Raw genomic sequence first — 227,053 nt, 5'->3', positions numbered from 1 at the left:
ACCAGACCAGTGCCAGCAGCCTGCCGAGCAACGACGACGACGAGTGGGACTTCACCACCCGCACATCGGCCGGCGAAAGCCTGCAAAGCCACCTGCTGTGGCAACTGAACCTGGCCCCGATGTCCGACACCGACCGCCTGATCGCCGTCACCCTGATCGACAGCATCAACGGCCAGGGCTATCTGGAAGACACCCTTGAGGAAATCTGCGCCGGTTTCGACCCGGAGCTGGATATCGAGCTGGACGAGGTCGAAGCGGTGCTGCACCGCATCCAGCAGTTCGAGCCAGCCGGCGTTGCCGCCCGCACCCTGGGCGAATGCCTGTTGCTGCAACTGCGCCAACTGCCCGCCAGCACCCCGTGGATGGCCGAAGCCAAGCGCCTGGTCACCGACTTCATCGACCTGCTCGGCAGCCGTGACTACAGCCAGCTGATGCGTCGCATGAAAATCAAGGAAGACGAGCTGCGCCAGGTCATCGAACTGGTACAAAGCCTCAACCCGCGCCCCGGCTCGCAGATCGAGTCCAGCGAGCCCGAGTACGTGGTGCCCGACGTCATCGTGCGCAAGGACAGCGACCGCTGGCTGGTGGAGCTGAACCAGGAGGCCATTCCGCGCCTGCGCGTCAACCCGCAGTACGCCGGTTTTGTGCGCCGGGCCGACACCAGCGCCGACAACACCTTCATGCGCAACCAGCTGCAGGAAGCACGCTGGTTCATCAAGAGCCTGCAAAGCCGCAACGAAACCCTGATGAAGGTGGCCACGCAGATCGTCGAGCACCAGCGCGGCTTCCTCGACCACGGCGACGAAGCGATGAAGCCGCTGGTACTGCATGACATCGCCGAAGCGGTGGGCATGCACGAGTCGACCATTTCGCGGGTAACCACGCAGAAATACATGCACACCCCGCGTGGCATCTACGAACTGAAATACTTTTTCTCAAGCCACGTCAGCACCTCCGAAGGCGGAGAATGCTCGTCTACGGCGATCCGCGCGATCATCAAGAAACTGGTTGCGGCGGAAAATCAGAAAAAGCCATTGAGTGACAGCAAGATCGCTGGTTTACTGGAGGCACAAGGCATCCAGGTAGCCCGTCGCACCGTCGCCAAGTACCGCGAGTCACTCGGCATCGCACCGTCGAGCGAGCGCAAGCGACTGATGTAGCCCCTGAGATGTGCCACAGCGTTTGTGGGGCAGGTGCAAGACCTGCCTCTTTATGCACGGGCAACAAAGGAGAAGCTGTATGCAAGTCAATATCAGTGGACAGCATGTAGAAGTCACCCAGCCACTGCGCGATTATGTGCTTGAAAAGCTCGCTCGCGTGGAAAGTCACTTCGACAAGATCACCAACGTGCAGGTCATCATGAAAGTCGAGAAGCTGCAGCAGAAGGTCGAGGCGACCTTGCAGATTCCCGGCGGCGAAGTGGTTGCCAACGCCGAACACGAAGACATGTATGCAGCGATCGACGCCTTGGCCGACAAGCTCGACCGCCAACTGAAAAAACACAAGGAAAAACAGCAAAGCCTGCTGCAAGGTGCAGCTGCCCGCTGATCCCCCTCATCCATGATCCGACTTGAAACCATCCTGACCCCCGGCCGTTCCCTCGTGAACGTGCCGGGCGGCAGCAAGAAGCGCGCCCTGGAAAAGGTCGCCACCGTCATCGCTGAACAAGTGCCCGAACTGGAGATGCAAGACGTCTTCGAAAAACTGGTCGCCCGGGAAAAACTCGGTTCGACCGGTTTCGGCAACGGCATCGCCATCCCGCACTGCCGGCTGGAAGGATGTTCCGCTCCGGTCAGCGCCCTGCTGCACCTGGAAGCCCCTATCGACTACGACGCCATCGATGGCGCGCCGGTGGACCTGCTGTTCGTCCTGCTGGTGCCTGAAGCCGCCACCGATGCCCATCTGGAATTGCTGCGCCAGATTGCCAGCATGCTCGATCGCAAGGAGGTCCGTGATCGCCTGCGTGCGGCCACCAGCAGCGAGGCCCTGTTCCAGGTTGTCCTGGACGTACAGAACGAGCACTGAACATGCGCCTGATCATCGTCAGCGGCCGGTCCGGCTCCGGCAAGAGCACCGCCCTCGATGTCCTGGAAGACAACGGTTTCTACTGCATTGACAACCTGCCCGCCGGGCTGCTGCCACAGCTGGCGGAAAATGCGCTGATCAATACCGAGTTGCTGCAACCCAAGGTCGCCGTGTCGATCGACGCGCGCAACCTGCCCAGCCACCTGACGCGTTTCCCCGAGTTGCTCGAAGAAGCCCGCGCCCGGCATATCCAGTGCGACGTGCTGTACCTGGATGCCGACGAAGACGTACTGCTCAAGCGCTTCTCGGAAACCCGCCGACGCCACCCGCTGACCAACGCCGACCGCTCGCTTGCGGAAGCGATTCGGGTGGAAAGCGAATTGCTTGGGCCGATTGCAGACCTGGCCGACCTGAAGATCGATACCACCAGCCTGAACCTTTACCAGCTGCGTGATTCGATCAAGCTGCGCCTGCTCAACCAGCCCGAGCCTGGCACCGCGTTCCTGGTCGAGTCGTTCGGTTTCAAGCGCGGAATGCCGGTAGATGCCGACCTGGTGTTCGATGTGCGCTGCCTGCCCAACCCCTACTGGAAACCCGAGCTGCGTGAGCATTCCGGCCTCGACCAACCGGTAATCGACTACCTGGCCGCACAGCCGGATGTCGAAGAGATGTTCAACGACATTTCCAGCTACCTGCTCAAGTGGCTGCCCCGCTTCGCCGCCAGCAACCGTGCCTACGTCACCATTGCCATTGGCTGCACGGGCGGCCACCACCGCTCGGTGTACATTACCGAACGCCTTGGCCAGCTGCTGCAGCAATCCCTGAAAAACGTCCAGGTCCGCCACCGCGACCTCTAGCCCAAGGATCCGCCCCACGATGCCCGCCCGTGAAATCACCATCATCAACAAGCTGGGTCTGCATGCCCGGGCGGCAGCCAAGTTCGTCGGCGTTGCCGGCCGCTTCCCCTGCCAGGTCAGGGTTGGCCGTGCGCCGGACAAGCTGGTGGATGGCAAGAGCATCATGGCGGTGATGATGCTGGCGGCCGGCAAAGGCACCCAGGTGCACCTGCATACCGAAGGCGAGCAGGACGTTGATGCCATGGATGCGCTGGTCGAGCTGATCAACAACTTCTTCGACGAAGGCGAATGAAACTCGCTGGCTCATTCGCAAGCGGTACGCGTACCCTGTGGGAGCGGCTTTAGCCGCGAAGAATCCAACGCGGTGCATGGCACCGGCTGCGCCGGTGTTCGCGGCTAAAGCCGCTCCCACAGAGTCCCCGCCAATTCAATGAGTTATGTGCCGCTCCCACAGCGAAGCCGGTGAACACCCCATCATCCGGCGCAAACCGATGCACAGCCCCAAGCTGGCCAGGCCAGGTCCAACCAGGCGAAGCCGCGCGCCAATAGTAATGCAGTGCCTGCCAGCAACAGCAAAGTCCCAAGCGCCAGGCGAAACAGGCGAAACAGGCGCACACGGCTGACATACATCATCTGGGAGCGCATACCGGGGAGACTCACTTCAGGGTTTCGAGGTAGCGGCGCTCCACTTCCGCCCAGTCAATGACGTTGTAGAAAGCACCGATGTATTCCGGACGACGGTTCTGGTACTTCAGGTAGTAGGCATGCTCCCACACGTCCAGGCCGAGGATTGGCGTGTTGCCGTGCATCAGCGGGCTGTCCTGGTTGCCGCTGCTTTCCACTACCAGGGTTTTCTGCGGGGTCACGCTGAGCCAGGCCCAGCCACTGCCGAAGCGGGTCAGCGCAGCCTTGGTGAAGGCCTCCTTGAAGGCATCGAAGCCGCCCAGTTGGGCGTCGATGGCCTGCGCCAGAGCGCCCTGCGGCTCTCCCCCGCCCTGCGGTGACATCACGGTCCAGAACAGGCTGTGGTTGGCGTGGCCGCCGCCATGGTTGGTCACCGCACCACGCAGGTTTTCCGGCAGTTGCCCGACCGCGCCGAGCAGTTTTTCCACCGGCCACCCAGCCCACTCGGTGCCTTCGATGGCGGCGTTGAGGCCATTGACGTAGGTCTGGTGGTGCTTGGTGTGGTGGATTTCCATGGTCTGCGCGTCGATGTGCGGTTCCAGCGCAGCGTAGGCGTAAGGCAGTGCAGGCAAGGTATGGGGCATATCAGTGCATTCCGTAGGCATGGGTTGGGCGATGACCAATGCGGCCACCGCTGGCGCTTGGGCCGTGACTCAGTGTCAGATACCACCGGCGGTGAGCTTCTCCGGGTCCAGCAGCGCTTCTAGCTGGTCACGCGACAGGTCGGTGTGCTCCAGCGCCACGTCGATGATCGGACGGCCCTGCTTGTAGGCGGTCTTGGCGATTTCAGCGGCCTTGAGGTAGCCGATGATCGGGTTCAGCGCCGTGACCAGAATCGGGTTGCGTGCCAGGGCTTCCTTGAGCTTGCTTTCGTTGACCTTGAAGCTGGCGATGGCCTTGTCGGCCAGCAGGCGGCTGACGTTGGCCATCAGCTCGATGCTCTCCAGCAGGTTGCGGGTGATCACCGGCAGCATTACGTTCAGCTCGAAGTTGCCGGACTGGCCGGCGATGGCGATGGTGGCGTCATTGCCGATCACCTGGGCGGCGACCATGGCGGTGGCCTCCGGAATCACCGGGTTGACCTTGCCCGGCATGATCGAAGAGCCCGGCTGCAGGCCTTGCAGCTCGATTTCGCCCAGCCCGGCCAGCGGGCCAGAGTTCATCCAGCGCAGGTCGTTGGCGATCTTCATCAGCGCCACGGCGGCAGTCTTGAGCTGGCCGGACAGGGCCACCGCGGTGTCCTGCGAGCCGATCAGGGCGAACAGGTTCTGCCCGGGGGTGAACTCGACCTGGGTCAGGCCGCTGAGCTGGCTGGCGAAACCGGCAGCGAACTGTGGGTGGGCGTTGATGCCGGTGCCCACGGCGGTGCCACCCTGGGCCAGCGCCTGCAGGCTCGGCAGGGTCGCTTCGATGTGTGCCTTGGCGCCATTGATCTGCGCCGCCCAGCCATCCAGCACCTGGCTCATGCGCACTGGCATGGCGTCCATCAGGTGGGTGCGGCCGGTCTTCACGTGCTGATGCACCTGTGCCGACTTGGCCTCGATCACCTGTACCAGGTGCGCCAGGGCTGGCAGCAGTTGCTCGTGCAGGGCCAGGGCGGCGCTGACGTGAATGGTGGTCGGGATGATGTCGTTGCTGCTCTGGCCGCAGTTGACGTGGTCGTTGGCGTTGACGGCCTCACCCAGCACGCGGCTGGCCAGAGTCGCGATCACCTCGTTGGCGTTCATGTTCGAGCTGGTGCCGGAGCCGGTCTGGAACACATCCACCGGGAAATGCTGGATGAAGTCACCCGCCAGCAGTTGCTCGACTGCCGTTACGATGGCCTGGCCCTGCGCGGTCGACAGCTGTTCCAGTTCGACGTTGGCCTTGGCCGCGGCAGCCTTGGCCAGCAGCAGCGCACGAATGAACTGGGCCGGCATGCGCTGGCCGCTGATCGGGAAGTTGTCGACCGCGCGCTGGGTCTGGGCACCGTACAGGGCCTGGGCCGGCACCTGCAGTTCGCCCATGCTGTCACGCTCGATACGGGTATCACTCATCATCAAATCCTTGCATCAGTTCATCGGGAGAAATCGACGGCAGCAGGCGGCAATTGGCCAACTGCAGGGCGTAGGGCTGCCAGCGCTGGTTCTGGGCCTCGCGGTCGAGGTTGCGCAGGTCCAGCAGCGGGCGCCAGGCCTGGTCCAGGCACAGGCAGCGCCAATGCCAGGGCAGCATGCGGTCGCAGGCGGTATCCAGCAGCAGGCGGAAGGAGGTCAGCGCCACCGTCCATGGCGAGGTCTCGGTGCAGCACACCAGGTAACGGCCTTCAGCCAGGTAATGCTCGATAAGGCGCGGCTCGTCGGGCTCGAGCGCACAGCGGATGCGTCGGCTGAGCCAGCGCCAGTTTTCCAGGTAGGGCAGTTCGCGGAGGACGGGTTTCATGAACATCATCGCCGGGTTACTGGATAATGATATTCATTATTAAGTGATAAACAGAATCACTTCAAGAGAAAGGTGATGAAACAAAAAACCCGGCGTGGGGCCGGGTCTTCGGTTTCATTGAGAATTCTCTATAGCCTGCACCGGCCTCTTCGCGGGTAAACCCGCTCCCACAGGTACTGCATCAGACTTGAGCCTTGTGCGATTCTTGTGGGAGCGGGTTTACCCGCGAAGAGGCCGGTACAGGCTGTGGATCAGCTACCCGCCACAGTCATCCGCTCGATCAGCACCGAGCCGGTGTGAATGTTGCTGCGGGTCTCAAGATCGCTGCCAATCGCGACAATCTGCTGGAACATGTCTTTCATGTTCCCGGCAATGGTCACTTCCTGCACCGCGTGCTGAATCTCGCCATTCTCGACCCAGAACCCTGCCGCGCCACGGGAATAATCCCCCGTCACCATGTTCAGGCCATGCCCCATCAACTCGGTCACCAGCAGCCCGCGGCCCATGCGCCGGATCAGCGCCGCCTGGTCTTCGACACCATGGCTGACGAACAGGTTGTGCACGCCGCCGGCGTTGGCCGTGCTTGGCAAACCCAGCTTGCGCCCGGAATAGGTACCCAGCAGGTACGACACCAGCTCACCCTTGTCGACGAACGGCTTGGCATAGGTAGCCAGGCCATCGCCGTCGAATGCGGCACTGCCCAGTGCCCGCGGAATGTGCGGGCGCTCGTCGAGGGTCAGCCAGGTGGGGAACAGGCGCTGGCCAATGGTCCCCTCCAGGAACGACGACTTGCGGTACAGGTTGCCGCCGGAGATGGCCGACAGGAAGCTGCCGAACAGGCCACCGGCCAGCTCGGCCGAGAACAGCACCGGCACCTCGCAGGTCTGCACCGGCCGCGCACCCAGGCGGCTGGCGGCACGCTGGGCAGCGCGCACGCCGATGCTACGCGGGTCTGCCAGCAGGTTGCCCTGGCGGTTCACGTCGTACCAGTAATCACGCTGCATCTGGCCGTCGCCTTCGGCGATCATCACGCAGCTCAGGCTGTGCCGGGTCGAGGCATAGCCACCGATGAAACCATGGCTGTTGCCATACACGCGGCAGCCCTGGTGGGTATTGAGGGTGGTGCCGTCGGCATTGAGGATACGCGGGTCGGCGTCGAACGCCGCCGCCTCGCAGGCCAGGGCCATCTCGATGGCCTTCTCCGGCTCGAGGTTCCAGTCGTGGTACAGGTCCAGGTCCGGGATCTCGCGGGCCATCAACGCTGCGTCGGCCAGGCCGGAACATTCGTCTTCGGAGGTATGCTTGGCAATCGCCAAGGCCGCGGCGACGGTTTCGCGAATCGCTTCCGGGCCACTGGCCGAGGTGCTGGCCGAGCCTTTGCGCTGGCCCACATAGAGGGTGATGCCAAAGCCCTGGTCGCGGTTGAACTCGACCGTTTCGACCTCTCGCTGGCGTACCGTGGTGGACAGGCCCTGCTCCAGCGACACCGCCACCTCGCAGGCACTGGCCCCCTGGCGGCGCGCTTCGGCGATGATCGCCTCGACCTGCTCCTGCAATGCTGGCAGGTCCTTCGGACCTACGCTCTGGACTGCACTCATGGTTCTCTCCACTCAAATTCAGCGTTCGGCGAGGGTCATTCTACGACCGGGCCGGACAAGCGGCCCCCGACTGGTTATCATGGCGGCGATTTCTAGCGGACTGCCACCATGGTTGATTCAAACGACGACGCCTTCGACGGCGAAAAAAGCAAAACCCAGATCAAGCGCGAGCTGCATGCGCTGGTCGAACTCGGCGAGCGCCTTACCACGCTCAAGGCCGATACCCTGGCTCGCCTGCCGTTGACCGACGAGCTGCGCAAGGCCCTGGCCGAAGCCAGCAAGCACACCGCTCACGGTGCCCGCAAACGCCACATGTCGTTTGTCGGCAAGCTGATGCGCGTGCAGGACCTGGATGCCATCCACGCCTTGCTCGAACAGATGGACAGCTCGACCCGCCAGTACAACGAGCGCTTCCACGGCCTGGAGCGCTGGCGTGACCGGTTGATCGACGGTAACGACGAAGACCTCGAGCGCTTCGTCAGCGAATACCCCGACACCGATCGCCAGCAACTGCGCTCGCTGGTGCGCCATGCCCAGCACGAGAAGGCGCGGAACAAACCGCCTGCCGCCGCGCGCAAGGTGTTCAAGTACATCCGCGACCTCGACGAGCTGCAGCGCGGCTTGCGCTGATCACCCTGGGGCCGCTTTGCGGCCCATTCGCAGCACAAGGCTGCTCCTACAGAAATACGCGATCCCTGTAGGAGCAGCCTTGTGCTGCGAATGGACCGCAAAGCGGTCCCTGAAGCCATCACGCGCCGGTACCGCCCACGGTAATCGCATCCAGCTTCAAGGTCGGCTGCCCGACCCCCACCGGCACCGACTGCCCGTCCTTGCCGCAAGTCCCTACCCCGCTGTCCAGCGCCAGGTCGTTACCGACCATCGACACCCGGCTCATCGCCTCCGGGCCATTGCCGATCAGGGTCGCCCCCTTCACCGGCGCGGTAATCTTGCCGTCTTCGATCAGGTAGGCCTCACTGGTCGAGAACACGAACTTGCCGCTGGTGATGTCCACCTGGCCACCGCCGAGGTTGGCGCAGTAGATGCCCTTCTTCACCGAAGCGATGATTTCCTGCGGATCGCTTTCGCCGGCACGCATGTAGGTGTTGGTCATGCGCGGCATCGGCAGGTGCGCGTAGGATTCGCGGCGGCCGTTGCCGGTCACCGCCATGCCCATCAGGCGCGCGTTCAGCTTGTCCTGCATGTAGCCCTTGAGCACACCGTTCTCGATCAGCGTGGTGCACTCGGTCGGGGTGCCTTCGTCATCCACGCTCAGCGAGCCACGGCGGCCTTCGAGGGTGCCGTCGTCGACGATGGTGCACAGGCTCGATGCCACTTTCTCGCCAATACGGCCGCTGAACGCCGAACTGCCCTTGCGGTTGAAGTCACCTTCCAGGCCATGGCCGACAGCCTCGTGCAGCAGCACGCCCGACCAGCCCGAACCCAGCACCACCGGCAGGGTACCAGCCGGTGCCGGGATCGCCTCCAAGTTCACCAGGGCCTGGCGCAGTGCTTCGCGGGCATAGCCCATGACCCGCTCTTCGGTGAAGAAGCGGTAGTCGGTACGCCCGCCACCGCCCTGCCCGCCACGCTCGCGGCGGCCATTCTGCTCGACGATGACGCTGACGTTGAAGCGCACCAGCGGGCGCACGTCGGCGGCCAGGCTGCCATCGGCCGCAGCGATCAGGATGCGTTCCCAGACCCCGGCCATGCTTACACTGACCTGCTGGATACGCGGGTCCAGGGCACGGGTGGCGGCGTCGACACGCTTGAGCAGGTCGACCTTTTCAGCACGGCTGAGCACATCCAGCGGGTTGTCCGCCGGATAAAGGGCAGTCACGTCCTGGCTGCGGAAGGCCTGCACCTTGCCGTTCTGCCCGGCACGGGAGATCGAACGGGCGGCACGGGCGGCCGAGGTCAGCGCTTCGAGGTTGATTGCGTTGCTGTAGGCAAAGCCGGTCTTTTCACCGGACTGGGCACGCACGCCCACGCCCTGGTCGAGGTTGAAACTGCCCTCTTTGACGATGCCGTCTTCCAGCGCCCAGGTTTCCGAGATCTGGCCCTGGAAATACAGGTCGGCGGCATCGATGCCGGGGCCGGCCAACTCACCCAGCACGCTCTGCAGGCTGTCCAGGGTCAAGCCGCCTGGGGCCAGGAGCTGCTCGCTGACGGTGGATAACATCTGGCTCATAGTCACTCCGAGGTGTGCGCAGGCCGCAACGCGCCCTGCGAGAAAAAGCGCCGGTGCGATACCACCGGCATGCGCGCCCGGATGGACGCTTGTTCGTCAATGTCGCGCTCGGCGAGCAGTACCGCTTCACCTTGCGCCTGTTCCGCGACGATGCGCCCCCAGGGGTCGACGATCGCCGCATGGCCATGGGTTTCCCGTGGCCCCGGGTGAGTGCCGCCCTGTGCCGCAGCCAGCAGGTAGCACTGGGTCTCGATGGCCCGGGCGCGCACCAGCACTTCCCAGTGCGCCGCGCCCGTTACCGCAGTGAAGGCGGCCGGCGCAGTGATCAGTTCCGCACCAGCGGCGCGCAGTGCGCTGTACAGTTCGGGGAAGCGCAGGTCGTAGCACACGCTCAGCCCCAGCCGCCCCACCGGCGTATCAGCCACCACTACCTGGGCGCCGTGGGCATAGTCGTCAGACTCGCGGTAACGGCCACGGTTGTCGGCAACGTCCACATCGAACAGGTGCAGCTTGTCATAGCGTGCCGCCACCTCACCGTGTTCGTCGATCAACAGCGAGCAGGCATGCGCCTTTGCTTCGGGCTGGCCGACCGGTGGCAATGGCAAGGTACCGGCGACAATCCATAACTTGAGGTCGCGGGCGGTACGTTTCAACCATGGCAGGATCGGCCCTTCGCCCAACGCTTCGGCGCGGCCGATGGCAGCGGCGTCCTTGCGGCCCATGGCGGCGAAGTTTTCCGGCAGCACGGCCAGCCGTGCACCGCCAAAGGCGGCCTGCTCCAGCAGGGCACCGGCGCGCTGCAGGTTGGCCAGCACATCTTCCTGGCTGACCATCTGGATTACAGCTGCCTTCATGGGCACTCCTAGCGGGATTTCTCGAAAGGTTTCACAAATGTGATTCTAGGCTCTTTCACCGGACCTTCGACACGGTAGTGCACGCTGGCGAAGCGCGACACGCGGTCGCCGATCAGCCGGTCGACCAGGAACAGCGCCCCGCCCACGGCCGGCGCGCCGACAATCAAGGCCGCCAGCGGCAGGTTGTTGGTCACTGGCAGGCTCACCTGCAGGTTGGCATCGACCCGGTCGCGTACCAGGTCCAGGGTACCGTCCAGCTCGAAGTTGCTCGACGGGCCAGTCACGGCGATTGGCTCGCGGGTCACATAGACACCGTTACTGGCCACCAGCAAGCCTTTGACCCGGTCGTAGGCCAGGCCCTTGTCGAACAGGTCGGAGAAGTCCAGGCGCAAGCGCCGCCCGATGGAGTTGAAGTTCAACAGGCCGAACACCCGCAGCGCCTGGGCACTGCCTTCGACCTCGACGAACTGGCCGGTGCGCAGTGCTGCGTCCATGCTGCCGGAGAAGCGCTTGAGGCTCACCGAGGCCGGCGAACCCGGCCAGCGGCCATCCACATCCAGGCGGAAGTCGCGGCTGGTCACAGTCGGGGCAAAGCCCCAGGCCTTGAGCACATCCGCCAGGTTCTTGCCGTCCAGGCGCCCTTTGTACCAGCTGCTGGTGCTGCCCGGTTCGCCTTCCCAGCCGCCGCCACCATCGATACGCAGGCCTTTGAAGTCGAGGTCGATGTCGCTGGCGGTCACGCCACGCGCGGTCGGCCGCAGCTTGAGCGACGCACTGCCGTACAGGTCGTCACCGCGATAGAGCTTGTCGATGCTCAGGTCCAGCGCCGGCACCTTGCGCGGGTCGAACGAGGCCAGCGGGTCGGGGCCCTCCTCTGCCTGTGCCTCGGCCTGCTTTTCAGCAGCGCTGGCGGCGGGCAGGCGCAAGGTCTGCATGCGCACGACCATGGGCGCGCCCTTGGCATCCGGCACCCGGGCGTTGCCGATGACTTCCTTGCTGTCGAGGCGCAAATCCCAGGCGGGGCCACCACGGGCCAGGCGCACCACGGCCTGGTTCAGGTCCAGGCCAAAGGCTTTCAGCTGGCCGATGCTCAGGTCGACGCCTTGCAGGTTCTGCCGCGCGCTTCCGCCCGGGTCGTTACCGGCCAGGCGCGCCGCCTGTTCCTGCCAAGGCCCCAGGTCCAGCGCCTCCAAGTGCCCGCGTACTCGCAGGCCTTGGCCGGCAGGTACCTGGGCGTCACCGGCGCCCAGCAGCAACTCGCCACGGCCCTGCCCCAGCTTCTCGGCCGGCGCGGCGTAGGCAAAGCGGGCAAGGTCGGTGTAGGCGACATCGAAGCGCCGCTCCGGCCCCTGCAGGGTCATGCTGAAACGGGTGTCACGGGTATCGGACGCTGCCTTGCCAAAGGGTGCTGGCAGGTCGATGGCCAGGCCCTTGAGGCTGGAATTGACGCTCAGGCGGTTGTCCCGGCTACCCAGGCTGACCTGCAACTGGTACGGCAGGTCGCCGGAAGCCGGCAAGGCGTGGTTGAACTGCAGCCAGTCGGTCAATGCCTTGAGTGACACCTGCCCGCTGGCGTTGACGCGTGTCTGCATCTGCCCGGGCTGGCCTTCGGCGGTGATTTGCGCCGTTACCGGCTTGCCGAAAGCCTGCAGGCTGATGCCCTTGCCGCTCAGGCCCTTGTCCAAATCGAAACTGAAGTCACCCTTCAGGCGGCTCAACTCCAGGCTCGGCGGCGCCACCTTCAGCCGCGCATCGTCGGTGGCAAAGTCCACCTGCACTTTCGGCCGCTGCCCGCGGGCCAGCGGAATGTCGAGCTTGACCTTGCCCTTGAGCGGCCCCTCGCCCTCCCAGCCAGCGAAGATCTCGCCAGTGCCGATTGGCGCTTCCTTGAGGATCTTCAGGCCATCGCCCAGGCTGCCGTCGAAGTCGCCATCGAGGTACAGGTGGCTTTGCTGGCCCTGGTCGACATGCGGGATATCGACGCTCACATCACTGACCTTGGTGTCGAGCAGTACGCCACGCTGGGCCTTGATGCGCACACCGCTGTCCTCGATGAACACATCGCCATCCACGTGCTGCACCTGCGGCCAGCCCGGCTGGAAGTCCAGGGCCGCATCACGCACCTTGAAGAACAGGCTGATGCTGCGGGCTTCCGGCGCGACGCCATGGTTCAGCGAGCCCTGGTACTGGAAGTAGCCTTCGTCCACCGTGCCTTTGACGATCGCACTGCGCAGCCATTCGTCGAGGGCTGGGCTGAGCACCTCGGGCAGGTACTTGGCGGTGTAGCGGCCATCGCCTTCGGTCAGGCCGACACGCAGGTCCATGTAGTCCTCGCGGCCCTCTTCGAACAACAGGCGAATGAGGAAGTCACCGGCGATCTTGCCCTCCTCGCCGAGCACCTTGAGGTAAGGCGCGACCAGGGTGAAACCTTCCTTGTCCAAGGCCCAGGTCAGGCGCGCATTGGCCTTCTGGTAGTGCCAGGGTTTGGCGAAGATCGGGTACAGATGCAGCATGAACGCATCGGTATCAAGGCGCAGTTCGCCATGGCCAAGGTCACCGCTGATGCTGCCGCTGACGTTACCGGCTGCAGGAGCATTGTGATAGGCATCGAAACCGACCTTCTCCAGGTTGGCTTCGAACTGCAGGCGCTGGTCACCCTCGGCCTTGGGCCGGGCCTCCAGGCGCACATTGCGCAGCGCGCCGGTCACCTTCAGGCCATCGACCACGGCCATGACGTTGTCCGGCAGCGGCGCCAGGGCATCGATCAGCGGGGTCAACGGCGTGAGGTCGAGGCGGTCGGCCTGCACTTGCCAGCTTTCCGCGGCAGCGTCCTCGCCTGGACGCTGCTGCAATTGCAGGTGCGACTCCCAACGGGTCTTGCCGACATCCATGGCCAGGGAGTCGACCACCACATCGAAGCCTTGCTCCCGGCGCTGGAACCAGGCGCCCAGGGCCAGGTTGTTCAGCTTGGCCGCCTTGCGCCCGGCATAGGCGCCCTGCAGCTCCGGTGCATTGAGGCGTACGACGGCCTGCTGCAACTGCCCCTTGCGCCAGTCGACCCAGAACTCGCCGCCCGCCCGCAGGGCGTCGGCATGCCACTGGCCCAGCAGGCGTGGTGGCAGCCAACGCGCCCAGTCACTCTGTGGCAGGCTCAGGTAGGCTTCGACCTGGCCGTCGCGCCAGGCGTTGGCCGAGGCACGACTGCGCAGGTTCAGCGACAGGGGCTGGCCATCGGGCAGGGTCGCGCGCAAGTCCAGGGCATGGCGCGAAGCCCCGGCCTGCAGGCCGACACTCACATAAGTCAGGGTCAACGGGTCGCGCTGCCAAGGGTGCAGGGTGACCTGGCTGTCGAACACATCGATGCGGCCCAACTGGCGCAGGCGCTGCAACAACTCGGCGGGGTCGAGCGGCGCATCGTCCTTCTTCGGCAGGCCTTCGAGGCTCCAGGCGCCCTGCTCGTTCTCGCGCAGGATCAGTTGCAGGCCGCCCAACTGAATGCGTGCCAGGCGTACCTCGCGGGCGGTGAGGCTGGCCCAGACATCGGGTACCACCTTGACGTCGTCCAGGCGCAGGGCCGTGGCCCCCTCGCCCAGTTGCAGGTCGCGCACCCGCAGCACCGGTGCCAGGCCGCTCCAGCGGCCTTCCAGGGCACCGACGTGCACGGGCAGGCCCAAAGCCTGTTCGGCCTTGCTTTCCACATCGGCGCGGTACTCGGCCACCAACGGCACCAGTTCGCGGCCGAGGCTGACATACAGCGCCACCAGTACCGCCAGCAGGGCGCAAACGCCCAGCCCCCAGCGGGTCAAGGCGACAAGAACGCGGGTCAGACGTCCCATGGCCATGGCCCTCCAGGTCGTTTATCCATGATGGCCCGTCGTCCCGGTTTTGCCAGCCCGGGCCACCCGCGGCGCGTTTCAGAAGGCCTCAGAGCAGCACCACATCGTATTGTTCCTGCGAATACATCGACTCCACCTGGAAACGAATGGTTCGGCCGATGAAGGCCTCCAGTTCCGCGACGTTACCGGACTCTTCATCCAGCAACCGGTCGACCACCTTCTGGTTGGCCAACACGCGGTAGCCTTCGGCCTGGTAGGCACGGGCCTCGCGCAGGATCTCGCGGAAGATTTCGTAACAGATGGTCTCGGGGGTTTTCAGCTTGCCACGGCCCTGACAGGCCAGGCAGGGCTCGCACAGCACCTGTTCCAGGCTTTCCCGTGTGCGCTTGCGGGTCATCTGCACCAGGCCCAGCTCGGTGATGCCGATGATATTGGTCTTGGCGTGATCGCGCTCCAGCTGCTTTTCCAGGGTGCGCAGCACCTGGCGCTGGTGCTCCTCATCTTCCATGTCGATGAAGTCGATGATGATGATGCCGCCGATATTGCGCAGGCGCAGTTGCCGGGCGATGGCTGTGGCGGCCTCGAGGTTGGTCTTGAAGATGGTCTCTTCAAGGTTGCGATGGCCGACGAAGGCGCCGGTGTTCACATCGATGGTGGTCATCGCTTCAGCGGGGTCGACCACCAGGTAGCCACCGGACTTCAGCGGTACCTTGCGCTCCAGTGCACGCTGGATCTCGTCCTCGACGCCGTACAGGTCGAAGATCGGCCGTTCGCCCGGGTAGTGCTCGAGGCGGTCGGCGATTTCCGGCATCAGCTCGCCAACGAACTGCGTGGTCTTCTGGAAGGTTTCCCGCGAGTCGATGCGGATCTTCTCGATCTTCGGGTTGACCAGGTCGCGCAAGGTACGCAGGGCCAGGCCCAGGTCCTCGTAGATGACCGTGGGCGCGCCGCAGGTCTTGATCTGGGTGCCGATCTGCTCCCACAGGCGGCGCAGGTAGCGAATGTCCTGCAGGATCTCTTCAGCGCGTGCGCCTTCGGCGGCGGTACGCAGGATGAAGCCACCGGCGTCCTTGATGTTCTCGCTTTCCATGCAGTCGCTGACCACCTGCTTGAGGCGCTCGCGCTCGGCTTCGTCTTCGATCTTCAGGGAAATGCCGACATGGCTGCTGCGCGGCATGTACACCAGGTAGCGCGACGGGATCGACAGCTGGGTGGTCAGGCGCGCGCCCTTGGTGCCGATCGGGTCCTTGGTCACCTGCACCACCAGGGCCTGGCCCTCGTGCACCAGGGCGGTGATGTTCTCTACCGCCGAGCCTTCGCGCTGGGATATTTCCGAGGCATGGATGAATGCCGCGCGCTCCAGGCCGATGTCGACGAAGGCCGCCTGCATGCCCGGCAGCACACGCACCACCTTGCCTTTGTAGATATTGCCGACGATGCCCCGGCGCTGGGTGCGCTCGACATGCACTTCCTGCAGCACCCCGTTTTCCACCACCGCCACGCGCGACTCCATCGGGGTGATGTTGATCAGGATCTCTTCACTCATGGCAGGCTCTCGTCAAAGGTCTTGGATAATGATGGATGGCGTATGCAGTGCTGGCTACCGCGGGTTTGTTACCTCTGGCGTATGCGCGGGCGATTGCCAGCAGGCAATGCCGAATTGGCCGAGCAGTTCGGCCGTTTCACTGAGGGGCAAGCCGACCACCGCCGAGTAGCTGCCGGAAAGGCCGGTGACGAACACCGCGCCCAAGCCCTGGATGGCATAGCCGCCGGCCTTGTCCGCGGGCTCGCCGCTGGCCCAGTAGCGTTGCGCTTCCTCGGCGCTGATCGCACGGAAGCGCACCTTGCTGGTGACGCACAGGCTGTGCACGCGCTGGCCATCGCTCAGGGCGACCGCGGTCAATACCTGGTGCTCGCGGCCCGAAAGGTCGGCCAGCATGGCCAGGGCATCTTCGCGGTTTTCCGGTTTGCCGAGAATACGACCATCGAGCACCACGGCAGTGTCTGCGCCCAGCACCACAGCCGGGCCTTCGAGGCAGGCCAGGCCGGCGGCAGCCTTGGCCCGGGCCAGGCGCTCGACGTAGGCCGGGGCGCTTTCATCAGGCAATGGGGTTTCATCGATGGGGGCACTGACGACGCTGAACGGTACACCGATCTGGGTCAGCAGTTCACGACGACGGGGCGAGCCGGAGGCCAGGTATAGCGGGTTCATGCAGACATCTCCCTGTCAGTCGCGGCGGCGCCGTCAGTTGATATGCAAGCGTCGGCGCAGGTCGCGCAGGGCGAAGCTGATCCACGGCCAGAGCAAGGCACTGATCACCGCCGACCAGACCAACGCCAGGGTGGGCAGGCGGTTGCCGGTCAGCGCGCTGAGCCACAGCTGGATCAGCTGGGCAATGCCGAAGATCACCAGGATCACCAGGCTCTGCTGCCACATGGGGAACATGCGCAGGCGCTGCTGCAACGACAGCACCAGGAAGGTGATGAGGGTAAGGATCAGCGCGTTCTGCCCCAGCAGGGTGCCGTACAGCACGTCCTCGGCCAGGCCCAGCACGAACGCGGTGGTCATGCCGACCTTGTTCGGTACGGCGAGGGTCCAGAACGACACCAGCAAGGCCAGCCACATGGGCCGGAACACTTCCATGAACTGCGGCATGGGCGAGACGCTGAGCAGCAGGCCGATGGCGAAAGTCAGCCAGATGACCCAGCCGTTGTTGCGGCGTGATGCAGCCATCATTGCCTCCGGGTGTGAGCGGGTGCGGCAGGCGCGGCAGGCGCGGCAGCCGGTGTGGCAGGGGCGGCTGCCGGAGCTGCAGGCTGCGCAGCCGGGGCTGCCGGGGTCGCTGGTGTGGCCGCTGGTGTGGCCGGCGTGGCAGGGGCGCTGCCAGCTGGTGCGCCCTGCTCGCCCGTCGTGGCTGGCTGGCCTGCGGTCGAGGTGCCCTTGCGGTCAGCCTCTTCCTGGGCAATGGCGGCATCGGTGGCGCGCTGTTCCGGGCTGCGCCGGTCGCTGAACACCAGCAGCATGTAGCGGCTACGGTTGAGCGCGGCGGTGGGGATGGCACGAACGATGGCGAACGGCTGGCCGGAATCGTGGATCACTTCGTTGACCGTGGCCACCGGGTAGCCGGCCGGGAACCGTTGCCCCATGCCGGAACTGACCAGCAGGTCGCCTTCCTTGATGTCGGCGGTATCGGCCACATGGCGCAGCTCCAGGCGCTCCGGGTTGCCGGTGCCGCTGGCGATGGCGCGCAGGCCGTTGCGGTTGACCTGCACCGGGATGCTATGGGTGGTATCGGTCAGCAACAGTACCCGCGAGGTGTAGGGCATCAGCTCGACCACCTGGCCCATCAGGCCACGGGCATCGAGCACCGGCTGGCCAAGGAACACGCCATCACGCTCGCCCTTGTTGATCAGGATGCGGTGGGTGAACGGGTTGGGGTCGACACCGATCAGCTCGGCCACTTCGACCTTTTCGTTGACCAGCGCCGAGGAGTTGAGCAACTCGCGCAGGCGCACGTTCTGCTCGGTCAGGGCCGCCAGCTTCTGCAGGCGCCCCTGCAGCAGCAGGGCTTCGGTCTTGAGCTTCTCGTTTTCGGCGATCAGTTCGGTGCGGCTGCCGAACTGGCCGGCCACACCTTGCCACGCACGCTGCGGCAGGTCGGTGATCCAGTACGACTCCATGAGTACCAGGCCCATCTGGCTGCGCACTGGTTTGAGCACGTCGAAGCGCGCGTCGACAACCATCAACGCGACCGACATCACCACCAGGACGAGCAGGCGAACGCCCAGCGAAGGGCCCTTGGAGAAAAGCGGTTTAATGGGCCGTTCCTCGTGGACGACTCAGGAGGTCATTGGACATGGGACAACGCACCAGCCTGGTTGCGGGTTGACGGATACGGCGCCCCGAACGGGCGCCAGCCCAGCACATACAGGTAGCACTGTGCGTACTACCTGTAAACCGGGGCTCGTGAACAGCGAGCGGAATCACTCGCTGGAGAGCAGGTCCATCGCGTGCTTGTCCATCATCTCCAGGGCGCGACCACCGCCACGGGCGACACAGGTCAGCGGGTCTTCGGCGACGATCACCGGCAGGCCGGTTTCCTGGGCCAGCAGCTTGTCCAGGTCACGCAGCAGGGCGCCACCACCGGTCAGCACCAGGCCACGCTCGGCGATGTCCGAGGCCAGTTCGGGCGGCGATTGCTCCAGGGCACTCTTGACCGCCTGGACGATAGTTGCCAGGGACTCCTGCAGCGCTTCGAGCACTTCGTTGGAGTTCAGGGTGAAGGCACGCGGTACGCCCTCGGCCAGGTTGCGGCCGCGCACATCGACTTCGCGTACTTCGCCGCCCGGGTAGGCGGTACCGATTTCCTGCTTGATGCGCTCGGCGGTGGACTCGCCGATCAGGCTGCCGTAGTTGCGGCGCACGTAGGTGACGATGGCTTCATCGAAGCGGTCGCCGCCAACGCGGACGGATTCGGCATAGACCACGCCGTTCAGGGAGATGAGCGCGATTTCAGTGGTACCACCACCGATATCGACGACCATCGAACCGCGGGCTTCTTCGACCGGCAGGCCGGCACCGATGGCGGCGGCCATCGGCTCTTCGATCAGGAACACTTCACGGGCACCGGCACCCAGCGCCGATTCGCGAATGGCGCGGCGCTCTACCTGGGTCGACTTGCACGGCACGCAGATCAGCACGCGCGGGCTCGGCTGCAGGAAGCTGTTCTCGTGAACCTTGTTGATAAAATATTGCAACATTTTTTCGCAGACGCTGAAGTCGGCGATGACGCCGTCCTTCATCGGACGAATGGCAGCAATGTTGCCAGGCGTACGGCCCAGCATGCGCTTGGCTTCGGTACCGACGGCGACGACGCTTTTCTGGTTGCCATGGGTACGGATGGCAACAACCGAGGGCTCATTCAGGACGATACCGCGCTCACGCACGTAAATAAGGGTGTTGGCAGTACCCAGGTCGATGGACAGATCGCTGGAAAACATGCCACGCAGTTTCTTGAACATGGGAAAGTGACCCTGGGGAAAGCGTGGGTAAAAAAGTGCGGCAAACTCTAACAATGGCAGGGATTTTGGGCAAGGAGCCAATATGTTAAATTGGCTGTTTTTCCGAGCACGCCAGCAGAATTTCGCGGCCGTTAGACCGCCAGAAAGCTGACATGTTCCTCACTGCGGACCCAAATTCCGGTCTTTGTTTCCCCTGGAGATCCCCATGGCGCTTGAACGCTGCGACGTGGAAAAGATCGCCCATCTGGCCCGTCTGGGCCTGAATGATGGCGAACTGCCACGCATTACTGACGCACTGAACAGCATTCTCGGGCTGGTCGACCAGATGCAAGCGGTCGACACTACCGGCATCGAGCCACTGGCCCACCCCCTGGAGGCCAGCCAGCGCCTGCGTCCCGACCAGGTCACCGAAAGCAACCAGCGCGACGCCTACCAGGCCATCGCGCCGTCGACCGAAAGCGGTCTGTACCTGGTTCCCAAAGTCATCGAGTAAGGGATAGAGCCTGCCATGCATCAATTGACCCTGGCCGAGATCGCCCGCGGACTCGCCGACAAGTCGTTTTCCTCCGAAGAGCTGACCGGCGCCCTGCTGGCGCGCATCAAGCAGCTCGACCCGCAGATCAACAGCTTCATCAGCGTCACCGAAGACCTGGCCCTGGGCCAGGCGCGTGCCGCCGACGCCCGTCGCGCCGCCGGCGAAACCGGCGCGCTGCTGGGTGCCCCGATCGCCCACAAGGACCTGTTCTGCACCAACGGCGTACGCACCAGCTGCGGCTCGAAGATGCTCGACAACTTCAAGGCGCCATATGACGCCACCGTGGTTGCCAAGCTGGCCGAAGCCGGCATGGTCACCCTGGGCAAGACCAACATGGACGAATTCGCCATGGGTTCGGCCAACGAATCCAGCCACTACGGCGCGGTGAAGAACCCATGGAACCTCGAGCACGTCCCGGGCGGCTCGTCGGGCGGTTCGGCCGCGGCAGTGGCTGCGCGCCTGCTGCCAGCCACCACCGGCACCGACACCGGCGGCTCGATCCGCCAACCGGCGGCACTGACCAACCTCACCGGCCTCAAGCCGACCTACGGCCGCGTGTCGCGCTGGGGCATGATTGCCTACGCCTCCAGCCTCGACCAGGGTGGCCCGCTGGCCCGTACCGCCGAAGACTGCGCCCTGCTGCTGCAAGGCATGGCCGGTTTCGACGCCAAGGACTCCACCAGCATCGAAGAGCCGGTGCCGGACTACAGCGCCAACCTGAATGCTTCGCTGCAGGGCCTGCGCATCGGCCTGCCGAAGGAGTACTTCGGTGCCGGCCTCGACCCACGCATCGCCGACCTGGTCCAGGCCAGCGTCAAGGAGCTGGAAAAGCTCGGCGCGGTGGTCAAGGAAATCAGCCTGCCGAACATGCAGCACGCCATCCCGGCCTACTACGTGATCGCCCCCGCTGAAGCCTCGTCCAACCTGTCGCGCTTCGACGGCGTGCGCTTCGGCTACCGCTGCGAAAACCCGAAAGACCTCACCGACCTGTACAAGCGTTCGCGTGGCGAAGGTTTCGGTGTCGAAGTGCAGCGCCGCATCATGGTCGGCACCTACGCCCTGTCGGCCGGCTACTACGACGCCTACTACGTGAAGGCGCAGCAGATCCGCCGCCTGATCAAGAACGACTTCATGGCCGCCTTCAACGACGTCGACCTGATCCTCGGCCCGACCACGCCAAACCCGGCCTGGAAGCTCGGCGCCAAGAGCAGCGACCCGGTCGCCGCCTATCTGGAAGACGTCTACACCATCACCGCCAACCTGGCGGGCCTGCCGGGCCTGTCGATGCCGGCCGGCTTCGTCGATGGCCTGCCGGTCGGCGTGCAGCTGCTGGCGCCATACTTCCAGGAAGGCCGCCTGCTCAACGTCGCGCACCGCTACCAGCAAGTGACCGACTGGCACACCCGCGCCCCCAACGGCTTCTGAGGAATTCACACATGCAATGGGAAGTTGTGATCGGGCTGGAAATCCACACTCAGCTCGCCACCCAGTCGAAGATCTTCTCCGGCAGCGCCACCACCTTCGGTTCCGAGCCGAACACCCAGGCCAGCCTGGTTGACCTGGGCATGCCTGGCGTACTGCCGGTGCTGAACCAGGAAGCCGTGCGCATGGCGTGCATGTTCGGCCTGGCCATCGATGCCGAGATCGGCAAGCGCAACGTGTTCGCGCGCAAGAACTACTTCTACCCGGACCTGCCCAAGGGCTACCAGATCAGCCAGATGGACCTGCCGATCGTCGGCAAGGGCCACCTGGACATCGCCCTGGAAGACGGCACCATCAAGCGCATCGGGGTAACCCGTGCGCACCTGGAAGAAGACGCCGGCAAGAGCCTGCACGAAGACTTCAGCGGCTCCACCGGCATCGACCTGAACCGTGCCGGCACCCCGCTGCTGGAAATCGTCTCCGAGCCTGACATGCGCAGCGCCAAGGAAGCCGTGGCCTACGTCAAGGCGATCCACGCGCTGGTGCGTTACCTGGGCATCTGCGACGGCAACATGGCCGAAGGCTCGCTGCGTTGCGACTGCAACGTGTCGATCCGGCCGAAAGGCCAGGCCGAGTTCGGCACCCGCTGCGAGATCAAGAACGTCAACTCGTTCCGCTTCATCGAGCGCGCGATCAACAGCGAGATCCAGCGCCAGATCGACCTGATCGAGGACGGCGGCAAGGTGGTACAGGAAACCCGCCTGTACGACCCGAACAAGGACGAGACCCGCTCCATGCGCAGCAAGGAGGAAGCCAACGACTACCGTTACTTCCCCGACCCGGACCTGCTGCCGGTGGTGATCGAGGACAGCTTCCTCGAAACCGTCCGCGCCAGCTTGCCGGAACTGCCGACGCAGAAGGTCGAGCGCTTCCAGAACCAGTACGGCCTGTCGGCCTACGACGCCAACGTGCTGGCTTCCAGTCGCGAACAGGCAGACTACTTCGAGGAAGTGGTGAAGATCGGTGGCGATGCCAAGCTGGCAGCCAACTGGGTCATGGTCGAGCTGGGCAGCCTGCTGAACAAGCTGGGCATCGAGATCGACCAGGCGCCGGTCAGCGCCGCACAGCTGGGCGGCATGCTGCTGCGTATCCGCGACAACACCATCAGCGGCAAGATCGCCAAGACTGTGTTCGAGGCCATGGCCGCTGGTGAAGGCGATGCCGACAGCATCATCGAAAGCAAAGGCCTGAAGCAGGTCACCGATACCGGTGCGATCGACAAGATGCTCGACGAAGTGCTGGCGGCCAACGCCGAGCAGGTCGAACAGTACCGCGCAGCCGACGAGGCCAAGCGTGGCAAGATGTTCGGCTTCTTCGTCGGCCAGGCGATGAAAGCCTCCAAAGGCAAGGCCAACCCGGGGCAAGTGAACCAATTGCTCAAGGCCAAGCTCGAAGGGTGATTGTTTTACCCCTGTAGTCCTGCGAGGGCTTTGCCCTCGTTCGCGGCTAAAGCCGCTCCCACAGGTACAGCGCCGCTCGCCAGTGCAGCGCCGTACCTGTGGGAGCGGCTTTAGCCGCGAATGGCCGCACCGGAGCATTCGAATTGCTAAAGCGATCCCTGAGCACCCTCGCCCTCTTCTCCTTGCTGGCCGGCTGCGCCAGCCAGGACATCGACGTCGACCCCGACGGTTACGACAAGACCGGCACCGCTTCCTATTACGGCGCGCGCCACCACGGCAAACGCACCGCCAGCGGCGAACCATTCAACCAGCATGGCCTCACCGCCGCCCACCGCAGCCTGCCCTTCGGCACCCGGGTACGGGTTACCAACCTGGCCAACCAGCGCAGCGTCGTGGTGCGCATCAACGACCGTGGCCCACATACCCGCGGCCGCCTGATCGATCTTTCACGTGCCGCCGCAGAAAAAATCGGCATGATCCGTAGCGGAACCGCGCGCGTGCGAGTACAAGGGCTTAGCGACTGACGCGACAGGAGTCCGACCATTTTCGACCTGGCTACCCTTCCCACCTTCAGCCTCTTGCAACTGGGCATCGCCTTGCTGTTGCTGGTCAGCGGTGCCGAACTGCTGGTACGCGCAGCCCTGCGCCTGGCCCAGCGCCTGCACGTACGCCCGCTGATCATCGGCCTGAGCCTGGTGGCCTTCGGCAGCACTGCCCCGCAAATGACCGTGAGCCTGCAGGCCGCCTACCAGGGCGCGCCGGACGTGGCGGTGGGCAGCGTGATCGGCAGCAACATCTTCAACGTACTGGTCATTCTCGGCCTGGCCGCACTGATCATCCCGCTGCGCGTGTCGCGGCAACTGGTGCGCCTGGACATCCCACTGATGATCATCGCCAGCGGCCTGGTCTACGGGTTATCCGCCAACGGCCACCTCGGCCGGGTCGAAGGGGTGTTGTTGCTGACCGGGCTGGTCGGCTACCTGGCTATGCTTTGGCACCAGTCGCGCCACTACGCCCGCACCTACCCCGCTCCGGCCACCGCCACCAGCAGCACCGGGCGCTTCTGGTCGGGCACGCTGCTGCAGGTGCTGGCCGGCCTGGGCCTGCTGAGCCTGGCGGGTCACTTGTTGCTGGAAGCTGCCGTAGAGGTGGCCACCGACCTGGGGCTGTCCGAGCGCATCATCGGCCTGACCGTCGTTGCCATCTGTACCTCCCTGCCGGAACTGGCCGCTGCGCTGATCGCCGCCCTGCGCGGTGAACGGGAAATCGCCGTGGGCACGGTGATAGGCAGCAACCTGTTCAACCTGCTGGCGGTGCTGGGCCTGACCGCACTGGTCACCCCCGAGCCGCTGTCGATCTCGCCCAACGCCTTGGCCTTCGACCTGCCAGTAATGCTGGGTGTTGCTGCGCTGAGCCTGCCGGTGTTCTATTCCGGTTACCGTATCACCCGCGCCGAAGGCCTGGTGTTCCTCTGCATGTACCTGGCCTATGGGCTGCACGTGGCGGCGTTCACCATGGGCATGCCACTGGCCGGCCGCCTGGAGCGGTTGATGCTGTTCTACGTACTGCCGGTGCTCGCCATGGTGTTGCTGTACACCACCGCACGAGCCTGGCGTCGCCAACACTAAGGAAAACAACATGGCTGATAGCAAGAAAACCGGCGAACAGATTCGGCGCCAGGTGATGGGCGATGCGTTCGTCGACCGCGCCTTGGGCAATGCCACCGACTTTACCCAACCGCTGCAGGACTTCGTCAACGAACATGCCTGGGGCAGCGTGTGGGCCCGCGACGGGCTGCCGTTGAAAACCCGCAGCCTGATTACCCTGGCCACACTGACCGCACTCAAGTGCCCGCAAGAGCTCAAGGGGCATGTGCGCGGGGCGCTGAACAATGGCTGTACGGTGGAGGAAATTCGCGAAGCGCTGCTGCATTGCGCGGTGTATGCGGGGGTGCCGGCGGCGATTGATGCGTTCCGTGCGGCACAGGAAGTGATCGACAGTTATCAAGGCTGATCCAGCCTTTCTCAGGCCCGGCCTCTTCGCGGGTAAACCCGCTCCCACAGGTACTGCACAGGTCTCAGAGCCTGTAGGGTCCCTGTGGGAGCGGGTTTACCCGCGAAGAGGCCGGTACTGTGTTACCTATCTGGCCTGGCGAGCCTTCTTCATCTTGAAGGCCACCCACAGCACCAGGATCCACCCCGGAATCAGCATCACCGAGATGCGAATCGGCGGGGTCAGGTACATCACCACCAGGATCAGCACGATGAATGCCAGGCACAGGTAGTTGGTGACCGGGTGCCCCCAGCTTTTGTAGAACGGGGTAATCCCGGCCGCCAGCTTGGCCTTGCGGAACTTCAGGTGGGTGATGCTGATGCTCGCCCAGTTGATCACCAGCGCCGACACCGCCAGGGCCATCAGCAAACCAAAGGCTTCACCCGGCATCAGGTAGTTGATCAGCACGCACAGCCCGGTGGCGAAAGCCGACACACCCAGCGCGGTCAGCGGCACGCCGCTACGGCTTACCTTCAGCAACTGACGCGGTGCGTCGCCCTGGCTGGCCAGGCCAAACAGCATGCGGCTGTTGGCGTACACGCAGCTGTTGTACACCGACAGCGCGGCCGTCAGCACCACGATATTGAGGATGGTCGCCACCAGGTCACTGTCCAGTTCGTGGAAGATCATCACGAACGGGCTGCCACCCTGCACCACCTTCTGCCACGGGTAAAGCGACAGCAGCACCGCCAGGGCACCGATATAGAAGATGAGGATGCGGTACACCACTTGGTTGGTGGCCTTGGGGATGCTCTGACGCGGGTTGTCGGCCTCGGCGGCGGTAATGCCCACCAGCTCCAGGCCACCGAACGAGAACATGATCACTGCCAGTGCCATCACCAGGCCGGTGACGCCGTTGGGGAAGAAGCCGCCGTACTGCCAGAGGTTGGCCACGCTGGCGTCCGGGCCGCCATGGCCGCTGGTCAGCAGCCAGGCGCCGAAGCCGATCATGCTGACGATGGCCACCACCTTGACCAGGGCGAACCAGAACTCCATCTCGCCGTAGACCTTCACCTGGGTCAGGTTGATCAGGTTGATCACCACGAAGAAGATCGCCGCCGTGGCCCAGGTGGGGAAGCCGGGCCACCAGTACTGCACGTAGATACCCACCGCTGTCAGCTCGGCCATGCCGACCAGTACGTACACCACCCAGTAGTTCCAGCCCGAGACGAAGCCGGCGAACTCGCTCCAGTACTGGTGGGCGAAGTGGCTGAAGCTGCCGGCCACCGGCTCTTCCACCACCATTTCGCCGAGCTGGCGCATGATCAGGAAGGCCATCAGGCCGGCAATGGCGTAGCCCAGCAGGACGGAAGGGCCGGCCAGCTGGATGGTCTGGGCGATGCCCAGGAACAACCCGGTACCAATGGCCCCGCCCAGCGCGATCAGCTGGATATGGCGATTCTTCAGCCCGCGCTGTAACCGCTCGGGCGTGCTCTGGTCTTGCATGAAGTGTCCTTTAGCTCAGTGAGGCTGTGTTTTTTGTGTTGTTTGCAGTCAAGGATCTAGATCCATCCGCCCCACTGCAAGATGAAAATACCAATGTTGGTGGTGATCGCCGCCATTAGCGTGGTAATCACGATGATCGACGCCGCCAGCTCATGGTTGCCGTTGGCCGCCCGCGCCATGACGTAGCTGGCCGCTGCGGTCGGGCTGCCGATGTACAGGAACAGGATGCCCAGCTCGGCCCCGCGGAAGCCGCATAGCCAGGCACCGAGGGTGCCGAGCAGCGGTAGCCAGACCATCTTCACCAGGCTGGCGTCGATGGCCAGCCTGCCACTGTCGCGCAGTGCCGCCAGCGACAGCGTGCCTCCGATGCAGATCAGCGCCAGCGGCAGGGTCATCTGCGCCAGGTAGTCGCCCGAGGTCAGCAGCCAGTTGGGCAGCGGCACCTGGCCGTACGCCATGGGCGTGGCCACCAGCACACTGATGATCAGCGGGTTGCTGAGGATGCTCTTGCAGATGCTCCACGGGTCGGACTTCAGGTCCGGGCTGTACACCGCCAGCACCACTGCCGACAGCGAGTTGTACATGAGGATGACCAGGCCGGCGAGCACCGCACCCAGGGAGATGCCGTAGTCGCCATAGAGACTGGCGGCCAGGGCCAGGCCGATCACACCGTTGTTGCCGCGGAATGCGCCTTGGGTATAGATGCCCCGGTCGGCCAGCGGGCTGCGCCAGATGGCCAGGCCCCAGGCAATGGCGAAGCCGGCCAGGGTGGCGACGATGAAATAGAGAAGGACGCCGGGTTTGACCGCCGTGGCCAGGTCGGCGTGATAGATACCGAGGAACAGCAGCGCCGGCATGCACACGTTGAACACCAGCTGCGAGGCGACGCGGTTGAAATTGTCGTCGATCAGGCGAATACGTTTGAGCAGCACGCCCATGAACAGCATGGCGAAGACCGGGGCCGTGATGTTCAGTGTCTGGATAAGAAGGGCGAGCATGCGCAAGCGATCCTGGAGGGGTTGCCGTTAGGGGGCTAATGATACGCCAACGGCCGGGAGTTGCGGGGATCGCGGGGTGATAAAGAGAAGTTTCTGTCAGTTACGGCCCTTTCGCGGGTAAACCCGCTCCCACAGGTACTGCACAGGTCTTGAAGCTTGTGAAATACCTGTGTGGGAGCGGGTTTACCCGCGAAGAGGCCGGTACTGCCAGTACTGAATCAGCGCCGAACCGGGCGCTTCTGCAGTTTGCGCTGCAAGGTCCGCCGGTGCATGCCCAGCGCCCGCGCGGTGGCCGAGATATTGCCTTCGTGCTCGTTCAGCACCCGCTGGATGTGTTCCCACTGCAGGCGGTCGACCGACATCGGGTTTTCCGGCACCAGGGTGTCCAGGTCGGTGTGCTCCGACAGCAGCGCCGCCAGCACATCATCGGCATCGGCCGGCTTGCACAGGTAGTTGCAGGCACCGCGCTTGACCGCTTCCACCGCGGTGGCAATGCTCGAGTATCCGGTCAGGATCACCACGCGCATTTCCGGGTCCAGCTCCAGCAGCTTGGGCAGCAGCACCAGCCCGGAGTCACCGTCCATCTTCAGGTCCAGCGTGGCGTAGTCCGGCAGGTCCTGCTGGGCCAGGATCAACCCTTCCTCGGCAGAGCTGGCGGTGCTCACGCGGAAACCGCGGCGGCTCATGGCACGGGCCATGACCCGGGTGAAGGTGGCATCGTCATCCACCAGCAGCAGGTGCGGCAGCTCTTCGCCTTCGACCTGGTTTTCTTCGCTCATCATTCATCTCCTCGCTTGCCATAGGGCAGGCGCAGTTCGGTCAGGGTGCCACCCTGTTCATGACTATAGAGTTTCACCGAACCGCCCGCACGGGTCACGCTGGCCTTGCTCAAGAACAGGCCCAGGCCGAAGCCTTTGCCTTTGGTGGTAATGAAGGGTTTGCCGATGGCTTCGGCGATGGCCGGCGGCACGCCGGGGCCATGGTCACGGATGCTGATGACGATGTCATGGGCGTCCCAGTCCAGGCGCACTTCAAGGTCATCGGGGCAGGCATCGGCGGCATTGTTCAACAGGTTCAACAGCGCCTGGGTCAGGTCCGGCGGCGGGGTCAGGCGCGGCACCTGGCCGTCACGCAGGCGCTGGAAGCGGTAGCTGGCTTCCGGGCGCATCAGGTGCCAACGGTTGAGCGCTTCGTCCAGCCAGGCCGTCACGTCCTGCTCCACAACAGCCAGGCGGCGGTTGGCTTCGGCGGCGCGTACCAGCTGTTGCAGGGTTTCCTTACACAGTTTCACCTGGTCCTGAAGGATCTGCAGGTCTTCCTGCAGCAGCGGGTCGGCGTGGTCCTGGCGCATCTCATTCAGCAGCACGCTCATGGTCGCCAACGGCGTGCCCAGCTCATGGGCGGCACCGGCGGCCTGGGTAGCCACGGCCAGCAGCTGCTCGTCGCGCAGGCTTTCTTCACGCCGCTCGGAACGCAGCTGCTCCTGGCGGCGCAGCTCTTCGGCCATACGCGCGGCAAAGAAGGTGATCACTGCGGCGGCCAGGGCAATGCTCAACCACATGCCGTACACCTGCATCTTGTCCCGCGCCATTGGCAGGCCTTCGAGCGGGTAGAACTGCACCAGCAGCAGGCTGTATGCGGTCAGGGCAATGCCCGAGAGAATCAGCGAATACAACCACGGCAAAGTCACCGCGGCGATCGCCAGCGGCACCAGGTAATACGACACGAACGGGTTGGTCGAGCCGCCGGAGTAATACAGCAAGGCACTGTGGATTAGTAGGTCGCAGGCCAGTTGCAGGGCGTACTCCAGCTCGGTGACCGGCAACGACAGGCGCAGGCGCAGGGCCGTGAAGGCGCACAGCAGCGAAGACAAGGCCAAGGTGCCGGCCAGCGACAGCCAGGGCAAGGGCAGCAGTTCGGTCCAGTAGGCGACGCCCACGGAGCCGGCCTGGGCAGCCAGGACCAGGACCCGAATGACGGTCAGGCGCCAGAGGTTCTGGCGAGTAGCGGACAGCGGTTGTACGGCGGCGAGCATGAGCTCTCCTGATGAGTGCTCCAGAAAAATCGGCTGGAGTATACCGAAGCCAGGCGCCTCGCTGCAGCGATGCGGCAAAGCGCCACACTTTGTCACAGGTTGATGATGGCACTTTTGAACCCACTACACTGTTGCCGGTCTGATGGGCCATGCGTGGAATGGATGACCACAACCCACGCCTTATATTGCCAAGGAGTACCACATGCAAATCCCACGTCGCGGCACCGCCCTGATCCTGTCCTGCGGCCTGCTCGCCAGTCTGCCGGCGCTGGCTGCCGATGAGCCGCGCTACAACCAGGTCTCGCTGCGTGCCGAAGTCAGCAAGGAAGTGGCGCGCGACCTGATGGTCGTTACCCTGTACAGCGAAGCGCAGAACACCGACCCGGGCAAGCTCGCCAAGCAGATCACCGAAACCATGAACAAGGCCGTACAGCAGTCGCGCCAGGTCAAGGACGTGAAGATCAGCCAGGGCAGCCGCAACAGCTACCCGGTATATGACAGCAAGGGCCAGAAAATCACCGGCTGGCGCGAGCGCGCCGAGCTGCGCCTGGAAAGCGCCAACTTCCCGGCCCTGTCGCAGCTGACCGCCGACCTGCTGCAAGAGCTGAAGATGGGTGGCATGGACTTCTCCATCGCCCCGGCCACGCGCAAGGCCAGCGAGGATGCACTGCTCAAGGATGCGGTGGATGCCTTCAAGGCGCGCGCCCAGCTGGCGACCGAGGCGCTGGGTGGCAAGGGCTACAAAGTGGTCAGCCTGAACCTCAACAGCAGCGGTTACCCACGCCCGTACCTGCGCAGTGCACCGATGGCGATGAAGGCCATGGGGGCTGATGAGTCGGCACCGGCGCCGGACATCGAGGCCGGGACTAGTGAAGTGAGCATGAATGCCGATGGCCTGATCGAAGTGCAGATGCCTTGAAGGATCCTCGAAACACCTGTGGGAGCGGGCTTGCCCGCCCTCATGGAACTGCACATAACACATTGAATTAGCAGGGACCCTGTGGGAGCGGCTTTAGCCGCGAACACCGGCGCAGCCGGTGCCATGCACCGCGTTGGATTCTTCGCGGCTAAAGCCGCTCCCACAGGGTACGCGAATCGCTTGCGAGTCCAGTTGTCTGTCAAATCAGGATTTTCGGAAATTTCCTACGCACCAAATAGGTGCTTCCTACACTAACCCCGCCTCGAAACATCCCGCAAAAAGCCATCATTTTGCCTGCGCAAACGTTTAACTTCCCTGAAAGTTATATCAATGCGACATCCATGTACGACCGTACCACTTTTCTGGCGTCAACTATCCCTCTGCATATTGCATTGGGAACAGCCCCTGCATAAGTATCCGCAGGTCGGCTCACGAGGCCACCTCAATCGAAAAATGACAACAATGAGGCCACCATGCTCAAACACGCAGTCATTCCGTTCCTGCTAGGCGCAGGCTTGCTCTCCGGCGCACCGTCGGCCCTCGCCGCGTCCAACCTGGTGTTCTGCTCCGAAGGCAGCCCGGCCGGCTTCGACCCAGGCCAATACACCACTGGGACTGACTTCGACGCCTCGGCCGAGACCGTGTTCAACCGCCTGACCCAGTTCGAACGTGGCGGCACTGCAGTCATCCCGGGTCTGGCGACCAAGTGGGAAGTCTCCGACGACGGAAAGACCTACACCTTCCACCTGCGCGAAGGGGTCAAGTTCCACACCACCGACTACTTCAAGCCCACCCGCAACTTCAACGCCGACGACGTGCTGTTCACCTTCAACCGCATGCTCGATAAGAACCACCCGTTCCGCAAGGCCTACCCCACCGAGTTCCCATACTTCACCGACATGGGCATGGACAAGAACATCGCCAAGCTGGAGAAGCTCGACGAGCACACGGTCAAGTTCACCCTCAACGAAGTCGACGCCGCGTTCATCCAGAACCTGGCTATGAGTTTCGCCTCGATCCAGTCCGCCGAATACGCCGACCAGCTGCTCAAGGACGGCAAGGCCGCCGACATCAACCAGAAGCCGATCGGCACCGGCCCGTTCGTGTTCAGCAAGTACCAGAAAGACGCGCAGATCCGTTTCAAGGGCAACAAGGACTACTGGCAACCCGATGACGTGAAGATCGACAACCTGATCTTCGCCATCACCACCGACGCCTCGGTGCGCATGCAGAAGCTGAAGAAGAACGAATGCCAGGTCACCCTGTTCCCGCGGCCGGCCGACATCCAGCCGCTGAAGCAGGACCCCAAGCTGCAGATGCCGCAACAAGCCGGCTTCAACCTCGGCTACATCGCCTACAACGTGATGGACAAGGTCAAGGGCAGCAACGAGGCCAACCCGTTGGCCCAGCTGAAAGTCCGCGAGGCGCTGGACATGGCCGTGGACAAGAAAAAGATCATCGAGTCGGTCTACCAGGGCGCCGGCCAACTGGCGGTCAACGCCATGCCGCCGACCCAGTGGTCCTATGACGACAGCATCAAGGACGCCTCGTTCGACCCTGAGAAAGCCAAGCAGCTGCTCAAGGAAGCCGGCATCAAGGAAGGCACCGAAATCACCCTGTGGGCGATGCCCGTGCAACGCCCGTACAACCCCAATGCCAAGCTGATGGCCGAGATGCTGCAATCCGACTGGGCCAAGGTCGGCGTCAAGGCAAAGATCGTCAGCTATGAATGGGGCGAGTACATCAAGCGCTCCAAAGGCGGCGAACAAGGCGCCATGCTGATCGGCTGGAGCGGTGACAACGGCGACCCGGACAACTGGCTGGGCACCCTGTACGGCTGCGACGCCATGAGCGGCAACAACTTCTCCAAGTGGTGCTACAAGCCCTACGACGACCTGATCAAGCAGGCCAAGGCCACCTCCGACCAGGCCAAGCGCACCGAGCTGTACCAGCAGGCACAGCACATCCTCAAGGAGCAGGTACCGATCACCCCGATCGCCCACTCCACCGTGTACCAGCCCATGAGCGCCAAGGTGAAGGACTACAAGATCAGCCCGTTCGGCCTGAACTCCTTCTACGGCGTCAGCGTGGACAAATAGGCTAGCCAAGGCACCCGCCGAGCGGCGGGTGCCCCGCCATCCTCGTACCCTTTCATGTCGTCCCGCCGCCATCCGCAGCGGGGTCGGCGACCTGTTGCCGCCATTCGTACCCCGAGGCGGTGCAAACAGACGTAAAAGGACTTGCCATGCGCCATACCACCCGCCTTTCCGCCCTGCTGGCCTTGGGCCTGATCAGCCAATCGCCGGCCCTGCTGGCCAACAACCTGGTGTTCTGCTCCGAAGGCAGCCCGGCCGGCTTCGACACCGCCCAGTACACCAGCGCCACCGACAACGATGCCGCCGAACCGATCTACAACCGCCTGGTCGAGTTCGAACGCGGCGGCACTGCCGTGCACCCTGCCCTGGCGACCCGCTGGGAGGTGTCCGAAGATGGCCTGCGCTACACCTTCCACCTGCGCGAAGGGGTGAAATTCCACAGCAACAAGGCCTTTGCACCGAGCCGCGACTTCAACGCCGACGACGTGCTGTTCACCTTCAACCGCATGCTCGACAAGAACCACCCGTTCCGCCAGGCCTACCCGACCGAGTTCCCCTATTTCATCAGCATGGGCCTGGACAAGAACATCGCCCGTGTCGAAAAGACCGATCCACTGACCGTGGTGTTCACTCTGAACAGCGTCGATGCCGCGTTCATCCAGAACCTGGCCATGAGCTTCGCTTCCATCCTGTCTGCCGAATACGCCGAGCAGCTGATGGCCAGCGGGCGCCCCAGCGACATCAACCAGCAACCGATCGGCACCGGCCCGTTCGTGTTCCAGCGTTATCAGAAGGATTCGCAGATCCGCTACAAGGGCAACAAGGCCTATTGGTCACCGCAGGACGTGAAGATCGACAACCTGGTGTTCTCGATCAACATCGACCCTTCGGTGCGCATCCAGAAGCTGCGCCGCAACGAATGCCAGGTCACCCTGCACCCGCGCCCCGCCGACCTGCCGGCGCTCAAGGCCGACAGCAAACTGCAGGTGCTGCAGCAACCTGGCTTCAACCTCGGCTACATCGCCTACAACACCCAGCACCCACCATTCGACCGCCTGGAAGTGCGCCAGGCGATGGACATGGCAGTGAACAAGCAGGCGATCATCCAGGCCGTGTACCAGGATTCCGGCCAGTTGGCAGTCAACGCCATGCCGCCGACCCAGTGGTCCTATGACGACAGCCTCAAGGACGCGCCCTTCGACCCGGAAAAGGCCAAGCAGCTACTGCAGCAGGCCGGGGTCAAGCCGGGCACCGAGATCACCCTGTGGGCCATGCCGGTGCAGCGCCCGTACAACCCCAACGCCAAGCTGATGGCGGAAATGCTCCAGGCCGACTGGAGCAAGCTCGGCTTCAAGGTGCGCATTGTCAGCTACGAATGGGGCGAGTACCTCAAGCGCATGAAAAGCGGCGAGCACGATATCGCCCTGATCGGTTGGACCGGGGACAACGGTGACCCGGACAACTGGCTGGGCACCCTCTACAACTGCGATGCCATCGGCAGCAACAACTACTCGCTGTGGTGCGATCCGCAGTACGACAGCCTGGTCAAGCAGGCCAAGCAGGTCACCGACCGCACGCAGCGCACCGCCCTGTACCAGCAGGCCCAGCAGCGGCTCAAGCAACAGGTGCCGATTACCCCGGTGGCGCACTCCACGGTCAACCAACCGCTCAGCGTCAAGGTTTCCGAGTTCAAGGTCAGCCCGTTCGGGCGCAACGACTTTTCCGGTGTGAGTGTTGATTGAGCATTAGCCGGTACCGGCCTCTTCGCGGGTAAACCCGCTCCCACAGGGTTCTCCTCAGGTTCACGAAACCTGTGGGAGCGGGCGCGCCCGCGAAGAGGCCGGCACAGCCAACACAACGCCCCGATTCTGCCCGGTGACCCCGGGCAACCCTGGCAACACCGCAGCAAGAAGCCCGGCCCACAAGGCCAGGCAATAACTAGAAGAACAGAAAGGGAGCTTTAACCTTGAGACTATTCACCTTGACCGCACTGGCGTTATCCATCAGTGCCTTATCCACCGTGACCCAGGCCGACCCGCAAAGCCAGGAATACGTGCCCATCACCCTCAAAGGCAGCAGCGAGCAGGAGCAGGCCAGTGGCTTCGTCGACGGCCAGAGCCTGTCCGGCAGCACCCGCAACTGGTACGCCCGCGAGCGCGCCGCACGCGCCCCGCTGTGGAAGTACTACAAGAGCGACGGCACCCGCCACGACACCCACAGCCGCGAGAACTGGGTGCAGGGCACCATCCTCAACTACAGCTCCGGCTTCACCCAGGGCACCGTCGGCTTCGCCGTCGAAGCCGCCGGCTACAATGCCATCGCCCTGCTGCAGAACCGCGAGGACGTCGCCGGCCCCAACAACCGCACCCTGACCCACAGCGACGGCGACCCGGTCGGCCAGTGGAGCAAGATGGGCCTGGCCAACGTCAAGGCGCGGGTGTCCAACACCACGCTCACCGTCGGCCGCCAATCGGTGGACACGCCGATGATTGCCTACATCGGCAACCGCGCCCTGCCCTCGAGCTTCCAGGGCGCGTTCCTGCACAGCGCCGAATTCGACAACCTGAGCTTCGACCTGGGCACCTTCGACCGCGTCTCGCCACGTACCGAACAGAGCCTCAGCAAGTTCCGCACCGAGTACAGTGCCACTGGCGTGGAAACCGACCGCGCCAGCACCGCCGGCATCAACTACCAGCCGTTCAAGAGCCTGAGCACCAGCCTGTACGCCACCAAAGTCGACGACTTCTGGAACCAGTACTACTTCGGCGCCAACCACGTGCTCGGCGACAGCGCAGTGCTCAGCCTGAGCACCGGCCTGAACTACTACAAGACCGTCGACGCCGGCAGCAAGAAGATGGGCGATATCGACAACGACACCTACAGCCTGTCGTTCGGCCTGACCCACCAGGCCCACACCCTCAGCGCCTCCTGGCAGCAGGTCAACGGCAACGAATACTTCGACTACCTGCACGAAACCAACGGCATCTACCTGGCCAACTCGCTGCTGTCGGACTTCAACGGCCCCAACGAGAAATCGCTGCAGATTTCCTACGTGCTGAACATGGCGCCGTACGGCGTGCCGGGCCTGAAGTTCAACCTGTACAACGCCCGCGGCTGGGGCATCGATGGTACCCATTACCGCGGTACCGCCTACGACGTGAACGGCCTGGATGGCGAAACCCACTACGAGTGGGGCTTCGGCACCAGCTACGCGGTACAGAGCGGGCCGCTGAAAGACACCAGCATCCGTGCCACCTACACCGCGCACCGCGCCAGCAAGGCCCAGGGCGATGGCAGCCTGGATGAGTTCCGGGTGGTTACCACCATTCCATTCAACATTCTCTGACCGCCGGCGCCACGGCCTGCTTTGCTGCGGGCCGTGGCGGCTACGCTGGAATCAATGCAAGCAGGGAGTCCACCCATGCAGAGAGCTTTCATGAAATCGCTACCGCTACGCCTCGCCCTGGCAGCGCTGGTACTGGGCAGCGCCACGCAGCTGGCGGCCAAGCCGCTGGTAGTGTGCACCGAGGCCAGCCCGGAAGGGTTCGACGTTGTCCAGTACACTACGGGGGTCACCTTCGATGCCACCTCCGAAGCGCTGTTCAACCGCCTGGTCGACTTCAAGCCTGGCACCACCGATGTCCAGCCGGCCCTGGCCGAACGCTGGGACATCGCACCGGACGGCCTGACCTACACCTTCCACCTGCGCCAAGGGGTGAAGTTCCACAAGACCGACTACTTCACGCCCACTCGCGAATTCAATGCCGATGACGTGCTGTGGAGCCTGCGCCGTCAGCTCGACCCGGCGCACCCGTGGCACGACAAGACCAGCGTCGGCTACCCGTACTTCGAAAGCATGTCCTTCAAAAGCCTGCTCAAGTCGGTGGACAAGACCGATGACCACACCGTGGTGATCACCCTCACCCGCCCGGAAGCACCGTTCCTGCGGGACATGGCCATGGGCTTCACCTCGATCTACTCCGCCGAATACGGCGACCAGTTGCTCAAGGCCGGCAAGACCGCCGAGCTGAACAGCAAGCCGATCGGCACCGGCCCGTTCATCTTCCAGCGTTACAACAAGGACGCCCAAGTCCGCTTCAAACCCAACCCGGACTACTTCCGCGGCAAGCCCCCGGCAGACGCCCTGATATTCGCCATCGCCACCGACAGCAACGTGCGCCTGCAAAAGCTGCGCGCCAACGAATGCCAGGTGGCGCTATACCCCAAACCAGAGGACGTGCCGACGATCAAGGCCGACCCCAAGCTCAAGGTCGTCGAGACCGAAGCGCTGGTTACCGGCTATATCGCCATGAACACCCAGCACAAGTACCTCGGCGATGTGCGCGTGCGCAAAGCCATCAACATGGCCTTCGACCGCCAGACACACGTCGACCAGCTGTTTGGCAAGAACAACGCGCTGGTGGGCGTGAACCCGTACCCGCCGACCATGCTCGGTTACAACACCACCAACCAGAACCCGCCACGGGACCTGGCCAAGGCCCGCGCCCTGCTCAAGGAAGCTGGCGTACCGGAAGGTACCGTGATCACCCTGTTCACCCGCAACGGCGGCGGCATGACCAACCCCAACCCCCGCCTGTCCGCCGAGATGCTGCAGGCCGACCTGAAACAGGTCGGCCTGAAGCTGGATATCCGCGTGATGGAATGGGCCGAAATGCTGCGTCGTGCCAAGAACGGCGAAGCCGACCTGGTCTCCACCGGCTGGGCAGGCGACAACGGTGACCCGGACAACTTCCTCACCCCGCTGCTGAGCTGCGAGGCCGCCAAGAACGGCGAGAACTACGCCCGCTGGTGCAATCCGCAGTTCCAGGAACTCATCACGCGTGCACGGCAGATGACGGATGACAATGAGCGCCGATGGGTCTATGCCGAGGCTTTAAGGGTGTACGATGACGACCAACCCTGGATCAGCATGGCCCACCCCAAGGTGTTCGCCGCCATGCGTGACAACGTGGAGGGCTACGTAATCAGCCCTCTGGCCAACAACAACTTCGCCACCACCAAGGTGAAGTAGAACAACAACGACCGCCGGCAACCCACACGGGGACCGGCGGCACCCCGTAGCGTGCTGCTAGCCGCACGGCCTGATGAGGTAACCCCGACAATGTTGAGCTTTATTGCCCGGCGCCTTGGCCTGCTGATACCGACCTTTTTCGGTATCACCTTGCTGACCTTCGCGCTCATACGCCTGATCCCCGGCGACCCGGTGGAAGTGATGATGGGCGAGCGCAGGGTCGACCCCGAAATGCATGCCCAGGCCATGGAGCGCCTGGGCCTGAACAAGCCGCTGCCGGTCCAGTACCTGGACTACGTCGGCAAGCTGGCCCAGGGTGACCTCGGTGAATCGCTGCGCACCCGCGAGAGCGTGTGGAGCGAGTTCCTCACCCTGTTCCCGGCCACCCTCGAACTGGCCTTCGCCGCCCTGTTGTTCGCAGGCATCGTCGGCCTGCTGGCCGGGGTGATCGCCGCGCTCAAGCGCGGATCGCTGTTCGACCACGGGGTGATGGGTATTTCCCTGGCCGGTTACTCGATGCCGATCTTCTGGTGGGGCCTGATCCTGATCATGTTCTTCTCGGTAAGCCTGGGCTGGACCCCGGTGTCCGGGCGCATCGACCTGCTCTACGACATCGAGCCGAAGACCGGCTTCATGCTCATCGACACCCTGCTCAGCGACGAGGAAGGTGCATTCAAGGACGCGGTGATGCACCTGATCCTGCCGGCCATCGTGCTCGGCACCATCCCGCTGGCGGTGATTGCCCGCATGACCCGCTCGTCGATGCTCGAAGTGCTGCGCGAGGACTACATCCGCACCGCCCGCGCCAAAGGCCTGTCGCCGGCCCGCGTGGTGTTCGTGCACGGCCTGCGCAACGCGCTGATCCCGGTACTGACCGTATTCGGCCTGCAGGTTGGCACGTTGCTGGCCGGTGCAGTGCTGACCGAAACCATCTTTTCCTGGCCGGGCATCGGCAAGTGGCTGATCGAAGCCATCGGTGCCCGTGACTACCCCGTGGTCCAGAACGGCATCCTGTTGATCGCCTGCCTGGTGATCCTGGTCAACTTCGTCGTGGATATCCTCTACGGCCTGGCCAACCCACGCATCCGTCATCAGCGCTGAGGCCTTCGCCATGACTAGCCCGATTCCGAAATCCGTCACACCGGTCAGCCCGGTGGACCAGAGCCTGCTCTACCCCTCGCCATACAAAGAATTCTGGCAAGCCTTCGCCCGCAACAAAGGTGCGGTGATGGGCCTGGCCTTCATGTGCCTGGTGGTGTTCTGCGCGCTGTTCGCGCCGTGGGTCGCCCCGCACGACCCGAGCGAGCAGTACCGCGAATTCCTGCTGACCCCACCGGTGTGGCTCGAAGGTGGCAGCTGGCAGTTCATCCTCGGCACCGACGAGCTGGGCCGCGACCTGCTTTCGAGGCTGATCCAGGGCGCGCGGCTTTCGCTGCTGATAGGCCTGTCGTCGGTGGTGATGTCGCTGATCCCTGGCATCCTGCTGGGCCTGCTGGCCGGTTTCTTCCCGCAACTGCTCGGCCCGTCGATCATGCGCCTGATGGACGTGATGCTCGCCCTGCCCTCGCTGCTGCTGGCGGTGGCCATCGTCGCCATCCTCGGCCCAGGCCTGATCAACACCGTGATCGCCATCGCCATCGTGTCGTTGCCATCCTACGTGCGCCTGACCCGCGCCGCCGTGATGGGCGAGCTGAACCGCGACTACGTCACCGCCGCACGCCTGGCCGGTGCCGGGCTGCCACGGCTGATGTTCGTCACCGTGCTGCCCAACTGCATGGCACCGCTGATCGTGCAGGCCACCCTCAGCTTCTCCTCGGCCATCCTCGACGCCGCCGCCCTGGGCTTCCTTGGCCTTGGCGTACAGCCGCCGACCCCGGAGTGGGGCACCATGCTGGCTTCGGCCCGTGACTACATCGAGCGCGCCTGGTGGGTGGTGAGCCTGCCCGGCCTGACCATTCTGCTCAGTGTGCTGGCAATCAACCTGATGGGCGACGGCCTGCGCGATGCGCTGGACCCGAAACTCAAGAACGCCGCCTGAGGAGAACGCCATGTCACTGTTGCAGATCAACAACCTGAACGTGCGCTTCGGCGACGCCAATGCGGTACCGGTGGTCGATGGACTGGACCTGACGGTGGAGGCCGGCGAGATCCTGGCCATCGTCGGCGAATCCGGCTCGGGCAAGTCCGTGACCATGATGGCCCTGATGGGCCTGATCGACGCCCCCGGGCGCATCACCGCCGACTCGCTCACCTTCGACGGCACCGACATGCTCAAGCTAAGCGGTCGCCAGCGACGCAAGGTGGTGGGCAAGGACATCGCCATGGTCTTCCAGGACCCGATGACCGCGCTCAACCCCAGCTACACCGTGGGCTACCAGATCGAGGAAGTGCTGCGCCAGCACCTGGGCCTGAAGGGCAAGGCCGCGCGCCAGCGTGCCCTGGAGCTGCTGAAAAAGGTCGAGATCCCGGCTGCGGAAAGCCGCCTGGACGCCTACCCGCACCAGCTGTCCGGCGGCATGAGCCAGCGCGTGGCGATTGCCATGGCGATTGCCGGCGAGCCCAAGCTGCTGATTGCCGACGAACCCACCACTGCGCTGGACGTGACCATCCAGGCGCAGATCATGGAGCTGCTGGTCAACCTGCAGAAGGAGCGCAACATGGCGCTCATCCTGATCACCCACGACCTCGCCGTGGTCGCCGAAACGGCCAGGCGGGTGTGCGTGATGTACGCCGGCCAGGCCGTGGAAGTGGGCCAGGTGCCGGAGCTGTTCGACGTGCCCGCCCACCCCTACAGCGAAGCGTTGCTGGCGGCGATCCCCGAGCACAGCATCGGTGCCGAACGCCTGGCCACCCTGCCCGGCATCGTCCCCGGCCGCTACGACCGCCCCGTGGGTTGCCTGCTGTCACCGCGCTGCCCGTACGTGCAGGACAACTGCCGGCGCCAGCGCCCGCCCCTCGATCCCCAGGCCCATGGCCTGGTGCGTTGCTTCTACCCGCTGAACCAGGAGGTGGCGTGATGGCCGTCGTTCTATCCGCCCGGGAGCTGACCCGGCATTACGAAGTCTCCCGCGGGCTGTTCAAGGGCCACGCCCTGGTCCGCGCGCTGAATGGCGTGTCGTTCGAACTGGAGGCCGGCAAGACCCTGGCCGTGGTCGGCGAGTCCGGCTGTGGCAAGTCGACCCTGGCCCGCGCACTGACCCTGATCGAAGAGCCGTCCTCCGGCTCGCTGCAAATTGCCGGCACCGAAGTGAAAGGCGCCAGCAAGAGCGAGCGCAAGCAACTGCGCCGCGACGTACAGATGGTGTTCCAGAGCCCCTACGCCTCGCTCAACCCACGGCAGAAGATTGGTGACCAGCTGGCCGAGCCGTTGCTGATCAACACCTCGCTGAGCAAGGCCGAGCGGCGAGAAAAGGTGCAGAAGATGATGGAACAGGTCGGCCTGCGCCCCGAGCATTACCAGCGCTACCCGCACATGTTCTCCGGCGGCCAGCGCCAGCGTATCGCCCTGGCCCGGGCAATGATGCTGCAGCCCAAGGTGCTGGTGGCGGACGAACCGACCTCGGCGCTGGACGTGTCGATCCAGGCCCAGGTGCTGAACCTGTTCATGGATTTGCAGAAGGAGTTCAACACCGCCTACGTGTTCATCTCGCACAACCTGGCGGTGGTGCGGCATGTGGCCGATCAGGTGCTGGTGATGTACCTCGGCCGGCCGGCGGAGATGGGGCCGAAAGAAGATATCTACGAAAGGCCGTTGCACCCGTATACCCAGGCGCTGTTGTCGGCGACGCCGGCGATTCACCCGGACCCTTTGAAGCCAAAGATCCGCATTGCCGGGGAGTTGCCCAACCCGCTGAACCCGCCGGATGGGTGTGCGTTTCACAAGCGCTGCCCGTATGCGACCGAGCGGTGTGCCAAGGAGGTGCCGGCGCTTAGGCAGGTGAGTACCCGGCAGGTGGCTTGTCACTATGCCGAGCAGTTTCTTTAGCCTTTAGATAGCCGGGGCTGCGTTGCAGCCCATCGCGACACAAGGCCGCTCCTACAAGGGACCGCAATCTCCTGTAGGAGCGGCCTTGTGTCGCGATGGGCCGCAAAGCGGCCCCAAAAATCTCAATGCATGAAGAACCAGATCAGGATAATCACCGGAATCGGCACCCCAATCATCCAGAGCAGTATCGAGCGCATGGCCTTTCTCCTTGTTCGATGTGGAACAGACCGGTGCACTCGCCATGCCATCCCTGTCAAAAAATCACTCTCAACCGAATCAACGGCTTACTGCCCAAGCCGCTTGGCAAAACCGTGCAATATGCCGGATCCGCACCCTTGCGGCTGGGTGTTCTGCAATGCACTATCAGGCTCATGACCGCCACCACCCTCCCCGATGGCCCCGAGCAGACCCCGCTCACCGCCGACACCGTGCTGCGCTACCACCTGTGCTGGAAGCACCGTGATCTGGACGGCGTCATGGCGCTCTACCACCCCGACATCCAGTACCACGACTTCTTCCAGAACCGCGTGCTCGGCTACCAGGAACTGCGTGACTACGTGCGCGCCTGCCTGCCCCATGAAGCCGGCGAAGATATCGTGCACAGCGACCGCATCCGCGTCGACGGCTGTACCGCGTTCATCCAGTACCAGGTCACGGTCCAGGGCGGCGACGGCCTGGTGGCGTTCCAGTCCAGCGAGGCGATTACCGTCAAGGACGGCCTGATCTGGCAGGTCAACGAATACGCCACGCTGGTCCGCCGGAGCAGCAGTGGCCATGCCAGCAGCGGCCCGCGCCCGGCCACCAGCCGCCTGGGCCTGTCACCCCGGCAGCTGTCGACCATGGCCCAGGACCTGGAACACTACTTCCAGCGCCAGCGCCCCTACCTGGACCCGGAGCTGGACCTGCAGCAGGTGGCCGACGCCAGCGGCTACAGCCGCAACCAGATCTCCTATCTGTTCAACCAGGTGCTCGGGCAAAGCTTCTACCGCTACGTCAACCAGGCGCGCCTGCAACACCTGATGGCCAGCCTTGACGATGACAGCGTCGAAGCGGCGATCGACGACCTGGCGTTCAGCGCCGGCTTCAACTCGCTCTCGGCGTTTTACAAGTGCTTCCGCGAGCACACCGGCCTCACCCCCAAGGCCTATCTGAAGCAAATTTCCCTGCGTGCACGCACGTAAGACAGGCACTGGCAGACACCACTAGCATCGCCCACAGACCTTGACGGATGTGGAGCAAAACCCGATGCAACCCCTGCGCACGCTCAGCCTTTGGATGGACCAGCTCGACGAGCCGCTGTGCGCGCGCCCGGCCCTGCGCCAGGACCTCGAGGTCGATGTGTGCATCATCGGCGCCGGCTACACCGGGCTGTGGACCGCCTACTACCTCAAGCGCCAGGCGCCGCAACTGAACATCGCGGTGATCGAGGCCAACATCGCCGGCTTCGGCGCCTCGGGGCGCAACGGCGGCTGGTTGATGGGCAACCTGCTCGGCGAAGACCGCCTGCTCGCCACCCTGTCGCCGCAGCAGCGCCGCACCAGCATCGACCTGCTGCATGGCATTCCCGATGAAGTGCACAGTGTGCTGCAACGCGAGGGCATCGACTGCGACTACCGCAAAGGCGGCGTGCTATATTGCGCCGCGCGTTACCCGGAACAGGAGCGCAGCCTGCGCGCCTACCTCGACGACCTTTATCGCCAAGGCATGACCGAGGACGACTACCGCTGGCTACGCCCCGAACAGCTTGACGCTCAGTTGCGGGTCAGCAATGCCTATGGCGCCATCTACAGCCCGCACACCGCAACCATCCAACCCGCCAAGCTGGCGCGTGGCCTGGCCCGAGCGGTAGAGGCGCTGGGCGTACCCATCTACGAAAACACCCCAGCCATCGACTGGCAGCCGGGTGAGGTGCGTACCCCGTTGGCGCGCATCCGTTGCCAATGGATGGTACCCGCCGTGGAGGGCTACGCCGCCAGCCTGCCGCCACTGGGCAAACATCAGCTGCCGGTACAGAGCCTGTTGGTGGCCACCGAACCACTGCCGGAGGCCACCTGGCAACAGATCGGCCTGAACCAGGGCCAGGCGTTCAGCGAAAGCAGCCGCCAGGTCACCTACGGCCAGCGCACCGCCGACAACCGCCTGGTATTCGGCGCCCGTGGCGGCTACCGCTTCGGTGGCCGCCTGCGCGAAAACTTCAACCTCGACGAACAGGAAATCGAGCTGCGCCGCTACCTGTTCAGCGAGTTGTTCCCGCAGTTGAAGCACGTGCGTATCACCCACTCCTGGGGCGGCAACCTGGGCATGGCTCGGCGCTTCCGCCCGCACATGCTCTGCGACCGTCAACGCGGCATCGCCCTGGCGGGCGGCTACGGCGGCGAAGGCGTCGGCGCCACCAACCTGGGCGGGCGCACCCTGGCGGCGCTGATCCTCAACCAGCACAACGAACTGACCGCGCAACCCTGGGTGCTCGACAGCCGCCCGCTTTCAAGCCTGGCCACTTGGCCACCCGAGCCCTGCCGCTGGCTGGGCTACAACGCGATCATCCAGAGCTTCGTCCACGAGGATCGGACCCTCGCCAACCCCGCCAGCGCGCCTTGGAGGCGGCGCCTGGCCAGCAATCTTGCGGACTTCATGGAAGGCTTCATGCACTGACTTTCCTTTCCCCGACACAGGATTTGCCGGTTCCGCTGATCGCCTGCCTTCGATAACAACACACAAAGCAAGGTAACCCCGACATGCGCACGCTCCTTCTCGCCCCCCTGATGCTGGCCGCCAGCGTGGCCGGTGCCGCCGAAACGGTGAAGATCTACAACTGGTCCAGCTACGTTGCCCCCGACACACTGAAGAACTTCCAGCAAGCCAGCGGTATCGTGCCCACCTACGACGTTTACGACAGCAACGAAACCCTCGACGGCAAGCTGATGACCGGCAACTCCGGCTACGACGTGGTGTTCCCGTCCAACCACTTCATGGCCCGGCAAATCCAGGGCAAGGCCCTGAAGCAGCTGGACAAGTCGCAGCTGCCCAACTGGCACAATCTCAACCCGGTGTTGCTCAAGGCACTGGAGGTCAATGACCCGGGTAACCAATACGGCTTCCCGTATCTGTGGGGCAGCACCGGCATCGGCTACAACGTCGACAAGGTCAAGGCGGTGCTCGGCGACAGCGCGCCAATAAACTCGTGGGACCTGATCTTCAAGCCTGAGTACATGAGCAAGCTGAAAAGCTGCGGCGTCGCCGTGCTGGACAACGGCCCTGAGCTGTTACCGATCGCCCTGCACTACCTGGGCCTGCCGCACCACAGCCAGAACCCGGCGGACTACGACAAGGCCAAGGCGCTGCTGATGCAGGTGCGGCCATACATCAGCTACTTCCACTCATCGAAGTACACCGGCGACCTGGCCAACGGCGATATCTGCGTGGTGGTCGGTTTCTCGGGGGATGTGCTGCAGGCGAAGAATCGTGCCGAGGAGGCGAAGAACGGGGTGAACGTGGGGTATTCGATACCCAGGGAAGGCGCACCGATGTGGTTCGACATGGTTGCCATGCCGGCCGATGCACCGGATGAGAAGGCCGGGTATGCCTACATGAACTACCTGCTGCAGCCGGAGGTGATGGCCAACATCAGCAACCATGTGCAGTACGCCAACGGCAACCTTGAGGCGGACGGGCTGGTGGATCCGGCGATGAAGGGTAATACGATGGTTTACCCGAGCGAGGAAGTGATGGGCAAGCTGTATGCGCTGGAGGCAATGCCGGCGAAGATCGACCGTATTCGGACGAGGATCTGGACCAGTATCAAGGCAGGAAACTGAGTGCGGCCGTAACGCGGTCACTGTGGGAGCGGGTTTACCCGCGAATGCGATGTTGAATTCACCGACGCATTCGCGGGTAAACCCGCTCCCACAGGGGTCAGATGCAAGCTTTCCGAATCAATGGTGCTCGCGGGTAGCGCGGAACTTGATGTCCGGCCAGCGCTCTTCCATCAGCGACAGGTTGACCCGGGTCGGCGCCAGGTAGGTCAGGTGCCCGCCACCGTCGATGGCCAGGTTCTCCATGGCCTTGTTCTGGAATTCCTCGAGCTTCTTCTTGTCGTCACAGCCGATCCAGCGGGCCGACCACACGGTGATCGGCTCGTAGGCGCACTCGACCTTGTACTCTTCCTTCAGGCGGCTGGCGACCACGTCGAACTGCAGCACACCGACTGCACCGAGGATGATGTCGTTGCTGCGCTCTGGGAAGAACACCTGGGTAGCACCTTCTTCGGCCAGCTGTTGCAGGCCCTGGCGCAGCTGCTTGGATTTCAGTGGGTCCTTCAGGCGCACGCGGCGGAACAGCTCCGGTGCGAAGTGCGGGATACCGGTGAAGCCCAGCGCCTCGCCTTCGGTGAAGGTGTCGCCGATCTGGATGGTGCCGTGGTTGTGCAGGCCGATGATGTCGCCGGCATAGGCCTCTTCCAGCTGCTCACGCTCGGAGGAGAAGAAGGTCAGCGCATCGCCGATACGCAGGTCCTTGTTGATCCGCACGTGGCGCATCTTCATGCCCTTCTCGTACTTGCCCGAGCAGATACGCATGAAGGCGATGCGGTCGCGGTGTTTCGGGTCCATGTTCGCCTGGATCTTGAACACGAAACCGGTGAACTTCTCTTCCACAGGCTCCACGGTGCGCTCGTGGGCAACACGGCCCAGCGGGCGCGGCGCCCAGTCGACGACGGCGTCAAGCACATGGTCGACACCGAAGTTGCCCAGCGCGGTACCGAAGAACACCGGGGTCAGCTGGCCGTTGATGAACTCTTCCTGGTTGAACTCGTGGCAGGCGCCCTGCACCAGCTCCAGCTGTTCGACGAACGAATCGTACTGGTCGCCCAGGTGGGCACGGGCTTCGTCCGAGTCCAGCTTCTGGATGATCTTGGCTTCGGTGCGCTCGTGGCCGTGGCCCGGGGTGTACACCACGATGTAGTCACCGGTCAGGTGGTACACGCCCTTGAAGTCGCGGTAGCAACCGATCGGCCAGGTGATCGGCGCGGCCTTGATCTTCAGCACGGCTTCGATCTCGTCGAGCAGCTCGATCGGGTCGCGGATGTCGCGGTCAAGTTTGTTGATGAAGCTGACGATCGGCGTGTCGCGCAGGCGGCACACATCCATCAGGGCGATGGTACGTGGCTCTACACCTTTACCGCCGTCGAGCACCATCAGCGCCGAGTCCACCGCGGTCAGGGTGCGGTAGGTGTCTTCCGAGAAGTCTTCGTGGCCGGGGGTGTCGAGCAGGTTGATCATGTGCTCGCGGTACGGGAACTGCATCACCGAGGTGGTGATGGAGATGCCGCGCTGCTTCTCCATTTCCATCCAGTCGGAGGTGGCGTGGCGGTCGGACTTACGCGACTTCACGGTACCGGCGACGGCAATGGCCTTGCCCATCAGCAGCAGCTTCTCGGTGATGGTGGTCTTACCGGCGTCGGGGTGGGAAATGATTGCGAAAGTGCGGCGCTTCGCGACTTCGGCGGCCTGGTTGGTCATGGGAAATCGCCTGACTGGGGGATTTAAAAGGGGCGATATCATACCTGAAGTTGGGCCGGGACCAAAATTTGCTGAACCGGCGGTGCCTGTTCCGGCCTCTTCGCGGGTAAACCCGCTCCCACAGGTATCACACCGCCTTTGAAACCTGTGCAGGCCTTGTGGGAGCGGGTTTACCCGCGAAAGGGCCCGCCCAGAGGCCACAAATTCGTCAGGCAATCGCTTTATCACGACAAATGGCCAAAGAGCAGTTATTTCAACGTCTACACAGCACTAACCCGCTGCTTTTTCTCGTCAATTTTCCAACCAACCAGTGATTAACGCTGGCCAAATGCCGCCCCAGATGGGAACCTTTACGCCCACGGAGACGTCCACTCCCCTGTAACCCGCTTCGGTTGGGGAGCTGGTTTCATCAGCATTTTCGGGCCCGACGGGGTTCGGCTCATGGCCTGATCGCAGCCTTCGGCGTGCATCACGCTGCTACTCGCGAACACACCACCCGCCGCCAGGACTGGTCGGCAACCAAGAAGTGTGCTCGCCGACTACACAAGGAGTCCGCCTGTGGCTGAACGCTACGGAAAAGGGCTGTTGGGATGGGCCGCCGTGCTCGTCATCCTGGCCCTGCTGGTCCACTGGATCGGCATCGACACGATCGCGCGGTATCGCGACGATCTTGGGTTCTACCTGCAAGCGCACCTGGTACTGGTGCTGGCTTCGATGGCGGCGGCGCTGGCCGTGGGCATCCCCGCCGGCATTGCGTTAAGTCGACCGCACCGGGTCGACAAAGCCGAGCGCTTCATGCAGTTGTTCAACGTTGGTAACACCATCCCTCCCCTGGCCGTTCTGGCCATCGCCCTGAGTATCCTGGGCATCGGCGCCGGGCCCGCGATCTTCGCGCTGTTCCTCGCCTCCCTCCTGCCCATCGTGCGCAACACCTATGAGGGCCTGAAAAACGTCCCCGCCTCGCTCAAGGAAGCCGCCACCGGCATCGGCATGACCCCGCGCCAGCAACTGTGGCAAGTGGAGCTGCCCAACGCCGTGCCGATCATCGTTGGCGGTGTGCGCGTGGCCCTGGCGCTGAACGTCGGCACCGCACCGCTGGCGTTCCTGATTGGCGCCAACAGCCTGGGCAGCCTGATCTTCCCCGGCATCGCCCTGAACAACCAGCCACAGCTGCTGCTGGGGGCTGCCTGCACCGCACTGCTGGCGCTGGCGCTGGACGCGGCGGTGAGTTTCTCCAGCAAGCGCTGGCTGGAACGTGGCCTGGCCCAATAAAGATAGGGAACGTATGAACAAGAGAATCGCCTTGCTGCTGGGCGCGGCCCTGCTGTTCGCAGGATTTGCCCAGGCGGCGGACAAACCACTGATCCGCATCGGCGCGCGGGTGTTCACCGAACAGACCGTACTCGCCGAAATCACCGCGCAATACCTGCGCGCCAACGGCTATGACGTGCGCGTCACCACCGGCCTTGGCAGCAATATCGCGCGCCAGGCCCAGGAAACCGGCCAGCTCGACCTGATGTGGGAATACACCGGCGTGTCGCTGGTGTCGTACAACCATATCGACGAGCGCATGCCCAGTGCCGAGGCAACCCTCGCCAGGGTGAAGGCGCTGGATGCGAAGAAGGGCCTGATCTGGCTGACCCCATCGAAGTTCAGCAACACCTACGCGCTGGGCCTGCCCAAGCAGGTGGCCGAGGCCTATCCGCAGGTCAACACCATCAGCGACCTCAACCAGGTACTGCGTGACGAAAGCCACCGCAACCACCTGGTGGCGCTGGACACCGAGTTCGCCAACCGCCCCGATGGCCTGGTCGGCCTGCGCGAGATGTACGGCCTGCCACTGGACCGCCGCAATATCCGCCAGATGGACGGCGGCCTGGTGTACACCGCGATGCGCAACAACCAGGTGTTCGCCGGGCTGGTGTACACCACCGACGGCCGCCTGAACGCCTTCGACCTGAAGTTGCTGGAGGACGACAAGCACTACTTCCCCGACTACACCGCCGCGCCGGTGGTGCGCAAAGCCGTGCTCGACGCCAACCCGCAGCTGGCCGGCCTGCTCAAGCCACTGGCCGAACAACTGGATGACGCAACCATGCGCCAGCTCAACGCCAAGGTCGATGTCGAGCACCAGAACCCGACTGCCGTGGCCGCCACCTTCCTGCGTGAGCACCCACTGAACAGCGAGGGCCAGCCATGAACCTGATCGATACCTTCAACCACCTGGACTGGGCCCAGGTGCTGCAACTGACCTGGCAGCACATCATGCTGGTCGGCGTCGCCGTGGGCCTGGCGATCGTCGTCGGCGTACCGCTGGGCATCCTCATGACCCGCTTCCCGGCCGTCGCCGGCCCATTGCAGGCCAGCGCCACGGTGTTGCTGACCATCCCCTCGATCGCCCTGTTCGGCCTGCTGCTGCCGTTCTACTCCAAGTTCGGCCAGGGCCTCGGGCCGCTGCCGGCGATCACTGCGGTGTTTCTCTACTCACTGCTGCCGATCATGCGCAACACCTACCTGGCCCTGACCAACGTCGAGCCTGGCATCCGTGAAGCCGCGCGCGGCATCGGCATGACCTTCGGCCAGCGCCTGCGCATGGTCGAACTGCCCATCGCCGTGCCGGTGATCCTCGCCGGCGTGCGCACCGCCGTGGTGATGAACATCGGCGTGATGACCATCGCCGCCACCATCGGCGCCGGCGGCCTTGGCGTGCTCATCCTCACCTCCATCAGCCGCAGCGACATGTCGATGCTGCTGGTCGGCGCCGTGCTGGTCAGCCTGCTGGCGATCATCGCCGACCTGCTCCTGCAAACCCTGCAACGTGCCCTGACTCCAGAAGGACTGCGCTCATGATCGAACTGAAGAACCTCAGCAAAACCTTCAACGTCAACGGCAAGGACGTCAAAGCCGTCGACTCGGTAAGCCTCACCGTCAACGAAGGGGAAATCTGCGTGTTCCTCGGCCCCTCGGGCTGCGGCAAGAGCACTACCCTGAAAATGATCAACCGCCTGATCACGCCCACTTCCGGTCAGGTGTTCATCAATGGCGAAGACACCACCGGGCTGGACGAGGTCACCCTGCGCCGGCACATCGGCTATGTGATCCAGCAGATCGGCCTGTTCCCCAACATGACCATCGAGGAGAACATCACCGTGGTGCCGCGCCTGCTCGGCTGGGACAAACAGAAGTGCCATGAACGCGCCCGCGAGCTGATGCACATGATCAAGCTGGAGCCCAAGCAGTACCTGCAGCGCTACCCGCGCGAGCTGTCCGGCGGCCAGCAGCAGCGTATCGGCGTGATCCGCGCCTTGGCGGCGGAAGCGCCAGTGCTGCTGATGGACGAGCCGTTCGGCGCGGTCGACCCGATCAACCGCGAGATGATCCAGAACGAGTTCTTCGAGATGCAGCGGGCATTGAACAAGACCGTGATCATGGTCAGCCATGACATCGACGAAGCGATCAAGCTGGGCGACAAGATCGCCATCTTCCGCGCCGGCAAGCTGTTGCAGCTGGATCACCCGGACACCTTGCTGGCGCACCCGGCAGATGAGTTCGTCAGCAACTTCGTCGGCCAGGACAGCACCCTCAAGCGCCTGCTGCTGGTGCGTGCGGAGGATGCGGCAGACAACGCGCCATCGGTAAGCCCGCAGACGCCGGTGAGTGATGCGCTGGAGCTGCTGGACGAGCACGACCGCCGCTACGTGGTGGTGACCGATGCGCAGAACAAGGCGCTGGGCTACGTGCGCCGGCGTGATATGCATCGCCAGCAAGGGACTTGTGGCGACTTCCTGCGGCCGTTCAATGCCACGGCGTCGCATGACGAGCATTTGCGCATCCTGTTGTCGCGGATGTACGAGTTCAACCGGGCGTGGCTGCCGGTGCTGGATGCCGAGCAGGTGTTCCTGGGCGAGGTGACGCAGGAGTCGATTGCGGCGTACCTGAGTTCGGGGCGCTCGCGGGGGGCGAAGACCAGCATCGTTTCGCCGGCTGAGGCGGTGGTTTCGTAATCGCCGGGGGCGCGCTGCGCCCCTTTCGCGACACAAGGCCGCTCCTACAGCAGATCGCGTTCTTCTGTAGGAGCGGCCTTGTGTCGCGATGGGCCGCAAAGCGGCCCCGGCAATCTCGGCTCAAAACCCAGGTAATGGATTGCCTGTGCCGGCCTCTTCGCGGGTAAACCCGCTCCCACAGGGTCGATGCAAGGCTAAAGACCTGCGCGGTACCTGTGGGAGCGGGTTCACCCGCGAAGCAGGCGACGCGATGTCAGAACCCTACACTGGCCTGCACATAGAAGGTCCGCGGCTCACCCACATAGATGCCGGCATTGTTGTCGCTGGAGCGGGTGAAGTACTGCTTGTCGAACAGGTTCTTCACCCCCGCCGCCAGCTTCAGGTTGGACATCTGGGGCCCGAACTCATACCCGCCACGGGCATGCCAGGTCACGTAACCCGGAATATCACCGTACTGCCCATCCGCACTCGGCTCGGTGATGTAGTCGCCGTTGAAGCTGCCATCGGCATTGATCCCGGTACCCGGCGCGCGCTGCTTGGATTGGGCGTAGGCATCCAGGTTCCAGGTCCAGTGGTTGACCGCGTAACGCACCCCGGCAGTGGCCACCTGGCGTGAATAGAACGGCAGGTCACGGCCCTCGAAGCCAGGGATGTCCCCTTCATAAGTAGCGCGGGTATAGGTATAGCCACCGCTCACCGACAGCCCTTCCAGGCGCGGGTCCAACCCGTCCAGGTCATAGCGCACCGAGGCCTCGATCCCCTGGTGCTTGGTCGCGCCGAGGTTGGTCCAGCCCACGTCGTTGCTGATGTACTGCAGTTCGTCATCGAAGTCGATATAGAACGCCGTCAGCTCACCGGCAAAGCCGCCATTGTCATAGCGGGTACCGATTTCGTAGGTCTTGGCCTTTTCCGGCTCCAGGCCATTGGCCGTGCTGTTGCCAGTACCACCCTGGCCCAGCTGGAAGTACTGCAGGCTGCCGAACGAGGTCTCGTAGTTGGCGAACACCTTCCACGCATCGGAGATGTGGTACATCACGCTCAGCGCCGGCAGTGGCTCGTTGCTGGTGATGCTGCGTTTCTTCTCCGGCACCGGCTGGCCGTTGGCACCGAGCACCGGGCGGTCGCGCCAGTCGGTGTTGATGTGCTCGAAGCGGATACCTGGGGTGATGGTCCAGTTACCCACGTCGATCTTGTCGTCGATGTAGTAGGCGCTGGCCTCGGTACCACCGCTGCGGTCCTGGAACACATGGCCGTCGGAGGTCGGGGTCGGCGTCGGCACGTTGTCGATCAGCGCCAGGCGGGTCGACTGCTCACGCATCGCTTCCTTCAGGTAGCGGTAACCCACGCTGACTTCCTGGGTGGTCGGGCCGGCGAAGAAGATCCGCGACAGCCGTGGTTCGATGGCAAAGGTATGGTAGTTGCGCGGGTACGACGACAGGGTCTTCATGTCGCGCGAGGCAATGGCGCTGCCGCGGAAGCTGTCGGTGTAGTAGGTCAGCACTTCGAACTGGGTGGCGTCGTCGAGTTGGCGCTGCCACTTGAACGACACGTCCTTGCGCCGGCCGGCAAAGTAGTCGTAGTCGCGCAGCGACTGGTACGGGTTGCTGTCGTATTGCGCCTGGGTCAGGCCGCCAGGCATGTCGGCTCGGCCGTCGTAGTAGTGGAAGTTGAGCCAGAACTCGTCAACGTCGGTCGGCGCCCAGTGGGTCTTGAGGATGACATCGTCGATGTCGTTGCCATTGTTGCTTGCACGGTAGCCGTTGCCATTCACCCCGGTGTACAGCAGCGCCACGCCCATGCCGTTGTCCGCCGTGCCGCCGACGAAGGCCGACTCGGTGTGTTTCCAGCCGCCATGCTGGGAGGTTTCCAGGGTGGTGGACAGCTCGGCCGAGGCCTTCTCCGGGATCGCCCGGGTAACGAAGTTGATCACCCCGCCGACGTTCTGCGGGCCATAACGCACGGAACCGGCGCCACGCACCACGTCGATGCTGTCGAGGTTGCCCGAGGAAATCGGCGCCATCGACAGCTGCGGCTGGCCATAGGGCGCGAAGGCGGCCGGGATGCCGTCGATCAGCACCGTGGAGCGTGGCGACAGGCGCGAAGTCAGGCCGCGAACACCCACGTTCAGCGACAGGTCACTGCCGCCAGTGCCGTTGGAGTCCTGCACCTGCACGCCCGGGATGCCGCGCAGCACGTCGCGCACGTTCATTGCGCCCTTCTCCACCATCGCCTCGCGGCGTACCACGGTGCGCGCGCCGGGGTGGTTCTGCACCACGCTCTGTTGGGCATCGCCCAGCCAGTCACCCACCACCTTGATGTCGGTGGGCGCCAGCTCCAGGCTGCCGGTGGTGAGGGTGCCATCGGCCTGGGCCGGCTTGACCACCACGGTGCCCTGGGACATCTCGTAGGTCAGGCCGCTGCCTTGCAGCAGCTGCTGAAGCGCCTGCTCGGGCGCCAGCTGGCCGTACACCGCCGGGGCCTGCTTGCCGGCCACCAGCTCGGGGCTGAAGAACAGCTGCAGGTTGGTCTGCTGGCCCAGCTGGTTCAGCGCCGAAGCCAAGGGTTGGGCCTGGATCTGGATGGTGCTGCCGGCCTCTGCGGCCTGGCTGTTGACGGCCACGGCACTGACCGCCAGGGCCAGCGCCAGGGCGCGGAAGCGTGGGAAGGGCTTGTTGTTGTTCACGTCGTCGAAACTTCCTGGAATACGGAATAAACGCCAACCGCATGCAAATGGAAATGCTTGGCAGTTGCAGCTGGCGGGGAAGACGAACGAGCGGAAAAAAACCTGAATCTATTTCGCGATTATTTCGCGCGAGCCATCTTCATGGGCCTTGATGGCCACCGGCAGGATGCTCGGCAAGGCACGCAGCAGCGCGTCGGTGTCGTCGGTGCTGAAGGTGCTGGACAGCCGCAGCTGGGCGACTTTACCGGGGGCGACCCGCAGCGGCTGGCTGCGGTAACGCGAGGCCTCGGCCACCACCTCGGCCAGGGTGGCGTTGTCGAACACCAGTCTGCCTTGGCGCCAGGCAGTCAGGGCGCCGGTATTCACCGCATAGGGCGCCGCCACCTGGCCTTGTGCATCTATATGCGAGCCCTGGCCCGCCGTGAGCTGCGCCAGCGAGGCGCCCTTGCCCTGCACACGCACCGAGCCCTGCTCCACCGCCACGCGGGTGCTGGCCGGGTCCAGGCGGACGTCGAAACGGGTACCGGTGACGGTCACGCTGCCCTGGGCGGTGTCGACCACGAACGGCCTGCCACTGTCGTGGGCGACGGTGAACATCACCTCACCCGCCATCAGCCGGACATGCCGCTGGCCGGCGCTGAAAGCGACCTGCACTTGCGTGCTGCCGTTGAGTTCAAGGTGCGAACCATCCGGCAGTTCGACCTGGCGGCGTTCGTTGAAGGCGGTCTGCAAGCTGCCCTGGTGATTCAGTTGCTGGTAGTGCCAGCCGCCCCAGCCCAGGCCCAACGCCAGTGCGGCCACGCTGGCGGCCAAGGCCTGGCGCACGAAGCGCCGACGTGGCAACTGGCGTACCGGTGCCGGCTGGCACAGCGCTTCCAGGCGCTGGCGCGGGATGAAGTCGGTGGCCTGCCACAGGCGGGCGAGCTGCTGGTACTCATCACGGTGCCGTGCATCGCCTTCCAGCCAGGCGTGCAGCTGCGCCTGCAGCCCGGCATCGCGAGGCGCATCCTGCACCCGGGCGAACCACGCGGCCGCCTGCTCGCGGACGGTATCGGTACCGTGCTGTTTCATCGAAAAGGTCTCCTGACTCATCATGCCGACACATCCAGGTGCTCACGCAGATGCCGGAGCGTGCGGATCATATACTTTTCGACCATGTTCTTGCTCAACCCCATGCGCTCGGCGATCTCGGCCTGGGTCAGGCCTTCGAGCTTCTGCCAGATGAACACCTGCCGGCAATTGAGCGGCAGTTCGGCCAGCGCACGCTCGACACTGTCGGCCAGCTCCAGCGCATGCACGAAGGCCTCGGGGTCGCCACTGGCGGCCACGCCTTCGTCGAAGGCTTCCAGCTCCAGGGCCTGGCGGCGGTCCTCGCGCCGGAAACCATCCACGGCAATATTGCGTGCGGTCTGGTGCAGGTAGGCGCGTGGCTGCTCGACCTGCTCGCGCGGGTTTTCCAGTACCCGGACAAAGGCATCGTGGGTGAGGTCCTCGGCCTGCTGTCGACTGCGCAACTTGCGCGTCCAGGTGCCGATCAGCTCATGGTAGTGGTCGAGGAAGCCTTTGGGTCCGGACACGGTCGGGGGTCATCAGGGAGGCAGACAAGGGTGCGAATAGTAATGTTTCTCATCAAACACGGCAATTCCGCCAGTCGGTAACAAAAAATTTATCGTCTTTTTCATGCACGGCGGTGCCAGGGAAATGTGGCCATAAATATGAACACCTGAGGCCCTTTCGCGGGCACGCCCGCTCCCACAGGAACCGCGAGATGCCTGTGGGAGCGGGCGTGCCCGCGAAGGAGCCAACGCGCTCCATTCCACTATTTTTTACGCTTGAAACACTCCGGGGAACATCAGCCGGTCACATGGGTCGGTTATTCAAATGGCAGGTCGTCGATCCGCGTCGATCACGCCCGGATTGCCTGTTGATTCTGCATTCTTCACGCCCTAAAGTGCGCGCCGAACGTCCATGCTGGAAACGATCCATCCGGCTCAAGTACTGAGTAGGCGAACCAAAGTGGGGATACGGAGGACGTTCAGTTTGCAGCCACTTAAATTTTCAGTTTGCCCATGGAGTCCCTGAGCATGTCGATCCAGGTCGAAGACTATTTCGCGCGTGACACCTTCCAGAAAATGAAGGCGTTCGCCGACAAGCAGGAAACCCCGTTCGTACTCATCGACACCCAGATGATCAGCCAGGCCTATGACGACCTGCGTGCTGGTTTCGAATTCGCCAAGGTGTACTACGCGGTCAAGGCCAACCCGGCCGTGGAAATCATCGACCTGCTCAAAGAGAAAGGTTCGAGCTTCGACATCGCCTCGATCTACGAGCTGGACAAGGTACTGGGCCGCGGCGTAAGCGCTGACCGTATCAGCTACGGCAACACCATCAAGAAGTCCAAGGACATCCGCTACTTCTACGAGAAGGGCGTGCGCCTGTATGCCACCGACTCGGAAGCCGACCTGCGCAACATCGCCAAGGCCGCACCGGGTTCGAAAGTGTACGTACGTATCCTCACCGAAGGCTCGACCACTGCCGACTGGCCGCTGTCGCGTAAATTCGGTTGCCAGACCGACATGGCCATGGACCTGCTGATCCTCGCCCGCGACCTGGGCCTGGTGCCTTACGGCATTTCCTTCCATGTTGGCTCGCAGCAGCGCGACATCAGCGTGTGGGATGCTGCCATCGCCAAGGTCAAGGTGATCTTCGAGCGCCTGAAGGAAGAAGACGGCATCGAGCTGAAGCTGATCAACATGGGTGGCGGCTTCCCGGCCAACTACATCACCCGGACCAACAGCCTGGAAACCTACGCCGAAGAGATCATCCGCTTCCTGAAGGAAGACTTCGGTGACGACCTGCCGGAAATCATCCTCGAGCCGGGCCGTTCGCTGATTGCCAACGCCGGTATCCTGGTCAGCGAAGTGGTACTGGTTGCACGCAAGTCGCGCACCGCCGTCGAGCGCTGGATCTACACCGATGTGGGCAAGTTCTCCGGCCTGATCGAAACCATGGACGAGTCCATCAAGTTCCCGATCTGGACCGAGAAGAAAGGCGAGGCCGAAGAAGTGGTCATCGCCGGCCCGACCTGCGACAGCGCCGACATCATGTACGAGCACTACAAGTACGGCCTGCCGCTGAACCTGGCCATCGGCGACCGCCTGTACTGGCTGTCGACCGGTGCCTACACCACCAGCTACAGCGCAGTGGAATTCAACGGCTTCCCGCCGCTGAAGGCTTACTACCTGTAACGCAAGACGGGGCCGCAAGGCCCCGTTTTCATTTGTGCTTTCCGCCTTCAGGCCTGTGCAACTCCCTGTAGGAGCAGCCTTGTGCTGCGAAGAGGCCATAAATGCCAAAGGCCATCTTTTGTCATGCCGGCCTCTTCGCAGCACAAGGCTGCTCCTACAGGTAGTGCGGGCCTTGAGGGAACCTCAAGCTTCGCGCCGTTCGATCTCCTCGGCATACCGCGCCGCAAAGGCCATCAACACCGGCCCCGCCCCCTGCAAGGTCATCAGCGCACTGCGCAGGAAATTCATGTTCCCCTCGACCCGCGCCCGCTCCAGCCAGGGCCCGGCTTCCGCCACCTGCCCACGCTCGACCAGCACCAGTCCCAGGCTGAACATGCCACGAAAGTCCCCCGCCTCGGCCGAACGCCTATACCAGCGCACCGCCCGTGCCGGGTTGGGCGCCGTGGCGATGCCTTGCTCCAGATAACGCCCGTACAGGTTCATCGACTTGGCATGCCCCATGTGCGCGGCCTTCTCGTAGCACATCAGCGCCTGCGCCTGGTTGGCCGGTACGCCGCGCCCGGTGGCCAGCAGGTTGCCCAGGTTGTACAGCCCCCAGTCCAGCCCGGCATCGGCCGCACGCGCATAGTGGATGGCCGCCTGTGCCTGGCTTGGCTCACCGCCCCAGCCATGCTCCAGGCAACGCCCCAGCATGTTGTGCGCCATGGCACTGCCGCCCTGCGCGGCGATGCCGAACCAGCGCCTGGCCACGGCGGCATCCGCCTGAATGCCGCGCCCGTCGAGCAGGATCTGCCCCAGCAGCAACTGTGCCTCCACCGCGCCCTGCCCGGCCGCCGCCAGGATCGCCTGGGCGGCCTTGCCAGGGCTTTCTTCCAGCATGGCCTGCAAACCCGCCACATCCACTACTTCCTCACGCCGCAACTGATAGGACACGGTTCAGACCTCGGCCCAGCGGCGCAGCAGGTTGTGGTAGGTGCCGGTCAGCTGTAGCAGTGATGGATGCTCCGGCACATCGGCAGTCAGTTGCTGGATGGCATTGTCCATCTCGAACAGCAATGCCCGCTGGCTGTCCTCGCGCACCAGGCTCTGGGTCCAGAAGAACGCGGCGTAACGCTGGCCACGGGTAACCGGGTTGACCTTGTGCAGGCTGGTGCCGGGGTACAGCACCAGGTCACCGGCGGCCAGCTTGACCTGCTGCACGCCATAGGTGTCCTGGATCACCAGCTCGCCGCCGTCGTAGCTGTCCGGATCGCTGAGGAACAGCGTGGAAGAAAGATCGGTACGCACCCGCTCCGGGCTGCCCTTGGGCTGGCGCAGGGCGTTGTCGATGTGGAAGCCGAAATTGCCGCCTTCGCGGTAGCAGTTGATCAGCGGCGGGAACACCTTGTGCGGCAAGGCTGCAGACATGAAGCGCGGGGTCTGCCACAGGCGGTCGATCAGCGCACTGCCGATCTCCTTGGCCAGCGGGTGACCTTCCGGCAACTGCAGGTTGTGCTTGGCCTTGGCCGACTGGTAGCCGGCCGTGATCTTGCCGTCGGCCCAGTCGGCCTGCTCCAGCGCCTCGCGGATACAGGCCAGTTCATCGGCGTGAAACAGGCCGGGGATGTGAAGCAGCATGGCGGCAGCACCGTTGGAAAATGTAAAGGTGCCAATGATATTGATTCCCTTTTGCGCTTCACAAGCCCCATTCGCCGCTTAAGACGTTTCAGCTTGATGAAACCGTAAAGGCAAATTGTAAAGATTGTAAATTCTTCACGAATGGTAACGACTCTCAATTGTGAGTCACAATTGCTTACATTAAGATCCGCGGCCTTAACACCTTGGGGAAGGTCCTTAGCAATGCGCCAGTACGTACCATCTGCAGTGAGTTCACCACGCCTGATCGTGTCTGCCATCGGTGTCGCCCTCAGCGCTTCGTCGGCCTATGCCGCTGACCCGGCCGCCAGCAGCGCTATCACCCTCGACGCCACCAGCGTCAACGGCAAGGCTGAACAGGCCAGCACCGATTACAAGGTCGACAAGGCCTCTTCGCAGAAGTACACCGCACCGCTGGTAGATACCCCGCGCTCGATCACCGTGATCCCGCAGCAAGTGATCAAGGACACCAGCGCCCTGACCCTGCAGGATGCACTGCGCACCGTGCCGGGCATCACCATGGGTGCCGGCGAAGGTGGCAACCCCTCCGGCGATCGCCCATTCATTCGCGGCTTCGACAGCCAAAGCTCGATGTACCTGGACGGCGTGCGCGATACCGGTTCGCAAACCCGCGAAATCTTCGCCATCGAGTCGGTGGAAGTGGCCAAGGGCCCGAACTCCTCGATCGCTGGCCGTGGCGCTGCCGGTGGCACCATCAACATGGTCAGCAAGCGTGCGCACCTGGGCAACTCGCTCGACGGCGCCTGGACCTGGGGCAGCGATCAGACCCAGCGCTACACCCTGGATGGCAACTATCAGTTCAGCGACAGCGTCGCTGGCCGCCTGAACCTGATGACCCACAAAAGCAACGTCGCCGGCCGCGATGAGGTCAACTACGACCGCTGGGGCGTGGCACCTTCGCTGGTGTTCGGTCTGGGCACCGATACCCGCGTGAGCCTTGACTACTACCACGTGGAAAGCGACGACCTGCCGGATTCGGGTATTCCCTACAGCCTGCGCTCCGGCAGCTCGGCGGCTCGCACCTCGGCCAACCCGGACAAGCCGACCCATGGCGGTGGCAGCAGCAGCAACTACTACGGCCTGGTCGGTCGCGATTTCTCCAAGAGCCGTGCAGATATCTCGACCATCAGCATCGAACACGACCTGAGCGACTCGCTGACCATCAAGAACACCCTGCGCCATGGCAATACGCTGCAGGATTACATCTACAGCCAGCCAGACGACAGCAAAGGCAACATCCTCAACGGTGAAGTCTGGCGTCGCCCGAACAACCGTGTCGCCAACACCCGCACCACCACCAACCAGACCGACCTGTATGGGGATTTCTACGTTGGCGGCATGAAGAACAGCTTCTCCACCGGAATCGAACTCAGCCGGGAAACCTCGGTAAAATCGGGCTATGACGTCACCGGTTTCGGCGCCGGCAACTGCTCGAGTGCAACAGGCCAGATCTCGGGTGTCTGCACTTCGTTCCCGAACCCCAACCCGCATGAAGAGTGGGACGGTACCATCAGCCGCACCGAAGCCGGTGCCGATACGGCTGGCAACACCCGCGCCATCTACTTCACCGACACGCTGGAGCTCGACCCGGCCTGGTTGCTGACCATGGGCCTGCGTTACGACCACTTCGACACCAAGGTCAAGACCAAAGCGGCCAACGGTTCCACCAGCTTCAAGACCGAAGACACCAGTGAGTTCGTCACTGGCCAGCTGGGCCTGACCTGGAAGCCTGCCGAGAACGGCAGCATCTATGTGTCCTATGCCACCTCCGCCACCCCTCCTGGCGCCTCGCTCGGCGAAGGTTCCGACGGCAACGCGCTGGTCACGGCCACCACCACCAGCGAGCTGAAACCGGAAAAAACCACCAACTACGAAATCGGTACCAAGTGGGATCTGCTCGACGAACGCCTGGCGTTGACCGCAGCCATTTTCCGCACCGAGAAGGAAGACGCTCGTGTATTGGTGGATAACAACACCTACCAGAACATCGGCAAGACCCGTGTCGATGGCCTGGAGCTCAGCGCCAGCGGCAAGCTGACCGACGCCTGGCAAGTATTCGCCGGCTACACCTACCTGGATGCCAAGCTCGTCGACGGCGGCGCGCAGCGGGTCGGCACGGTGTTCATCGACGGTTACAACGATGGCAACCAGCTGCCTAACACACCGAACAACAGCCTGACCCTGTGGACCACCTACAACGTCACACCGAAGCTGACCATTGGTGGTGGTGCCTTCTACGTCGATGAAGTGTTCGGCAACACCACCAACAGCGTGATGGTCGACTCGTACTGGCGCTATGACGCCATGGCCAGCTACAAGCTGACCAAGCACGTCGACCTGCAGTTGAACGTGCAGAACCTCACCAACGAGGTCTACTACGACAAGGCCTACAGTGGGCACTATGCCAACCAGGCCGCCGGGCGGACTGCGCTGTTGACCACCAGCTTCCACTTCTGATGCCGGGATGGGGTTGATCTGTTGAATGGGCTGCGCCTGTGCCGGTCCTTTCGCGGGTGAACCCGCTCCCACAGAGATATCACTGGACCTGAGGTCAGTGCAGTACCTGTGGGAGCGGGTTCACCCGCGAAGAGGCCGGTACAGACAACACAAGCCTGACTGACGAGCCCACCCTGCCCCGTTCATTCCCGTGAGCGGGGCTTTTGCGTATCAAGGCATAATGCACGCCGCGCAGTGTGCGGCAGAAACACAAGGTGATCATGTGGTGAAGAAGACGCTGTTCCAATTGCACTGGTTCTTTGGCATCACCGCTGGCCTGGTGCTGGCCTTGATGGGTATCACCGGGGCCTTGTACTCGTTTCAGGAAGAACTGCTGCGCGCGCTGAATGCCGATGTCCTGAAGGTCCAGGTGCGCCCGGACGGCGTGCTGCCCCCGGCCGAACTGGTCCAGCGGGTCGAGGCCCAGCAGCACGACAAGGTGGCGATGCTGTGGGTCGATGTACGCGAAGGCAACGCCGCACGCGTCTTCTTCACCCCACCACCAGGCGAGCGCCGTGGCCAGTTGCGCTATGCCGACCCGTACACCGGCGAACTCAAGGGAGAGGTGGCCGGGCAAGGCTTCTTCAACCTCATGCTCAACCTGCACCGCTTCCTGGCCATGGGCGACAGCGGCCGGCAGATCACCGGTGCCTGCACCCTGATGCTGGTGTTCTTCTGCCTCTCCGGCCTGTACCTGCGCTGGCCGCGCAATGCGCTGGACTGGCGCACCTGGCTGACCTTCGACTGGGCCAAGAAAGGCCGCGCCTTCAACTGGGACCTGCACGCGGTGGCCGGCACCTGGTGCCTGCTGTTCTACCTGCTGTTCGCCCTGACCGGGCTGTTCTGGTCCTACGAGTGGTACCGCGAGGGCCTGAACAAGCTGCTGGCCGACGCGCCGGCCGCCGGCCAGCAGCAAAAGCGCGGCGAAGGCCGGGGCCGCCACGGGCCGCAGAAGATCGACAAGAACGCCCCGCCGCTAGTGGTCGACTACGACGCGATCTGGGCCAACCTCAAGGACGCTGCCGGCCCGGGCCTGGCCATGTACAACCTGCGCCTGCCACCGGTAGGCGGCCAGCCGGCCAACCTGTTCTACCTGCTGGACAACGCCGACCACCCACGTGCCTTCAACACCCTGGTACTGGACCCAGCCAGCGGCCAGGTGAAAAGGCATGACCGCTACACCGACAAGTCCTTCAAGGCCCAGTTGCTGCAGAGCGTCTACGCCCTGCACGTGGGCGAATACTTCGGCCTGCCGGGGCGCATCATCGTCACCATCGCCAGCCTGACCATGCCGCTGTTCTTCGTCACCGGCTGGCTGCTGTACCTCGACCGCCGTCGCAAGAAGCGCCAGGTACGTGCAGCCCGTGGCAACGTCACCAGCAACACTGCCAGCGGCGACAGCTGGCTGATCGGCTTTGCCAGCCAGAGCGGGCTTGCCGAACAACTGGCCTGGCAGAGCGCCGGGCAGCTTCAGGCCGCCGGCCTGCCAGTTCAGGTACGCGCCCTGGCAGAACTGGGTGAAAGCGACCTGCGCCAGGCCCGCCGTGCGCTGTTCGTGGTCAGCACCTTCGGCGACGGCGAAGCCCCCGACAGCGCCCGCGCCTTCGAGCGCAAGGTGCTCGGCCAGCCTTGGGCGCTGAACAACCTCAGCTATGCCCTGCTCGCCCTCGGTGACCGCCAGTATCCGCACTTCTGCGGCTTCGCCCGCCGCCTGCAGGCATGGCTGGGTGAACGCGGTGCCAGCAGTGCGTTCAGCCCGGTGGAAGTGGACAACGCCGACCAGGCCGCGCTGCAGCAGTGGCAGCAGGAACTGGCGCAACTGACCGGCGCCCAGCCAGTGGCCGCCTGGCAGCCGCCGAGCTTCGGCAACTGGTCGCTGGTGCGCCGCGAACTGCTCAACCCGGGCAGCCAGGGCCAGCCGGTGTACCTGCTGGGCCTGCGACCGGAACAGCCCGCCAGCTGGGATGCTGGCGACCTGGTGGAGATCCTGCCGCTCAATGGCCAGCCGAGGATCGACGCCTTCCTCGATGGCATGGCGCTGGACGCCGAGGCCAAGGTGCAAGTGAATGGCCTGGGCGAAACCCTCGCCCAGGCCCTGGCCGGCCGCCAGTTGCCGACCCGTCGCGATCACCTGGTCGGTTTGCAGCCGCAGGCGCTGGTCGACGCACTGGTGCCGATCGGCAGCCGCGAGTACTCGATTGCCTCGATCGCCAGCGATGGCGTGCTGGAGCTGATCGTGCGCCAGGAGCGCCATGCCGATGGCAACCTGGGCCTGGGTTCCGGCTGGCTGACCGAATACCTGCCGCTTGACGGTACGCTGAGCCTGCGTTTGCGGCGCAACAGCAGCTTCCACCTGCCGGAAACGGCGGCACCGCTGGTGTTGATTGGCAACGGCACCGGCCTGGCCGGCCTGCGCAGCCTGCTCCGCGCGCGGGTGAATGCTGGCGAGCAGCGCAATTGGCTGCTGTTCGGCGAGCGTAACCGGGCGCATGACCTACTGTGCGGTAACGAGCTGCAAGGCTGGCTGGACAAAGGCGACCTGGCACGCCTGGACCTCGCATTTTCGCGGGATCAGGCCGACAAGGTGTATGTACAGGATGTGTTGCTGCAGCAGGCTGAAGAGTTCAAGCGCTGGGTCGCGGATGGCGCCTGTGTGTATGTATGTGGCAGCCTGCAAGGCATGGCTGCCGGGGTGGATGCGGCGCTCAACGGCATCCTCGGGGAAGCGGTAGTGCAGCAACTGATCGAGGATGGGCGGTATCGGCGGGATGTGTACTAGCTAGCTGCACCGGCCCTTGTGGGAGCGGCCTTGTGTCGCGAAAGGGCCGCGCAGCGGCCCCGGGATATCGGCAGCGATGCATGAATTGCTGGGGCTGCTACGCAGCCCTTTCGCGACACAAGGCCGCTCCCACAATAAAGGCCAATTCAGACCATACAGGCCAATTCAAGCCATACAGTTCCGGCTTAGTGCAGCTCGAAGGTGTCAGCATCCAGGTTGGCCGGGAACTTGGTCCGGTAGGCCGCCAGCTCCGCCGCGCTCAACACCGCGGTGAACACCCCGTCGGCCTCCCCGGCACTGAGCAGGCTCTCGCCCTGGAAGTCCAGCACTTGGCTGTCACCAGAGTAGGCAAAGCCCTTGCCGTCGGTGCCCACCCGGTTCACCGCCGCCACATAGCACAGGTTCTCGATACCCCGCGCCGGCAACAGGCGGTTCCAGTGCTGGCGGCGCGCAGCCGGCCAGTTGGCGGTATATAGCAACAGGTCTGTGTCCTGGGCATCGCGGCTCCACACCGGGAAGCGCAGGTCGTAGCAGATCAGCGGGCGAATCCGCCAGCCCTTGAGCTCGAACTGCACTTGGCGCTCACCCGGGGTGTAATGCTTGTGCTCACCAGCCATGCGGAACAGGTGGCGCTTGTCGTAGTGCAGGATCTCGCCATCCGGCCGAGCCCACAGCAGGCGGTTGCGGTGGCTGCCATCGGCGGCCTGGATGATCACGCTGCCGGTAATTACCGTGTTGTACTTCTTCGCCTGGGCCTTCAGCCATTTGTAGGTCGGGCCGTTTTCCGGCTCGCACAGGCTTTCCGATTGCATGGAAAAACCGGTAGTGAACATTTCCGGCAGGATCACCAGGTCCACTTCGCCCACCTGCTCCAGCAGCACCTCGAAGTGCGCATAGTTGGCCTCGCGGTCGTGCCAGGCCAGGGTGGTCTGCACCAGGGCGACTTTCAGGTTCGGCAGTGTACTCAGATCGCGCATAGTTTTTCCGCTGCCTGACGCAGCGTCTCCTCTCGTTTGGCAAAGCACAGGCGAACCAGGCGTTGCTCGGGGATGGGTTGCTGGTAGAACACCGACACCGGGATGGTCGCCACGCCGTGCTCACGGGTCAGCCACAGCGACATGTCGACATCGTTCAGGTCCGGGCGGATCTGCGAATAGTCCACCAGCTGGAAATAGGTACCCGCCGTACGGGTGAAACGGAACCGCGAACCCTCCAGCAAGCCGCAGAACAAGTCTCGCTTGGCCTGGTAGAAGGCCGGCAGTTCATCGATATGCTCGGGGTGCTCGGCCATGAAATCGGCCAGGGCGCACTGCAGCGGGGTCACACCGCAGAAGTTGACGTACTGGTGTACCTTGCGCAGCTCGGCACTCAGCGCCGGCGGGGCGATCACATAGCCGGTCTTCCAGCCTGTGACGTGATAAGTCTTGCCGAACGAGCTGACCACGAAGGCGCGTTGATACAGTTGCTCGTGGGCCAACACGCTGGCATGGCGCACGCCGTCGTAGACCAGGTGTTCATACACTTCATCGCTGACCAGGTAGATATCGCGATCAGCGATAAGCCGGGCCAATTGGTCGAGGTCTTCTCGGGTAATCAGCGCACCGCTGGGGTTGTGCGGTGAATTGAGGATCACCATGCGCGTGCGCGGGCTGAGGGCATCGCTGAACTTCTGCCAGTCGATGCGGAAATCGCCGTCGCTCAGCTGTACATGCACGCAGCGCCCACCGGCCAGTTCCACGGACGGCTCGTAGCTGTCGTAGCAAGGATCGAAGACGATTACCTCGTCACCGGCATGCACCACTGCCTGGATGGCGCAGAAGATCGCCTCGGTGGCGCCAGGGGTGATGGTCACTTCCTGGTCGGCATCCACCTGCGCGCCATACAGCCGCGCGACCTTGGCCGCCACCTGCTGGCGCAGGGCCGGCAAGCCGGTCATCGGCGAATACTGGTTATGCCCGGCGGCCACATGCCGGCCGACTGCATCGAGCAGCGCCTGCGGGCCATTGAAGTCGGGAAAGCCTTGCGACAGGTTGAGCGCGCCGGTCTGCACGGCGAGCTGGGACATGGTGGTGAAGATGGTCGTGCCGACATTCGGCAGTTTGCTGCGGATCATGGAGCCCTCTTTCCTGGGGTGTATCCGGCACGGGGTGGAGTCCGAGCATAGCGGATCGAGCGGTCAGGAAAAAGGTTGAAACAATAGGGGGATTTGCGCTGGATCAAAGGGCCTCTTCGCGGGTAAACCCGCTCCCACAGGTACTGCACAGATTTCGAAAACTGTGGGTCCTGTAGGAGCGGGTTTACCCGCGAAGAAGTCGACGCGGAATCAGCGCTTGTCGCGGCGCTTCTTCTCGGCCTTCTTGTGGTGCGACATCAGGCGGCGCTTCTTGTTGACCTGGCGGTCGGTGAGGGTGTTCTTCTTGCCCTCGTACGGGTTCTCACCGCCCTTGTACTCGATGCGGATCGGCGTACCGACCAGCTTCAGCACACGCCGGTAGGTGTTCTCCAGGTAACGCGAGTACGACTTCGGAATCTTGTCGGTCTGGTTGCCGTGGATCACGATCAGCGGCGGGTTGGCACCACCAAGGTGGGCATAGCGCAGCTTGATGCGGCGGCCGTTGACCAGCGGCGGCTGGTGCTCGCTCACGGCATCTTCGAGGATCTGCGTCAGGCGGCTGGTCGGCCAGCGGGTTACCGCCGACTTGAACGCGGCCTGCACCGACTTGTACAGGTGGCCCACGCCAGTGCCGTGCAGGGCGGAGATGAAGTGGATGTCGGCGAAATCGACGAAGAACAGCCGGCGCTCCAGTTCGGTCTTCACGTAGTCACGCTCGCCCGGCTCCATGCCGTCCCACTTGTTCAGGGCGATGACGATGGCACGGCCGGCTTCCAGGGCAAAGCCCAGCAGGTTCAGGTCGTGGTCAACCACGCCTTCGCGGGCGTCCATGACGAAGATCACCACGTTGGCGTCCTTGATCGCCTGCAGCGTCTTCACCACCGAGAACTTTTCGACTTCCTCGTGGATCTTGCCGCGCTTGCGCACGCCGGCGGTGTCGATGAAGGTGTACTTCTCGTCATCGCGCTCGAACGGGATGTAGATACTGTCGCGGGTGGTGCCCGGCTGGTCGTACACCACCACGCGCTCTTCGCCGAGCATGCGGTTGACCAGGGTCGACTTGCCGACGTTGGGGCGGCCGATGATGGCGATCTTGATGCCATCCTTCTCGCTCGGGCCCGGGATGCGCACCGCTTCCTCGCCTTCGGCGACTTCGGCGTCCAGCGCTTCCTCGACCTGGTCGCGTGGCAGGTGGCCGAGCACGGCCTCCATCAGCGCGTTGATGCCGCGGCCCTGGGAGCCGGCCACCGGGATGGCGTTGCCCATGCCCAGCGGCGAGAACTCGGCGCGTGCCACATCGGCATCGATGTTGTCGATCTTGTTGGCAACCAGGATCGCTTCCTTGTTCCGCTTGCGCAGGTGCTCGGCGATCATCTGGTCGGCAGCGGTCATGCCGGCACGGGCATCGACCAGGAACAGCACATAGTCGGCTTCTTCGATGGCCATGAGCGACTGCTCGGCCATTTTCTCGTCCATGCCCACTTCGTCACCGGTGATACCGCCGGTGTCGATCAGGATGAAGGAGCGACCCTGCCAGCTGGCATCACCATACTGGCGGTCACGGGTCAGGCCCGACAGGTCACCGACGATGGCATCGCGGGTCTTGGTCAGGCGGTTGAACATGGTGGATTTGCCGACGTTCGGGCGGCCCACCAGGGCGATTACGGGAACCATTCGGCTCTCCACTCTTGAATTCTTGAAAATGCAAAGGCCGCTGCAAGGCAGCGGCCGGAGTTCGGGCGGCGTGTCCTACGCCGCGGCTTGAAGCCCGCCAAGGCTTCAAGCATAGCTTCAGCGGATGGTCAGTGCCTCGAGCTTGCCGCTGTTGCCGAAGACGTAGATGGTGTCGCCGACCACAAGTGGGCGGGCACGCAGGCCATCACTGTCGATACGCTCACGGCCGACGAAGCGGCCATCGACCTGGCTCAGCAGGTGCAGGTAACCCTCGAAGTCGCCCACCGCCACGTAGCTGGAGAACACTTCAGGCGCGGTCAGCTGGCGGCGAGCCATGGTGTCGTTGGTCCACAGGGCGCTGGACGAGCGCTCGTCGACGCTTTCGACAGTACCGGAAGCTTCGCTGACATAGACGTTACCGTAGCCCTGGGCGACACCCACGTAGCTGGAGGCATCACGCTGCCACAGCACGCGGCCGCTTTCCAGGTCCAGGCCCGCGACGCGGCCCTGGTAGGTGCTGACGTACAGGGTACCACCCGACAGCAGCAGGCCGCCGTCGATATCGACCACGCGGTCCAGCTCGGAACGGCCCTGCGGAATCGCCACACGGCTTTCCCACACCGGCACGCCGTTGTTGATGTCCACCGCCACCACCTTGCCGGTGGACAGGCCGGCAACGGCCAGGCGGTTGGTGGCGATCGGCGCGCCGGTGCCACGCAGGGTCAGCACGGCCGGGGTGTTTTCGTAGATCCAGCGACGGTCGCCAGTGGCGGCATCCAGGCCGATCAGGCGATCGTCCTGGGTCTGCACCACCACCACCTCACCGTTGTTGGCAGGTGGGGCCAGTACTTCGCTGGTCACGCGGGAGCGCCAGCGCTCCTCACCGGTGCTGGAGTCCAGGGCGATGACTTCACCCTTGAGGGTACCGATCATGACCAGGCCGTAGCCCACGCCGACAGCGCCGGAAACCGGCAGCTCGAGGTCCTTCTTCCACACCACGTCGCCGGTGATGCGGTCGAGGGCGAAGACTTCGCCGTTGACGTCGGAGGCGTAGATACGGTCGTTCTCGATGGCAGGTACGAGGGTATTGTAGGTCTCGCCCTGGCCGTCACCGATCGAACGGCTCCACTGCTTTTTCAGCACCACTTCCTCGGTGAACTTGGTCAGCTCGGCCGGAGGCAGTTCCTTCTTGCTGTTGCTGCTGCAACCCGCGGCCAGTACGGCCAGGGTCAGCACTGCTGCATGTTTCCAACCGATCACTTACGCGTCCCCTTTGGCCAAGTCATCCAGCTTCAATTGCAGGCCACCGACCGCCGCCTCATCGGACAACGCAGCCTTGGCTTTCTCGTAAGCGCTGTGCGCGTCGTCGGCGCGACCCAGTTGCACCAGCAGGTCGCCTTTCAACTCTTCGCGGCTGGCCAGGAAGGCTTTGTCGGCGTCGCCGTCGAGCAGCTTGAGGGCATCCTCGGCCTTGTTCTGGGCGGCCAGCACACGAGCCAGGCGCTGACGCGAAATCTCGCCCAGAGTGGCATCGGCCGGCTTGTCCAGCACGCTCTTCAACTCGGCAGCAGCGTCGTCGAGCTTGCCGCTCTCGACCGCGACCTTGGCCACGAACAGGCTGCCGTACTGGGCGTAGGCGGTACCACCGAACTCGCTCTTGAGCTTGCCGGCCAGTTCCGCGACCTTGGTCGCGTCAGGCTGGCCAGTCGGCGTCAGGCTGGTCTCCAGCAAGGCCTGGTACAGCTGCGAGGCACCTTGCGACTGATTGTTCTGGTACTTGTGCCAGGTATTCCAGCCCAACACCACCACGCCAGCCAACAGGGCACCGGTCAGCAGCGGCTTGCCGTTGCGGTTCCACCAGTCCTTGACCCCTGCCAGTTCATCATCGGTACTCGACACCCCAATACTCCTTTTCGCCTATTCGCTTGTTGAACCGCGTTACGCCTGCGCGATCGCGGTTTCCAGGTGCTCAGCCAGAGCATCCCAGGCAATGTTCTGTTGTTCGCCCTGACCACGCAGGGGCTTGAAGCCGATCTCTTGCTTGGCCAGTTCGTCGTCGCCGAGGATCAGGGCGAACAGCGCGCCGCTCTTGTCGGCTTTCTTGAACTGGCTCTTGAAGCTGCCACCGCCGGCGTTGACTGCCAGGCGCAGGCCCGGCAGGCGGTCGCGCAGGCCTTCGGACAGGCGCAGGCCGGCCAGTTCCGCCTGTTCGCCAAAGGCGCACAGATAGACGTCGATCTGGCGGCTGATGGACTCGGGCACCTTGCCCAGGGTTTCCAGCAGCAGGATCAGGCGCTCGATGCCCATGGCGAAACCGACGCCCGGGGTCGGCTTGCCGCCCATCTGTTCGACCAGGCCGTCGTAACGGCCGCCGGCGCAGACGGTGCCTTGGGCGCCGAGCTTGTCGGTTACCCACTCGAACACGGTCTTGCTGTAGTAGTCCAGGCCACGCACCAGCTTGGTGTTGATCACGAACGGAATGCCGGCAGCGTCCAGGCGGGCCTTGAGGCCCTCGAAGTGCACGCGCGACTCTTCGTCCAGGTAGTCTTCCAGCTTCGGCGCGCCGACCAGCACCGCCTGGGTGTTCTGGTCCTTGCTGTCGAGGATGCGCAGCGGGTTGCTCTTCAGGCGGCGCTGGCTGTCTTCGTCCAGTTGCTCCAGGCGCGCCGAGAGGAACTCGACCAGCGCATCGCGGTAGCGTGCACGGGCTTCGCTGGTGCCCAGGCTGTTGAGTTCCAGCTTGACCGCGTCCTGGATACCCAGCAGGCCCCACAGGCGCCAGGTCAGCATGATCAGCTCGGCGTCGATGTCCGGGCCGTCCAGGTTGAACACTTCCACGCCAATCTGGTGGAACTGGCGGTAGCGGCCCTTCTGCGGGCGCTCGTGGCGGAACATCTGGCCGATGTACCACAGTTTCTGCACCTGGCCGTTGCCGGTGATGCCATGCTCGAGCACGGCACGCACGCAGGCGGCAGTGCCTTCGGGGCGCAGGGTCAGCGAATCGCCGTTGCGGTCCTCGAAGGTGTACATCTCTTTTTCTACGATGTCGGTCACTTCACCGATGGAGCGCTTGAACAGCTCGGTGAACTCGACGATCGGCGTGCGGATCTGGCTGTACCCGTAGGTGTCCAGCAGGCCGGCCACGGTGCCTTCGAAGTAGCGCCACAGCGGCGACTGTTCTGGCAGGATGTCGTTCATGCCACGGATGGCTTGCAGCGATTTGCTCACGAAAAGTCCTTACGAAATCTGTGTGTCAGCCACGGACGATCAGCGCCGCGTCGGCTTCGGCCTTTTCGGCCGCTTTCTGGCGGATGAGTTTTTCCAGCTCATCGACCAGGTTGTCGTTGGTCAGCTTCTGCGCCGGCTTGCCGTCGATGTAGATCAGGTTCGGCGTGCCGCCGGTCAGCCCCACATGGGCCTCCTTGGCTTCGCCCGGGCCGTTGACCACGCAACCGATCACCGCCACGTCCAGCGGCACCAGCAGGTCTTCCAGGCGCCCTTCCAGCTCGTTCATGGTCTTGACCACATCGAAGTTCTGCCGCGAGCAGCTCGGGCAGGCGATGAAGTTGATGCCACGCGAGCGCAGGTGCAGCGACTTGAGAATGTCGTAGCCGACTTTCACTTCTTCGACCGGGTCGGCCGCCAGCGAGATACGGATGGTATCGCCAATGCCTTCGGCCAGCAGCATACCGAGGCCGACAGCGGATTTCACCGTCCCCGAACGCAGGCCACCGGCTTCGGTGATGCCCAGGTGCAGCGGCTGCACGATCTGCTTGGCCAGCAGGCGGTAGGCTTCGACGGCCATGAACACATCGGAGGCCTTGACGCTGACCTTGAAGTCCTGGAAGTCCAGGCGGTCGAGGTGCTCGACGTGGCGCAGGGCCGACTCGACCAGCGCTGCCGGGGTCGGTTCGCCGTACTTCTTCTGCAGGTCCTTTTCCAGGGAGCCGGCATTGACGCCGATGCGGATCGGGATGCCCCGGTCGCGGGCGGCATCGACCACCGCGCGCACACGGTCTTCACGGCCGATGTTGCCCGGGTTGATACGCAGGCAGTCCACGCCCAGTTCGGCCACGCGCAGGGCGATCTTGTAGTCGAAGTGGATGTCGGCAACCAGCGGCACGCTGACCTGCTGCTTGATGCGGCCGAACGCCTCGGCGGCGTCCATGTCCGGCACCGAGACGCGCACGATGTCCACGCCGGCATCGACCAGGCGCTGGATTTGCGCCACGGTGGCGGCCACATCGTTGGTGTCGGTGTTGGTCATGCTCTGCACCGCGATGGGGGCATCACCACCCACCGGTACATTGCCGACCCAGATTTTGCGGGATTCGCGACGTTTGATCGGAGATTCGCCGTGCATGATTACTGTCCCAACTTCAGGCGAGCGGTCTCGCCACTGGTGAACGGGGCAACATCGACGGCCTGGCCGTTGTAGCTGACCTGGGCGCCACGGGCAAAGCCCAGGCGTACCGAGAACGGCGGCTTGCCGGTCAGCTCGAGGTTGTCCCCCTTGCGCTTGATGGCGCTGAACAGCACCTTGCCGTTGCCGTCGGTGACCTGGGTCCAGCAATCGGCGACGAACTGGATGGCGACCTTGGCGCTGCCAGCCGGCACTGCGGCGGGGGCGACAGGCTCGGCAGCGGCCACGGCCGCTACCGGCGTAGCAGGTGCAACAGCCGCCGGGGCCGGAGCCGGGGCAACCGGTGCTACCGGCGCAGGCGCGGCAGCAGGGGCGCTGGCGACCGGTGGCACAGGCGCCTGCTGGGCCGGTGCCGGCACTGCGGCAGCGGTAGCAGCAGGTGCCGGGCTTGCCGGTGCCGGTTCGGCGGCGGCAGGCTGCTCGGCAACGCCCTGCTCCAGCGGCAGCGGCGCGCTCTCAGGCTGCTGGCCAGCGGAAACAGCCTGGTCTTCAGGCTCATCGAGCGGGTGAATCTGGGTGGTACCGTCGGCGCTTTCGACTTCGACGTGCTCCAGGGCGATCTTGGCCAGGTCCTTGCCACGCAGGCTGCCCTGGTCCTGCCACCAGACGAAGCCGCCACCGACCACGGCCACCAGCAGCAGCAGGCTGACGCCGCGCAGGATATTGTGCGACAGGCGCACCGGCTCTTCGATACGGCCCAGCGAGTGCACGTCGCTGCCTTTGGCGTGGGTGCCGGTGTAACGGTCGAAGGCCTCCACCAGGGCAGCCTGGTCCAGGTCCATCAGCTTGGCATAGGCGCGGATATAACCACGGGCGAAGGTATGCCCCGGCAGCTTGTCGAAGGCGCCGGTTTCCACGTGGTTCAACGAACTGACAGTGAGGTTGAGCTTGCGGGCCACCTCGGCTTGTGACCAGTCCCGGTTCTCACGGGCCTGACGCAAAAGCTCACCGGGGTTCTGGCCAGGCGCTACTGCTACTTCGGGATGCGCGGCTTTCATCGTTGCTCCGACAGGTATTGCTGATATTCCGGCGTACCGGGATAAAGTCGTTGTAATTGCTGGCCCAGCTCGGCCAGTGTGCCCTGCTCGTCGAATACCCTGGCAAGGCGGCTGCCCAGCAGCAGGCTACGGGCATCGTGGTCGCTCAACTGGCTGAAACGATCGTAGTAGTCCCGGGCCGGCACATAATGCCTGTTTTCGTAGGACAACTCAGCCATTTCCAGCAACGCTTTCGGTTGCCGCTGGTTGAGTTGCAAAGCTTTCAGCAGATACGCATGCGCCTGGTCGCGGCGCTCGAGCTTCAGAGCGGTCAGGCCCAGGTTCTCGTAAACGCGTGAGCGCTCAGGATACAGGGTATCGGCGCTGGCCAGGCGAAACATCTGCTCGGCCTCGGCAAATTGCCCCTGAGCATAAAGGAAACTGCCGTAATTGTTGCGAATTCGCGTATCGCCCGTGCGTGCGTGCAGCGCCTTGCGAAAGTGCGTTTCGGCCAGCGCCGGCTCGCCTTCGGCCTGGAAGACCAGCGCCAGGGCGGCGTGCGCGTCGGCATCACCGCCATCCAGGGCCAGGGCCTTGCCCAGCGGCGCCTTGGCCTGCTCGGTCAAACCCTGTTGCAAATAACCTAGCCCAAGCTGCACATAGGCCCGCCCCGCCTCTGCCCTGCCCTGGCGGCTGGCCAGGGGGTCGCTCGCGCCGCCCGACACGCAGCCGGCCAGCAGCGAAAGCGCAAGGATCGACAGCGCGGCGCGCAGGCTCATGGGCAAGGTCCCGGTCAGTGGCTGGCGGGGCTGTCTTGCAGCTCGGCGTCCGCGGACAGCTGGCGCACAGCGATGTAGCGCTCGCTGCGGCGGGTGCGGTCGTTGACCTGACCGACCAGCTGACCACAGGCAGCGTCGATGTCATCACCACGGGTGGTGCGGGTGGTGACGTTGAAGCCACCGTGGTGCAACAGGTCCTGGAAGCGGCGGATGGCGTTGTTGCTCGGCCGCTCGTAGCCGGAGTGCGGGAACGGGTTGAACGGGATCAGGTTGATCTTGCATGGCACGTCGCGCAGCAGCTCGATCATTTGCGCAGCATGCTCCGGCTGGTCGTTTACATCCTTGAGCAGGGTGTACTCGATGGTCAGCACGCGCTTGCCACCCAGGGTGGACATGTAGCCCATGCACGATTCCAGCAGCATCTTCAGCGGGTACTTCTTGTTGATCGGTACCAGCTTGTTGCGCAGTTCGTCGTTCGGTGCGTGCAGCGACAGGGCCAGCGACACGTCGATGTGCTTGGCCAGCTCGTCGATCATCGGCACCACGCCCGAGGTGGACAGGGTGACGCGACGCTTGGAAATGCCATAGCCCAGATCTTCCATCATGATCTTCATGGCGGCGATGACATTGTCGAAATTCAGCAGGGGTTCGCCCATGCCCATCATGACCACGTTGGTAATGGCGCGGTCGATCTTGGCCGGAACGGTCCCGAAGGATTTGTTGGCAAGCCACACTTGGCCGATCACTTCGGCGGCGGTGAGGTTGCTGTTGAAGCCTTGCTTGCCGGTGGAGCAGAAGCTGCAGTCCAGGGCACAGCCGGCTTGCGACGACACGCACAGGGTGCCGCGATCGTCGGTGGGGATGTAGACGGTTTCGACGCAGCTGCCGGAGGCAACGCGGACCACCCACTTGCGGGTACCGTCGGCGGAAATGTCTTCACTGACCACTTCCGGGCCCCGAATCTCGGCAACGGCCTCGAGCTTTTCGCGCAAGGCCTTGCCGACATTGGTCATGGCGGCGAAATCGTCGACGCCAAAGTGGTGAATCCATTTCATGACCTGACCGGCACGAAAACGCTTCTCTCCGATCGACTCGAAGAATTTTTCCATTTCCTGCAGGGTCAGGCCCAACAGGTTGATCTTGCCAGTCATGTCACTCATGGAATCACCCAAGACCTGCTTCGCTTAGCGAATGCGGTCGCACAGCTCGGTAGCGGAGAAGAAGTAAGCGATTTCGCGGGCAGCCGAAGCTTCCGAGTCGGAACCGTGAACAGCGTTTTCGTCGATGGAAACGGCGAAGTCAGCACGGATGGTGCCAGCGGCAGCTTCTTTCGGGTTGGTGGCGCCCATCAGTTCGCGGTTGGCCAGAACGGCGTTCTCGCCTTCCAGAACCTGAACGATGACCGGGCCGGAGGTCATGAAGGCAACCAGGTCACCGAAGAAGCCGCGCTCTTTGTGCTCGGCGTAGAAGCCTTCGGCTTCGGCTTTGGACAGTTGCTTCATTTTCGAAGCGACGACGCGCAGGCCGGCTTTCTCGAAACGAGTGGTGATCTCGCCGATGACGTTCTTGGCAACGGCGTCAGGCTTGATGATGGAGAAAGTACGTTGAACAGCCATGGAAAACTCCAGAAAAATGAGTGTTGCGAAAAATTAAACCCGCGAATTATACGCGGGTTCCAGGGGATTGCCTAACCTGCAGGACGCGTTCAGTCGGCTTCTTCGATCCAGGCCGCCTGGATGGCCTCGAGCACTTTCTCACCGCCGCGTGACGGATCGTCGCTGAATTCTGGCAAGGCCAGCACCCAGCGGTGCAGATCGACGAAATTCACATAACGAGGATCGACTTCCGGCTTGCTTTCTGCAAGCTGGATGGCGATCTCAAGTACATCAATCCATTTCAGGCTCATGGGGCAAACCTCAGTGCGGCGCTTCGGCGGCGTGGTTGAGCGAATACTTGGGGATCTCGATGACCAGGTCCTGGTCAGCGACGACCACCTGGCAGCCGAGGCGCGATTGAGCCTCCAGGCCCCAGGCCTTGTCCAGCATGTCCTCTTCCAGCTCGTCGGCTTCTTCGAGCGAGTCGAAGCCCTTGCGCACGATGCAGTGGCAAGTGGTGCAGGCCTTGACGCCGCCGCAGGCGCTTTCCATCTCGATGTGATGGTCGTGGGCCAGCTCCAGGATGTTGGTCCCGGGCTCGACTTCCACGGTCAGCCCTTCGGGGCAGAACTTCTCGTGCGGCAGGAATGTCACCAGCGGCATCGGTTACTCCTCGATCTCATTCAGGTTGCGCCCGGCCAGTGCGGCTTTGACCGTCGAATCAAGGCGACGGGCGGCAAATGCGTCGGTCACCTGCGACAGACGCTTGGTCTGTTGCTCGATGGCTGCGCCATCGGTGCCGGCCAGCAAATCACGTAGTTCTTGCATCTGGAATTCGATGGCGTCGCGCTCGTCACTGCTGAGCAGGCGCTCACCGTCGGCGTCCAGGGCGCCCTGTACCGCTTCGAGCAGGCGCTCGCCGTCCACCTGGTGCTCGCGCAGCTGGCGGGCCTGCTTGTCGGAACCTGCGTGTTCGAAGGAATCCTTGAGCATGCGGGCGATTTCGCCGTCGGTCAGGCCGTAGGACGGCTTGACCTGGATGCTGGCTTCCACGCCCGAGCCCAGTTCGCGGGCAGCGACGCTGAGCAGGCCGTCGGCGTCGACCTGGAAGGTGACGCGGATTTTTGCCGCACCGGCGACCATGGCCGGGATGCCACGCAGCTCGAAGCGCGCCAGCGAGCGGCAGTCGCTGATCAGCTCGCGCTCGCCCTGCAGCACGTGGATCATCATGGCCGACTGGCCATCTTTATAGGTGGTGAACTCCTGGGCACGCGCCACCGGGATGGTGGTGTTGCGCGGGATCACCTTCTCCATCAGCCCGCCCATGGTCTCGAGGCCAAGCGACAGCGGGATGACATCCAACAGCAGCAGTTCGCCACCTTCGCGGCGGTTGCCGGCCAAGGTATCGGCCTGGATGGCGGCACCGATGGCCACCACCTGGTCGGGGTCGATCGAGGTCAGCGGGGTGCGGCCGAACAGTGCTCCGACGGCTTCACGTACACGCGGTACGCGGGTCGAACCACCGACCATGACCACGGCGCTGACTTCTTCCAGCTCGATACCGCTGTCACGCACGGCGCGGCGGCAGGCCTTGAGGCTGCGGGCAACCATGGGCTCGATCATGGCTTCGAAGCCGGCGCGGCTCAGCTCGCCCTGCCAGGTGCCATGGCTGACGCTGACCACGTCGGCGTCGGTCAGGGCTTCCTTGGCGGCGCAGGCGGTCTGCAACAGCGCGCGCTGGGTGGCCGGATCCAGGTCGGACGACAGCCCGGCCTGCTCGATGATCCAGCCAGCGATGGCGTGGTCGAAGTCGTCACCACCCAGGGCGGTATCGCCACCGGTGGCCAGCACTTCGAATACGCCGGCGGTCAGGCGCAAAATGGAAATGTCGAAGGTACCGCCGCCCAGGTCATAGATGGCCACCACGCCTTCGGCGTTCTGGTCCAGGCCATAGGCCACGGCAGCGGCGGTCGGCTCGTTGAGCAGGCGCAGCACGTTCAGGCCGGCCAGGCGCGCAGCGTCCTTGGTGGCCTGGCGCTGGGCATCGTCGAAATAGGCCGGCACGGTGATCACCGCCCCCACCAGCTCACCACCAAGGGTGGCTTCGGCACGCTCGCGCAGCACCTTGAGGATATCGGCGGACACTTCCACCGGGCTTTTCGGCCCCTGCACGGTGTCGATGAACGGCATGTGCGACTCACCGCCAACGAAGCGGTACGGCAGCTGCTCGCCCAGTTGCTTGACGTCGGCCAGGCCGCGCCCCATCAGGCGCTTGACCGACAGCACGGTGTTCAGCGGGTCGCTGGAAGCGGCATCGCGTGCAGCCTGCCCCACTTCGTTGCGCCCTTCGAGGTAGCGCACCGCGGACGGCAGAATGACGTTGCCCTGCGCGTCGGGCAGGGGCTCGCTACGGCCGCTGCGCAGTGCGGCGACCAGGGAGTTGGTGGTACCCAGGTCGATCCCCACCGCCAGGCGGCGCTGATGCGGCTGAGGGCTTTGACCGGGTTCGGCAATCTGCAGTAGGGCCATGCTTATCTGAATACCTTAGGTGCCATCACGGGCAGCACCGGGTTAATCGTCGAGGCGCTCTTCCAGTTGGCGCACTTCTTGGGCGAGCTTGTCGAGGAACTGCATGCGGCGCATCAGGCGTTCGGCCTTGTCGCGCTCGCCTGGGGCGTCCCAGCAGGCGGCAAAGTCCTCGTTCAGTGTGTCCTGGGCGACCTTCAGGCGCTTCTTGAACACGGCCACGCCATCGAGGTCGGCTTCGTCCTGCAGTTCTTCGAGCTCTTCACGCCACTGCATCTGCTGCAACAGGAAGTCAGGGTCGTGGACCGTGACCTCCTGAGGCACTTCGTGGCCGCCGATGGCCAGCAGGTAGCGGGCGCGACGCGGCGCACTGCGCAGTGTCTGGTAGGCGTCGTTGAGGGCCGCGGACTTTTCCAGCGCCACGCGCTGCTCGCGCTCGGAGGCGTCGGCAAAGCGGTCGGGATGGACTTCGCGGGCCAGCTCACGATAGCGAGTGGCCAGCTTGTCGAGATCCAGGCGGAAGCTTGGCTGGAGGTCAAACAATGCGAAATGACAAGGAGTACCCACAGCCAGCCTCAAACGTTGAAGCTTTCGCCGCAGCCACACTCACCGCGCACGTTGGGGTTGTTGAACTTGAAGCCTTCGTTCAACCCTTCCTTGACGAAGTCCAGTTCGGTGCCATCGAGGTAGACCAGGCTCTTGGGATCGATGATCACCTTGACGCCATGGTTCTCGAACACCTGGTCTTCGTCCGCCAGCTCGTCGACGAACTCCAGCACGTAGGCCAGGCCCGAGCAACCGGTGGTGCGCACGCCCAGGCGAATGCCTTCGCCCTTGCCGCGCCCTTCCAGGGAACGCCGCACGTGGTTGGCGGCGGCTTCTGTCATGCTGATAGCCATCAGGACTCCTTACCTCGCAACAGGCGACTTAGATCAAGCCTTTCTTCTGCTTGTAATCGCGTACGGCTGCCTTGATGGCATCTTCGGCGAGTACCGAGCAGTGGATCTTGACCGGCGGCAACGCCAGTTCTTCGGCCAGCTGGGTGTTCTTGATGGTCTCGGCTTCGTCCAGGGTCTTGCCCTTCATCCACTCGGTGGCGAGGGAGCTGGAAGCGATGGCCGAACCGCAGCCGTAGGTCTTGAACTTGGCGTCTTCGATCACGCCCTGCTCGTTGACCTTGATCTGCAGGCGCATCACGTCACCGCAGGCCGGCGCGCCGACCATGCCGGTACCGACGTCCGGGTCTTCGGCGTTCATCTTGCCGACGTTGCGCGGGTTTTCGTAGTGGTCGATGACCTTTTCACTGTATGCCATGGTGCAATTCCTTCCTCATCAGGGAGCCGCTCTTGCCGGCGACTGCTTAGTGGGCGGCCCACTCGATCTTGGAGATGTCAACGCCGTCTTTGTACATGTCCCACAGCGGCGACAGCTCACGCAGTTTGTTCACGGCCTCGCAGACTTTCTGCGCGGCGTAGTCGACTTCTTCTTCGGTGGTGAAGCGGCCGAAGGAGAAGCGGATCGAGCTGTGCGCCAGCTCGTCGTTGCGGCCCAGGGCGCGCAATACGTAGGACGGCTCGAGCGACGCGGAGGTGCAGGCCGAACCGGACGATACGGCGATGTCCTTCAGCGACATCAGCAGCGATTCGCCTTCGACGTAGTTGAAGCTCAGGTTCAGGTTGTGTGGTACGCGGGCAGTCTTGCTGCCGTTGACGTACAGTTCTTCGAGGTCCGAGACCTGCTTGAAGAAGCGGTCGCTCAGGGCCTTGATGCGTACGTTTTCCGCGGCCATTTCCTGCTTGGCAATGGCGAAGGCTTCGCCCATGCCGACGATCTGGTGGGTCGGCAGGGTGCCCGAACGCATGCCGCGCTCATGGCCTCCGCCGTGAATGATGGCTTCCAGGCGTACGCGCGGCTTGCGGCTGACGTACAGCGCGCCGATGCCTTTCGGGCCGTAGACCTTGTGCGCCGAGAACGACATCAGGTCGACCTTCAGCTTTTGCAGGTCGATTTCGACCTTGCCGGCCGACTGTGCGGCGTCAACGTGGAACAGCACGCCGCGCGAGCGGGTCAGTTCACCGATGGCGGCGATATCGTTGATCGAGCCGACTTCGTTGTTCACGTGCATCAGCGAAACCAGGATGGTGTCGTCGCGCAGCGCCGCCTCGACCATGGCCGGGGTGACGATGCCGTCTTCGCCTGGCTCGAGGTAGGTGACTTCGAAACCTTCACGCTCCAGCTGGCGAGCGGTATCCAGGACCGCCTTGTGCTCGATCTTGGAGGTGATGATGTGCTTGCCCTTGGTCTGATAGAAGTGCGCGACGCCCTTGAGTGCGAGGTTGTCGGACTCGGTGGCACCGCTGGTCCAGACGATTTCGCGCGGATCGGCGTTGATCAGTTCGGCAACCTGGCGACGACCGTTCTCGACCGCTTCCTCGGCTTTCCAGCCAAAGACGTGGGAGCGCGAAGCCGGGTTACCGAAGTTCCCGTCGACCAGCAGGCAGTCGGCCATCTTCTGGGCCACGCGTGGGTCGACCGGGGTGGTCGCGGAGTAATCGAGGTAGATCGGCAACTTCATTTGTCTCTCCTATCAGGCGGTGGCGTCGCTCGTCGTCCCGGTGGGATCAATCGACGGCGGACGTCTCAATCTTGTCCAGCTGGGCGGTTCGGCCTGCGACACGACGCAGGTCCTGGCGCTGGGCGACTTCCTGCACCTCGCGGCGCATGACAAGGTCGGCCAGGCTTATACCGCTGAGGAATTCATGGATCTGCTGACTGAGGTCGCACCACAGGTGGTGGGTCAGGCAGGTGTCACCGGCATGGCAGTCCCCGAGGCCCTGGCAACGGGTGGCATCGACCGATTCGTTGACCGCATCGATGACCTGGGCCACCTGGATGGTTTCCATGCCCCGCGACAGCTGGTAGCCACCGCCTGGACCACGCACGCTGGAGACCAGACTGCTGCGGCGCAGCTTGGCGAACAGCTGTTCCAGATAAGAGAGGGAAATGCCCTGGCGCTCGGAAATGTCGGCCAAAGACACCGGCCCATGCTGCGCGTGCAACGCCAGGTCGAGCATGGCGGTCACGGCGTATCGGCCTTTGGTAGTCAGTCGCATGGCTATTGGGTACCACGGGAGTTACAGGATGTGAGCGAGTATGCGATTCCCGAGCATTTAAGTCAACTATTAGACCTAGTGCTTTAGTCGGGTTTGCATCGGGGAGGCGGGCGCGATTGTAGCAGACAGGGGGCGTGAGCACACGCCCCGTATGTCACCATGATTTCAGCGCGGCGCAATCAATGCGACTGAGTGTCGCGCTGAGCCACCTGGGCGACTTCCGTGAAGTCATCTTCCGGCAGGGCCGGCAGTTCCTTGGCGCAGTAATCGCTGCCCATCTTGGTCAGGGCGCCGCACATGCCCTCCAGCCGCTCGTCGACTGCCTGCAGGTGGTCGAGCATCTGGCCGATGGCACGGGCCACCGGGTCGGGCATGTCGCCACTGACACCATAGGCATCGAAGCCGATCTTCTCGGCCATGGCCTTGCGCTTGGCCTCGACCTCATTGTCTTCGCTCTTGACGATGATGCGCCCAGGGATGCCGACCGCGGTGGCGCCGGGCGGCACTGCCTTGGTCACCACCGCATTGGAACCGATCTTGGCCCCGGCACCGACGGTGAACGGGCCCAGCACCTTGGCCCCCGCCCCTACCACCACGCCGTTTTCCAGGGTGGGGTGGCGCTTGCCCTTGTTCCAGCTGGTGCCGCCCAGGGTCACGCCCTGGTAAAGGGTGACATCGTCGCCGATCTCGGCGGTTTCGCCGATGACGATGCCCATGCCGTGGTCGATGAAGAAGCGCCGGCCGATGGTGGCGCCGGGGTGGATCTCGATGCCGGTCAGCCAGCGACCGAAGTTCGATACCAGGCGGGCCAGCCACTTGAAATCACGCTTCCACAAGGCATTGCCCAGGCGGTGCAGCCAGATGGCGTGCATGCCCGGGTAGCAGGTCAGCACCTCGAAGGCGTTACGCGCAGCCGGGTCACGGTGGAATACGCTTTGAATATCTTCACGCAGGCGTTCGAACATCTGTCAGTCCTTCCGTTTATGCGGCTCGCCCCGGACCACTTTCTGGGTCTCGGTGAGGATGCCGCGCAAAATGCTCATTTCCGAACGTTCGACCGCCACCCGCCCATACAGCCGGCGCAGGCGCGGCATCAGGTGCTTGGGCTTTTCGGGGTCGAGAAAGCCGATACCGACCAGGGTCTTTTCCAGGTGGTCGTAGAACAGCTCCATTTCGTCCATGGTCGCCAGCTCGCTGGCGTCAACCTTCTCGACCTTGCCCGGCGCTGCACCGGCGGCCAGCCAGGCCATGCGCACCTCGTAGGAGAGCACCTGGACAGCGGCGGCCAGGTTCAGCGAGCTGAAGTCGGGGTTGGAGGGAATGTGCACGTGGAAGTGACATCGCTGCAGTTCTTCGTTGGTCAGGCCGGCGTGTTCACGCCCGAACACCAGGGCGATTTCCTCGCCACCATTGGCATGCTCCACAGCCTTGGCCCCGCACTCGCGCGGGCCGATCAGCGGCCAGGGGATGCTCCGCTCGCGGGCGCTGGTGCCCATCACCAGGTTGCAGCCGACCAGCGCCTGCTCAAGGCTGTCGACCACCTGGGCGTTGTCCAGCACATCGTCGGCACCCGAGGCTCGGGCGCTGGCATCCACGGCGGGGAACTCTTTCGGCTGCACCAGCACCAGACGCGACAAGCCCATGTTTTTCATGGCACGTGCAGCGCCGCCGATGTTGCCGGGGTGGCTGGTATTGACCAGAACAACACGAATATTTTGCAGCAAGGTGTTGTGCTCACAGATGCAGGAATCAGGGCCTTCGATCTTACAGAACCGACAGACGTAACGCCATGAAAGCAAATGTGACACTTCTGCCGCCAAAGTTTTCTGCTAGAATGATCGGCTTTCTTCTTTAACATCTCCAGGTGACCCGCCCATGCAGCCTATGCTGAATATCGCCCTGCGCGCCGCTCGCAGCGCCAGTGAACTGATTTTCCGCTCCATCGAACGCCTGGATAGCATCAAGGTCGATGAGAAAGAGGCCAAGGACTACGTCTCCGAAGTCGATCGCGCCGCCGAGCAGAGCATCGTCAACGCCCTGCGCAAGGCCTACCCGAACCACTCCATCCAGGGCGAGGAAACCGGCCTGCACGCGGGTAGCGGCGAAGAAGGCAAGGATTACCTGTGGATCATCGACCCGCTGGATGGCACCACCAACTTCCTGCGTGGCATCCCGCACTTCGCGGTCAGCATCGCCTGCAAATACCGTGGCCGCCTTGAGCACGCCGTGATCGTCGACCCGGTTCGCCAGGAAGAATTCACCGCCAGCCGTGGCCGTGGCGCCCAGCTCAACGGTCGCCGCCTGCGTGTCAGCTCGCGCACCAGCCTGGAAGGCGCCCTGCTGGGTACCGGCTTCCCGTTCCGTGACAGCCAGATGGCTGACCTGGACAACTACCTGGGCATGTTCCGCGCCCTGACTGGCCAGACCGCCGGCATCCGCCGCGCCGGCTCCGCCAGCCTGGACCTGGCCTACGTGGCCGCCGGCCGTTTCGACGCCTTCTGGGAGTCGGGCCTGTCCGAATGGGACATGGCGGCCGGCGTGCTGCTGATCCAGGAAGCGGGCGGCCTGGTGAGCGACTTCAACGGTGGCCACGACTTCCTCGACAAGGGCCATATCGTTGCGGGCAACATCAAGTGCTTCAAGGCCGTGCTGACTGCTATCCAGCCGCACCTGCCAGAGAACATGAAGCGCTAAGCGCGGATTGCCGGCAAACAAAAAAGCACCCCTCGGGGTGCTTTTTTTGTGCCTGTAACCATATCCCAGGGCTTTCGCGACCCCTGTAGGAGCGGCCTTGTGTCGCGAAAGGGGTGCGAAGCAGCCCCGACAATCTCTGATATGTCACAGATCCCGGGGGCGCTACGCACCCCTTTCGCGACACAAGGCCGCTCCTACAAAGACCGCGCCGGGCCTTACTGCCCGGCTTCGCTCAGGATCAGCTTGCCATTCTTGTCCAGCGGAATGGTCGACCCAGGCTCGTGATCCATCTTCACCTGCCCCACCTTGTCGCCAATGGTGTACTTCACGTTGTAGCCCACCACTTTCTCACTGATGTCGTTGACCGTATTGCAGCGGGTTTGCGTGGTGGTGTAGGTGTCACGTTCCTGCATGCCTTCCTGCACCTTGTTACCGGCATAACCACCACCGACCGCACCGGCCACGGTGGCGATCTTCTTGCCGCTACCACCACCAATCTGGTTACCCAGCAGGCCACCGGCAATGGCGCCCACCACGGTACCGGCGATCTGGTGCTGGTCCTTGACCGGCGCCTGCCGCGTCACGGCAACGTCCTTGCAGACCTCACGGGGCGTTTTTACCTGTTGTTTGATCGGTTGCACGTCGGTGACCTGCGCATACTCAGGCCCCTTGTTGACCAAGCTGTAGGTCGCGACAGCACCTCCGGCAGTCACACCGACAGCACCCAGTACCGCACCCACAAGCATTGATTTGTTCACATGAACCTCCTGATCATAACCCGCGGGTCCGACCCGCCTTCTCCCAGCCTTGGAGTAAAAAAAAAGGCGCGAGTTCAACACTCGCGCCTTTTTGGCCGCCAAACGGCGTGGAGCACGCCTTACGGACGGTCGTCCACACCGTCGGTCTTGGCCGGCGGGATCAGGTCTTCACTGCTCAGGTTCAGCCAGATCAGTACCACGTTGGCGATATAGATCGACGAATAGGTACCGGCCATGACGCCAATGAACAGGGCCAGCGAGAAGCCGAACAGGTTGTCACCACCGAAGAACAGCAGCGCGGCAATGGCCAGCAAGGTAGAAACCGAGGTGGCGATGGTCCGCAGCAGGGTCTGGGTGGTGGAAACGTTGATGTTCTCGATCAGCGAGGCCTTGCGCATGACGCGGAAGTTCTCGCGCACCCGGTCGAACACGACGATGGTGTCGTTCAGCGAGTAGCCGATGATCGCCAGTACCGCCGCCAGCACCGTCAGGTCGAAGGTGATCTGGAAGAACGACAGGATACCCAGGGTCACCACCACGTCGTGGATCAGCGAGACGATCGCGCCCACGGCGAACTTCCACTGGAAGCGGAATGCCAGGTAGATAAGGATGCCGCCCAGTGCCAGGAGCATGCCCATGCCACCCTGGTCGCGCAGCTCCTCACCCACCTGCGGGCCTACGAACTCGACACGCTTGACCTTGGCCGGGTTGTCGCCACCGGCCTTCTGCAGGGCTTCAGCTACCTTGTTGCCCAGCTGCGGGTCATCGCCCGGCATGCGCACCAGCAGGTCGGTGGTGGCGCCGAAGCTCTGCACCACGGCCTCGTGGAAGCCGGAATTGACCAGCTCGGCACGCACCGCCTTGAGGTCGGCCGGGCGCTCGTAGGTCAGCTCGATCAGCGTACCGCCGGTGAAGTCCAGGCCGAAGTTCAGGCCCTTCTGCCACCAGCTGAACAGCGCCAGCACGGTGAGGAGCACGGTAACGGCGAACGCGACATTGCGCACGCCCATGAAGTTGATGGTTTTCATCGCAGCTCCCTCAAACCCACAGCTTCTTGATGTCACGCCCGCCGCAGGTCAGGTTGACCATTGCACGGGTCACCATGACGGCGGTGAACATCGAGGTGAAAATCCCGAGGGACATGGTGACCGCAAAGCCCTTGACCGGGCCGGTACCCATGGCGAACAGGATGCCGCCGACCAGCAGGCTGGTCAGGTTGGCGTCGATGATCGCGGTGTAGGCGCGGTTGAAGCCTTCATGAATGGCGCGCTGCACCGACATGCCGGCGTTCAGCTCTTCGCGGATACGCGAGAAGATCAGCACGTTGGCGTCCACCGCCATACCCATGGTCAACACGATACCGGCAATACCCGGCAGGGTCAGGGTGGCGCCCAGCAGCGACATCAGCGCCAGCAGCAGGACCATGTTGCCCGCCAGGGCAATGGTGGCGATCACACCGAAGGCCCGGTAGATGGCGATGATGAACAGCGAGACGAACAGCATGCCCCACAGCGACGCATCGATACCCTTGGTGATGTTGTCGGCACCCAGGCTTGGGCCGATGGTACGTTCTTCAGCGAAGTACATCGGCGCAGCCAGGCCACCGGCACGCAGCAGCAGGGCCAGTTCGGACGATTCGCCCTGGCCGTTCAGGCCGGTGATGCGGAACTGGCTGCCCAGCGGCGACTGGATGGTCGCCAGGCTGATGATCTTCTTCTCTTCCTGGAAGCTCTGTACGGCAACGTCCTTCTCGACGCCGTCGACGGTCTGCTTGACGTAGCGGGTGACCGGCTTCTGCTCGATGAAGATCACCGCCATGCTGCGGCCGACGTTGCTGCGGGTAGCGCGGGTCATCAGCTCGCCACCGTGGCCATCCAGGCGGATGTTCACCTGCGGGCGACCTTGCTCGTCGAAGCTGGCCTGGGCGTCGGTTACCTGGTCACCGGTGATGATCAGGCCGCGCTCGACCGCAGCGGAACGGCCGCCCTCACGGAACTCGAACACCTCGGTAGTGGCCTTGGACGCACCCGGCTCGGCGCCGAAGCGGAACTCCAGGTTGGCGGTTTTACCCAGGATTCGCTTGGCTTCGGCAGTGTCCTGCACGCCTGGCAGCTCGACCACGATGCGGTTGGCGCCCTGGCGCTGTACCAGCGGCTCGGCCACGCCCAGCTCGTTGACCCGGTTGCGGACGGTGGTGAGGTTCTGCTTGATCGAGTATTCACGGATCTCGGCGACTTTCGCCTGGGTCAGCGCCAGACGCAGCACGGCGAGCTCGTTGCGCTCGGTGGTGGTCAGGTCGAAGTCATTGAAATTCTTGCGGATCAGGGCACGAGCCTGTTCGCGGGTGGCATCGTCAGCGAAGCCCAGCATGATGCCGCCATCCTGCTGAGGCAGGCTGCGGTAGCGGACGCGCTCTTTGCGCAGCAAGGTCTTGACCTCGCCTTCGTAGACTTTCATGCGGGCGTTCATGGCCTTGTCCATGTCCACTTCCAGCAGGAAGTGCACACCACCGGACAGGTCCAGGCCCAGCTTCATCGGGCTTGCGCCCAGGTTGCGCAACCATTGCGGGGTAGTCTGGGCCAGGTTCAGGGCCACGACATAATCATCGCCCAGTGCCTTGCGCACTACATCCTTGGCTGGCAGCTGGTCTTCCTGATTGGTCAGGCGGATCAGCCCGCTGCCCTTCTCACCCAGGCTAGCGCCCTTGACGGCGATCTTGGCATCGCCCAGCGCCTTGCTGACGCGGTCGAGGTCGGCCTGGTTCACCTGCAGCGCCGAGCTGGCACCACTGATCTGTACCGCCGGATCATCCGGGTAGAGGTTGGGAGCGGAATAAATGAAACCGACCACCAGTACCAGCACGATCAGTGCATATTTCCACAGAGGGTATTTGTTCAGCATCACGCCGCCCGTTCAAGACGCGGGGCGCGTTGCGCGCCCCGACTGGAAAGAAAAACCGGTAACTCAGATAGCCTTGAGCGTACCTTTTGGCAGGGTGGCCGCGATGGCACCCTTCTGGAACTTCAGCTCGACGTTGTCGGAAACTTCCAGTACCACGAAATCATCGGAAACCTTGACGATCTTGCCGGCGATGCCGCCGTTGGTGACAACTTCGTCACCCTTCTGCAAGTTGCTCAGCAGGTTCTTCTGCTCTTTTGCACGTTTGGCCTGCGGGCGCCAGATCATCAGGTAGAAGATGACCAGGAAACCGACCAGGAAAATCCACTCGAAGCCGGTACCGGCTGGGCCGGCGGCAGGTGCTGCGGCGTCCGCGTATGCGGCGGGGATCAAGAAGCTCATTGGGCACTCCTAATGTAATTTTCTAATAATGGATGCGGACAGTCAGTCCAAAGGCGGCACAGGAAGCCCGCGCTTGGCGTAGAAGGCGTCGACAAAGGCGGCCAATTTACCCTGTTGAATAGCCTCGCGTAAACCGGCCATCAAGCGCTGGTAATGGCGCAAGTTGTGGATGGTATTCAGCATGCTGCTCAGCATTTCGCCGCACTTGTCCAGGTGATGGAGATAGGCGCGGGAGAAGTTGGTGCAGGTGTAGCAGTCACAGGTCGGATCCAGCGGCGAATCATCGTGGCGATGGAACGCATTGCGGATCTTGATCACCCCTGTATCGACGAACAGATGACCGTTGCGCGCGTTACGCGTCGGCATCACGCAGTCGAACATGTCGACGCCGCGGCGCACACCCTCAACGAGATCTTCCGGTTTGCCTACCCCCATAAGGTAACGAGGTTTGTCAGCAGGCATCTGGCCCGGCAGGTAATCCAGCACCTTGATCATTTCGTGCTTGGGCTCGCCCACCGACAGGCCACCAATGGCCAGGCCGTCGAAGCCGATGTTTTCCAGGCCTTCCAGCGAGCGCATGCGCAGGTCCTGGTACATGCCACCCTGGACGATACCGAACAGCGCCGCGGTGTTGTCAGCGTGGGCGTTCTTCGAGCGCTGGGCCCAGCGCAGCGACAGCTCCATGGACGCGCGCGCCACATCGTGCTCGGCCGGGTACGGGGTGCACTCGTCGAAGATCATCACCACGTCCGAGCCCAGGTCACGCTGCACCTGCATCGACTCTTCCGGGCCCATGAACACCTTGGCGCCATCGACCGGCGAGGCGAAGGTCACGCCCTCTTCCTTGATCTTGCGCATGGCGCCCAGGCTGAACACCTGGAAGCCACCGGAGTCGGTGAGGATCGGGCCTTTCCACTGCATGAAGTCGTGCAGGCCGTTGTGCTTCTTGATCACCTCGGTGCCCGGGCGCAGCCACAGGTGGAAGGTGTTGCCCAGGATCATCTCGGCGCCGATGGCCTCGATGTCGCGCGGCAGCATGCCCTTGACCGTGCCATAGGTGCCCACCGGCATGAACGCCGGCGTTTCCACGGTGCCGCGTGGGAAGGTGATGCGGCCACGACGGGCCTTGCCGTCGGTGGCCAGCAGTTCGAAGGACATTCGACAGGTGCGACTCATGCTTGATCCTCGGGCCCGCGTGGCGCCGGATTGCGGGTGATGAACATGGCATCACCGTAACTGAAGAAGCGGTACCCCTGCTCGACCGCTGCCGCGTAGGCGGCCATGGTCTCGGGGTAGCCGGCGAAGGCCGAGACCAGCATCAGCAGCGTGGACTCCGGCAGGTGGAAGTTGGTGACCAGGGCGTCGACCACATGGAACGGCCGGCCCGGGTAGATGAAGATGTCGGTGTCACCGCTGAAGGCCTTGAGCACGCCATCGCGCGCCGCGCTCTCCAGCGAACGCACGCTGGTGGTGCCGACCGCGACCACCCGGCCGCCACGGGCGCGGCAGGCCTCGATGGCATCGACCACATCCTGGCCCACTTCGAGCCACTCTTTATGCATGTGGTGGTCTTCGATCTTGTCGACCCGCACCGGCTGGAAGGTGCCCGCGCCCACGTGCAAGGTGACGAAAGCCCGCTCGACGCCCTTGGCGGCGATCTTTTCCAGCAGCGCCTCGTCGAAGTGCAGGCCTGCGGTGGGCGCGGCGACCGCACCGGCACGTTCGGCGTACACGGTCTGGTAGCGCTCACGGTCGGCGCCCTCGTCCGGGCGGTCGATGTAGGGCGGCAGCGGCATGTGGCCGACGCGGTCGAGCAGTGGCAGTACCTCTTCGGTGAAGCGCAGCTCGAACAGCGTGTCATGGCGCGCGACCATTTCGGCCTCGCCGCCGCCATCGATGAGGATGACCGCGCCTACCTTGGGCGCCTTGCTGGCGCGCACATGGGCCAGCACACGATGGCTGTCGAGCACGCGCTCGACCAGCACTTCCAGCTTGCCGCCGGAAGCTTTCTGGCCGAACAACCGCGCCGGGATCACCCGGGTGTTGTTGAACACCATCAGGTCTCCGGGGCGCAGATACTCGAGCAGATCGGGGAATTGCCGGTGCGCCAGCGCGCCGGTTGGCCCATCGAGCACCAGCAGACGGCTGCCATGGCGCTCGGCCAACGGGTGGCGGGCGATCAGGGAATCGGGGAGTTCGAAGGAAAAATCGGCGACGCGCATGATGATGTTCGGTTCGGCAGGGCCGGGAAGTTTAGCCCAATGTGTGAAAATTGACCATGAAAGCCGATTGACCGACCAGCGGTGGCTCTCTATACTGCGCGCCACATGCCCTGATGGCGGAATTGGTAGACGCGGCGGATTCAAAATCCGTTTTCGAAAGGAGTGGGAGTTCGAGTCTCCCTCGGGGCACCAAGATCCGGAAAAAACCGACCTTATGGTCGGTTTTTTTGTGCCTGCGATTTCTTCAAGCGACGCCACTCCCTGTAGGAGCGGCCTTGTGTCGCGAAGGACCGCACAGCGGCCCCAAGGTTCTGACAGTCACCTCAATTCCGCAGCAAATCTTTAAGATTTCCCCTCCTCCCCGTAGTCCATTTCCCAAACATACTCCCTGCCCCTTCCAAGCCATTGCGGTGCTCTGGATCGCATCCTAGTCTCGGCCTGTCGTTGCCATTTCAAGGACCGGCTTTGACAGGCGATCCAGTAACCCCCCATCACTAGAGCGCAGATCAGTAAAGACTCAACAGAAAGTTTCACAATGTGCAACTTTCTGTGCATCGAACAATTTATGGTTCTACACTTTATTTCAATAACCGTGACTTTTTGTAGAACCACCACCATGCGCGATCTCCAACCCTTACGTCGCCTCCATAGGGGCCTGCAGCAGCTAGCTACTGCGCAACGCTACCTGTTCACCCCCGCCGATATGCGGGCCCTGCTACCAGACCTCTCCGACAGTGCCTACCGCACCGTACTGAGCCGTGCCGCCAACGACAGCACCTTGATCCGACTCTGCCGTGGCCTTTACCTCTACACCCCGGCCAAACCCAACCAAGGGCTGGTCCTGTACCACGCTGCCGCACGCCTGCGAGCGAACAACCTGAACTACATCAGCCTGGAGTCCGCCCTCAGCGACGCCGGCGTGATCTCGCAGGTCCCCCTGAATTGGCTAACCCTCATGTCATCCGGACGCACTCAGACCATACGTTGCGGAACATTCGGCACACTTGAGTTCATCCACACCAGGCGCAAGGCCACCGACCTTCAGGGCCAGGTTGACTATGACGAGCGCTGCCGACTATGGCGCGCCAAGCCTGCCCTTGCCCTCGCAGACATGAAACGCGCCAAGCGCAGCCTGGACCTGATTGATTGGGAAATAGCCAATGAACTTGTTTGACCAGCTCGTCCAGCAGGCCCTCACCAACACGCCCGACCTGGCCCCGTTGCAGGTGGTCGTGGAAAAGGAACTGCTGCATCACGACATCATGCGGATCCTGAGCGAAACAGGTCTGTTGCAGGACCTCTGCTTCATTGGGGGAACATGTTTGCGGACTTGCTACGGCTCCCGACGGCTCAGTGAAGACCTCGACTTTACGGGCGGTGCGGATTTCAAACGGGAGGATTTTGCTGCGCTGAAGGAGAACCTCATAGCAAGCCTGAACGACAAGTACGGGCTACAGGTGGATGTAAGCGAACCTACGCGGGAGGAAGGCAATGTGGACACATGGAAGCTACGCGTGCAAACACGTCCCGAAGCACGAAGCCTGCCAGCGCAGAAAATCCATATAGATATCTGTGCAATCCCTTCCTACCAGCCTAGGCCGATGACCTTGTTAAACCCTTATGGGGTCGACATGGGAACCGAAGGATTGATCGTCAAGGCGCAAAGTCTTGAGGAAATCTTCGTTGATAAGTTGCTGGCATTTGCGCTGCGACGGGGCTGTATCAAGAATCGAGATCTTTGGGATATCGCCTGGCTCAGGCAGCGGGCGGTGACGCCCGCTTATGAACTTGCCGAAAGAAAGCTTGGTGATCATGCGACCACTGTTGAAGTATTCCTTCAGCAGGGTGAGGAGCGGGTGGCCAGTTTGGGGCAGGAGCAGACACAGCGAGATTTTCAGAAAGAGATGCGCAGGTTTCTGCCGCTGCAGGTTGTAACGCAGACTGTCGATAATCGGGCGTTCTGGGAGTACGTCGTACAGACGGTAAGGGACCATTTCAGCGAGTTGCGGACGCATCTCGGCCACAAAGGTCGCGATGGAGGCGACTTGACATTCCTGATGTGAATTTTCTGGAGATTCATATTCAGGGGCTGTGTTCAATGGCTCTCTCCCCCTGCGCACTTTATTGAGATGAAAAGCAGGCCGCCGAGAGGGGGGTAAGCGATCCTAGGCACTCGTTTTGATTTTGGTTTTCCTTGACGAGACGCAACGAGGCGGACCAGGATTCCTCTACCCATGCTAGGTTTGAACAGTGGAGGTTCAGAGTGCAAGGTGTCAGAGTCGAGATACCAAGAGAAACGGTGGTTCGGCGTTATATGCCGCTGAACATATTTCAGAAAAACCGACCTTATGGTCGTTTTTTTTTGCCCGTCCGGTCAGCGCCAGCGATCCAGCTGCCCCTGGGCACGGCTGCTGAAAATCGTCAGCAGCTCGCTCAATGTATGCGGTGACGGTTCGGCAGTGCGGGTCACCGCATACAAGGTGATCGGCAATGCCGGGGCCAGCGGACGAACCGCGGTCGCCCCAGGCGCCGCGCCAAGGGCGGTGAAGGGATCGATCACCGCCAGCCCAGCACCGGATTCGACCATCGCTCTGGCCAGTGAATAGGTTTGCACCGCGATGCTCACCCGTGGCGGCGGCTCCACCGCCTTGAGGTAGCTTTCGAGGCGCACCGACAGCGGGTCGGCGCTGGACAGCCCGATCATGGGCGCACCGGCCAGTGCCGCCAACGGCAGCGGCTTGCCTTCATCTTCCAGCGGCCAATAACCTGCCGGTGCCAATGCCACCAAAACCCCGCTGGCCAGCGCCTGCGCCTTGAGCGCTGGGTGATCTGGCTGTTGCAGGGTCAGGGCGACATCGATCTCCCGCATCAACAGGTTCTGCACCAGTTCGCGACTGTGGGCGCTGGACAGCTCGCAGGCGATATCCGGATAACGCTGGGTCCATTCATGAATGGCCGGCGGCAGCAGCGACAGGGCCAGTGCCGGGGTCGCACCGATCCGCAGGCTGTGGCCCGGCGCGCGACGCAGGCTTTGCGCCAGGCGTCGCACCCCTTGCAGGCTCTCCGTGACCTTGTCGACCTCATGCTCCAGCTCCAGCGCTTCGGGCGTGGGCTGCAGCTTGCCGCGCACCCGCAGGAACAACGGGAAGCCCAGTTGCTGCTCGGCGTGCTGCAGCACCTTGGTCACGGCAGGTTGGGAAACGTGCAGCAACTGTGCGGCACCGCTGACCGAGCCGGTCTGGCGGATGGCCTGGAAAATCTCGATATGGCGAAGGCGCATGGCAAGTCCATAACCTTTGTTTATGGCTCAGCGATCTTTATTCATTTTTCGCCACCTGTCACCTGGCCCTAACCTCAGCCTCGTTCCAACCACGACCAAGGACTGACATGGCTCAGCATGTTTGCATCATCGGCGGTGGCGTCATTGGCCTGTCAACCGCTTACGCACTGGTACGCGACGGCTTTGACGTGACGCTGATCGAGGCTCGCGATTCGTTGGGCAGTGAAACCAGCTTCGCCAACGGCGGCCAGCTGTCCTATCGCTACGTGGCGCCCCTGGCCGACGCAGGTGTGCCATTGCAGGCCCTTGGCTGGATGCTGCGCGGTGAATCGCCGCTGCGATTGCGCCCGCGCTTCGATCGTGCGCAGTGGCGCTGGATGGCAGCATTCCTTGGGGCTTGCCGCTCCTCGGTCAACCGCGCCAACGCCGGCCATCTGCTGCGCCTGGCACTGCTGAGCCAGTCGACCTTGCAAGCCTGGCGTGAGGAAGACGGTCTGGGTGGTTTCAACTGGCGACGCAACGGCAAGCTGGTCACCTTCCGCAAGGCCAGCAGCTTCGAGCATGCGCGCAAGAACCTTGCCGCCCCCCAGCAACAACAGGTGCTGTCGCACGCCGACTGTGCCCGTCTGGACCCAGCGCTGGCGGAGGCGCCCTTTGTCGGCGCCATCTATACCCCGGATGAAGAAGTCGGCGATTGCCACAGCTTTTGCCAGCAACTGGCGGCGCGCTTGCAGGCGTCGGGACGCTGCAAGTTCCGCCTGGGCCAGGCGGTGTCCGGAATTCGCCATGCGCATGGCGTAGTGAATGCGATTGAACTGGACGACGAAGTGCTGCCGGTGGAGCACCTGGTGGTTGCGGCCGGCCATCGCAGTGCGTTGCTGGCACTGCCGGGCATCGACCTGCCGCTGTATCCGCTGAAGGGTTATAGCCTGACAGTACCGATCGGCGCCCAGCACCGGGCGCCGGACCTGAGCATCACCGACTACGACCGCAAGATCGTCTACGCCCGGATCGGTGACCAGTTGCGCGTGGCGGCGATGGTCGACATTGTCGGTTTCGATCCGTCGCTGGACCCCAAGCGCCTGGCCTTGCTCAAGCGCCAGGCCCGCGAGACCTTCGCCAATGCCGGTAATTATGACTACGCCATCGAATGGGCCGGCATGCGTCCGGCCACGCCTAGCGGCGTGCCGCTGCTGGGCGCAACGGCGTATCGCAACCTGTGGCTTAACCTTGGCCATGGTGCGCTGGGCTTTACCCTGGCCTGCGCCAGCGCACGCTTGCTCAGCGAACTGATCGGCCAGCGCCGCCCCTCCATCGACCTGCAGGGTTTCACCGCCCGTGCGGCTGGTGGAAATAACCGTACTGCAGCATGTCTCTGATCCCCTCACCTACAACGGAGAATAACAATGCGAAAAATCACGTTGATCGGCTGCACCCTTGGCCTGTTGCTAGGCACCCAGGCCCATGCTGACGAAGCAGCGCTGGGGCCTACCCTGAGCAAGATTGCCAGAGCCAACAGCATTACCTTGGGCTATCGCGATGCTTCGGTACCGTTCTCTTATGTGGGCGACCATTCGGGGCAACCCATGGGCTACTCGGTAGACCTGGCGAACAAGATCGTCGAGCGGGTACAGCAGAAGCTGGCATTGCCCCAGCTCAAGGTGAAATACAACCTGGTGACATCGCAAACCCGCATTCCGCTGGTGCAGAACGGTACCGTTGATCTGGAGTGCGGCTCGACCGGCGTCACCGCAGAGCGCCAGAAACAGGTGGCGTTTTCCTATGGGTTCATCTATGTCAAAGGCCAGTTGCTGACGGCCAAAGACAGCGGGATCAAGAGTTTCGCCGACCTGCGCGGCAAGAATGTGGTGACCACCGCCGGCACCACCAACGAACGCTATCTGAAAAGCTACAACGTCGATAACAAGATGGACATGTACGTGATCAGCGCCAAGGACCACGGTGAAGCCTTCCAGATGTTGCAGTCCGGCCGTGCGGCGGCGTTCTACATGGACGATGCGCTGCTCTACGGAGAACGCGCCAAGGCCCGTGATCCGCACAACTGGGTGGTGGTCGGGGAAGAGCAGTCGCGGGAAATCTACAGCTGCATGGTGCGCAAGGATGACCCGCAGTTCCTCGCGCTGGTGAATGCATCGCTGGGCGAACTGTACAAATCAGGGGAAATCAACGGGATCTACAAGCGCTGGTTCGAACAGCCGATACCGCCTAAAGGCCTGAACCTGGAGTTCCCGATGACCAGCGAACTCAAGGCCATCTTTGCCAAGCCGGTGAGTGACCCGGTGGAGTAGCATCCAGACGACCAGCCCCTCTGGCTCACGGCCTCGCCAAGTACTGGAGGCAATGGCCTCAGCCGCTCCGACCGCGCCTTGTTGCCAGCGCAGGAATGACCTGCGATGAAGCTGACCAACCGCCCCGTTCAGCCCTCCGAAATCCCTGTTCTGCTAGCGGGGAACTACATGGGGCTGAACGAGGAGGTCGACACCCAAGGCACGAATGACTTTCAGCACAGTGTCAAAGCGTGGTTTTGCGCCTGGACTGAGTGCCTTGTACAGACTTTCCCTTCCCAACCCACTCTCGGTGGCGATCTGCGTCATTCCCCGTGCGCGAGCGATATGGCCAAGTGCCCGAATTATTTCCTCGGTATCGCCATCTGCGAGGACCTGACTAAGGTACTCAGTGATGGCCTCATCACTACTCAACAAGGCCGCCATATCAAACGGGATCAACTTTTCGCTCATTTCACACCCATTCAAGTGTTGAAGCGGCCCACTCTGTCGCCTTACCCCTTATATGGGAACTCAGGCATTTCCCATAACGGGGTCAGACTTTTCTCTTCAAGGTCATAAAAAACCTGCAACACTCAACATCCGAACCTTCGCCGCGCCTCGACGTCCGATCCTGCATCACCCGCGTTTCGAGGTCCCCCGCGTGAAAGACATCATCACCCGCAAGTACCGCCTGGTCGTGAAGACCGTCGGCTACATCGGCTGGTCGTTGTTCTGGCTGCTGATCTGGGATGTGCTGGTCACCATCGATTTCATGCTGTTCTTCAACAGCAAGTTCACCCTGCCACTGATCCCGTTGACCTTGCTGGGCTCGGCGCTGGTGGTGCTGGTGAGCTTTCGCAACAGCAGCGCCTACAACCGCTGGTGGGAGGCGCGCACATTGTGGGGGGCGTTGGTGAACAGTTCACGCAGCTTCGCGCGGCAGGCGCTGACCCTGATCGATGACCCGGATGATGGCCTGAACCCGATCAAGGCTACCCTGCTGCGCCGGCATATCGCCTATGTGAACTGCCTGGCGGCACACTTGAAGGGCGAGCGCTGCCCGGATGAACTGATGGCGTTCATCCCGCCTGCGGAATTCGAGCGGCGCAACCGTTCGAACAATTTCGCCAACGACATTCTGAGCGGTTCTGCTGCGTTGCTGGCGCGGGAATACCAGGCCGGGCGACTGGACAGCATTCGCCTGGCAAGGCTGGAGTCGACGCTGGTGGACCTGTCCAATGCCCAAGGTGGCATGGAACGGATAGCCAATACGCCGCTGCCCTACCCTTACGTGTACTTTCCGCGGCTGTTCATCACCCTGTTCTGCCTGATCGTACCGGTGGGGCTGGTGGAATCGCTGGGCTGGTTCACGCCGCTGGCTTCGACGGTGGTGGGCTTCATGCTGCTGGCCATCGAGCGGATCGGGACGGATTTGCAGAGCCCGTTCAGACTCAGTGAACACCAGATCCAGATGGACAGCATTTGCGAGACGATCGAGCGGAACCTGGAGTCGATGCAGCGGGAGGCGCAGTGTGCCGGAGTTGTGGGTGCCTGAGGGATTTTGGGGCTGCTTCGCAGCCCATCGCGACACAAGGCCGCTCCTACAAGGGACCGCGCAAGCATCAAAGGCGGCGCTTTGCCTGTAGGAGCGGCCTTGTGTCGCGATAGGGCCGCAACGCGGCCCCGGCTATCGATCAGGCCCGCACATAGCGCTGGCGCAACACATCACTCAACGCGTCCACCAGTAACACCAGCACCAGCATCCCCATGATCACCGTGCTGGCCTGGGCCTCCTGGAACAAGCTCAAGGTGGTGTACAGCATCTGCCCCAACCCACCCGCACCGACAAACCCCAGCACGCTGGCCATGCGGATATTGTTCTCCCACCGATACAGGCTATAAGCCAGCAACTGCGGCCACAGATTGGGCAAGGTGCCAAAGCAGAATGCCGCCACCTGGCTGCCGCCCTGCAAGCGGATGGCCGCCGCCGGCTCCGGCGGTGCGTTCTCCAGCGCCTCGGCAAACAGCCGCCCCAGCACGCCAGCGGTGTGCAGCGCCAACGCCAGGGTACCGGCATTCGGCCCAAGCCCGGCCGCCAGCACCGTCAGCGCGGCCCACACCAGCTCCGGGATGGCCCGCAGGGCATTCAGCAACAACCGCGCACAGGCCTGCAGCGGCCAACCGAACCGGCCAGCGGCCGGCAGCGCCAACAGCATGCCCAGCAGCATGGCCAACAAGGTGCCCAAGCCCGACATAGCCAGGGTTTCCAGCGCCCCGTGCGCAACCGCGCGCAGGTGCCCGGCAGACAGGTCCGGGTGCAGGAAACGCCCGGCATATTCGCCCATCTGCCCCAGCCCGCCGTTGCCGACCAGCGCCTGCAAGTCCAGCTCCAGGTATGTGAACGATGCCATCACCGCAGCCACGATGGCGCCTAACACCAGCCAATTGATGACCCGGTTCATGCCAGCCTCCAACGCAGGAAGCGGCTGAGCAGGTCGGCCAGCATCACCAGGACCAGGAACGTCAGCAGCATGCTTGCCACTTCCGCTCCAGCGAACATGCGCATCGACAGGTCGATCTGCTGCCCCAGCCCACCTGCACCGACAAAGCCCATCACCACCGAGGCACGTACAGCGCACTCCCAGCGGTACACGGTGTAGGACACCACTTCGGACACCGCACTGGGCAGGATGCCGTAGAAAAATGCAGCCAGGCGGCCACTGCCCGCCTGCAGCAAGGCATGCGCCGGGCGCTGGTCGACCGACTCGAAGATCTCGGCATAGACCTTGCCGAGCATGCCACTGTAGGTGATGGCAATGGCCAGTACGCCCGCCGTCGGCCCCAGCCCCACGGCCCGCACGAATAGCAACGCCCAGACGATTTCCGGCACACTGCGCAGAAAAATCAGCAACCAGCGCACCGGCAGGCGCAGCAACCGCGACCATAACCCGGCGCGCCCGCCACGGGAGGCTGCGCGCAGCGACAGGGCACGGCTGGCCAGCAACCCGGCAGGGACCGCCAGCAGCAACGCCAACGCCATGCCGGCCGTGGCCACGGCCAGGGTCTGCAGGGTGGCTTCATACAGCAGCGAAAGGAACTCGGCATCGTGTGCCGGTGGCCAGAAGGCACTGGTGAAACTGGCGATCTGCTGGCGGTTCTCTGCCTGCAGCAGCACCCCGGGGTTCAGTTCGCTCAACCGGATGCCAGGCCATAGCACCGCCACCGCCAGCAGGGTCAGCAGCAACCGCGGCAACAGCGCCGGGTCGCGGGCATCAAGCGTCAGCATCGCGGAATCTGCACGGTCAGGGTCGGCCCCTGGCTTGGCGGTGAAGCCAGTTGTTCGTTGGCGTACAGCGCATCCAGCAACTGCTCGGTCACCGCTTGCGCCGGGCAGTCGAACGCCACCTGCCCTTCGCGGATACCAATCACCCGCGGGAAGTGCGCCAGCGCCAGGTCCACGGCATGCAGGCTCGCCACCAGGGTCACGCCATTGGCCTGGGCGTGGCGGTTGAGCAAGGCCAGGCTGTGGTCGGCCAGCACCGGGTCCATGGCCGACACCGGCTCGTCAGTCAGCAACACCTGCGGCCGCTGGTACAGCGCCCGGGCAATACCCACCCGCTGCAACTGGCCACCGGACAATTGCCCGCACTGCACGAACAGTTTGTCGGCCAGGCCCAGCTCGGCCAGGGCTTGGCGCGCCCCCGGCACATCACTGGGGTACAGCAGGTTGAGCAGGCCGCGCAGCACACTCCACTGCCCCAGGCGGCCGGCCAGCACCGCCGTCACCACCCGCTGGCGCGGTGGCAAGGGCGGTGCCTGGTGCACCAGGCCTACCCGCGCACGCAGGCGCTGGCGGGCCCTGGCGGACAGCGCCCAGGGCTGTTCGCCGAGCAGCTCCAGGCGCCCGCTGCTGGGCTGGACGGCGGTCGCCATCAGGTGCAGCAAGCTGGACTTGCCCGCGCCCGAAGGCCCGATGATGGCGACGCGCTCGCCCTGGCCGATGCTCAGGCTCACGGCATCAAGCGCACGCACCTGGCCATGGCGCAGCCCGGCCCCGTGCAGATGAATAGCCACGTTGGAAGCCACTGTCGATGTCACTTGAGCAGGCCGGCCTCGCGTGCAGCCTGTTCGGTGCCCACGTAGTTCTCAGGTTTGGTCTCGATGAAGCGGCTGGCGGCCTGCAGGTCGAGGATCGCCTTGTGCTCCGGGTTGGCCGGGTCGAGGCCGAGGAAGGCTTTCTTGATCTTCTCTTTCAGCGCCGGGTCCATGTTGCCGCGCACGGTCCAGTTGTAGTCGAAGTAGGTCGGGGTGGTGGCGAACACCTTCACCTTGGCGGTATCGACCTTGCCGGCATCCACCAGCTTCTGCCACACGCTGGCGTTGAGCACGCCGCCATCGACCTTGCCGGCCTGCACCCAGGCCACGGTGGCATCGTGGGCGCCGGAGTAGGCGACGCGGCCGAAGTAGTCTTCAGGCTTGATGTTGTCCTGCTTGAGCATGAAGTAACGCGGCATCAGGCTGCCCGAGGTAGACGAGATGGAACCGAAGGCAAACGACTTGCCCTTGAGGTCGGCCAGGCTCTTCACATCAGGGTTGGCGGTGATGAACTTGGAAGTGAACTGCGCATCCTGTTCACGCTGCACCAGCGGCGTGGCTGCAGGGTCCTTCAGGTGCACCTGCACGAAAGTGAAGCCCCCCAGCCAGGCCAGGTCCAGACGGTTGGAAGCCAGCGATTCGACTACCGCCGGGTAATCAGCCACCGGCACAAACTTCACCTCCATGCCCAGCTGCTTGGCCAGGTACTCGCCCAAAGGCTTGAACTTGCGCTGCAGTTCGGTCGGTGCTTCGTCAGGGATGGCGCTGACCCGCAGGGTGTCGGCAGCCTGGGCGACAACGGCACAGCAAGACAGCACGAGGCCGGCGGCGAGCGCCAGAGGGCGTTTGAGCATGGGTGTTCTCCGGTTCAATAGCGGGGAAAGGCCGGCTTATGCGCCGACGACGGGAATTATAAGAGGCGCAGGCGCAAAGGCCAGCTTTGCTACAATCGCGCATCAAATTGACCTCCTGAGGTGCACATGAGCGAGCCGATTCGCCTGACCCAGTACAGCCATGGTGCCGGCTGTGGCTGCAAGATATCCCCCAAGGTGCTGGATGTGATCCTCGCTGAAAGCGGCGCCCAGGCCCTGGACCCGAAACTGTGGGTGGGCAACGCCTCGCGCGACGACGCTGCCGTGTACGCGCTGGATGACGAGCGCGGCGTGGTCTCGACCACCGACTTCTTCATGCCGATCGTCGATGACCCGTATGACTTCGGCCGCATCGCCGCCACCAACGCCATCAGCGACATCTACGCCATGGGCGGCGACCCGCTGATGGCCATTGCCATCCTCGGCTGGCCAGTCAACGTGCTGCCGCCGGAAGTGGCCCGCGAAGTGATCCGCGGTGGCCGTGCGGTGTGCGCCGAAGCCGGCATCCCGCTGGCTGGCGGCCACTCCATCGACGCCCCCGAGCCGATCTTCGGCCTGGCCGTCACCGGCGTGGTCAGCAAGCGTCACCTCAAGCGCAACGACACCGCCAGCGCAGGCTGCCGCCTGTACCTGACCAAGCCACTGGGTATCGGCATCCTCACCACCGCCGAGAAAAAAGCCAAGCTGCGCACCCAGGACCAGGGCCTGGCTCGCGACTGGATGTGCACCCTCAATACCCCCGGCAGCCGCTTCGGCAAGCTTGACGGGGTCAAGGCCATGACCGACGTCACCGGTTTCGGCCTGCTCGGCCACCTGGTGGAACTGGCCGAAGGCAGTGGCCTTACCGCACATCTGGACTATGCCGCCGTCCCGCGCCTGCCCAGCGTCGACCACTACCTGGCCGAGGGCTGCATCCCCGGCGGAACCCTGCGCAACTTTGACAGCTACGGCCACAAGATCGGCGCCCTGAGCGACGACCAGAAGCACCTGCTGTGCGACCCGCAGACCAGCGGCGGCCTGCTGGTGGCGGTTACCCCGGAAGGTGAAGCCGAGTTCCTGGCGGTGGCCGCCGAACTGGGCCTGCAGCTGGCGCCGATCGGCAAGCTGGTCGAGCGACAGAGCCACGCGGTCGAGGTGATCTGATGCGCCCCGACTGCACCGACTTCCGCCAGTTGTTCCTCGACGACGTGCCGATGATGGACATGCGTGCACCTGTCGAATTTGCCAAGGGCGCCTTCCCCGGTGCCGTAAACCTGCCGCTGATGAATGACCAGGAGCGGCAAAAGGTCGGCACCTGCTACAAGCAGAAGGGCCAGGCTGAAGCCATCGTTCTGGGTCACAAGCTGGTCAGCGGTGAGATCAAGCAGGCACGTCTGGAGGCCTGGGCAAAGTTCGCCGAGGATCACCCGGAAGGCTACCTGTACTGCTTCCGTGGCGGCCTGCGCTCGCATCTTGTGCAGAAAGTGCTGCGCGATGAGAAGGGCATCGACTACCCCCTCGTCGAGGGCGGCTACAAGGCCATGCGCCACTTCCTGCTGGAGACTACCCAACAGGCGGTCGCGCAATGTGATTTCGTGCTCGTGGGCGGCCTGACCGGCACCGGCAAGACCGACGTGCTGCACCTGCTGGACAACGAGCTGGACCTGGAGGGCTACGCCAACCATCGAGGTTCCAGCTTTGGCAAGCGCGCCACTGCACAGCCAGCGCAGATCGACTTCGAGAACAGGCTGGCCATAGACGTGTTGAAAAAACGCGCCCGGGGTATCGAGCAGTTCGTGCTGGAAGACGAAGGCCGAATCGTGGGCAGCTGCACCGTACCGCTGGAGTTGTATCAGGGCATGCAGCAATACCCGCTGGTGTGGCTGGAAGACAGTTTGGCCAACCGCGTGGAGCGTATCCTGCGCGACTACGTGATCGACCTGAGCGCCGAGTTCGTCAGCCTGCATGGTGAAGAAGATGGCCTTCGACTGTTTGCCGAGACGCTTCTGCAGAGCATGGGCAGGATTCACAAACGCCTCGGCGGCGAGCGCCATCAACGGCTGTCGGAAATCCTGCGCCAGGCGCTGGACGAGCAGCAGCGCAGTGGTTCGGTGGAGTTGCACCGGGTCTTCATCGAAAGCTTGCTGAGCGAGTATTACGACCCGATGTATGCCTACCAGCGTGCAGCGAAGGCAGAGCGTATCGAGTTTGCCGGGGATGCGGTGGAAGTGCGCGAGTACCTCAAGGCCCGGGCGCTGCGCGAACCGCGCAGCTAAAGCTGCTCCCAAGAGCAGTGCAATACCTTGTAGGAGCGGCCTTGTGTCGCGAAAGGGCTGCGCAGCAGCCCCGGCTGTTTTCGCCATGATGCTGAAATCGGGGGCCGCTTTGCGGCCCTTTCGCGACACAAGGCCGCTCCTACAAGGGGGGCCAGTCACTCCTGACATGACCTCACTGCCCAGGGCTGAGCACCCGCTCCAGCTCCGCCGCGCGGTCGCCGGTCATGTCCATCACACAGGTCCCACCTTCCAGCTGCGCCATGGTCCCGCCACTGGCCTGCACATGGAACCCGCAATTGCCATCGCGGTAGGCAAGCCAAATACTTGGTCATAAACCCTGCTTGTGGGTATCACAGCGTCTGTGGCTGTTCCGGCGGCATCAGTACCTTGCCCGGTTCGAAGCGCAGCGACGGCATCTGCGTTGCCGCATACAACGCCACGCCAAGCGCCGCGATCAACACCACATCCAGCCAGCTCCAGCCCGGCATGTCGTCGGCGCTACGTGCCCTCCAGCAATGCCAGGCCTGGCCCACGCAAAACACCACCATCGCCGCCAGCCACAGGTAGAAACCGGCACCAAAACCGGTCAGGTCATGAAATTCATAGCTCTGATTGTCCGGCAGGCGGTCAATTCCAAAGCTGCTGACCGCCAGATACAGAGCCACCAGCCCGACCAGCAATGCCAGCCGGCGAAAGCGTCGATGAGCAAGGACCGCCAGGGCCAGCAACGGGTTGGCAAACCACTGGTGCAGACCGAAGGGCATGCCCCAGGGCCCATACAACAGCATCTGCAGGGCCGGCATATGGCGGTCGCCACTCATCAGCGCGCCATCGAAGAACAGTGCGAGCAGATACAGCAGCAGGCTGAAACTCAGGTAGAAAACGGGCAAAAGATTTACTTCCTAGGCAACCGGGGGCTCTAGCAAAAGGCCATAAATACCCGAATCGGACAACTCGCCGGCAACGCACCAACGCGCACGCAATGTGCCTTCCAGCACGAAGCCCTGGCGCTCCAGAGTGCGTGCCGAACCTTGGTTGCGCGGGTCTATCTCGCCTTCCAGGCGGCGCATGTGCAGGGTGTGGGCGAGGTAGTCGATGAAGCAGGTCAGTGCTTCGTCCATGTAGCCCCTGCCCTGCACCGCGCTGGCGAGGCAGTAGCCGATTTCACCACGGCGGGATACATCGTCGATGTTGAACAGCTGGACCATGCCGATCAGTTCGCCGTTGTCACGGCGGTACATGCCAAGCTTGAGCTGGTCGCCATTGGCATAGGCTTCGCGGTCGGCGGCCAGGGCGCTTTCGGCTTCGGCCAGGTTTTGCCAAGGTGCATGGTGCCAATAGCGCATGACCTCGGGGTCGGCCATGATCGCCAGCCATTGCGCGGCATCGGCATGGCGCATGGGGCGCAATTGCAGACGCGGGCTGTCGAGGCAGAGGTCACTGGGGAAACTGCGGGGTGGGGTCACGCCGGATCTCCTGTCCATTGCTGAGGAGATGACAGTTTAACGTCAAGCGATCGGTTCAAGCATCCCGGGGCTGCTGCGCAGCCCATCGCCGGCAAGCCAGGCTCCCACAGGTATAGTGCAAGGCTCCGGGCCTGTGGTGTACCTGTGGGAGCCTGGCTTGTCGTGGCGACGAACCGCGTCGATGGGCCGCAAAGCGGCCCCAAAAATCGTTCAGGCGCCCCGATTCAAGCCCATTTCCATGTCATTGATCAGCGCCTTGGCCATGGCACTGAGAATACGTGCCGCGCTGCCGGCGATCTTGTCGCCCTCCATCTCGGCCTCTTCGTTCAGGTGCTTGATGCAGCCGATCAGCACCGATAAATCATCGAATGCCAGGTCAAGCGGTACGCCCGGTTCTACCCGGTAAAGCTCGAGGAACTTCTCCACGCCTGCGGTGGTGCGGGATTTGAGGTGATTGCTCATGATGAACTCCAAATGTGTGCTGAAGGCAACCACCTCGATCCTTCTCACAGATTTGGGCGGCAGCCGTGCGCGAGGTGAGAAGCCCGTGTTGGAGTCACCACGGTCAGGCCAAAGCCTGCACGCGCACAGCTGCCATAAGCTGACAAGGGACTACCAACGACGAGTTCTCACACTCGCTCGCCTTCTGGGCGAACGGTGAAGTTAACGCTGTGGTATTTCCCTGCCTATCAGACGGCAACCGACTGAGCTCGTAGGATAATTCCCAATGCCCGGCCACCTGAAGCATTTGGTTTCAGGTTCAGAATCTTCTTACAGCTGATGGCCTCTTCGCGGGCACGCCCGCTCCCACAGGGACCGCACAGTGTTTGAGTCCTGTGCAGTACCTGTGGGAGCGGGCGTGCCCGCGAAGAGGCCGACAAAGGCAACCAGGATGAATCAGGCCACCTCCGCCCCATCATCCGGCCAATGCGGCTCGTTGGCCCCGGGCGGGGTCAGCGGTGGCAGGCCATACGCTGCCCGCGCATCGTCGCAGCTGGGGTTATGCACCCCACCCTCCCACGACGCCTCGAACTCGCGGCAGGGGCTGGAACGGTTGGCGTAGATGGTGCACGCCACCTCCTGGCCGATCTCGCCCTGCAGGCTGATGCAGCGGCAGGGTTTGGCATCGGTGCCGATCATGGCAACACGGGTGGGGTTGATCTGTACCACCAGGTCGTCCGGTACAAGGCCCCCGGCAGACTGGCATTCGCCCCAGAAAAAGGACACACGGAAGTACCCGCAGCAGGCGCCGCAGTCAAGGCAAGGGTTGTATTCGGACATGATGGCACGAAGGGAAGGTTGTTGTTATCGGGGCTGGCCCGCGGCGCCATTTTCAATCCAAGCCGGGGCGGCTGGATAGAGGGGGAATGCAAAAATATATGCCGCTGATCCGGCAATTGAGCATGGACGACCAGCGCCTTCGCCGGCCGCCCGTTCAAGTTAGCGTAATGCCTTGTAGGAAGTGACATCCCAGCGCTGCAAGCCAAGGCCTTCGGTCGGGTCATAGCCATCACCACACACCTTGCTGAAGTGTGTGCGAGCCTCGCCGCAATGCACCAGCCGGTCGTCCTTTTCGCCCTCGGTCAGTACGGTATACGACTCGCTGCGCATGGCCTTGTACTGCCCTTCGGCAGCAGCCATGACCCTGTGGTATTGCATTAACTGGTTGTCGCTCAGGGCCAGGCGCTTGTCCAGTTGCACACCCCAGCGGGTCAGGCAGACCTCGGCAAAATGGCGAACGATCAACCCCGGCTCCGCCAGTACCTTACCGTCACCCGCACCGTCGACGGAGGCGTTGCCCACCAGCGTGGCATGCCGGCCTGGCATGGGGTAGATGCACATCCGCGTATCCGGTTCGACCGAGGGGATCACACAGGCGAAACCTTTGGATCGTTCGTCCCGCGAATAGAAACCCACGTACTCGCGGACATTGCCCGCCAGGGTTACCCGCCGGCTTTGCAGGTTGCCGATGCCCGGCACCGGGTCGATGGCGAAGATATTGACGGGTATGTCCCGCAATACAGGGTCCTGCGCCATGGCGTTAGCCAGCATGTGGCAGCTGATGCCTCCCCTGCTCCAGCCCACCAGGTTCACCTGGGTCGGCAAGCGCGGCTTGCGGAACAAGCTGATGATGCGCTCCTGCAACTCCTGCGGTGTTGGATGGCGCTCACCATAGTCGTAGGTACGCCAGAACCAGGAGGCAGTGGAAGACACATCCGGAATGGGTACGCCGGCGTCCTTCAGGCGCTGATACTCCACTTCGCTCAGCTTGGTGCGCTGCCAGCTGCTTTCACCCTTGATCACCTGCAGCACATGGTTGACGTTCTCTTCCCAGCCGCGGCCGAACAACTGGCCGGTCCAGTTGAAGTAGCCGCCGGGCTCGACGAACAGGTTGTCGTCCTGGAGGTTGCCGCTGCCGGGGCCGTCAACGGCGATCCAGTGGGCAAACTCGCGGCCCTGGTCATTGCTTGCCAGGGTCGAGACCAGCTCGCCATTCCAGAAGTTGGGGTTGACGTCGTCGAAGCGGTGGGAACCGGTGCCGCAGAAGTAAGCGGTGAAGACACTCATTTGTGGGTCTCTGTGGTGAGAAATGAGTGCAGAAAAATAGGTAGATCAATCGGTGGGATGCAGGTGGAAAACTCGCCTTTGAGTCACTCGGGGCTGCTTTGCAGCCCATCGCGACACAAGGCCGCTCCTACAGGGACCGCGCAGGATTCGAAAACTGCGCGGTCCCTGTAGGAGCGGCCTTGTGTCGCGAAAGGGCCGCAAAGCGGCCCCAACAGCTTATTTGCGGGCCACCCCATCAGCCCGGAACATCTGCCGGATCCCGCGAATCGCCTGGCGAATACGGTCCTGGTTCTCGATCAGGGCAAAGCGCACATGGTCATCACCATAATCACCAAAGCCGATCCCCGGCGACACGCATACCTTGGCCTCGGCCAGCAGCTTCTTGGAAAACTCCAGCGAGCCCAGGTGCGCGTACTCCGGCGGGATCTTCGCCCACACGTACATCGAGGCCTTGGGGTTCTCGACCATCCAGCCCAGCTCGTGCAACCCTTTCACCAGCAGGTTGCGGCGCTGGCGGTATTGCTCGGCGATGTCGCGCACGCACTGCTGGTCGCCTTCCAGTGCTGCAATGGCAGCCACCTGCAGCGGAGTGAAGGTACCGTAGTCGTGGTAGCTCTTGATCCGCGCCAGGGCACTGACCAACTCGGGGTTGCCGACCATGAAACCGATCCGCCAGCCGGCCATGTTGTAGCTCTTGGACAGGGTGAAGAACTCCACCGCGATGTCCTTGGCCCCCGGCACCTGCATGATCGACGGGGCTTTCCAGCCGTCGTAGACGATGTCGGCGTAGGCCAGGTCATGCACCACCAGCACGTTGTACTGCTTGGCCAATGCCACCACGCGCTCGAAGAAGTCCAGTTCCACGCACTGGGCGGTGGGGTTGGACGGGAAGCCGAGGATCATCATCTTCGGCTTGGGGATCGACTCGCGGATGGCCCGCTCGAGTTCGTTGAAGAAGTCCACGCCCGGTACCAGCGGCACCGAACGCACCTGGGCACCGGCAATCACCGCCCCGTAGATATGGATCGGGTAGCTGGGGTTGGGCACCAGCACCGTGTCGCCCTGGTCGAGGGTGGCCAGCATCAGGTGTGCCAGGCCTTCCTTCGAGCCGATGGTGACGATGGCTTCGCTTTCCGGGTCGATGTCGACTTCGTAGCGTTCCTTGTACCAGTTGGAGATGGCCCGACGCAGGCGCGGGATGCCACGGGAGGTGGAGTAGCCGTGGGTGTCTTCACGCTGGGCGACCTGCACCAGCTTCTCGACGATGTGCGGCGGGGTGGCGCCATCGGGGTTGCCCATGCTCAGGTCGATGATGTCCTCGCCACGGCGGCGGGCAGCCATCTTGAGCTCGGCAGTGATGTTGAAGACGTAAGGGGGGAGACGATCGATGCGCGCAAAGCGGCGCGGCGAACCTGGGTTGGCCATGGCTTCCTCTGAGTACGTAAGCGCCCGGAACCGTCCGAGCGACGCTGGCCGATGTGGCGGCCTGAATCAGAAGATAGTGCCGATACAGGATGCTTGTAAAGGACAATTTCCTGTTTTGTTATATTTTTTCAGATGTATTTTTTGAAAATATGAATTTTATGTTTTCAGGCTCGACCTCTTCGCGGGTAAACCCGCTCCCACAGTGAGCGCGCTACTCTCGAAATCCAGGAAAACACCCATAAAAAAACCCCGGCACAGTGGCCGGGGTTTTCGTGAAACAGGCAGCAGTATCAGCGTGCGTATGTCATCAGCACGTCCGCAGCGGTCTGGCTGTCCACACCCATCATCACGCTCAGGGCAGTAACGGTGAGGATGGAGAAGCCGAACACCTTGCGGGCCCACTTGCTGTCGTCCTCGGCCTTGTAGCCACCCCAGGCCATGTACAGCCAGTACAGGCCCATGGCTGCTGCCACGGCCAGGTAGCCGAGGCCGGCGTAACCGCCGAGGGTAAGCATCAGGGTCGCGAGCACGAAGGCCAGCACGTACAGCACGATCTGCTTCTTCGCCGCGAGGATGCCACGTGCCACCGGCAGGACCGGAATGTTGGCAGCGCTGTAATCCTTGAAGCGGAAGATGGCGATGGCGAAGCTGTGCGGCATCTGCCACAGGCTGAACATCACCAGCAGGGTAACCGCAGCCAGGTCGAAGCTGTTGCTCACGGCGCAATAGCCGATCACCGGAGGCATGGCACCAGAAAGGCTGCCGACCAAGGTGCCGTGCACCGATTTACGCTTCAGCCACAGGCTGTAGAAACCGACGTAGACGATGAAGCCGATCAGCGCACAGAACGCCGACAGCGGGTTGGCCTGGACATACAGCAGGCTGAAACCCGCCACCCCGAGCAGGGTGGCGTAGATCAGCGCGAGGGGCAGCGACATGCCGCCCTGGACCATGACGCGGTTCTTGGTGCGCTCCATCTTGTGGTCGATGTCACGGTCGATGCAGTTGTTGAACACGCATCCGGACGCAACCACCAGCGAAGTACCGATCACCACCGCCAGGAACAGGGCGAAATCCACATGGCCCTTCGAGGCAAGGAAGAAACCGCCTGCCACGGAAAGCACGTTACCGAAAATGATCCCCGGTTTGGTGATTTGGATAAAGTGCTTAACGGACATGCAGTCTTACCTCACTTGGCCAACATTTCGAAGTGGATGCTGAACATGATCCACAGCGACAGGCCGACAAGCAGAGCGATCACCAGGGTGGTGAACAGGAACGTCGAAACGTTGTTGCGTTGCTCTTTCGAGCGGTCCATGTGCAGGAAGTACACGAGGTGCACTACTACCTGGATCACGGCCATGGCAACAATGATCAGAACGGTCAGGTTCTTCGGCAGGCTTGGCGACATGGCCAGGCCGAACGGGATCGCAGTCAGGATGATCGACAGGATGAAGCCGATCATGTACGACTTGACGCTGCCGTGGTTACCTTCGTGATGAGTGTCGTGTGCGTTAGCCATTACAGAACTCCCAGCAGGTAGACGACGGTGAATACGCAGATCCAGACCACGTCCAGGAAGTGCCAGAACAGGCTCAGGCAGCTCATGCGGGTCTTGGCGGTCGGCGTGATGCCGTGCTTGTTGATCTGGTACATCATGATTGCCATCCAGATCAGGCCGGCGGTCACGTGCAGACCGTGGGTACCTACCAGGGCGAAGAAGCCCGACAGGAAGCCACTGCGCTGCGGGCCGAAGCCTTCAGCGATCAGGTGATGGAATTCGTAGATTTCCATCGCGATGAAGCCTGCACCGAACAGGAAGGTCACAGCCAACCAGCCCAGTACGCCAGCTTTCTTGCCATCGAACATCTTCAGCATGGCGAAGCCGAAGGTGATCGAGGACAGCAGCAGGAACAGCGTTTCAACAGCTACGAAATCGAGCTGGAAGATGTCATGACCCGACGGGCCGCCGGCAAAACTGCCGGACAGCACCGCGTAGGTGGCGAAGAGCGACGCAAACAGGATGCAGTCGGTCATCAGGTACAGCCAGAAACCGAGTACGGTCATCTGGCCCGAGTCGTGGTGGTGGTCGTCATGCCCATGGTCGTGACCATGAGCAGCACCGTGCATTACTTGACTGGACATTGATTACACCCGCTCAAACGATTCGACACGTGCGCCGGCAGGCAGAGCACCTGCTTTGGCCAGCGCTTTCATGCGCTCGCCTTCGATGCGCGCCACTTCTTCGGCCGGAACCATGTAGCCCTGGTCGTCACGCGCAGCGTGGCGAACGAAGACAGCGATGGTTGCAACCAGGCTCGCGCCAACCAGCCACCAGATGTGCCAGATGAAGGCGAAGCCGAAGACGGTCAGGAACAGGCCCATGAACAAACCGGTGGCGGTGTTGCTCGGCATGTGGATCGCTTCGTACTTGGCCGCAGGCTTGTAGGCGACACCGGCTTCCTTGGCTTCGTGCCAGGCGTCCAGGCCAACCTTCTCAGGCATGTGGGCGAAGTTGTAGAACGGAGGTGGCGACGAAGTCGACCATTCCAGGGTACGGCCGCCCCATGGGTCGCCGGTCACGTCCAGGTTCTGGTTGCGGTCGCGAACCGATACGTACAGCTGGATCAGCTGGCAGGCGATACCGAACAGGATCAGCACGGCGCCGACAACGGCTACGTACAGGTAGGGTTCCCACAGTGGGTTGTCGGAGTGGTTCAGACGACGGGTCATGCCCATGAAGCCCAGGGCGTACAGCGGCATGAACGCTACGTAGAAGCCCGAGATCCAGAACCAGAAGGCAGCCTTGCCCCACTTCTCGTTCAGGGTGAAACCGAAGGCTTTCGGGAACCAGTAGGCGAAGCCGGCGATGTAGCCGAATACCGCACCACCGATGATCACGTTGTGGAAGTGAGCAATTACGAACAGGCTGTTGTGCAGCACGAAGTCAGCACCTGGAACAGCCAGCAGAACGCCAGTCATGCCACCGATGGAGAAGGTGATCATGAAGCCCAGGGTCCACATGATCGGCGCGGTGAAGCGCAGACGGCCCTGGTAGATGGTGAACAGCCAGTTGAACAGCTTCACACCGGTCGGAATGGAGATCAGCATCGTCGCCAGGCCGAAGAAGGTGTTGACGCTGGCGCCGGCACCCATGGTGAAGAAGTGGTGCAGCCATACGGCGAAGCCCAGCACGGCGATGGCGCCCGATGCGTAGATCATCGAGTGGTGGCCGAACAGACGCTTGCCGGAGAAGGTGGAGGTAACTTCCGAGAACACACCGAAGGCCGGCAGGATCAGGATGTAAACCTCAGGGTGACCCCACGCCCAGAACAGGTTGACGTACATCATCGGGTTCCCACCAAGCTCGTTGGTGAAGATGTGGAAGTCCAGATAACGGTCAACAGTCAGCAGAGCGAGTGCAGCGGTCAGGATCGGGAAGGAAGCCACGATCAGCACGTTGGCCCAGGTGCAGGTCCAGGTGAAGATCGGCATGTCCATCAGCTTCATGCCAGGTGCGCGCATCTTCATCACGGTGACGAGGAAGTTCACGCCGGTAAGCGTCGTACCCAGGCCTGAGAGCTGTAGCGCCCAGATGTAGTAGTCGACACCCACCCCAGGGCTGTACTGAATGCCCGCGAGCGGCGGATAGGCAACCCAGCCGGTTTTGGCGAATTCACCAACGCCCAGCGAGATGTTGACCAGCAGCACGCCTGCCAGCAGCAGGTAGAAGCTCAGGGAGTTCAGGAACGGGAAGGCAACGTCACGTGCACCGATCTGCAGAGGAACCGCCAGGTTCATCAGGCCGGTGAAGAACGGCATCGCCATGAAGATGATCATGATCACACCGTGAGCGGTGAAGATCTGGTCATAGTGTTCAGGCGGCAGGTAGCCTTCGGAGCCACCGGTAGCGGCAGCCAGCTGGGTACGCATCATGATGGCGTCGGCAAAGCCGCGCAGCAGCATGACCATCGCGACGATGATGTACATCACCCCGATTTTCTTGTGGTCGACAGTCGTCAACCACTCGCTCCACAAGTAGGTCCACTTGCGGAAGTAGGTGATAGCACCGACGACAGCGATACCGCCGAGCGCGATCATGGCAAGCGTCACCATGACTATCGGCTCGTGATAGGGTATCGCCTCCAGGCTTAGTTTACCGAACATCTCTTACTCCTCTGCACCGGCAGCTGGTTGCATACTCGATTCCACACCCTTGGTAGTGGCCAGATCTTTGCTGCCTGCTTCTTCGTGGCTCGGACGACCGCGGTTCATGCCTTCGTACTTGTCGACGATCAGCTGGAACTGGTCAGGCGAAGCCTCGCTATACAGCGCGACTGGGTTGTTTTCGCTTGGTTTGGCCAAGGCGTCGTATTCGGCCTTGTCCAGCTTCTTCGGCGACTGCTTGACCTCGGCGACCCACTTGTCGAAGTCTTCCTGAGAGGTGGCAGTAGCCTTGAATTTCATGCCGGTGAAGCCAGCACCGCTGTAGTTGGCGCTGATACCGTCGAACTCGCCGTTTTCGTTGGCGATCAGGTGCAGCTTGGTGGTCATGCCGGCCATGGCGTAGATCTGGCCGCCCAGGCCCGGGATGAAGAACGAGTTCATCACGGCGTCGGAAGTGACGCGGAAGTTGACCGGAGTGTTAGCCGGGAAGACGATCTTGTTGACCGTGGCAATGCCCTGCTCCGGGTAGATGAACAGCCACTTCCAGTCCAGCGCGACCACGTCGATCTGCACCGGCTTCACATCGGAATCCAGCGGACGGTACGGGTCCAGCTTGTGGGTGGAGTGGTAGGTGAAGTAGCCCAGGGCGATGATGATCAGGATCGGGATGATCCACACCGCGGCTTCGATCTTGGTCGAGTGCGACCAGTCAGGGGTGTAGGTGGCAGCCTTGTTGGAAGCACGGTACTTCCAGGCGAAAACCACGGTCATGATAATGACAGGAATCACCACCAGCAGCATCAGGCCGGTAGCGATCAGGATCAGGTTCTTTTGCTCAATGCCGACCTGACCTTTCGGGTCGAGCAGGGTCCAGTTGCACCCACTGAGTAAAAGCATGCCTAAAAAGGGCAATATGCCAAACAGTCTGGGGTAACGCTTTTTACTCATCTCACGACCTCTAGATCAGCTTGCTTCAATGCAATTTGTGTTTTGGTAGCCAACACTTCGTCCTGCCAAGTGCGGCATTTCGCGCCCGTACTCGCTCCTGCCCGGGGTCCGACTGCAGGACCTTGGCGTCAAGCGGGTTAGCGGTGCTTATGGTTTCGTAGGCAACAGGCCTGTACTTCAGACCAAGTCCATTTGGTGCGGGAAAACGCGGAGGGGGGTCCGCCCGGTATCGCCGTTGGGCGAAACTTGACGAAGTCAGCAAAAAGGAGCGCTGGGGCTTCCTTCAATCCTGCGACTTGCAAGCAGTGCCGAACGGAAATTGGGGGCGATTGTAGATAGGTCGCCAACCCTTGACTATGACTTATTGAGCAACAGTCCTTTACAGAATCTGTAACAATGCTGCTCAAAAATTCAACTTCGCGACAGTTTGTCGCACCCCGCTTGATAGGCCCCAAAGCCGCATTCTGCAAGGCCTCTGGGTTGATCTGGATCAAGCGGTGAGCGAATTTTCCCTCTTCTCATGCGGCGTAAAAGACCCCATGCCGTTCGGGACTTTTGTCTAAGCCTGGCGTCGGTTGCGGTAGATCCCGAGCGGAACCAGGACGGCCGTCAGGACGAACGCCACCAGCGCCCATTGCGCCAGCGACAGACCGAGGATCGGCGGGTACGGCGTGCTGCAGAAGCCGTCGACCTGGAACACCAGCGGCCAGAGCTTGGCCAGCGGCAGGTCGTCCACGATCGGCTGCAGGGTGTCGATGCCGCAACTGACCATGGGGTTGGCGAGTATATACACATGGTTGCCGGCCGCAACGATTCCGCCAATGGCGCTGAGTACCACCAGTGCCTCGAAGAAGGTCAGGCTGCGGCGCCCGGGCATCGCTGCGGCGATGAAGGCGAACACGGCGATGAACAACAGCGCATAACGTTGCAGGATGCACAGCGGGCATGGTGCCTCGCCCAGGACTATCTGCATGTAGAGGGCGCCACCGATCAGCGAAAGGCAGATCAGGCCCAACAGTACCAGAAAGCGCCGTTCCCGATTCAGGCGCGATGTTTGTTCGTTCATTGCCGGTTCCTTCGATGGATAGTGGCAGCGTGATCCGCCTGCCTGGCGCAAGTCTACACGCTGGGCAGGGCCTTTGAGCGTGCCGAGGAAGCGGCGTGATAGCGCTGCGCAGGGCTATCCGGTGTGGCTGAGACCGGCCGCAACGACGTCGGTTCAACGCCGGGCGGCAAAAAAGCGGCTGCCCGGGTGCCGCGCAGGGGCAAGCCCCTCGACACCCGGGAGTGAAGGATACCGTGATTAAAGGAGGATTAAAGATGAAAGCTGCACAGCTGCTTTCATCTCTCCTTTATATAGGCAGGAAGGTGAGGTGCGGCCCAGCCGCTGGCAAGCCAGCCCCCAGGCGGCGAATGCGATCGACCGTTTCGTTCTCGATTACCCACGGGCGGGAGCAGTGCTGCAAGGGAGCTGGCTTGCCAGCGGCTGGGATGAATACGCTGTAAGCCTGTACCGGCCTCTTCGCGGGTAAACCCGCTCCCACAGGGATCGCGCAGGCATTGAAATTTGCGCGGTCCCTGTGGGGGCTGGTTTGTTGAAAACCACTAAATTTCCCACAGATCCCCACAAGGGCTGAAACCCGTGCGGTCCCTGTGGGAGCGGGTTTACCCGCGAAGAGGCCAGTGCAGGCGCTACATCACTCCAGCGCAGCCGCCGGCCCGAAGAACTCGTAACGGCTCTGCTGCTCTGGCACACCCAGGCCCTTCAACTGGCGCTTGACCGCCGCCATGAAGCCCTTGGGCCCGAGGAAGTAGGCATCCACATCTCGCTCTTGCGGCAGCCACTCGGCCAGCAGGTCCTCGCTCAGCAGGCCCACGGCATCAGCCGCGGCACCACCCTGCGGTTCTGCATAGCAGTAGAAGCGCTTGAGCTGCGGGTGACGCTCGGCCAGCTCGTCGATCCAGTCGCGGAAGGCATGCACAGCGCCGTTGCGGGCGCAGTGAATGAAATGCACCTCACGCTGGGTTTGCAGTGCCGCCTGCAGCATTGGCAGGGTCGGGGTAATACCCACGCCACCGCTGATCAGCACCAGCGGCTTGTCGCTCGCTGCCAGGGTGAAATCGCCAGCCGGCGGGAACAGCTGCAGGGTATCGCCCACCGCCAGCACATCGTGCAGGTAGTTGGAAACCTTGCCACCCGCCTCGCGCTTGACGCTGATGCGGTATTCCTTGCCGTCGCACAGTGCCGACAGGGAGTAGTTGCGGCGCTGCTCGGCGCCGTCGATGTCCAGCTTCAGGCCGATGTACTGGCCAGGCTCGGCCTTGAGCACCGGCTTGCCATCCACAGGGGCAAAGTAGAACGAAACGATTTCGCTGCTTTCCTGCTCACGGCGCACCAGGCGGAATTCGCGGGTACCGCGCCAGCCGCCTTCGGCTTCTTCCTTCTGTTTATAGAGGTTCTCTTCCGCACCGATCAGGATGTCGGCCAGCTGGCCATAGGCCGCGCCCCAGGCGTCGATCACGGCGGGGGTGGCGATTTCCTTGCCCAGCACTTCTTCGATGGCGCGCAGCAGACAGCTGCCGACAATCGGGTAGTGCTCCGGCAGAATCTGCAAGGCAACGTGCTTGTTGATGATCTGGCCGACCAGGCCGCCAAGCTGCTCCAGCTGGTCGATGTGGCGGGCATACATCAGCACGCCGTTGGCCAGGGCGCGCGGTTGGTCACCGCTGGCCTGGTGGGCCTGGTTGAACAGCGGGCGCACTTGCGGGTACTCGCTGAGCATCATCTTGTAGAAGTGGGTGGTCAGCGCTTCGCCGCCGCTTTCCAGCAGGGGGACAGTGGCCTTGATGATTGCACGTTGTTCGGCATTGAGCATTGCAACAACTCCTGAGCCTGTGGCTTCAAATGACTGCCCGAGCTATTACATCAATCATGCCAACTTTTATCTCCAGCAAAATCAGGGGGTTGACGCAGGTCATGTCAAAACGACCCACCTCGACGTATAGTCATATCGACCCACAGGAGTCCATATGACCACGAAGCCCCTGCTCACCACCCTGCTGCCCCTGGTCAGCGACCTTTCCCGCGACCTGCCCGACCAGGAACGCTATCGCCGCCTGCTGCAGGCCATGCGTGGGTTGCTGCCCTGCGATGCCGCCGCGCTGCTGCGCCTGGACGGCGAGTGGCTGGTGCCGCTGGCAGTGGACGGCCTGAGCCCCGATACCCTGGGCCGGCGCTTCCGGGTCAGCGAGCACCCTCGCTTCCAGATCCTGCTCAGCAGCGCGGAACCCACCCGCTTCGCCAGCGACTCCGAGCTGCCCGACCCTTACGACGGCCTGGTCAACGCCCCCGATGCCAACCTGGAGGTACATGACTGCATGGGCTGCCCGTTGATGGTCGACGAGCGCCCTTGGGGCCTGGTTACCCTCGACGCCCTCACCCCCGGGCAGTTCCAGAGCCTGGAGCTGGGCGCCCTGCAGGCCTTCGCCAGCCTGGCCGCCGCCACGGTCACCGTGGCCGAGCGCATCGAGCACCTGGCCCTGCGCGCGGAAGACGAACACCACCGCGCGGAGATCTACCGCCAGGCCAGCGGCCAGGACAAAGAGCTGATTGGCCAGAGCCCCGCGCACAAGCGCCTGGTGGAGGAAATCCGCCTGGTCGGTGGCAGCGACCTTACCGTGCTGATCACCGGTGAGACCGGCGTCGGCAAGGAGCTGGTGGCCCAGGCCCTGCACCAGGCCAGCAACCGCGCCGACAAACCGCTGGTCAGCCTCAACTGTGCCGCCCTGCCCGACACCCTGGTGGAAAGCGAACTGTTCGGCCATGTGCGCGGTGCCTTCACCGGCGCCCATGGCGAGCGCCGCGGCAAGTTCGAGTTGGCCAACGGCGGCACACTGTTCCTCGACGAAGTCGGTGAGCTGCCACTGACGGTGCAAGCCAAGCTGTTGCGCGTGCTGCAGAGCGGCCAGTTGCAGCGCCTGGGTTCGGACCGCGAACACCGGGTGGATGTGCGCCTGATCGCAGCCACCAACCGCGACCTGGCAGCAGAAGTGCGCACTGGCAACTTCCGCGCCGACTTCTACCACCGCCTCAGCGTATACCCGCTGCATGTGCCGCCGTTGCGCGAACGTGGGCGTGATGTGCTGCTACTGGCCGGCTACTTCCTCGAACAGAACCGTTCGCGCCTGGGCCTGAACAGCCTGCGCCTGAGCAGCGAGGCCCAGGCCGCGCTGCTGGCCTACGACTGGCCAGGCAACGTGCGTGAACTGGAACACCTGATCGGCCGCTCGGCGCTCAAGGCGCTGGGCCAACATTCCGACAGGCCACGCATCCTCACCCTGGAAGCCATCGATCTGGACCTGCGCGCAACGGCAACGCCCGGCACCCCGCCCTCCCCTGCTGTGCCCTTGCCGGCGGCGCCGCTACCCGAGGGGGGCCTGCGCGCAGCCGTCGACGACTACCAGCGCCAGGTGATCGAGGCCTGCCTGCAGCGGCACGAAGAAAACTGGGCAGCGGCTGCCCGGGAACTCGGCCTGGACCGCGCCAACCTTAGTCGCCTGGCCCGTAGGCTGGGGCTGCGCTGATTGAAACCAGCGCGGTACCTGTGGGAGCGGCTTTAGCCGCGAAGAATCCAACGCGGTGCATGGCACCGGCTGCGCCGGTGTTCGCGGCTAAAGCCGCTCCCACAGGGTCCAGAGCATTCCTTGGCTCGGTGCAAAATGACTAAAGCCAAGCCCGAACAGGCCGATAACCGGTTATCCCCTGTTCCCCACGAAGGTCACCATGGCCACGCCAAATGCCCGCGCGGATTCGCTGTCCCTGCTGCTGTTCACCCTGCGCAGCGGCAAGTTGATGGCAATCAACCTGCTCAAGGTCAGCGAGATAATTCCCTGCCCGCCGCTGACCAAACTGCCCGAATCGCACCCCCACGTGAAAGGCGTGGCGACCCTGCGCGGTAATCCGCTGTCGGTCATCGACCTGTCCCGCGCCATCGGCGAACGGCCGCTGGCCGACCCGGACGGCGGCTGCCTGATCGTCACCGAGATCAGCCGCTCGCGCCAGGGCCTGCATGTGCAGGCGGTCAGCCGCATCGTGCATTGCCTGAGCACCGACATCAAACCACCACCCTACGGCTCGGGCAGCCGCTCGTTCATCACCGGCGTGACCCGGGTCGACAACACCCTGGTGCAGGTGCTGGACATCGAAAAAGTCATCCACGCCATCGCCCCGCCGGTGCCCGAGCAGCCTCACGGCACCTTGAGCGAGGAAGATGCCAGCCTGCTGGCCGCCGCCAACATCCTGGTGGTGGACGACAGCCAGGTGGCCCTGCAGCAGTCGGTGCACACCCTGCGCAACCTCGGCATCGAATGCCATACCGCGCGCAGCGCCAAGGACGCCATCAACGTGCTGCTTGAACTGCAAGGCACCGCGCAGGAAATCAACGTGATCGTCTCCGACATCGAAATGAGCGAAATGGACGGCTACGCCTTCACTCGCACCCTGCGCGAAACCCCCGATTTCCAGCATCTGTACATATTGCTGCACACCTCGCTGGACAGCGCCATGAGCAGCGAAAAGGCGACCCAGGCCGGGGCCAATGCCATCCTCACCAAGTTCTCCTCGCCGGAGCTGACCGATTGTCTGGTGGTGGCGGCGCGCGCCGTGGTGTTCGCCGAGCGCTGATATATTCGGAGACAAACTCCCCGGCTTGCCGCCGGGGTCGAGTCGGGCATAATTCGCGCCCCTCGCAAGTAACTTGCCGGAATCGCGTATGAAGTTTCTCAGCTCTATCCTGATCAGTTGCGCCCTCTTCAGCGGTATCGCCCAGGCCTCCAGCAGCCAGGCCTGGAACGAGCAGCGCCAGCAGATGCTCAAGGCCTGCCTGGCTGCCAGCCAGTTCAAGGATGCCCACGCCCGCAGCAAGCCCGCCGAGTTCGATGACCAGGTCGGCATGAGCGCCCTGCTGATCGAAGGCGTCTACCCCCAGAAGCACATGCAGCAGCGCACCGGCACCGAGCTTTGCCTGTACGACCGCCAGCACCAGCGCGCCTTCGTCAGCGAGTGGAGCCCGGAAGCCAAGTGACCGACAACCTGCGTTTCGCCTGTACCGGCTGCGGCAAGTGCTGTACCGGCCACCACGTGCCCTTGACCCTGGCCGAAGCGCGCCGCTGGGCGGACAACGGCGGCCAGGTGGTGGTGCTGATCGAAGCCTTCGTGGCGGACGGCCCTGGCATGCCGGTAGAACAGCGTGATCATGTGCTGCGTCGTTCCCATCCCGTGCCCTGCGGCGACGGCGAAGCGCGCGTATCGGTGACCTTTGCCGCCTTCAACCCCGGGCGCTGCCGCAACCTCGACGACAACGACCTGTGCACCATCTATGACGAGCGGCCGCTGGTCTGTCGCATCTACCCGGTGGAAATAAACCCGCATATCCCGCTGCGGCCAGGCAGCAAGGACTGCCCGCCGGAAGCCTGGCAACAGGGGCCGGAGCTGATTCACGGCAAGCAACTGGTCGATGCCGGGCTGGAGGCGCTGGTGCAGGCCTCACGCCAGGCCGACCGCGATGACATCGCCGCCAAGGTGGCGGTGTGCCAGGCGCTGGGCATGACCACCAGTGCGCTCAAGGGCAACGGGTTTACTGCCTACTTGCCTGACATGGGCGCGTTCAGCGCGGCCCTGGCCCAGGTACCGGAGGTTGGCCGGGCAGAGTGGGCCCTGCATGTGGAGGACGCGGCGCTGGTGGCGAGCCTGCAGGAGCATGGTTTGCGCACCACCAACGAGCCCCCGGTGTATTACGCCTTCATCAGCTTCTAGCTATGCCTTGGCGGGGGCAACTGTCCTGTTCCAGATCTATGAACCGGCGCCATCCCTGTGGGAGCGGCTTTAGCCGCGAACACCGGCGGAGCCGGTGCCATGTACCGCGCTGGATTCTTCGCGGGTAAACCCGCTCCCACAGGGTACGCGGATCACCCGGCTGATCAGTTCTCTGCACGACAGCGCAGCGCAAAAAGGCGAGCGATCTCCTGCGGTGCAGGCAAAACTGACAGCGCTGTCAGCCAGCGGTCACGCTGCCGAACCGGTTCGGGGGCTATAAGCTTGAATACAGACAACCATTCCCCTCCCCTCTGGCCAAGGTGCCCGCACCGATGCGACGTCCGTCCCGCCCTGTCATCCTCGCCGCCCTGGCACTCCTGGTCCTGGCGGTAGCGGGTATCTGGTTCGGCCAGCGCCAGCCAGCACCTGCCACCCGCGCGCAAACTGCCATCCCGGTGCGCGTGGTCAGTGTCGTGCAGCAGAACGTGCCGCGCTACGCCAGCGCCATCGGCTCGGTGCTGTCGCTGCACAGCGTCGAGGTGCGCCCGCAAGTGGAGGGGGTACTGACCCAGGTGCTGGTCAAGGAAGGCCAGTGGGTGAAGGAAGGCGACCTGCTGGCCACCCTCGACGACCGCGCCATCCGCGCCAACCTCGACCAGGCCCGTGCCGAACTTGGCCAGAGCCAGGCACAGATCCAGGTAGCCAACGTCGACCTGCAGCGCTACCGCCTGCTGAGTACCGACAACGGCGTTTCGAAGCAGACCCTCGACCAGCAGCAGGCCCTGGTCAACCGCCTGCAAGCCACGGTCAAGGGCAACCAGGCGGCCATCGCCAATGCCGAGGTGCAGCTGTCGTACACGCAGATCCGCTCGCCGGTGACCGGCCGGGTGGGTATTCGCAACGTCGACCCCGGTAACCTGGTACGCACCAGCGATACCCGCAGCCTGTTCAGCGTCACCCAGATCGACCCGATCGCCGTCGAATTCGCCCTGCCGCAGCAAATGCTGCCGACCCTGCAAAGCCTGCTGAAGGCGCCCACCCCGGCACTGGTGCAGGCCTACATGGATGCCGACGGCGAACGCAGCCTGCTCGGCGAAGGCCACCTGGCACTGATCGACAACCAGATCTCCGCCACCACCGGCACCGTGCGGATAAAAGCCGAGTTCGACAACAAGGACGGCCGCCTGTGGCCGGGCCAGCTGGTCACCATCCGCCTGCGCACCGCCGTGGAAGAAAACGCCCTGGTGGTACCGCCGCCTGTGGTACAGCGCGGCGTCGACGGGCACTTTGTCTACCGCCTGGACGGTGACAAGGTCACCAGTGTGCCGGTCAAGGTGCTGTACCAGGACAGCGGGCTGAACATCATTGCCGGGGTCAAGCCGGGCGAGCGCCTGGTGCTCGATGGCCAGTCGCGGCTCAAGCCCGGTTCGCGGGTCGAGGTGGCCCCCGACGCCCCCGCCCCCTCGGAAATGGCCGACCGCCGGAGCCAGCCATGAACACGCGCAACGGTGTTTCGGCCTGGTGCATCGACCACCCCATCGCCACCCTGCTGCTGACCTTCGCCCTGGTGCTGCTGGGGGCCATCGCCTTCCCGCGCCTGCCGGTGGCACCACTGCCGGAAGCCGACTTCCCGACCATCCAGGTCACCGCCCAGCTGCCCGGCGCCAGCCCGGAAACCATGGCCTCGTCGGTGGCCACGCCGCTGGAAGTGCAGTTCAGCGCCATCCCCGGCATGACCCAGATGACCAGCAGCAGCGCACTGGGCTCGACCAACCTGATCCTGCAGTTCACGCTCGACAAGAACATCGACACCGCCGCCCAGGAAGTGCAGGCGGCCATCAACACCGCCACCGCGCGCTTGCCGCAAGACCTGCCCAACCCGCCGACCTGGCGCAAGGTCAACCCGGCCGACAGCCCGGTGCTGGTGCTGACGGTCAGCTCCAGCCAGATGCCTGGCAACGACCTCAGCGACTACGCCGAAACCCTGCTCGCGCGCCAGCTGAGCCAGATCGACGGGGTCGGCCTGATCAACATCACCGGGCAACTGCGCCCGGCAATCCGCGTGCAGGCGCAACCCGAGAAACTGGCCGCCATCGGCCTGACCCTGGCCGACTTGCGCCAGGCCATCCAGCAGACCAGCCTGAACCTGGCCAAGGGCGCGCTGTACGGCGAACACAGCGTGTCGACCATCGCCGCCAATGACCAGTTGTTCCACCCTGACGACTACGCCCAGCTGATCGTCTCCTACCGTGACGGTGCACCGGTGCACCTGAAGGACGTGGCCAAGGTGATCAATGGCGCCGAGAACGCCTATGTCAAAGCCTGGTCCGGCGACCAGCCCGGGCTGAACCTGGTGATTTTCCGCCAGCCTGGCGCCAACATCGTCGATACCGTGGACCGGGTACTGGCTGCCCTGCCCAAGCTGCAGGAGATGCTGCCAGCCTCGGTCGAAGTGTCGGTGCTGCAGGACCGCACCCAGACCATCCGTGCCTCGCTGCATGAAGTGGAGCTGACCCTGATGATCGCCGTGGCCCTGGTGATCGGGGTGATGGCGCTGTTCCTGCGCCAGTGGTCGGCGACCCTGGTGGTGTCCAGCGTGCTCGGCGTATCGCTGATCGCCAGTTGCGCGCTGATGTACATCTTCGGCTTCAGCCTGAACAACCTGACCCTGGTGGCCATCGTCATCTCGGTGGGCTTCGTGGTCGACGATGCCATCGTCGTGGTGGAAAACATCCACCGCCACCTGGAGGCCGGCGACGACAGCCGCACGGCGGCGCTCAAGGGCGCCGGGGAAATCGGCTTCACCGTGGTGTCGATCAGTTTCTCGCTGATCGCCGCGTTCATCCCGCTGCTGTTCATGGGCGGCGTGGTCGGCCGGCTGTTCAAGGAGTTCGCCCTTACCGCCACCGCCACCATCCTGATTTCGGTGGTGGTTTCGCTGACCCTGGCGCCAACCCTGTGCGCACTGTTCATGCGCCGCCCGCCCGGAGAGCACAAGGGCGGCTTCGGCGAGCGGCTGGTCAGGTGGTACGAAAAGGGCCTGGACCGCGCCCTCGCCCACCAGCGCCTGACCCTCGGCATGTTCGGCCTGACCCTGGCCCTGGCAGTGGCCGGTTACGTGGGTATCCCAAAGGGCTTTTTCCCGCTGCAGGACACCGGCTTCATCCTCGGCACCAGCGAGGCGGCGGCGGATGTGTCGTACCCGTCGATGATCGAGAAGCACCAGGCGCTGGCCAAAATCATCGAGGCCGACCCGGCGGTGCGCGCGTTCTCCCACTCGGTGGGCGTCACCGGCAGCAACCAGACCATCGCCAACGGCCGCTTCTGGATCGCCCTCAAGCCGCGTGGCGAACGCGATGTGTCGGCCAGCGAACTGATCGACCGGCTGCGGCCCAAGCTGGCCCAGGTACCAGGCATCGTCCTGTACATGCGTGCCGGCCAGGACATCAACCTGAGCTCCGGCCCGTCGCGCACCCAGTACCAGTACGTGCTCAAGAGCAACGACGGCATGGCGCTGAACCTGTGGACCCAGCGCCTGACCGAGCGCCTGCGGGAAATCCCGGCGTTCCGCGACCTGTCCAACGACCTGCAACTGGGCGCCAGCGTCACCCGCATCGATATCGACCGCCAGGCCGCGGCACGTTTCGGCCTGACCACCACCGACGTCGACCAGGCGTTGTACGACGCCTTCGGCCAGCGGCAGATCAGTGAATTCCAGACCGAGACCAACCAGTACAAGGTGATCCTCGAACTGGATGCCCGCCAGCGCGGCAAGGCCGAAAGCCTCAACTACTTTTACCTGCGCTCGCCGCTGACCAACGAGATGGTGCCGCTGTCGGCAGTGGCCCATGTGGCGCCGCCCAGCACCGGGCCACTGTCGATCAGCCACGATGGCCTGTTCCCGGCAGCCAACCTGTCGTTCAACCTGGCCCCGGGCGTGGCCCTGGGCGATGCGGTGACCATCCTCGAGCGCACCCAGCGCGAACTGGGCATGCCCGACTCCATCAGCGGCAACTTCCAGGGCGCGGCCCAGGCCTTCCAGAGTTCGCTGTCGAGCCAGCCGTGGCTGATCCTGGCTGCGCTGGTGGCGGTGTACATCATTCTCGGCGTGCTGTATGAAAGCTTCGTCCACCCGCTGACGATCATCTCCACCCTGCCCTCGGCCGGCCTCGGCGCACTGATCCTGCTGTGGGCCATGGGCCAGGACTTCAGCATCATGGGGCTGATCGGTGTGGTGCTGCTGATTGGTATCGTCAAGAAAAACGGCATCCTGCTGATCGACTTCGCCCTCGAAGCCCAACGCCGCCAGGGCCTGACCCCGGAGCAGGCGATCCACCAGGCCTGCCTGACGCGCTTCCGGCCGATCATCATGACCACCCTGGCCGCCTTGCTCGGCGCGGTGCCGCTGATGTTCGGCTTCGGCACCGGTTCCGAACTGCGCCAGCCACTGGGCATCGCCGTGGTTGGCGGCCTGCTGGTGAGCCAGGCGCTGACGCTGTTCACCACCCCGGTCATATACTTGGCCCTGGAGCGCCTGTTCCACCGCCGCCAGGCCGCCCGTGCGGCGGCGCCCAGTGCCAGTTAGGACAAGACCATGCGTGTGCTGATCATCGAAGACGAAGAAAAAACCGCCGACTACCTGCATCGCGGCCTCAGCGAGCAGGGGTTTACCGTCGACCTGGCGCGGGACGGCATCGATGGCCTGCACCTGGCCCTGGAAGGTGACTACGCGGTGATCGTGCTGGACGTGATGCTGCCTGGCCTGGACGGGTATGGCGTGCTGCGCGCCCTGCGCGCGCGCAAGCAGACACCGGTCATCATGCTGACCGCCCGTGAACGGGTCGAAGACCGTATCCATGGCCTGCGCGAGGGTGCCGACGACTATCTGGGCAAGCCGTTTTCCTTCCTCGAACTGGTCGCCCGCCTGCAAGCCCTGACCCGCCGTAGCAGCAACCATGAACCGCTGCAGGTGCAGGTGGGTGACCTGTGGATCGACCTGATGGCGCGCAAGGCCACGCGCGCCGGCCAACGCCTGGAGCTGACGGCCAAGGAGTTCTCGCTGCTCAGCGTGCTGGCCCGCCGACAAGGTGAAATCCTGTCGAAGACGGCGATTGCCGAGCTGGTCTGGGACATCAATTTCGACAGCGATGCCAACGTCGTCGAAGTGGCGATCAAGCGCCTGCGCGCCAAGCTCGACGGGCCTTTCGACAACAAGTTGCTGCACACCATCCGAGGCATGGGCTATGTCCTGGAAAACCGTGCGGGGTAATTCCATCGCGCTGCGCCTGTCGGCGCTGTTCATCCTGGTGGCGCTGGGCGTATTCCTGCTGATCGGCTCGGCGCTGTACCGCCAGGTCGACCGCAGCCTCGACCTGCTGCCGCAGGCCGAGCTGGATGCGCGCTTCAGCGTGCTCGAGTCCACCCTCAACCGTTTCGGCACACCGGAGCACTGGGTCAAGATCAACAACAAGCTCAACCTGCTCAGTGAAGAGGACAAGCGCATTCGCTTCTGGGTGGTCAGCAGCAACCCGGCCTACGAATACGGCCACCCCAGCGAGCTGGTCCGCGCATTCGCCGAAGGCGCGCAGGGCATGCGCGACCTGCGCCTGCCCGACCGGCCCTACCCTTACAAGGTGCTGGTCAGCGAACTGCCGGCCCTGGGCGAACGGCCGCCGCTGCGCTTTCTGATTGGGATCGACACCGAAACATTCTGGCAGGCGCAGCACAGCCTGCTGGTGGCGATTGTCGGGCTGGCGGTGCTCGGCGTGCTGCTGGCCTCGCTGCTGGGCTACTGGGTGGCGCGTATCGGCCTGCGCCCACTGCTGGCATTGTCCGTTGAGGCCCAGGCCCTGGCCCCTCCGCGCCTGGACGGGCGCCTGCAGACCCACGCCCTGGCCCCGGAACTGGCGCAGTTCGCCGGCGCCTTCAATGCGGCGCTCGACCGGGTAAGCCAGGCCTACTCGCGGCTGGAGGCGTTCAATGCCGACGTCGCCCACGAACTGCGCTCGCCGCTGACCAACCTGATCGGCCAGACCCAGGTGGCGCTGACCCGCGGGCGCAGCGCCGAGCATTATTTCGAAGTGCTGCAATCGAACCTTGAGGAGCTGGAGCGCCTGCGCAGCATCATCAACGACATGCTGTTCCTGGCCAGTGCCGACCAGGGCAGCAAGGCCACGGCCCTGACCCAGGCCTCGCTGGCCGAGGAAGTGGCGACCACCCTCGATTACCTCGACTACATTCTCGAAGACGCACAGGTCAGCGTGAGCGTGAGCGGCGATGCCCGGGCGCCCATCGAAAAGGCCCAGCTGCGCCGGGCGCTGATCAACCTGCTGAACAACGCTGTGCAGCACACCGCACCGCACCAGGTGATCAAGGTGCAGATCGATGCCGGGCCGCAGCAGGTCAGCATCGCCGTGAGCAACCCGGGGCCGGCGATCGAAGATGAGCACCTGCCGTTGCTGTTCGAACGCTTCTACCGGGTGGATGCGGCACGTAGCAACAGTGGTGGGGGTAACCATGGGTTGGGGTTGGCGATCGTCAAGGCGATTGCGCTGATGCATGGCGGGGAGGTGTTCGTGCGTAGTGCCGCTGGGTTCAATACATTCGGCATCCAATTGCCAGTTCTGAGGCCTGCGCGGTCTCTGTAGGAGCGGCCTTGTGTAGCGAAAGGGCTGCGTAGCAGCCCCCGGCAATTGTTGCTGTGGCACAAAACCTGGGGCCGCTTCGCGCCCCATCGCGACACAAGGCCGCTCCTACAAAGGGCCGCGGAAGTGCTCTAGGCTGGGGGTTTGCGGCGAAAGTCCAATTGCTTTTTTCAAAGATAATTACCTTTTGCGCAACAGTGCTTATCGCACCTCGCTCTGTTTCAAGTGCATTGAAAGGACTAACTTTACCCCCGTCCTCATTAGCACTTGCACCGCAAGAAGGTAGTTTCAAATGTCCAACAGTATGGGTATTGCCAGCGTCTTCGTCCTGTCTTCCCTGTTGTTGTCGCCCCTGGCCATGGCCGAAGAATCCAATGCTTTCGTCACCCGTAATGCTGAGTTCGCCGCGGTCCACCAAGAGGCCCGCGAAGCCGTAGCCGCACAGCAGGCAGACGCCGCCAAAGACGCAAACCAGACAGCTTCCAAGGTTTCTGTCGATGCCAATGCCGACAGCTGATCAAGCGCTGTCGCTGCTCCCGTTTTCCCTTGGCTACGCCATGGGCACCACCGGTGCCGATATGTTAGCCTTTTAAAGCCGCTGCCGATCAGCGGCTTTTTTTATGTGCTTCAACTATCAGCCAAGCTGTAACGTCCACCTATAAAAAAGACGCACATTCGAAAATAAAAACTGCCCCACCGCCAGACCCAAGGAGCTAGTACCGGTGCCTTCCGCGTTTCGTTTTACCCCGTTGTTCATTGCGTTGACTGCAACGATCCCTTTCGCCGCCCAGGCAGATGAAGACAAGGCTGATGGCTTCATCGAAGGCTCGTCCTTCAACCTGCATTTCCGTAATGCCTACTTCAACCGCGACAACCACAACGCCGGCGTGCGCGACACCCGCGAGTGGGGCCAGGGCGCGGTTGCACGCTTCGAGTCGGGCTACACCCCAGGTGTGCTGGGCTTTGGCCTGGACGCCCACGCCATGCTGGGCCTGAAACTCGACGGTGGCGGCGGCCATGCTGGCACCAGCATCCTGCCGACCCACCAAAAGAACGAAGACGAACTGGGTGCTGCCCCGCACTCGTTCTCCACCGCCGGTGCCGCAGTCAAGCTCAAGGCGTTCGACACCGAGCTGAAAGCCGGTGACCTGTTCCTCACCAACCCGGTGATCGCCGGCGGCGAAACCCGCATGCTGCCGCAGACCTTCCGTGGTGTGAGCCTGACCAACACCAGCATCGACGGCCTGCTGCTCGAAGGCGGCCAGGTGAGCTTCACCAAGCCGTACAACCAGAGTGGCCACCGCCGCATCGACACCTACTACGGTTCGCTGGGCGAGCACGACAAGAGCAAGCACCTGAACTGGGCCGGCGCTTCGTGGAGCGGTACCCCGAACATCACCGCCAACCTGTATGCGGCCGAGCTGAAGGACATCTGGAACCAGTACTACGCCGATTTCGACTACACCTACGTGGTCAACGACCTGGTCAGCCTGAACCCGGGCGTGCACTTCTATCACACCCAGGACACCGGCCAGGCCCTGCTGGGCAAGATCGACAACAACACCTATAGCGTGCATTTCACCGTCAACGCCGGGTTCCACAGCGTCACCGCCGCCTACCAGCGGGTCAATGGCAACACGCCGTTCGACTACATCAACCTGGGCGACAGCATCTACCTGGACAACTCGCGCATGTACTCGGACTTCAACGCACCGAACGAGCGCTCGTGGAAGCTGCAGTACAACTATGACTTCGCTGGTGTGGGCATCCCTGGCCTGACCACGGTGCTGTCGTACTCGCGCGGTGAAGCCGACCTGACCAAGGCCGTCCAGGACTCCACCCACTACGACTACTACCGTGCAGATGGCAAGAACGCCATGCACTGGGAGCGCGACCTGGATGTGAAGTATGTGTTCCAGGAGGGTGACCTGAAGGACCTGTCGGTGCTGGTGCGCTACGCCACCCACCGTGGCAGCCAGGGTTATGCGTCGATCGACAGCAACAGCGACAACGATGAACTGCGGGTGATCGTTGATTACCCGTTGAACGTGTTCTGATCCTGGTTTAAAAGGAAGCACACATAACCCCTGTGGGAGCGGGTTCACCCGCGAACACCGGCGAAGCCGGTGCCAGACACCGAGTTGGTTTCTTCGCGGGTGAACCCGCTCCCACAGGGGCTTGTGGTAAGTCCAGAATAAGGTATACCGTGATTCCGTCGGACAAATCTTGTCCGACAATCCCCGCTTCCCTAGAATGTCGCCGCCGCGAATGGCCCTGCCCACGCAGTAGCGAGCATGACCACCCGATTACCGCGTTTCGCACACTACAGGTCGCACCCCGAGCTGATCCTCAATCTGGGCAGTTGCCTTACCGTGCTCGCCATCGTGGCCATCGTCAGCTACCTGCTGGCGCGCGAGCGCGACAATGTCGAGCTGTCGGCAATTCGCTCGTCCAACAATATCGTCCAGCTGATCGAAAGCGACATCCTGCGCAACGTCGAACTCTACGACCAATCGCTGCAGGGCCTGATCTGGGCGGTCGGGCGCAAGGAGCTGCCGGAAATCCCCGGCCCGCTGCGCCAACGCCTGCTATTCAATGAAGCCTTCGTCGACCGCAAGCGCGGTGACGTGCTGTGGCTGGACAAGCAAGGCAACGTGGTGGGCGATTCCACCAGCAGCGTGCCACGCAAGGCCAACTTCAGCGACACCGGGGTATTCCAGGCGCACCTGCACAACCCCAACCTCGGCCTGCTGGTGGGCCCGCCATTCAAGGCCAAGCTGGGCGACCTGGACTGGTGCATCAGTTTCAGCCGGCGTATCTCCGACGCCAATGGCGAGTTCACCGGCCTGGCAGCGGGTGCACTGCGCCTGTCGTACTTCAGTGAGCTGTTCCAGCGCCTGGACATTGGCGATGACAGCAGCATCAACCTGCTCAACACCGACGGCCAACTGCTGGCTCGCCAGCCCAGCCGCACGCAAGACCCAGGGATCGGCAGCAACTATGCCGAGCGGCCCAATTTCAAACGCATTCTCAGCGAACAGAGCGGCAGCTTCACCGCCCGCTCCAGCCTCAACGGCAAACCGCGCATGTACACCTTCGCCCGGGTCGCGCAGCTGCCGCTGATCGTACTGGTGGTGCATTCGGCCGAAGACGTGTTCGAGTCCTGGCGCCGTACTGCGATCCTGGTCAGTGTGGCCACCGGGGTGCTCTGTGTGGGTATCCTCTCGCTGACCCTGCTGCTGGGCCGCGAACTGCGCCGCCGCCAAGAGGCCGAACAGGGCCTGGCGACCCTGGCCGCCACCGACAGCCTGACCGGCCTGGCCAACCGCCGCCGCCTGGACCAGGTACTGCGCCAGGAGTGGGCCCGCGCCCAGCGCAACCGCAAGCCGTTGGCGGTGCTGATGGTGGACGTTGACCATTTCAAGGCGTTCAACCAGCGCCACGGCCATGCCGGTGGCGACCATGCCTTGCGCGAAGTGGCCCGGACCATCGAGGAATGCATCCGCCGCCCGGCCGATCTGGCAGCGCGTTACGGTGGGGAGGAATTTCAGGTGGTGCTGCCGGAAACCGACCTGGCCGGTGCGCAGCTGCTGGCCGAGCGCATCCGCGCCAGTGTCGAGGCGCTGGCGCCGTTTGCCGATGATGCCCACTCGGTCACGGTGAGCATCGGCATCGGCCTGTCAGGCACCCAGCACGATCTGGCGAGGGTGCTGGGTGCTGCGGACGAAGCGCTCTACCGGGCCAAGGCCAAAGGCCGCAACCGGGTAGAGGGGCCTGCCGACTAGGCGCGGGCGCGGGCGGCGTTGCGCAGGGCCCTGACCTGGTCATGGTTGCGCTGTACACCTTGCAGCTGTTTTTCCACCAGGGCGTAGGTCTGGTCGCTGGCGGTGCGGCCCAGCTTCACCAGTTTCTCGCGGGCTTCCTTGTAGGCCTTGAGGGCATGGTCCTCGCCCCGCTCCACCTCGTTCAGCACCGCTTCCTCATCCTTGCCAGTGACCATCGCCTTGAGGTTGACCCAACCCCGGTGCAGGTCACCGCTGATGCTGGTGGAGGTTTCCGGGTCGCCACCCAGGCGACGCACCTCGCTCTGCAGTTCGCCGGCCGCATTGGCACACTCACCGGCACGTTGAACGAAGAACGCTTTCAGTTCGGGGTTCTTCACATCATCGGCCGAGGCCTTGAAGCCTTTCTCGCCATCCTTGCTGTACTCGATCAGGTCGTTCAGCACGTCGATCACATCTTTGTTGGGATTGCTCATGGCACAAACTCCTTGGCAGGTGATAGTCATCTGTAACGGAGCAGTGTTCGTGCCAAGCCGTTAATCTCGATAAAATCATTCAAAATCAGTTAGATACGAACATCAGAGCAGAACCTGAAAATGGCGTTCTGCATGATTGCCGCTTGGGCCTTCGTGCAGATTGCAGTATGGTCGGCGCTTTTCAACAGCCAGGTGCGCCGATGATGAAGCCGGAAACCCTCGAACTGCTGGTGACCCGCACCATGCCGTTTGGCAAGTATCAGGGGCGAATCATTGCCGACCTGCCGGGGGATTACCTGGCCTGGTTTGCGCGCAAGGGTTTCCCGGCGGGGGAATTGGGTGGGTTGCTGGCGCTGATGCACGAGATCGATCACAACGGGCTGGGTGATCTGCTTGTGCCGTTGCGGCAGAAGCATCGGCGGTGACCTGTTCCGGCCTCTTCGCGGGCACGCCCGCTCCCACAGGGTCACTGCAAGCTTCAGGATCATGCAGTACCTGTGGGAGCGGGCGTGCCCGCGAAGAGGCCAGTAAGGCCCGCTGAAATCTCTAACCCTTCACCGGCGCTACCGCCAACTCCACCCGCTCGCTCTTCTTGATCACCGCATACACCACCGCCGTCAGCAGGCTACCCGCCACGATCGCCAACAAGTACAGCAGCGCATGGTTGATCGCATTGGGGATCAGCAGCACGAACAGGCCGCCATGCGGCGCCATCAGCTTGCAGCCGAAGTACATCGACAATGCCCCGGTCAATGCCCCGCCGGCCACGCTGGCCGGTATCACCCGCAGCGGGTCCTTGGCGGCAAACGGGATCGCCCCTTCGGAGATGAAGCACAGCCCCAGCGCCAGGGCCGCCTTGCCCGCTTCACGCTCGCTCTGGGCAAACTTGCGTCGGGCCAGGAAGGTGGCGATACCCAGGCCAATCGGCGGCACCATGCCGGCGGCCATGGTCGCCGCCATCGGCGCATAGCTCGACGAGGCCAACAGCCCCACCGAGAAGGCATAGGCGGCCTTGTTGATCGGCCCGCCCAGGTCGACGCACATCATGCCGCCCAACAACAGGCCCAAGAGGATGGCATTGGTGGTACCCATGCTGTCGAGAAAATGCGTGAGCCCTTCCAGCATCGCCGCCACCGGCTGGCCGACCACGTAGATCATCACCAGGCCGGTGAACAGGCTGGCCAGCAGCGGAATGATCAGGATCGGCTTGAGTGCCTCCAGGCTGCTGGGCAGGCGCGCCCAGCGGGCAATGGCCTTGGCGCTGTAGCCGGCGAGGAAGCCGGCGACGATACCACCGATGAAACCGGCGCCCAGGGTGCTGGCCAGCAGGCCGCCGATCATGCCGGGCGCCAGCCCCGGGCGGTCAGCGATGGACCAGGCGATATAGCCCGCCAGCAGCGGCACCATCAGCTTGAACGCAGCCTCGCCGCCGATCTGCATCAATGCCGCCGGCAAGGTGCCCGCTTCTTTGTAAGCCTCGATACCGAACACGAACGACAGGGCAATCAGCAGGCCGCCAGCCACCACCATCGGCAGCATGAACGACACGCCGGTGAGCAGGTGCTTGTATACCCCGGTCTTCTCGCCCTTCGCTGGCGTGCTCGCCGCTGCAGCATCGCTGCTGTTTTCCACCTTGGCTTCGGCCAAGGCCTTGTCCAGGGTGGCACGGGCCTGCTTGAGGGCGATACCGGTGCCACAACGGTAGATGCGCTTGCCGGCGAAACGCGCAGTGGGCACTTCGATGTCGGCGGCCAGCAGCACAACATCGGCTGCGGCGATGGCTTCGGCGGACAAGGGGTTGCGCGCACCGACCGAACCCTGGGTCTCGACGGTGAGCTGGTAGCCCAGTTGCTGCGCGGCCTGCTGCAAGGCTTCTGCGGCCATGAATGTATGCGCGACGCCAGTCGGGCAAGCCGTGACGGCGACGATGCGTGCGCCTGCGTTGCCAGCTTCGGCCGCAAGGCCGGGCACCGCGGCCAGCAGCCGGGCATTGGCCGCCGCCTCATCAAGGAAGCCTTCGCGGTCGGCCAAAGCCTGGGACGGCGTGCTCTGGTACACGCGCTTGCCGACGAAGCGTGCCAGGTCCACCGGGCCGGTGCTGACCACCAGCACCCAGTCGGCCTCGGCGATCTGCGCGGCGCTCAGTTGCCGCTCGGGGTGGCCGGCATCCTGCACTTCGACGCTGGTGCTCCAGCCGCGCCGCTGGGCAGCGGCGGACAGCAAGCGCGCGCTCAGCACGCTCGACACCTGGCCGTTGGGGCAGGCAGTGACAATGGCAATGTTCATCGGCAACCCTCTTGTTGTTCTGTCAGGTGCACGGCGGCTTCCAGACGCGCCAGTTGCTCGCGGTCACGGATGCCGAAACCAACCTGGGTAACAGCCTGTACAGCGATCGCGGTGGCACGGGTCAAGGTCTGCGCCGGGGCTTCGCCCTGCAGCAGGCCGTGGACCATGCCGGCCACCAGCGAATCACCTGCGCCCACCGTGCTGGCGACCTGCACCTTGGGCGGGCAAGCATGTACGGCATGGTCATGGGTAAACCAGCTGACGCCCTGCTCGCCCGCCGACACCACCACATGTTCGACGCCACTGGCCAGCAGGCGCTCGGCAGCAGCGCGCTGCTGCGCCGGGTTATCCACAGCCAGGCCAAGCACTTCGCCCAGCTCTTCGGTATTGGGCTTGACCAGCCAGGGCGAGCTCTGCAGGCCGGCACGCAGGGCTTCGCCGCTGCTGTCCAGGGCCACCTTGAGGTCTTGCGCCTTGAGCTGTTCGAGCAACTGGCGGAACCAGTCGGCACTGATCCCGCGCGGCAGGCTACCAGCCACCACCACCGCGTCGTGGCCCGGGGCAATCTGCGCCAGGCGGCGCAGCAATGCACTGCGTGCCGCTTCGTCGACTTCCGGGCCTTGGCCGTTGATGTCGGTGACACGGCCATCAGCCTCGACCAGCTTGATGTTGCTGCGGGTTTCGCCCGGTACGCGGACAAAGCAATCGACGAAGCCGCGCCAGTCGATCAGCGCCTCGAAGGGCTGCAGGTTGTCACGCCCGAGGAAGCCGCCAACAGTGACGCTGTGCCCCAGGTCGGCCAGTACCTGGGCAACGTTCAGCCCCTTGCCCGCGGCGTGGCTGTGCTGCTCCTGGCTGCGGTTGACCTGCCCCGGGCGCAGGGTATCCAGGCCGATGGTGATATCCAGCGCCGGGTTCAGGGTGAGGGTGAGGATCTTGGCCATTCAGTAACGCTCCACCAGCGCGCGAACCGCTGCGGCGCTGTCCTGTTGCAGGGCCTCGCGCGCCAGGGCGCGGGCCGTCTGGTGATCGGCCTGGCGGACCAGGGCCTTGACTTCGGCAATGCTGCGCGCGGCGACGCTGAGCTCGTCCACGTCCAGGCCCAGCAGCACGGCCACCGCCTGCGGGTCGGCCGCCAGCTCGCCGCACACGCCCACCCACTTGCCATGGGCATGGGCGGCGCGCACGGTCATGTCGATCAGGCTGAGCACCGCCGGGTGCAGGCCGTCGGCCTGGGCCGAGAGGCTGGGGTGACCACGGTCGATGGCCAGGGTGTACTGGGTCAGGTCGTTGGTGCCGATGCTGAAGAAGTCCACTTCGCGCGCCAGTTGTGGTGCCAGCAGCGCTGCCGAGGGCACCTCGACCATGATACCCAGCTGCAAGTCGGCTACCGGGATCTCGGCGCGCAGGCGCTCGACCATGGCACGTGCCTCGCGCCATTCATGCACCTGCCCGACCATCGGGAACATGATGCGCAGCGGGCGCTGGTCGGCCGCGCGCAGCAAGGCGCGCAGCTGGTCCTCCATCACCTGCGGGCGCTGCAGGGTCAGGCGTACGCCGCGCACACCGAGGAACGGGTTCTCCTCGGCAGCGATCGGCCAGTACGGCAGCGGTTTGTCACCGCCGACATCCAGGGTGCGCACCACCAGCGGGCGCCCGTCAAGGCCATCGAGCACGCGGCGGTACTCGGCTTCCTGGGTCGCTACGTCCGGGGCCTGGGTGTGGGCCATGAAAATCAGCTCGGTGCGCAGCAGGCCCACGCCTTCGGCGCCCTGCTCCACCACCTTGGCGATGCCGTTGCTCTCGCCGATGTTGGCAAACACCTCGACAGCGTGACCATCACGGGTGACCGCCGGCTCGAAGCGGTTGGCCCAGGCGGCCTGCAAGCGCTGCTCGCGCAGGTCGCGTTCGGCCAGGGCCCGTTGCAGTTCATCCGCCGGCGGCGCCACGCTGACCACGCCACGCTGGCCATCGAGCAGCAACGGCGTGCCACTGTCCAACAGCAGTATCGACGCCCCCGCGCCCACTACCGCCGGAATGCCCAGGGCACGGGCGACGATGGCGCTGTGGGCGGTGGCGCCACCCTGGGCGGTGACGATACCGGCGACGCGGCTCGGGTCCAGCCGGGCGACATCGGACGGGCCGACTTCGGTCATCACCAGCACGTAGGGTTGCTCGGGTTCAGACTGGGCCTGCACGCCACACAACTGCGCCAGCACGCGGCGGCCAATGTCACGCAGGTCGGCAGCGCGTTCGGCGAGCAAGGCATCGTGCAGCGACTCCTGCTGGCGCGCCGCCGCCTCGATTACCGCCATCCAGGCTGCCGCGGCGCTTTCGCCCTGGCCCAGGCGCTGCTCCACATCATCGGCCAGGGCCGGGTCGGCGAGCATCTCCTGATGGGTGACGAAGATTTCGCCAATGGCCTTGTCGCTGCGCTGGACCAAGGCCTGCAGCTCGCCATTGACAGTCGCAACGGCTTCACGCAGCTTCTGCCGCTCCAGGGCGCAGGACTCGCCGCGCAGGGGGTAGTCGAACTCACGCTCGACACACACATGTGCCGGGCCACTGGCAATGCCGGGCGCCGCACCCACGCCGTGGATGCGGCTACCGGCCGCGGGCGCTTGCAGCACTTCGGCCGCTGCGCCGGCTGCGGTCGCCGCGCTCTGTGGCAGTGGCTCCACCTCTTCGCCCAGGCCTTGTTCGATGGCGGCCAGCAGCACCGGCAAGGCATCGGCGGCGATGGCTGGCTCAGCCACCAGTTCCAGCGCCTGGCCACGTCGGGCGCCGAGGCTGAGCAGCTTGCTCAGGCTCTTCACCGACACCGCTGGCTGTGCGCTGTCGACCAGGCGTACACGGATTTCCCCCTCGAAACCTTTGGCCAGTTGCGCCAATACCTTTGCCGGGCGGGCGTGCAAACCGTGCGGGTTGGCCAGCACGACCCGCGCGCTGGGCCAGTCCGCCGGCGCCTCACCGCCCAGCACTTCCAGTACCGCGCGGCTGCTGGTGGCCTGGTAGAGCATCTGCCCGCGGCCTTCGATCAGCACTTCACACAGGCGCTCGAGCAAGGCCTGGTGGGCCGCACCGAGGCTGGCCAGGCAGAACAGGCCGTTGAGCGGCTGGTCGCGGTAACGCAGCGGCTGCTGCGGGGTGATGAAGGCCAGGCCCGGCTGGCGCACCTGGCGCTCGCTGTGCAGCCACCACAGGCCCTCGCCCAGCGGCAGCGGCTCGGCCTGCTGCAACACGGCGGCAAAACCGCTGTCGACGCAGTCGGCGCGCTGCAACAGGCGGGCGCCGCGCCAGGCCAGTTCATCGAAGTCCTCGGCCGCCAGGTTCAGGCCGACCAGTTGCGCATCCAGCGCCAGTTCCTGCGGCGCGCCCTGCAACAGTTTCAGCAACGCTTCGGCGGAACCGGCGCGGCGCAATGCCTCAGCCAGGTCGGTCTCGCCCAGGGCGCGGGTCAGCAGTTGCAGCAGGCGCAGGTGCTCGTCGGAACGGGCGGCGATGCCGATGGCAAGGTAGACCATCTGGCCATCGCCCCAATCCACGCCCTCGGGAAACTGCAACAGGCGTACGCCGGTGGCGTACACCAGGTCACGGGTCTGCGGCGTGCCATGGGGGATGGCAATGCCCTGCCCAAGGAAGGTGGAGCCTTGTGCCTCTCGGGCCTGCAGCCCTTGCAGGTATCCCTCGGCGACCAGGCCATCAGCGACCAACCGGTCGGCCAGCAGGCGCAATGCCTCGGCCTTGTCGGCGGCCTTCTGGCCCATGGCTATCTGCTCCTTGGCGAGCTCGAGCATGACCTTCTCCTTTTGCAGTTCCCGGTCGGGTACTGGAGTATTGTTGTGAAATTCACTTGAACGGCCAGTTCAACAGCCTTGCACGGATGGCAGCCGAGGCAGAAAATTCGGCAGCTGAAACGATTAATCTGACCAGACGGCCACGTTACTCGATAATCTGCCGAGGAAAAAGCCCCATCCTGTCGGACAATTGCGACAATGGTCGTCTGCGCGTGGCGCCCTCGCCGGGTCAAACTACCCGGTCAGGGCTCACAGCCAGCCCCGGTAATAACAAGGAAAATTCGGTGAAACTCAGCGATATCGCCCGTCTGGCCGGTGTGTCCGTGACCACTGCCAGCTACGTCATCAATGGCAAGGCCGAACAGCAGCGCATCAGCAACAGCACTGTCGAGCGGGTACGCGCGGTGGTCGAGGCCCACGGCTTCACTCCCAACCCGCAGGCCGCTGGCCTGCGCAGCCGGCATACCCGCACCTTGGGCTTCATTCTCCCGGATCTGGAGAACCCCAGCTACGCCCGCATCGCCAAGCAGCTCGAACAAGGCGCCCGCGCCCGCGGCTACCAGTTGCTGATCGCCAGCAGCGACGACCAGCCCGACAGCGAGCGCCAGTTGCAGCAGCTGTTCCGCGCCCGCCGTTGCGATGCACTGTTCGTCGCCAGCTGCCTGCCGCCAGAGGACGACAGCTACCGCGAACTGCAAGACAAAGGCCTGCCGGTGATCGCCATCGACCGCCGCCTGGACCCTGCGCACTTCTGCTCGGTGATCAGCGACGACCGCGACGCCAGCCGCCAACTGGCCGCCAGCCTGCTGAGCGCAGCCCCGCGCAGCATCGCACTGATCGGCGCACGCCCCGAGCTGTCGGTCAGCCAGGCACGTGCCGGCGGCTTCGACGAAGCCCTGCAAGGCTATGCCGGCGAAGTTCGCCGCTATCAGGGCGAAGCGTTCAGCCGTGAGTGCGGCCAGCGCCTGATGCAGCAGTTGATCGACGACCTTGGCGGCCTGCCGGATGCCCTGGTGACTACCTCCTACGTGCTGCTGCAAGGGGTGTTCGATACCCTGCAGGCGCGCCCTGCCGACTCGCGCCAGCTGCAGCTGGGTACCTTTGGCGACAACCAGTTGCTCGACTTCCTGCCGCTGCCAGTCAATGCCATGGCCCAGCAGCATGGCCTGATTGCCGCCACCGCCCTGGAACTGGCACTGGCCGCGATCGAGGACAAACGCTACGAACCTGGCGTGCATGCCGTCGGTCGAACGTTCAAGCAACGCATTACAGCGGCCTGAACATGCGCCTGATCGACACCCACACCCACCTGGACTTCCCCGACTTCGACGCCGACCGCCCGCGCCTGCTGGCGAACGCGGCGTCGCGCGGGGTGGAGCGGATGGTGGTGCTGGGGGTGTACCAGGCGAATTTCCAGCGGGTGTGGGACCTGGCCAGTGCTGACCAGCGCCTGTTCGCCGCGCTCGGCCTGCACCCGATCTACCTTGACCAGCATCGCCCGGAGCACCTGGCGCAGCTGCGCGAGTGGCTGGAGCGCCTGCACGGTGACCCACGGCTATGTGCCGTGGGCGAGTTTGGCCTGGACTATTACCTCGAAGACCTGGACAAGGCCCGCCAGCAGGTGCTGTTCGAAGCGCAACTGCAGATGGCCTGCGACTTCGAACTGCCCGCCCTGCTGCACGTGCGCCGCAGCCATGCCCAGGTGATCGCCACGCTCAAGCGCTACAAGCCAGCGCGGGCGGGGGTGATACATGCGTTTGCCGGCAGTTACGAAGAGGCCCGCGAGTACATCAAGCTGGGCTTCCGGCTTGGGCTTGGCGGTGCGGGTACCTGGCCGCAGGCCCTACGGCTGCGCAAGACCCTGGCGCGGTTGCCGCTGGACAGCGTGGTGCTGGAGACCGATGCGCCGGACATGGCGCCGGTCATGTTCCCCGGGGTGAGGAACAGCCCGGAGCACCTGCCGGAAATTGCCGGGGCGCTGGCGCAGGTGATGGGTGTGGATGTCGCGGAGCTGGCTGATGCCAGCACCCGCAATGCTTATGAGTTGTTCAGATGGTAGACCTGGCGCGGTCGCTGTAGGAGCGGCCTTGTGTCGCGAAAGGGCCGCAACGCGGCCCCGGCAATTTATGCGGCGAAGCTGAAAATCCGGGGGCTGCTGCGCAGCCCATCGCGACACAAGGCCGCTCCTACAGGGTATGCGCCCGACTTCAGATCAGACAAGCACCGTCCACAGCGCAAACCCGGCATACCACAGCACCGCACAGCGCAGCAGCAGCTCCCACAGGCTGTCCAGCCGCCCCAGCCCGCGCTGGCTGTCTTCTTCCTCGGGAATGTCATCGGCAATGCGCCCGACCCGGGCCACCAGGTGTGCGGCGCTGATGTGCCAGTTGAGCACCTCGTGCAGCATCACCCGGGTGACCGCGAGGAAGTTGCCGACCAAGGCAAAACTCAAGGCCAGCACCCGTACCGGCAGCCAGTCCATGATATGCCTGAGCTGCTCGGCACGAGCCTTCAACGTCGGTTGCTTGCTGTGTTCGCCACACAGCGCCAGCAGGCGGTAGGCCAGCGCGGCACCCGGGCCCAGCACGAAGTACCAGAAGATCACCGCGAAAAAGCCCTGGTACACCTGCCACAGCAGGTTGCCCTGCACCCGCACCAAAAGGCTGTGCGGTTCGTCGGCCGCCAGCCCCAGGTCGCGCTCGGCCACATGCAAAGCGGCCTGGTCATCACCGCGCCGCCAGGCATCGCGGAACGGCCCCAACGATGCCTTGGCATCGCCGCGGCCCAGGCTGTAGATCAGCACCAGCAGGTGCACCGGCAATGCCAGCAAGCCGTACGCCACCGGCTCCAGCACATGCAGCAGCAACACCAGCAGCGCTACCGGTGCCAGTACCAGGATGGCCAGCGTCCACCACGGGTGCACCTTCCCGCTGCGCTCCAGGCGCACCAGTTCGCCAAGGAAGAACCCATCGCGCTGCACCTGATGGCGCAGGGCCGAGAACTTCTCGACCCACAGCGCCAGCAACAACACCAGAAAACTCATGCCTTGTCCTCGTTTTGCTGCAGCGCCTGTCGGTAGCGCGGCCAGTCGAAGGCCGGGCCGGGGTCGGTCTTGCGCTGCGGGGCAATGTCGCTGTGACCCTGGATGCGGCTCAGGTCGATGGCCGGCCAGGCATCGCGGATGTGCCGGGTAAGTTGCTCCAGCACCCTGTACTGGGCATCGGTGTAAGGCAGATCGTCGGTGCCTTCCAGTTCGATGCCGATGGAGAAATCGTTACAGCCTTCACGCCCGTCGAAGCACGACACACCGGCGTGCCAGGCGCGGTTGAGCAACGACACGAACTGGGTCACCGCACCGTCACGCTCGACGAGCAGGTGCGCCGAAACGGTCAGGTGGTTGATGCTGGCGAAGTACGGGTGTTCGTCGGGGTCCAGGCAGTTCTGGAAGAATTGCTGGACCTTGCCGGTGCCGAAGCAGGCAGGCGGCAGGCTGATGTTGTGGATCACCAGCAGGGAAATCGATTCGCCTTCGGGGCGGGTATTGAAGTTCGGCGAGGGGCAGTGGGTGATTCCGATTCCGTGGAACCAGCCAGTGGCACGGTCCAATTGCATGGGGCAGATCCTGAAAACGCCGTGAACAGGTCAACAGTATGCCCTGCGACCAACGGCGTTTGCATGTGAATGAATGTAATCCCGGCGGCACTCTCATAGAGCTGCACATAAATTATTGATTCAACAGGGTCTCTGTGGGAGCGGGTTCACCCGCGAACACCGGCGCAGCCGGTGCCAAGCACCGCGTTGGATTCTTCGCGGGTGAACCCGCTCCCACAGAGTAAGCGAACTGCCTGCCAACTCGGCTCTCTATGCAACAGCGCAGCACGAAGGACTGAGTGACCTCCCACAGAAATTGGGCGTGCTTGCAGGTTTTGCGCAGGGCAGTTGCTCCTACCGGCGCAAGCTGTCGAGCACCGCCTCAAGCGCCCGCTCGAACAACAGCCCGTCATCCAGCACTCGCACGTCGCCTCGGTGCAGTGCCTGGGCCAGGCTGGCACCATTCCATTCGCGCACTTTCATGCCGGTGCGGTTGGCGAACACCAGCCGGTCGCTGCTGTCGATGCGCGCCACCAGCTTGCAGCGCAATGGTTCGTCCTCGTCCAGCACCTCGACCCAGGTACCGATACGCAGGCGCTGCACCTGGCGCAGCGCCACAGCCTGCCCGTCGGCAAACTGCAAGGGAGCACAAGCGGGTTCTTCAGCAATCGCCAGGACGATGTCTTCGTCCACCAGCACCTCGCTCAGGGGTTGGCCCTCACCACCGGGCGCCACCGCGGTACCCGCGCAGGCACGCAGGTGCAGCTGCTCCAGTTGCAGGAAGAATTCGCGGGTCGCTGCCGAGTCCAGGGCTACGCTGGACAGGCCATCGCGCAGTGCCTTGAGCAGGCCCGGTACCTGCTGCAGCAAGGTATGTGGCTCGTGCGGCGGGGTGATGCTGGCCAGCAGCGTGTCCATCGTCTGCAAGGCGTCTCGCCAGGCCTGGGATGCCTCGCCCTGCTTGAGCCAGGCCAGCAGCAGTACCTGGCTCCAGGCCTGCACCAGCATCTGTACCACCACCTGCGGCAATAACCGGCCGCGCAGCCGCTGGTTGAGTGCATGCTGCACCTGCTGCCTGGCCTGCAGGGCTCGGGCACGCCCTTCTTCGGCGTCGCGGGTACGTTGTTCAAGCAGCTCGTTGCGCCGCCGCTCGTCCTGGTTGAAAGCGAGGAAGTCTTCGAGCAGTTCGGCGAACAGGCTGGCATCTTCGGCAAAATCATTGAGCAGGCGCTGGACGATACGCTCCACCCGCAGGTGCAGGCTGTCGCGCATGCCGTCGCTGCCGCATTCCCAACCGATTGCCGCGCCAGCGATCTCGTTGAGCAGCCGGCGGGCCGGGTGGCTGGCCCGACTGAACAGCCCCTTGTCCAGCAGGGCTACCTTCAGCAGCGGAATATGCAGGCGCCCGATCAGCGCACGCAGGCTGGCCGGCAGGTTGTCGTCGTCCTGGATGAAGGCGAACAGCAGCCCAACCAGGTTGATCATGTCCTCGTCGGCCACATCGATGCGCCGGCGTGTGCCGCTGCGCACGCTGACCCGCAGCAGCAGTTGTTCAAGCTGTTGCCCAAGCTCGAAATCATCGGCCTCGTGGGTAGCGGGCACGTAGTGCTGCAAATGCGAAAGCAGGCGCAGCAGGTCGGCGGTGCTGATTGGCTGGGCGGCGGCCACCGCCTGCAAACGAGGCGCGAACTGCCCGCGCGCCGGGGCCAGCAGTGTTTGCAACGAGGCAAAGAACGCCTGCCCTGCCGCGTCCGCGCCCACCTCGTGCCCCAGGTTCGCCGGCCCGCGTCGTGCGTTCATGCGCCGGTCTTCGGCGCGCCGGCGCGGTGCCGTTGGCAACTCGGGCAACACACCGGCAGCGGCCAGCAACTGGTTGGCTTCGCCATAGATCACATCGGCATCGCGCAACACATAGCGCTCGAACAGTTTCAGCAGGACCAGCTTGACCCGCAGGCCAACCCCTAGGTTGCGGCCAGCGTCGAGGAAGTAGCCGCACAGCGCTGCGGGCCCCAGCGGGTTGTGCTGCTCGTGCAGGGGGCGGTCGAGCAGTACCTGCAAGCGCAGACCCAGTTGCTGCAGGGCAATGCCGTCGCGTGACAGCACCCGCGCGACCATGCCCTCGATCGCGGCGGCCCGCTCCACCTGGGCCTTGCTGCGCAGGTTGCCCGGCTCGACCAGGTGCGCCAGCAGGTCGACCTGGCCGATACGGGCAAAGGCATCATAGAACGTGTCGAGAAAACCGCGCTCGATGCTCTTGCGCTTCAGGCGCAGGTCGCGCATGGCCTCGAAGTACAGGTTCTGGTCACTGCGGTCGAAGGCCTTGTCGGCCATCTCGAAGAGGGTGTCGTCGGCGTTGTCGAACAAGTCCTGCAGGCCCTGACGCAACTGCAAGGCGGCCTTGTCCCGCACCTGCAGGAGCAACACCGGAAGGCAAGGCAGAGGCGCACGCCCGCCTCGATCGATGGCTGCCGCCAAGGGCACCACCTTGCCTTCTTTTTGCATCCTGTACTCCTTGCAGGGTGTCTCGCCCGAAGGGGCTGAAGATCGTCAAAGTCATGACGCCAAATACTGGTCACCATTATCGGTAAAAACCCGCACAGCTGCCAGCGCCGTTTCACTGGCTGGCTAATGACCCTGATTTACCCCGCTTGCTCACACCGGCCGACCAAAGGTCATCGCCAAGGCGACTGTACACACCGGCCCCCTGCCCTATAATCGCCGGCATCTAGCTTGTGGAGCCGACCATGCCGAACCTACGCCTTGCCGACCTGACCGCTGAAATCGAAGCCAACGTGCGCCGCGCGCTGTTGGAGGACATCGGCAGTGGCGATATCACAGCGCAGCTGATCCCGGCCGAGCGCCTGGCCAAGGCGACCATCATCACCCGCGAAGACTGCGTTATCGCAGGCACCGCCTGGGTCGATGCCGTGTTCCGCCAACTCGACCCGCGCGTGGCCGTGCACTGGCAGGTGGCCGATGGCGAGCGCGCCACGGCCAACCAGCCGCTGTTCCATCTGGAGGGCCCCGCGCGTTCACTGCTCAGTGGTGAGCGTAGTGCACTGAACTTCCTGCAGATGCTGTCGGGGGTCGCCACCCGTGCGCGCTTCCTGGCCGACCTGGTGGAAGGCACCCAGGTGCGCCTGCTGGACACCCGCAAGACCCTGCCGGGCCTGCGCCTGGCGCAAAAGTATGCAGTGACTTGCGGCGGTTGCGACAACCACCGCATCGGCCTGTACGACGCCTTCCTGATCAAGGAAAACCACATCGCCGCCAGCGGCGGCGTGGCCGCGGCCGTGGCGGCGGCGCACCGCATTGCGCCGGGCAAGCCGGTGGAAATCGAAGTGGAAAGCCTGGACGAACTGCGCCAGGCACTGGCCGCAGGTGCCGACATCATCATGCTCGACGAATTGAACCTGGAAGAGATGCGCGAAGCAGTGCGCATTACCGCGGGCAAGGCCAAGCTGGAAGCCAGTGGCGGGGTCAACGAGACTACCTTGCGGGTGATTGCCGAGACTGGGGTGGACTACATCTCGATTGGTGCAATGACCAAGGATGTGAAGGCGGTGGACCTGTCGATGCGGTTGAGTCTGTGAGCTGATCGCAGGCATGAAAAAACCGGCCATTGAGCCGGTTTTTTTGGGGGGCGCTTTGCGCCCCCATTCGCAGCACAAGGCTGCTCCTACAGGGGGTACGTAACTCCTTGTAGGAGCAGCCTTGTGCTGCGAATGGGCCGCAAAGCGGCCCCCTGGCGCTCTCGGATCAGAACGAAGCGTTGGCCAGCCCGTCCAGGTAACGCTCGACATCCAGCGCCGCCATGCAGCCCGCACCGGCCGAGGTAATGGCCTGGCGGTAAACGTGGTCAGCCACGTCACCGGCGGCGAACACGCCCTCGACGTTGGTGGCGGTGGCATTGCCTTCACGGCCACCGTTGACCACCAGGTAGCCGTCCTTGAGGGTCAGCTGGCCTTCGAACAGCGAGGTGTTCGGGGTGTGGCCAATGGCGATGAACACGCCGTCGACCTTGATTTCGTCGCTGCTGCCGTCGTTGTTCTTCAGGCGCGCACCGGTCACGCCCATGTTGTCACCCAGCACTTCGTCCAGGGTGGCGTTGAGCTTGAGCTCGATCTTGCCTTCGGCCACACGGGCGTGCAGCTTGTCGACCAGGATCTTCTCGGCGCGGAAAGTATCGCGACGGTGTACCAGGGTCACCTTGCTGGCGATGTTGGCCAGGTACAGTGCCTCTTCCACGGCAGTGTTGCCGCCGCCCACCACGGCAACCGGCTTGTTGCGGTAGAAGAAGCCGTCGCAGGTGGCGCAGGCCGAAACACCCTTGCCCATGAAGGTTTCTTCCGACGGCAGGCCCAGGTAGCGGGCGCTGGCGCCAGTGGCGATGATCAGCGCGTCGCAGGTGTACTTGCCGCTGTCACCCTGCAGGGTGAAGGGCTTGTTGGCCAGGTCGACGGCGTTGATGTGGTCGAAGACGATTTCGGTTTCGAAACGCTCGGCGTGCTCCTGCATGCGCTGCATCAGCGCCGGGCCGGTCAAGCCATGGGGGTCGCCCGGCCAGTTGTCGACTTCGGTGGTGGTGGTCAGCTGGCCGCCGGCCTGCATGCCGGTGATCAGCAGCGGCTTGAGGTTGGCACGGGCGGCATACACCGCGGCGCTGTAACCGGCAGGGCCGGAACCGAGAATGATGACGCGCGAATGACGTACTTCAGACATGTCGAACTCCTGTCGAGCGGGCCGCTGGGCCGGCATCGGTGTACCGGCTGCGCCAGCAGGAAATTAAAAAGGACCCACGCAGCACTTGGGGAAGGCTACAACGCGCAGGCCCAGAAAGCGGAAAGTTGAGCGCACTGTAGCGAGGTCGCAAAGATTAAGGAAATATCCTTCGACAATCCACCTCATAGGCATCGTCTATTCAGCGATTTCATCGATAGCCAAACCCTGCTGCTTTTGTTACAGCCCGTTTCCCGCCCGCTGCCCGCCTTTCGTCGGCGCGGCAAACTCGGTAAGGTCAGCGCGTTTTCCTTCTCTGCGGAGTCTCTCGATGCAAGCCCCTGTCCTCTCTGGCCCCCAGTACCTGCGCGAAGGCCTGAAACTGGTGCTGAGCCCCAACCTGCGGTTGTTCGTGCTGCTGCCACTGGCGGTCAACCTGCTGCTGTTCGGCGGCCTGATCTACTTCGCCGGGCATCAATTCGACCTTTGGCTTGATGCCCTGATGCCGACGCTGCCGGATTGGTTGAGCTTCCTCAGCTACATTCTCTGGCCGCTGTTCGTTGCCTTGTTGGTGCTGATGGTGTTCTTCACCTTCACCTTGGTAGCCAACATCATTGCCGCGCCTTTCAATGGTTTCCTGGCGGAAAAGGTCGAGGTGGTGGTGCGTGGGCAGGACAACTTCCCGGCGTTCAGCTGGGGCGAACTGGTGGCCATGGTGCCACGTACCTTCGGCCGTGAAATGCGCAAGCTGGGCTACTTCCTGCCGCGGGCAATCGGCCTGTTCATCCTGTCGCTGATCCCGGTGGTCAACGTGGTGGCGGCGCCGCTTTGGCTGATCTTCGGGGTGTGGATGATGGCTATCCAGTACATCGACTACCCGGCGGACAACAACAAGATGAGCTGGCAGGACATGCTCGCCTGGCTGCGCCAGAAACGCTGGCAGAGCCTGGGCTTTGGCGGCATTACCTACCTGGCGTTGATGATCCCGCTGGTGAACGTGCTGATGATGCCGGCGGCGGTGGCCGGGGCCACGTTGTTCTGGGTGCGGGAACGGAACTGATCCCTCTCGGACCTTGCGCGGCCTCCTGTGGGAGCGGCCTTGTGTCGCGAAAGGGCCGCAGAGCGGCCCCAGGATATCAGCACTAATGCACAAATTGCTGGGGCCGCTTTGCGGCCCTTTCGCGACACAAGGCCGCTCCCACAAAGAAGCAGACTGCGTCTGATCCTGGTCCTACTGCCCCAACCGGCTGGAAAACTGCCCCACCACATCCACCACCCGCTTGGCCCCGTCCTGGATCTCGACAATCACGCTCCCTGTCTCGTCCGCCAGCGCCAGCCCCTGCTCGGCCTGGCGCTTGCTGGTGTCGATGATCGCCACTGCCGCCTGGGCCAGTTGCTCGTTCTGCTGCACCACCCGGGCGATTTCCTCGGTGGCTGTGCTGGTGCGCGAGGCCAGCTGGCGCACTTCATCGGCAACCACGGCAAACCCCCGCCCCTGCTCGCCGGCGCGGGCCGCTTCGATGGCCGCGTTCAGCGCCAGCAGGTTGGTCTGCCCGGCAATGTCGCTGATGGTCTTGATGATCGAACCGATCACCCGCGATTGGGTATCCAGTGCCTGGATACCCTCTGCCGCCTCTTGCATCGAAGCTTCCAGCCCGCGCATCACGCTGACGCTCTGGGTGACCACATCGGTGGCCTTGCGGGCGCTGGCATCGGTACCCAGCGAGGTGTTGTAGGCAACATCCGCCGCCTCGGCCACCGCCTGCTCCTGGTTGACCTGCTCGGTGATGACGGTGGCGAACTTGACCACCTTGTACAGCACGTCATGGGCATCGAAGATGGGGTTGTACGAAGCCTCCAGCCAGACGACCCGGCCATGGGCATCGATACGCTTGAAGCGGTCGGCAACGTACTCGCCACGGCGCAGCTTGTCCCAGAACGCCTGATAGCCGGCCGAGTTGGCCTCCTCCGGCTCGCAGAACATGCGGTGATGCTTGCCACGGATCTGCTCCAGGCGGTAACCGACGGTGGCCAGGAAGCGTTCGTTGGCGGTGAGCACGGTGCCATCGAGATCGAACTCGATAACGGCGGTGGAGCGCATCAGCGCCTTGATCAGGCTTTCGTGCTCGCGGGAGGTCTCGATGGTGCGGGTAAGGTCGCTGGAGTGCAGCGTGAAATACTTGATGCGCCCCTCGCTGTTCTTGACCGGCTGCAGGATCGACCGTAACCAGGCCTCCTGGCCATTGCCGCGCAGCAGGCGGAATGCACCGTTCAGGTGTTCACCGCGGCTGATCGCGCCTTTCATGCGCTGGTAGAAATCCAGCGTCTTCACATGGGCGGGGACGATGTCCTCGATGTTGCGCCCAAGCAATTGTTCGGCACGGTAGAGCATCTCGCTCTCGAAGTTGCCGTTGACCATCTCGATCCGCCCCTGGGGGTCGAGTTGCAGTACCAGCATCTCGCTGTCGAGGCTACTCTTGACCTGTTCGATGGACATCAGGTCTTCGCGTAACTGCCGGATTTCTTGCTTGAGCTTGTTGTTGAACATCACCGCTCTCCTGGAGCGCATCGTCGAATGCATCTTCATCGGCTGCCGGTGCCCCCTCTTGAGCACCCTTGCAAGGAAAAATTCACAAGGCGAAAAGCGTCGGCGATCAGGCGTCATCTGTACGTCACATGACAGTCACATTGGCGCAATCCAGCAGGCGGACACTTTTTGTCATGAATACACCCGCCCTACGCATTACCCTGGTCAGCGAAACCTTCCCACCCGAGATCAACGGCGTGGCCAATACCCTTGGCCGGCTCAGCGAAGGGTTGCGCCAACGCGGCCATGAGATCGAAGTGGTGCGCCCGCGCCAGGCCGGTGAAGCACCACTGCACAACGACCCGAACCTGATGCTGTGCCGTGGCTGGCCCCTGCCTGGTTACCCGGGCTTGCAATGGGGCGAGGTGTCGATGCACAAGCTGTTGCGCCGCTGGCGACGGCAGCGCCCGGATGTGCTGTACATCGCCACCGAGGGGCCGCTTGGGCTCAGCGCACTGCGCGCGGCCCGGCGCCTGGGGGTAGCGGTGGTCAGCGGCTTCCACACCAACTTCCCGCAGTATTCCGGCCAGTACGGGCTGGGCCTGCTGACGCGCCTGCTCACCAACTACCTGCGCTGGTTCCATCGGCGCACGGCGACCACCCTGGTACCCAGCCTCAGTCAGCGCCTGGAGCTAGAACGTCGCGGTTTCGAACGCCTGGAGCTACTGGCCCGGGGGGTCGATGCCTGCCTGTTCAACCCGGCCCGGCGCAGCCCCGCATTACGGGAAAGCTGGGGGCTCGGCCCTGACGACATCGCCGTGCTGCATGTCGGGCGGCTGGCGGCAGAAAAGAACCTGGGTTTGCTGCGGCCAAGCCTGGAGGCCCTGCAGAAAACTTATCCACACAAACGCCTGCGCCTGATCATGGTGGGTGACGGCCCGCAGCGTGCCGCTCTCGAACAGCAGGTACCGAATGCCGTGTTCTGCGGCGCCCAGCGTGGCGAGGTGCTGGCCGAACACTATGCCAGCGGTGACCTGTTCCTGTTTCCGAGCCTGACCGAAACCTTTGGCAATGTGGTGCTCGAAGCCATGGCCTCGGGGTTGGCGGTGGTCGCCTATGACGAGGCGGCCGCCGCGCAGCATATTCGCCATGGCCATAGCGGTGCGCTGGCCATGCCGGGGGACCAGGCGGCGTTCATCGACTCTGCCTGCTGGCTGCTGGAAGAAGAGGAGACGTTGCGCCGGGTGCGCCTGAATGCGCGAAAGCATGCCAGTCGCCAGGGCTGGCCGGCGATTGTCGAGCAGTTCGAGGGGTATCTGCATGCAGCCCGGAACCAGGCTGCGACTTCACCAGCTTCGAGGCTGGGTGCTACGCGATCTGTGTAGGAGCGGCCTTGTGTCGCGATCGGGCTGCAGAGCAGCCCCTCGATAGTTGCGACAATGCTGATATCCGGGGGCCGCTATGCGGCCCGAGCGCGACACAAGGCCGCTCCTGCAGAGAAACCGCGTCTGGCGCTTCAGGCCAAGGCTTTCTCGATAGCCTGTACCACCGCTGGATCATCCGGTGCCGTGCGCGGCGAAAAACGCGCCAGTACCCGCCCGTCCTTGCCTACCAGGAACTTCTCGAAGTTCCAGGTAATGTCCCCCGGGAACTCCGCCCCCTCACCCGCCAGCAGGCGGTACAGCGAGTGGCGCTGCGGCCCGTTGACCTCCAGCTTGCCACCCAGCGGGAAGCTCACCCCGTAGTTGAGGCTGCAAAACTCCTGGATTTCCTTTTCGCTGCCAGGCTCCTGGCCGGCAAACTGGTTGCACGGCAGGCCAAGCACGTTGAAGCCCTTGTCCTTGTAAACCTGGTAGAGGTTCTCCAGGGCCTTGTATTGCGGCGTGAGACCACACTTGGAGGCAACGTTGACCACCAGCACCACTTGGCCCTTGAACGGTGCGAGGGGCAGCTCCCCGCCGTTCAACGCGTCCAGTTTCAGGTCGTGAAATGCACTCATGATGAATCCCCTCTCAGGTTCCCGGTTGCCGCGCAGGTGAATTCCGCCCACTAAAAAGGCGCTCGTCCAAACCGTCCACCTCCCGTAGGAAGGCAAATCGGCTTGCCCGAGCGCCTGGCGACTTTCTGAGCTTAGCGCAGAAAATCAGTGGTGATGGCCACCTTCACCGTGGATGTGGCGGTGAGCAATTTCTTCGTCGCTGGCATCACGCACGTTGACTACCTTGACCTGGAAGGTCAGGCGCTGGCCGGCCAGCGGGTGGTTGCCGTCGACGGTCACGTCGTCGCCGTCGATGTCGCGGATGGTGACGATCTGCATCTGACCATCCGGCGCCGAAGCGTGGAACTGCATGCCCACTTCCAGCTCGTCGACACCTTCGAACAGGCTGCGGTTCAGGGTGCTGACCAGCTCGGCCAGGTATTCGCCGTAGGCATCTTCCGGCTCGATGGAAACGTTCAGCTCGTCACCGGCCTGCTTGCCTTCCAGGGCTTTTTCCAGGCCCGGGATGATGTTGCCGGCACCGTGCAGGTAAACCAGCGGTGCACCGCCGGCGGAGCTGTCGATGGTCTCCCCGGCGTCGTTGGTCAGGGTATAGTCGATGGAGACAGCCTTGTTGGCGGCGATCAGCATGGGGCAAGACCTTTTGCAAAAGTATGTAGAGCGGACAAGTGTAACCAAGCCATCGCCCGATTGCGAACGCACCGCGGACGAGCAACGGCCCATCAGTCGGATCACCGGCTTCCATCAGGACGAAGAGGGCCACTGGGTGGCCGAGTTGTCCTGTGGCCACACCCAGCACCTGCGCCACCAGCCGCCGTGGCAGGCACGCCCCTGGGTGCTCGACCCCGCCCAGCGCGCGCAGCGTATCGGCCAGCCTTTCGCTTGCGGCTGGTGCGCACAAGGGGCCGATAGCGCTACCCTTGACCGTTAATTTCTTGCACCGCTTATTTCGAGAAGCACGCATGCAGACATTTTTCATTGCGCCGACCGATTTCGGTGTCGGCCTGACCTCCATCAGCCTGGGCCTGGTGCGCACCCTGGAGCGCGCCGGGCTGAAGGTCGGCTTCTTCAAGCCGATCGCCCAGCCCCACCCGGGTGACACCGGCCCCGAACGCTCCACCGAGCTGGTCGCCCGCACCCACGGCATCAAGCCCCCGGTGCCGCTGAGCCTGGCCCATGTCGAGCGCATGCTCGGCGATGGCCAGCTGGACGAGTTGCTCGAAGAAATCATCCGCCTGTACCAGCAAGCCTGCATCGGCAACGACGTGGTGGTGGTCGAGGGCATGGTGCCCACGCGCCACGCCAGCTATGCGGCGCGGGTCAACCTGCACCTGGCCAAGAGCCTGGATGCCGAGGTGATACTGGTATCTGCACCGGAAAACGAAGTGCTCAGCGAGTTGTCCGGCCGGGTCGAACTGCAGGCCCAGCTGTTCGGCGGCCCGCGCGACCCAAAGGTGCTCGGGGTAATCCTCAACAAGGTGCGCACCGACGAAAGCATGGCGGACTTTTCCACCCGCCTGCGCGAACACTCGCCGCTGCTGCGCGGCAACGACTTCCGCCTGCTGGGCTGCATCCCCTACCAGCCCGAACTGAACGCCCCGCGCACCCGCGACGTGGCCGACCTGCTAGGTGCCCAGGTGCTCAATTCCGGTGACTTCGAGCAGCGGCGCATGAGCAAGATCATCATCTGTGCGCGTACCGTGGCCAACACGGTGCCGCTGCTTACCTCGGGTACCCTGGTGGTGACCCCGGGCGACCGCGACGACATCATCCTCGCCGTCAGCCTGGCAGCGATCAACGGCGTACCGCTGGCCGGCCTGCTGCTGACCAGTGACGGCAAGCCAGACCCACGCATCCTGGGCTTGTGCCGCGGCGCCCTGCAGGCCGGCCTGCCGATCCTGTCGGTCAGTACCGGCTCGTACGACACCGCCAACCAGCTCAACTCGCTGAACCGCGAAATCCCGGTGGACGACCGCGAGCGCGCCGAATTCATCACCGACTTCGTCGCCAGCCACCTCGACGCCGCCTGGCTGCACCAGCGTTGCGGTACCCCGCGCGAACTGCGCCTGTCGCCGGCAGTGTTCCGCTACCAGCTGATCCAGCGGGCGCAGCAGGCCAACAAGCGCATCGTCCTGCCGGAAGGCGCCGAGCCGCTGCTGGTGCAGGCAGCGGCCATCTGCCAGGCCCGCGGCATTGCCCGCTGCGTGCTGCTGGCCAAGCCCGAGGATGTCGATGCCGTGGCGCGCGCCCAGGGCATCACCTTGCCGCCGGGCCTGGAAATCCTGGACCCCGAGGTGATTCGCGGGCGCTATGTGGAGCCGATGGTCGAGCTGCGCAAGAGCAAGAACCTAAATGCCCCAATGGCCGAGCAGCAACTGGAAGACCCGGTGGTGATCGGTACCATGATGCTGGCCTTGGACGAAGTGGACGGCCTGGTCTCGGGCCTGGTGCACTCCACCGCCAACACCATCCGCCCGGCCCTGCAGCTGATCAAGACCGCGCCGGGTTCGAGCCTGGTGTCGTCGGTGTTCTTCATGCTGTTCCCTGAGCAGGTGCTGGTGTACGGCGACTGCGTGATGAACCCGCACCCGAGTGCTGTCGAACTGGCCGAAATAGCCCGGCAGAGTGCCGAATCGGCGCAGGCCTTCGGCATCGCGCCACGGGTGGCGATGATCAGTTACTCAAGCGATTCGGCCAGCGACGAGGAAGTCGAGAAAGTGCGCGAAGCGACCCGCCTGGCACAGGGCGCGGCGCAGGAGCTGCTGATCGACGGGCCGTTGCAGTATGACGCGGCGGCCAACCCGGCGATTGCACGGGAGCTGGCGCCGGGAAGCCCGGTAGCCGGGCGGGCGACGGTATTCGTGTTCCCTGACCTGAATACCGGCAACACGACCCACAAGGCGGTGCAACGCAGCACCGACGGGGTCAGCCTGGGGCCGATGCTGCAAGGGTTGCGCAAGCCGGTGAACGACTTGCCGCGCGGGGCTCAGGTTGACGATATCGTGCATACCATTGCCCTGACAGCGATTCAGGCGAGCGTGGCGGGCTAAAAGCTGGGGCTGCTTTGCAGCCCCTGTGGGAGCGGGCATGCCCGCGAAGCAGACACTGTGGTGCATGGCACCGGCTTCGCCGGTGTTCGCGGGCATGCCCGCTCCCACAGGGCCGCAAAGCGGCCCCGGCGGTCAATCAGGGATACTGCTGAACCTGACCTTGCTGGTCATACTGCTGACCCGGAATCGGCTTCAGGTTCACTTCCACCCGGCGGTTCTGCGCGCGACCATTGGCGTCGGCGTTGCTGGCGATCGGCTGGTCCGGGCCCATGCCACGTACGGTGATACGCGAGGCATCCACACCCTGCGAGGTCAGGTAGGTGCTGACCGCCTGCGCGCGGCGCTGGGACAGGTCCATGTTGTGCTGGCGGCTGCCAGTGCTGTCGGTGAAGCCGACCACTTCGATGGTGTTCTGGTTGAACTGCTTGAACGAGCCGGCCAGGTTGTTCAGCGGCGAGTAGAAGCTTGGTGCGATGTTGGCCGAGTCGGTAGCGAAGGTGATGTTGCCCGGCATGATCAGCTTGATCTGGTCACCCTGGCGCTGCACTTCCACGCCGGTGTTGGCCATCTGCGCGCGCAGCTCGGCTTCCTGCTTGTCGGCGTAGTAGCCATAACCGGCCGCGGCGGCACCCACGGCGGCGGCACCGATCAGTGCACCCTTGCCACGGTTGTTGTGGTCGATGGCGGCACCGGCGATAGCACCGGCCAGCGCGCCCAGGCCGCCGTACTTGGCGGTCTTGCTCATCCCTGTGGAGCCCTGCGCCTGCCCTTGGCTGTCATAAGGGTTCTGCCCGGCACAGCCGGTCATCAGGGCAGCGGCGGTTGCGACGATAATCAGACGACGCATGGTGAACATGGACAAGCTCCTACTGAATTCATGAATGCGGCAGATCATAAAGGGATCTATGCCAGCCTTGGATTGCATCGGCAACAAAAAATTCCATGAAAGTGCCTTCATGTGCCATCAGGCACGCACGAAGGGGTTTTCGCGCATTTCGTCGCCCAGGCGGGTATCAGGCCCGTGGCCGGTCACCACGACGGCCTCCTCGTCCAGCCGATACAGCCGCTCCTTGATCGAACGGACGATGGCCCGCTGGTCGCCACCCCACAAATCGGTACGGCCAATGCCACGGCGGAACAGGGTATCGCCGGCGATCAGCAGCTTGGCGTCGGCAAACCAGAAGCTCATCGAGCCCGGCGTGTGGCCTGGCGTATGCAGGGCCACGCCACAACCGCAGGCCAGCTCCTCGTCATCCCCCAGCCAGCGGTCTGGCGCAGGTACCGGAGTGTAGGGCACGCCGAACATCTGGCACTGCATTTCCAGGTTGTCCCACAGCGCCTGGTCGTCCTTGTGCAGGTGCAGCGTTGCGCCGGTCAGTTCCTTGAGCTTGCCCGAGGCAAGGAAGTGATCGAAGTGAGCGTGAGTGTGGATGATGCTCACAAGCGTCAGCCCGTGGGCCAGCAGGCGAGCAAGGATCTTGTCCGGGTCACCGCCCGGGTCGACGACGATGGCCTTTTTGGTAAGCGGGTCGCCGATCAGGGTGCAGTTGCACTGCAGGGGGCCTACGGGGAAGGTTTCGCGGATGAGCGCAGGCGGGGCTTGGGTCATGGTGTTCTCGATGGCAAAGCTGGAGTTCTGCTGAGAGCCTGACAGGAAATTGGGGTGGGTGCACGAGGTTCATGTCTTGAGATGTGTGGCGCCTGTGAGATCGAGCGCCGCCCACGCGGCGCTTCGCAGCACAAGGCTGCTCCTACATCTGTTTCGGGCCAGTAACGCCTGGGCCATTGCACGCGACCGCGTTGTTTGTCCGACGCGATATGGAGATGGACGCCAAGGGCCCGCGCGCCTCTGCCTCAGGAATAACTGGTCCGAAACAGATGTAGGAGCAGCCTTGTGCTGCGAAGCGCCGCGCGGGCGGCGCTCGATCTCACAGGCACCACACATCCTAAGGCAAGAACAACCTGAACAACCCACCCCCAAGCGCCCCGCCATTGGAGATCTCGATCCGCCCGCGCACCCCGCCGCTTTCATGCAGTGCCGCGATCCGCGCGGCAAAATACAGGCCCAGGCCGGTACTGCCGCTGGTCGAGTCGATACCCTGGATGAATTCTTCCTGGCGTTCGAGCATGCGCTGTGGATAACCCGGGCCGTCATCGTTGACGCAGATGGCCAACTGGTTGTCTGCCTCTTCGATGGTGATCAGCAAGGCATGCGCGGCAAAGCGGGTGGCGTTGGTGATCACGTTGGCGATCACCGAGGCCACCAGCTCGCGGTCGAAGAAGCCCAGCGGGTTGTCGGTGTCAATGCGCCAGGTGGCAAGGATGTCCTTGTGCTTGAGCACTTCCTCGTGCGCAGCCAGCTGGGCTTCGATGAAATCGTCCAGTTCGTGGTAGTCCGGGCACACCGGCAACTGGTTCACGCCCAGTTTGTACAACCCCAGCAACTGCACCAGCATGCCGTTGAGGTGGCGAAACTCATGCTCCATCACCCCCTGCTCGGCACCACCGCGCAGTTCCTCGGGCAAGCGCTGCATCCACTGGTTGTGGGACTGGATCAACGCCGACAGGGAATTCTTCAGGTCGTGCACGGTGGAGGCGATCACCGTGGAAAAATCCAGCCCCTGGTTGTCTTGATTCATGCGCCGAACACTCGGATGTGCAGTTTGCGGTAGCGGTCGTAGCGGTTGTCGCTGGCGGGGATGCCGGCCACGCTGGTCAGGGCGTCGCGGCACTCCTGCATGATCGCGGGCTGAGGGCTGTCTCCGCCGATGCGCAGCAGCGCCTGGGCAGTGTTGAGGGCGATGCTGATGTTCTTCGGCTGCAAACCCAGCGCCTTGCGGAACAGCTGCAACGCCTCGCCGAGCTGCCCCCCCTGGTAACTGCGCACACCCTGGCGATTGAGGGTGACCGCTTCGGTAATGGCGTTGAGCACGCTGGGGTCGTCCGTCAGCTTGCCGACCCTCTCCATGACCTTGGGGTCGTCGCCATAACTTTCCACACAGCTCCTCAGCACGCCGATGGCGGCGGCTTCCTGCCCCATGGCCTGCAACTGCGCGGCAACGGTCAGGGCCGAATCGACCGAGAAGAACTGGTTCATCTTGTCCAGGCGCTGGATCGCCTGTTCGGTCAGCTTGGCAGCCGTTTCAGGATCGCCGGCCTGCTGCAGGCTGGCGGCCTTCATCATGCGGGCACGCACCTGCAGGCCCTGGTCCTCGGGGTTTTCCTTGGCTACTTCGCTGAGCGTGCTGTTGATCTCGACCCGGGTGCGCGCATCCAGGCCAAAGCCGGCATTCCTGCTCATCAGCGCCTGCACCAGCCCCAGGTTGTTCTCGGGGTCCTTGTAGCGTGAGCTCTGGCCCTGGTTCACCGCATGGCGGAACGCCTTCGAGGCACTCTCGAAGTCTTCGTTTTCCAACGCCAGCTTGCCCAGCGTCGACTGCCGGCGCACCGACAGCGGCGACAGGCGCACGGCTTCTTCAAGCATGTTCTGCGCACGCCTGGTTTCGCCTTGGGCCACCAGCACCTCGGCCATGCCATCGTACAGGCCTGGCATGATCGGGAAGGCCTTGAGCGCTTGCTCATACACGCCCTGGGCCTGGGCATTCTGGCCGCGCTTGTGCATCAGGCTGCCCAACGCCGAGTACACCCACGGCTGCGGGCGGCTGGCCAGGATGGCCTTGAGGAACTTCTCCAGCTCCTCGAAACGGTTGAGGTTGCGCAAGGCATCGGCCCGATAGCGCAGGCACAGCGGGGCCAGGCGTGGGTCGCGCTTGCACAGCTCGGCGCAGGCCGCCAGCACTTCGGCCGGGCGATTGCGGTCCAGGGCCTGCAGGATCGGCTTGAGCAGGGTCTTGCGCTGGTAAAGCTTCTCCACGCGCTGGGCCAGGCCAACCCGGTTGAACGGCTTGGTCAGGTAGGCATCAGGCTCGTGCTCGATGGCGCTGAGGACAATGGCCTGGCTGCTCTCGGCCGTGACCATGATGAATATGCACTCATGGCTGATGTGCTTGTCGAGGATCAGGTCTTCGAGCACCTGCTGGCCGTTCTTCTTGCCGTCGCCCAGGTGGAAGTCCTGCAGGATGACGTCATAACGCTTTTGCGCGCACATGCGCAGCGCCTGCTCGCCGCTGTCGGCGGTGTCCACGTCACGTACGCCCAGCTCGCGCAGCATGGAACGGGTCGACGTGCGAAAGTCGGTAAAGTCGTCGACGATCAGAAAGCTCTTTTGCCCGTACTGCAGCATCAACACGACCTGCCTTGGAATGATTGAAAAATCGCGCGAGGCGATGCCACCGATAGCTGTATCGGCAGCTGGTCGGGAAAGATGAGGGTAGAGCGCTGGCGGCCACGAACGATAGCCTGGCGCCATCACTTTAGCGAACAAGGCTCTGCAGGGCTATTTCACGCCAGCATTCCCAGGGACTTGGCCTTGGCCACCGCCTGGGTACGCCGCTCCACCCCCAGCTTGCTGTTGATATGGCTGGCGTGGGTTTTCACCGTGTGCAGGGAAATGAACAGCCGCTCGCTGATCTGCTGGTTGGAACAGCCTTGGGCAATCAGCTCGAGCACGGCCAGCTCGCGGCTACTCAGGGCTTCGCCGCTGCCGGTGCTGACGCTCGGCAGCGGTGGCAGGCGCTTGAGCAGTTCACCCTGCACCGAGCAGGCGGCAACTGCCTGCAGCTGTTCGAGAAGCCACTGCGGGTGCTGCTCCAGCAAAGGCTGGAACGGTTGCAGCACGCCGCCTTGGGCTGCCTCCAGCAACCGTGGCAACAACTGGGCGGCCTGCTCTTCCCGGCCTTCGCCCAGCAATAAGCCAAGCCACTGGCACAGGGCACTGACGCTGAGCATCATGCCGCCACTGGCCTGGCCGCGCTCGACCAGGCTGGCCAGGCGTTGCGCCGCGTCATCGCTACGCGACTGGATACGTTCGAGCGATGCCTGCTGCAAGGCGATGTGCAACGGCAGCAACGGGTGGAACTCCGGGGCCGCCGCCGGTTGCTCGCCACCATAGGTCTGGCCCAGGCGCAACAGCCAGGACTCGGCCAGGTCGATGCGCCCCTGTGCCAGCCACAACTCGCATTTGACCAAGGTGATCATGGCCAGGTAGTAGACCGGCGGCACATCCCAGATGTGCATCAGCCGCTCGGCCTCGGCCAGTTCGGCAAAAGCCTCGGCAAAGTGCCCTTCCCGGCCATCGAGCGTAGCGATCACGCAGTGGCCGATGAGCACGCTGATATCGCGGCAGGCCCGCGCCTCGCCCAGCCCCGCACGCAAGCGGGCACGCCCCTGGGACGGCTGCAGGCGCGATACCAGCAGGTAGCCTTCGTAAAGCGTCAGGCGGGCGCGCACGGCATACAGCCGCTGTGCCGACAGCCCTTGCAGACGTTGCAGCCCCTCGCGCACTTCGTCCAGTGCGCGCAACACCTCGCCACGGGCATGCAGCACCCGCGCCCGGTCGTAATGGGCCAGGGCCTCGAACAACGGGTTGCCAACGCGCTGGGCCAGCTCCAGGGCCTCACGGTTCCAGCCGCGGGCCCGCCAGAAATCGCCATCGGCAATCGCCAGGTTGGACAGCGTCGACAGGCACACCAGACGTTGGCCATAACGCTTGCTCGGCAGGCTCTGCAGCGCCTCACCGCAATAGGCCAGGGTGCGCTCGCGGTCGCCACGGCCCCGGGCGATCACACCACTCAGCGCCAGCCACTGGGCCAGCATGGACTTTTGCGCGGTCGCCGAGGGCGCGGGCAGGAAGCGGCTGAGATAACCCGCCAGCTCCTCGGCCGCGTCCAGCTGGCACGCCAGGCCCAACGCCCAGCTGTACAGCACGATCAGCCGCGGCGTGCTGATCAGCAGACTGTCGGGCAGGTCCATCTTCCAGCGCAGCAACATGCCGACGTTCTGTTCGGCCAGCAGTTGCTCCTCGGACAGGCTCTGCACCAGGTCGGCGGCGACATCGAGGTGACCGGCCCGCAGCGCCTGCTCCACCGCTTCGTCCAGCAGGCCCTGGCTTTCGAACCAGCGGCAGGCACGCAACTGCAGGCCGGCCAGCGGCTCGCTGGCCTGGCGGCTGCGCAGCAGGTCGGAGAACAGGTGGTGATAGCGGAACCAGTGGCCATGCTCGTCCAGCGGCACCAGGAACACCTGGTGCGCCTGCAAGAAGCGCAGGATCGCGGCGCTGTCGTGGCGGCCGCGCACGGCATCGCACAATGGAGCGCAGAAACGCTCCTGGCAGGCCGTTTCGTACAGGAAGGCCTGCACATCGGCGGGCAGCATGTCGATGACTTCTTCCAGCAGATAGTCGCGGATCAGGCCCTCACCACCATGCAAGGCCTGTGGCAAGGCCTGCTCGTCAGCGGACTCGCTGGCCGCCAGTTGCCAGAAACGCAACCCGGCCACCCAACCGTCGCTGCGCTGGATCAGGTTGTCCAGGGCCTGGCCACGTAGCCCGGTGGGTTGGCGACCGATCACCGCCAGCGACTCTTCAGCGGTAAGGCGCAAGTCCTGTTCGTTAAGCTCGACCAATTGCCGCGACAGGCGCAGGCGCGCCAGGTGCCAGTCCGGGCGCTGGCGGCTGGTGACCAGCAGCACCAGGCCGGGGGGCAGGTGATTGAGGAAGAACTGCAGGCAACGGTCGAGCACAGGCCCCTGGGCCAGGTGATAGTCGTCCAGCACCAGCAACAAGGGCGTATCGGCTTGCAGGTACAGCGCCAGCTCGTCGAGCAGGCCGTCGAGCCATTCCTCGAAGGCGAACGGCTGGTGGCGCTGGCGCATTTTCAGCAGGCCCATGGCCTGGCCGCCCAGCGCCGGGCAGTACTGCTGCAGGCCTTCGAGCAGGCGTTCGAGGAAGCGGCCAGGGTCGGCATCCCGTTGGCTCAGGCCAAGCCACAGGCTACGCCAGTGCTCGGGCAGCGCTTCGCAAAATTCGATGGCCAGGGAGCTTTTGCCGAACCCCGCCGGGGCGTTGACCAGCAACAGCCGCCCGCCGAGGCCGGCTTGCAGCCGCTGACACAGGCGCAGGCGCGGCACATGGCCGTCCGGCAAGGGCGGCCGGAAGAAACGCCCGTCCAGCAGGCCCAGGGCCTGGCTGGCGAATCCATGCGTACGGGACAGATCTGTCATGGCCGGCTCGTTCTGGTTGGAAGACTACGGCGGTATGGATGCTTGCGAGACTAGCGGGTAACGCTGCGCATTTGAAGATGATGGGCGCAATTCCCCTGGAAAAGACTGCGACAAAAAGCAACATGGCTGATGGACAGGGGCTGGGGCGGGGGTTTGGGGAGGTATTCAGCAGGTTTATTGCCTGTTCCGGCCTCTTCGCGGGCACGCCCGCTCCCACAGGGATTGCACAGGTTTCAAGTCCAGTGCAGTACCTGTGGGAGCGGGCGTGCCCGCGAACAGGCCAGAACAGGAAAATGAAACGCCCCGGTCAAGCCGGGGCGCTCCGAGGTTGCGTGATACTTAGCGAATACCCGACTGGCGCAGTGCCGCTGGCTGGAAGTCCGCCTTGCTGGCGCTGAAGCCGAAGTCGTAGGCGCGCTTCTCTTCGTTCTTCATGCCCAGGGCCAGGTAACGGCCCGACTGCAGGTCGTAGATAGTCTCCAGGGTGTACCACGGCACTTCCACGTTGTAGTACGGCTGGGCATGTGCCTCGGACACGCGCCACAGCTGGCCACGGCCGTCGTACTGGTCGATCACCGCAGCCTGCCAGGTGTCCTCGTCGATGTAGAAGTCACGCTTGGCATAGATGTGCCGCTGGCCTGGCTTGAGGGTCGCAACCACGTGCCACACGCGGCGCAGCTCGTAACGGGAAAGGTCCTGGTTGATGTGCCCGGCCTTGATGATGTCGGTGTACTTGAGCTTGGGGTCGTCGAGCTTGAAGGCGTTGGACGCGATGTACATCTCCTTCTTGCCTTCCAGCTTCCAGTCATAGCGGTCCGGCGCACCGTTGAACATGTCCAGGTTGTCCGAGGTGCGCAAACCGTCGGCGGCGGTACCCGGGCCGTCGTACGACACTTGCGGTGCCTGGCGCACGCGGCGTTGGCCTGCGTTGTAGATCCACGCCTTGCGCGGTTCCTTCACCTGGTCGAGGGTTTCGTGCACCAGCAGCACGGTACCGGCCAGACGCGCGGGCGCGGTCACCTCCTGCTTGAAGTAGAACAGGATGTTGCCCGGGTTGTTCGGGTCGTAATCCTTCATCTTGTCGCGGAAGACGAACTGGTCGGAGAAGTACACAGGGTTGAAGGAGCCGTTCTGCTGCGGCGTAGCCTGGGTCACCAGGCGGCTGACGCTGCCACCTCGGTAGCGGGTGATGTGGTTCCAGATCACCTCCAGGCCGCTTTTGGGGATCGGGAACGGTACAGCCGTACGGAAGTTGCTCAGGCCGTTGCCGCCTTCTACCAGGGTGGTCTTGGTGGCGTTCTCCTTGATGGCGGCGAACACGTCGGCCGGTACCGTGGAGCCACGATGGGTCTTGAATACCGGGATCTTGAAGGTGTCCGGGTAGCGCTTGAGCATGGCCAGCTGGCCCGGCGAGAGCTTGTCCTTGTACTGGTCGGCGTTCTGCGCGGTGATGGTGAACAGCGGCTTGTCGCTGCCGTACGGGTCGGACAGGAAGCCCTTGCCGTCGGCACTGCCCGCGCTCTTCGACAGCGGCTCCCACGGGCCGATCGAGCCATCGGCGTTGCCGACCTTTTCGGCGCCCATCGGGGTCAGGGTACTGCCCAGCTTGGCCGCCTCGTCGGCGGATACTGCAGCCATGACGCTGGTCGCCAGCAGGGACAGGCCCAGCACACCGGCTTGCAGCAGACTTCTGGTCTTGTTCATGTCGTGTCGTCCTGGATCTGTATGCTTAGAAGTTCACGCCGAAGCTGAGGGCGACGAAGTCGCGGTCATCCACGGTGGTGTACTTGCCATCGAAGAAGTTGGTGTACGACAGGCTTGCCGTGTAGGTGTTCTGGTACTCGGCGTCCAGGCCCAGGCTGACGGCCTTGCGGCCCTCCTCGAAGTTGGCGCCTGGGCCAGGCGAATAGCCGGAAACGTCATGCGACCAAGCCACGCTGGGTTTCAGGTTGACCCCGGCGAAGACGTCGTTGTAGTCCCAGATTGCGCGAGCGCGGTAACCCCACGAGGTAGTGGTGGTGAAACCATCGTTTTCGCAGTTGCGCGACAAGTTGGCGGTGGAGCTACCGAGGCCAGAGCCGTCAATGGTGGTCTGGTTGAGCGCGGTACACATGCCATTAGGCAGCTCGCCAGGGCCGAAGACTGGGTCGCGGCCGTACCGGGCCTTACTGGTACTCTCCAATCCACCGACGTGGGTAACACCGACTTCACCAACCACTGTGAGGCGACTGGCACCCATGATCTGGTCGAAGAAGTGAGTGAAGGTCGTCTGGAACTGTGTGATTTCCTTGCGGCGGTAGCCGTGCAGGTCCTGCCCCGCCGTGCCCTTGAGCACGGACGCATCATTGAACCCGGGCAGTGGTGTGACACCAGCGAACAGAATATCGGTAGAGTTCAGCTGCACCGGCGCATTGGGGCGATAGCTGAGTTCACCGCTCCAGGCGGTACCGGTAGGCAGCGTGGTGGAGAAGCTCAAGCCGTACAGGCGGATGTCTTCTGGATACTCGACGAAGTACTGCGAGTTACCCGCGACAATCAGAGGACGCAAACGCGCTGGCAGCGCGGCGACCCCGTCGAACACCGCCTGCGAAGCGCCTGTGGCACTGAAGATCGGTGCTCGGCTGTGGTAGTTCATGAAATACGCGCCGAATTCGGTGTCCAGCGGCTCGAACATATAGCGGAACGCAACGCCGAACTGTCCGCTATCCCGCGCATCACGGTCGGCGCCACGGCGCACCAGCACACCCTCATCGTTGTAGTTGACGCCAGTGGCGGCGAGCAGCCCCTGCACGGGAGGTGGTAGTTGCCCCAGGGTTCGGCCGCTAGACAACACGCGCAGGTTGTCGGTACAGCCGTCGGCAATGATGTCCGGCTGGGAGAAGAAGGTGCCGCAGTTGTCGACGACCGTCTGGTCCCATTCGATCTGGTAGAAGGCCTCGGCCGACAGGTTGTCGGTCAGGCTTTGCGAGATGTAGAACATGTTGACCGGAATCAGGCCTTCCTTGATCTCGGCCCCCGGACGGCGGAAAGCAGCTACGTCGATCGGGTTGATCGAGTTGATGCCGCCACCGATGAAGGTACTTTCACCCCAGCTCACCACCTGCTTGCCCAGGCGCACCGAGCCTGGCTGATCGCCGATGGAGTAGTTGTGGTAAACGAACGCGTCGAGCAGCTCGGCACCGGACGATTTGGCGCCTTCCTTGCGGTTGGAGTCGCTGATGTCCTTGAACTCGCGGCCTTCGTCCTTCAGTTCGAAGTCGTACCAGTACTTGCCGCGGACGAACACGCCGGTGTCGCCGTACTTGAGCTCCAGGTCATGGATGCCCTTGAAGATCTTGGAGAAGGTTTCGCCCTTCTTGAAGTTCAGGTGGCCATCGTCGGATGTCTGCGACAGGCCCTTGCCGCCGTTGTTCACCCCGATCAGGTTCTTGTTGGGGTTGGCCGTCGACCAGCTGGCGCCGATGGAGAGCGACGAGTCGAACTGGCCTTCGATTTCACCAATGTTGAAACTGACAGCGAAAGCAGGACTTGCGAGCGTGGAAGCAAGGCTGACAGCCAGGGGCAACTTGGCCCGGCGCCAGAACAGGTTTGCAGATTTCATCGACGCTACTCCATGTACTTTTTTTGTTATGGCAGTGAGTCCTTTCAAGAACGGCCCGAGCGACCGGTTTGCAGGCTTGCGCCCGCGGCGACACGGCTTGCGCATATCGCCTTCCCCCATTCCTGAAAATCCCCTGGCCCCGACTATAGCCAGCAAGGCACAGGCGCTTGATCCCTCTAAAGTGTGATTTGCGCTCCGTGCGACCAACTCGCTGCCATGTTGCCCCGGCTGCGCGCTGGCAGTGCTAAAGGATGGCGTATTTCTGCCGTTTGGCAAGGTTCCACCCCTCTAGCATGCGGGTCGCGTGCTGCGGTACGCGACCCGCATGGCGGTTACAGCGTGGAGAGGAACGCGCTGTTGCTGGCCTGCCACTGGACGATGTCCTGGCGGATGCGTTTCTTGTCGAGCTTGCCGACACTGGTCTTGGGAATTTCGGTAACAACGGCGATCTGGCTTGGAATCGCCCACTTGTTGATGTGCCCTTGCTCGACGAACGGCTTGAGATGTTCCTTCAGCGCCTTGGCGTCGATGTCCTGGCCTTCGCGCACCACCAGCAGGGCAAACGGGCGTTCGCCCCACTGCGGGTCGGCCACCCCTACCACCGCCACTTCGCGCACGGCCGGGTGGCGGCTGATCAGGTCTTCGAGGTCGAGCGAGGAAATCCATTCGCCACCGGTCTTGATCACATCCTTGATGCGGTCGCGGATGTCGATGTAGCCCATGCCGTCGAGCGTGGCGACATCGCCGGTGTGCAACCAGCCACCCTGCCACAGCTCCTCGCTCTTCTCCGCCTCCTTGAAGTAGCCCATGGTCAGCCACGGCGCCCGTAGCACCAGCTCGCCCTGGGTTTCACCATCGGCAGGCAGGAAGTTGCCGTCGCCGTCGACGATGGCCGCCTCCACCAGCGGCACCGGCACGCCGGCCTTGATGCGGTAAGTGACGCGCTCATCCTCGCTGCCGGCCTGCAGTTCGTCGTTAAGGTGGGCGGCGGAAATCAGCGGGCAGGTCTCGGACATGCCATACGCGGCGGTCAGCTGGATGCCGCGTGCCAGGGCGGCCTGGTACAACGAGCGGTTGAGTGCGCTGCCGCCGATGATGATCTTCCAGCCGCCGAAGTCCTGACCTTGGGAGGTCGGGCAGTTGAGCAGCATCTGCAGGATGGTCGGCACGCAATGGGAGAAGGTGACCTTCTCTTCGCGCCACAGCTTGACCAGCATGTCCGGCTCGTAGCGCCCCGGATACACCTGCTTCATGCCCAGCATGGTGGCGGCGTAGGGAATGCCCCAGGCGTGCACATGGAACATCGGCGTGATGGGCATGTACACGTCGTTGCTACCCAGCAGGCGCACGCTGTCGATGCTGCCAGTCACCGAAGCTTCGGCCAGGGTGTGCAGCACCAGTTGCCGATGAGTGAAGTACACACCCTTGGGGTTGCCGGTGGTGCCAGTGGTGTAGAAGGTGGTGGCCACCGAGTTCTCGTCGAAGTCCGGGAAGTCGTAGCGCGGGCTGGCAGCGGCCAGCAGTTGCTCGTACTCGCCCACCAGGTTGGGCAGCTCGGCTGTCTTTTCCGGGCCGTCGGTCAGCAGCAGGGTCTTGTCGACCGTGGTCAGTTGCCCGGCGATGGCCTGGTACAAGCCGACGAAGTCACTGTTGACCAGCACCACGCGGTCTTCGGCGTGGTTCATGGTGTAGAGAATCTGCTCGGGCGACAGGCGCACGTTGATGGTGTGCACCACCGCACCGATCATCGGGATGGCGAACATGCATTCCAGGTAGCGGTGGCTGTCCCAGTCCATCACCGCCACGGTGTCACCGGCCTTTACCCCGGCTTCGGTCAGCACGTTGGCCAGGCGCGCGATGCGCTCGTTGAGCTGGGGGTAGGTCAGCCGCATCTGGTCTCGGTAGACGATTTCGCGGGTCTTTTCATAGCGGCTGCCAGACATCAGCAGTCGCTTGATCAGCAGGGGGTAGGCGTAGGCGCCCTCGGCGGGCTTGATGATGCGGGTCTGCAACATGGGTATCCCTTTTCTGGAAAGCGGGCCGGACAAGTCTGGGAACCACTGTAGTTCGCCAATGTGACGGCTAAATCAGCCGAAGGAATGATTTGCGTGATGAAGGTATGAGTGGCGGGCGTTGACGGGCGGCAAGGTTGAACTAGACACTGCGGCGGCAGCTTCAGGTTATGTGGTGAAGCTGATGGCCTATTCGCGGGTAAACCCGCTCCCACAGGTACTGCACCAGCCGTTGCAATGGTGCAATACCCGCGAATGGCCGCGACACCGAAATCCCGCCCAGCCTCGGAGAACTTCATGCCCAGCCCGCGTCGCGCCGTGTTTCTCGATCACCAGTCCCTGGACCTGGGCGATCTCGACCTCTCGCCCCTGAAGCAGCAGTTCGAAGAGTTCGAGCTGTTCGCCGCCACCCGCCCGGAGCAGGTCGCCGAACGCCTGCAGGGCGCGGTGGCGGTAGTCAGCAACAAGGTCATGCTCGACGCCGCGACCCTGGCCGCCAACCCGCAACTGAAGCTGATCCTGGTGGCCGCCACCGGCACCAACAATGTCGACCTGGCAGCCGCGCGCGCTCAGGGCATCACCGTGTGCAACTGCCAGGGCTATGGCACACCGTCCGTCGCCCAGCACACCCTCGCCCTGCTGCTGGCCCTGGCCACCCGCCTGTGTGACTACAACCAGGCGGTAGCCGACGGCCAGTGGGCCAAGGCCAGCCAGTTCTGCCTGCTGGACTTCCCAATCGTCGAGCTGGAGGGTAAGACCCTTGGCCTGCTCGGCCACGGTGAACTGGGCGGCGCGGTGGCGAGGCTGGCCGAAGCCTTCGGCATGCGCGTACTCAGCGGGCAGATCCCCGGCCGCCCGGAACGCGCCGACCGTTTGCCACTGGACGAGTTGCTGCCGCAAGTCGACGCCCTGACCCTGCACTGCCCGCTGAACGAGCACACCCGACATATGCTCGGGGCCCGCGAACTGGCCCTGCTCAAGCCCAACGCGCTGGTGGTCAACACCGCCCGCGGCGGCCTGATCGACGAGCAAGCGCTGGCCGACGCCCTGCGCAGTGGCCACCTGGGCGGTGCCGCCACCGACGTGCTGAGCGTGGAGCCGCCGGTCAATGGCAACCCGCTGCTCGTACCCGGCATCCCGCGCCTGATCATCACCCCGCACAGCGCCTGGGGCGCGGTGGAATCCCGCCAGCGCATCGTCGGCCAGCTCAGCGAGAACGCCCAGGCCTTCTTCGCCGGGCAGCCACGCCGCGTGGTCAGCTGAGCCCGACGCCCGCCTCTGCTACACTGCGCCACTTTTTTCCAGGAGGCGTCGTCCATGGACCCGCGCAGTGAAGTGTTGCTCCGCCAGGCAGAGCTGTTCCAGGGCCCACTGCTGCTCGCCGGCGCCCCCGCCGACGGCCTGCTCGGCCAGTTGCCCCAGGCCCGGGCCTGGACCTGGCATGCGGGCGACCAGGCCATGCTCGAAAGCCGCTTCGCCGGGCGCAGCCACTATGGGGTCGAGCCCCCTGAAGTGGCTTTCGACAGCGCCGTGCTGTTCCTGCCCAAGTCCCGTGAACTGGCCGCCTACCTGCTCAACGCCCTGGCCTCGCGCCTGGCTGGCCGCGAGCTGTACCTGGTTGGCGAGAAACGTGGTGGCATCGAGGGCGCGGCCAAGCAGCTGCAGGCCTTTGGCAAGCCGCGCAAGCTCGACAGCGCCCGCCATTGCCAGCTGTGGCAGGTGACCATCGAGCACGCGCCAGAAGCCAAGCCCCTGGAAAGCCTGGCCGAACGCTTCGAGCTCAGCCTGGAAGACGGCCCACTGCAAGTGGTCAGCCTGCCCGGTGTGTTCAGCCATGGCCGCCTCGATCGCGGTACCGCCCTGCTGCTCAAGCACCTCGACGGCCTGCCGAGCGGGCATGTGCTGGACTTCGGCTGCGGTGCCGGGGTGCTGGGCGCCACGGTCAAACGCCGTTATCCACAAAACCGAGTGACCCTGCTGGACGTGGATGCCTTCGCCGTGGCCGCCAGCCGCCTGACCTTGGCCGCCAATGGCCTGGAAGGCGAAGTGATCAGCGGCGACGGCATCGACGCGGCGCCGACCGAGCTGAGCCTGATCCTGAGCAACCCGCCGTTCCACACCGGGGTGCACACCAACTACCAGGCATCGGAAAACTTGCTGAAAAAATCGGCCGTTCATCTACGAAAAGGTGGCGAAATGCGCCTGGTTGCCAACAGCTTCCTGCGCTACCAGCCACTGATCGAAGGGGCGCTGGGCAACTGCCAGGTACGCGACGAGGCGGACGGTTTCCGCATCTACCAGGCAACACACGGATAAAAACAGCGCTTGCCGAAAGCGTTTTGCCTAGGCAGAATCCGCACCGTCCTAGGGGAGTAGTCTCCCGCGAGCGCCCAGCTCGCCCGGTACGCGTCAACATACTTGGTCCACAGACCATGGCGCGTGCGACCCACCATGCCAGCCTGCATGGCGAGATCCGCATAGACGGATCCAGGGTTTGACAAGACCTATGACACGCACACCTTACCCGGGGCGGGGAGGCTGTACGTGTCATAGCCGTGTCGACCCGCCCCCGTAGGAATCCTGATGCTGGAATCTCTGTTGGTCCCCACCGCCATCGTTGCCCTCGCCGAAATCGGCGACAAGACGCAATTGCTCGCGCTCATACTCGCTGCCCGCTTCCGCAAGCCCTGGCCGATCATCGCCGGTATCATCGCCGCCACCCTGGCCAACCATGCCGCGGCTGGTGCCGTGGGCGCGTGGGTCGGCAGCTTCTTCAGCGACTCGGCACTGCACTGGATCCTGGCTGCGAGCTTCACCGCCACTGCGCTGTGGACCCTGGTTCCGGACAAGATGGATGACGACGAGAACCCGGCGCGCCGCTTCGGGCCGTTCCTGACCACGCTGATCGCGTTCTTCCTGGCTGAAATCGGTGACAAGACCCAGGTCGCCACGGTGATGCTGGCAGCACAGTATCCGTACCTGATCATGGTCATTATCGGTACCACCCTGGGCATGCTGATTGCCAACGTGCCGGTGGTACTGGCGGGTAACTTCGCGGCGGACAAACTGCCGCTGACGCTGATCCGTCGCCTGGCGGCCACGGCGTTCTTCGTGCTGGCGATCGTGGCGGTGTATTCGGCGATGAAAGCCAGTGGCTGGGTGGGTTGACTCGAAAGGCGACAGGCTGACGCCGAACCTGTAGGAGCAGCCTTGCGCTGCGAAGAGGCCGATACAGGCACCAGGAAATGTGGTGCTCTTACCGGCCTCTTCGCAGCACAAGGCTGCTCCTACAAGGGATAAGCATCTGGAAGTCGGGGCTTACTTCTTGGCCGCCTGGTACAGCGGCATCACCTTCGGAATGGCCGCCTGCAACGAAGCAATGCGGCTCTGGGACGCCGGGTGAGTGCTCATGAACTCAGGCGGTGCGCCTTCGGAAGCCTGGCTCATCTTGTTCCACAGGGTGATCGCGGCATTCGGGTCGTAACCGGCACGCGCCGAGAGTTCCAGGCCAATCAGGTCGGCTTCGTTCTCGTTGGCCCGGCTGTTGGGCAGGGTCATGGCATAGTTCACCACGGTATCGGCCATGGCCATGCTACCCTGGCCGAGGCCAAAGAGGGCACCGGCGCCCTGGCGCGCCATTTCCACACCATACGCCTTGGACATCGCCTCGCGGCTGTGCTCACGCAGGGCGTGGGCGATCTCGTGGCCCACCACCGCAGCAATTTCCGCATCGGTGAGCTTGAGCTGATCGATCAGCCCGGTGTAGACGATGATCTTGCCGCCAGGGCCGCAGTTGGCATTGAGCTCGTCGCTCTTGATCACGTTCACTTCCCAGTTCCATTGCGCGGCATCCGGGCGGAACTTGGGGGTCTGGGCGATCAGGCGGTTGGCAATTACCTGCACACGCTTGGCAACAGCGCTGGACTTGTCGAGCACGCCTTTGTTCGATGCTTCACCCAGGGTCTGCTGGTACGACTGGGCGTACATCTGGTTGACCTCATCGGTCGAGAGCATGCTGAACATGTACTGTTGGCGCTCGACGCCGACAGCACCGCCGCTGGTGGTATTCACCGCCTGGCAGCCGGCTAGCAGGATGCCAGCACTCAACAGGCTGACGACAAAAGACTTACGCATGAAAACACTCCCTTTTTACATGCGCCGTATCGTAGGCCGAGTCGCTTGGGGCCGCCATAGCCGCAGGGAAGATTTTCGTCGCCTGTGCCGGCCCCTTCGCGGGTGAACCCGCTCCTACAGGGATAATGCGATCGTTGTAGGAGCGGCTTCAGCCGCGAAGAGGCCGGCACAGCCATACATCAGGCCGGGGTCAGGCACTCCGGCGCATCCAGCTTCGGGTCATTGACGAAATGCGCCAGGGCCCGCTCGCGCAACGTCGCCGGCGGGCTGGCCAGCAATTCATGCAGGCGGGCCAGCGGCGTGTCCGGGTCAAGCCAGGCCGCCTGCCCCGCCTCGTCCAGTATCAGCGGCCGACGCTGGTTCATCGCCGCCTGGGTCACCACCGCACAACTCAGCCAAACCTGGTCCTGCACCGGGTAGGCCTCCCACACGGCGGCGAAGTACAGCGATGCGCCCTCCCCCGGGGTCAGCCAGTACGGGCGCTTGCGCACGCTACCGCGCCATTCGTAAAAGCCGTTGGCCGGCATCAGGCAGCGGCGCTGGCGAAACGCGTCGCGAAACATCGGCTGCTCGGCCAGGGTTTCGGCGCGGGCATGGGCGGGGGTACGGGACAGGTCGGTGAGCCAGGCCGGGGTCAGCCCCCAGCGCGCCTTGGCCAGTTGCAGCTGGCCGTCGAGCTGGCGCTGGATCAAAACCGAAGCCCCGGGCGAGATGTTCCATTGGGCGGGCTGGCCAACGGGAAAGCCCGGCAGACTGGCAAGAGCCTGGGGCCAGCGAAACAGGGCGTAACGTCCACACATGGGTGAATTCAGAACCTAGCAGATCAAGGTACCGGGGAAACTCTCCGGTTCGTCGCCAACCAGTGGCTGGGCGTCATTGTACGCATCGATCAGCTGCCGTGCGTACTCGGCCTGCTCATCAGCCACGGCAAGCCCCAGCAAACCCTGCATCGGCAGCTCACCGGCAGCACCGACCAGGTCACGGCCAACCAGGTGTGCCTCGATCCCCTCGCTGGCGAGCATGCCCGCCAGCATTTCAGCCTCGAGCAGGCTTTCCGGTTCGTAGATGCGCTGCATCAGTCATTCTCACCGAATACATCCAGCATCCACTCCTCGCCATGAACTTGCAGCACGAAGCGGATAGGCTTGCAGCATACCTGGCAGTCCTCGATGTACTCCTGATCGCCACCGGACAGGTCCACCGTGGTTTCGACTTCTTCGCCACAATAAGGGCAATCGTAGATAGCAGTTTCCAGCATCGCGGCCTCCGGGGTGACTTATGCGTATAATTGCCGGTCTGTTTACAGGGCCTGTGTGTGTCCGAGCCGTTTTTCGGAGCCCGTCCCTACCTTATTACCCTAGCCGTTTCCAACAAGAGAGCATGATGGGCGAATTCGATGCCATCCGACCGTACGACGACGCTGAGGTCCCTGCCGTTCTGGCACGCCTGCTCAGCGACCCGGCATTCCTCGATATCCTCACCCACTTCCGCTTCCCGCGTGCGGCCGGTGCTCTCGGCTGGTTGCTCAAACCGCTGATCGCCCGCCGCCTGCGCAAGGAATTCGCCGGTGTCACTTGTGTCTCGACCTTGCAGGACAAAGTCGAGTACTACGTCGACCAGACCATCGACCGCGCCACCGACGGCGTCACCTATTCGGGCGTGGAGCAGCTCAAGGCCGGCACCGCCTACCTGTTCCTGGCCAACCACCGTGACATCGTCATGGACCCGGCCTTCGTCAACTACGCGGTGTACCACGCCGGCCTGCCCACGCCGCGCATCGCCATCGGCGACAACCTGCTGCAAAAGCCGTTTGTCAGCGACATGATGCGCCTGAACAAGAGCTTCATCGTGCACCGCTCGATCAGTGGGCGCCGCGAAAAGCTGGCGGCCTACCAGCTGCTCTCGGCCTACATCAACCATTCGATCCGCAACGACGCCACGTCGATCTGGATCGCCCAGGCCGAAGGCCGGGCCAAGGACGGTGACGACCGCACCGATTCAGCGATCCTCAAGATGTTCCACATGAGCCGCAAGGACGAGCCGTTCGGCGCGGTGATCCAGAGCCTTAACCTGACACCGGTTTCGATCAGCTACGAATATGACCCGTGCGACCAGGCCAAGGCCCGCGAGCTGTACATCCGCGCCACCACCGGCACCTACAAGAAGGCGCCGGGCGAGGACGACAACAGCATCGCCAAGGGCATTACCGGCTACAAGGGCCGGGTGCACATCAACTTCGCCCCGCCGGTGACCGAGTACCACGAGGACACCAAGCAACTGGCGGTGGAAATCGACCGGCAGATCCTCGGTGGCTACCGGCTGTTCCCGGTGCACTACCTGGCCTATGCGATGTGGGATGGCAAGGATGAGGCGCTGCAGGTGCCGAGCGCCGAGAAGGTATTCCCGGCTGATGAACTGGCCCGGGCCAAGGAAGAATGGCAACGCCGCCTGGATGCCTGCCCCGAGGAGCAGCGGCCGTACCTGGTGTTGCAGTATGCGACGCCGGTGCGCAACCAGTACCAGGTCAGGCAGCAGGCACCGGTTGCCTGATCGATCCTAGGGCTGCTTTGCAGCCCATCGCGACACAAGGCCGCTCCTACAAGAGATCGCGCATACCTGTAGGAGCGGCCTTGTGTCGCGATGGGCCGCAAAGCGGCCCCGGAATCTCAAATCCAGGTACTGAACCAGGACAACAGCAGCGCCATCGCCAGGCACGAAAAACCGAGAATGTAGAAGTAGCGCGGTACCCGCAGGTCGAACGCGTCCACCACCCCCTCGTCCACCGCCATGTACTCGCGGGTCTCGGCCTCGCGCCGCCGCGCACTGTGCAGCAGCAACCCGCCCGGGCAGGTCAGCAGCAACGCCAGCAGATTGATCAGCTTGGTCGGGTGGGCGGCCAGGAACCCCCAGAGCACTTGCAAGGACATCACGCAACCTCGGTATGAGCGACGGCAAAGGCCGGCATTCTACCCAAGTCATGCCCAGACGCCCGGCCCAGGCGACAAAGTGTCATCAAATTTCATCTGGCATGGCATGAAGCTTTGCCGGCCTCTTCGCGGGCACAGACAACAAAAAACCCGCTGCCTGGAACACAGGCAGCGGGTTTTGTTTTACAGCTGAAGCCTTACTGCCCCAGCACCTGACCGATGGTCGGGTCCTTGAACATGCGGGTCAGGGCATCGCTCAGCACATCGCCCACCAGCTGGGTGTTGGTTTCCTGGTTCGGCGCCATGCCGAAACGCTGGTCCAGCGAAGCGCCGTAACGGCCACTGTAGCGGCGGCCGCCATTGGACACGTCGGCACGGAAGGTGGCGCCGATGGTAGCCTCGGTCACGTACAGGTTGTCTTTCGGCGACTGGTACTTCAGCTCCGCCAGGGTCACGGTCAGCTGCGGCGCGTTGTAGGCGTTCGGCGTCGGGGTGAAGCCGAGCAGGCGCACGGCGGCTTCAGCCTGGGCCTGCAGCTTGGGCACGATGTCGTTACCGCTGACGCTGATGGTGCTGGTCTCGGGGTACATGCCACCGCGAGTGCCCAGGGACTGCGAGGCCCGGCCGTCAACCACACGGACCACTACCGGCTGGCCATGGCCGACCGGGGCGAGCTGGGCCTTGAGCGTGGGTTGCGGATTGAGTTGTTGCGGGCTGTGGGCACAACCGACCAGGCTGAGGCTGGCCACGGCGATCAAACCGAACAACAGACGTTGCAACATGCGCGTTACTCCAGAAAAAGCGGCGAAGGCCCACAGTATACCTAGCCACGCATCGACCAGTCATCGGCCTGGCCCGCTTGTCACAATCGTTTCATCGCCGCGCCCTTATCCTTGCGCCAAGCCCTAACGCACAGGACTCGCTGCCATGGCCTCGCTCTGGACCCTGCTCTTCCAACGCCCGCGCCACAACACCTATGCCCGCCTCGACGCGAACGGCAAATGCCTGGCCTTCAAGCAATGCAGCCGGGCGCCCAGCGGCAGCGGCTGGGTCCAGATCGGCGAAATCCAGCTCGCCTGGCTGGGCCGCGAACTGCCCGCCAGTGCCCGGGTTTGCGCCCGCGCAAGCCGCCGCTGGCACCAGCGCATCCTCGCGGCCTGACAAACGCTGCAATAAAAACCACGAATGGCGACATTTCTGCCCGCGACATCGCTATAATCTCCCCCCGATTATAAGGACGTCTCCTGATCGGGCCCCGCACTCGCCGATTGACCCCGGCAACTTCAACGCTTCGCCCACAGAGAGCCTTCCACTCAGGTCTTGCATCGGCTGTCGTGCCTGCTTTTCCGGCCCTTCACACTGCATGAACCTGCGGGTTGCCATCGCGCAGTCCCCTTTTGAGGTTCACGTCTCCAAAAGAGCGTGAAAAAACGGTTTTCACAACTTCACAAGAGTGTGGCGAGCAAATGAACAGTCTGGCATGTGCAAAAGCGGCAGATGTGTCCCGAACAGCCCTGAACAGGCGGCAAATGCGCTCATCCCGTATGAGTGTCTGAGCCGTTCCATAACGCACGCACGACACCTTGACCATAAGTCGAATTGCCGCACCCGTGGCAAACCGCGTTCAATACGCGAACCCGAAGACTGATTGGCGGTGTCCGCGGAAGTTGCAAGAACTGCGAAAAGTCGGACATGGCGACCCTGGCGAACCCAGGTCCTATGCTGTCAATTAGGTAGCTGTAGATTGTGGAGACGCGTTAAATGGCGCAGAACGAATCGGTTGATGTGGTACTGGTAGGCGCGGGCATCATGAGTGCCACCCTGGCCGTACTGCTCAAGGAGCTCGACCCGACCCTGAAGCTTGAGGTCGTGGAGGCGATGGACTCCGGAGCCGCGGAAAGCTCCAACCCCTGGAACAACGCAGGCACCGGCCACGCCGGCCTGTGCGAGCTTAACTATACGCCCCAGGCCGCCGATGGCAGCATCGACATCAAGAAGGCCGTGCACATCAACACCCAGTTCGAGGTTTCGCGCCAGTTCTGGGCCTACCTGAGCAAAAAGGGCAACTTCGGCTCGGCACGTGCCTTCATCAACCCTGTCCCGCACCTGAGCTACGTCGAGGGTGACAAGGGTGTTTCCTTCCTCAAGAAGCGCTATGAGCTGCTCAAGCAGCACCATGCCTTCGCGGACATGGAATACACCGAAGACAAGGCCGTGATGAATGACTGGATGCCGCTGATGATGCCAGGCCGCCCAGCCGACCAGCACATCGCCGCCACCCGCGTGCTCAAGGGTACCGACGTCAACTTCGGCGCCCTGACCAACAAGCTGCTGAAGCTGCTGGGCGACTCGCAGGACGCTCAGGTCAAGTACAGCAAGAAGGTCGTCGGCCTGCGCCGTAACGGCAAGGGCTGGACCGTGAGCATCAAGGACGTCAACAGCGGCGGCAGCCGTGAAGTGGACGCCCGCTTCGTCTTCCTCGGCGCCGGTGGCGCGGCCCTGCCGCTGCTGCAGCTGTCGGGCATCCCGGAAAGCAAAGGCTTCGGCGGCTTCCCGGTCAGCGGCCAGTGGCTGCGTTGCGACAACCCGGAAATCGTCAAGCAGCACCAGGCCAAGGTCTACAGCCAGGCTGCGGTCGGCGCCCCACCGATGTCGGTACCGCACCTGGATACCCGCGTGGTCGATGGCAAGAAATCGCTGCTGTTTGGCCCATATGCCGGCTTCACCACCAAGTTCCTCAAGCACGGTTCGCTGATGGACCTGCCGCTGTCGGTGCGCATGGGCAACATCGGCCCGATGCTGGCCGTGGCTCGTGACAACATGGACCTGACCAAGTACCTGGTCAGCGAAGTGATGCAGTCGATGGAGCAGCGCCTGGAAGCCCTGCGTCGCTTCTACCCGCAGGCCAAGGCCGAAGACTGGCGCCTGGAAGTGGCTGGTCAGCGCGTGCAGATCATCAAGAAAGACCCGAAGAAAGGCGGCGTGCTGCAGTTCGGTACCGAGCTGGTCTCGGCCCAGGACGGCAGCCTGGCTGCACTGCTCGGCGCATCGCCGGGTGCTTCGGTGACCGTGTCGATCATGCTGGAACTGATCGAGCGCTGCTTCCCCGAGCAGGCCAAAGGTGCCTGGGCTGCCAAGCTCAAGGAAATCTTTCCGGCTCGCGAGAAGACCCTGGCGACCGATGCTGCCCTGTACCACAAGATCAGTGCCGACAACGACGTTGCGCTGGACCTGGTGGAAAGCAGCCCGGCGGCCAAGCATTACGCCTGATTCGGCCGGTAACGAAAAAACGCCCCTCGGGGCGTTTTTTTGTGCCTGGTTGCTCATTCACCTGTGCCGGCCTCTTCGCGGGCATGCCCGCTCCCACAGGTTTTGGCGTCGCCCTCAGGCTGTGCACCATCCCTGTGGGAGCGGGCGTGCCCGCGAAAGGGCCGTCACAGGTTAAAAATCAGCCACGGGCCTTGGCGATGATCTCGATGTAATCCGCCGCATTGCGCTGGTCGGCAATCTGCTCGACAAAGGTCTTGCCGTGCTCGTCCTTGCCATCCAGGTCCAGCCCAGCCTCGACGAAGAAGCCGACAAAACGCTCGAAATCGTCGATGCGCAGGCCGCGGTAGGCCTTGACCAGCTTGTGCAGCGACGGCGAAGTCACGCCATCGGCCGGCTCGAACTGAAGGAACGACTTGATGTAGTCGTCGCTGATCTCGTCACCGATTACCTGTTTCTTGTCTTTACGCATTGCCGACTCCAACTGGACCATCACGAAATTTCGAAGGCCGGCAGTGTACCCCCCGCAGGCCGGGCGCCTCAACGCGTACGTACGGTGCCGGTGTGCAGGTCGGCCCAGACGTGGCCGTTGCCGTACGTGAGGAACTGCACATACAGCGTCTCGTTGCGCAGCAGGTCCATGATCACGCGGTAGTCGCTGAGCGGGTAATTCAGGCTCAGGGTGCGGGTTTTGTCGTCGTATACGGGTTTCTTCAGGCTTTTGGCCGCTTCACCGTCAAAGGTCAGCAGCACCTGGGCGATGGTCGCGCCCTTGCTCAGCGGCTTGCCCTTGAGGCGCACCTGCAACGACGAGGTGATCGGGATCGGCTGCTGGTCGGACTGGCGCTGGGTACCCACTACCACCGAGTAGTCGGTCACTTGCAGCAGTTGCTGGCCGGTCGGCGCTTCCTGGCGCAGGGACTGGTCGTCAGGTGGCAGGAACTGGCTGTGCAGCGGTGCGGCGGCGAGTGGCAGGCTGACCGCCAGCAGGAGGGGAAGAAACGCACGCATGTGAGGCTCCTTGAATGAAGGGGCACTCTAGCACGGCCTGCACAGGCTCTTGTAGGAGCGGCCTTGTGTCGCGATGGGCCGCAAAGCGGCCCCGGCCATGTTGGTGGCGAGGCTTCAATCGAGGGGCTGCTGCGCAGCCCGATCGCGACACAAGGCCGCTCCTACAGTTGAGTGCGCCGGCCTGACATCAATCGAACTGCGCGCGCATCCAGGCCTGGTACTCGGCCACGCCTTCTTCACCTTCGCGCGGAGCCCAGTGCGCATGCTCGCCTTCACCCACCGGCCGATACGGCCCGGCCTTGCACTCGAACAGGATGCTGTCCGGCTCCAGCACCACCAGCCCATGGTAAATACCAGGCGCGAGGTCCACACCCAGGCAGTCGCCGCCCGCCTGCAGCACTCGCTTGTCGGTGACCGCCCCCTGCTCATCGAAGAGCAACAGGCCTAAGCGCCCCTTGAGCGCAATCAGCGTTTCAGCCTTGTCGGCGCTCAGGTGGCGATGCGGCGGGATATAGGTGCTCGGTTGCAGCCCGACCGCCATGCGGTGGCAAGGCTCTTCCATCTCATGGAAATTGTGATGCTGCCGCCCGCGTGGGTTGGCGGCAGCCTGTGCGGCCAGCCCGGCGAACAGCGATTGGTCGATGAACGCAGGCTGGCGCATGATCACAGCCCCTTTACGGCGAAGATGCCGTTGGCGTTGCGCCAGTAGCCTTTGTAGTCCATGCCGTAACCGAAGATGTAGCGGTCGACGCAGGGCAGGCCCACGTAGTTGGCCTTGAGCTCCGGGCTGGCCTTGCGGTCATGGTCCTTGTCGATCAGTACCGCGGTGTGCACCGAGCGCGCGCCGGCATGCTTGCAGAACTCGATGATGGCGCTGAGGGTGTGGCCTTCGTCGAGGATGTCATCGACGATCAGTACATCACGGTCGATGAACGACACTTCGGGCTTGGCCTTCCAGAACAGCTCGCCGCCGCTGGTCTGGTTGCGGTAGCGGGTGGCGTGCAGGTAGCTGGCTTCCAGTGGGAACTGCAGGTGGGTCAGCAGTTTGCCGGAGAAGATCAGGCCGCCGTTCATCACGCAGAACACAACCGGGTTCTTGTCGTGCAGGTCCTTGCAGATCTGCTCGCCGACTTTGGCGATGGCCGCTTCGACTTCGGCTTCGGTGTACAGGCAGTCAGCTTCACGCATGACTTGACGGATATGCTCGAGATCGGCGGACATGGCGCTCTCCGGGGGTGCATTTTGGAAAAGCGGGCAAAGGTACGCATCCGCTCGTCACAGATCAAGCATTTATGGACTAACGTCCAGAATGACCAGACGACAGCACAGGCTGAATAGATTAATCTAGCGCGGTTTTTTTGCCCGCCTTTCGGAGCCCCCCCTATGCCCACTCGTGAGATCCGCCATCCGCTGATCCGCCACAAGCTCGGCCTGATGCGCCGTGCCGATATCAGCACCAAGAATTTTCGCGAACTTGCCCAGGAAGTCGGCGCGCTCCTGACCTACGAAGCCACCCAGGACCTGCCGCTCGAAACCTACGAGATCGACGGCTGGTGCGGCAAGGTGCAAGTTGAAAAAATCGCCGGCAAGAAGATTACCGTGGTGCCGATCCTGCGTGCCGGCATCGGCATGCTCGACGGCGTGCTCAGCCTGATCCCGGGTGCCAAGGTCAGCGCCGTCGGCGTTGCCCGCAACGAGGAAACCCTCGAAGCCCACACCTACCTGGAAAAGCTCGCGCCGGACATCAACCAGCGCCTGGCCCTGATCATCGACCCGATGCTGGCCACCGGCGGTTCGATGGTCGCCACCATCGACCTGCTGAAGAAGGCCGGTTGCAAAGAGATCCGCGCCATGGTCCTGGTCGCCGCGCCAGAAGGCATCGAAGTGGTGGAAAAAGCCCACCCGGACGTGCAGATCTACACCGCCTCGATCGACCAGCGCCTGAACGAACACGGCTACATCGTGCCGGGCCTGGGCGATGCCGGTGACAAGATCTTCGGCACCAAGCAAAAGGACGCCTGACCATGCAGGACGGCTTCAACGACCCGCTCTGGCGCCAGGTCGTTTCGGGCGCGCAGATGCTCTTCGTGGCATTTGGCGCGCTGGTGCTGATGCCACTGATCACCGGCCTCGATCCGAACGTCGCGCTGTTCACCGCCGGTATCGGCACCCTGCTGTTCCAGCTGGTCACCGGCCGCCAGGTACCCGTGTTCCTGGCCTCGAGCTTTGCCTTCATCACCCCGATCATCCTCGCCAAGGGCCAGTTCGGCCTGGCCGAGACCATGGGCGGCGTGATGGCCGCAGGTTTCGTGTACACCTTCATGGGCCTGATGGTGAAAATCAAAGGCACTGGCTTCATCGACCGCATGCTGCCGCCGGTGGTGATCGGCCCGGTGATCATCTCCATCGGCCTGGCCATGGCGCCGATCGCCGCCAACATGGCGATGGGCAAGGCCGGTGACGGCAGCGTGCTGCTGCCCTACAAGACCGCCATGATGATCTCGATGCCGGCCCTGCTGACAACGCTGATCGTCGCCGTGTTCGGCAAGGGCATCTTCCGTCTGGTGCCGATCATTGCCGGCGTGCTGGTAGGCTTTGCCCTGTCGTTCGCCTTTGGCGTGGTCGACACTGCCAAGATCGCCGCCGCACCGTGGCTGGAGCTGCCCAACTTCACCGCGCCAGCGTTCAACTGGCAGGCCATCCTGTTCATCGTCCCGGTTGCCCTGGCACCGGCGATCGAGCACATCGGCGGCGTGATCGCGGTCGGCAGCGTGACCGGCCGCGACTACCTGAAGAAGCCCGGCCTGCACCGCACACTGCTGGGCGACGGCCTGGCCACCACCGCAGCCGGCCTGTTCGGCGGCCCGCCCAACACCACCTATGCCGAAGTGACCGGCGCGGTGATGCTGACCAAGAACTACAACCCGAAGATCATGACCTGGGCGGCGGTCTTCGCCATCACCCTGGCCTTCATCGGCAAGTTCGGCGCACTGCTGCAAAGCATCCCGGTACCGGTGATGGGTGGCATCCTGTGCCTGCTGTTCGGCTCGATCGCGGCGGTGGGCATGAACACCATGATCCGCCACAAGATCGACCTGGCCGAAGCGCGCAACCTGGTGATCGTGTCGGTGACCCTGGTGTTCGGTATTGGCGGCGTGCTGATCGGCAGTGGTGACGGCCCGGATGACTGGGGCCTGAAGGGCATCGCCCTGTGCGCCATCGTGGCAATCGCCCTGAACCTGATCTTGCCGGGCAATGATGGCTGGAAGCACAAGAAGCTGGATGATCAGTTGCCTTGATCCGGCTCTAGCCTGACCCTGCCTCTTCGCGGGTAAACCCGCTCCCACAGGTACCCCGCTGCCCTCAGGCCTTGTGCAAAACCTGTGGGAGCGGGTTTACCCGCGAAGAGGCCAGCACAGGCAACCTTGGAATCAGGCTTTTTCGCACATCCCCGCCAGCGCCCTCACCCACGCCGGGTGATCATTCAGGCAAGGCACCAGCACCAGCTCCTGCCCGCCGGCCTCGACAAACTGCTCGCTCCCGCGCATGCCGATCTCTTCCAGGGTCTCGATGCAATCGGCCACGAACGCCGGGCACATTACCAGCAGCTTCTTCACCCCGGCCTTGGCCAGCTCGTCCAGCCGCGCCTCGGTATAGGGTTCGATCCACTTGGCCCGCCCCAGCCGTGACTGGAACGACACCGACCATTTGCCATCGGGTATGCCCATTTTCTGCGCAAAGGCCCTGGCCGTTGCCAGGCACTGCCCGCGGTAGCACACCGCGCGCATATCGGCACTGGCATCCTTGCAGCAGTCGGCCGCCTGGAAGTCATGCTTGCCGGTCGGGTCCAGCTTCTTCAGGTGCCGCTCCGGCAAGCCATGGAAGCTCAGCAACAGGTGATCGTAATCCTGCTCCAGGTAAGGCCGGGCGCTGGCGACCAATGCCTCGATGTAGTCCGGGTGCTCGTAGAATGGCTGCAGCACGCGAAGTTGCAACGGCAAATTGCGTTCATTGACCGTCTGCCTGGCCAGTTCCACCACAGTGGTCACCGTGCTGTCGGCGAACTGTGGGTACAGCGGCGCCAGGGTCACCTTGCGCACACCCTGTGCCACCAGGCGCTCCAGCACCTCGGGCAAGGCCGGCTGGCCATAGCGCATGGCAATCTCCACCGGGCCATGGGGCCAGTGCTCGACCATCGCCGCCTGCAGGCGACGGGTCAGCACCACCAGCGGCGAGCCCTCCTCCCACCAGATCGAGCCATAGGCGTGCGCCGACTGCTCCGGTCGCTTGACCAGGATCAGCGACACCAGCAGGCGCCGCACCGGCCAGGGCAGGTCGATCACGTACGGGTCCATGAGGAACTGGTTGAGGTAGCGGCGCACATCGGCCACCGAGGTGGAGGCCGGGGAACCCAGGTTGACCAGCAGCAGGGCGTGATCGGTCATGCAGCGTCCTATGTCAGAGGCGGCTGGACAGGTTGTCCAGGGCCGATTGCAAATCGTTGAAGCGGAAGGTGAAGCCTGCCGCCAGCAAGCGTACCGGGCGGGCGCGCTGGCCGCCGAGCAGCAGGGTCGACAGCTCACCCAGCCCGGCCTTGAGCAGCAGTGCCGGCACTGGCAGCAGCGCCGGCCGGTGCAACGTGCGGCCGAGGCGCCTGGCGAACTCGCGGTTGCGCACCGGCTCCGGGGCGCAGGCATTATAAGGACCGCTGGCATCCTTGTGCTGCAAGAGAAAATCAATCAGGGCGACCTGGTCGTCTATATGGACCCAAGGCATCCACTGCCGCCCGTCGCCCAAAGGCCCGCCCAGCCCCAGTTTGAAGGGCAGGCGCAGGCGCGACAAAAAGCCGCCATCACTGGCCAGAACCAACCCGGTACGCACCAGCACCACGCGAATGCCCTGGGCCTGGGAACGCAGCGCTGTCTCTTCCCAGGCAATGCACAGCTGGCTGGCAAAATCTTCGCGCACCGGCGGTGAAGCCTCGGTCAGCTCGCGTTCGCCACCGTCTCCATACCAGCCCACCGCAGAGCCGGAGATCAGCACTTCCGGGCGCTGCTCGCGGCTGCCCAGCCAAGCCAGCAACTGCTCGGTAAGGGTGACGCGGCTGGCCCACAGCAGGTTGCGCCGGGCCGCCGTCCAGGGCCGATCGGCAATCGGCGCACCGGCCAGGTTGATCACTGCGTCCAGGTGATCATCCGCCTCCAGTTGCTCCAGGCGGGCAATGCCACGCACGCCGTTCCCACAAATTTGGGGCACCTGCTCAGGTCGCCGGCTCCATACCGTCAGGCGATGACCCTGGCCGAGCCAGTACTGGCACAGGTGCTTGCCAATCAACCCGGTGCCGCCTGTCAGCAATATATGCATGGCTGTGTCCTCGCAGAATGCGGCGGTGGTCTATTTTTAACATCAAGGCACTTTTTTGACCCGACGCTCTCGGATAAACATAGGCCAACCTGCCTGCCAACACGGAATAACCTTATACAACATTTGAGCATTGTACAGGTTTGCCTGACAGCGTAGTCTGCTTACAGCAAGGTTTGAAGAGGCCATCATGACAGTACCTATTGCCATCATCGGGGCCGGTATCGCCGGTCTGTCAGCCGCCCAGGCCTTGCAGAAGGCCGGGCAATCCGTGCATTTGTTCGACAAGGGCCACGGCAGTGGCGGTCGCATGGCCAGCAAGCGCAGCGAAGCTGGCGCGCTGGACCTCGGCGCCCAGTATTTCACCGCCCGTGACCGGCGCTTTGTCGAGCAGGTACAGCAGTGGGTTGCCGCTGGTTGGGCCGAGCAATGGAAGCCACAGCTGTACAATTACCGCGATGGTGAGCTCACCCCTTCACCCGACGAGCAGACGCGCTGGGTGGGTGTGCCGCGCATGAGTGCAATCACCCGCGGCCTGCTCAAGGATGTGACGGTCAATTTCGGCTGCCGCATCGCCGAAGTGTTCCGCGGCAAGCAGTACTGGCACCTGCAGGACACCGAAGGCTGCAGCCACGGCCCCTACAGCCGCGTGGTGATCGCCGTGCCGGCACCACAAGCCACGCCGTTGCTGGCCGCGACCCCGAAGCTCGCTGCCGTGGCCGCCGGTGTGCAGATGGAGCCCACCTGGGCCGTCGCCCTGGCCTTCCAGACCCCGCTGGAAACCCCGATGCAAGGCTGCTTCGTGCAGGACAACCCGCTCGACTGGCTGGCGCGCAACCGCAGCAAGCCCGGGCGTGACGAGCAGCTCGACACCTGGGTACTGCACGCCACCTCGGACTGGAGCCGGCAACACATCGACCTGCCCAAGGAAGAAGTGATCGAACAGCTGTGGGGCGAGTTCGCCGAACTGGTCGGCTGCGTGGTGCCGGCACCTACTTTTGCCTTGGCCCACCGCTGGCTTTATGCCCGCCCGAGCAGCAACCATGAATGGGGCGCACTGGCCGATGCTGACCAGGGCTTGTACGCCTGCGGCGACTGGTGCCTGTCCGGCCGTGTCGAGGGCGCCTGGCTCAGTGGCCAGGAAGCGGCGCGTCGGCTGCTCGAACACCTCGAGTGATGTAGGGTTATACAAAAAAACTGGTTTGCATAACTTCCGGGCTGTGCTGGAATGAACCTGTACAATTTTTTAGTCTCGTACAGGTTTTTGGAGGCAGCCCATGCACGACTCATTTGCCCACAGCAAGCCGCGTATCGCCATCAGCGCCTGCCTGACCGGGCACAGCGTGCGCTATAACGGTGGCCACAAGGCCTCCGACCTGTGCCGTATGCAACTCGAGGAACATTTCGACTGGTTGCCGGTGTGCCCGGAGGTGGCCATCGGTCTGGGCGTGCCGCGCGACCCGATCCGACTGGTCGGCAACCCCGAGCAGCCGGAAGTGGTAGGCACCCGCAACCCCGGCATGGACCTGACCGGCCCGCTGCGCAGCTACGGCGAGCAAATGGCAGCCGAACTCGACGATATCTGCGGCTACATCTTCATGCAGAAATCGCCTTCCTGTGGCCTGGAGCGGGTCAAGGTGTACCAGGACAATGGCCACCCAGCCTTTCACGGTGGGCGGGGCGTGTATGCCCAGGCGTTCTGCGCACGGCGCCCGGACCTGCCGGTGGAAGAAGAAGGCCGCCTGCACGACCCTGTGCTGCGCGAGAACTTCATCAGCCGTGTGTACGCCTATGCCGACTGGCAGCGCCTGCTGGCCGAAGGCCTGAGCCGTGGCGCCCTGGTGCGGTTCCACTCGCGCTACAAGTACCTGCTGATGGCCAACAACCCGCAGGCCTACCGCAGCCTTGGGCGCCTGCTCGGCAGCATGAGCAAGGATGATGACCCGCAAAGCATCGGCCCGCGCTATTTCAGCCAGCTGATGCAGGCCCTGCGTCGCTGTGCCAGCCGTGGCACTCATTGCAACGTGCTGCAGCATCTGAGCGGCTACTTCAAGGACACCCTCACACAGCAGGACAAAGCCGAGCTGCAAGCCATCATCGGCCAATACCAGCAAGGCGTGGTGCCCCTGGTAGTGCCGCTGACCCTGCTCAAGCACCATTTGCGCAAGCACCCCGACCCGTATCTGCAGCAGCAGGCCTACCTGCAGCCGCACCCCGAGCGCCTGGGCCTGCGCAATGCCGTCTGAAATCCTGTTGCCCATCGGCGAACTGGCTCGCCGCACGGGCGTCAATCCCGTCACCCTGCGCGCCTGGGAGCGCCGCTACGGCCTGCTCAAGCCCCAGCGTACCGCCAAGGGCCATCGCCTGTATCCGCTGGAGCAGGTCGAACGCGTCGAGGCGATCCTCGCCTGGCTGCAACGCGGCGCCTCCGTCGGCCAGGTACGCGAGCTGCTCGACAAACCGGCCAGCACGCCACCGAAAGGCGACTGGCAAGCCCGGCAGTTCCAACTGATCGAGGCCATCGCCACGCTGTCGCAGCGCGCCCTTGACCATCAGCTCAACCAGGCGATGGCCCTGTACCCGGCTGTCACCCTGTGCGAGCAATTGCTGTTGCCGCTGCTCGACCTCCTCGACCTGCGCTGGCGCAACTATTTCAATGCACGGCTGGAGCAGGTGTTTTTCCACAGCTGGTTGCGCAGCAAGCTGGGCGCCCGGGTCTACCACGACAACCAGTTGCTGCAAGGCCCTGCCATCTTGCTGACCGAAGACAGCGAACACACCTTCAGCCCCGGTTTGTGGTTGTGCGCCTGGCTGTTCACCAGCAACGGCCTGCCAGTCGAAGTGCTGGAGCACACCCTTGCCGGCGCGCACCTGCAACGTGCCGTCACCATGCTCAAGCCGCGCGCCGTGCTGCTGCACCTGGGGCCACGCATCGATGACAAGGCGCTGCAACGCACCCTGTCCAACCTGCCCGTGCCGACCCTGGCCGGCGGGCCGATGCTGGCGCTGCACGAAGCCCGGCTGCGTGCCCTCAGGCTGCCCAACCTTGCCCTGTTCGATACCCCTCAGGCGGCATTGCGTTTGCTGCAAGCCCATGACCGCCAGCCTGGAGAGATGACCGCACCATGCACCTGACCTGGCTGCGCAGCGACCTGCGCATCGATGACAACACCGCGCTCAGCGCCGCCTGCGAACGCGGCCCGACCCTCGCCCTGTGGCTGGTCAGCCCCGGGCAATGGCTGGCCCACGACGACGCCGCCTGCAAAGTCGACTTCTGGCTGCGCAACCTGCGCGACCTGCGCCAGGCGCTGGAGCGCCTGAACATCCCCCTGCTGATCCGCAGGATCGACACCTGGGACCAGGCGCCACAGGCCGTACTCGATGTCTGCCGCCAACATCAGGTGCAAAGCGTGCACTGGAACGAGGAGTACGGCATCAACGAGCAACGTCGCGACGACGCCACCCGCGCGCTGCTGGAAAAGTCGTCCATCCAGGCCCACAGCCACCTCGACCAGCTGTTGTTCCGCCCAGGCACCATCCTTACCCGCAGCGGCGACTACTTCCAGGTGTTCAGCCAGTTCAAGAAGAACTGCCTGGAGCACCTGCACCGCGGCCTTCCCGCCTTGGCCCAGCGGGTGAAACGCCAGGCACCGCTGCAGGTCAGCAGCGACCCGATCCCCCAGCACGTGGACGGCTTCGAAAAACCCGCGCAAACACTGCGCGACCACTGGCCGGCCGGCGAAGCCGAAGCGCAGGCGCGGCTGACCCGTTTTCTCGACGAAACCATCGACGACTACCAACAGCTGCGCGACTTGCCTGCCAAGCCCGGCACCAGCCAGCTCTCGGCCTACCTGGCCGCAGGCGTGATTTCACCGCGCCAGTGCCTGCACGGCGCCCTGGCCAGCAACCGCGGCGAGTTCGACAGCGGCAGCAGCGGCGTGCAAACCTGGGTCAACGAGCTGCTCTGGCGCGAATTCTACAAACACATCCTGACCGGTTATCCACAGGTCTCGCGTCACCGCGCCTTCCGCGCCCAGACCGAAGCCCTGCCCTGGCGCGATGCACCGGCCGACCTCGAAGCCTGGGAACAGGGCCGGACCGGCTTCCCGATCATCGACGCCGCCATGCGCCAACTGCTGGATACCGGGTGGATGCACAACCGCCTGCGCATGATCGTGGCCATGTTCCTCAGCAAGAACCTGCTGATCGACTGGCGCAAGGGCGAGCGGCATTTCATGCGCCACCTGATAGACGGCGACCTGGCCGCCAACAACGGTGGCTGGCAGTGGAGCGCGTCCACTGGCACCGACGCAGTGCCCTATTTCCGCATCTTCAACCCGGTTTCACAGTCGCAGCGTTTCGACCCGCAGGGGCGTTTCATTCGGCACTGGCTGCCGGAATTGCAGGGGCTGGATGAAAAAGCCATTCATTTCCCTGTGAAGTCGGCCGATCTTTTTGCTAGATATTCCTATCACAGTCCAATTGTCGATCTCGACAGCAGTCGTCAGCGCGCACTGGAGGCATTCAAGAACCTCCCGCGCCGGCAGGATCAGAGGGCAGCATCTTGAACAACGCACGCAGTATCTGGGTGACGGGAGCAGGCAATGGACTAGGCCTGGCGTTAGTGGAGGGGTTACTCGAGCAAGGACACCGGGTAGCTGCAAGCGGCAGGCATGGCGAGGCACTGGATGCCTTGGCTGCACGCTATGGCAGCCAGCTGTTGCGCTTGCCGTGGCAGTTGCACGAAGAACACCAGGCGGCCCAGGCCAGCCAGCAGATATGCCATGCCTGGTGCGCGCTGGACGGTTTGATCATCAATGCCGGTACCAGTGATTACCTGGCGGACGATGTGGCGGACAGCGAGTTGTTCGAGGCGATCGTCACTGACAACCAGTTGGCCGGCGAGCATTGCCTGGCCAAAGCGCTGCCTTTGCTGGCGAAGGGTGACTCACCGCAGGTGATGGCGGTGTTCAACCGTTATTCGGCGCTGCAGCTGCATGCACCGACGCAGGCGCCTGCGGGCTGGAACAACATGCCGCAGTGGATGCGCGAGCAGCGTCAGGCGTTGAAGGCGCAGGGGGTTGAGCTGACCGTGGTGGGGCCGCAGTCGTTGAAGACACCTGTGACACCGGCGCAGGCGATACCGGAGGCGTGGACGCCGCAGAATGCGGCAGAAGAGCTGCTGCGGCGGTGGCCGCAGAGGGAGCCCGAGCTTGTGCTGGAGGTTTTGGATCTCAATGGCCTGTGGCCTTTGTCACACAAGTAATTGATGTGGTGACCGTACCGGCCCTATCGCCGGCAAGCCGGCTCCCACCTCGACCGCATCGGCTTGAAGTCATGCGCATAACCTGTAGGAGCAGCCTTGTGCTGCGAAGAGGGCAGTAGGGCAGCAGATGTTCTTCTGCAGCAATGGCTTCTTCGCAGCACAAGGCTGCTCCTACAAGGTGATGAGGTAGCCTGAGTAATGGAGCAAGACAGTTGCTCCCCCAGGTACCTCATAGATCTCAAGCTATGTAAGCCCCCCCTGTGGGAGCGGGTTCACCGGCGAAGAGGCCGGCACAGGAGAGCTCAGAGCGCCATGCGGTAATGCAGGCTATAGCTCTCCACCCCATCGTTGGGCTGCTTGATGCCTGCGTTGGAATAGTGAATCGCCCGTACGCCAATCTCATGCCCACCGGCAAAGCGCAATCCAAAGCCGATACGGTCCTCGAACTGGAATGCCGAGCCCAGCTCGTTGTCTTCCAGCTCGGTGCTGGAGAATGCCGCCACGCCAATCCCCGCCTCTATATAAGGCTTCACCGACTCCCCGGCAAACTCGTAGACGAACACCGGCGCGAACGACAGGCTATGGTTGCTCGCGGTCTCGTCACCATCCCAATAGGTGTAGGCCCCATCCCAGTACCCCGTCAGGCGCCCGACGCTGGTCTGCCACCAGCTCGCGTCCCAATTCGATTGCAGCCCCAACCGGTAGACCATGGTCGAGTCACCGGTCTGCCCCACCGAAAACGAAACGTCGGCAGCCTGCGCCGCCAGTGAGTGCCCCAGGGTGAAGGCGGCAACCGCCGCCAAGCCGAGCAGCTTCTTCATGAGCAACATCCTTCTTTGCTGTTATTGGTATCCGCCTCATGTCAGGCAAAGCGATAGAAAACGGCAGTGGTACGATAGTTCAGCTTCTTTTCACATTTTTTTCACAATGAAAAGCTTTGCACACTGTCGGACTTATGCCACAGCAAGGGTAGGATTTGTCTGAGTGATTGCGGATCGGCACTGGTCCAGAAGCGGGTATCCCGGGCTGGCCCATCGGCCAGCAGGTCATCCGCGCCCAGCAGCCGCTGCAGTTGGCGCGCCACTGCGGCACCGGTGTCGATGATGGCCACGTCGGCTGGCACCATGCCGGCCAGCAACGGGCGCAGGAAGGGGTAATGGGTGCAGCCGAGGATCAACGTGTCGCAGCCAGCGGCCAGCAACGGCTGCACATAACCTTGCAGCAGCTGGCGCAGCGCCGGGCTGGCCAGGTCGCCGGTCTCGATCAGCTCGACCAGCCCCGGGCAAGGTTGGGTGATGACCTGCACGTCATTGGCAAAGCGGTCGAGCAAGGCGGCGAACTTGGCGCTCTGCAAGGTACCGGTGGTGGCCAGCACACCGACCACGCCCGAGCGCGTGGCGGCGGCAGCGGGCTTTACCGCCGGCTCCATGCCCACCAGCGGCCAGGTCGGGTACAACTCGCGCAGGTCGGCCACCGCCGCCACCGTGGCGGTATTGCAGGCCAGTACCATGGCCTTGGCGCCCTGTTCATGGAAGAACGCAGCAATGCGTCGGAGACGCTCACGGATATAGTCCGACGACTTCTCGCCGTAGGGTATGTGCCCGCAATCGGCCACGTACAGCAGCGTCTCGTTGGGCAGCAGGCGCTGGATCTCGGCGAGCACCGACAAGCCGCCGACTCCGGAATCCATCACGCCGATAGGCGCCGAGCGCTCAGCCATCGCGCTTGCCGCAGACCGCACAGGCCGGGTCGCGCTTGACCCGCAGTTCGCGGATACGAGTGCCGAGAGCATCGATCAGCAGCAGGCGGCCGACCAGCGGCTCGCCGAACCCGGCCAGCAGTTTCATCGCCTCCAGCGCCTGCAGGCTGCCCACCAGGCCCACCAGCGGGCCGATCACACCGGCTTCGCTGCAGGTCAGCTCGGCTTCGCTGCCATGGCCGTACAGGCAGTGGTAGCAAGGGCTGTAGTCACGCCGTGGATCGAATACCGACAACTGCCCTTCCAGGCGGATCGCCGCACCGCTGACCAGCGGCTTGCCAGCCGCGACACAGGCGACGTTGACCGCCTCGCGGGTACCGAAATTGTCAGAGCAGTCCAGCACCAGGTCCACCGCGGCCACCGCTGCCGCCAGCGAGTCCTCGTCCAGAGCCTGGCGATGGGCAACCAGGCTGATTTCCGGGTTGATCGCCTGCAAGCGCTGCAAGGCCGAATCGACCTTGCTCATGCCGACGCTGGCACTGTCGTGGATCACCTGGCGTTGCAGGTTGGTCAGGTCGACGGTGTCGAAGTCGGCCAGGTGCAGCTCACCCACCCCGGCAGCGGCCAGGTACAAGGCGACTGGCGAGCCAAGGCCACCGAGCCCGACGATCAGCGCCTTGCTCTGCTTGAGCCGCAACTGGCCGTCGATGTCGATCTGGGCCAGCAATACCTGCCGGCTGTAACGCAGCAGTTCCTGATCACTCAGCATGGCAGGCGCCCCAGGGTAATGCGTTCATGGCCGCCCAGGTCCGTGCGGCTGGCGACCTCGATGAAGCCTTGTTCAGCCAGCAAGGCGCGCACCGCCGCTGCCTGATCGTAGCCGTGTTCCAGCAGCAACCAGCCACCCGGTACCAGGTGCGCGGGCGCCTGGGCAGCGATCACGCGCAAGTCGTCCAGGCCATCGGCGCCGGCCACCAGCGCGCTGCTGGGTTCGAAGCGTACATCACCGGCGACCAGGTGCGGGTCTGCGGCGGCGATGTAGGGCGGGTTGCTGACAATCAGGTCGAAACGCTCGCCGGCCAGGCTGTCGAACCAGTGGCTGAGCCGTACCTGGGCGTTCGCCAGGCCCAGGCGCTGGCGGTTGCGCTCGGCCAGGGCGGCGGCCTCCTCCACCCGGTCCACTGCAGTTACCTGCCAGGCCGGGCGATCGCTGGCCAGGGCCAGGGCAATCGCGCCGGTGCCGGTGCCCAGGTCAAGGACCTTGGCCGGCGTGGCGGGTTGCAGTTCAAGCGCGGCTTCGACCAGCAGCTCGGTATCCGGCCGCGGGATCAGGGTATGCGGCGCCACCTCCAGGTCGATCTTCCAGAAGCCCTGCAGCCCGAGAATGTAGGCGACCGGCTCGCCGCCACGGCGGCGCTGCAGGTAAGCGGCATAGGTCTCGGCATCTTCGCTGCTGACGATTCGCTCGGGCCAGGTGTGCAGGTAGCTGCGCGACTTGCCGATGGCCGCAGCCAACAGCAGCTCGGCATCCAGCCGCTCGGTGGGCGATTCTGGCAACTGCGCGTTGCGCAGCAGGCTGGCGATGATGGTCATCAGTCCCCCAGGGCGGCCAGTTGATCGGCCTGGTATTCGGCCAGCAGCGGTTCGATCACCGCCTCCACGCCGCCGGCGAGGATGTCGTCCAGCGAGTACAGGGTCAGGTTGATGCGGTGGTCGGTCACCCGGCCCTGTGGATAATTGTACGTACGGATGCGCTCGGAACGGTCACCCGAGCCAACCAGCAGCTTGCGCTCGGTGGCGATGGCGTTCTGCGCGGCGCTGGTCTGCATGTCGTTGAGCTTGGCCGACAGCCAGGACATGGCGCGAGCACGGTTCTTGTGCTGCGAGCGCTCTTCCTGGCACTCGACCACGATACCGGTGGGCAAGTGGGTGATACGGATCGCCGAGTCGGTCTTGTTGACGTGCTGGCCGCCGGCACCGGATGCGCGGTAGGTGTCCACGCGCAGGTCGGCCGGGTTGATCTCGATGGCCGCCTGTTCGTCCGGCTCGGGCAGTACCGCCACGGTGCACGCGGAGGTGTGGATACGGCCCTGGGATTCGGTTTCGGGCACGCGCTGCACGCGGTGCGCGCCGGACTCGAACTTGAGCTTGCCGTACACGCTCTCACCTTCGACGCGGGCGATGATTTCCTTGTAGCCGCCGTGCTCGCCTTCGTTCTCGGAGAGGATTTCCAGGCGCCAGCCACGCTTTTCGGCGTAGCGCGAATACATGCGGAACAGGTCGCCGGAGAAGATCGCCGCCTCGTCGCCACCGGTGCCGGCACGAATTTCGAGGAACACGTTGCGGCCGTCGTTGGGGTCCTTGGGCAACAGCATGCGTTGCAGCTGCGACTCCAGCGTCAGCAGTTGTTCCTTGGCTTCACGCACTTCTTCCACGGCCATTTCGCGCAGGTCCGGGTCACTGTCCTTGAGCAGCGCCTGGGCACCTTCGAGGTCGTCCTGGACTTTGCGCCACTCTTTATAAGCAGCGTAGACCGGCTCGACTTCGGCGTATTCACGGGAATAGGCGCGAAAGCGCGTCTGGTCGGAAATGACCTCGGCATCACCGAGCAGTGCGGTGAGTTCTTCGAAGCGGTCCTGGAGGATTTCCAGTTTGTTCAGCAGCGACGCTTTCATTGCGGGGATTTGTCCGTCGAGCCCTCGTTGAGGGCAAAGAGTTCCTGGGCCATGGCCAGCGCATCGAGGCGGCCCTCGGCCGAGAGCCTTTTCAATTGCACGCTGGGTGCATGTAGGAGTTTGTTGGTCAGCCCCCGGGCCAGTTGGGCCAGTACCTCTTCGGGGTTGCCGCCATTGGCCAGCAGTCGCTGGGCCTTTTGCAGTTCTTCGTCGCGCAGGCGCTCGCTTTGCTGGCGATAGGCCTTGAGCACATCCACCGCGGCCAGCTCGCGCAGGCGCAGCATGAAGTCTTCGGCCCCCACCGACACCAGCTCTTCGGCGGCCTGGGCCGCGCCCTGGCGACTCTTGAGGTTTTCCGCCACTACGTCGTGCAGGTCATCGACAGTGTACAGGTAGACGTCGTCGAGTTCGCCGACTTCGGTTTCGATATCGCGCGGTACAGCAATGTCGACCATGAAAATCGGCTTGTGCCGGCGCTGTTTCAGCGCGCTCTCGACCGCGCCCTTGCCGAGGATCGGCAACTGGCTGGCGGTGGAGCTGATGACGATGTCGCTGTTGGCCAGTTCCTGGGGGATGTCGGCCAGCAGAACGGCGTGCGCACCGAACTGCTCGGCCAGGATGCTGGCCCGCTCAAGGGTACGGTTGGCCACGACGATGCGGCGCACGCCCTGCTCATGCAGGTGGCGGGCGACCAGGGTGATGGTTTCGCCGGCGCCGATCAGCAGGGCCTGGCTGCGGCCCAGGTCGCTGAAGATCTGCTTGGCCAGGCTGACCGCGGCAAACGCCACCGACACCGGGTTTTCGCCGATGGCGGTGTCGGTGCGCACCTGCTTGGCGGCACTGAAAGTGGCCTGGAACAGGCGCCCGAGCAATGGGCCGACGGTGCCAGCCTCACGCGCCACGGCGTAGGCGGACTTCATCTGGCCGAGGATCTGCGGCTCGCCGAGCACCAACGAGTCCAGGCCGGAGGCCACCCGCATCATGTGCTTCACCGCCTCGTGCTCTTCGTGCACGTAGGCGCTGGCGCGCAACTCGTCCAGGCTGAGGCGGTGGTAGTCGGCGAGCCATTGCAGCACCACATCGGCGGACAGGTGGTCCTGCTCGATATAGAGCTCGCTACGGTTGCAGGTCGACAGAATCGCCGCTTCGCGGCTGGATGTCAGCCGGCAGAGCTGCTGCAGGGCGTCTACCAGCTGCTCTGGGGTAAACGCCACGCGCTCGCGTACGTCTACCGAGGCAGTCTTATGGTTGATACCAAGTGCAAGAAAGGCCATGCAAGGTCGCTGGTTGTGACGGGAAGCCGATAATTGTCCTCTTTCGCAGGTTTTTGGACAACCACCGTTCGCTATTGCGCTGATAGCGCTGCGGCTATCGCCGGCTTCAGGCCAGCATCAGCGGCAACTTCAGCTCACACCCCCGCTTTTGATCTGGCTTTTGATCTGGCTTTTGATCTGGCTTTTGATCTTGATCTTGATCTTGATCTTGATCTTCGCGACTTCAGGAGGCCGAACGCAGGCCTTGCGGAGGGAGGTGACGGGCATGGATGCCCGTCAAGCGCTGAGGCCCCATGGATGGGGCCTGCAGCGCGTACTCCCGGGAGCAAGGCCGGAGTGAGGGAACCCCGGAGCGCAGCGTAGGGGCCGGATGATGGGAGCGCAGCGTTTTTTGGTTACTTTTTGCCGCGTTTGGCAAAAAGTGACTCGCCGTAAGGGCGAAAAGGTGAGTCAGCGTCGCCATCGCAAACGGACTGTTCGCCATATCAAAACCGTCGCTTAAGCTTTTTGGCTTTTTGGCTTTTTGGCTTTTTGGCTTTTTGGCTTTTTGGCTTTTTGGCTTTTTGGCTTTTTGGCTTTTTGGCTTTTTGGCTTTTTGGATGTGGGCATTCACATCGAGCAGGCATTCATTCGCGATGGTGGCGCAAAGTCACCTTTCCGCCCTTACGGCGGGTCCCTTTTTGTCGTGGCAAAAAGGAACCAAAAACCGTCGGCTCCCATCATCCGGCCCCTACGCTTCGCTCCGGGGTCCCCTCGCTACGGGCCTGCTCCCGGGAGTACGCGCTGCAGGCCCCATCCCTGGGGCCTCAGCGCTTGACGGGCATCCATGCCCGTCACCTCCCTCCGCAGTCCCTTCGCTCGGCCTCCTGAAGTCGCAATCGGCGGCGCCTGAACTATCGCGCGCTTAGAAGCAAGAGCAAGAGCAAGAGCAAGAACAAGAGCAAGAGCAAGAGCAATAATTCTGTGTTCTGGGCGCCGTGGCAGGCTCTGCGGCGAACCGCGCGGGCACAGCGCGGTCTGCATAAGCGAAGCGCGGCTTCATACCTTCGCAGGTGGGTTTGCCCCCGCGCTTGTGTCATCATGCTCCGACCGCCGGTGAGTCCTCTTAAAGCCTTCTATGAACAAACCATACGCATTGCTGCTTGCCTTCGCCCTGCTCCAGGGCTGCCAGAGCCTGGCCCCGCAAAAGGCCGAGCCCCCCGTCGCCGAGGCCGGCAAGAGCGAGGCGGAAAAGCCCGTGGTGTATGGCTCGTTCAAGCAGGACACGCTCTATAGCCTGCTGGTGGCGGAGCTGGCCGGCCAGCGCAACCGCTTCGACATCGCCCTGGCCAACTACACCGACCAGGCCGCGAAAACCCAGGACCCCGGGGTTTCCGAGCGCGCCTACCGCATTGCCGAATACCTCGGCGCCGACGAACCGGCACTGGACAACGCCCTGGTCTGGGCCCGCAACGACCCGCAGAACCTCGATGCCCAGCGCGCCGCCGCCATCCAGCTTGCCCGCGCCGGCCGATATGACGACTCCATGACGTACATGGAAAAGGTCCTGCAGGGCCAGGGCGACACCCATTTCGATTTCCTCGCCCTGTCCGCCGCCGAAACCGACCAGAGCACCCGCGACGGCCTGCTGCAAAGCTTCGAACGCCTGCTGGTGAAGTACCCGGACAACGGTCAACTGGTGTTCGGCAAGGCCCTGTTGCTGAACCAGGACGGCAAGGCCGAAGAAGCCTTGGAACTGCTCGAGTCGCACCCGCCGCAAAACGGCGAAATCGCCCCGATCCTGCTGCGCGCGCGCCTGCTGCAAGCCCTGGATCGCGGCCCGGAGGCCCTGCCACTGCTGCGCGGGGCGATTCGCGACAACCCGGACGACAAGCGCCTGCGCCTGACCTACGCCCGCACCCTGGTCGAACAGGACCGCATCGCCGATGCCAAGGGCGAGTTCCTCAGCCTGGTCCAGCAATACCCCGAGGACGACGAGCTGCGCTATTCGCTGGCCCTGGTGTGCCTGGAGAACAAGGACTGGGATGAAGCCGAAGGCTACCTGCAGGAGCTGATCGAGCGCGACAGCAACGTCGACGCCGCGCACCTGAACCTGGGCCGCATCCGCGAGGAGCGCCACGACCCTGCAGGCGCCCTGCGTGAATACGCCCTGGTCGGCCCGGGCCCCGACTACCTGCCGGCGCAACTGCGCCAGGCTGACATCCTGATCGCCAACGGCCGTGGTACCGAAGCCTCACGCCTGCTCGCCGATGCCCGTGAAGCCCAACCGGACTACGCCATCCAGCTGTTCCTGATCGAATCGGAAAGCTACAGCAACAACAACAAGGACGCCCAGGCCAGCCAGGTGCTGCAGCAAGCCATCCAGCGCTACCCGGACGACCTCAACCTGCTGTACACCCGCGCCATGCTGGCCGAAAAGCGTGACGACCTGCCGCAGATGGAAAAAGACCTGCGCGCCATCATCGCCCGCGAACCGGAAAACGCCATGGCCCTGAACGCCCTCGGCTACACCCTGGCCGACCGCACCACCCGCTACAGCGAAGCCAAGGCGCTGATCGACAAGGCTCATCAGCTGACCCCGGACGACCCGGCGGTGCTCGACAGCCTGGGCTGGGTCAATTACCGCCTGGGCAACCTCGACGAGGCTGAAACCTATCTGCGCAAGGCCTTTGCCAGCTTCCCCGACCACGAAGTGGCCGCCCACCTGGGCGAAGTGCTATGGGCCAACGGCAAGCGCCGCGAAGCCCGCCAGGTCTGGGCCAAGGGCTTCGAAGCCCAGGCCGACAGCCCCATCCTGCGCAAGACAATCCTGCGCCTGACCGGATCCGAGACTCTCTAACGCCATGTTCCTGCGCCATTGCATTACCTTCACCCTTATCGCCCTGCTGGCCGGCTGTGCCGGCTTCGGTAGCCGCGAGGCCCTGCAGGGCCACGGCGACCCGCAACAGTGGCGCGCCCATAAAGAGCAACTGAGCAGCCTCGATGGCTGGCAGATCAACGGCAAGGTCGGCATCCGTGCCCCGCGCGACTCCGGCAGCGGCACGTTGTTCTGGCTGCAACGCCAGGACTACTACGACATTCGCCTGGCCGGCCCGCTGGGCCGTGGCGCCGCTCGCCTGACCGGCCGCCCCGGCGGCGTGGTACTGGAAGTGGCCAACCAGGGCCGCTACGAGGCCCTCAGCCCCGAAGCCCTGCTGGAAGAACAACTGGGCTGGCAGTTGCCGGTCTCACACCTGGTCTGGTGGGTCCGCGGCCTGCCGGCCCCCGACAGCAAGAGCAAGCTGACTCTGGACGGCGACAGCCGCCTGGCCAGCCTCGACCAGGACGGCTGGCAGGTGCAATACCTGAGCTACACGGAACAGAACGGCTACTGGCTGCCCGAGCGTATGAAGCTGCACGGCAAGGACCTCGACGTGACACTGGTGGTCAAGGACTGGCAACCCCGCCAGCTGGGGCACTGATACATGCAGACCCTCACCCTGCCCGCTCCGGCCAAGCTCAACCTGTGGCTGCACATCATCGGCCGCCGTGCGGACGGCTATCACGAGCTGGAAACCGTGTTCCAGTTTCTCGATCACGGCGACGAACTGAGCTTTGCCGTGCGTGACGACGGCGTGATCCGCCTGCATACCGAGATCGAGGCGGTGCCGCACGACAGCAACCTGATCGTGCGTGCCGCGCGCAAGCTGCAGGAACAATCCGGCACGACGATGGGCGCCGACATCTGGCTGACCAAGGTGCTGCCCATGGGCGGCGGCATCGGCGGTGGCAGCTCGGATGCCGCCACTACCCTGTTGGCCCTCGCCCACCTGTGGCAACTGGACTGGGACGAAGACCGCCTGGCCGCACTAGGCCTGAGCCTGGGCGCCGACGTACCAGTATTCGTGCGCGGCCACGCGGCATTCGCCCAGGGCGTGGGTGAACAATTGACCCCGGTTGACCCGGAAGAGCCGTGGTATGTCGTGCTTGTGCCGCAAGTGTCTGTCAGCACAGTAGAAATTTTTTCACATCCACAGTTGACACGTGATTCGCTCCCCCTTAAGATGCGCCCCGTTCCCGAGGGAAACAGTCGAAATGACTGCCAACCGGTGGTAGAGCAGAGTTACCCGGAAGTTCGCAATGCGTTGAATTCACTGGGTAAATTCACTGAGGCTCGACTGACCGGTACTGGAAGTTGTGTGTTTGGGGCCTTCCCAAGCAAAGCCGAAGCTGATAAAGTTCTGGCCCTTCTTTCAGCGACCCAAACAGGGTTTGTGGCGAAAGGAAGCAACGTTTCGATGTTGCATCGCAAGCTGCAAAGTCTGGTCAAGAAGTCGAGCGCATAAGCGTTCGCAGCAACAGATACAGGGGCGTCGCCAAGCGGTAAGGCAGCAGGTTTTGATCCTGCCATGCGTTGGTTCGAATCCAGCCGCCCCTGCCATTTTCCTTATACTCATCCAGGTTACCCTCAGCCTTCAGGTACTGCGCGTGTCCAAGATGATGGTCTTTACGGGGAATGCCAACCCCGATCTGGCTCGGCGTGTCGTACGTCAGCTGCATATCCCTCTCGGTGACGTCTCTGTCGGTAAGTTCTCCGACGGCGAGATCAGCACTGAGATCAATGAGAATGTCCGCGGTAAAGACGTCTTCATTATTCAGCCGACCTGTGCCCCGACCAACGATAACCTGATGGAACTGGTAGTGATGGCCGACGCCTTCCGCCGCTCCTCAGCATCCCGAATCACCGCCGTGATTCCTTACTTCGGATACGCCCGCCAGGACCGCCGTCCGCGTTCGGCACGTGTAGCCATCAGCGCCAAAGTCGTCGCTGACATGCTCACTGTCGTAGGTATCGACCGTGTACTCACCGTCGACCTGCACGCTGACCAGATCCAGGGTTTCTTCGATATCCCGGTCGACAACATCTACGGCTCGCCCGTACTGGTCGACGATATCGAGGACCAGCGTTTCGAGAACCTGATGATCGTCTCCCCGGACATCGGTGGTGTCGTGCGCGCACGTGCCGTCGCCAAGTCCCTGGGCGTCGACCTGGGTATCATCGACAAGCGCCGCGAGAAGGCTAACCACTCCGAGGTGATGCACATCATCGGCGACGTCGAAGGGCGCACCTGCATCCTGGTAGACGACATGGTCGACACCGCCGGCACCCTGTGCCACGCGGCCAAAGCCCTGAAAGAACACGGCGCTGCCAAGGTTTACGCCTACTGCACGCACCCTGTCCTGTCGGGCCGCGCGATCGAGAACATCGAGAAGTCGGTACTGGACGAGCTGGTGGTGACCAACACCGTTCCGCTGTCCGCCGCTGCTCAAGCCTGTGACCGTATCCGCCAACTGGATATCGCACCGGTTGTCGCTGAAGCGGTCCGCCGCATCAGCAACGAAGAATCGATCAGCGCGATGTTCCGCTAAGCGGAACACACGCTGACGAAAAGCGCCCCGCCCCAACACTGGTTGTTGGGGCGGGGCTTTTTTGCCATCCCCGTTGGCGCTGGTCGCAAACGCCCTCGGGGGGCTATTTTGGAGAAACAAAATGACCGAATTCACTCTGAACGCCCAAGCGCGTACTGACCTGGGGAAAGGTGCGAGCCGCCGCCTGCGTCACTCCGCCAACATCCCAGCCGTTGTCTACGGTGGTAACCAGGACGCCCAGTCCCTGACCATCCTGGCCAAGGAAATCACCAAGCTGTTCGAAAACGAGGCTGCCTTCAGCCACGTTCTGGAACTGAACGTCGACGGCGCCAAGCAAAACGTCGTGGTCAAGGCTCTGCAGCGCCACCCGGCCAAAGGTTTCATCATGCACGCCGACTTCGTTCGCGTCGTTGCTGGCCAGAAACTGACCGCCAAGGTACCGGTTCACTTCATCAACGAAGAAGCCCCGGTCAAGAAAGGCGGCGAGATCTCCCACGTAGAAGCCGAGATCGAAGTTTCCTGCGAAGCCAAAGACCTGCCTGAGTTCATCGAAGTCGACCTGGCCAACGCTGAAATCGGCACCATCATCCACCTGTCGGACCTGAAAGCTCCGAAAGGCGTAGAGTTCGTAGCTCTGGCCCACGGTGATGACAAAGCTGTTGCCAACGTTCACGCTCCACGCGTTGCTCCAGAAGCAGAAGGCGCTGCCGAGTAATCCACTCGCACGCCGGCGTTGATCGGGTTACAGTGCCGCGCGCCCTGTAACCCACCAACTCCAAGGAAGAGCCCCTGACGTGACCGCCATCCAGTTGATCGTCGGCCTGGGTAACCCCGGCCCCGAATACGAACAGACCCGGCATAACGCAGGGGCTCTTTTCGTTGAACGCATTGCCAGCGCCCAGCGCGTCTCGTTGACCGCTGACCGCAAATATTTCGGCCTGACGGCTAAGTTCAGCCATCAGGGCAACGACGTTCGTCTGCTCATCCCCACCACCTACATGAACCGTAGCGGCCAGTCCGTGGCGGCCTTGGCCAATTTCTTCCGCATCAAGCCGGAAGCGATCCTGGTGGCGCATGACGAACTCGACCTGCCCCCGGGCGTCGCCAAGCTCAAGCGCGGCGGTGGCCATGGTGGGCACAACGGCCTGCGCGACATCATCGCGCAGCTCGGCAACCAGAACGACTTCCACCGCCTGCGGCTTGGCATCGGCCACCCGGGCGACGCCAAACTGGTCTCCAACTTCGTCCTGGGCCGCGCGCCGCGCGCCGAGCAGGAGAAGCTCGACGCCAGCATCGATTTTGCCCTCGGCGTGCTGCCGGACGTGCTTGCCGGCGACTTCGCCAAGGCGATGCGCGAGCTGCACAGCCAGAAGGCCTGATTTCCTTTAGAGAGGGGAATACCCATGGGTTTCAATTGCGGCATCGTCGGCCTGCCCAACGTCGGCAAGTCCACCCTGTTCAACGCCCTGACCAAGTCTGGCATCGCGGCGGAGAACTTCCCCTTCTGCACCATCGAGCCTAACAGCGGCATCGTGCCGATGCCCGATGCGCGCTTGAATGCCTTGGCTGAGATCGTCAAGCCAAACCGCATCCTGCCGACCACCATGGAGTTCGTCGACATCGCCGGCCTGGTGGCTGGTGCCTCGAAGGGCGAAGGCCTGGGCAACAAGTTCCTCGCCAACATCCGCGAGACCGACGCCATTGCCCACGTGGTGCGCTGCTTCGAAGACGAGAACGTGATCCACGTTTCCAACAGCGTCGACCCCAAGCGTGACATCGAGATCATCGACCTCGAGCTGATCTTCGCCGACCTCGACAGCTGCGAGAAGCAACTGCAGAAGGTTGCCCGCAACGCCAAGGGCGGCGACAAGGAAGCCCTGGCGCAGAAGGCCATCCTCGAACAGCTGATCCCGCACTTCACCGAAGGCAAGCCTGCGCGCAGCCTGATGAAGAACATGAGCGCCGAAGACAAGGCGGTCATCCGCGGCTTCCACCTGCTGACCAGCAAGCCGGTCATGTACATCGCCAACGTGGCCGAAGACGGCTTCGACAACAACCCGCACCTGGACGTGGTCAAGGCCATCGCCGAGGAAGAAGGCGCGGTAGTGGTGCCGGTGTGCAACAAGATCGAAGCGGAAATCGCCGAACTGGAAGACGGTGAAGAGAAGGACATGTTCCTCGAGGCCCTGGGCCTGGAAGAGCCTGGCCTGAACCGCGTTATCCGCGCCGGTTACGAGCTGCTGAACCTGCAGACCTACTTCACTGCCGGCGTGCAGGAAGTACGTGCCTGGACCGTGCGCGTCGGTGCCACTGCACCACAAGCCGCTGGCGTGATCCACACCGACTTCGAAAAAGGCTTCATCCGCGCTGAAGTGGTGGCCTATGACGACTTCATCCAGTTCAAGGGTGAGAGCGGTGCCAAGGAAGCCGGTAAATGGCGTTTGGAAGGCAAGGACTACATCGTCAAGGACGGTGACGTGATGCACTTCCGCTTCAACGTCTAAGCGCCAGACTGCAGTACCCACGAACCCCTTGAGGCCAACGCCTCAAGGGGTTTTGTTTTTTCTGGCATCTGGCAAGCAGCACGCGCCCACTGTGGGAGCGGCTTTAGCCGCGAAGAATCCAACGCGGTGCATGGCACCGGCTGCGCCGGTGTTCGCGGGCATGCCCGCTCCCACAGGTACCGCGCATTTTCCGGACCTCGCATCAAAGCGAAAGGGCCGCAGAGCGGCCCCGGAATTCAGCATCTAAGCTGTGATTCAGCACCCTCCCCCGGACGCACGCCCCATGCCTGAAAAACCCCGCCTCGACTGGCAACGCTGGTTACCCGGCCTGGTCACCCTGCTCCACTACCAACCCGCCTGGCTGCCCAAAGACATCGCCGCCGGCCTGGTGCTCACCACCATGCTGGTGCCGGTGGGCATCGCCTATGCCGAAGCGTCTGGCGTACCCGGCATCTACGGGCTGTACGCCACCATCATCCCGCTGCTGGCCTATGCCCTGTTCGGCCCCAGCCGCATCCTGGTGCTGGGCCCGGACTCGGCACTGGCCGCGCCGATTCTGGCGGTGGTGGTGCAGTACGCCGCCAGCGACCCGCAACGGGCAATCGCCATCGCCAGCATGATGGCCCTGGTGGCCGGGGCGTTCTGCGTGATCGCCGGTCTGCTGCGCCTGGGCTTCATCACAGAGTTGCTGTCCAAGCCGATCCGCTATGGCTACATGAACGGCATCGCCCTCACGGTGCTGATCAGCCAGTTGCCCAAACTGTTCGGCCTGTCGGTCGACAGCCAGGGCCCGCTGCGGGATACCTGGAACCTGATCCAGGCCTTGCTCGCCGGCCAGGGCCATTGGCCAAGTTTCGTGGTCGGTGGCGGTAGCCTGGCGCTGATCCTGCTGCTCAAGCCGTTCAAGCGCTTGCCGGGCATTCTCATTGCTGTGGTACTGGCCACGCTGGCGGTAAGCCTGCTGGGGCTCGACCAGCAAGGCGTGAAAGTACTCGGCGAACTGCCGCAGGGGCTGCCCAGTTTCGTGTTCCCCTGGGTCAGCGATATTGACCTGGTGGAGGTGCTGCTCGGCGGCATCGCGGTGGCACTGGTGTCGTTCGCCGATACCAGCGTGCTGTCACGTTCCTACGCCGCGCGCATGAAGACCCCGGTCAACCCCAACCAGGAAATGTTCGGCCTGGGCGTGGCCAACCTGGCCTCGGGGCTGTTCCAGGGCATCCCTATCAGCAGCAGTTCGTCACGCACCCCCGTGGCCGAAGCGGCCGGCTCGCAGACCCAGCTCACCGGCATCATCGGCGCGCTGGCGGTGACGCTGTTGCTGCTGGTGGCGCCCAACCTGATGCAACACCTGCCCAACAGCGCCCTGGCGGCGGTGGTGATTGCCGCAGCGTTAGGCCTGTTCGAGTTTGCCGACCTCAAGCGCATCTTCCGCATGCAGCAATGGGAGTTCTGGCTGTCGTTCACCTGCTTCGTCGGCGTAGCGGTATTCGGGGCCATTCCTGGCATCTGCATTGCCGTGGCGATATCGGTGATCGAGTTCCTGTGGGACGGCTGGCGGCCGCATCATGCGGTGCTGGGACGGGTGGATGGCACCCGCGGTTACCATGATGTGCAGCGTTATCCACAGGCCCGACGCATTCCGGGGCTGGTGCTGCTGCGTTGGGATGCGCCGCTGTTCTTTGCCAATGCCGAGCAGTTCCAGAGCACGGTGATGGCGGCGGTGGATGCATCGCCTACCCCGGTTCAACGGCTGGTGATTGCGGCAGAGCCGGTGACCAGCATCGATATCACCTCGGCGGACATGCTGGCCGAGTTGGACCGGGCGCTGGAGGCGCGGGGGGTGGAGTTGCAGTTTGCCGAGATGAAAGATCCGGTAAAGGACAAGATGCGGCAGTTCGAGTTGTTCGAGCATATGGGGGAGTCGGCGTTTCATCCCACTGTTGGGGCAGCGGTGGATGCCTACCTGGAAGAGAGTGGGGTTGACTGGAAGCCCTAGGTTTTCCTGGGCTGGCCTCTTCGCGGGTAAACCCGCTCCCACAAGAATTGCGTGATCCCATGGGCAACGCGATACCTGTGGGAGCGGGTTCACCCGCGAAGAAGCCCACGCCGCATCCGAAGCCGGTCGATCCAGATCAGCATGGCACTGGCATACACCGACACCGCCAGAAACAGCGCCATGCGCACGCCAAAGGCGCGGTACACATCCTGCCCGCCCGCGCTGTCCTGCACCGACTGCCCCAGCAAGATCAGCATGGTCGTCAGGCAGCTCACCCAGTACGCCGGGCTTTGCCTGGTATCCACCGCACGGTAGAGCCTGCGCCCCTGCCAGAGAACGAAGAGCAGCACCCACAGGAAAAACATCCACAGGTGCACGAACAGGCTCAACGCGCCCCACATCAGTATCGCCAGCAACCCGGCAAGCAAGGTCGAGCCGATCAACTCGCGGCTGGCATGCCGCGCGCGGGTCTCGCCGGCCTGCTGCCCCAGGCTCACTGCCTTCATGATCAGCGGCATGTACTGGTCCGGTGCGATCAGCGCCAGCAAAAAGGCCGGCATGACGATCAGCGTGGCACGCAAGGCGACCCAGCTCACCTGGTCACTGTCGAGCAGAGGCGGTGCCGGTTGCGCCGGCGCATCGGCCGGCTCTGGAAACAGCACATGCGCTGCCGCGGTACCCAGCACCGCTAGCAGCATGCCTTTGGCCAGCGCTTCGACCACCGACAGCGCCAAGCTGAAGTCGCTGGTGCCGGCGGCAGCGATCATGGTCAAGCCGATCACCAGCAAATTGGCCAGCAGGCCGTTGCCGCCTTTCAGCGCATAACGCAAGGTCAGGAAAACCCCCACCCCCACCAGCAACACCCCACTCACCGGGGCATGGCGCAGCAGCGGAATCAGCAGCAGCCCGCTACCGCAGGCAAGCAGCACCAGCACCGCCAGGGCCGGGGCCGCACGCAGGGGCAAGGGCTGGCTGCGCATGGCCAGCAACAACACCGCGAACACCGGCGCCAGGATCGGCACCGGCAAGCCGATGCCGAAACTCACCGCCAGGCACAGCGCCACGCCCCAGGCCAGGCGCAGGGCGCGCAGGCGGCGCAGCTCAATAGGCATACGACAGCCAGCTCATCAGCCACATGAAAAGCCGGCCCAACAGGTTCAAAGGGTTGCCCTCGGTTGGCAGGGCCATGACTTCGGCCTGGCCGCCGACCCGCAAACCGCTCTTGTCCTGCAACTGGTCACGCTCCAGTTCGACGATCACCGGGAAGCGCTGCGCAGAGCGCAGCCACTCGCGGCTGTTCTGCACGGTCGGCAACGTGCCCGGCGGGTTGCTCTGGCCCACGCTCACGCCGTAGCCGATGCTGCGAATGCGCCCCTTCAACACTGTGCCAGGCAGCGCATCGAGCACTACCAGCACCGGGGTTTCTGGGCGCAGCCGACCGAGGTTGTTCTCGGTCATGTCGGCACTTATCCACACGTCATGGATGGCGATCAGGGTCATCATCGGGCTGCCGGCGCCGACATAGTGGCCAACGTCGGTGCGCAGGTCGGTGATCAGCCCGTTTGCATCGGCGCGTACCACGGTGCGCGCCAGGTCCAGCCGGGCTTTTTCCACATTGGCCGCCGCGCTGCGCAGTTGGGCGTTGTCGTCCTGCGCCCCGCCCTGCTGCTCACGGGCCCGCTCCACTTCGGCACGGGCTGCCGCGACCTGGCTGATGGCCTGGTCGCGGTTGGCCTGGGCACCCTCCAGACGGCGCACCGACACCGTGCCCGGGTCTTCATCGATCAGGCGCTTGAGCCGCTCGGCGTCCTGCCGCGCCTTGCGCTCGTTGGCCTGGGCCGCCACCAGCGCCGCCTGGGCCGAGTCGATGCCAGCGGTGTGGGCACCGATCTGCCGGCGTACCGCGTCCAGGTCGGCTTCGGCGCGGGCCAGGGCGATGCGGTACTGCTCCTGGTCCAGTTCGAACAGTACATCGCCCTTGCGTACTTCCTGGTTGTTGCCCACCGCCACACGCTTCACCTGCCCGGCCACCTCGGCACTCACCGGCACCACGTACGCCTGCAGGCGGGCCTGCTGGGTATAGGGCGTGAAACGGTCGGCCAGCAGGTACCACAGCAGGCTCACGGCAATCAGCAGCAGCACCCAGCGCATGCCGCGATCGGGGGCTGGCGGGGGTGGCGTCGGCGTAGCGTCGCTCATTTCGTTTCACCTTGTGCATGTGCGCTGGGGCCCGGCTCATCGAGCAGTTCGCCCCAATCTGTGCGTTGCTGCATCTGCTGGCGGGTGGCCGGGTCGATCGGTGCGCGGCTGGCGTCCCAGCCGCCGCCAAGGGCCTTGTACAACGTCACCAGGCTGCTGACGGCATTACCGCGGCTGACCAGGTAGCCGTCCTGTTGCTGCAGCAGCAGTTGCTGGGCGTCGAGCACCCGCTGGAAGTCGGCAAAGCCTTCGCGGTACTGCGAGCTGGCCAGGCTCAGCGAGCGCTGCGCGGCCTGCGAGGCCTGGTCGCGGATGCTTGCGCTCTGCAGCGAGCGCACCAGCCCGCTGGCGGCATCGTCGGCCTCGCGGGCGGCTTCGCGCACACCTTGGTGATACAGCTCGATCAGCTGCTGCAAGCGGGCATCTTCCACGCGCACGGCGTTCTTGCGCCGGCCGTAGTCGAACGGGTTCCAGATCAGGCTGGGCCCGGCGGCGATGTCGAAGGTATCGGGCAGGTGATTGGCCGTGACGAAGCTCCAGCCGACGCTGCCCAGCAGGCTCAGTTGTGGATAAAGGTCGGCCTCGGCCACCCCGACCAGTGCCGACTGCGCCGCCACCGCCTGCTCGGCGGCGCGGATGTCCGGGCGGCGCTGCAGCAGGCTGGCGGGCACGCCCTGCAGCACGGCACGGTCCGGCAACGGCAACTGGCCGTGGCCGGCATCCAGTTGTGGCAGCGGCCCGGGCGGCCGACCCAGCAGCGAGCACAGCACGTTGCGCAGGGCATTGAGCTGGTTCTGAAACTCGGGGATGGTGGCCTGGGTAGCCAGGTACTGGGTGCGCGCCTGTTGCCAGTCGAGTTCGTCGTTTTCGCCATGACGGAACAGCCGCTCGGTTATCTCCAGGCTGCGCGCCTGGCGGCGGGCGTTTTCTTCGGCGATATCCAGCCGCGCCTCGGTGGTGCGCAGGGCAAAGTAGGTGTCGGCCACCTGCGCACGCAACAGCAACATGGCATCGGCGTAATTGGCCTGGGAGGCGAAGTAGACGGCGTCGGCGCTTTCGATGGCGCGGCTGAAGCGCCCCCAGAAGTCGATTTCCCAGCCGATGTCGAAGCCCACGCTGGATTGCCAGAATACCGAATCACGAGCGGTGGCGGTGCCGGACTGGTCCTGCTTGAGGTACAGGCTCTGGGCGCGCAGCTGCTGCAGCTGTGGATAACGCCCGGTCTGCACGATGGCCAACTGGGCGCGGGCTTCGGCAATGCGCAAGCCGGTCACGCGCAGGTTGCTGTTGTTGGCATCGGCCTCGGCGATCAAGGCGTCCAGGGCCGGGTCGGCGAACACGGCCCACCACTGGCGCAGGTCGGGCGCCGCGACCTGCTGCCCGGCCTGCTCCAGCAGCGGGGTGTTCCAGGTGCTCAGCCATGGGTCCTGCGGCGGCTGGAAATCCGGGCCGACCTGGGTACAGCCCACCAACGTGGCAGCCAGGCTCAGTGCACAACCACAGAGGCGTCCGGGCATGGCAGGCCTTGGCTCACGCCGACGGCTCGACGGGGTTTTCCGGCACCTGCAGCGCCACCCACTGCCAGAACAGTACATAAGTGACGCCCAGGATCACCGGGCCGATGAACAGGCCGATGATGCCTTTGACCACCATGCCGCCCAGTGCCCCGATCAGCACCACCGGCATCGGCACGTCCACCCCGCGCCCCAGCAGCAGCGGCTTGAGCACGTTGTCGGCAAGCCCGGCGACGAAGCTGTAGATGGCGAAGATGATGGTCGCCACGGTAAAGCCTTCGACGTTGAAGATGTAGATGATCACCGGCACCGTGATCAACGTGGCCGGTGCCTGGGCAATCCCCAGCATGAGGATGACGATGGCCAGCATCCCGGCCCCCGGTACCCCTTTGATGACGAAGCCGACACCGATCAGCAGCATCTGGATGAAGGCAATGCCGATCACGCCCTGGGCCACCGCGCGAATGGTGGCGGTGCACAGCTTGGCCAGTGGCTTGCCGCGCTCCTCGCCCGACACCCGCATGGCTATACGCTGCGCCGCGATTTCGCCGCGGTCACCGAACGCCATGATGATGCCCGAGACGATGATCGCCGCGATGAACAACAGGAACGCGCCGCCTGCGCTGGCTGCAGCCCCCAGCACCGTGCGCCCGGCATCCTTGAGCTGGGGCATCCACTGGTTCAGCACACCGGCCATGTTTTCCGAGGCTGCCAGCCACAGGGCATGCACCTTCGGCCCGATCAGCGGCCAGGCCGCCACCGAATCGGGAGGTGCCGGCACGCTCCAGGCACCGCTTTTCAGCAACGTCACCAGGCTGTCCACCGACTCGCCGATGGACATCACCACCAGGTAGATCGGCACCAGCAGCACGACCAGTACCAGCAGAACGACCAGCGTCGCCGAAAGCCCGTCCTTGAGCCCTGTGCGGCGCTGGATGCGGCAATACAGCGGGTACAAGGTCACCGCCAGGATCACCGACCACAGCATCAGCTCCAGGAACGGCTGGAACGTCTGGAAGGCGAATATCACCAGCGCAGCCACCAGGCCGGCCTTGATGAGCACATCGAGCAAGCCCCGCGACAGGCGGCTGTCCAGCTTGATACCCGGTTGCATGCATCACCTCCGAACTCCAGGTGCGCCGTGTGGCGCGATTCAGTGGCCCGCTTCAGGGGTTGCTTGTGACGGGCTGTCGTCACGCAACTGGCGCGCCAGGGCCATCATTACCAACGGCACTACCGCCATCGACAAGGTGATGGCCAGCACCAGCAGGTCATGCACCTGCTGCGCCAGCACCTGATGGTCCAGCGCCAGCTTGAACACCACGAAGGCAAACTCGCCGCCAGAGGCCAGCACCACGCCCAGGCACAGCGCCTGGGCCTGGTTCAGCCCACCCGCCGTGCGGCCCAAGCCATACAGCAGCGGCAACTTGATGACCACCAGCAGCAGGGTCAGCCCCAGCACCATTAACGGCATGCCGAACAGCAAGCGCAGGTCGGCGCTCATCCCCACGCCAACGAAGAACAGCCCCAGCAGCAAACCCTTGATGGGCTCGATCTGGGTTTCCAGTTCGTGGCGGAAAGGCGACTCGGCCATCAACACGCCCGCCAGAAATGCCCCGAGCGCCATCGACACGCCCACGTGCTCCATCACCCAGGCGGTGCCCAGCACCACCAGCAAGGCGGTAGCGGTCGACAGCTCGGGCAGGCCCGAACCGACTGTCCATTTGAAGACAGGGGTCAACAGGTAGCGGCCAAAGATGATCAGCACACCAATGCCAACCACCACCGCCAGCACCGGCCAGGCACCTTCGTCGGCGGTGCTGACATCACCACCGAGCAGCGGCACCACGGCAATCAGCGGGATCGCGGCAATGTCCTGGAACAGCAGGATCGCCACGGCCAGGCGGCCGTGCGGCTTGCCCAGGTCCTTGCGCTCGGCCAGTACCTGCAGGCCAAACGCGGTGGACGACAGCGCAAGGCCCAGGCCCAGCACGATGGCAGCCGGCTTCGACTGGCCGAACAGCCAGTACGCCAGCAGGCCAAGCACTACAGCACTCAGGCCCACTTGTAGCGAGCCGACGCCAAACAGCGCCCGGCGCATGCCCCACAAACGCCGCGGCGAAAGCTCCAGGCCGATGACGAACAGCAACATCACCACACCCATCTCCGACAGGCGTGCCACGTTATCCGGGTTGTTCAGCAGGCCAAATACCGATGGCCCTATCAGGATGCCCGCCAGCAGATAGCCGGGCACCGCCCCCATTTTCAAACGCTGCGCCAGCGGTACCAGAAGCACCACGGCCAGCAGGAACACCACCGTCGCCTGCAACAGGCTGCCATCATGTGGCATAGGCTCGCACCCTCGCTGCTCCCCGCGGGGAGAGATCAGAAACGCTCTTCGACGACTTTGAACGGGTAGTTGACGGCCTTGTATTTGCCGATCTTGCCGCGCTTGGGCAATTTCACCAGCCCGTCACGGGTGATGTCCTTGTAGGGAATGCGCGTCAGCAGATGGCTGATGATATTCAGCCGGGCACGGCGCTTGTCGTTGGAATGGGCCATGAACCATGGTGCCCAGGACGAATCGGAGGCGGCGAACATGTCATCGCGGGCCCGGGTGTATTCATCCCAGCGGGTGTACGACTTGAGGTCCATCGGTGACAGCTTCCACAGCTTGCGGCCATCGTTGATGCGGTCCTGCAGGCGGCGGGTCTGCTCTTCGGCGCTGACCTCCAGCCAGTACTTGATGAGGATGATCCCCGACTCGACCATCATCTTTTCGAACAGCGGCACCACGGTGAGAAACTTGCTGCTCTGTTCTTCGCTGCAAAAGCCCATCACCCGCTCGACACCGGCGCGGTTGTACCAGCTGCGGTCGAAGATCACTACCTCGCCCGCGGCAGGCAGGTGGCCCAGGTAGCGTTGCACATACATCTGGGTCTTTTCCCGCTCGGTCGGTGCCGGCAGCGCCACCACGCGGAATACTCGCGGGCTGACGCGCTCGGTAATGGCCTTGATGGTACCGCCCTTGCCGGCGCCATCGCGGCCCTCGAAGACAATGCACACCTTCAGGCCCTTGGCCACCACCCATTCCTGCAGCTTCACCAGTTCCACATGCAGCTGCTTGAGTGCCTTCTCGTACGCCTTGCCGCCCAGTTTCTCCGGCTGGTCCTTGAGGTCTTTTTTCCTGGACGACTTCGACATGGCACTCTCCTGAGGGCGAATGAAGAGTCAGTATGGTCGATCCATGGCAGTTTGCCGCTTCGCTTGTGGATTTCGCAGGCTTGCTTCTATCTCATTGATTCTGCGAGTGCTGGTGAGTGTTCCGGGGAGGGGGTGGGAGCGGGTTTACCCGCGAATGCGTCATTGAAGCTACCGACGCATTCGCGGGTGAACCCGCTCCCACAAGGTACGGGGGTGCCTTCGAGGCCGAACTACTTGGCCAGTTTGTTGTAGCTGGTCATCAGGTTGCGGTAATCCGGAATATGGTTGGAGAACAGGGTCCCCAGCCCTTCGATGTCGTTGCGCCAGTCACGGTGCAGTTCGCAGGCCACGCCGAACCAGGTCATCAGTTGCGCCCCGGCGGCCTCCATGCGCCGCCAGGCCGAGTCACGGGTCAGTTCGTTGAAGGTGCCGGAGGCATCGGTGACGACAAATACCTCGAAGCCCTCCTCCAGCGCCGACAGTGCCGGGAAGGCCACGCACACTTCGGTCACCACGCCGGCGATCAGCAACTGCTTCTTGCCGGTGGCCTTGACGGCCTTGACGAAGTCCTCGTTGTCCCAGGCGTTGATGTTGCCAGGCCGGGCGATGTACGGGGCGTCGGGGAACTGCTCTTTCAGTTCGGGCACCAGCGGGCCGTTGGGGCCGGTCTCGAAACTGGTGGTGAGAATGGTCGGCAGCTTGAAGTACTTGGCCAGGTCCGACAGGGCCAGGACGTTGTTCTTGAAGCGGTCGGGGTCGATGTCCCTTACCAGCGAGAGCAGGCCGGTCTGGTGGTCAACCAGCAGCACGGCGGCGTTGTTCTTGTCCAGACGCTTGTATTGGAAGGCCATGACGGTTCTCCTTGCTTCAGCGGGTTGGACTATCAGCGTAGGCAAGGATGCGGGGTGGGTGGGACCGTCAGTCGGTTCGCCTGCCGAGGCCGGCGATGGGGCCGCATGGCGGCCCCTGCAATGCTCAGCCGAGCACCTTGCCAGCCACCTCATCGACCGCCGCCTTGGTGATGGCGACGATCTTTTCGGCATCCTCCTGGTTCAGCACCAACGGCGGTGCAAAACCGAGAATGTCACCATGCGGCATGGCCCGGGCGATCATCCCGCGCTCAAGGCACGCTGCCGACACCTGTGGCCCGACTTTCAACGCCGGGTCGAACGCCGTGCGCGCCTCGCGATCGGCCATGAACTCGACCGCGCAAAGCATGCCGTCACCCCGTACTTCACCTACCAGCGGGTGGCCTTCGAAGGTTTCGCGCATGCGCCGGTTCAGGTATGCCCCCACCACTTCGGCATTCTCGGTCAGGTTCTCGCGCTCGAGAATATCCAGGTTGGCCAGCGCCGCCGCCGCGCAGATCGGGTGCCCGGAGTAGGTCCAGCCGTGGCCCATCGGGCCGGCCTTCTGCGAGCCTTCTTCGATCACGTTCCACACCTTCTCACCAACGATCACTGCCGACAGCGGCGCATAGGCGCTGGTCAGGCCCTTGGCCGTGGTGATCAGGTCCGGGCGGATGTCGTAGCGCTGGCTGCCCATCTTCGAGCCCAGGCGGCCGAAGGCGCACACCACTTCGTCGGCGATCAGCAGCACGTCGTAGCGATCGAGCACGGCCTGGATCGCCTTCCAGTAGCCCTTTGGCGGCACGATGATGCCACCGGTACCCATCAGCGGCTCGCCAATGAACGCGGCGACGGTGTCGGGCCCTTCGGCCAGGATCAGTTGCTCCAGCTCGTCGGCGCAATAGCGCACGAAGGCCTGCTCATCCATGCCGGCTGGTGCCTTGCGGTACCAGTGCGGGCAGACCGTATGCTTGACGCCCTCCACCGGCAGGTCGAAATGCTGGTGGAAGCTGGGCAGGCCGGTAAGGCTGCCGGTCATGATGCCCGAGCCGTGATAGCCGCGGTCGCGAGAGATGATCTTCTTCTTGAGTGGGCGACCGAGGATGTTGTTGTAGTAGCGCACCAGCTTGACCTGGGTCTCGTTGGCATCGGACCCCGACAGGCCGTAATAGACCTTTTTCATCCCGGCCGGCGCCCAGTCGATGATGCGGCTGGAAAGCTCGATGATCGCTTCGGTCGAGTGGCCGACATAGGTGTGGTAATACGCCAGCTCCTTGGCCTGGCGATGGATGGCGTCAGCGACCTCGGTACGCCCGTAACCGATGTTCACGCAGTACAGGCCGGCGAAGGCGTCGATCAGTTCGCGGCCTTCATGGTCACGCAGGCGGATGCCTTCGGCACCGGTGATGATCCGGCCCTTGAGCGCGCCGCTGGCGTGGTCATGGGCGTGGGTCGAGGGGTGCATGAAGTGGGCGCGGTCCTGTTCGAACAGCTGGCTGAAATCTTGGCTCATGGCAAACACTCCTTAGAACTGACCGTGGTGGTGCAAGCAAACGTATTTGGTTTCGACGAAGGGTTCGAAGCCCTCGCTGCCGCCTTCGCGGCCCAGGCCCGAGGCCTTCATGCCGCCGAACGGGATGGGGTGGCCGGTGAACTTGACGCCGTTGATCGCCACCATCGCGTGGTCGAGCCGGCGCACCAGCGGGTGCACGATATCGAGGCGGTTGCCGACGATGTAGGCAGCCAGGCCGTACTCGGTGTCATTGGCCATGGTGATGGCCTGCTCCAGCGTGTCGAACGGCATGACCCCGGCAATCGGCGCGAAGTTTTCTTCCTGGTAGATGCGCATCGCCGGCGTGACATCGGCGAGCACCGTCGGCTGGAAGAACCAGCCACCCAGCGCATGGCCCTCGCCACCGACCAGGCGCCGGGCGCCACGCTGCAGGGCGTCCTCGACACGGGCCTGGGTGGCATCGAAGGCGGCCTGGTGCATCAACGGGCCGACCTCTGCGGCCGTCTCCTCACCATCGACCATCGCCGGGCCAACCTTCAGCGCCCGCACCGCTTCGGCGAAGCGCGCCAGGAATGCTTCGTACAACGGCCGCTGCACCATGATCCGGTTGGCCGCGCAGCAGTCCTGGCCAGACGTCTGGAACTTGGCGGCCACGGCCACCCGCACGGCCAGCTCCAGGTCGGCATCGGCGCAGACGATGAATGGCGCGTTGCCGCCCAGTTCCAGCGCCACTTTCTTCACATCCTGAGCCGCGGCTTGCAGCACCAGCTTGCCGACCCGGGTCGAGCCGGTGAAGCTGACCGTCCGCACGCGGCTGTCGCGCACCAGGGTTTCCATGGCCATCTGCGGCTCGCCGATCACCACGTTGAACACCCCCGGTGGGAAGCCGGCGTCCTCTGCCAGCTGGGCCAGGGCCAGCGCCGAGAACGGTGTTTCGTGGGCTGGTTTGACCACCACCGTGCAGCCGGCCGCCAACGCCGCAGCCGCCTTGCGGGTGATCATGGCGCTGGGGAAGTTCCACGGGGTGAGCAGCGCGCAGACCCCGACGGGCTCCTTCAGCGTACTCAGCTGGGCACCCGGAATATGGCTGGGGATGGTCTGCCCGTTGAGGCGCCGGGCCTCCTCGGCAAACCAGGGAATGAAGCTTGCCGCATAGGCGATTTCACCGCGTGCTTCGGCCAGCGGCTTGCCCTGTTCCTCGCTGAGAATGCGCGCCAGAGCCTCCTGGTGCTCGAGCATCAATTCGGCCCAGCGCCGCAACAGCGCAGCGCGGCTGTCCAGGCTCTGCTGACGCCAGGCCGGGAAAGCCCGCTGGGCGGCATCCACCGCGGCGACGATCTGCTCATGGTCGAGCAGCGGCACATGGCCGATGACCTGGCGGTTGGCCGGGTCATGCACGGCGACGCTGTTGCCACTGTGGCTGTGCAGCCATTGGCCATCGACGTGGCACAGGCTGTTGAATGGGTAGTGGTGTGACATGACTGTTCTCCATACCTCGTTGTCGTGGCGCCAGGTTCAGGCCAGTACGTCGGCGATCACCGCCAGGGTGTCGCCGCACTGCACCAGGCCGGGAAAGTGCCGGGCTGCGAGCAAGCCATTGCGTCGGGCGCGGTACTCGACCGGGGCGCTGCCGGTGCGGCGGATGTCATGGATACGGGCGATCACTTCGCCCTGGCTGACCGTTTCGCCCAGGTCGCGGCACATCTCCAGCAAGCCGTCGTGCTCGCTGGCGATGAAGCAATCGCCATCGGGCATGTCCAGCAGGGTTGTCTCGCCCTGCTCCACTTCGCCGGCGAGGATGCCGGCGTGAATCAGCACATTGCGCACGCCGCGCTCCGCCAGGGCCACGCTTTTCGCCGTGGAGGTGCCACCACCGCCCAGTTCGGTGGTGATGAACACCTTGCCCTGCTCTTCTGCCGCGGTGTCGTACATCGCCTGCGCATCCAGCTCGAGCATGCGCATGCTGTAGGGCGCGGCGAAGGCCTGCATGCCGGCTTCACAACGGGCCTGCTGGGCCTTGTCGGGCAGCACATGGCATGCAGCGAACGGCAGGAAGTCGAGGGTGCGACCACCGGAGTGGATGTCCAGGACGATATCGGCCAACGGCAGCAAGGTGCGGCGGAAATAGTCGGCGATCTTTTCCGTCACGCTGCCATCAGGCCGGCCAGGGAAGCTGCGGTTGAGGTTGCCCCGGTCGATCGGCGAGGTGCGGGTGCCCGCCTGGAACGCCGGTGTGTTCATGAACGGCACGATGATCACCCGCCCGCTTACCTGCCCGGCCTGCAGCTGCTGGGCCAGCTTGCTCAGCGCCACAGGGCCTTCGTATTCGTCACCGTGATTGCCACCCGTGAGCAAGGCTGTCGGGCCATTGCCGTTCCTGACCACCGTCAGCGGAATCATCACCGCCCCCCAGGCCGAGTCGTCACGCGAGTACGGCAGCTTGAGGAAGCCGTGCTGCACGCCGTCCTGCTCGAAATCCAAGGTACAGGTGATGGGGTTGGCCACCGTGGCGGCGGCCTGTGCGATCGCATTCATGGGTCAGTCCTTCACGAACAGCTGGCGCGGCACGTTGCACAGGGTCTCGACCCCGGTCTCGGTGATGAGGATGCTTTCGGTGATCTCCAGGCCCCAGTCGTCCATCCACAGCCCCGGCATGAAGTGGAAGGTCATGCCCGGTTGCAGCACGCTGGTGTCGCTCGGGCGCAGGCTCATGGTGCGCTCGCCCCAATCTGGCGGGTAGCTGATACCGATCGGGTAACCACAGCGGCTGTCCTTGTGTATGCCGAACTTCTCCAGCACGCGGAAGAACGCCCTGGCGATGTCACCGGTGGTGTTGCCTGGCCGCGCGGCATCGAGGCCGGCCGCGATACCTTCGACCACCGCCTTTTCGCCATCGAGAAAGTGTTGCGGCGGCTTGCCCAGGTACACGGTGCGCGACAGCGGGCAGTGGTAGCGCTTGTAGCAGCCGGCAATCTCGAAGAACGTGCCGGCGCCGCGGGTGAACGGTGAATCGTCCCAGGTAAGGTGCGGCGCGCTGGCATCAGCGCCAGTCGGCAACAACGGCACGATGGCCGGGTAGTCGCCGCCATGGCCATCGACACCGAGGATGCCGCTGCGGTAGATCTCGGCTACCAGCTCGTTCTTGCGCATGCCGGGCTCGATGCGTTCCAGGATGCACCCGTGCATCTGTTCGACGATGCGCGCGGCGATACGCATGTATTCGATTTCCTGCGGCGACTTGACCGCCCGCTGCCAGTTGACCAGCCCGGCGGCATCGCTGAAACGCGCCTGTGGCAGGTGCTTGCACAGCGCCTGGTAGGCCGCCGCGCTGAAGTAGTAGTTGTCCATCTCGACGCCGATGCTCAGGCCGCCCCAGCCCTTGGCCAGAATCACCTCCTGGCACAGGTAGTCCATCGGGTGGCGCTCGCGTGACTGCACATAGATGTCCGGGTAGCCGACGATGTTGTCGTGCTGCATGAACACCGTGCGCCTTGCGCCATTGGCGTCCTGGCCGCGGCCAAACCAGATCGGCTCGCCATCGAGCGCCAGCAGCACGCACTGGTGCACATAGAACGACCAGCCGTCATAGCCGGTAAGCCAGGCCATGTTCGATGGATCGGTAACCAGCAAAAGCTCCAGGCCCTGCGCCTGCATGGCAGCGCGGGTCTTGGCCAGGCGCTGGGCGTACTCCTGCCGACCGAACGGCAGGTTGACCACTGTCTGTGACATACGGATGCCCTTCTTGTGAGTGGGTTGCGAAAACTGTCAGCTGTGAAACGCCAGGCCTTTGTGGGCGGCGATTGCGCGTTCGTAGGCAAGGTTGGCGATGGCGGTGTCCTGGGCCCCGGTGCCGGTCAGGTCGCACAGGGTGACCTCTTCGGCCTGCACACGGCCCGGGTGCAGGCCGGCGATGATCTGGCCCAGTTCGGAATGAACGGCCTGTTCGCTGACCGCGCCAGCGCGCAAGGCGTGGTGCAGTTCACCCAGCACCCGGGTCTGGCTCAGGCGGTCGGCGACATAACGGTCGAGCCGGGCCAGGGCCATGGGCGCGATCTCGTTCTTGTGCTCGGCATCCGAGCCCATGGCAGTGATGTGCAGCCCCGGTTGCAGGTGATGCGGCTGGATCAGCGGCTCGCGGCTGGGGGTGCAGGTGATGGCGATATCGACCGCCTGCATGGCCTGGTCGACACTGTCGCAGGCCTGTACCTGCAGTTGCCCATCACGCCCCAGGTCATCACATAACGCTGCGGTTCTCTGCGCATCGCGCCCCCACACCTTGACCTGCTCGATCGGCCGCACCAGGCGCAGTGCCTGCAGCTGCAGGCGTGCCTGTTCGCCACTGCCGATCAAGGCCACGCTGCGGCTGTCCTGCCGCGACAGCCAGCGTGCAGCTACCGCACCGGCTGCAGCGGTGCGCACAGCGGTGAGGTAGCCGTTGTCGAGGAGCAAGGCATCGAGCAGGCCAGTGCGGGCCGACAGCAGTATCATCATGCCGTTGAGGCTGGGCAGGCCAAGCTTGGGGTTGTCGAAAAAGCCCGGGCTGACCTTGATCGCGAAACGCTCCAGCCCAGGCAGGTAGGCGGTTTTCACGTCCACCTCGCCGTTGTGCTCGGGCACATCCAGGCGCAGGATCGGCGGCATCGCCACCTTGGCCGTGGCAAGCAGGGCAAAGGCCTGCTCGATGGCATCGATCGCGTTGCGGTCGAGGGTGATGCAGCTACGCAGGTCGGCTTCGCTGAGCAAGGTGATGGCCGGCATTCGAATACCTCCAGTGAAGGAAACGTGAATTTCAGGCGTCGCCGCCGTTGATGACGCGCTGATGCTGTGCGCTGTCGACGTTGCGCCCGCTGACCACCACCACGACCGGGCCGCGGGCCGTCACCAGGCCGTCGAGCAGCGCGGCGATGCCGACTGCGCCGGCACCTTCGAGTACCAACCGTTCGTGCTGGTAGGCGTGGCGAATGCCATTGGCGATCGACGCTTCCGGCAGCAGGTGGAGTTGGTCGAGCAGACGCTGGGTCATGCTCAGAGTGTGCTGGTTGCCCAGGCCGATGCCGCCACCAAGCGAGTCGGCGAGTGTCGGCAGCTCCTCTACCTCGACTGGCCTGCTGGCCTGCAGGCTGGCGTACATCGCCGCACCGCGCTGCATGCTGATGCCATGGGTGGTGATCGCCGGCTTGATGCTTTTCATGGCCAACGCCACACCCGCGAACAGGCCACCACCGGAGAGCGGAATCAGCACCTGCTCCACCTCAGGCAACTGCTCGATGATTTCCAGGCCCAGCGTGCCCTGGCCGGCGATGACCTGAGGGTGATCGAAAGGTGGAATGAGCGTTGCGCCCTGTTGCTCGGCATGTTGTTGCGCGGCCTGCTGGGCATCGTCCTGGGAGTGGCCGACGATGCACACTTCGGCGCCCAGGTCGCGGATGGCCTGGACCTTGTTGGCTGGCACCAGTTGCGAAAGAAACACGGTTGCCTTCACGCCCAGTTGTGCAGCAGCGTGGGCCACCGCCCGGCCGTGATTACCGGTGGAGGCCGTAACCACGCCGCAAGCGCGTTGTTCCGCGCTGAGTGCGGCGATGGCATTGCTGGCGCCGCGCAGCTTGAAGCTGCCGGTGGTCTGCAGGGCTTCGAGCTTCAGGTAGACCGCCGTGCCCAGGTGCCGTGACAGGCTGGGGGAAAGTTCCAGCGGCGTGCTGCGCACCAGGCCGTGGATACGCTGGCGGGCGAGGTAGAGATCGTGAAGCGAGAGCGCTGACATGACCGGGACCCAACAAGTGAGCTGATGTTGGGCGGAGTGTATGAGGCGAAAATTGTCGTGATGAATGTACTAGGGCAATTTGCCGGGGAATTTGTTTTTGCCTGCAGCGTCCTCTTCGCGGGTAAACCCGCTCCCACAGGAATGGACTGCCCCCAAGAAGTTGGACACCAATCCAACCCTTGGGGGATCTATGGGTAAATACACAGAGCAGTTCAAGCTCACGGCTATCACCGCTTACCTAGAGGGCAGCTGGGGCTTTCGCAAGGTGGCACAACACTTTGGCATCGATTTCAGCCTGCTTCGGCGCTGGGTTTCTGGCTACCAAGTCGATGCCAGCCTCAGCCCTCGCTCGCATGGTCGCCGCTACACCGAGGAATTCAAGCGGCGGGTGCTCAAGTACATGCTTGAGCATCGCCTGTCCCTGCGCCAAACAGCGGCGCACTTTGACCTTGGACAGTCCTCACAGATAGGCATTTGGCTGCGGCAGCACTACAGTGGCAGTCCTGTAACCACTCTCGCCAAACAAAGAAAATCAGCCGTGCCGAAGAAAATTAAGCCCATCAAGCCGACAGACACCAATGACGCAGAGAAATCTCGTGAGCAGTTGTTGAGCGAGCTCGAGTATCTGCGCATGGAGAATGATGTCCTAAAGGAGTTAAAGGCTCTGCGAGAGGAGAAGGAGCGAAAACGGACGAAAAAGCCCTGATCGTCTGCAAATTCAGACATAAATATCCGCTGCCTGACCTCTTGCAGATGGTGGGATTGGCACGCAGTACCTTTTATTACCAGGTCAAGTGCCAGCAAAAGCCGGACAGGCACGCCTCGCTCAAGGAGTTGGTGCAGCGTGTCTATCACGAGGAGAAAGGGCTGTATGGCTACCGCCGCATTGCCCTTGCCATCAGGAATCAGGGGACCTTGGTCAACAAGAAGGTCATTGAACGGTTGATGGCTGAGGTTGGTTTGCAGTCCGTTGTACGCCCGAAGAAGTATCGATCCTATCGCGGCATTGTCGGCAAGGTGGCAATGAATTTGCTGGAGCGTAATTTCGTCGCGCAACGCCCCAACCAGAAGTGGGTGACCGATGTCACTGAGTTCAAAGTGGCCCAACAAAAGCTCTACCTGTCGCCCGTGATGGACTTGTACAACGGTGAGATCATCGCCTATGAAACAGCTTGCCGGCCTACCTATGGCTTGGTCGGGAACATGCTGGAAAAGGCGCTCGATGGGTTGGGTGAAAAGCCCAAGCTAGTGATCCACTCAGACCAGGGATGGCATTACCAGCAGCCCCAATACCGCCATAAGCTCGCAGCGCGCGGTGTGAAGCAGAGCATGTCTCGCAAGGGCAATTGTCTGGATAATGCAGCGATGGAAAGCTTCTTCGGCACACTGAAGTCAGAGTTCTTCTACCTGAAGCGCTTTGAAAGCGTCGAACAGCTGAAGGCGGGCCTGGAGGAGTACATCCATTACTACAACCATGACCGCATCAGGCTGAAACTCAATGGCCTGAGCCCTGTCAGCTACAGGATTCAGGCCACTGGCTAAAACTGTCCAACTTTTCGGGGGCAGTCCAGGAATCGCGCATTTCCTGAACCTCGCACGGAACCTGTGGGAGCGGGTTTACCCGCGAAGAGGCCGGTACAGGCCGCTCAAAGCTCGTGGATCTGCGGATACTGCCCGAACAACTCCCGCATATCGCCAAAGGCCTGGCGCAACTTTGCCTCGGAACACTCGGCGCCCACGCACAAGCGCACGGCCCGTGGCCGCGGTGTACCGCGCACCAGGAACGGCTCCGGCGGCGTCACCGCAATCTGCAGGCGGCGCAAGGCACGCACCAGGCTGTCCACTTCCCAGCGCTCGGGAATGTTCAGCCACGCCCCCAGGGCATGGGCGTGCTGACCACGCACATAATCCCCCAGGTATTCACGCAACAACGCCTGACGCTCGCCCAGCAAGGTGCGCTGCAGCGCCACCAGCTGCGCCGCGCGCCCGTCGTTGATCCAGCGCGATGCAATCTCCGCCACCAAGGGCGTGGCCATCCAGCTGTTGACCCGCAAGATGCTCTCGGTGCGCAGCGCCAGGCGCTTGGGCATGGCCAGATAGCCCACGCGCAGGCCGGTAAGCACCGACTTGGTCATGCTGGTGCAGTAGAACGACAGCTCCGGCGCATAGGAACTGAGTGGCCTGGCATGGCTGCCACCCAGTAGCGGCCCGTAAACGTCATCTTCGATGATATGCACACCAAAGCGCCGGGCAATTTCGGCAATCTCCTGGCGGCGGCTGTCGGGCATCAGGCTGACGGTCGGGTTGTTGAGGTTGGGTGTGCACACCAGCGCGGTCACCCGCTCGTTGCTGCAGATGTCCTCGAAATGCTCCGGGTTGATACCCTCGCGGTCCATCTCCAGGCCTTTGAGGGTAAAACCGAGCACCTGTGAATTGCCGATCACGCCATGGTCGGTCAACCCCTCGCACAGCACCACATCATCCGGCCCGGCCAGCGAGGCCAGGGCCAGGAAGATGGCGTGGGCGGCGCCGTTGGTGACCAGCACATCGTCACGCTCGACCTGCATGCCCAGGCCGGCAAGCCAGCGCACCGCCGCCTCGCGGTGGCTCTCGAAACCGGCGATGGGCCGGTAGGCATGGATCCACGGCTGCTCCTCCTCCAAAGCCAGCTCGGCGCAGGTGTCGCGCCAGATGCGCTCATGCACCTGGGTGTGCAGGATGCGGGTGATGGAGAAGTCGACCAGGGTTCGCTCGGGCAGGTCGATGATGTCATCCGACACACGGTCGCTCATGCGCCGGCTGACGAAACTGCCACGGCCGATCTCGCAACGCACCAGGCCTTGGCGCTCCAGTTCCTTGTAGGCATTGGTCACGGTCTGCACGCTGATGCCCAGGGCATCGGCTACCTGCCGCTGCGGTGGCAGGCGCTGGTCATGTACCAATACGCCGCGCTCGATCTCGCCGGTGACGGCCTGGACCAGGATCTTGTATTTGGACTCGCCGATGCGGGCGGCGTCCAGGGCTGCCTTCCAACTGTGCATCATGATGTTCGCTTCACTTGCCGGGGCCAGGGTCACAGCATCCCCCGTACAAGTGCTTCGGGCAATTGTCCTAGTGCAATGCCATCGCCGTTTCAGCTTTTGTATGCTCGGCCCAAGGTCGAACTCCCGCTGCCCGGCAGCTTCGAACAAAAGACCGACCTGCTTTCGCTGTTTTGCTCCACTGCCTCCTAACACAGAGCCGTCGACGACGGTTTTTATAACAAACAGGAGCTTCATTGATGAGCCAGCCTTTCAACGTTCCACGCCCCTTCCAGCGCCTGCTGATAGCCTGTGCCACCTTCGGTGTGCTTGCCAGCGCCCAGGCCGCCAGCCTGGACGAAATCAAGGAAACCAGCCACATCCGCATCGGCTACGCCAACGAAACCCCGTTCGCCTTCACCGAGACCGATGGCCGGGTAACCGGGGAGTCACCGGAAATCGCCAAGATCATCTTCGGGAAAATGGGCATCAAACAGGTCGATGGCGTGCTCACCGAGTGGGGTTCGTTGATCCCGGGCTTGCGCGCCGGGCGCTTCGATGTGATTGCCGCCGGCATGTACATCACCCCGGCACGCTGCAAGCAGGTGATCTTCACCGACCCGCAGTACGCCCTGCCCGACACCCTGCTGGTGGCACAGGGCAATCCGAAGAACCTGCACAGCTACGCCGACATCGCCAGGAACCCGGACGTGAAGCTGGCGATCATGGCCGGCACGGTCAACCTCGCCTATGCCCGCGACTCCGGCATCACGGATGCGCAGATCCTTCAGGTGCCGGACACCACCGCCCAGTTGCAGGCCGTGCGCGCCGGCCGCGCCGATGCTGCCGTGGGCACCCAGCTGACCATGAAGGGCCTGGCAAAAAAGGGTGGCGACAAGGTCGAGGCAATCAGCGACTTCACCGATGACCCGGCCCATACCGGCTACGGTGCCCTGGCCTTCCGCCCCGAGGACAAAGCCCTGCGCGACGCGGTCAACGCCGAGATGAAGAAGTGGCTGGGCAGCGAGGAGCATCTGAAGACCGTCGCGCCGTTCGGCTTCGACCGCAGCAACGTGACTGACAAGACCGCCGCCGAGCTCTGTGCCCAGCAGTGAATCGAGGTGGCATGGCGCTTGCCGTGCCATTCCCTGTGTAAACCGATTATTCAGGTCGAACCATGGGTGAATTGATACCGTTGTTACTGCAAGGCGCCTGGATCACCATCCAGGTCACCTTCTTCGGCTCGCTGCTGGCCATCGTCGCCGCGATCCTCGCCGCCCTCGGCCGGCGTTCGTCATGGCGGCCATTGAGCTGGCTGTGCGTGGCCTACATCGAGCTGTTCCGCGGCACCTCGTTGCTGGTGCAGTTGTTCTGGCTGTTCTTCGTATTGCCGCTGCCACCGTTCAACCTCGAACTCAGCGCCTACACCGTGGCCATCGTCGGCCTCGGGCTGCATATCGGTGCCTACGGTGCCGAAGTGATGCGCGGGGCGATCAGCTCGGTGGCCAAGGGGCAGTACGAAGCCTGCACCGCGCTGAACATGCCCGCCACCATCCGCTTCCGGCGGATCATCCTGCCGCAGGCATTGCTGGCGGCCATCGCACCTGGCACCAACCTGCTGATCGAACTGCTGAAGAACACCTCGCTGGTGTCGCTGATCACCCTGTCGGACCTTAGCTTCCGCGCCCGTCAGCTGGACCAGGCGACCTTCCAGACCCTGGAAATCTTCAGCCTCACCCTGCTGCTCTACTTCGTCCTGGCGCAGGTCATCAACTTCCTCATGCGTCGGGTCGAACGGCGCCTGAGCCGCGGTCGCCTGCGGGGGAGCCTGTCATGAATTTCTGGGACTGGAACTACGTCGCGCAAATCCTGCCCGACTTGCTGCAGGCGTCGCTGAAAACCCTGGGCATCACCTTGGTTGGCTTCCTGATCGCAGTGGTGCTGGGCCTGTTTCTGGCCATCGCCCGACGCAGCCGCCAGGCCTGGCTGTCGTGGCCGGTGGCATTGCTGATCGAGTTCATCCGCAGTACGCCGCTGCTGATCCAGGTGTATTTCCTCTACTACGTGCTGCCCAACTACGGGGTCAACATGACGGCCATGCAGGCCGGCATCATCGGTATCGGCGTGCACTACGCCTGTTACCTGGCCGAGGTTTACCGCGGCGGCCTCGACTCGGTGGCGCGCAGCCAATGGGAAGCGGTGGTCGCCCTCAACTTCGCGCCGTGGACCGCCTACCGGGCAGTCATCCTGCCCCAGGCGATTCGGCCGATCCTGCCGCCATTGGGCAACTACCTGATCGCCATGCTCAAGGACACCCCGGTGCTGTCGGCCATCACCGTGGTGGAAATCATGCAGCAGGCCAAGAACATCGGCTCCGAAAGCTTCCGCTACCTCGAGCCGATCACCCTGGTCGGTCTGTTCTTCCTGGCCTTGAGCGTCGCTCTGGCCTACCTCGTTCGGCGCCTTGAAGTGCGCCTGGAGCTCCGCTGATGATCGCCCCTGTGACCCACTTCGCCACTGCCACCGCCACCCAGCCGCTGGGCACCCACATGCCCACACCGGCCATTGCCCAACCGATCGTCAGCTTCAGGGACGTGACCAAACGCTACGGCAGCTTCACCGTGCTCGACGGCCTCAACCTCGATGTCGCCCCCGGCGAAAAGGTGGCGATCATCGGCCCCAGCGGCTCGGGCAAGTCGACGTTGCTGCGGGTACTGATGACGCTTGAGGGCATCGACCAGGGCATGATCGAAGTCGATGGCGAATCGCTCACCCACATGCCCGGGCGCAACGGCGCGCAGCTCATCGCCAACGAGCGCCATGTACGCAAAGTGCGGGCGAAGATCGGCATGGTGTTCCAGAGTTTCAACCTGTTCCCGCACATGAGTGCCTTGCAGAACGTGATCGAGGCCCCGGTCCAGGTGTTGGGCGTGAAGCCGGCCGAGGCGCGCGAACGGGCTGCCGAGCTGCTGGAGATGGTTGGCCTGGGCAACAAGTTCGAGCATTACCCGTCGCAGTTGTCCGGTGGCCAGCAACAGCGCGTGGCGATTGCCCGGGCGCTGGCGATGCGGCCCAAGGTGATGCTGTTCGACGAAGTGACCTCGGCGCTGGACCCGGAACTGTGTGGCGAAGTGCTGAACGTGATCCGCCGGTTGGGCAGCGAGCACAACCTGACCATGCTGATGGTGACGCATCAGATGGGCTTTGCCAGGGAGTTCGCGGATCGAGTGTGCTTCTTCTACAAGGGGCAGATCCACGAACAGGGGACGCCGGCGCAGATCTACGAAAACCCGCAACAGGAGCGGACCCGGGCGTTCCTCAGTGCAGTGCGGGAGGCGAACTGACCGACGATTGTCGCTTCAGTACTCGCGCCGCTTGCGAAACGCCCAGCGCCCCACCAGCACGGTGAAGGTCGCCACCAGGGCCACCAGCACCCAGAAACCATGGGGGTTTTCCGCCAGCGGCACACCCCCGACGTTCATGCCGAAGAAACCGGCGATGATGTTGATGGGCAGCGCCAGCACGGTCACCACGGTCAGGGTGAACAGGGTGCGGTTGGTCTGTTCGTTGAGCTTGGCGGCGATTTCTTCCTGCAGCAGCTTGATCCGCTCACCGAGGGCGGTGAGGTCGCTGATCACCAGGGTGAACTCTTCTGTGGCCGCCCGCAGCTGGCGTATGTCCTGTTCCTGCAGCCAGTCGGGCGGCCGGTTGAGCAGGCGCAGCAGCGCCCCCGGTTCCAGCGCCAGCAGGCGCTGCAGGCGCACCAGCACCCGGCGCATGCTGCCCAGTTCGGCGCGGTTGTCGCTCAGGCGCTGAGACAGCAACTGGTCTTCGATGCGGTCGACGCTGGTGGTGGTTTCACGCACGATCTGGGTCAGCACATCACCCTGGTCGCGCAACAGATGGACCAGCAACTCGATGGACGAATGAAAGCGCTCGCCATGCTTGACCGACGAGCGCAGCTTGTCCACCGAATGCAGCGGCTGCAACCGCGCGCTCACCAGCAACTGGCTGCTGGCGCAGGCCCACAGCGTGGAGATGTCCGAGGACACCAGGCCGAAGTTGAACACCACATCGTTGACCACTGCCAGCAGCGCCGAGTCGGCGTGTTCGATACGGGTCGAGCGCGAACCTTCGCGCAGGGTTTCGAAGAAGGCTTCGGGCAATTGCAGGTGGGTGCGCAGCCAGCGTTCGCAGGCAGCGTGGGCCAGGTTCAGGTGCACCCACAGAAACTCGCCAGGCTCCAGCGGCTGGCCAAGCGTGCGCAACAACTGCGCCGAATCGATTTCGCGCCCCGGCTGGCCAGGGCGGAAGGCGAAGGCGTAGAGCAGGCCGAACAGGTCGTGGTCCTGTGGCAGATGCAGCGCGGGATGGCCCATTCGAACTCGCAATGAGGCACGGGGAGATGGCAGAAAGGGTGCTGAATATTCGTTGCAGTCAGATGACAGCTGGATAGCGGAAAGCCCTTTGGGCTGCGCTGTCGCGTAGAGAGACGAATTTGCAAGCGGTCCGCATACCCTGTGGGAGCAACTGTCTTGCTCAAATTCTAAAAGTTGCCGCAATCCCCTGTGGGAGCGGCTTTAGCCGCGAAGAATCCAACGCGGTGCCTGGCACCGGCTGCGCCGGTGTTCGCGGCTAAAGCCGCTCCCACAGGGTCCCTGCTAATTCAATGAGTTATGTGCAGCCTTATGAGAACGGGCACGCCCGCTCCCACAAGGTGCGCGGCGCGAAACCTACCTTGCAACCCGCCGATACTGCTGTTTGGGGCTCCGTGGTGATCCGGGATCGGTCATTTCGATCAACCCGGCAGCGAGTGCCGGGTACAAGTAACTCTTGCGGAATGTGGCACGGTGCGAGAGGCCCAGCTGGTGCATCAATTCGCTGCTCTTCAAAGCAACGCCTGCAGGCAGCACATTCAAGAGACTCGCTACTTGGTCGGTTACTTGGTCGGTTACTTGGTCGGTTACTTGGTCGGTTACTTGGTCACTGTCTTCTGCTTCGATAAGCGCCTGCAACAAGGCTTCGAGCATGAATTCGACAAATAGGGTTGCTTCAGCAGCTTGGTCGGCGGCGGCCAGGGCAGCGTAGTAAGCGTCCTGCTGCTCACGAATAACGGTTTCCACCGGCAGGTACGCCAACACCGGCCGCCACTGGCTGAGGAGAAGGGTCTGCCATAACCGTCCCATCCGCCCATTACCGTCAGCAAATGGGTGGATGAATTCAAACTCGTAGTGGAATACACAACTGGTAATCAGCGGATGCCAATCGTTGTTCGCGAGCCAGTGCAACAAATCCTGCACCAGCGTCGCCACCCGACTGGCCGGTGGCGCCATATGCAGAAGGCGAGTGCCGCGATAGATGCCCACCCCTCCACGCCGGTAGCGGCCAGCGTCATCTATAAGCCCATGCATCAGCATGCCGTGCGCAGTGAGCAGATCGTCCTGGGACTCAGCGCGCCAACCAGGCATCGCATCGTAGGTCGCGAACGCGTTACGGACTTCCTGGATTTCACGTGGCAAGCCCAGAACCCGCTTGCCATCCAGCAAAGCGGTTACCTGCTCCACGCTCAGGGTGTTGTTCTCGATGGCGAGCGACGCCTGGATGGTGCGGATACGGTTGCCTCGGCGCAGCTGTGGCGTCAGCGCGCCATCACGGTAGGCAGTCAACAA

205 protein-coding genes, 2 tRNA genes, 3 pseudogenes and 1 riboswitch (2 of these 211 running past the window's edge) are annotated in these 227,053 nt (G+C 63.6%); of the genes and pseudogenes, 86 read left to right on the top strand and 124 right to left on the bottom strand.

Annotation, left to right across the window (positions count from 1 at the left end; genetic code table 11):
* From ABIB24_RS04380 to ABIB24_RS04360, 5 genes are all read left to right on the top strand, one after another.
* Window positions 1–1,160 carry the 3' portion of an RNA polymerase factor sigma-54 gene (locus ABIB24_RS04380; protein WP_015269061.1) on the top strand. 334 nt of this gene lie to the left of the window's left edge, so the window shows 1,160 of its 1,494 coding nt (coding positions 335–1,494); the start codon falls outside the window, past its left edge; its stop codon occupies window positions 1,158–1,160.
* Window positions 1,161–1,239: 79 nt separating this feature from the next.
* Window positions 1,240–1,548, top strand: a complete 309-nt coding sequence (hpf, locus tag ABIB24_RS04375) for a ribosome hibernation-promoting factor, HPF/YfiA family (protein WP_003255135.1) — start codon at window positions 1,240–1,242, stop codon at window positions 1,546–1,548.
* A gap of 12 nt (window positions 1,549–1,560) precedes the next feature.
* Window positions 1,561–2,025, top strand: a complete 465-nt coding sequence (ptsN, locus tag ABIB24_RS04370) for a PTS IIA-like nitrogen regulatory protein PtsN (RefSeq protein ID WP_015269060.1) — start codon at window positions 1,561–1,563, stop codon at window positions 2,023–2,025.
* A gap of 2 nt (window positions 2,026–2,027) precedes the next feature.
* Window positions 2,028–2,882 (top strand): RNase adapter RapZ, encoded by an 855-nt coding sequence (gene rapZ / locus ABIB24_RS04365; protein WP_025337823.1) that lies wholly within the window; start codon window positions 2,028–2,030, stop codon window positions 2,880–2,882.
* Between the two features lie 19 nt (window positions 2,883–2,901).
* Window positions 2,902–3,174, top strand: coding sequence for an HPr family phosphocarrier protein (locus tag ABIB24_RS04360; protein ID WP_023660775.1), 273 nt, complete (start codon window positions 2,902–2,904; stop codon window positions 3,172–3,174).
* 364 nt (window positions 3,175–3,538) lie between these two features.
* Here the strand turns inward: ABIB24_RS04360 and ABIB24_RS04355 are convergent, their stop codons facing one another.
* The 4 genes from ABIB24_RS04355 to pmbA form a co-directional block, all read right to left on the bottom strand.
* Entirely contained in the window at window positions 3,539–4,150 is a 612-nt protein-coding gene (locus tag ABIB24_RS04355; RefSeq protein ID WP_137163052.1) for a superoxide dismutase, read from the bottom strand.
* Between the two features lie 75 nt (window positions 4,151–4,225).
* The gene (locus ABIB24_RS04350; protein WP_354316164.1) at window positions 4,226–5,602 is read right to left on the bottom strand and encodes a class II fumarate hydratase; all 1,377 of its coding nucleotides are present in this window, start codon (window positions 5,600–5,602) and stop codon (window positions 4,226–4,228) included.
* Window positions 5,595–5,996: a hypothetical protein gene (locus ABIB24_RS04345; protein WP_025337819.1), complete on the bottom strand. Its 402-nt coding sequence runs from the start codon at window positions 5,994–5,996 to the stop codon at window positions 5,595–5,597. The genes ABIB24_RS04350 and ABIB24_RS04345 overlap by 8 nt, the downstream gene beginning before the upstream one ends.
* Before the next feature lie 242 nt (window positions 5,997–6,238).
* On the bottom strand, window positions 6,239–7,585 hold the full coding sequence (gene pmbA, locus ABIB24_RS04340) for a metalloprotease PmbA (RefSeq protein ID WP_354316163.1): 1,347 nt from the start codon (window positions 7,583–7,585) through the stop codon (window positions 6,239–6,241).
* Window positions 7,586–7,693: 108 nt separating this feature from the next.
* Here pmbA and yjgA point away from each other — a divergent pair, with 108 nt between their 5' ends.
* Window positions 7,694–8,215 carry a ribosome biogenesis factor YjgA gene (gene yjgA / locus ABIB24_RS04335; protein ID WP_025337817.1) on the top strand — a complete coding sequence of 174 codons (522 nt, stop codon included), beginning with the start codon at window positions 7,694–7,696 and terminating at the stop codon, window positions 8,213–8,215.
* 118 nt (window positions 8,216–8,333) lie between these two features.
* Here the strand turns inward: yjgA and tldD are convergent, their stop codons facing one another.
* From tldD to mreB, 8 genes are all read right to left on the bottom strand, one after another.
* Entirely contained in the window at window positions 8,334–9,773 is a 1,440-nt protein-coding gene (tldD, locus tag ABIB24_RS04330) for a metalloprotease TldD (RefSeq protein WP_025337816.1), read from the bottom strand.
* Between the two features lie 2 nt (window positions 9,774–9,775).
* Window positions 9,776–10,627 (bottom strand): carbon-nitrogen hydrolase family protein, encoded by an 852-nt coding sequence (locus ABIB24_RS04325; protein ID WP_354316162.1) that lies wholly within the window; start codon window positions 10,625–10,627, stop codon window positions 9,776–9,778.
* A gap of 8 nt (window positions 10,628–10,635) precedes the next feature.
* Window positions 10,636–14,469 carry a YhdP family protein gene (locus ABIB24_RS04320; RefSeq protein WP_354316161.1) on the bottom strand — a complete coding sequence of 1,278 codons (3,834 nt, stop codon included), beginning with the start codon at window positions 14,467–14,469 and terminating at the stop codon, window positions 10,636–10,638.
* An 82-nt stretch (window positions 14,470–14,551) separates the two neighbouring features.
* Window positions 14,552–16,009 (bottom strand): ribonuclease G, encoded by a 1,458-nt coding sequence (rng, locus tag ABIB24_RS04315; protein WP_013971067.1) that lies wholly within the window; start codon window positions 16,007–16,009, stop codon window positions 14,552–14,554.
* Window positions 16,010–16,063: 54 nt separating this feature from the next.
* Window positions 16,064–16,675, bottom strand: coding sequence for a Maf family protein (locus tag ABIB24_RS04310; RefSeq protein WP_274078558.1), 612 nt, complete (start codon window positions 16,673–16,675; stop codon window positions 16,064–16,066).
* A gap of 33 nt (window positions 16,676–16,708) precedes the next feature.
* Entirely contained in the window at window positions 16,709–17,197 is a 489-nt protein-coding gene (gene mreD, locus ABIB24_RS04305; RefSeq protein WP_015269051.1) for a rod shape-determining protein MreD, read from the bottom strand.
* The gene (gene mreC / locus ABIB24_RS04300) at window positions 17,197–18,222 is read right to left on the bottom strand and encodes a rod shape-determining protein MreC (protein ID WP_402951247.1); all 1,026 of its coding nucleotides are present in this window, start codon (window positions 18,220–18,222) and stop codon (window positions 17,197–17,199) included. Before mreC ends, mreD begins: the two co-directional genes overlap by 1 nt.
* Before the next feature lie 225 nt (window positions 18,223–18,447).
* Window positions 18,448–19,485, bottom strand: a complete 1,038-nt coding sequence (gene mreB / locus ABIB24_RS04295; RefSeq protein ID WP_003255163.1) for a rod shape-determining protein MreB — start codon at window positions 19,483–19,485, stop codon at window positions 18,448–18,450.
* Window positions 19,486–19,690: 205 nt separating this feature from the next.
* On the opposite strand from mreB, the gene gatC reads away from it, so the two are divergent.
* From gatC to ABIB24_RS04265, 6 genes are all read left to right on the top strand, one after another.
* Complete coding sequence (gene gatC / locus ABIB24_RS04290; RefSeq protein WP_003255165.1) at window positions 19,691–19,978, top strand: Asp-tRNA(Asn)/Glu-tRNA(Gln) amidotransferase subunit GatC; 288 nt, start codon at window positions 19,691–19,693, stop codon at window positions 19,976–19,978.
* Window positions 19,979–19,993: 15 nt separating this feature from the next.
* Window positions 19,994–21,445, top strand: coding sequence for an Asp-tRNA(Asn)/Glu-tRNA(Gln) amidotransferase subunit GatA (gene gatA, locus ABIB24_RS04285; RefSeq protein ID WP_024086328.1), 1,452 nt, complete (start codon window positions 19,994–19,996; stop codon window positions 21,443–21,445).
* A gap of 11 nt (window positions 21,446–21,456) precedes the next feature.
* Complete coding sequence (gene gatB / locus ABIB24_RS04280) at window positions 21,457–22,902, top strand: Asp-tRNA(Asn)/Glu-tRNA(Gln) amidotransferase subunit GatB (protein ID WP_354316160.1); 1,446 nt, start codon at window positions 21,457–21,459, stop codon at window positions 22,900–22,902.
* A 143-nt stretch (window positions 22,903–23,045) separates the two neighbouring features.
* Window positions 23,046–23,426 (top strand): septal ring lytic transglycosylase RlpA family protein, encoded by a 381-nt coding sequence (locus ABIB24_RS04275; protein WP_025337810.1) that lies wholly within the window; start codon window positions 23,046–23,048, stop codon window positions 23,424–23,426.
* 60 nt (window positions 23,427–23,486) lie between these two features.
* Entirely contained in the window at window positions 23,487–24,530 is a 1,044-nt protein-coding gene (locus tag ABIB24_RS04270) for a calcium/sodium antiporter (protein WP_354316189.1), read from the top strand.
* A gap of 10 nt (window positions 24,531–24,540) precedes the next feature.
* On the top strand, window positions 24,541–24,915 hold the full coding sequence (locus tag ABIB24_RS04265; RefSeq protein ID WP_013971059.1) for a carboxymuconolactone decarboxylase family protein: 375 nt from the start codon (window positions 24,541–24,543) through the stop codon (window positions 24,913–24,915).
* A gap of 126 nt (window positions 24,916–25,041) precedes the next feature.
* Here the strand turns inward: ABIB24_RS04265 and ABIB24_RS04260 are convergent, their stop codons facing one another.
* The 4 genes from ABIB24_RS04260 to ABIB24_RS04245 all read right to left on the bottom strand — a co-directional run bounded on the left by ABIB24_RS04260 (window position 25,042) and on the right by ABIB24_RS04245 (window position 29,433).
* Entirely contained in the window at window positions 25,042–26,400 is a 1,359-nt protein-coding gene (locus ABIB24_RS04260) for an amino acid permease (protein ID WP_013971058.1), read from the bottom strand.
* A 56-nt stretch (window positions 26,401–26,456) separates the two neighbouring features.
* Complete coding sequence (locus ABIB24_RS04255; protein ID WP_075043854.1) at window positions 26,457–27,398, bottom strand: AEC family transporter; 942 nt, start codon at window positions 27,396–27,398, stop codon at window positions 26,457–26,459.
* 218 nt (window positions 27,399–27,616) lie between these two features.
* A complete protein-coding gene (locus ABIB24_RS04250) occupies window positions 27,617–28,177 on the bottom strand; it encodes a response regulator transcription factor (RefSeq protein WP_025337806.1) in 561 nt (186 codons plus the stop codon).
* Complete coding sequence (locus tag ABIB24_RS04245) at window positions 28,177–29,433, bottom strand: ATP-binding protein (protein ID WP_025337805.1); 1,257 nt, start codon at window positions 29,431–29,433, stop codon at window positions 28,177–28,179. The genes ABIB24_RS04250 and ABIB24_RS04245 overlap by 1 nt, the downstream gene beginning before the upstream one ends.
* Before the next feature lie 202 nt (window positions 29,434–29,635).
* Between ABIB24_RS04245 and ABIB24_RS04240 the strand changes: the two genes are divergently transcribed.
* From ABIB24_RS04240 to ABIB24_RS04185, 12 genes are all read left to right on the top strand, one after another.
* Window positions 29,636–30,352: an SIMPL domain-containing protein gene (locus ABIB24_RS04240; RefSeq protein WP_015269044.1), complete on the top strand. Its 717-nt coding sequence runs from the start codon at window positions 29,636–29,638 to the stop codon at window positions 30,350–30,352.
* A gap of 473 nt (window positions 30,353–30,825) precedes the next feature.
* The gene (locus tag ABIB24_RS04235; protein ID WP_354316159.1) at window positions 30,826–32,451 is read left to right on the top strand and encodes an ABC transporter substrate-binding protein; all 1,626 of its coding nucleotides are present in this window, start codon (window positions 30,826–30,828) and stop codon (window positions 32,449–32,451) included.
* Window positions 32,452–32,597: 146 nt separating this feature from the next.
* Window positions 32,598–34,190 (top strand): ABC transporter substrate-binding protein, encoded by a 1,593-nt coding sequence (locus tag ABIB24_RS04230; protein WP_137163044.1) that lies wholly within the window; start codon window positions 32,598–32,600, stop codon window positions 34,188–34,190.
* Between the two features lie 224 nt (window positions 34,191–34,414).
* The gene (locus tag ABIB24_RS04225; protein ID WP_041506249.1) at window positions 34,415–35,794 is read left to right on the top strand and encodes an OprD family porin; all 1,380 of its coding nucleotides are present in this window, start codon (window positions 34,415–34,417) and stop codon (window positions 35,792–35,794) included.
* Window positions 35,795–35,869: 75 nt separating this feature from the next.
* Window positions 35,870–37,480: an ABC transporter substrate-binding protein gene (locus ABIB24_RS04220; RefSeq protein WP_354316158.1), complete on the top strand. Its 1,611-nt coding sequence runs from the start codon at window positions 35,870–35,872 to the stop codon at window positions 37,478–37,480.
* A 90-nt stretch (window positions 37,481–37,570) separates the two neighbouring features.
* Complete coding sequence (locus ABIB24_RS04215; RefSeq protein WP_012316108.1) at window positions 37,571–38,581, top strand: ABC transporter permease subunit; 1,011 nt, start codon at window positions 37,571–37,573, stop codon at window positions 38,579–38,581.
* 10 nt (window positions 38,582–38,591) lie between these two features.
* Window positions 38,592–39,518 (top strand): ABC transporter permease subunit, encoded by a 927-nt coding sequence (locus ABIB24_RS04210; RefSeq protein WP_025337799.1) that lies wholly within the window; start codon window positions 38,592–38,594, stop codon window positions 39,516–39,518.
* 10 nt (window positions 39,519–39,528) lie between these two features.
* Window positions 39,529–40,497, top strand: a complete 969-nt coding sequence (locus ABIB24_RS04205; protein ID WP_003257886.1) for an ABC transporter ATP-binding protein — start codon at window positions 39,529–39,531, stop codon at window positions 40,495–40,497.
* Complete coding sequence (locus tag ABIB24_RS04200) at window positions 40,497–41,465, top strand: peptide ABC transporter ATP-binding protein (protein ID WP_024086321.1); 969 nt, start codon at window positions 40,497–40,499, stop codon at window positions 41,463–41,465. Before ABIB24_RS04205 ends, ABIB24_RS04200 begins: the two co-directional genes overlap by 1 nt.
* Window positions 41,466–41,836: 371 nt before the next feature.
* Entirely contained in the window at window positions 41,837–42,646 is an 810-nt protein-coding gene (locus ABIB24_RS04195; RefSeq protein WP_354316157.1) for an AraC family transcriptional regulator, read from the top strand.
* 64 nt (window positions 42,647–42,710) lie between these two features.
* Window positions 42,711–44,117 carry an NAD(P)/FAD-dependent oxidoreductase gene (locus ABIB24_RS04190; RefSeq protein ID WP_137163040.1) on the top strand — a complete coding sequence of 469 codons (1,407 nt, stop codon included), beginning with the start codon at window positions 42,711–42,713 and terminating at the stop codon, window positions 44,115–44,117.
* Window positions 44,118–44,200: 83 nt separating this feature from the next.
* Complete coding sequence (locus tag ABIB24_RS04185) at window positions 44,201–45,280, top strand: polyamine ABC transporter substrate-binding protein (protein WP_085616826.1); 1,080 nt, start codon at window positions 44,201–44,203, stop codon at window positions 45,278–45,280.
* 117 nt (window positions 45,281–45,397) lie between these two features.
* On the opposite strand, the gene ABIB24_RS04180 is transcribed toward ABIB24_RS04185, so the two are convergent.
* Window positions 45,398–46,981 carry a peptide chain release factor 3 gene (locus tag ABIB24_RS04180; protein ID WP_003257876.1) on the bottom strand — a complete coding sequence of 528 codons (1,584 nt, stop codon included), beginning with the start codon at window positions 46,979–46,981 and terminating at the stop codon, window positions 45,398–45,400.
* Window positions 46,982–47,539: 558 nt separating this feature from the next.
* Between ABIB24_RS04180 and ABIB24_RS04175 the strand changes: the two genes are divergently transcribed.
* From ABIB24_RS04175 to ABIB24_RS04160, 4 genes are read left to right on the top strand one after another with little or no spacing between them, the layout of a single operon-like run.
* Window positions 47,540–48,253: an ABC transporter permease gene (locus ABIB24_RS04175; protein ID WP_085616828.1), complete on the top strand. Its 714-nt coding sequence runs from the start codon at window positions 47,540–47,542 to the stop codon at window positions 48,251–48,253.
* A 13-nt stretch (window positions 48,254–48,266) separates the two neighbouring features.
* Window positions 48,267–49,181 carry a glycine betaine ABC transporter substrate-binding protein gene (locus tag ABIB24_RS04170; protein ID WP_137163039.1) on the top strand — a complete coding sequence of 305 codons (915 nt, stop codon included), beginning with the start codon at window positions 48,267–48,269 and terminating at the stop codon, window positions 49,179–49,181.
* On the top strand, window positions 49,178–49,831 hold the full coding sequence (locus ABIB24_RS04165; RefSeq protein ID WP_085616832.1) for an ABC transporter permease: 654 nt from the start codon (window positions 49,178–49,180) through the stop codon (window positions 49,829–49,831). The genes ABIB24_RS04170 and ABIB24_RS04165 overlap by 4 nt, the downstream gene beginning before the upstream one ends.
* Window positions 49,828–50,985, top strand: coding sequence for an osmoprotectant ABC transporter ATP-binding protein OsmV (locus tag ABIB24_RS04160; RefSeq protein ID WP_054573159.1), 1,158 nt, complete (start codon window positions 49,828–49,830; stop codon window positions 50,983–50,985). Before ABIB24_RS04165 ends, ABIB24_RS04160 begins: the two co-directional genes overlap by 4 nt.
* Before the next feature lie 253 nt (window positions 50,986–51,238).
* Here ABIB24_RS04160 and ABIB24_RS04155 read toward each other — a convergent pair whose 3' ends face one another.
* From ABIB24_RS04155 to ABIB24_RS04145, 3 genes are all read right to left on the bottom strand, one after another.
* A complete protein-coding gene (locus tag ABIB24_RS04155) occupies window positions 51,239–53,668 on the bottom strand; it encodes a TonB-dependent siderophore receptor (RefSeq protein ID WP_354316156.1) in 2,430 nt (809 codons plus the stop codon).
* A 108-nt stretch (window positions 53,669–53,776) separates the two neighbouring features.
* Window positions 53,777–54,739 carry a FecR family protein gene (locus ABIB24_RS04150; RefSeq protein WP_061551932.1) on the bottom strand — a complete coding sequence of 321 codons (963 nt, stop codon included), beginning with the start codon at window positions 54,737–54,739 and terminating at the stop codon, window positions 53,777–53,779.
* 20 nt (window positions 54,740–54,759) lie between these two features.
* Window positions 54,760–55,245 (bottom strand): sigma-70 family RNA polymerase sigma factor, encoded by a 486-nt coding sequence (locus ABIB24_RS04145; RefSeq protein WP_274078550.1) that lies wholly within the window; start codon window positions 55,243–55,245, stop codon window positions 54,760–54,762.
* Window positions 55,246–55,752: 507 nt separating this feature from the next.
* Between ABIB24_RS04145 and ABIB24_RS04140 the strand changes: the two genes are divergently transcribed.
* Window positions 55,753–56,916, top strand: a complete 1,164-nt coding sequence (locus ABIB24_RS04140; RefSeq protein WP_354316155.1) for a type III PLP-dependent enzyme — start codon at window positions 55,753–55,755, stop codon at window positions 56,914–56,916.
* A 183-nt stretch (window positions 56,917–57,099) separates the two neighbouring features.
* Here the strand turns inward: ABIB24_RS04140 and ABIB24_RS04135 are convergent, their stop codons facing one another.
* Both ABIB24_RS04135 and ABIB24_RS04130 read right to left on the bottom strand, forming a co-directional pair.
* Window positions 57,100–57,849 (bottom strand): tetratricopeptide repeat protein, encoded by a 750-nt coding sequence (locus ABIB24_RS04135; protein ID WP_137163034.1) that lies wholly within the window; start codon window positions 57,847–57,849, stop codon window positions 57,100–57,102.
* Between the two features lie 3 nt (window positions 57,850–57,852).
* Entirely contained in the window at window positions 57,853–58,533 is a 681-nt protein-coding gene (locus tag ABIB24_RS04130) for a Fe2+-dependent dioxygenase (RefSeq protein WP_354316154.1), read from the bottom strand.
* A 222-nt stretch (window positions 58,534–58,755) separates the two neighbouring features.
* On the opposite strand from ABIB24_RS04130, the gene ABIB24_RS04125 reads away from it, so the two are divergent.
* Complete coding sequence (locus ABIB24_RS04125) at window positions 58,756–61,029, top strand: TonB-dependent receptor (RefSeq protein ID WP_289515047.1); 2,274 nt, start codon at window positions 58,756–58,758, stop codon at window positions 61,027–61,029.
* A gap of 262 nt (window positions 61,030–61,291) precedes the next feature.
* Window positions 61,292–63,847, top strand: coding sequence for a PepSY domain-containing protein (locus ABIB24_RS04120; RefSeq protein WP_354316153.1), 2,556 nt, complete (start codon window positions 61,292–61,294; stop codon window positions 63,845–63,847).
* A 185-nt stretch (window positions 63,848–64,032) separates the two neighbouring features.
* Here the strand turns inward: ABIB24_RS04120 and ABIB24_RS04115 are convergent, their stop codons facing one another.
* The 21 genes from ABIB24_RS04115 to trmJ form a co-directional block, all read right to left on the bottom strand.
* Entirely contained in the window at window positions 64,033–64,824 is a 792-nt protein-coding gene (locus ABIB24_RS04115) for an amidohydrolase (RefSeq protein ID WP_023661352.1), read from the bottom strand.
* Window positions 64,812–65,960, bottom strand: coding sequence for a pyridoxal phosphate-dependent aminotransferase (locus tag ABIB24_RS04110; RefSeq protein ID WP_085587448.1), 1,149 nt, complete (start codon window positions 65,958–65,960; stop codon window positions 64,812–64,814). The genes ABIB24_RS04115 and ABIB24_RS04110 overlap by 13 nt, the downstream gene beginning before the upstream one ends.
* Window positions 65,961–66,170: 210 nt before the next feature.
* Window positions 66,171–67,634: a ribosome biogenesis GTPase Der gene (gene der, locus ABIB24_RS04105; protein WP_025337780.1), complete on the bottom strand. Its 1,464-nt coding sequence runs from the start codon at window positions 67,632–67,634 to the stop codon at window positions 66,171–66,173.
* Between the two features lie 117 nt (window positions 67,635–67,751).
* Window positions 67,752–68,894 (bottom strand): outer membrane protein assembly factor BamB, encoded by a 1,143-nt coding sequence (bamB, locus tag ABIB24_RS04100; protein WP_025337779.1) that lies wholly within the window; start codon window positions 68,892–68,894, stop codon window positions 67,752–67,754.
* The gene (locus tag ABIB24_RS04095; RefSeq protein WP_013971027.1) at window positions 68,895–69,533 is read right to left on the bottom strand and encodes a tetratricopeptide repeat protein; all 639 of its coding nucleotides are present in this window, start codon (window positions 69,531–69,533) and stop codon (window positions 68,895–68,897) included.
* Between the two features lie 39 nt (window positions 69,534–69,572).
* A complete protein-coding gene (hisS, locus tag ABIB24_RS04090; RefSeq protein ID WP_075043833.1) occupies window positions 69,573–70,862 on the bottom strand; it encodes a histidine--tRNA ligase in 1,290 nt (429 codons plus the stop codon).
* A 25-nt stretch (window positions 70,863–70,887) separates the two neighbouring features.
* Window positions 70,888–71,997 (bottom strand): flavodoxin-dependent (E)-4-hydroxy-3-methylbut-2-enyl-diphosphate synthase, encoded by a 1,110-nt coding sequence (gene ispG, locus ABIB24_RS04085; RefSeq protein ID WP_003257869.1) that lies wholly within the window; start codon window positions 71,995–71,997, stop codon window positions 70,888–70,890.
* A gap of 2 nt (window positions 71,998–71,999) precedes the next feature.
* The gene (locus tag ABIB24_RS04080; protein ID WP_274119725.1) at window positions 72,000–73,055 is read right to left on the bottom strand and encodes a RodZ domain-containing protein; all 1,056 of its coding nucleotides are present in this window, start codon (window positions 73,053–73,055) and stop codon (window positions 72,000–72,002) included.
* Window positions 73,052–73,813 (bottom strand): type IV pilus biogenesis/stability protein PilW, encoded by a 762-nt coding sequence (gene pilW, locus ABIB24_RS04075; protein ID WP_274119726.1) that lies wholly within the window; start codon window positions 73,811–73,813, stop codon window positions 73,052–73,054. The genes ABIB24_RS04080 and pilW overlap by 4 nt, the downstream gene beginning before the upstream one ends.
* A gap of 14 nt (window positions 73,814–73,827) precedes the next feature.
* Window positions 73,828–74,973: a dual-specificity RNA methyltransferase RlmN gene (rlmN, locus tag ABIB24_RS04070; protein ID WP_046615810.1), complete on the bottom strand. Its 1,146-nt coding sequence runs from the start codon at window positions 74,971–74,973 to the stop codon at window positions 73,828–73,830.
* Window positions 74,974–74,997: 24 nt separating this feature from the next.
* A complete protein-coding gene (gene ndk / locus ABIB24_RS04065) occupies window positions 74,998–75,429 on the bottom strand; it encodes a nucleoside-diphosphate kinase (RefSeq protein ID WP_013971021.1) in 432 nt (143 codons plus the stop codon).
* Between the two features lie 89 nt (window positions 75,430–75,518).
* Window positions 75,519–75,719, bottom strand: coding sequence for a Fe-S cluster assembly protein IscX (iscX, locus tag ABIB24_RS04060; protein WP_003257859.1), 201 nt, complete (start codon window positions 75,717–75,719; stop codon window positions 75,519–75,521).
* Window positions 75,720–75,729: 10 nt separating this feature from the next.
* Window positions 75,730–76,071, bottom strand: a complete 342-nt coding sequence (gene fdx / locus ABIB24_RS04055; RefSeq protein WP_025337773.1) for an ISC system 2Fe-2S type ferredoxin — start codon at window positions 76,069–76,071, stop codon at window positions 75,730–75,732.
* Between the two features lie 3 nt (window positions 76,072–76,074).
* The gene (hscA, locus tag ABIB24_RS04050) at window positions 76,075–77,937 is read right to left on the bottom strand and encodes a Fe-S protein assembly chaperone HscA (protein WP_015269013.1); all 1,863 of its coding nucleotides are present in this window, start codon (window positions 77,935–77,937) and stop codon (window positions 76,075–76,077) included.
* A gap of 42 nt (window positions 77,938–77,979) precedes the next feature.
* Entirely contained in the window at window positions 77,980–78,501 is a 522-nt protein-coding gene (hscB, locus tag ABIB24_RS04045) for a co-chaperone HscB (protein ID WP_015269012.1), read from the bottom strand.
* A gap of 8 nt (window positions 78,502–78,509) precedes the next feature.
* Window positions 78,510–78,833: an iron-sulfur cluster assembly protein IscA gene (iscA, locus tag ABIB24_RS04040; protein ID WP_003257854.1), complete on the bottom strand. Its 324-nt coding sequence runs from the start codon at window positions 78,831–78,833 to the stop codon at window positions 78,510–78,512.
* 28 nt (window positions 78,834–78,861) lie between these two features.
* Window positions 78,862–79,248 carry a Fe-S cluster assembly scaffold IscU gene (gene iscU, locus ABIB24_RS04035; RefSeq protein ID WP_003248539.1) on the bottom strand — a complete coding sequence of 129 codons (387 nt, stop codon included), beginning with the start codon at window positions 79,246–79,248 and terminating at the stop codon, window positions 78,862–78,864.
* Between the two features lie 46 nt (window positions 79,249–79,294).
* On the bottom strand, window positions 79,295–80,509 hold the full coding sequence (locus ABIB24_RS04030; protein WP_013971017.1) for an IscS subfamily cysteine desulfurase: 1,215 nt from the start codon (window positions 80,507–80,509) through the stop codon (window positions 79,295–79,297).
* A gap of 46 nt (window positions 80,510–80,555) precedes the next feature.
* Window positions 80,556–81,047, bottom strand: a complete 492-nt coding sequence (iscR, locus tag ABIB24_RS04025; RefSeq protein ID WP_008092572.1) for a Fe-S cluster assembly transcriptional regulator IscR — start codon at window positions 81,045–81,047, stop codon at window positions 80,556–80,558.
* 179 nt (window positions 81,048–81,226) lie between these two features.
* Window positions 81,227–82,012 (bottom strand): serine O-acetyltransferase, encoded by a 786-nt coding sequence (gene cysE / locus ABIB24_RS04020; RefSeq protein ID WP_025337771.1) that lies wholly within the window; start codon window positions 82,010–82,012, stop codon window positions 81,227–81,229.
* A 3-nt stretch (window positions 82,013–82,015) separates the two neighbouring features.
* On the bottom strand, window positions 82,016–82,771 hold the full coding sequence (gene trmJ, locus ABIB24_RS04015; protein ID WP_031325634.1) for a tRNA (cytosine(32)/uridine(32)-2'-O)-methyltransferase TrmJ: 756 nt from the start codon (window positions 82,769–82,771) through the stop codon (window positions 82,016–82,018).
* Between the two features lie 151 nt (window positions 82,772–82,922).
* Between trmJ and suhB the strand changes: the two genes are divergently transcribed.
* The gene (gene suhB, locus ABIB24_RS04010; RefSeq protein ID WP_025337769.1) at window positions 82,923–83,741 is read left to right on the top strand and encodes a type III secretion system regulator SuhB; all 819 of its coding nucleotides are present in this window, start codon (window positions 82,923–82,925) and stop codon (window positions 83,739–83,741) included.
* 215 nt (window positions 83,742–83,956) lie between these two features.
* Here suhB and ABIB24_RS04005 read toward each other — a convergent pair whose 3' ends face one another.
* The 6 genes from ABIB24_RS04005 to queA form a co-directional block, all read right to left on the bottom strand.
* Window positions 83,957–84,499: a glycine zipper 2TM domain-containing protein gene (locus ABIB24_RS04005; RefSeq protein WP_013971012.1), complete on the bottom strand. Its 543-nt coding sequence runs from the start codon at window positions 84,497–84,499 to the stop codon at window positions 83,957–83,959.
* Between the two features lie 119 nt (window positions 84,500–84,618).
* Window positions 84,619–85,527: a protein translocase subunit SecF gene (gene secF / locus ABIB24_RS04000; RefSeq protein WP_013971011.1), complete on the bottom strand. Its 909-nt coding sequence runs from the start codon at window positions 85,525–85,527 to the stop codon at window positions 84,619–84,621.
* A 10-nt stretch (window positions 85,528–85,537) separates the two neighbouring features.
* Complete coding sequence (gene secD, locus ABIB24_RS03995) at window positions 85,538–87,400, bottom strand: protein translocase subunit SecD (protein ID WP_025337767.1); 1,863 nt, start codon at window positions 87,398–87,400, stop codon at window positions 85,538–85,540.
* 63 nt (window positions 87,401–87,463) lie between these two features.
* Window positions 87,464–87,799 (bottom strand): preprotein translocase subunit YajC, encoded by a 336-nt coding sequence (yajC, locus tag ABIB24_RS03990; RefSeq protein ID WP_003259111.1) that lies wholly within the window; start codon window positions 87,797–87,799, stop codon window positions 87,464–87,466.
* Window positions 87,800–87,841: 42 nt separating this feature from the next.
* Window positions 87,842–88,957, bottom strand: coding sequence for a tRNA guanosine(34) transglycosylase Tgt (gene tgt / locus ABIB24_RS03985; protein ID WP_013971009.1), 1,116 nt, complete (start codon window positions 88,955–88,957; stop codon window positions 87,842–87,844).
* Between the two features lie 14 nt (window positions 88,958–88,971).
* Complete coding sequence (gene queA, locus ABIB24_RS03980; protein ID WP_137163025.1) at window positions 88,972–90,021, bottom strand: tRNA preQ1(34) S-adenosylmethionine ribosyltransferase-isomerase QueA; 1,050 nt, start codon at window positions 90,019–90,021, stop codon at window positions 88,972–88,974.
* A gap of 107 nt (window positions 90,022–90,128) precedes the next feature.
* On the opposite strand from queA, the gene ABIB24_RS03975 reads away from it, so the two are divergent.
* The 3 genes from ABIB24_RS03975 (at window position 90,129) to ABIB24_RS03965 (ending at window position 92,084) form a co-directional block, all read left to right on the top strand.
* Window positions 90,129–90,213 (top strand) — tRNA-Leu (locus ABIB24_RS03975).
* A 424-nt stretch (window positions 90,214–90,637) separates the two neighbouring features.
* Window positions 90,638–91,195 carry a type IV toxin-antitoxin system AbiEi family antitoxin gene (gene abiEi / locus ABIB24_RS03970; RefSeq protein ID WP_075046883.1) on the top strand — a complete coding sequence of 186 codons (558 nt, stop codon included), beginning with the start codon at window positions 90,638–90,640 and terminating at the stop codon, window positions 91,193–91,195.
* The gene (locus ABIB24_RS03965) at window positions 91,182–92,084 is read left to right on the top strand and encodes a nucleotidyl transferase AbiEii/AbiGii toxin family protein (protein WP_274078545.1); all 903 of its coding nucleotides are present in this window, start codon (window positions 91,182–91,184) and stop codon (window positions 92,082–92,084) included. Before abiEi ends, ABIB24_RS03965 begins: the two co-directional genes overlap by 14 nt.
* Before the next feature lie 311 nt (window positions 92,085–92,395).
* Here the strand turns inward: ABIB24_RS03965 and ABIB24_RS03960 are convergent, their stop codons facing one another.
* Window positions 92,396–93,301: a LysR family transcriptional regulator gene (locus tag ABIB24_RS03960; protein ID WP_354316152.1), complete on the bottom strand. Its 906-nt coding sequence runs from the start codon at window positions 93,299–93,301 to the stop codon at window positions 92,396–92,398.
* 107 nt (window positions 93,302–93,408) lie between these two features.
* Between ABIB24_RS03960 and ABIB24_RS03955 the strand changes: the two genes are divergently transcribed.
* Both ABIB24_RS03955 and ABIB24_RS03950 read left to right on the top strand, forming a co-directional pair.
* Window positions 93,409–94,680 (top strand): D-amino acid dehydrogenase, encoded by a 1,272-nt coding sequence (locus tag ABIB24_RS03955; protein WP_137163024.1) that lies wholly within the window; start codon window positions 93,409–93,411, stop codon window positions 94,678–94,680.
* Between the two features lie 27 nt (window positions 94,681–94,707).
* Complete coding sequence (locus ABIB24_RS03950; RefSeq protein WP_137163023.1) at window positions 94,708–95,610, top strand: transporter substrate-binding domain-containing protein; 903 nt, start codon at window positions 94,708–94,710, stop codon at window positions 95,608–95,610.
* Between the two features lie 153 nt (window positions 95,611–95,763).
* On the opposite strand, the gene ABIB24_RS03945 is transcribed toward ABIB24_RS03950, so the two are convergent.
* Window positions 95,764–96,060 (bottom strand): addiction module antidote protein, encoded by a 297-nt coding sequence (locus ABIB24_RS03945; RefSeq protein WP_039613839.1) that lies wholly within the window; start codon window positions 96,058–96,060, stop codon window positions 95,764–95,766.
* 190 nt (window positions 96,061–96,250) lie between these two features.
* On the opposite strand from ABIB24_RS03945, the gene ABIB24_RS03940 reads away from it, so the two are divergent.
* A complete protein-coding gene (locus tag ABIB24_RS03940; protein WP_274078543.1) occupies window positions 96,251–97,144 on the top strand; it encodes a bestrophin family protein in 894 nt (297 codons plus the stop codon).
* 139 nt (window positions 97,145–97,283) lie between these two features.
* Here the strand turns inward: ABIB24_RS03940 and phnE are convergent, their stop codons facing one another.
* From phnE to ABIB24_RS03920, 4 genes are read right to left on the bottom strand one after another with little or no spacing between them, the layout of a single operon-like run.
* Window positions 97,284–98,051 carry a phosphonate ABC transporter, permease protein PhnE gene (gene phnE / locus ABIB24_RS03935; RefSeq protein ID WP_274078542.1) on the bottom strand — a complete coding sequence of 256 codons (768 nt, stop codon included), beginning with the start codon at window positions 98,049–98,051 and terminating at the stop codon, window positions 97,284–97,286.
* A complete protein-coding gene (locus tag ABIB24_RS03930) occupies window positions 98,048–98,875 on the bottom strand; it encodes a PhnE/PtxC family ABC transporter permease (protein WP_274078541.1) in 828 nt (275 codons plus the stop codon). The genes phnE and ABIB24_RS03930 overlap by 4 nt, the downstream gene beginning before the upstream one ends.
* Entirely contained in the window at window positions 98,869–99,663 is a 795-nt protein-coding gene (locus tag ABIB24_RS03925; protein ID WP_025337757.1) for a phosphonate ABC transporter ATP-binding protein, read from the bottom strand. Before ABIB24_RS03925 ends, ABIB24_RS03930 begins: the two co-directional genes overlap by 7 nt.
* Window positions 99,664–99,683: 20 nt before the next feature.
* Window positions 99,684–100,538 carry a putative selenate ABC transporter substrate-binding protein gene (locus ABIB24_RS03920; protein ID WP_025337756.1) on the bottom strand — a complete coding sequence of 285 codons (855 nt, stop codon included), beginning with the start codon at window positions 100,536–100,538 and terminating at the stop codon, window positions 99,684–99,686.
* Window positions 100,539–100,664: 126 nt separating this feature from the next.
* On the opposite strand from ABIB24_RS03920, the gene selD reads away from it, so the two are divergent.
* On the top strand, window positions 100,665–101,699 hold the full coding sequence (selD, locus tag ABIB24_RS03915) for a selenide, water dikinase SelD (protein WP_061551914.1): 1,035 nt from the start codon (window positions 100,665–100,667) through the stop codon (window positions 101,697–101,699).
* Window positions 101,699–102,811, top strand: a complete 1,113-nt coding sequence (gene mnmH, locus ABIB24_RS03910; RefSeq protein WP_274078540.1) for a tRNA 2-selenouridine(34) synthase MnmH — start codon at window positions 101,699–101,701, stop codon at window positions 102,809–102,811. The genes selD and mnmH overlap by 1 nt, the downstream gene beginning before the upstream one ends.
* A gap of 172 nt (window positions 102,812–102,983) precedes the next feature.
* Here mnmH and ABIB24_RS03905 read toward each other — a convergent pair.
* From ABIB24_RS03905 to hmpA, 14 genes and pseudogenes are all read right to left on the bottom strand, one after another.
* Window positions 102,984–103,130, bottom strand: a pseudogene (locus tag ABIB24_RS03905) (lysozyme inhibitor LprI family protein); the annotation flags it as partial.
* Between the two features lie 31 nt (window positions 103,131–103,161).
* Window positions 103,162–103,701, bottom strand: coding sequence for a hypothetical protein (locus ABIB24_RS03900; protein WP_274078539.1), 540 nt, complete (start codon window positions 103,699–103,701; stop codon window positions 103,162–103,164).
* A 12-nt stretch (window positions 103,702–103,713) separates the two neighbouring features.
* Entirely contained in the window at window positions 103,714–104,277 is a 564-nt protein-coding gene (locus ABIB24_RS03895) for a GNAT family N-acetyltransferase (RefSeq protein ID WP_008093840.1), read from the bottom strand.
* 210 nt (window positions 104,278–104,487) lie between these two features.
* Window positions 104,488–104,739 (bottom strand): DUF3077 domain-containing protein, encoded by a 252-nt coding sequence (locus ABIB24_RS03890; protein ID WP_354316151.1) that lies wholly within the window; start codon window positions 104,737–104,739, stop codon window positions 104,488–104,490.
* 435 nt (window positions 104,740–105,174) lie between these two features.
* On the bottom strand, window positions 105,175–105,558 hold the full coding sequence (locus tag ABIB24_RS03885; protein ID WP_003259127.1) for a YkgJ family cysteine cluster protein: 384 nt from the start codon (window positions 105,556–105,558) through the stop codon (window positions 105,175–105,177).
* Between the two features lie 159 nt (window positions 105,559–105,717).
* Complete coding sequence (locus ABIB24_RS03880; RefSeq protein WP_274119731.1) at window positions 105,718–106,845, bottom strand: hypothetical protein; 1,128 nt, start codon at window positions 106,843–106,845, stop codon at window positions 105,718–105,720.
* Between the two features lie 216 nt (window positions 106,846–107,061).
* Window positions 107,062–108,270, bottom strand: a complete 1,209-nt coding sequence (gene alaC, locus ABIB24_RS03875) for an alanine transaminase (RefSeq protein ID WP_025337748.1) — start codon at window positions 108,268–108,270, stop codon at window positions 107,062–107,064.
* Window positions 108,271–108,560: 290 nt separating this feature from the next.
* The gene (gene cyoE / locus ABIB24_RS03870) at window positions 108,561–109,448 is read right to left on the bottom strand and encodes a heme o synthase (RefSeq protein ID WP_025337747.1); all 888 of its coding nucleotides are present in this window, start codon (window positions 109,446–109,448) and stop codon (window positions 108,561–108,563) included.
* A gap of 11 nt (window positions 109,449–109,459) precedes the next feature.
* A complete protein-coding gene (gene cyoD / locus ABIB24_RS03865; RefSeq protein WP_003259128.1) occupies window positions 109,460–109,792 on the bottom strand; it encodes a cytochrome o ubiquinol oxidase subunit IV in 333 nt (110 codons plus the stop codon).
* Window positions 109,792–110,415 carry a cytochrome o ubiquinol oxidase subunit III gene (gene cyoC / locus ABIB24_RS03860; protein ID WP_025337745.1) on the bottom strand — a complete coding sequence of 208 codons (624 nt, stop codon included), beginning with the start codon at window positions 110,413–110,415 and terminating at the stop codon, window positions 109,792–109,794. The genes cyoD and cyoC overlap by 1 nt, the downstream gene beginning before the upstream one ends.
* A 3-nt stretch (window positions 110,416–110,418) precedes the next feature.
* On the bottom strand, window positions 110,419–112,437 hold the full coding sequence (cyoB, locus tag ABIB24_RS03855) for a cytochrome o ubiquinol oxidase subunit I (protein ID WP_025337744.1): 2,019 nt from the start codon (window positions 112,435–112,437) through the stop codon (window positions 110,419–110,421).
* Between the two features lie 3 nt (window positions 112,438–112,440).
* Window positions 112,441–113,385, bottom strand: a complete 945-nt coding sequence (cyoA, locus tag ABIB24_RS03850) for a ubiquinol oxidase subunit II (protein ID WP_015268993.1) — start codon at window positions 113,383–113,385, stop codon at window positions 112,441–112,443.
* A gap of 559 nt (window positions 113,386–113,944) precedes the next feature.
* Window positions 113,945–114,451, bottom strand: coding sequence for a disulfide bond formation protein B (locus tag ABIB24_RS03845; protein ID WP_025337743.1), 507 nt, complete (start codon window positions 114,449–114,451; stop codon window positions 113,945–113,947).
* A gap of 631 nt (window positions 114,452–115,082) precedes the next feature.
* Window positions 115,083–116,261 (bottom strand): NO-inducible flavohemoprotein, encoded by a 1,179-nt coding sequence (gene hmpA / locus ABIB24_RS03840; protein ID WP_075043809.1) that lies wholly within the window; start codon window positions 116,259–116,261, stop codon window positions 115,083–115,085.
* 154 nt (window positions 116,262–116,415) lie between these two features.
* Between hmpA and norR the strand changes: the two genes are divergently transcribed.
* The 11 genes from norR (at window position 116,416) to ABIB24_RS03785 (ending at window position 130,628) form a co-directional block, all read left to right on the top strand.
* Complete coding sequence (gene norR / locus ABIB24_RS03835; protein ID WP_075043808.1) at window positions 116,416–117,969, top strand: nitric oxide reductase transcriptional regulator NorR; 1,554 nt, start codon at window positions 116,416–116,418, stop codon at window positions 117,967–117,969.
* 199 nt (window positions 117,970–118,168) lie between these two features.
* On the top strand, window positions 118,169–119,068 hold the full coding sequence (locus ABIB24_RS03830) for a chemotaxis protein (RefSeq protein WP_274119733.1): 900 nt from the start codon (window positions 118,169–118,171) through the stop codon (window positions 119,066–119,068).
* Window positions 119,069–119,156: 88 nt separating this feature from the next.
* Window positions 119,157–119,468 carry a hypothetical protein gene (locus tag ABIB24_RS03825; protein WP_025337739.1) on the top strand — a complete coding sequence of 104 codons (312 nt, stop codon included), beginning with the start codon at window positions 119,157–119,159 and terminating at the stop codon, window positions 119,466–119,468.
* The gene (locus tag ABIB24_RS03820; protein WP_274119734.1) at window positions 119,465–120,199 is read left to right on the top strand and encodes a YkgJ family cysteine cluster protein; all 735 of its coding nucleotides are present in this window, start codon (window positions 119,465–119,467) and stop codon (window positions 120,197–120,199) included. The genes ABIB24_RS03825 and ABIB24_RS03820 overlap by 4 nt, the downstream gene beginning before the upstream one ends.
* 332 nt (window positions 120,200–120,531) lie before the next feature.
* Window positions 120,532–121,695 carry an efflux RND transporter periplasmic adaptor subunit gene (locus ABIB24_RS03815; protein ID WP_137163014.1) on the top strand — a complete coding sequence of 388 codons (1,164 nt, stop codon included), beginning with the start codon at window positions 120,532–120,534 and terminating at the stop codon, window positions 121,693–121,695.
* A complete protein-coding gene (locus tag ABIB24_RS03810) occupies window positions 121,692–124,784 on the top strand; it encodes a multidrug efflux RND transporter permease subunit (RefSeq protein ID WP_354316150.1) in 3,093 nt (1,030 codons plus the stop codon). The genes ABIB24_RS03815 and ABIB24_RS03810 overlap by 4 nt, the downstream gene beginning before the upstream one ends.
* 9 nt (window positions 124,785–124,793) lie before the next feature.
* Window positions 124,794–125,468, top strand: a complete 675-nt coding sequence (locus ABIB24_RS03805; RefSeq protein WP_025337735.1) for a heavy metal response regulator transcription factor — start codon at window positions 124,794–124,796, stop codon at window positions 125,466–125,468.
* Window positions 125,443–126,846, top strand: coding sequence for a heavy metal sensor histidine kinase (locus ABIB24_RS03800; RefSeq protein WP_274078943.1), 1,404 nt, complete (start codon window positions 125,443–125,445; stop codon window positions 126,844–126,846). Before ABIB24_RS03805 ends, ABIB24_RS03800 begins: the two co-directional genes overlap by 26 nt.
* Window positions 126,847–127,135: 289 nt before the next feature.
* Entirely contained in the window at window positions 127,136–127,360 is a 225-nt protein-coding gene (locus ABIB24_RS03795; RefSeq protein WP_085587397.1) for a hypothetical protein, read from the top strand.
* 205 nt (window positions 127,361–127,565) lie between these two features.
* Entirely contained in the window at window positions 127,566–128,900 is a 1,335-nt protein-coding gene (locus ABIB24_RS03790) for an OprD family porin (RefSeq protein WP_354316149.1), read from the top strand.
* A gap of 237 nt (window positions 128,901–129,137) precedes the next feature.
* The gene (locus tag ABIB24_RS03785; RefSeq protein ID WP_354316148.1) at window positions 129,138–130,628 is read left to right on the top strand and encodes a GGDEF domain-containing protein; all 1,491 of its coding nucleotides are present in this window, start codon (window positions 129,138–129,140) and stop codon (window positions 130,626–130,628) included.
* Here the strand turns inward: ABIB24_RS03785 and ABIB24_RS03780 are convergent.
* Window positions 130,625–131,101 carry a ferritin-like domain-containing protein gene (locus tag ABIB24_RS03780; RefSeq protein WP_137163009.1) on the bottom strand — a complete coding sequence of 159 codons (477 nt, stop codon included), beginning with the start codon at window positions 131,099–131,101 and terminating at the stop codon, window positions 130,625–130,627. The two genes, ABIB24_RS03785 and ABIB24_RS03780, sit on opposite strands and share 4 nt — an antisense overlap.
* 203 nt (window positions 131,102–131,304) lie before the next feature.
* Between ABIB24_RS03780 and ABIB24_RS03775 the strand changes: the two genes are divergently transcribed.
* Window positions 131,305–131,526 (top strand): DUF3820 family protein, encoded by a 222-nt coding sequence (locus ABIB24_RS03775; protein ID WP_016713256.1) that lies wholly within the window; start codon window positions 131,305–131,307, stop codon window positions 131,524–131,526.
* Between the two features lie 121 nt (window positions 131,527–131,647).
* On the opposite strand, the gene ABIB24_RS03770 is transcribed toward ABIB24_RS03775, so the two are convergent.
* Genes ABIB24_RS03770 through ptsP form a run of 3 tightly spaced genes read right to left on the bottom strand, consistent with a single transcriptional unit; the run spans window position 131,648 to window position 137,184 of the window.
* Complete coding sequence (locus ABIB24_RS03770) at window positions 131,648–133,387, bottom strand: PTS fructose-like transporter subunit IIB (RefSeq protein WP_137163008.1); 1,740 nt, start codon at window positions 133,385–133,387, stop codon at window positions 131,648–131,650.
* Complete coding sequence (gene pfkB, locus ABIB24_RS03765; RefSeq protein WP_354316147.1) at window positions 133,384–134,331, bottom strand: 1-phosphofructokinase; 948 nt, start codon at window positions 134,329–134,331, stop codon at window positions 133,384–133,386. Before pfkB ends, ABIB24_RS03770 begins: the two co-directional genes overlap by 4 nt.
* On the bottom strand, window positions 134,332–137,184 hold the full coding sequence (ptsP, locus tag ABIB24_RS03760; protein WP_354316146.1) for a phosphoenolpyruvate--protein phosphotransferase: 2,853 nt from the start codon (window positions 137,182–137,184) through the stop codon (window positions 134,332–134,334).
* 284 nt (window positions 137,185–137,468) lie between these two features.
* Between ptsP and cra the strand changes: the two genes are divergently transcribed.
* Both cra and ABIB24_RS03750 read left to right on the top strand, forming a co-directional pair.
* Window positions 137,469–138,464, top strand: a complete 996-nt coding sequence (gene cra / locus ABIB24_RS03755) for a catabolite repressor/activator (protein ID WP_025337726.1) — start codon at window positions 137,469–137,471, stop codon at window positions 138,462–138,464.
* A gap of 2 nt (window positions 138,465–138,466) precedes the next feature.
* Window positions 138,467–139,243: a TatD family hydrolase gene (locus ABIB24_RS03750; protein ID WP_354316145.1), complete on the top strand. Its 777-nt coding sequence runs from the start codon at window positions 138,467–138,469 to the stop codon at window positions 139,241–139,243.
* A 153-nt stretch (window positions 139,244–139,396) separates the two neighbouring features.
* On the opposite strand, the gene ampE is transcribed toward ABIB24_RS03750, so the two are convergent.
* From ampE to ABIB24_RS03735, 3 genes are all read right to left on the bottom strand, one after another.
* On the bottom strand, window positions 139,397–140,227 hold the full coding sequence (gene ampE, locus ABIB24_RS03745; RefSeq protein WP_085691835.1) for a regulatory signaling modulator protein AmpE: 831 nt from the start codon (window positions 140,225–140,227) through the stop codon (window positions 139,397–139,399).
* A complete protein-coding gene (ampD, locus tag ABIB24_RS03740) occupies window positions 140,224–140,796 on the bottom strand; it encodes a 1,6-anhydro-N-acetylmuramyl-L-alanine amidase AmpD (RefSeq protein WP_354316144.1) in 573 nt (190 codons plus the stop codon). Before ampD ends, ampE begins: the two co-directional genes overlap by 4 nt.
* A gap of 333 nt (window positions 140,797–141,129) precedes the next feature.
* Window positions 141,130–143,277 carry a DUF1631 domain-containing protein gene (locus tag ABIB24_RS03735; protein ID WP_354316143.1) on the bottom strand — a complete coding sequence of 716 codons (2,148 nt, stop codon included), beginning with the start codon at window positions 143,275–143,277 and terminating at the stop codon, window positions 141,130–141,132.
* Between the two features lie 242 nt (window positions 143,278–143,519).
* On the opposite strand from ABIB24_RS03735, the gene nadC reads away from it, so the two are divergent.
* Window positions 143,520–144,368, top strand: coding sequence for a carboxylating nicotinate-nucleotide diphosphorylase (gene nadC, locus ABIB24_RS03730; RefSeq protein WP_046616049.1), 849 nt, complete (start codon window positions 143,520–143,522; stop codon window positions 144,366–144,368).
* A gap of 166 nt (window positions 144,369–144,534) precedes the next feature.
* On the opposite strand, the gene trxB is transcribed toward nadC, so the two are convergent.
* Window positions 144,535–145,497: a thioredoxin-disulfide reductase gene (trxB, locus tag ABIB24_RS03725; RefSeq protein ID WP_025337720.1), complete on the bottom strand. Its 963-nt coding sequence runs from the start codon at window positions 145,495–145,497 to the stop codon at window positions 144,535–144,537.
* 328 nt (window positions 145,498–145,825) lie between these two features.
* Here trxB and cysZ point away from each other — a divergent pair, with 328 nt between their 5' ends.
* Complete coding sequence (gene cysZ / locus ABIB24_RS03720; RefSeq protein WP_085587379.1) at window positions 145,826–146,554, top strand: sulfate transporter CysZ; 729 nt, start codon at window positions 145,826–145,828, stop codon at window positions 146,552–146,554.
* Between the two features lie 171 nt (window positions 146,555–146,725).
* On the opposite strand, the pseudogene ABIB24_RS26785 reads toward cysZ, so the two are convergent.
* Window positions 146,726–147,085 (bottom strand): annotated as a pseudogene (locus ABIB24_RS26785) (methyl-accepting chemotaxis protein); the annotation flags it as partial.
* Window positions 147,086–147,313: 228 nt separating this feature from the next.
* Window positions 147,314–147,913, bottom strand: a pseudogene (locus tag ABIB24_RS26780) (PAS domain-containing protein); the annotation flags it as partial.
* A gap of 302 nt (window positions 147,914–148,215) precedes the next feature.
* Between ABIB24_RS26780 and ABIB24_RS03710 the strand changes: the two are divergent.
* On the top strand, window positions 148,216–149,406 hold the full coding sequence (locus ABIB24_RS03710) for a glycosyltransferase family 4 protein (protein ID WP_274078952.1): 1,191 nt from the start codon (window positions 148,216–148,218) through the stop codon (window positions 149,404–149,406).
* A 131-nt stretch (window positions 149,407–149,537) separates the two neighbouring features.
* Here the strand turns inward: ABIB24_RS03710 and ABIB24_RS03705 are convergent, their stop codons facing one another.
* Complete coding sequence (locus ABIB24_RS03705) at window positions 149,538–150,020, bottom strand: glutathione peroxidase (protein WP_025337716.1); 483 nt, start codon at window positions 150,018–150,020, stop codon at window positions 149,538–149,540.
* Window positions 150,021–150,164: 144 nt separating this feature from the next.
* Complete coding sequence (locus ABIB24_RS03700; RefSeq protein WP_003259610.1) at window positions 150,165–150,650, bottom strand: FKBP-type peptidyl-prolyl cis-trans isomerase; 486 nt, start codon at window positions 150,648–150,650, stop codon at window positions 150,165–150,167.
* On the opposite strand from ABIB24_RS03700, the gene ABIB24_RS03695 reads away from it, so the two are divergent.
* Both ABIB24_RS03695 and pta read left to right on the top strand, forming a co-directional pair.
* Window positions 150,649–150,951, top strand: coding sequence for a DUF3565 domain-containing protein (locus ABIB24_RS03695; protein WP_123085333.1), 303 nt, complete (start codon window positions 150,649–150,651; stop codon window positions 150,949–150,951). The genes ABIB24_RS03700 and ABIB24_RS03695 overlap by 2 nt on opposite strands.
* Before the next feature lie 31 nt (window positions 150,952–150,982).
* Window positions 150,983–153,070: a phosphate acetyltransferase gene (pta, locus tag ABIB24_RS03690; protein WP_274078953.1), complete on the top strand. Its 2,088-nt coding sequence runs from the start codon at window positions 150,983–150,985 to the stop codon at window positions 153,068–153,070.
* A gap of 136 nt (window positions 153,071–153,206) precedes the next feature.
* On the opposite strand, the gene ABIB24_RS03685 is transcribed toward pta, so the two are convergent.
* The 8 genes from ABIB24_RS03685 to ABIB24_RS03650 all read right to left on the bottom strand — a co-directional run bounded on the left by ABIB24_RS03685 (window position 153,207) and on the right by ABIB24_RS03650 (window position 165,805).
* Window positions 153,207–153,926, bottom strand: a complete 720-nt coding sequence (locus ABIB24_RS03685) for a YiaD family glycine zipper/OmpA-like lipoprotein (RefSeq protein ID WP_013970946.1) — start codon at window positions 153,924–153,926, stop codon at window positions 153,207–153,209.
* 108 nt (window positions 153,927–154,034) lie between these two features.
* A complete protein-coding gene (locus ABIB24_RS03680) occupies window positions 154,035–154,679 on the bottom strand; it encodes an MBL fold metallo-hydrolase (protein ID WP_137162999.1) in 645 nt (214 codons plus the stop codon).
* Between the two features lie 337 nt (window positions 154,680–155,016).
* Window positions 155,017–155,709 carry a sensor histidine kinase gene (locus ABIB24_RS03675; protein WP_025337711.1) on the bottom strand — a complete coding sequence of 231 codons (693 nt, stop codon included), beginning with the start codon at window positions 155,707–155,709 and terminating at the stop codon, window positions 155,017–155,019.
* Entirely contained in the window at window positions 155,706–157,313 is a 1,608-nt protein-coding gene (locus ABIB24_RS03670) for a response regulator (RefSeq protein ID WP_025337710.1), read from the bottom strand. The genes ABIB24_RS03675 and ABIB24_RS03670 overlap by 4 nt, the downstream gene beginning before the upstream one ends.
* A 158-nt stretch (window positions 157,314–157,471) precedes the next feature.
* A complete protein-coding gene (locus ABIB24_RS03665) occupies window positions 157,472–160,189 on the bottom strand; it encodes a winged helix-turn-helix domain-containing protein (RefSeq protein WP_274078954.1) in 2,718 nt (905 codons plus the stop codon).
* 339 nt (window positions 160,190–160,528) lie between these two features.
* Window positions 160,529–161,893, bottom strand: a complete 1,365-nt coding sequence (locus ABIB24_RS03660; RefSeq protein WP_274078955.1) for a DUF1329 domain-containing protein — start codon at window positions 161,891–161,893, stop codon at window positions 160,529–160,531.
* Window positions 161,894–161,918: 25 nt separating this feature from the next.
* Window positions 161,919–163,790: a DUF1302 domain-containing protein gene (locus ABIB24_RS03655; RefSeq protein WP_354316142.1), complete on the bottom strand. Its 1,872-nt coding sequence runs from the start codon at window positions 163,788–163,790 to the stop codon at window positions 161,919–161,921.
* Between the two features lie 332 nt (window positions 163,791–164,122).
* Window positions 164,123–165,805 carry a fatty acid--CoA ligase gene (locus tag ABIB24_RS03650; protein WP_354316141.1) on the bottom strand — a complete coding sequence of 561 codons (1,683 nt, stop codon included), beginning with the start codon at window positions 165,803–165,805 and terminating at the stop codon, window positions 164,123–164,125.
* A 294-nt stretch (window positions 165,806–166,099) separates the two neighbouring features.
* On the opposite strand from ABIB24_RS03650, the gene ABIB24_RS03645 reads away from it, so the two are divergent.
* From ABIB24_RS03645 to ABIB24_RS03635, 3 genes are all read left to right on the top strand, one after another.
* Window positions 166,100–167,065, top strand: a complete 966-nt coding sequence (locus ABIB24_RS03645) for a 2-hydroxyacid dehydrogenase (RefSeq protein WP_354316140.1) — start codon at window positions 166,100–166,102, stop codon at window positions 167,063–167,065.
* A 54-nt stretch (window positions 167,066–167,119) separates the two neighbouring features.
* Window positions 167,120–168,118: a methyltransferase gene (locus tag ABIB24_RS03640; protein WP_286918850.1), complete on the top strand. Its 999-nt coding sequence runs from the start codon at window positions 167,120–167,122 to the stop codon at window positions 168,116–168,118.
* Window positions 168,119–168,157: 39 nt separating this feature from the next.
* A riboswitch (yybP-ykoY riboswitch) is annotated at window positions 168,158–168,298 on the top strand.
* A gap of 87 nt (window positions 168,299–168,385) precedes the next feature.
* On the top strand, window positions 168,386–168,970 hold the full coding sequence (locus tag ABIB24_RS03635) for a TMEM165/GDT1 family protein (RefSeq protein ID WP_013970934.1): 585 nt from the start codon (window positions 168,386–168,388) through the stop codon (window positions 168,968–168,970).
* A gap of 150 nt (window positions 168,971–169,120) precedes the next feature.
* Here ABIB24_RS03635 and ABIB24_RS03630 read toward each other — a convergent pair whose 3' ends face one another.
* The 4 genes from ABIB24_RS03630 to ABIB24_RS03615 form a co-directional block, all read right to left on the bottom strand.
* Window positions 169,121–169,936: a M48 family metallopeptidase gene (locus ABIB24_RS03630; protein WP_025337703.1), complete on the bottom strand. Its 816-nt coding sequence runs from the start codon at window positions 169,934–169,936 to the stop codon at window positions 169,121–169,123.
* Between the two features lie 179 nt (window positions 169,937–170,115).
* A complete protein-coding gene (locus tag ABIB24_RS03625; RefSeq protein WP_137162993.1) occupies window positions 170,116–170,736 on the bottom strand; it encodes an SOS response-associated peptidase in 621 nt (206 codons plus the stop codon).
* 15 nt (window positions 170,737–170,751) lie between these two features.
* Complete coding sequence (locus ABIB24_RS03620) at window positions 170,752–171,012, bottom strand: putative signal transducing protein (RefSeq protein WP_025337701.1); 261 nt, start codon at window positions 171,010–171,012, stop codon at window positions 170,752–170,754.
* Window positions 171,012–171,194, bottom strand: a complete 183-nt coding sequence (locus ABIB24_RS03615) for a CPXCG motif-containing cysteine-rich protein (RefSeq protein WP_012270508.1) — start codon at window positions 171,192–171,194, stop codon at window positions 171,012–171,014. The genes ABIB24_RS03620 and ABIB24_RS03615 overlap by 1 nt, the downstream gene beginning before the upstream one ends.
* Window positions 171,195–171,319: 125 nt before the next feature.
* On the opposite strand from ABIB24_RS03615, the gene ABIB24_RS03610 reads away from it, so the two are divergent.
* Window positions 171,320–172,486 carry a 1-acyl-sn-glycerol-3-phosphate acyltransferase gene (locus ABIB24_RS03610; RefSeq protein WP_025337700.1) on the top strand — a complete coding sequence of 389 codons (1,167 nt, stop codon included), beginning with the start codon at window positions 171,320–171,322 and terminating at the stop codon, window positions 172,484–172,486.
* Window positions 172,487–172,602: 116 nt separating this feature from the next.
* Here the strand turns inward: ABIB24_RS03610 and ABIB24_RS03605 are convergent, their stop codons facing one another.
* Both ABIB24_RS03605 and ABIB24_RS03600 read right to left on the bottom strand, forming a co-directional pair.
* Window positions 172,603–172,863 (bottom strand): hypothetical protein, encoded by a 261-nt coding sequence (locus tag ABIB24_RS03605; protein WP_013970930.1) that lies wholly within the window; start codon window positions 172,861–172,863, stop codon window positions 172,603–172,605.
* A gap of 197 nt (window positions 172,864–173,060) precedes the next feature.
* A complete protein-coding gene (locus ABIB24_RS03600; RefSeq protein ID WP_013970929.1) occupies window positions 173,061–173,645 on the bottom strand; it encodes a YajG family lipoprotein in 585 nt (194 codons plus the stop codon).
* A 145-nt stretch (window positions 173,646–173,790) separates the two neighbouring features.
* Between ABIB24_RS03600 and ABIB24_RS03595 the strand changes: the two genes are divergently transcribed.
* Entirely contained in the window at window positions 173,791–174,024 is a 234-nt protein-coding gene (locus ABIB24_RS03595; protein WP_289515040.1) for a hypothetical protein, read from the top strand.
* Between the two features lie 600 nt (window positions 174,025–174,624).
* A complete protein-coding gene (gene mqo, locus ABIB24_RS03590; RefSeq protein WP_025337698.1) occupies window positions 174,625–176,133 on the top strand; it encodes a malate dehydrogenase (quinone) in 1,509 nt (502 codons plus the stop codon).
* Window positions 176,134–176,311: 178 nt separating this feature from the next.
* Here mqo and ABIB24_RS03585 read toward each other — a convergent pair whose 3' ends face one another.
* The 4 genes from ABIB24_RS03585 to ABIB24_RS03570 form a co-directional block, all read right to left on the bottom strand.
* On the bottom strand, window positions 176,312–176,602 hold the full coding sequence (locus tag ABIB24_RS03585; protein WP_274396454.1) for a PA4642 family protein: 291 nt from the start codon (window positions 176,600–176,602) through the stop codon (window positions 176,312–176,314).
* Window positions 176,603–176,670: 68 nt separating this feature from the next.
* Entirely contained in the window at window positions 176,671–177,141 is a 471-nt protein-coding gene (locus ABIB24_RS03580; RefSeq protein ID WP_025337696.1) for a hypothetical protein, read from the bottom strand.
* 187 nt (window positions 177,142–177,328) lie between these two features.
* On the bottom strand, window positions 177,329–177,802 hold the full coding sequence (locus tag ABIB24_RS03575) for a WbuC family cupin fold metalloprotein (RefSeq protein WP_354316139.1): 474 nt from the start codon (window positions 177,800–177,802) through the stop codon (window positions 177,329–177,331).
* 2 nt (window positions 177,803–177,804) lie between these two features.
* Window positions 177,805–178,362, bottom strand: coding sequence for a hypoxanthine-guanine phosphoribosyltransferase (locus ABIB24_RS03570; protein ID WP_003256346.1), 558 nt, complete (start codon window positions 178,360–178,362; stop codon window positions 177,805–177,807).
* Window positions 178,363–178,524: 162 nt separating this feature from the next.
* Between ABIB24_RS03570 and upp the strand changes: the two genes are divergently transcribed.
* Together upp and ABIB24_RS03560 are read left to right on the top strand one after the other, a co-directional pair.
* Window positions 178,525–179,163: a uracil phosphoribosyltransferase gene (gene upp / locus ABIB24_RS03565; protein ID WP_011532223.1), complete on the top strand. Its 639-nt coding sequence runs from the start codon at window positions 178,525–178,527 to the stop codon at window positions 179,161–179,163.
* A gap of 2 nt (window positions 179,164–179,165) precedes the next feature.
* Complete coding sequence (locus tag ABIB24_RS03560; RefSeq protein WP_025337694.1) at window positions 179,166–180,440, top strand: uracil-xanthine permease family protein; 1,275 nt, start codon at window positions 179,166–179,168, stop codon at window positions 180,438–180,440.
* A gap of 132 nt (window positions 180,441–180,572) precedes the next feature.
* On the opposite strand, the gene hemH is transcribed toward ABIB24_RS03560, so the two are convergent.
* Window positions 180,573–181,586 carry a ferrochelatase gene (gene hemH / locus ABIB24_RS03555; protein ID WP_289515039.1) on the bottom strand — a complete coding sequence of 338 codons (1,014 nt, stop codon included), beginning with the start codon at window positions 181,584–181,586 and terminating at the stop codon, window positions 180,573–180,575.
* Between the two features lie 13 nt (window positions 181,587–181,599).
* The gene (locus ABIB24_RS03550) at window positions 181,600–182,505 is read right to left on the bottom strand and encodes a TIGR01777 family oxidoreductase (protein ID WP_354316138.1); all 906 of its coding nucleotides are present in this window, start codon (window positions 182,503–182,505) and stop codon (window positions 181,600–181,602) included.
* A 187-nt stretch (window positions 182,506–182,692) separates the two neighbouring features.
* Between ABIB24_RS03550 and ABIB24_RS03545 the strand changes: the two genes are divergently transcribed.
* The 5 genes from ABIB24_RS03545 to ABIB24_RS03525 all read left to right on the top strand — a co-directional run bounded on the left by ABIB24_RS03545 (window position 182,693) and on the right by ABIB24_RS03525 (window position 187,768).
* Window positions 182,693–183,679, top strand: a complete 987-nt coding sequence (locus ABIB24_RS03545) for an NAD(P)/FAD-dependent oxidoreductase (protein ID WP_075043761.1) — start codon at window positions 182,693–182,695, stop codon at window positions 183,677–183,679.
* A gap of 100 nt (window positions 183,680–183,779) precedes the next feature.
* Window positions 183,780–184,748, top strand: a complete 969-nt coding sequence (locus ABIB24_RS03540) for a YbgA family protein (RefSeq protein ID WP_354316137.1) — start codon at window positions 183,780–183,782, stop codon at window positions 184,746–184,748.
* Window positions 184,738–185,637, top strand: a complete 900-nt coding sequence (locus ABIB24_RS03535; RefSeq protein ID WP_354316136.1) for a MerR family transcriptional regulator — start codon at window positions 184,738–184,740, stop codon at window positions 185,635–185,637. The genes ABIB24_RS03540 and ABIB24_RS03535 overlap by 11 nt, the downstream gene beginning before the upstream one ends.
* Window positions 185,628–187,070 carry a deoxyribodipyrimidine photo-lyase gene (gene phrB, locus ABIB24_RS03530; RefSeq protein WP_354316135.1) on the top strand — a complete coding sequence of 481 codons (1,443 nt, stop codon included), beginning with the start codon at window positions 185,628–185,630 and terminating at the stop codon, window positions 187,068–187,070. The genes ABIB24_RS03535 and phrB overlap by 10 nt, the downstream gene beginning before the upstream one ends.
* A complete protein-coding gene (locus tag ABIB24_RS03525; protein WP_137162984.1) occupies window positions 187,067–187,768 on the top strand; it encodes an SDR family oxidoreductase in 702 nt (233 codons plus the stop codon). The genes phrB and ABIB24_RS03525 overlap by 4 nt, the downstream gene beginning before the upstream one ends.
* A 302-nt stretch (window positions 187,769–188,070) precedes the next feature.
* Here ABIB24_RS03525 and ABIB24_RS03520 read toward each other — a convergent pair whose 3' ends face one another.
* The 7 genes from ABIB24_RS03520 to ABIB24_RS03490 form a co-directional block, all read right to left on the bottom strand.
* Window positions 188,071–188,589, bottom strand: coding sequence for an acyloxyacyl hydrolase (locus ABIB24_RS03520; RefSeq protein WP_286918842.1), 519 nt, complete (start codon window positions 188,587–188,589; stop codon window positions 188,071–188,073).
* Window positions 188,590–188,690: 101 nt separating this feature from the next.
* Complete coding sequence (gene murI / locus ABIB24_RS03515; protein WP_354316134.1) at window positions 188,691–189,488, bottom strand: glutamate racemase; 798 nt, start codon at window positions 189,486–189,488, stop codon at window positions 188,691–188,693.
* Window positions 189,481–190,236, bottom strand: a complete 756-nt coding sequence (locus tag ABIB24_RS03510; RefSeq protein ID WP_025337684.1) for a molybdopterin-synthase adenylyltransferase MoeB — start codon at window positions 190,234–190,236, stop codon at window positions 189,481–189,483. Before ABIB24_RS03510 ends, murI begins: the two co-directional genes overlap by 8 nt.
* Window positions 190,230–191,060 (bottom strand): peptide chain release factor N(5)-glutamine methyltransferase, encoded by an 831-nt coding sequence (gene prmC / locus ABIB24_RS03505; protein WP_137162982.1) that lies wholly within the window; start codon window positions 191,058–191,060, stop codon window positions 190,230–190,232. Before prmC ends, ABIB24_RS03510 begins: the two co-directional genes overlap by 7 nt.
* Window positions 191,060–192,142, bottom strand: coding sequence for a peptide chain release factor 1 (gene prfA / locus ABIB24_RS03500; protein WP_013970909.1), 1,083 nt, complete (start codon window positions 192,140–192,142; stop codon window positions 191,060–191,062). Before prfA ends, prmC begins: the two co-directional genes overlap by 1 nt.
* Complete coding sequence (gene hemA, locus ABIB24_RS03495; RefSeq protein WP_085587332.1) at window positions 192,139–193,416, bottom strand: glutamyl-tRNA reductase; 1,278 nt, start codon at window positions 193,414–193,416, stop codon at window positions 192,139–192,141. Before hemA ends, prfA begins: the two co-directional genes overlap by 4 nt.
* Before the next feature lie 223 nt (window positions 193,417–193,639).
* Window positions 193,640–194,029, bottom strand: a complete 390-nt coding sequence (locus ABIB24_RS03490) for a hypothetical protein (protein ID WP_354316133.1) — start codon at window positions 194,027–194,029, stop codon at window positions 193,640–193,642.
* A gap of 504 nt (window positions 194,030–194,533) precedes the next feature.
* On the opposite strand from ABIB24_RS03490, the gene ABIB24_RS03485 reads away from it, so the two are divergent.
* The 9 genes from ABIB24_RS03485 to ABIB24_RS03445 all read left to right on the top strand — a co-directional run bounded on the left by ABIB24_RS03485 (window position 194,534) and on the right by ABIB24_RS03445 (window position 203,325).
* Window positions 194,534–196,255, top strand: a complete 1,722-nt coding sequence (locus ABIB24_RS03485) for a tetratricopeptide repeat protein (RefSeq protein ID WP_085617357.1) — start codon at window positions 194,534–194,536, stop codon at window positions 196,253–196,255.
* A gap of 4 nt (window positions 196,256–196,259) precedes the next feature.
* Complete coding sequence (gene lolB, locus ABIB24_RS03480) at window positions 196,260–196,877, top strand: lipoprotein insertase outer membrane protein LolB (RefSeq protein ID WP_013970898.1); 618 nt, start codon at window positions 196,260–196,262, stop codon at window positions 196,875–196,877.
* A 3-nt stretch (window positions 196,878–196,880) separates the two neighbouring features.
* On the top strand, window positions 196,881–197,741 hold the full coding sequence (gene ispE, locus ABIB24_RS03475) for a 4-(cytidine 5'-diphospho)-2-C-methyl-D-erythritol kinase (RefSeq protein WP_061551990.1): 861 nt from the start codon (window positions 196,881–196,883) through the stop codon (window positions 197,739–197,741).
* A 20-nt stretch (window positions 197,742–197,761) separates the two neighbouring features.
* Window positions 197,762–197,836: transfer RNA gene (locus ABIB24_RS03470), tRNA-Gln, on the top strand.
* Window positions 197,837–197,883: 47 nt separating this feature from the next.
* On the top strand, window positions 197,884–198,825 hold the full coding sequence (locus ABIB24_RS03465) for a ribose-phosphate pyrophosphokinase (protein ID WP_003247410.1): 942 nt from the start codon (window positions 197,884–197,886) through the stop codon (window positions 198,823–198,825).
* A 121-nt stretch (window positions 198,826–198,946) separates the two neighbouring features.
* Complete coding sequence (locus tag ABIB24_RS03460; RefSeq protein ID WP_013970896.1) at window positions 198,947–199,540, top strand: 50S ribosomal protein L25/general stress protein Ctc; 594 nt, start codon at window positions 198,947–198,949, stop codon at window positions 199,538–199,540.
* 79 nt (window positions 199,541–199,619) lie between these two features.
* A complete protein-coding gene (pth, locus tag ABIB24_RS03455; RefSeq protein ID WP_008099045.1) occupies window positions 199,620–200,204 on the top strand; it encodes an aminoacyl-tRNA hydrolase in 585 nt (194 codons plus the stop codon).
* A gap of 24 nt (window positions 200,205–200,228) precedes the next feature.
* A complete protein-coding gene (gene ychF, locus ABIB24_RS03450) occupies window positions 200,229–201,329 on the top strand; it encodes a redox-regulated ATPase YchF (RefSeq protein ID WP_013970895.1) in 1,101 nt (366 codons plus the stop codon).
* Window positions 201,330–201,612: 283 nt separating this feature from the next.
* Entirely contained in the window at window positions 201,613–203,325 is a 1,713-nt protein-coding gene (locus ABIB24_RS03445; RefSeq protein ID WP_354316132.1) for a SulP family inorganic anion transporter, read from the top strand.
* Between the two features lie 89 nt (window positions 203,326–203,414).
* Here ABIB24_RS03445 and ABIB24_RS03440 read toward each other — a convergent pair whose 3' ends face one another.
* The 13 genes from ABIB24_RS03440 to eutB all read right to left on the bottom strand — a co-directional run bounded on the left by ABIB24_RS03440 (window position 203,415) and on the right by eutB (window position 218,364).
* Window positions 203,415–204,437 carry a DUF2955 domain-containing protein gene (locus ABIB24_RS03440; protein ID WP_354316131.1) on the bottom strand — a complete coding sequence of 341 codons (1,023 nt, stop codon included), beginning with the start codon at window positions 204,435–204,437 and terminating at the stop codon, window positions 203,415–203,417.
* On the bottom strand, window positions 204,427–205,524 hold the full coding sequence (locus ABIB24_RS03435; protein ID WP_137162976.1) for an HlyD family secretion protein: 1,098 nt from the start codon (window positions 205,522–205,524) through the stop codon (window positions 204,427–204,429). Before ABIB24_RS03435 ends, ABIB24_RS03440 begins: the two co-directional genes overlap by 11 nt.
* A complete protein-coding gene (locus tag ABIB24_RS03430; protein WP_137162975.1) occupies window positions 205,521–207,041 on the bottom strand; it encodes an efflux transporter outer membrane subunit in 1,521 nt (506 codons plus the stop codon). The genes ABIB24_RS03435 and ABIB24_RS03430 overlap by 4 nt, the downstream gene beginning before the upstream one ends.
* 13 nt (window positions 207,042–207,054) lie before the next feature.
* Window positions 207,055–208,152 carry an AI-2E family transporter gene (locus tag ABIB24_RS03425; RefSeq protein WP_025337674.1) on the bottom strand — a complete coding sequence of 366 codons (1,098 nt, stop codon included), beginning with the start codon at window positions 208,150–208,152 and terminating at the stop codon, window positions 207,055–207,057.
* A gap of 39 nt (window positions 208,153–208,191) precedes the next feature.
* Window positions 208,192–209,388 carry a monovalent cation:proton antiporter-2 (CPA2) family protein gene (locus ABIB24_RS03420; RefSeq protein WP_354316130.1) on the bottom strand — a complete coding sequence of 399 codons (1,197 nt, stop codon included), beginning with the start codon at window positions 209,386–209,388 and terminating at the stop codon, window positions 208,192–208,194.
* Between the two features lie 35 nt (window positions 209,389–209,423).
* Window positions 209,424–210,242, bottom strand: a complete 819-nt coding sequence (gene ppk2 / locus ABIB24_RS03415) for a polyphosphate kinase 2 (protein ID WP_075043745.1) — start codon at window positions 210,240–210,242, stop codon at window positions 209,424–209,426.
* A 230-nt stretch (window positions 210,243–210,472) separates the two neighbouring features.
* Window positions 210,473–211,093: an isochorismate family cysteine hydrolase YcaC gene (gene ycaC, locus ABIB24_RS03410; protein ID WP_010951959.1), complete on the bottom strand. Its 621-nt coding sequence runs from the start codon at window positions 211,091–211,093 to the stop codon at window positions 210,473–210,475.
* 124 nt (window positions 211,094–211,217) lie between these two features.
* Window positions 211,218–212,603, bottom strand: coding sequence for an aspartate aminotransferase family protein (locus ABIB24_RS03405; RefSeq protein WP_025337671.1), 1,386 nt, complete (start codon window positions 212,601–212,603; stop codon window positions 211,218–211,220).
* Between the two features lie 12 nt (window positions 212,604–212,615).
* Window positions 212,616–214,082 (bottom strand): NAD-dependent succinate-semialdehyde dehydrogenase, encoded by a 1,467-nt coding sequence (locus ABIB24_RS03400; RefSeq protein WP_354316129.1) that lies wholly within the window; start codon window positions 214,080–214,082, stop codon window positions 212,616–212,618.
* A 36-nt stretch (window positions 214,083–214,118) separates the two neighbouring features.
* On the bottom strand, window positions 214,119–215,138 hold the full coding sequence (gene doeB, locus ABIB24_RS03395; protein ID WP_025337669.1) for a N(2)-acetyl-L-2,4-diaminobutanoate deacetylase DoeB: 1,020 nt from the start codon (window positions 215,136–215,138) through the stop codon (window positions 214,119–214,121).
* Window positions 215,139–215,141: 3 nt separating this feature from the next.
* Complete coding sequence (doeA, locus tag ABIB24_RS03390) at window positions 215,142–216,332, bottom strand: ectoine hydrolase DoeA (RefSeq protein ID WP_085601899.1); 1,191 nt, start codon at window positions 216,330–216,332, stop codon at window positions 215,142–215,144.
* A gap of 36 nt (window positions 216,333–216,368) precedes the next feature.
* Window positions 216,369–217,361, bottom strand: coding sequence for an ectoine utilization protein EutC (gene eutC / locus ABIB24_RS03385; protein WP_354316128.1), 993 nt, complete (start codon window positions 217,359–217,361; stop codon window positions 216,369–216,371).
* 31 nt (window positions 217,362–217,392) lie between these two features.
* Entirely contained in the window at window positions 217,393–218,364 is a 972-nt protein-coding gene (gene eutB / locus ABIB24_RS03380; RefSeq protein ID WP_354316127.1) for a hydroxyectoine utilization dehydratase EutB, read from the bottom strand.
* Window positions 218,365–218,554: 190 nt separating this feature from the next.
* Between eutB and ABIB24_RS03375 the strand changes: the two genes are divergently transcribed.
* A protein-coding gene (locus ABIB24_RS03375) for an IS3 family transposase (RefSeq protein WP_502945816.1) occupies window positions 218,555–219,906 on the top strand; the annotation gives its coding sequence in 2 pieces (ribosomal slippage) (window positions 218,555–219,026 and window positions 219,026–219,906; 1,353 coding nt in all).
* 104 nt (window positions 219,907–220,010) lie between these two features.
* On the opposite strand, the gene ehuR is transcribed toward ABIB24_RS03375, so the two are convergent.
* Complete coding sequence (ehuR, locus tag ABIB24_RS03370; RefSeq protein WP_274119809.1) at window positions 220,011–221,405, bottom strand: MocR-like ectoine utilization transcription factor EhuR; 1,395 nt, start codon at window positions 221,403–221,405, stop codon at window positions 220,011–220,013.
* Window positions 221,406–221,644: 239 nt separating this feature from the next.
* Here ehuR and ehuB point away from each other — a divergent pair, with 239 nt between their 5' ends.
* The 4 genes from ehuB (at window position 221,645) to ehuA (ending at window position 224,728) form a co-directional block, all read left to right on the top strand.
* Complete coding sequence (gene ehuB / locus ABIB24_RS03365) at window positions 221,645–222,499, top strand: ectoine/hydroxyectoine ABC transporter substrate-binding protein EhuB (RefSeq protein ID WP_137162969.1); 855 nt, start codon at window positions 221,645–221,647, stop codon at window positions 222,497–222,499.
* Window positions 222,500–222,561: 62 nt separating this feature from the next.
* Complete coding sequence (ehuC, locus tag ABIB24_RS03360) at window positions 222,562–223,221, top strand: ectoine/hydroxyectoine ABC transporter permease subunit EhuC (RefSeq protein ID WP_025337663.1); 660 nt, start codon at window positions 222,562–222,564, stop codon at window positions 223,219–223,221.
* A complete protein-coding gene (gene ehuD, locus ABIB24_RS03355; RefSeq protein ID WP_137162968.1) occupies window positions 223,218–223,874 on the top strand; it encodes an ectoine/hydroxyectoine ABC transporter permease subunit EhuD in 657 nt (218 codons plus the stop codon). Before ehuC ends, ehuD begins: the two co-directional genes overlap by 4 nt.
* A gap of 59 nt (window positions 223,875–223,933) precedes the next feature.
* Window positions 223,934–224,728, top strand: a complete 795-nt coding sequence (ehuA, locus tag ABIB24_RS03350) for an ectoine/hydroxyectoine ABC transporter ATP-binding protein EhuA (protein WP_274119810.1) — start codon at window positions 223,934–223,936, stop codon at window positions 224,726–224,728.
* Window positions 224,729–224,743: 15 nt separating this feature from the next.
* On the opposite strand, the gene ABIB24_RS03345 is transcribed toward ehuA, so the two are convergent.
* The gene (locus ABIB24_RS03345; RefSeq protein WP_024086247.1) at window positions 224,744–225,763 is read right to left on the bottom strand and encodes a transporter; all 1,020 of its coding nucleotides are present in this window, start codon (window positions 225,761–225,763) and stop codon (window positions 224,744–224,746) included.
* 354 nt (window positions 225,764–226,117) lie between these two features.
* Window positions 226,118–227,053 carry the 3' portion of a Fic family protein gene (locus tag ABIB24_RS03340; protein WP_354316125.1) on the bottom strand. 78 nt of this gene lie beyond the right edge of the window, so 936 of the gene's 1,014 nt are visible here — the last part of the coding sequence; its start codon lies off the right edge, out of view; its stop codon occupies window positions 226,118–226,120.

It is taken from the genome of Pseudomonas sp. UYEF17 (assembly GCF_040546125.1).
Classification (GTDB): Bacteria; Pseudomonadota; Gammaproteobacteria; order Pseudomonadales; family Pseudomonadaceae; genus Aquipseudomonas; species Aquipseudomonas putida_Z.
This window is presented reverse-complemented; position numbering and strand designations above follow the sequence as displayed.

Bases quoted from the DNA above. Each gene is read 5' to 3' on its own strand.
- ispE (WP_061551990.1), top strand. From the start codon at position 196,881: ATGCAGACCCTCACCCTGCCCGCTCCGGCCAAGCTCAACCTGTGGCTG.
- ABIB24_RS03655 (WP_354316142.1), bottom strand. From the start codon at position 163,790: ATGAAATCTGCAAACCTGTTCTGGCGCCGGGCCAAGTTGCCCCTGGCT.
- hemH (WP_289515039.1), bottom strand. From the start codon at position 181,586: ATGACCGATCACGCCCTGCTGCTGGTCAACCTGGGTTCCCCGGCCTCC.
- ABIB24_RS03620 (WP_025337701.1), bottom strand. From the start codon at position 171,012: ATGCAGCGCATCTACGAACCGGAAAGCCTGCTCGAGGCTGAAATGCTG.
- ABIB24_RS03705 (WP_025337716.1), bottom strand. From the start codon at position 150,020: ATGAGTGCATTTCACGACCTGAAACTGGACGCGTTGAACGGCGGGGAG.
- ABIB24_RS03610 (WP_025337700.1), top strand. From the start codon at position 171,320: ATGGGCGAATTCGATGCCATCCGACCGTACGACGACGCTGAGGTCCCT.
- ABIB24_RS04080 (WP_274119725.1), bottom strand. From the start codon at position 73,055: ATGAAAGCCGCGCATCCCGAAGTAGCAGTAGCGCCTGGCCAGAACCCC.
- ndk (WP_013971021.1), bottom strand. From the start codon at position 75,429: ATGGCTGTTCAACGTACTTTCTCCATCATCAAGCCTGACGCCGTTGCC.
- ABIB24_RS04130 (WP_354316154.1), bottom strand. From the start codon at position 58,533: ATGCTGCTTCACATCCCCGGCCTGTTTCACGCCGATGAACTGGCCTGT.
- ychF (WP_013970895.1), top strand. From the start codon at position 200,229: ATGGGTTTCAATTGCGGCATCGTCGGCCTGCCCAACGTCGGCAAGTCC.
- nadC (WP_046616049.1), top strand. From the start codon at position 143,520: ATGCCGAACCTACGCCTTGCCGACCTGACCGCTGAAATCGAAGCCAAC.
- ampE (WP_085691835.1), bottom strand. From the start codon at position 140,227: ATGAGTTTTCTGGTGTTGTTGCTGGCGCTGTGGGTCGAGAAGTTCTCG.
- fdx (WP_025337773.1), bottom strand. From the start codon at position 76,071: ATGCCGCTGGTGACATTCCTGCCGCACGAGAAGTTCTGCCCCGAAGGG.
- lolB (WP_013970898.1), top strand. From the start codon at position 196,260: ATGTTCCTGCGCCATTGCATTACCTTCACCCTTATCGCCCTGCTGGCC.
- ABIB24_RS04215 (WP_012316108.1), top strand. From the start codon at position 37,571: ATGTTGAGCTTTATTGCCCGGCGCCTTGGCCTGCTGATACCGACCTTT.
- hscA (WP_015269013.1), bottom strand. From the start codon at position 77,937: ATGGCCCTACTGCAGATTGCCGAACCCGGTCAAAGCCCTCAGCCGCAT.
- ABIB24_RS03795 (WP_085587397.1), top strand. From the start codon at position 127,136: ATGTCCAACAGTATGGGTATTGCCAGCGTCTTCGTCCTGTCTTCCCTG.
- gatB (WP_354316160.1), top strand. From the start codon at position 21,457: ATGCAATGGGAAGTTGTGATCGGGCTGGAAATCCACACTCAGCTCGCC.
- ABIB24_RS04180 (WP_003257876.1), bottom strand. From the start codon at position 46,981: ATGACCAACCAGGCCGCCGAAGTCGCGAAGCGCCGCACTTTCGCAATC.
- mreC (WP_402951247.1), bottom strand. From the start codon at position 18,222: ATGTCGGTCGCGTTGATGGTTGTCGACGCGCGCTTCGACGTGCTCAAA.
- ABIB24_RS03880 (WP_274119731.1), bottom strand. From the start codon at position 106,845: ATGAGTGTCTTCACCGCTTACTTCTGCGGCACCGGTTCCCACCGCTTC.
- ABIB24_RS03510 (WP_025337684.1), bottom strand. From the start codon at position 190,236: ATGCTGAGTGATCAGGAACTGCTGCGTTACAGCCGGCAGGTATTGCTG.
- pta (WP_274078953.1), top strand. From the start codon at position 150,983: ATGCAGACATTTTTCATTGCGCCGACCGATTTCGGTGTCGGCCTGACC.
- murI (WP_354316134.1), bottom strand. From the start codon at position 189,488: ATGGCTGAGCGCTCGGCGCCTATCGGCGTGATGGATTCCGGAGTCGGC.
- rapZ (WP_025337823.1), top strand. From the start codon at position 2,028: ATGCGCCTGATCATCGTCAGCGGCCGGTCCGGCTCCGGCAAGAGCACC.
- ehuC (WP_025337663.1), top strand. From the start codon at position 222,562: ATGGGTGAATTGATACCGTTGTTACTGCAAGGCGCCTGGATCACCATC.
- ABIB24_RS04255 (WP_075043854.1), bottom strand. From the start codon at position 27,398: ATGCTCGCCCTTCTTATCCAGACACTGAACATCACGGCCCCGGTCTTC.
- ptsP (WP_354316146.1), bottom strand. From the start codon at position 137,184: ATGCTCGAGCTCGCCAAGGAGCAGATAGCCATGGGCCAGAAGGCCGCC.
- ABIB24_RS04115 (WP_023661352.1), bottom strand. From the start codon at position 64,824: ATGCGCGATCTGAGTACACTGCCGAACCTGAAAGTCGCCCTGGTGCAG.
- ABIB24_RS04260 (WP_013971058.1), bottom strand. From the start codon at position 26,400: ATGCAAGACCAGAGCACGCCCGAGCGGTTACAGCGCGGGCTGAAGAAT.
- selD (WP_061551914.1), top strand. From the start codon at position 100,665: ATGAGCGAGCCGATTCGCCTGACCCAGTACAGCCATGGTGCCGGCTGT.
- rlmN (WP_046615810.1), bottom strand. From the start codon at position 74,973: ATGAGTGACATGACTGGCAAGATCAACCTGTTGGGCCTGACCCTGCAG.
- tldD (WP_025337816.1), bottom strand. From the start codon at position 9,773: ATGAGCCAGATGTTATCCACCGTCAGCGAGCAGCTCCTGGCCCCAGGC.
- pilW (WP_274119726.1), bottom strand. From the start codon at position 73,813: ATGAGCCTGCGCGCCGCGCTGTCGATCCTTGCGCTTTCGCTGCTGGCC.
- ABIB24_RS03460 (WP_013970896.1), top strand. From the start codon at position 198,947: ATGACCGAATTCACTCTGAACGCCCAAGCGCGTACTGACCTGGGGAAA.
- ABIB24_RS03650 (WP_354316141.1), bottom strand. From the start codon at position 165,805: ATGTTGCAGACCCGCATCATCAAGCCCGCCGAGGGCGCCTACGCCTAC.
- ABIB24_RS03615 (WP_012270508.1), bottom strand. From the start codon at position 171,194: ATGCTGGAAACTGCTATCTACGATTGCCCTTATTGTGGCGAAGAAGTC.
- cyoD (WP_003259128.1), bottom strand. From the start codon at position 109,792: ATGGCTAACGCACACGACACTCATCACGAAGGTAACCACGGCAGCGTC.
- ABIB24_RS04190 (WP_137163040.1), top strand. From the start codon at position 42,711: ATGCAACCCCTGCGCACGCTCAGCCTTTGGATGGACCAGCTCGACGAG.
- ycaC (WP_010951959.1), bottom strand. From the start codon at position 211,093: ATGGCCTTCCAATACAAGCGTCTGGACAAGAACAACGCCGCCGTGCTG.
- ABIB24_RS04140 (WP_354316155.1), top strand. From the start codon at position 55,753: ATGTCGATCCAGGTCGAAGACTATTTCGCGCGTGACACCTTCCAGAAA.
- prmC (WP_137162982.1), bottom strand. From the start codon at position 191,060: ATGACCATCATCGCCAGCCTGCTGCGCAACGCGCAGTTGCCAGAATCG.
- eutB (WP_354316127.1), bottom strand. From the start codon at position 218,364: ATGTCAGCGCTCTCGCTTCACGATCTCTACCTCGCCCGCCAGCGTATC.
- ABIB24_RS03595 (WP_289515040.1), top strand. From the start codon at position 173,791: ATGGCCTCGCTCTGGACCCTGCTCTTCCAACGCCCGCGCCACAACACC.
- ABIB24_RS03805 (WP_025337735.1), top strand. From the start codon at position 124,794: ATGCGTGTGCTGATCATCGAAGACGAAGAAAAAACCGCCGACTACCTG.
- ABIB24_RS03605 (WP_013970930.1), bottom strand. From the start codon at position 172,863: ATGTCCTTGCAAGTGCTCTGGGGGTTCCTGGCCGCCCACCCGACCAAG.
- ABIB24_RS03550 (WP_354316138.1), bottom strand. From the start codon at position 182,505: ATGCATATATTGCTGACAGGCGGCACCGGGTTGATTGGCAAGCACCTG.
- ABIB24_RS04350 (WP_354316164.1), bottom strand. From the start codon at position 5,602: ATGAGTGATACCCGTATCGAGCGTGACAGCATGGGCGAACTGCAGGTG.
- ABIB24_RS04245 (WP_025337805.1), bottom strand. From the start codon at position 29,433: ATGCTCGCCGCCGTACAACCGCTGTCCGCTACTCGCCAGAACCTCTGG.
- cysZ (WP_085587379.1), top strand. From the start codon at position 145,826: ATGCAAGCCCCTGTCCTCTCTGGCCCCCAGTACCTGCGCGAAGGCCTG.
- ABIB24_RS03780 (WP_137163009.1), bottom strand. From the start codon at position 131,101: ATGAGCAATCCCAACAAAGATGTGATCGACGTGCTGAACGACCTGATC.
- mreB (WP_003255163.1), bottom strand. From the start codon at position 19,485: ATGTTCAAGAAACTGCGTGGCATGTTTTCCAGCGATCTGTCCATCGAC.
- ABIB24_RS03955 (WP_137163024.1), top strand. From the start codon at position 93,409: ATGGCTCAGCATGTTTGCATCATCGGCGGTGGCGTCATTGGCCTGTCA.
- ABIB24_RS03950 (WP_137163023.1), top strand. From the start codon at position 94,708: ATGCGAAAAATCACGTTGATCGGCTGCACCCTTGGCCTGTTGCTAGGC.
- mqo (WP_025337698.1), top strand. From the start codon at position 174,625: ATGGCGCAGAACGAATCGGTTGATGTGGTACTGGTAGGCGCGGGCATC.
- ABIB24_RS03770 (WP_137163008.1), bottom strand. From the start codon at position 133,387: ATGAACATTGCCATTGTCACTGCCTGCCCCAACGGCCAGGTGTCGAGC.
- yajC (WP_003259111.1), bottom strand. From the start codon at position 87,799: ATGAGCTTCTTGATCCCCGCCGCATACGCGGACGCCGCAGCACCTGCC.
- iscR (WP_008092572.1), bottom strand. From the start codon at position 81,047: ATGCGACTGACTACCAAAGGCCGATACGCCGTGACCGCCATGCTCGAC.
- secD (WP_025337767.1), bottom strand. From the start codon at position 87,400: ATGCTGAACAAATACCCTCTGTGGAAATATGCACTGATCGTGCTGGTA.
- ABIB24_RS04345 (WP_025337819.1), bottom strand. From the start codon at position 5,996: ATGATGTTCATGAAACCCGTCCTCCGCGAACTGCCCTACCTGGAAAAC.
- alaC (WP_025337748.1), bottom strand. From the start codon at position 108,270: ATGGCCAACCCAGGTTCGCCGCGCCGCTTTGCGCGCATCGATCGTCTC.
- ABIB24_RS04325 (WP_354316162.1), bottom strand. From the start codon at position 10,627: ATGAAGGCAGCTGTAATCCAGATGGTCAGCCAGGAAGATGTGCTGGCC.
- ABIB24_RS04125 (WP_289515047.1), top strand. From the start codon at position 58,756: ATGCGCCAGTACGTACCATCTGCAGTGAGTTCACCACGCCTGATCGTG.
- gatC (WP_003255165.1), top strand. From the start codon at position 19,691: ATGGCGCTTGAACGCTGCGACGTGGAAAAGATCGCCCATCTGGCCCGT.
- tgt (WP_013971009.1), bottom strand. From the start codon at position 88,957: ATGTCCTTCGAACTGCTGGCCACCGACGGCAAGGCCCGTCGTGGCCGC.
- prfA (WP_013970909.1), bottom strand. From the start codon at position 192,142: ATGAAAGCGTCGCTGCTGAACAAACTGGAAATCCTCCAGGACCGCTTC.
- ABIB24_RS03710 (WP_274078952.1), top strand. From the start codon at position 148,216: ATGAATACACCCGCCCTACGCATTACCCTGGTCAGCGAAACCTTCCCA.
- ABIB24_RS03920 (WP_025337756.1), bottom strand. From the start codon at position 100,538: ATGCTCAAACGCCCTCTGGCGCTCGCCGCCGGCCTCGTGCTGTCTTGC.
- ABIB24_RS03845 (WP_025337743.1), bottom strand. From the start codon at position 114,451: ATGAACGAACAAACATCGCGCCTGAATCGGGAACGGCGCTTTCTGGTA.
- ABIB24_RS03670 (WP_025337710.1), bottom strand. From the start codon at position 157,313: ATGCTGCAGTACGGGCAAAAGAGCTTTCTGATCGTCGACGACTTTACC.
- hemA (WP_085587332.1), bottom strand. From the start codon at position 193,416: ATGGCCTTTCTTGCACTTGGTATCAACCATAAGACTGCCTCGGTAGAC.
- ABIB24_RS04200 (WP_024086321.1), top strand. From the start codon at position 40,497: ATGGCCGTCGTTCTATCCGCCCGGGAGCTGACCCGGCATTACGAAGTC.
- ABIB24_RS04170 (WP_137163039.1), top strand. From the start codon at position 48,267: ATGAACAAGAGAATCGCCTTGCTGCTGGGCGCGGCCCTGCTGTTCGCA.
- doeB (WP_025337669.1), bottom strand. From the start codon at position 215,138: ATGAATGCGATCGCACAGGCCGCCGCCACGGTGGCCAACCCCATCACC.
- der (WP_025337780.1), bottom strand. From the start codon at position 67,634: ATGGTTCCCGTAATCGCCCTGGTGGGCCGCCCGAACGTCGGCAAATCC.
- ehuR (WP_274119809.1), bottom strand. From the start codon at position 221,405: ATGCACAGTTGGAAGGCAGCCCTGGACGCCGCCCGCATCGGCGAGTCC.
- ABIB24_RS04310 (WP_274078558.1), bottom strand. From the start codon at position 16,675: ATGAACCCGCTATACCTGGCCTCCGGCTCGCCCCGTCGTCGTGAACTG.
- ABIB24_RS03800 (WP_274078943.1), top strand. From the start codon at position 125,443: ATGTCCTGGAAAACCGTGCGGGGTAATTCCATCGCGCTGCGCCTGTCG.
- ABIB24_RS03440 (WP_354316131.1), bottom strand. From the start codon at position 204,437: ATGCCTATTGAGCTGCGCCGCCTGCGCGCCCTGCGCCTGGCCTGGGGC.
- ABIB24_RS03600 (WP_013970929.1), bottom strand. From the start codon at position 173,645: ATGTTGCAACGTCTGTTGTTCGGTTTGATCGCCGTGGCCAGCCTCAGC.
- cyoA (WP_015268993.1), bottom strand. From the start codon at position 113,385: ATGAGTAAAAAGCGTTACCCCAGACTGTTTGGCATATTGCCCTTTTTA.
- iscU (WP_003248539.1), bottom strand. From the start codon at position 79,248: ATGGCATACAGTGAAAAGGTCATCGACCACTACGAAAACCCGCGCAAC.
- ABIB24_RS03930 (WP_274078541.1), bottom strand. From the start codon at position 98,875: ATGCTGACGCTTGATGCCCGCGACCCGGCGCTGTTGCCGCGGTTGCTG.
- ABIB24_RS03680 (WP_137162999.1), bottom strand. From the start codon at position 154,679: ATGACCCAAGCCCCGCCTGCGCTCATCCGCGAAACCTTCCCCGTAGGC.
- ABIB24_RS04030 (WP_013971017.1), bottom strand. From the start codon at position 80,509: ATGAAGTTGCCGATCTACCTCGATTACTCCGCGACCACCCCGGTCGAC.
- ABIB24_RS03815 (WP_137163014.1), top strand. From the start codon at position 120,532: ATGCGACGTCCGTCCCGCCCTGTCATCCTCGCCGCCCTGGCACTCCTG.
- ABIB24_RS03545 (WP_075043761.1), top strand. From the start codon at position 182,693: ATGACAGTACCTATTGCCATCATCGGGGCCGGTATCGCCGGTCTGTCA.
- suhB (WP_025337769.1), top strand. From the start codon at position 82,923: ATGCAGCCTATGCTGAATATCGCCCTGCGCGCCGCTCGCAGCGCCAGT.
- ABIB24_RS03700 (WP_003259610.1), bottom strand. From the start codon at position 150,650: ATGCTGATCGCCGCCAACAAGGCTGTCTCCATCGACTATACCCTGACC.
- ABIB24_RS03630 (WP_025337703.1), bottom strand. From the start codon at position 169,936: ATGCGTAAGTCTTTTGTCGTCAGCCTGTTGAGTGCTGGCATCCTGCTA.
- ptsN (WP_015269060.1), top strand. From the start codon at position 1,561: ATGATCCGACTTGAAACCATCCTGACCCCCGGCCGTTCCCTCGTGAAC.
- doeA (WP_085601899.1), bottom strand. From the start codon at position 216,332: ATGTCACAGACAGTGGTCAACCTGCCGTTCGGTCGGCAGGAGTACGCC.
- ABIB24_RS03960 (WP_354316152.1), bottom strand. From the start codon at position 93,301: ATGCGCCTTCGCCATATCGAGATTTTCCAGGCCATCCGCCAGACCGGC.
- ABIB24_RS03540 (WP_354316137.1), top strand. From the start codon at position 183,780: ATGCACGACTCATTTGCCCACAGCAAGCCGCGTATCGCCATCAGCGCC.
- ABIB24_RS03750 (WP_354316145.1), top strand. From the start codon at position 138,467: ATGCGCCTGATCGACACCCACACCCACCTGGACTTCCCCGACTTCGAC.
- ABIB24_RS03570 (WP_003256346.1), bottom strand. From the start codon at position 178,362: ATGTCCGCCGATCTCGAGCATATCCGTCAAGTCATGCGTGAAGCTGAC.
- ABIB24_RS03785 (WP_354316148.1), top strand. From the start codon at position 129,138: ATGACCACCCGATTACCGCGTTTCGCACACTACAGGTCGCACCCCGAG.
- ABIB24_RS04250 (WP_025337806.1), bottom strand. From the start codon at position 28,177: ATGAGCGAAGAAAACCAGGTCGAAGGCGAAGAGCTGCCGCACCTGCTG.
- ABIB24_RS03885 (WP_003259127.1), bottom strand. From the start codon at position 105,558: ATGTCCGAATACAACCCTTGCCTTGACTGCGGCGCCTGCTGCGGGTAC.
- ABIB24_RS03535 (WP_354316136.1), top strand. From the start codon at position 184,738: ATGCCGTCTGAAATCCTGTTGCCCATCGGCGAACTGGCTCGCCGCACG.
- ABIB24_RS03660 (WP_274078955.1), bottom strand. From the start codon at position 161,893: ATGAACAAGACCAGAAGTCTGCTGCAAGCCGGTGTGCTGGGCCTGTCC.
- ABIB24_RS03345 (WP_024086247.1), bottom strand. From the start codon at position 225,763: ATGGGCCATCCCGCGCTGCATCTGCCACAGGACCACGACCTGTTCGGC.
- hmpA (WP_075043809.1), bottom strand. From the start codon at position 116,261: ATGCTCAATGCCGAACAACGTGCAATCATCAAGGCCACTGTCCCCCTG.
- ABIB24_RS03430 (WP_137162975.1), bottom strand. From the start codon at position 207,041: ATGCCCGGACGCCTCTGTGGTTGTGCACTGAGCCTGGCTGCCACGTTG.
- ABIB24_RS03965 (WP_274078545.1), top strand. From the start codon at position 91,182: ATGAACTTGTTTGACCAGCTCGTCCAGCAGGCCCTCACCAACACGCCC.
- ABIB24_RS04235 (WP_354316159.1), top strand. From the start codon at position 30,826: ATGCTCAAACACGCAGTCATTCCGTTCCTGCTAGGCGCAGGCTTGCTC.
- ABIB24_RS03810 (WP_354316150.1), top strand. From the start codon at position 121,692: ATGAACACGCGCAACGGTGTTTCGGCCTGGTGCATCGACCACCCCATC.
- hpf (WP_003255135.1), top strand. From the start codon at position 1,240: ATGCAAGTCAATATCAGTGGACAGCATGTAGAAGTCACCCAGCCACTG.
- ABIB24_RS03685 (WP_013970946.1), bottom strand. From the start codon at position 153,926: ATGTTCACCATGCGTCGTCTGATTATCGTCGCAACCGCCGCTGCCCTG.
- ehuA (WP_274119810.1), top strand. From the start codon at position 223,934: ATGCCCACACCGGCCATTGCCCAACCGATCGTCAGCTTCAGGGACGTG.
- ABIB24_RS04355 (WP_137163052.1), bottom strand. From the start codon at position 4,150: ATGCCCCATACCTTGCCTGCACTGCCTTACGCCTACGCTGCGCTGGAA.
- phnE (WP_274078542.1), bottom strand. From the start codon at position 98,051: ATGAACCGGGTCATCAATTGGCTGGTGTTAGGCGCCATCGTGGCTGCG.
- ABIB24_RS04110 (WP_085587448.1), bottom strand. From the start codon at position 65,960: ATGATCCGCAGCAAACTGCCGAATGTCGGCACGACCATCTTCACCACC.
- ABIB24_RS03435 (WP_137162976.1), bottom strand. From the start codon at position 205,524: ATGAGCGACGCTACGCCGACGCCACCCCCGCCAGCCCCCGATCGCGGC.
- gatA (WP_024086328.1), top strand. From the start codon at position 19,994: ATGCATCAATTGACCCTGGCCGAGATCGCCCGCGGACTCGCCGACAAG.
- ABIB24_RS04220 (WP_354316158.1), top strand. From the start codon at position 35,870: ATGCAGAGAGCTTTCATGAAATCGCTACCGCTACGCCTCGCCCTGGCA.
- ABIB24_RS03485 (WP_085617357.1), top strand. From the start codon at position 194,534: ATGAACAAACCATACGCATTGCTGCTTGCCTTCGCCCTGCTCCAGGGC.
- ABIB24_RS03405 (WP_025337671.1), bottom strand. From the start codon at position 212,603: ATGAGCCAAGATTTCAGCCAGCTGTTCGAACAGGACCGCGCCCACTTC.
- cyoC (WP_025337745.1), bottom strand. From the start codon at position 110,415: ATGTCCAGTCAAGTAATGCACGGTGCTGCTCATGGTCACGACCATGGG.
- norR (WP_075043808.1), top strand. From the start codon at position 116,416: ATGACCACGAAGCCCCTGCTCACCACCCTGCTGCCCCTGGTCAGCGAC.
- ABIB24_RS03645 (WP_354316140.1), top strand. From the start codon at position 166,100: ATGCCCAGCCCGCGTCGCGCCGTGTTTCTCGATCACCAGTCCCTGGAC.
- eutC (WP_354316128.1), bottom strand. From the start codon at position 217,361: ATGCCGGCCATCACCTTGCTCAGCGAAGCCGACCTGCGTAGCTGCATC.
- ABIB24_RS03520 (WP_286918842.1), bottom strand. From the start codon at position 188,589: ATGAAGAAGCTGCTCGGCTTGGCGGCGGTTGCCGCCTTCACCCTGGGG.
- mreD (WP_015269051.1), bottom strand. From the start codon at position 17,197: ATGGCTGCATCACGCCGCAACAACGGCTGGGTCATCTGGCTGACTTTC.
- yjgA (WP_025337817.1), top strand. From the start codon at position 7,694: ATGGTTGATTCAAACGACGACGCCTTCGACGGCGAAAAAAGCAAAACC.
- ABIB24_RS03400 (WP_354316129.1), bottom strand. From the start codon at position 214,082: ATGTCACACCACTACCCATTCAACAGCCTGTGCCACGTCGATGGCCAA.
- ABIB24_RS04360 (WP_023660775.1), top strand. From the start codon at position 2,902: ATGCCCGCCCGTGAAATCACCATCATCAACAAGCTGGGTCTGCATGCC.
- ABIB24_RS03445 (WP_354316132.1), top strand. From the start codon at position 201,613: ATGCCTGAAAAACCCCGCCTCGACTGGCAACGCTGGTTACCCGGCCTG.
- ABIB24_RS03830 (WP_274119733.1), top strand. From the start codon at position 118,169: ATGGCCACGCCAAATGCCCGCGCGGATTCGCTGTCCCTGCTGCTGTTC.
- cyoB (WP_025337744.1), bottom strand. From the start codon at position 112,437: ATGTTCGGTAAACTAAGCCTGGAGGCGATACCCTATCACGAGCCGATA.
- pfkB (WP_354316147.1), bottom strand. From the start codon at position 134,331: ATGGCCAAGATCCTCACCCTCACCCTGAACCCGGCGCTGGATATCACC.
- ppk2 (WP_075043745.1), bottom strand. From the start codon at position 210,242: ATGTCGAAGTCGTCCAGGAAAAAAGACCTCAAGGACCAGCCGGAGAAA.
- ABIB24_RS03425 (WP_025337674.1), bottom strand. From the start codon at position 208,152: ATGCAACCGGGTATCAAGCTGGACAGCCGCCTGTCGCGGGGCTTGCTC.
- ispG (WP_003257869.1), bottom strand. From the start codon at position 71,997: ATGCACGGCGAATCTCCGATCAAACGTCGCGAATCCCGCAAAATCTGG.
- ABIB24_RS04320 (WP_354316161.1), bottom strand. From the start codon at position 14,469: ATGGCCATGGGACGTCTGACCCGCGTTCTTGTCGCCTTGACCCGCTGG.
- ABIB24_RS03890 (WP_354316151.1), bottom strand. From the start codon at position 104,739: ATGAGCAATCACCTCAAATCCCGCACCACCGCAGGCGTGGAGAAGTTC.
- trxB (WP_025337720.1), bottom strand. From the start codon at position 145,497: ATGTCTGAAGTACGTCATTCGCGCGTCATCATTCTCGGTTCCGGCCCT.
- ABIB24_RS03675 (WP_025337711.1), bottom strand. From the start codon at position 155,709: ATGAATCAAGACAACCAGGGGCTGGATTTTTCCACGGTGATCGCCTCC.
- cyoE (WP_025337747.1), bottom strand. From the start codon at position 109,448: ATGTCCGTTAAGCACTTTATCCAAATCACCAAACCGGGGATCATTTTC.
- ABIB24_RS03945 (WP_039613839.1), bottom strand. From the start codon at position 96,060: ATGAGCGAAAAGTTGATCCCGTTTGATATGGCGGCCTTGTTGAGTAGT.
- ehuB (WP_137162969.1), top strand. From the start codon at position 221,645: ATGAGCCAGCCTTTCAACGTTCCACGCCCCTTCCAGCGCCTGCTGATA.
- ABIB24_RS04160 (WP_054573159.1), top strand. From the start codon at position 49,828: ATGATCGAACTGAAGAACCTCAGCAAAACCTTCAACGTCAACGGCAAG.
- iscA (WP_003257854.1), bottom strand. From the start codon at position 78,833: ATGGCTATCAGCATGACAGAAGCCGCCGCCAACCACGTGCGGCGTTCC.
- ABIB24_RS03825 (WP_025337739.1), top strand. From the start codon at position 119,157: ATGAAGTTTCTCAGCTCTATCCTGATCAGTTGCGCCCTCTTCAGCGGT.
- ehuD (WP_137162968.1), top strand. From the start codon at position 223,218: ATGAATTTCTGGGACTGGAACTACGTCGCGCAAATCCTGCCCGACTTG.
- secF (WP_013971011.1), bottom strand. From the start codon at position 85,527: ATGAAAACCATCAACTTCATGGGCGTGCGCAATGTCGCGTTCGCCGTT.
- upp (WP_011532223.1), top strand. From the start codon at position 178,525: ATGCCCACTCGTGAGATCCGCCATCCGCTGATCCGCCACAAGCTCGGC.
- ABIB24_RS03735 (WP_354316143.1), bottom strand. From the start codon at position 143,277: ATGCAAAAAGAAGGCAAGGTGGTGCCCTTGGCGGCAGCCATCGATCGA.
- rng (WP_013971067.1), bottom strand. From the start codon at position 16,009: ATGAGTGAAGAGATCCTGATCAACATCACCCCGATGGAGTCGCGCGTG.
- ABIB24_RS03575 (WP_354316139.1), bottom strand. From the start codon at position 177,802: ATGCGCCAGCCTGCGTTCATCGACCAATCGCTGTTCGCCGGGCTGGCC.
- ABIB24_RS04165 (WP_085616832.1), top strand. From the start codon at position 49,178: ATGAACCTGATCGATACCTTCAACCACCTGGACTGGGCCCAGGTGCTG.
- ABIB24_RS04185 (WP_085616826.1), top strand. From the start codon at position 44,201: ATGCGCACGCTCCTTCTCGCCCCCCTGATGCTGGCCGCCAGCGTGGCC.
- ABIB24_RS03580 (WP_025337696.1), bottom strand. From the start codon at position 177,141: ATGCGTGCGTTTCTTCCCCTCCTGCTGGCGGTCAGCCTGCCACTCGCC.
- ABIB24_RS03665 (WP_274078954.1), bottom strand. From the start codon at position 160,189: ATGACAGATCTGTCCCGTACGCATGGATTCGCCAGCCAGGCCCTGGGC.
- ABIB24_RS03775 (WP_016713256.1), top strand. From the start codon at position 131,305: ATGAAGCCGGAAACCCTCGAACTGCTGGTGACCCGCACCATGCCGTTT.
- ABIB24_RS03640 (WP_286918850.1), top strand. From the start codon at position 167,120: ATGGACCCGCGCAGTGAAGTGTTGCTCCGCCAGGCAGAGCTGTTCCAG.
- ABIB24_RS04195 (WP_354316157.1), top strand. From the start codon at position 41,837: ATGACCGCCACCACCCTCCCCGATGGCCCCGAGCAGACCCCGCTCACC.
- ABIB24_RS03635 (WP_013970934.1), top strand. From the start codon at position 168,386: ATGCTGGAATCTCTGTTGGTCCCCACCGCCATCGTTGCCCTCGCCGAA.
- ABIB24_RS04150 (WP_061551932.1), bottom strand. From the start codon at position 54,739: ATGAAACAGCACGGTACCGATACCGTCCGCGAGCAGGCGGCCGCGTGG.
- iscX (WP_003257859.1), bottom strand. From the start codon at position 75,719: ATGAGCCTGAAATGGATTGATGTACTTGAGATCGCCATCCAGCTTGCA.
- ampD (WP_354316144.1), bottom strand. From the start codon at position 140,796: ATGCAATTGGACCGTGCCACTGGCTGGTTCCACGGAATCGGAATCACC.
- ABIB24_RS03695 (WP_123085333.1), top strand. From the start codon at position 150,649: ATGGGGCAAGACCTTTTGCAAAAGTATGTAGAGCGGACAAGTGTAACC.
- queA (WP_137163025.1), bottom strand. From the start codon at position 90,021: ATGCGCGTCGCCGATTTTTCCTTCGAACTCCCCGATTCCCTGATCGCC.
- ABIB24_RS04265 (WP_013971059.1), top strand. From the start codon at position 24,541: ATGGCTGATAGCAAGAAAACCGGCGAACAGATTCGGCGCCAGGTGATG.
- ABIB24_RS03420 (WP_354316130.1), bottom strand. From the start codon at position 209,388: ATGCCACATGATGGCAGCCTGTTGCAGGCGACGGTGGTGTTCCTGCTG.
- ABIB24_RS03560 (WP_025337694.1), top strand. From the start codon at position 179,166: ATGCAGGACGGCTTCAACGACCCGCTCTGGCGCCAGGTCGTTTCGGGC.
- ABIB24_RS03625 (WP_137162993.1), bottom strand. From the start codon at position 170,736: ATGTGTGGACGTTACGCCCTGTTTCGCTGGCCCCAGGCTCTTGCCAGT.
- abiEi (WP_075046883.1), top strand. From the start codon at position 90,638: ATGCGCGATCTCCAACCCTTACGTCGCCTCCATAGGGGCCTGCAGCAG.
- ABIB24_RS04205 (WP_003257886.1), top strand. From the start codon at position 39,529: ATGTCACTGTTGCAGATCAACAACCTGAACGTGCGCTTCGGCGACGCC.
- mnmH (WP_274078540.1), top strand. From the start codon at position 101,699: ATGCGCCCCGACTGCACCGACTTCCGCCAGTTGTTCCTCGACGACGTG.
- ABIB24_RS04230 (WP_137163044.1), top strand. From the start codon at position 32,598: ATGCGCCATACCACCCGCCTTTCCGCCCTGCTGGCCTTGGGCCTGATC.
- pmbA (WP_354316163.1), bottom strand. From the start codon at position 7,585: ATGAGTGCAGTCCAGAGCGTAGGTCCGAAGGACCTGCCAGCATTGCAG.
- cysE (WP_025337771.1), bottom strand. From the start codon at position 82,012: ATGTTCGAACGCCTGCGTGAAGATATTCAAAGCGTATTCCACCGTGAC.
- ABIB24_RS04210 (WP_025337799.1), top strand. From the start codon at position 38,592: ATGACTAGCCCGATTCCGAAATCCGTCACACCGGTCAGCCCGGTGGAC.
- phrB (WP_354316135.1), top strand. From the start codon at position 185,628: ATGCACCTGACCTGGCTGCGCAGCGACCTGCGCATCGATGACAACACC.
- ABIB24_RS04240 (WP_015269044.1), top strand. From the start codon at position 29,636: ATGCAAATCCCACGTCGCGGCACCGCCCTGATCCTGTCCTGCGGCCTG.
- ABIB24_RS03585 (WP_274396454.1), bottom strand. From the start codon at position 176,602: ATGCGTAAAGACAAGAAACAGGTAATCGGTGACGAGATCAGCGACGAC.